Annotated in this window: 163 protein-coding genes, 1 tRNA gene, 1 other RNA gene, 2 pseudogenes and 2 riboswitches; of the genes and pseudogenes, 37 read left to right on the forward strand and 130 right to left on the reverse strand. The window is 45.2% G+C overall.

What is annotated here, in order from left to right; genetic code table 11:
• Positions 1-420: 420 nt before the first annotated feature.
• Positions 421-1,140 carry an acetolactate decarboxylase gene (gene budA / locus JOC27_RS02710; protein ID WP_205005473.1) on the reverse strand — a complete coding sequence of 240 codons (720 nt, stop codon included), beginning with the start codon at positions 1,138-1,140 and terminating at the stop codon, positions 421-423.
• Positions 1,141-1,172: 32 nt separating this feature from the next.
• Complete coding sequence (gene alsS, locus JOC27_RS02715; protein ID WP_205005474.1) at positions 1,173-2,867, reverse strand: acetolactate synthase AlsS; 1,695 nt, start codon at positions 2,865-2,867, stop codon at positions 1,173-1,175.
• 345 nt (positions 2,868-3,212) lie between these two features.
• Here alsS and alsR point away from each other — a divergent pair, with 345 nt between their 5' ends.
• The gene (alsR, locus tag JOC27_RS02720) at positions 3,213-4,109 is read left to right on the forward strand and encodes an acetoin biosynthesis transcriptional regulator AlsR (protein ID WP_205005475.1); all 897 of its coding nucleotides are present in this window, start codon (positions 3,213-3,215) and stop codon (positions 4,107-4,109) included.
• Positions 4,110-4,111: 2 nt separating this feature from the next.
• On the opposite strand, the gene JOC27_RS02725 is transcribed toward alsR, so the two are convergent.
• Positions 4,112-5,227, reverse strand: coding sequence for an AI-2E family transporter (locus JOC27_RS02725; RefSeq protein ID WP_205005476.1), 1,116 nt, complete (start codon positions 5,225-5,227; stop codon positions 4,112-4,114).
• 402 nt (positions 5,228-5,629) lie between these two features.
• Here JOC27_RS02725 and cls point away from each other — a divergent pair, with 402 nt between their 5' ends.
• Positions 5,630-7,078 (forward strand): cardiolipin synthase, encoded by a 1,449-nt coding sequence (cls, locus tag JOC27_RS02730; RefSeq protein ID WP_205005477.1) that lies wholly within the window; start codon positions 5,630-5,632, stop codon positions 7,076-7,078.
• A gap of 145 nt (positions 7,079-7,223) precedes the next feature.
• On the opposite strand, the gene JOC27_RS02735 is transcribed toward cls, so the two are convergent.
• Positions 7,224-7,679: a thioesterase family protein gene (locus JOC27_RS02735; RefSeq protein ID WP_205005478.1), complete on the reverse strand. Its 456-nt coding sequence runs from the start codon at positions 7,677-7,679 to the stop codon at positions 7,224-7,226.
• Between the two features lie 80 nt (positions 7,680-7,759).
• Entirely contained in the window at positions 7,760-8,476 is a 717-nt protein-coding gene (locus JOC27_RS02740; RefSeq protein ID WP_239529454.1) for a helix-turn-helix transcriptional regulator, read from the reverse strand.
• A 332-nt stretch (positions 8,477-8,808) separates the two neighbouring features.
• Here JOC27_RS02740 and larD point away from each other — a divergent pair, with 332 nt between their 5' ends.
• On the forward strand, positions 8,809-9,519 hold the full coding sequence (gene larD / locus JOC27_RS02745) for a D/L-lactic acid transporter LarD (protein ID WP_205005479.1): 711 nt from the start codon (positions 8,809-8,811) through the stop codon (positions 9,517-9,519).
• A 297-nt stretch (positions 9,520-9,816) separates the two neighbouring features.
• Here larD and JOC27_RS02750 read toward each other — a convergent pair whose 3' ends face one another.
• The 4 genes from JOC27_RS02750 to JOC27_RS02765 form a co-directional block, all read right to left on the reverse strand.
• The gene (locus JOC27_RS02750) at positions 9,817-11,376 is read right to left on the reverse strand and encodes a Vga family ABC-F type ribosomal protection protein (protein ID WP_205005480.1); all 1,560 of its coding nucleotides are present in this window, start codon (positions 11,374-11,376) and stop codon (positions 9,817-9,819) included.
• A gap of 304 nt (positions 11,377-11,680) precedes the next feature.
• On the reverse strand, positions 11,681-12,544 hold the full coding sequence (locus JOC27_RS02755; RefSeq protein ID WP_205005481.1) for a DNA/RNA non-specific endonuclease: 864 nt from the start codon (positions 12,542-12,544) through the stop codon (positions 11,681-11,683).
• Positions 12,545-12,958: 414 nt separating this feature from the next.
• On the reverse strand, positions 12,959-13,618 hold the full coding sequence (locus JOC27_RS02760; protein WP_205005482.1) for a VTT domain-containing protein: 660 nt from the start codon (positions 13,616-13,618) through the stop codon (positions 12,959-12,961).
• A gap of 468 nt (positions 13,619-14,086) precedes the next feature.
• Positions 14,087-14,359: a glutaredoxin family protein gene (locus tag JOC27_RS02765; RefSeq protein WP_205005483.1), complete on the reverse strand. Its 273-nt coding sequence runs from the start codon at positions 14,357-14,359 to the stop codon at positions 14,087-14,089.
• A gap of 176 nt (positions 14,360-14,535) precedes the next feature.
• Here JOC27_RS02765 and JOC27_RS02770 point away from each other — a divergent pair, with 176 nt between their 5' ends.
• Entirely contained in the window at positions 14,536-14,640 is a 105-nt protein-coding gene (locus JOC27_RS02770) for a YjcZ family sporulation protein (protein ID WP_205005484.1), read from the forward strand.
• Between the two features lie 673 nt (positions 14,641-15,313).
• On the opposite strand, the gene JOC27_RS02775 is transcribed toward JOC27_RS02770, so the two are convergent.
• Both JOC27_RS02775 and JOC27_RS13570 read right to left on the reverse strand, forming a co-directional pair.
• Positions 15,314-15,937, reverse strand: a complete 624-nt coding sequence (locus tag JOC27_RS02775) for a response regulator transcription factor (RefSeq protein WP_205005485.1) — start codon at positions 15,935-15,937, stop codon at positions 15,314-15,316.
• Positions 15,934-17,013 carry a histidine kinase gene (locus JOC27_RS13570; protein WP_205005486.1) on the reverse strand — a complete coding sequence of 360 codons (1,080 nt, stop codon included), beginning with the start codon at positions 17,011-17,013 and terminating at the stop codon, positions 15,934-15,936. The genes JOC27_RS02775 and JOC27_RS13570 overlap by 4 nt, the downstream gene beginning before the upstream one ends.
• A gap of 169 nt (positions 17,014-17,182) precedes the next feature.
• Here JOC27_RS13570 and JOC27_RS02785 point away from each other — a divergent pair, with 169 nt between their 5' ends.
• Genes JOC27_RS02785 through JOC27_RS02795 form a run of 3 tightly spaced genes read left to right on the forward strand, consistent with a single transcriptional unit; the run spans position 17,183 to position 20,423 of the window.
• On the forward strand, positions 17,183-18,118 hold the full coding sequence (locus JOC27_RS02785) for an ABC transporter ATP-binding protein (RefSeq protein WP_205005487.1): 936 nt from the start codon (positions 17,183-17,185) through the stop codon (positions 18,116-18,118).
• 12 nt (positions 18,119-18,130) lie between these two features.
• Entirely contained in the window at positions 18,131-19,270 is a 1,140-nt protein-coding gene (locus JOC27_RS02790) for an ABC transporter permease (RefSeq protein WP_205005488.1), read from the forward strand.
• A complete protein-coding gene (locus JOC27_RS02795) occupies positions 19,257-20,423 on the forward strand; it encodes an ABC transporter permease (protein WP_205005489.1) in 1,167 nt (388 codons plus the stop codon). The genes JOC27_RS02790 and JOC27_RS02795 overlap by 14 nt, the downstream gene beginning before the upstream one ends.
• 69 nt (positions 20,424-20,492) lie before the next feature.
• Here the strand turns inward: JOC27_RS02795 and JOC27_RS02800 are convergent, their stop codons facing one another.
• The 11 genes from JOC27_RS02800 to JOC27_RS02850 form a co-directional block, all read right to left on the reverse strand.
• Complete coding sequence (locus JOC27_RS02800; protein ID WP_205005490.1) at positions 20,493-22,142, reverse strand: FAD-dependent oxidoreductase; 1,650 nt, start codon at positions 22,140-22,142, stop codon at positions 20,493-20,495.
• Positions 22,143-22,154: 12 nt separating this feature from the next.
• Positions 22,155-22,457 carry a rhodanese-like domain-containing protein gene (locus JOC27_RS02805; protein ID WP_205005491.1) on the reverse strand — a complete coding sequence of 101 codons (303 nt, stop codon included), beginning with the start codon at positions 22,455-22,457 and terminating at the stop codon, positions 22,155-22,157.
• Between the two features lie 130 nt (positions 22,458-22,587).
• Positions 22,588-22,905 (reverse strand): rhodanese-like domain-containing protein, encoded by a 318-nt coding sequence (locus tag JOC27_RS02810; protein ID WP_205005492.1) that lies wholly within the window; start codon positions 22,903-22,905, stop codon positions 22,588-22,590.
• 52 nt (positions 22,906-22,957) lie between these two features.
• A complete protein-coding gene (locus tag JOC27_RS02815) occupies positions 22,958-23,218 on the reverse strand; it encodes a metal-sensitive transcriptional regulator (RefSeq protein ID WP_205005493.1) in 261 nt (86 codons plus the stop codon).
• A gap of 136 nt (positions 23,219-23,354) precedes the next feature.
• Entirely contained in the window at positions 23,355-24,128 is a 774-nt protein-coding gene (locus JOC27_RS02820) for a polysaccharide deacetylase family protein (protein ID WP_205005494.1), read from the reverse strand.
• 315 nt (positions 24,129-24,443) lie between these two features.
• Positions 24,444-24,929 (reverse strand): S-ribosylhomocysteine lyase, encoded by a 486-nt coding sequence (locus tag JOC27_RS02825; protein WP_205005495.1) that lies wholly within the window; start codon positions 24,927-24,929, stop codon positions 24,444-24,446.
• A gap of 211 nt (positions 24,930-25,140) precedes the next feature.
• Positions 25,141-25,249, reverse strand: a riboswitch (SAM riboswitch).
• A 128-nt stretch (positions 25,250-25,377) separates the two neighbouring features.
• Positions 25,378-25,962: a HutD family protein gene (locus JOC27_RS02830; RefSeq protein ID WP_205005496.1), complete on the reverse strand. Its 585-nt coding sequence runs from the start codon at positions 25,960-25,962 to the stop codon at positions 25,378-25,380.
• 343 nt (positions 25,963-26,305) lie between these two features.
• The gene (gene pgmB, locus JOC27_RS02835; RefSeq protein ID WP_205005497.1) at positions 26,306-26,986 is read right to left on the reverse strand and encodes a beta-phosphoglucomutase; all 681 of its coding nucleotides are present in this window, start codon (positions 26,984-26,986) and stop codon (positions 26,306-26,308) included.
• A 13-nt stretch (positions 26,987-26,999) separates the two neighbouring features.
• Positions 27,000-28,037, reverse strand: a complete 1,038-nt coding sequence (locus JOC27_RS02840) for an aldose epimerase family protein (RefSeq protein ID WP_205005498.1) — start codon at positions 28,035-28,037, stop codon at positions 27,000-27,002.
• A gap of 44 nt (positions 28,038-28,081) precedes the next feature.
• Positions 28,082-30,352, reverse strand: coding sequence for a glycoside hydrolase family 65 protein (locus JOC27_RS02845; RefSeq protein ID WP_205005499.1), 2,271 nt, complete (start codon positions 30,350-30,352; stop codon positions 28,082-28,084).
• Between the two features lie 135 nt (positions 30,353-30,487).
• Entirely contained in the window at positions 30,488-31,468 is a 981-nt protein-coding gene (locus JOC27_RS02850; RefSeq protein ID WP_205005500.1) for a LacI family DNA-binding transcriptional regulator, read from the reverse strand.
• Between the two features lie 426 nt (positions 31,469-31,894).
• On the opposite strand from JOC27_RS02850, the gene JOC27_RS02855 reads away from it, so the two are divergent.
• Positions 31,895-32,554, forward strand: a complete 660-nt coding sequence (locus JOC27_RS02855) for an ABC transporter ATP-binding protein (protein ID WP_205005501.1) — start codon at positions 31,895-31,897, stop codon at positions 32,552-32,554.
• Positions 32,535-33,296: an ABC transporter permease gene (locus tag JOC27_RS02860; protein ID WP_205005502.1), complete on the forward strand. Its 762-nt coding sequence runs from the start codon at positions 32,535-32,537 to the stop codon at positions 33,294-33,296. Before JOC27_RS02855 ends, JOC27_RS02860 begins: the two co-directional genes overlap by 20 nt.
• A 334-nt stretch (positions 33,297-33,630) precedes the next feature.
• On the opposite strand, the pseudogene JOC27_RS13635 reads toward JOC27_RS02860, so the two are convergent.
• The 6 genes and pseudogenes from JOC27_RS13635 to JOC27_RS02885 form a co-directional block, all read right to left on the reverse strand.
• Positions 33,631-34,785 (reverse strand): annotated as a pseudogene (locus JOC27_RS13635) (CDP-glycerol glycerophosphotransferase family protein); the annotation flags it as partial.
• Between the two features lie 78 nt (positions 34,786-34,863).
• Positions 34,864-38,337, reverse strand: a pseudogene (locus JOC27_RS02865) (CDP-glycerol glycerophosphotransferase family protein); the annotation flags it as partial.
• A gap of 439 nt (positions 38,338-38,776) precedes the next feature.
• Positions 38,777-41,008, reverse strand: a complete 2,232-nt coding sequence (locus tag JOC27_RS02870) for a glycosyltransferase family 39 protein (RefSeq protein WP_205005503.1) — start codon at positions 41,006-41,008, stop codon at positions 38,777-38,779.
• Positions 41,009-41,212: 204 nt separating this feature from the next.
• A complete protein-coding gene (locus JOC27_RS02875; protein ID WP_205005504.1) occupies positions 41,213-42,577 on the reverse strand; it encodes an amino acid permease in 1,365 nt (454 codons plus the stop codon).
• Between the two features lie 215 nt (positions 42,578-42,792).
• Positions 42,793-43,236, reverse strand: a complete 444-nt coding sequence (locus tag JOC27_RS02880; RefSeq protein ID WP_205005505.1) for a hypothetical protein — start codon at positions 43,234-43,236, stop codon at positions 42,793-42,795.
• A 3-nt stretch (positions 43,237-43,239) separates the two neighbouring features.
• Positions 43,240-43,539, reverse strand: a complete 300-nt coding sequence (locus JOC27_RS02885; protein ID WP_205005506.1) for a hypothetical protein — start codon at positions 43,537-43,539, stop codon at positions 43,240-43,242.
• A 466-nt stretch (positions 43,540-44,005) separates the two neighbouring features.
• On the opposite strand from JOC27_RS02885, the gene JOC27_RS02890 reads away from it, so the two are divergent.
• The gene (locus JOC27_RS02890; RefSeq protein ID WP_205005507.1) at positions 44,006-45,298 is read left to right on the forward strand and encodes a VTT domain-containing protein; all 1,293 of its coding nucleotides are present in this window, start codon (positions 44,006-44,008) and stop codon (positions 45,296-45,298) included.
• A gap of 101 nt (positions 45,299-45,399) precedes the next feature.
• On the opposite strand, the gene JOC27_RS02895 is transcribed toward JOC27_RS02890, so the two are convergent.
• Together JOC27_RS02895 and JOC27_RS02900 are read right to left on the reverse strand one after the other, a co-directional pair.
• Entirely contained in the window at positions 45,400-45,648 is a 249-nt protein-coding gene (locus JOC27_RS02895; RefSeq protein ID WP_205005508.1) for an SHOCT domain-containing protein, read from the reverse strand.
• Positions 45,649-46,035: 387 nt separating this feature from the next.
• Complete coding sequence (locus JOC27_RS02900) at positions 46,036-46,230, reverse strand: hypothetical protein (protein ID WP_205005509.1); 195 nt, start codon at positions 46,228-46,230, stop codon at positions 46,036-46,038.
• Positions 46,231-46,489: 259 nt separating this feature from the next.
• On the opposite strand from JOC27_RS02900, the gene JOC27_RS02905 reads away from it, so the two are divergent.
• Complete coding sequence (locus JOC27_RS02905) at positions 46,490-46,651, forward strand: hypothetical protein (protein ID WP_205005510.1); 162 nt, start codon at positions 46,490-46,492, stop codon at positions 46,649-46,651.
• A 15-nt stretch (positions 46,652-46,666) separates the two neighbouring features.
• On the forward strand, positions 46,667-46,903 hold the full coding sequence (locus tag JOC27_RS02910; protein ID WP_205005511.1) for a hypothetical protein: 237 nt from the start codon (positions 46,667-46,669) through the stop codon (positions 46,901-46,903).
• 224 nt (positions 46,904-47,127) lie between these two features.
• Here the strand turns inward: JOC27_RS02910 and JOC27_RS02915 are convergent, their stop codons facing one another.
• From JOC27_RS02915 to JOC27_RS02945, 7 genes are all read right to left on the reverse strand, one after another.
• On the reverse strand, positions 47,128-47,382 hold the full coding sequence (locus tag JOC27_RS02915) for a DUF2933 domain-containing protein (RefSeq protein WP_205005512.1): 255 nt from the start codon (positions 47,380-47,382) through the stop codon (positions 47,128-47,130).
• 22 nt (positions 47,383-47,404) lie between these two features.
• Positions 47,405-47,599: a hypothetical protein gene (locus JOC27_RS02920; protein ID WP_205005513.1), complete on the reverse strand. Its 195-nt coding sequence runs from the start codon at positions 47,597-47,599 to the stop codon at positions 47,405-47,407.
• 282 nt (positions 47,600-47,881) lie between these two features.
• Complete coding sequence (locus JOC27_RS02925) at positions 47,882-48,082, reverse strand: hypothetical protein (protein ID WP_205005514.1); 201 nt, start codon at positions 48,080-48,082, stop codon at positions 47,882-47,884.
• Complete coding sequence (locus tag JOC27_RS02930) at positions 48,082-49,491, reverse strand: sensor histidine kinase (RefSeq protein ID WP_205005515.1); 1,410 nt, start codon at positions 49,489-49,491, stop codon at positions 48,082-48,084. Before JOC27_RS02930 ends, JOC27_RS02925 begins: the two co-directional genes overlap by 1 nt.
• Entirely contained in the window at positions 49,488-50,201 is a 714-nt protein-coding gene (locus JOC27_RS02935) for a response regulator transcription factor (RefSeq protein ID WP_205005516.1), read from the reverse strand. Before JOC27_RS02935 ends, JOC27_RS02930 begins: the two co-directional genes overlap by 4 nt.
• 130 nt (positions 50,202-50,331) lie before the next feature.
• Entirely contained in the window at positions 50,332-50,547 is a 216-nt protein-coding gene (gene copZ / locus JOC27_RS02940; RefSeq protein WP_205005517.1) for a copper chaperone CopZ, read from the reverse strand.
• Positions 50,548-50,612: 65 nt separating this feature from the next.
• Entirely contained in the window at positions 50,613-53,012 is a 2,400-nt protein-coding gene (locus JOC27_RS02945) for a heavy metal translocating P-type ATPase (RefSeq protein ID WP_205005518.1), read from the reverse strand.
• Between the two features lie 714 nt (positions 53,013-53,726).
• Between JOC27_RS02945 and JOC27_RS02950 the strand changes: the two genes are divergently transcribed.
• Together JOC27_RS02950 and JOC27_RS02955 are read left to right on the forward strand one after the other, a co-directional pair.
• Positions 53,727-55,343: a multicopper oxidase family protein gene (locus tag JOC27_RS02950; RefSeq protein WP_205005519.1), complete on the forward strand. Its 1,617-nt coding sequence runs from the start codon at positions 53,727-53,729 to the stop codon at positions 55,341-55,343.
• Between the two features lie 193 nt (positions 55,344-55,536).
• The gene (locus JOC27_RS02955; protein WP_239529456.1) at positions 55,537-56,787 is read left to right on the forward strand and encodes a hypothetical protein; all 1,251 of its coding nucleotides are present in this window, start codon (positions 55,537-55,539) and stop codon (positions 56,785-56,787) included.
• A 143-nt stretch (positions 56,788-56,930) separates the two neighbouring features.
• On the opposite strand, the gene ssrA is transcribed toward JOC27_RS02955, so the two are convergent.
• The 23 genes from ssrA to JOC27_RS03070 all read right to left on the reverse strand — a co-directional run bounded on the left by ssrA (position 56,931) and on the right by JOC27_RS03070 (position 81,296).
• Positions 56,931-57,288: a transfer-messenger RNA gene (gene ssrA, locus JOC27_RS02960) on the reverse strand.
• A gap of 119 nt (positions 57,289-57,407) precedes the next feature.
• Positions 57,408-57,902: an SsrA-binding protein SmpB gene (gene smpB / locus JOC27_RS02965; RefSeq protein ID WP_205005624.1), complete on the reverse strand. Its 495-nt coding sequence runs from the start codon at positions 57,900-57,902 to the stop codon at positions 57,408-57,410.
• Between the two features lie 249 nt (positions 57,903-58,151).
• A complete protein-coding gene (locus tag JOC27_RS02970) occupies positions 58,152-58,334 on the reverse strand; it encodes a hypothetical protein (RefSeq protein ID WP_205005520.1) in 183 nt (60 codons plus the stop codon).
• A complete protein-coding gene (locus JOC27_RS02975; protein WP_205005521.1) occupies positions 58,331-59,197 on the reverse strand; it encodes a Cof-type HAD-IIB family hydrolase in 867 nt (288 codons plus the stop codon). Before JOC27_RS02975 ends, JOC27_RS02970 begins: the two co-directional genes overlap by 4 nt.
• A gap of 582 nt (positions 59,198-59,779) precedes the next feature.
• Entirely contained in the window at positions 59,780-62,140 is a 2,361-nt protein-coding gene (gene rnr, locus JOC27_RS02980; RefSeq protein ID WP_205005522.1) for a ribonuclease R, read from the reverse strand.
• Positions 62,141-62,157: 17 nt separating this feature from the next.
• Entirely contained in the window at positions 62,158-62,907 is a 750-nt protein-coding gene (locus JOC27_RS02985) for an alpha/beta fold hydrolase (RefSeq protein ID WP_205005523.1), read from the reverse strand.
• 263 nt (positions 62,908-63,170) lie between these two features.
• Entirely contained in the window at positions 63,171-63,404 is a 234-nt protein-coding gene (secG, locus tag JOC27_RS02990; protein WP_205005524.1) for a preprotein translocase subunit SecG, read from the reverse strand.
• Positions 63,405-63,573: 169 nt separating this feature from the next.
• Positions 63,574-64,836, reverse strand: a complete 1,263-nt coding sequence (locus tag JOC27_RS02995; protein ID WP_205005525.1) for an anaerobic glycerol-3-phosphate dehydrogenase subunit C — start codon at positions 64,834-64,836, stop codon at positions 63,574-63,576.
• On the reverse strand, positions 64,829-65,977 hold the full coding sequence (locus JOC27_RS03000; RefSeq protein WP_205005526.1) for an FAD-binding protein: 1,149 nt from the start codon (positions 65,975-65,977) through the stop codon (positions 64,829-64,831). Before JOC27_RS03000 ends, JOC27_RS02995 begins: the two co-directional genes overlap by 8 nt.
• Positions 65,970-67,589 carry an anaerobic glycerol-3-phosphate dehydrogenase subunit GlpA gene (glpA, locus tag JOC27_RS03005; RefSeq protein ID WP_205005527.1) on the reverse strand — a complete coding sequence of 540 codons (1,620 nt, stop codon included), beginning with the start codon at positions 67,587-67,589 and terminating at the stop codon, positions 65,970-65,972. The genes JOC27_RS03000 and glpA overlap by 8 nt, the downstream gene beginning before the upstream one ends.
• Before the next feature lie 277 nt (positions 67,590-67,866).
• The gene (gene tatC / locus JOC27_RS03010; RefSeq protein WP_205005528.1) at positions 67,867-68,625 is read right to left on the reverse strand and encodes a twin-arginine translocase subunit TatC; all 759 of its coding nucleotides are present in this window, start codon (positions 68,623-68,625) and stop codon (positions 67,867-67,869) included.
• Between the two features lie 20 nt (positions 68,626-68,645).
• The gene (locus tag JOC27_RS03015; protein ID WP_205005529.1) at positions 68,646-68,879 is read right to left on the reverse strand and encodes a twin-arginine translocase TatA/TatE family subunit; all 234 of its coding nucleotides are present in this window, start codon (positions 68,877-68,879) and stop codon (positions 68,646-68,648) included.
• A 99-nt stretch (positions 68,880-68,978) separates the two neighbouring features.
• The gene (gene hypE / locus JOC27_RS03020; RefSeq protein ID WP_205005530.1) at positions 68,979-69,983 is read right to left on the reverse strand and encodes a hydrogenase expression/formation protein HypE; all 1,005 of its coding nucleotides are present in this window, start codon (positions 69,981-69,983) and stop codon (positions 68,979-68,981) included.
• Between the two features lie 4 nt (positions 69,984-69,987).
• Positions 69,988-71,097, reverse strand: a complete 1,110-nt coding sequence (gene hypD / locus JOC27_RS03025) for a hydrogenase formation protein HypD (protein ID WP_338062760.1) — start codon at positions 71,095-71,097, stop codon at positions 69,988-69,990.
• Entirely contained in the window at positions 71,081-71,305 is a 225-nt protein-coding gene (locus JOC27_RS03030) for a HypC/HybG/HupF family hydrogenase formation chaperone (RefSeq protein WP_205005532.1), read from the reverse strand. Before JOC27_RS03030 ends, hypD begins: the two co-directional genes overlap by 17 nt.
• A gap of 51 nt (positions 71,306-71,356) precedes the next feature.
• Positions 71,357-73,651 carry a carbamoyltransferase HypF gene (hypF, locus tag JOC27_RS03035; RefSeq protein WP_205005625.1) on the reverse strand — a complete coding sequence of 765 codons (2,295 nt, stop codon included), beginning with the start codon at positions 73,649-73,651 and terminating at the stop codon, positions 71,357-71,359.
• Entirely contained in the window at positions 73,636-74,295 is a 660-nt protein-coding gene (hypB, locus tag JOC27_RS03040; RefSeq protein ID WP_205005533.1) for a hydrogenase nickel incorporation protein HypB, read from the reverse strand. Before hypB ends, hypF begins: the two co-directional genes overlap by 16 nt.
• Before the next feature lie 4 nt (positions 74,296-74,299).
• Complete coding sequence (locus tag JOC27_RS03045; protein ID WP_205005534.1) at positions 74,300-74,653, reverse strand: hydrogenase maturation nickel metallochaperone HypA/HybF; 354 nt, start codon at positions 74,651-74,653, stop codon at positions 74,300-74,302.
• Positions 74,654-74,664: 11 nt separating this feature from the next.
• A complete protein-coding gene (locus JOC27_RS03050; protein WP_205005535.1) occupies positions 74,665-75,072 on the reverse strand; it encodes a Rieske (2Fe-2S) protein in 408 nt (135 codons plus the stop codon).
• Positions 75,072-76,343: a Ni/Fe-hydrogenase, b-type cytochrome subunit gene (gene cybH, locus JOC27_RS13640; RefSeq protein ID WP_205005536.1), complete on the reverse strand. Its 1,272-nt coding sequence runs from the start codon at positions 76,341-76,343 to the stop codon at positions 75,072-75,074. Before cybH ends, JOC27_RS03050 begins: the two co-directional genes overlap by 1 nt.
• A gap of 12 nt (positions 76,344-76,355) precedes the next feature.
• Positions 76,356-78,080: a nickel-dependent hydrogenase large subunit gene (locus tag JOC27_RS03060; RefSeq protein WP_205005537.1), complete on the reverse strand. Its 1,725-nt coding sequence runs from the start codon at positions 78,078-78,080 to the stop codon at positions 76,356-76,358.
• Entirely contained in the window at positions 78,073-79,164 is a 1,092-nt protein-coding gene (locus tag JOC27_RS03065; RefSeq protein ID WP_205005538.1) for a hydrogenase small subunit, read from the reverse strand. The genes JOC27_RS03060 and JOC27_RS03065 overlap by 8 nt, the downstream gene beginning before the upstream one ends.
• Positions 79,165-79,880: 716 nt before the next feature.
• Entirely contained in the window at positions 79,881-81,296 is a 1,416-nt protein-coding gene (locus JOC27_RS03070; RefSeq protein ID WP_205005539.1) for an amino acid permease, read from the reverse strand.
• 667 nt (positions 81,297-81,963) lie between these two features.
• On the opposite strand from JOC27_RS03070, the gene JOC27_RS03075 reads away from it, so the two are divergent.
• Entirely contained in the window at positions 81,964-82,188 is a 225-nt protein-coding gene (locus JOC27_RS03075) for a hypothetical protein (protein ID WP_205005540.1), read from the forward strand.
• On the opposite strand, the gene eno is transcribed toward JOC27_RS03075, so the two are convergent.
• The 7 genes from eno to JOC27_RS03110 all read right to left on the reverse strand — a co-directional run bounded on the left by eno (position 82,170) and on the right by JOC27_RS03110 (position 91,068).
• Positions 82,170-83,456: a phosphopyruvate hydratase gene (eno, locus tag JOC27_RS03080; protein ID WP_205005541.1), complete on the reverse strand. Its 1,287-nt coding sequence runs from the start codon at positions 83,454-83,456 to the stop codon at positions 82,170-82,172. The two genes, JOC27_RS03075 and eno, sit on opposite strands and share 19 nt — an antisense overlap.
• Before the next feature lie 108 nt (positions 83,457-83,564).
• A complete protein-coding gene (gene tpiA, locus JOC27_RS03085) occupies positions 83,565-84,326 on the reverse strand; it encodes a triose-phosphate isomerase (protein WP_205005542.1) in 762 nt (253 codons plus the stop codon).
• Between the two features lie 91 nt (positions 84,327-84,417).
• On the reverse strand, positions 84,418-85,605 hold the full coding sequence (locus tag JOC27_RS03090) for a phosphoglycerate kinase (RefSeq protein WP_205005543.1): 1,188 nt from the start codon (positions 85,603-85,605) through the stop codon (positions 84,418-84,420).
• Positions 85,606-85,897: 292 nt separating this feature from the next.
• On the reverse strand, positions 85,898-86,905 hold the full coding sequence (gene gap / locus JOC27_RS03095) for a type I glyceraldehyde-3-phosphate dehydrogenase (protein WP_205005544.1): 1,008 nt from the start codon (positions 86,903-86,905) through the stop codon (positions 85,898-85,900).
• A 22-nt stretch (positions 86,906-86,927) separates the two neighbouring features.
• Positions 86,928-87,953 (reverse strand): sugar-binding domain-containing protein, encoded by a 1,026-nt coding sequence (locus JOC27_RS03100; RefSeq protein WP_205005545.1) that lies wholly within the window; start codon positions 87,951-87,953, stop codon positions 86,928-86,930.
• 374 nt (positions 87,954-88,327) lie between these two features.
• On the reverse strand, positions 88,328-89,620 hold the full coding sequence (gene rpoN, locus JOC27_RS03105) for an RNA polymerase factor sigma-54 (RefSeq protein ID WP_205005546.1): 1,293 nt from the start codon (positions 89,618-89,620) through the stop codon (positions 88,328-88,330).
• Between the two features lie 506 nt (positions 89,621-90,126).
• Positions 90,127-91,068, reverse strand: coding sequence for a magnesium transporter CorA family protein (locus tag JOC27_RS03110; RefSeq protein ID WP_205005547.1), 942 nt, complete (start codon positions 91,066-91,068; stop codon positions 90,127-90,129).
• 412 nt (positions 91,069-91,480) lie between these two features.
• Between JOC27_RS03110 and JOC27_RS03115 the strand changes: the two genes are divergently transcribed.
• Positions 91,481-91,553, forward strand: a tRNA-Arg gene (locus tag JOC27_RS03115).
• Between the two features lie 285 nt (positions 91,554-91,838).
• Complete coding sequence (gene clpP / locus JOC27_RS03120; RefSeq protein ID WP_205005548.1) at positions 91,839-92,423, forward strand: ATP-dependent Clp endopeptidase proteolytic subunit ClpP; 585 nt, start codon at positions 91,839-91,841, stop codon at positions 92,421-92,423.
• A gap of 264 nt (positions 92,424-92,687) precedes the next feature.
• Here the strand turns inward: clpP and JOC27_RS03125 are convergent, their stop codons facing one another.
• The 16 genes from JOC27_RS03125 to JOC27_RS03200 all read right to left on the reverse strand — a co-directional run bounded on the left by JOC27_RS03125 (position 92,688) and on the right by JOC27_RS03200 (position 110,862).
• Positions 92,688-92,945, reverse strand: a complete 258-nt coding sequence (locus JOC27_RS03125) for an HPr family phosphocarrier protein (RefSeq protein ID WP_205005549.1) — start codon at positions 92,943-92,945, stop codon at positions 92,688-92,690.
• Between the two features lie 66 nt (positions 92,946-93,011).
• A complete protein-coding gene (gene whiA, locus JOC27_RS03130) occupies positions 93,012-93,941 on the reverse strand; it encodes a DNA-binding protein WhiA (protein ID WP_205005550.1) in 930 nt (309 codons plus the stop codon).
• Positions 93,942-93,971: 30 nt separating this feature from the next.
• Positions 93,972-94,967 carry a gluconeogenesis factor YvcK family protein gene (locus JOC27_RS03135; RefSeq protein WP_205005551.1) on the reverse strand — a complete coding sequence of 332 codons (996 nt, stop codon included), beginning with the start codon at positions 94,965-94,967 and terminating at the stop codon, positions 93,972-93,974.
• Positions 94,968-94,973: 6 nt separating this feature from the next.
• On the reverse strand, positions 94,974-95,840 hold the full coding sequence (rapZ, locus tag JOC27_RS03140) for an RNase adapter RapZ (protein WP_205005552.1): 867 nt from the start codon (positions 95,838-95,840) through the stop codon (positions 94,974-94,976).
• 642 nt (positions 95,841-96,482) lie between these two features.
• The gene (trxB, locus tag JOC27_RS03145; protein WP_205005553.1) at positions 96,483-97,439 is read right to left on the reverse strand and encodes a thioredoxin-disulfide reductase; all 957 of its coding nucleotides are present in this window, start codon (positions 97,437-97,439) and stop codon (positions 96,483-96,485) included.
• Between the two features lie 143 nt (positions 97,440-97,582).
• A complete protein-coding gene (locus tag JOC27_RS03150; RefSeq protein ID WP_205005554.1) occupies positions 97,583-99,094 on the reverse strand; it encodes a tetratricopeptide repeat protein in 1,512 nt (503 codons plus the stop codon).
• Positions 99,095-99,590: 496 nt separating this feature from the next.
• Positions 99,591-100,235, reverse strand: a complete 645-nt coding sequence (gene ppaX / locus JOC27_RS03155) for a pyrophosphatase PpaX (protein ID WP_205005555.1) — start codon at positions 100,233-100,235, stop codon at positions 99,591-99,593.
• Between the two features lie 55 nt (positions 100,236-100,290).
• Complete coding sequence (gene lgt / locus JOC27_RS03160; protein WP_205005556.1) at positions 100,291-101,097, reverse strand: prolipoprotein diacylglyceryl transferase; 807 nt, start codon at positions 101,095-101,097, stop codon at positions 100,291-100,293.
• A gap of 14 nt (positions 101,098-101,111) precedes the next feature.
• Positions 101,112-102,032 (reverse strand): HPr(Ser) kinase/phosphatase, encoded by a 921-nt coding sequence (gene hprK / locus JOC27_RS03165; RefSeq protein ID WP_205005557.1) that lies wholly within the window; start codon positions 102,030-102,032, stop codon positions 101,112-101,114.
• A 162-nt stretch (positions 102,033-102,194) separates the two neighbouring features.
• Complete coding sequence (locus JOC27_RS03170; protein ID WP_338062761.1) at positions 102,195-102,578, reverse strand: phage holin family protein; 384 nt, start codon at positions 102,576-102,578, stop codon at positions 102,195-102,197.
• Entirely contained in the window at positions 102,575-102,766 is a 192-nt protein-coding gene (locus JOC27_RS03175) for a PspC domain-containing protein (RefSeq protein ID WP_205005558.1), read from the reverse strand. Before JOC27_RS03175 ends, JOC27_RS03170 begins: the two co-directional genes overlap by 4 nt.
• Positions 102,767-102,836: 70 nt before the next feature.
• Positions 102,837-104,507: a methyl-accepting chemotaxis protein gene (locus tag JOC27_RS03180; protein WP_205005559.1), complete on the reverse strand. Its 1,671-nt coding sequence runs from the start codon at positions 104,505-104,507 to the stop codon at positions 102,837-102,839.
• A 292-nt stretch (positions 104,508-104,799) separates the two neighbouring features.
• Entirely contained in the window at positions 104,800-107,679 is a 2,880-nt protein-coding gene (uvrA, locus tag JOC27_RS03185) for an excinuclease ABC subunit UvrA (RefSeq protein WP_205005560.1), read from the reverse strand.
• A gap of 7 nt (positions 107,680-107,686) precedes the next feature.
• Positions 107,687-109,657, reverse strand: a complete 1,971-nt coding sequence (gene uvrB / locus JOC27_RS03190; RefSeq protein ID WP_205005561.1) for an excinuclease ABC subunit UvrB — start codon at positions 109,655-109,657, stop codon at positions 107,687-107,689.
• A gap of 500 nt (positions 109,658-110,157) precedes the next feature.
• Positions 110,158-110,478: a hypothetical protein gene (locus JOC27_RS03195; RefSeq protein WP_205005562.1), complete on the reverse strand. Its 321-nt coding sequence runs from the start codon at positions 110,476-110,478 to the stop codon at positions 110,158-110,160.
• Between the two features lie 75 nt (positions 110,479-110,553).
• Positions 110,554-110,862: an IDEAL domain-containing protein gene (locus tag JOC27_RS03200; protein ID WP_205005563.1), complete on the reverse strand. Its 309-nt coding sequence runs from the start codon at positions 110,860-110,862 to the stop codon at positions 110,554-110,556.
• 72 nt (positions 110,863-110,934) lie between these two features.
• Between JOC27_RS03200 and JOC27_RS03205 the strand changes: the two genes are divergently transcribed.
• Both JOC27_RS03205 and JOC27_RS13645 read left to right on the forward strand, forming a co-directional pair.
• Complete coding sequence (locus tag JOC27_RS03205) at positions 110,935-111,204, forward strand: DUF3892 domain-containing protein (protein ID WP_205005564.1); 270 nt, start codon at positions 110,935-110,937, stop codon at positions 111,202-111,204.
• Between the two features lie 340 nt (positions 111,205-111,544).
• Positions 111,545-111,976, forward strand: coding sequence for a YaaC family protein (locus JOC27_RS13645; protein WP_420832715.1), 432 nt, complete (start codon positions 111,545-111,547; stop codon positions 111,974-111,976).
• A gap of 63 nt (positions 111,977-112,039) precedes the next feature.
• On the opposite strand, the gene JOC27_RS03215 is transcribed toward JOC27_RS13645, so the two are convergent.
• The 7 genes from JOC27_RS03215 to JOC27_RS03245 all read right to left on the reverse strand — a co-directional run bounded on the left by JOC27_RS03215 (position 112,040) and on the right by JOC27_RS03245 (position 119,770).
• The gene (locus tag JOC27_RS03215; protein ID WP_205005565.1) at positions 112,040-112,192 is read right to left on the reverse strand and encodes a hypothetical protein; all 153 of its coding nucleotides are present in this window, start codon (positions 112,190-112,192) and stop codon (positions 112,040-112,042) included.
• A 498-nt stretch (positions 112,193-112,690) separates the two neighbouring features.
• On the reverse strand, positions 112,691-112,981 hold the full coding sequence (locus JOC27_RS03220) for an AbrB/MazE/SpoVT family DNA-binding domain-containing protein (protein WP_205005566.1): 291 nt from the start codon (positions 112,979-112,981) through the stop codon (positions 112,691-112,693).
• A 148-nt stretch (positions 112,982-113,129) separates the two neighbouring features.
• Complete coding sequence (locus JOC27_RS03225) at positions 113,130-114,332, reverse strand: PDZ domain-containing protein (RefSeq protein ID WP_205005567.1); 1,203 nt, start codon at positions 114,330-114,332, stop codon at positions 113,130-113,132.
• A 408-nt stretch (positions 114,333-114,740) separates the two neighbouring features.
• Entirely contained in the window at positions 114,741-116,207 is a 1,467-nt protein-coding gene (locus tag JOC27_RS03230; protein WP_205005568.1) for a S41 family peptidase, read from the reverse strand.
• A 499-nt stretch (positions 116,208-116,706) separates the two neighbouring features.
• Complete coding sequence (gene ftsX / locus JOC27_RS03235) at positions 116,707-117,600, reverse strand: permease-like cell division protein FtsX (RefSeq protein WP_205005569.1); 894 nt, start codon at positions 117,598-117,600, stop codon at positions 116,707-116,709.
• A complete protein-coding gene (ftsE, locus tag JOC27_RS03240) occupies positions 117,590-118,276 on the reverse strand; it encodes a cell division ATP-binding protein FtsE (RefSeq protein ID WP_205005628.1) in 687 nt (228 codons plus the stop codon). Before ftsE ends, ftsX begins: the two co-directional genes overlap by 11 nt.
• Positions 118,277-118,879: 603 nt before the next feature.
• Positions 118,880-119,770 (reverse strand): YitT family protein, encoded by an 891-nt coding sequence (locus JOC27_RS03245; protein ID WP_205005570.1) that lies wholly within the window; start codon positions 119,768-119,770, stop codon positions 118,880-118,882.
• Positions 119,771-120,226: 456 nt separating this feature from the next.
• Here JOC27_RS03245 and JOC27_RS13575 point away from each other — a divergent pair, with 456 nt between their 5' ends.
• Entirely contained in the window at positions 120,227-120,571 is a 345-nt protein-coding gene (locus JOC27_RS13575) for a DUF4181 domain-containing protein (protein ID WP_205005571.1), read from the forward strand.
• Positions 120,572-120,793: 222 nt separating this feature from the next.
• Here JOC27_RS13575 and prfB read toward each other — a convergent pair.
• From prfB to hpf, 3 genes are all read right to left on the reverse strand, one after another.
• Positions 120,794-121,892, reverse strand: a protein-coding gene (gene prfB, locus JOC27_RS03255; protein ID WP_239529464.1) for a peptide chain release factor 2 whose coding sequence is annotated in 2 segments (ribosomal slippage) — positions 120,794-121,828 and positions 121,830-121,892 — 1,098 coding nt in all. Because the reading frame shifts where the segments join, the coding sequence is not laid out codon by codon here.
• A 475-nt stretch (positions 121,893-122,367) separates the two neighbouring features.
• Positions 122,368-124,890, reverse strand: a complete 2,523-nt coding sequence (gene secA, locus JOC27_RS03260; protein WP_205005573.1) for a preprotein translocase subunit SecA — start codon at positions 124,888-124,890, stop codon at positions 122,368-122,370.
• 629 nt (positions 124,891-125,519) lie between these two features.
• Complete coding sequence (hpf, locus tag JOC27_RS03265; protein WP_205005574.1) at positions 125,520-126,071, reverse strand: ribosome hibernation-promoting factor, HPF/YfiA family; 552 nt, start codon at positions 126,069-126,071, stop codon at positions 125,520-125,522.
• A 410-nt stretch (positions 126,072-126,481) separates the two neighbouring features.
• On the opposite strand from hpf, the gene JOC27_RS13505 reads away from it, so the two are divergent.
• On the forward strand, positions 126,482-126,610 hold the full coding sequence (locus tag JOC27_RS13505) for a hypothetical protein (RefSeq protein WP_275587765.1): 129 nt from the start codon (positions 126,482-126,484) through the stop codon (positions 126,608-126,610).
• Positions 126,611-126,973: 363 nt separating this feature from the next.
• On the opposite strand, the gene JOC27_RS03270 is transcribed toward JOC27_RS13505, so the two are convergent.
• From JOC27_RS03270 to JOC27_RS03315, 10 genes are all read right to left on the reverse strand, one after another.
• Complete coding sequence (locus JOC27_RS03270) at positions 126,974-127,318, reverse strand: hypothetical protein (RefSeq protein ID WP_205005575.1); 345 nt, start codon at positions 127,316-127,318, stop codon at positions 126,974-126,976.
• Position 127,319: 1 nt separating this feature from the next.
• On the reverse strand, positions 127,320-127,712 hold the full coding sequence (fliS, locus tag JOC27_RS03275) for a flagellar export chaperone FliS (RefSeq protein ID WP_205005576.1): 393 nt from the start codon (positions 127,710-127,712) through the stop codon (positions 127,320-127,322).
• A 27-nt stretch (positions 127,713-127,739) separates the two neighbouring features.
• Positions 127,740-129,404 carry a flagellar hook-associated protein 2 gene (locus JOC27_RS03280; protein ID WP_205005577.1) on the reverse strand — a complete coding sequence of 555 codons (1,665 nt, stop codon included), beginning with the start codon at positions 129,402-129,404 and terminating at the stop codon, positions 127,740-127,742.
• 22 nt (positions 129,405-129,426) lie between these two features.
• Positions 129,427-129,804: a flagellar protein FlaG gene (locus tag JOC27_RS03285; RefSeq protein ID WP_239529466.1), complete on the reverse strand. Its 378-nt coding sequence runs from the start codon at positions 129,802-129,804 to the stop codon at positions 129,427-129,429.
• Positions 129,805-129,963: 159 nt separating this feature from the next.
• Positions 129,964-131,334 carry a flagellin N-terminal helical domain-containing protein gene (locus tag JOC27_RS03290; RefSeq protein WP_205005578.1) on the reverse strand — a complete coding sequence of 457 codons (1,371 nt, stop codon included), beginning with the start codon at positions 131,332-131,334 and terminating at the stop codon, positions 129,964-129,966.
• A 539-nt stretch (positions 131,335-131,873) separates the two neighbouring features.
• Positions 131,874-134,201, reverse strand: coding sequence for an ATP-binding cassette domain-containing protein (locus JOC27_RS03295; protein ID WP_205005579.1), 2,328 nt, complete (start codon positions 134,199-134,201; stop codon positions 131,874-131,876).
• Complete coding sequence (locus tag JOC27_RS03300; RefSeq protein WP_205005580.1) at positions 134,188-135,273, reverse strand: HesA/MoeB/ThiF family protein; 1,086 nt, start codon at positions 135,271-135,273, stop codon at positions 134,188-134,190. Before JOC27_RS03300 ends, JOC27_RS03295 begins: the two co-directional genes overlap by 14 nt.
• Entirely contained in the window at positions 135,263-136,378 is a 1,116-nt protein-coding gene (locus tag JOC27_RS03305) for a ThiF family adenylyltransferase (protein WP_205005581.1), read from the reverse strand. Before JOC27_RS03305 ends, JOC27_RS03300 begins: the two co-directional genes overlap by 11 nt.
• A gap of 1 nt (position 136,379) precedes the next feature.
• Positions 136,380-136,826: a JAB domain-containing protein gene (locus JOC27_RS03310; protein WP_205005582.1), complete on the reverse strand. Its 447-nt coding sequence runs from the start codon at positions 136,824-136,826 to the stop codon at positions 136,380-136,382.
• Positions 136,827-137,306: 480 nt separating this feature from the next.
• A complete protein-coding gene (locus JOC27_RS03315; RefSeq protein WP_205005583.1) occupies positions 137,307-138,155 on the reverse strand; it encodes a hypothetical protein in 849 nt (282 codons plus the stop codon).
• Between the two features lie 283 nt (positions 138,156-138,438).
• Between JOC27_RS03315 and JOC27_RS03320 the strand changes: the two genes are divergently transcribed.
• Positions 138,439-139,803 (forward strand): IS4 family transposase, encoded by a 1,365-nt coding sequence (locus JOC27_RS03320; RefSeq protein ID WP_205005584.1) that lies wholly within the window; start codon positions 138,439-138,441, stop codon positions 139,801-139,803.
• Positions 139,804-139,868: 65 nt separating this feature from the next.
• Here JOC27_RS03320 and JOC27_RS03325 read toward each other — a convergent pair whose 3' ends face one another.
• The gene (locus JOC27_RS03325) at positions 139,869-140,678 is read right to left on the reverse strand and encodes a nuclease-related domain-containing protein (protein ID WP_205005585.1); all 810 of its coding nucleotides are present in this window, start codon (positions 140,676-140,678) and stop codon (positions 139,869-139,871) included.
• A 175-nt stretch (positions 140,679-140,853) separates the two neighbouring features.
• Between JOC27_RS03325 and JOC27_RS03330 the strand changes: the two genes are divergently transcribed.
• The 5 genes from JOC27_RS03330 to JOC27_RS03350 all read left to right on the forward strand — a co-directional run bounded on the left by JOC27_RS03330 (position 140,854) and on the right by JOC27_RS03350 (position 146,800).
• Positions 140,854-141,831 carry a hypothetical protein gene (locus tag JOC27_RS03330; protein WP_239529468.1) on the forward strand — a complete coding sequence of 326 codons (978 nt, stop codon included), beginning with the start codon at positions 140,854-140,856 and terminating at the stop codon, positions 141,829-141,831.
• Between the two features lie 122 nt (positions 141,832-141,953).
• Positions 141,954-142,289 (forward strand): L,D-transpeptidase, encoded by a 336-nt coding sequence (locus JOC27_RS03335; protein WP_205005586.1) that lies wholly within the window; start codon positions 141,954-141,956, stop codon positions 142,287-142,289.
• Between the two features lie 1,157 nt (positions 142,290-143,446).
• On the forward strand, positions 143,447-144,007 hold the full coding sequence (locus tag JOC27_RS03340) for a hypothetical protein (RefSeq protein WP_239529470.1): 561 nt from the start codon (positions 143,447-143,449) through the stop codon (positions 144,005-144,007).
• A gap of 152 nt (positions 144,008-144,159) precedes the next feature.
• On the forward strand, positions 144,160-145,614 hold the full coding sequence (locus JOC27_RS03345; RefSeq protein WP_205005587.1) for a DUF7309 domain-containing protein: 1,455 nt from the start codon (positions 144,160-144,162) through the stop codon (positions 145,612-145,614).
• A gap of 328 nt (positions 145,615-145,942) precedes the next feature.
• Entirely contained in the window at positions 145,943-146,800 is an 858-nt protein-coding gene (locus tag JOC27_RS03350; RefSeq protein ID WP_205005588.1) for an aldose epimerase family protein, read from the forward strand.
• 99 nt (positions 146,801-146,899) lie between these two features.
• Here the strand turns inward: JOC27_RS03350 and rarD are convergent, their stop codons facing one another.
• Positions 146,900-147,823, reverse strand: a complete 924-nt coding sequence (gene rarD, locus JOC27_RS03355; RefSeq protein ID WP_205005589.1) for an EamA family transporter RarD — start codon at positions 147,821-147,823, stop codon at positions 146,900-146,902.
• A complete protein-coding gene (locus tag JOC27_RS03360) occupies positions 147,816-148,325 on the reverse strand; it encodes a GNAT family N-acetyltransferase (RefSeq protein WP_205005590.1) in 510 nt (169 codons plus the stop codon). Before JOC27_RS03360 ends, rarD begins: the two co-directional genes overlap by 8 nt.
• A 144-nt stretch (positions 148,326-148,469) precedes the next feature.
• On the opposite strand from JOC27_RS03360, the gene JOC27_RS03365 reads away from it, so the two are divergent.
• On the forward strand, positions 148,470-149,390 hold the full coding sequence (locus JOC27_RS03365; protein ID WP_205005591.1) for a LysR family transcriptional regulator: 921 nt from the start codon (positions 148,470-148,472) through the stop codon (positions 149,388-149,390).
• Positions 149,391-149,765: 375 nt separating this feature from the next.
• A complete protein-coding gene (locus JOC27_RS03370) occupies positions 149,766-151,007 on the forward strand; it encodes an MFS transporter (protein ID WP_205005592.1) in 1,242 nt (413 codons plus the stop codon).
• Between the two features lie 962 nt (positions 151,008-151,969).
• Here the strand turns inward: JOC27_RS03370 and JOC27_RS03375 are convergent.
• The 11 genes from JOC27_RS03375 to JOC27_RS03425 all read right to left on the reverse strand — a co-directional run bounded on the left by JOC27_RS03375 (position 151,970) and on the right by JOC27_RS03425 (position 159,115).
• Positions 151,970-152,290, reverse strand: a complete 321-nt coding sequence (locus JOC27_RS03375; RefSeq protein ID WP_205005593.1) for a hypothetical protein — start codon at positions 152,288-152,290, stop codon at positions 151,970-151,972.
• 333 nt (positions 152,291-152,623) lie between these two features.
• Complete coding sequence (locus JOC27_RS03380; protein WP_205005594.1) at positions 152,624-152,878, reverse strand: LysR family transcriptional regulator; 255 nt, start codon at positions 152,876-152,878, stop codon at positions 152,624-152,626.
• 99 nt (positions 152,879-152,977) lie between these two features.
• A riboswitch (SAM riboswitch) is annotated at positions 152,978-153,080 on the reverse strand.
• A gap of 58 nt (positions 153,081-153,138) precedes the next feature.
• Positions 153,139-153,867 carry an EAL domain-containing protein gene (locus JOC27_RS03385; RefSeq protein ID WP_205005595.1) on the reverse strand — a complete coding sequence of 243 codons (729 nt, stop codon included), beginning with the start codon at positions 153,865-153,867 and terminating at the stop codon, positions 153,139-153,141.
• A gap of 158 nt (positions 153,868-154,025) precedes the next feature.
• Complete coding sequence (csrA, locus tag JOC27_RS03390; protein ID WP_205005596.1) at positions 154,026-154,304, reverse strand: carbon storage regulator CsrA; 279 nt, start codon at positions 154,302-154,304, stop codon at positions 154,026-154,028.
• Positions 154,305-154,308: 4 nt separating this feature from the next.
• Positions 154,309-154,746 (reverse strand): flagellar assembly protein FliW, encoded by a 438-nt coding sequence (gene fliW, locus JOC27_RS03395; RefSeq protein ID WP_205005597.1) that lies wholly within the window; start codon positions 154,744-154,746, stop codon positions 154,309-154,311.
• Between the two features lie 6 nt (positions 154,747-154,752).
• Positions 154,753-155,346 (reverse strand): DUF6470 family protein, encoded by a 594-nt coding sequence (locus JOC27_RS03400; RefSeq protein WP_205005598.1) that lies wholly within the window; start codon positions 155,344-155,346, stop codon positions 154,753-154,755.
• A gap of 16 nt (positions 155,347-155,362) precedes the next feature.
• Positions 155,363-156,262: a flagellar hook-associated protein FlgL gene (flgL, locus tag JOC27_RS03405; RefSeq protein WP_205005599.1), complete on the reverse strand. Its 900-nt coding sequence runs from the start codon at positions 156,260-156,262 to the stop codon at positions 155,363-155,365.
• Positions 156,263-156,266: 4 nt separating this feature from the next.
• Positions 156,267-157,790 carry a flagellar hook-associated protein FlgK gene (gene flgK / locus JOC27_RS03410; RefSeq protein WP_205005600.1) on the reverse strand — a complete coding sequence of 508 codons (1,524 nt, stop codon included), beginning with the start codon at positions 157,788-157,790 and terminating at the stop codon, positions 156,267-156,269.
• Positions 157,791-157,811: 21 nt separating this feature from the next.
• Entirely contained in the window at positions 157,812-158,300 is a 489-nt protein-coding gene (locus JOC27_RS03415; RefSeq protein WP_205005601.1) for a flagellar protein FlgN, read from the reverse strand.
• 38 nt (positions 158,301-158,338) lie between these two features.
• Complete coding sequence (gene flgM / locus JOC27_RS03420; RefSeq protein WP_205005602.1) at positions 158,339-158,605, reverse strand: flagellar biosynthesis anti-sigma factor FlgM; 267 nt, start codon at positions 158,603-158,605, stop codon at positions 158,339-158,341.
• A 102-nt stretch (positions 158,606-158,707) separates the two neighbouring features.
• Positions 158,708-159,115 carry a TIGR03826 family flagellar region protein gene (locus JOC27_RS03425; protein ID WP_205005603.1) on the reverse strand — a complete coding sequence of 136 codons (408 nt, stop codon included), beginning with the start codon at positions 159,113-159,115 and terminating at the stop codon, positions 158,708-158,710.
• A 342-nt stretch (positions 159,116-159,457) separates the two neighbouring features.
• Between JOC27_RS03425 and JOC27_RS03430 the strand changes: the two genes are divergently transcribed.
• The gene (locus tag JOC27_RS03430) at positions 159,458-160,240 is read left to right on the forward strand and encodes a C39 family peptidase (protein ID WP_239529472.1); all 783 of its coding nucleotides are present in this window, start codon (positions 159,458-159,460) and stop codon (positions 160,238-160,240) included.
• A gap of 13 nt (positions 160,241-160,253) precedes the next feature.
• Here JOC27_RS03430 and JOC27_RS03435 read toward each other — a convergent pair whose 3' ends face one another.
• The 4 genes from JOC27_RS03435 to JOC27_RS03450 form a co-directional block, all read right to left on the reverse strand.
• Positions 160,254-161,033: a ComF family protein gene (locus JOC27_RS03435; RefSeq protein WP_205005604.1), complete on the reverse strand. Its 780-nt coding sequence runs from the start codon at positions 161,031-161,033 to the stop codon at positions 160,254-160,256.
• The gene (locus tag JOC27_RS03440) at positions 161,020-162,474 is read right to left on the reverse strand and encodes an ATP-dependent helicase ComFA (protein WP_205005605.1); all 1,455 of its coding nucleotides are present in this window, start codon (positions 162,472-162,474) and stop codon (positions 161,020-161,022) included. Before JOC27_RS03440 ends, JOC27_RS03435 begins: the two co-directional genes overlap by 14 nt.
• Positions 162,475-163,080: 606 nt before the next feature.
• A complete protein-coding gene (locus JOC27_RS03445) occupies positions 163,081-163,785 on the reverse strand; it encodes a response regulator (protein ID WP_205005606.1) in 705 nt (234 codons plus the stop codon).
• A 167-nt stretch (positions 163,786-163,952) separates the two neighbouring features.
• Entirely contained in the window at positions 163,953-165,131 is a 1,179-nt protein-coding gene (locus tag JOC27_RS03450; RefSeq protein WP_205005607.1) for a sensor histidine kinase, read from the reverse strand.
• A gap of 581 nt (positions 165,132-165,712) precedes the next feature.
• On the opposite strand from JOC27_RS03450, the gene JOC27_RS03455 reads away from it, so the two are divergent.
• On the forward strand, positions 165,713-166,390 hold the full coding sequence (locus JOC27_RS03455) for a YigZ family protein (protein WP_239529484.1): 678 nt from the start codon (positions 165,713-165,715) through the stop codon (positions 166,388-166,390).
• Positions 166,391-166,611: 221 nt separating this feature from the next.
• Positions 166,612-167,754 carry an LCP family protein gene (locus JOC27_RS03460; RefSeq protein ID WP_205005608.1) on the forward strand — a complete coding sequence of 381 codons (1,143 nt, stop codon included), beginning with the start codon at positions 166,612-166,614 and terminating at the stop codon, positions 167,752-167,754.
• Between the two features lie 347 nt (positions 167,755-168,101).
• Here JOC27_RS03460 and JOC27_RS03465 read toward each other — a convergent pair whose 3' ends face one another.
• On the reverse strand, positions 168,102-169,157 hold the full coding sequence (locus JOC27_RS03465) for a glycosyltransferase family 4 protein (RefSeq protein ID WP_205005609.1): 1,056 nt from the start codon (positions 169,155-169,157) through the stop codon (positions 168,102-168,104).
• 202 nt (positions 169,158-169,359) lie between these two features.
• Positions 169,360-169,572 (reverse strand): hypothetical protein, encoded by a 213-nt coding sequence (locus tag JOC27_RS03470; protein WP_205005610.1) that lies wholly within the window; start codon positions 169,570-169,572, stop codon positions 169,360-169,362.
• Positions 169,573-170,062: 490 nt separating this feature from the next.
• Here JOC27_RS03470 and JOC27_RS03475 point away from each other — a divergent pair, with 490 nt between their 5' ends.
• The 3 genes from JOC27_RS03475 to JOC27_RS03485 all read left to right on the forward strand — a co-directional run bounded on the left by JOC27_RS03475 (position 170,063) and on the right by JOC27_RS03485 (position 173,650).
• A complete protein-coding gene (locus JOC27_RS03475) occupies positions 170,063-170,797 on the forward strand; it encodes a WecB/TagA/CpsF family glycosyltransferase (protein WP_338062762.1) in 735 nt (244 codons plus the stop codon).
• 95 nt (positions 170,798-170,892) lie between these two features.
• On the forward strand, positions 170,893-172,146 hold the full coding sequence (locus tag JOC27_RS03480) for an aminopeptidase P family protein (RefSeq protein WP_205005611.1): 1,254 nt from the start codon (positions 170,893-170,895) through the stop codon (positions 172,144-172,146).
• A gap of 355 nt (positions 172,147-172,501) precedes the next feature.
• The gene (locus JOC27_RS03485) at positions 172,502-173,650 is read left to right on the forward strand and encodes a glycerate kinase (RefSeq protein WP_205005635.1); all 1,149 of its coding nucleotides are present in this window, start codon (positions 172,502-172,504) and stop codon (positions 173,648-173,650) included.
• A gap of 325 nt (positions 173,651-173,975) precedes the next feature.
• On the opposite strand, the gene JOC27_RS03490 is transcribed toward JOC27_RS03485, so the two are convergent.
• From JOC27_RS03490 to JOC27_RS03500, 3 genes are all read right to left on the reverse strand, one after another.
• Positions 173,976-174,758, reverse strand: a complete 783-nt coding sequence (locus JOC27_RS03490) for a hypothetical protein (protein WP_205005612.1) — start codon at positions 174,756-174,758, stop codon at positions 173,976-173,978.
• A gap of 102 nt (positions 174,759-174,860) precedes the next feature.
• Positions 174,861-175,652, reverse strand: coding sequence for a flagellar motor protein MotB (locus JOC27_RS03495; protein ID WP_205005613.1), 792 nt, complete (start codon positions 175,650-175,652; stop codon positions 174,861-174,863).
• Positions 175,645-176,481: a flagellar motor protein gene (locus tag JOC27_RS03500; RefSeq protein ID WP_205005614.1), complete on the reverse strand. Its 837-nt coding sequence runs from the start codon at positions 176,479-176,481 to the stop codon at positions 175,645-175,647. Before JOC27_RS03500 ends, JOC27_RS03495 begins: the two co-directional genes overlap by 8 nt.
• A 504-nt stretch (positions 176,482-176,985) precedes the next feature.
• On the opposite strand from JOC27_RS03500, the gene JOC27_RS03505 reads away from it, so the two are divergent.
• Positions 176,986-178,686 carry an HD domain-containing phosphohydrolase gene (locus tag JOC27_RS03505; protein ID WP_205005615.1) on the forward strand — a complete coding sequence of 567 codons (1,701 nt, stop codon included), beginning with the start codon at positions 176,986-176,988 and terminating at the stop codon, positions 178,684-178,686.
• Between the two features lie 399 nt (positions 178,687-179,085).
• On the opposite strand, the gene JOC27_RS03510 is transcribed toward JOC27_RS03505, so the two are convergent.
• From JOC27_RS03510 to JOC27_RS03525, 4 genes are all read right to left on the reverse strand, one after another.
• A complete protein-coding gene (locus tag JOC27_RS03510) occupies positions 179,086-180,093 on the reverse strand; it encodes a tagatose 1,6-diphosphate aldolase (RefSeq protein ID WP_205005616.1) in 1,008 nt (335 codons plus the stop codon).
• 251 nt (positions 180,094-180,344) lie between these two features.
• Complete coding sequence (locus tag JOC27_RS03515; protein WP_205005617.1) at positions 180,345-180,767, reverse strand: hypothetical protein; 423 nt, start codon at positions 180,765-180,767, stop codon at positions 180,345-180,347.
• Between the two features lie 103 nt (positions 180,768-180,870).
• A complete protein-coding gene (gene lacB, locus JOC27_RS03520) occupies positions 180,871-181,398 on the reverse strand; it encodes a galactose-6-phosphate isomerase subunit LacB (protein ID WP_205005618.1) in 528 nt (175 codons plus the stop codon).
• A 151-nt stretch (positions 181,399-181,549) separates the two neighbouring features.
• Positions 181,550-182,002 carry an RpiB/LacA/LacB family sugar-phosphate isomerase gene (locus JOC27_RS03525; RefSeq protein ID WP_205005619.1) on the reverse strand — a complete coding sequence of 151 codons (453 nt, stop codon included), beginning with the start codon at positions 182,000-182,002 and terminating at the stop codon, positions 181,550-181,552.
• A 325-nt stretch (positions 182,003-182,327) separates the two neighbouring features.
• Between JOC27_RS03525 and JOC27_RS03530 the strand changes: the two genes are divergently transcribed.
• A complete protein-coding gene (locus tag JOC27_RS03530; RefSeq protein WP_205005620.1) occupies positions 182,328-182,816 on the forward strand; it encodes a PTS sugar transporter subunit IIA in 489 nt (162 codons plus the stop codon).
• The last annotated feature ends 108 nt before the right edge of the window (positions 182,817-182,924 follow it).

Below are 182,924 nucleotides of genomic sequence, written 5' to 3' on the forward strand. Positions count from 1 at the left end.
ATATATCTTGCCTTGATTTATCACTGTTTGATGGTACTCATTCAACAGGAAACAGATACAAAGCACTCACTGCTTAAACTTAACCGATGGTTAAAGGCATTGCTTTGGCAATCCGGGAAAAAACTGATTCAGCGTATTAAATTTCAAAGGAAGCCAAAGATTACTTAGAAAAAGGGTCCAGTCGCTGTTGCCCTTGAATTAATTGGATAATATTGTAAATATGGATAGGATCACCTCTTGAGTGGTTATTGAGTTTTTTGATTCAAGAAGGCCAAAACTAATTCTGATTATTCACATATTTAAGACTTTAAATTTTATGCAACGCTAGTAATGCCTGCACAAAAAATGCAGGTCCCTATTCCAGCTTTCCTCACAGGGCCTGCATTTCCTATAATATTAAGCTTATGACATTCGCTACAATTACCCTTCAGTCACCTTAATTTCTTTTTCCAGATCATCGCGTGAGAGATTTGCCTTTAAAAAGGCTTCAGTCGTCGGTGTGTAAAGGCTTTGATGTGTCTTTTGATCAATCTGCACCGTTCCGTGATCGAGCACATAATTCATAACATGACCGCCGCCTTGACGGTTTTTGTCAATAAAATGGAAATGGTAGCCGGAAACCGCAATCCCTTGGGCAAACGCCGGTGTCCAGAAACCGACAATAGTTCCTGCCACATTTTTAAAATGGAAAACCGGTTGCGATTTGACCGCCTCTGTCATCGGAACAGGTTTTTCCTGATAAGCTACCGTACGTGTGCTGACTTCTTTAAACACACCATCAATCCGGAATGCATAGAACAAATTGCTGCTCGGTACCAATTTCTGCAATTCTTTTTCAAAAGCAGCTTTATCAAGCGGTTCTTCGAATGTCTTCGATTGTTGCGGTTTAAAATAAGTTAGCGAGCAAAACGGTGTCATATCCGTACTCTGCAGCGGAGTAGCCGTTCCATCACCGCGCAGGCGATAAAATTGATTATCAAAACCAATCATTTCGCCGTCCAGGTGATCAAAAGTGCCGATGCCGAAATCGCCATGCATCTTGAACTCATCGTAAGACATCGCACCATCATAAACGCCGTCAAGCAGTGATGTCATTGTGGATAATTGAAATACTTCACCAAAATCCTTAGCCATCTTCATTGCCCCCTCCAAGCACAAACACTGAAATAAACTTACATTAACTGATTTGGCAGCAAGCTCTTGCCGAGTGCGACATTATCGCTGTAGTCAACCGGAACATCAATAACCACAGGTCCGCCTTCGTATTCCAGACCTTCACGCAATACCGCTTCCAGCTGGTCAGGCGAATTGACGCGCAATCCTTTTGCCCCGAATGCTTCTGCATATTTGACAACATCTATAGCACCGAAGTCGATGCCGGAAGTCCGCTCATATTTCATTTGTTGCTGAAAAGCAACCATGTCGTAAGTGCCGTCGCGCCAAACGATATGAACAATCGGAAGTTTGAGTCGAACGGCTGTTTCCAGTTCCATTGCGGAGAAAAGGAATCCACCGTCTCCAGACATCGAAACAGTTTTTGCATGATGATTAACCAATGATGCGGCCATTCCCCATGGAAGGGCAACGCCAAGGGTCTGCATGCCGTTGCTGAACAACAACGTCTTTGGTTCGTAGGAACGGAAATGACGCGCCATCCAAATATAGTGTGAACCAACATCGCAAGCGACCGTTGTGTCATCGCTGATTAACTGACGCAAGGTATGAATCAGCTGAAGCGGATGAACTTGATTGCCATGCGTTGTTTTCGGCGGTTCATCCCGGGCGTCAAGCCGCTTGCGCATTTTATCAAGGAACTGCAGACTGTCTTCAGTGATGGAGAGATTAGAGAGCTTTTCTTGAATTCGCGCAACCGTTGCTGGGATATCGCCAACCAGTTCAATTTCCGGCTGATAGTAGTGATCGATGTCTGCGCGAACTTCGTCAAGATGAATAATCGTCCGTTTGCCGTTTTTATTCCAAAATTTTGGATCATATTCAACAGAATCATAGCCAATCGTCAGAATGACATCTGCTTTATCGAGCAATAGGTCTCCTGGTTGATTGCGGAACAGACCTATGCGTCCGAAGAAACGTTCTTCCATATCGCGAGGAATCAAACCAGCTGCTTGAAACGTCTCAACAACTGGGAAAGATATTTTCCGCAGCAAGGAGCGAACAGCGGCAACGACCGAGAAACGATTCGCACGCATACCTGCAAGAATCACCGGCATTTTGGCGTGACTGAGCGCCTCAACTGCTCGGTCAATTGCTTCTTCAGATGCTGTACCTAATTTCGGACTTTCGAGTGGACCAAGCGCGTTGACTGTCGTCTGATCAACCAAGACGTCCTGAGGAAAGCTTACTACACTTGCACCTGACTGGGTCGATTCTGCCGCCCGGAACGCATTGGTCATCACTTCCGGAACATTCTTCGGATCAACAACTTCCGCACTGTATTTTGTAATTGGTTGGAATAAAGCGGCATTGTCCATCGATTGATGCGTGCGTTTCAGCCGATCCGCACGTGGAACCGCACCGGCTAAGGCAACAACCGGATCATTTTCAACATTTGCTGTGACTATACCGGTTGCCAGGTTCGATGCGCCTGGGCCCGATGTGACCAAACAAACACCGGCTTTACAGGTCAAGCGTCCAACTGCCGCCGCCATAAATGCCGCATTCTGTTCATGCCTGCAGACAATCAGTTCTGGTCCGCGATCTTTCAACACGTCAAAAACGGCATCAATCTTTGCGCCCGGAATACCAAACACATATTTAACGCCTTGCTTAATCAAACAGTCAACAACCAATTCGGCACCGGTCGCAAGCTTCTCCTTCGTTGCTTCGTCCTTGCGAATTTCTGCCATTTACTCCCACTCCTTTTTTATTTAGAAAAACTTAGCTTTGCCAATTCCTTTTGTAACAAACACGGTTCGGCTGCTCGCTTGCCGCAGGCGTCTCGCGCGCTACATTGGGTGTACAAAATCTGATACATTCTTACTTATCTTTTCAAAAAGACTCAAGAGTCATTTCTCATGGACAAGTTCTTACGATTTTTCGACTTCTCTGTGACTAAACTCATTGTAACGCATCAAATATATATTGTGAAATATATTATTCTTTATCGTGTAATACCTAGTATGTATCAATTGATTTTTGAAAACGTAATCATTTATAATAGACCTATCATTCTTTCGGAAGGGCGATTAATTATGGAATTACGCCATCTCACATATTTTATTACGGTTGCAGAAGAACTTCATTTCGGTAGAGCTGCTGCCCGACTGCAAATGACGCAGCCGCCACTCAGCAAACAAATTCAGCAATTGGAAGATGAAATGGGTGTTGTGCTATTCAAAAGAAACAAACGTCATGTCGAACTGACAACAGCTGGCGAATTATTTTTGTCAGAGGCGCGAAAGGTACTGAGTCAGTTGAATCAGGCGATTGATACAGCACAGCGCGCGCAAAGAGGCGAATTTGGTCAACTCGTTATCGGCTTTGTCGGATCGGCAAGCTATGACATCCTACCTGCTTTTATCCGAGAATACCGCCGGATGTATCCCGATGTCTCTGTTATCCTTCACGAATTGTCGACACCTGATCAGATTCTTGCACTGATCGGGCGGCGTATTGACATCGGCTTATTGCATCCGCCAGTCAGCAATTCGCTTATTGAAGCTGAACCTGTAAAAAAAGGTGTTGCTGCTTTATCACTTCCGAAAAATCATCCACTAGCCAGTAAAAAAGAAATCACAATGGAAGATTTACGCGACCAGTCATTTATCGTCGTTTCCCGGGAAATATGGCCAGGCCTGTACGATGAATTTCTCTCGTTATTCCAAAATGAGAGCTTTTCTCCGAAAATTGTCCAAGAAGCAACGGAATATCAAATGGTAGTCGGACTTGTTTCCGCCGGTATCGGCATCGGTGTCGTACCCGCGACAGCGGAAAAACTATTCAACCTAGAAGTTGTCTATCGTGAAATCAGCGAACATCCGATGCCCGCAGTACTTTCCATGGCTCATTTGAAAAAGAACAATAATCCCGCGATGAAGCAATTCATTCGTCTGTCGCGCCAGATCATCCGCAAACCGGATGAAGAATGAAACTATTCATCTTTAATCAGCGTATCATCCTTGCTTTGCCTCCTCAAGCGAATCAGTCGGATCGCATGCATGATCACTGTTTTTGCCATGGCATATGAAGGAACAGCGAGAATCATCCCGATTGGTCCAATCCATTTGCCGGCAACAAGCAGCAGAACAATAATCGTCAGTGGATGGATATTCAAGCGTTTGCCCATCACAAGCGGTGAAATCAAGTGACCGTCTAATTGCTGAACAGTGACGATAATCACCAGGACAAATAGTGCCTTGACCGGAGAATCCATTGAAGCCACAATGATCGCTGGCGCGGCACCAAGGATGGGGCCCATGTAGGGAATAATATTCGTCACACCGACAATCAGGCCAAGTAACAGGCTGTATGGCAGACCAATTGCAGCAAATCCAATACTTGACGTCGCACCGACAAAGGTCGCGACAATAATCAAGCCATGGATATAGGAAGAGAGTGTTGAACTGAGATCTTGTATAATCTCGTTCACTTCATGATGGTAGTGGCGTGGAAAAAAGCGCATGACAGCGCTTGGCAATCGATCACCGTCTTTCAACATATAAAAAAGGATAAATGGAACCGTAACAACGGTAAGTGTCAGATTTACGATCACACTGAAAAAGCTAGAAAAGCTAGATCCAGCGTGTTTGCTATAGTCATTAAGCATATTAGTCACGTTCTTTTGAATCTTATCAATCGAGTAATAATCCTGATGAATCAACCATTTAAAGCCCTGTGTATTAGCGAGTTGATCAATTGAATGCCTAATGCCGACAATATAATCGGGAAGCTTGCTAAACAAAGATTTCACCTGATGACCAAGCGTCGGTCCAAATGTGACAACGAGCAAGGTAATCAGTCCGATTAAAATCAAATAGATGATCGCAATGCTGAGTGCTCGAGGAAGTCTTAGTCGCTCCAACAGACCGACAAAAGGACTGAGTAGGAAAAAGAGAAAACCCGCAACAAGGATCGGAAAAAAGAAAGTCGTAATCAGTGTGACGACCGGTATAAAGATGAAAGAAATTTTTGTTAGGACAAAAATCAGCAGTGCGAGCCCAAGCAGCTCAATTGTCCAAAAAATAATCGACCCATGTTTCTTTAACATTCCTCGCAACAGATCCTTTCCGCGACCGCTGATATCATATGAAAACGAAACTGCCCATCTCCCTATCATTATAGCCTGCGGCTCGTTTTAAAATCCAATCAGAGTCTATTTTTCTGATAGCATTCTTTTCACAGCTTTCTCTCCCACCCATTCGGCTGAAATAAAGGCAATGGAATTCTTAATCTAGATGACTATTTGCTTTATGGGTTATAATTTATTAACCAGACTTTTCCTTCCCTTTTTTCTTAATGAAATCAGCTGTTGAACCATAAGATGTGACAACAACGCTTTTGACACGCACAACGCGTTGCATTGCTGATGCGCCTGCTGTCAGAAAAGGATGGTTAGTCTACGGCTCCCTCTTAGAAGCACTTATGCCGGAAAGGACGTGGACAGAATATAATGACGCTCACTACTATTTTATTGGCTTTTATCCTAGTTAGTAATATTTTGCTTGGCTTCACGATCGTTTTTCTTGAACGCAAAAGTGTCAGTTCAACGTGGGCGTGGCTCATGATCCTTAATTTCATCCCCATTATCGGCTTCTTGTTTTATCTGTTCTTCGGTCAGAACCTCAGTCGCCGAAAAATATTCAAGTGGGATCACGTTGTCCATGAGCGGACAAAAGAGCGGGTTGCCAGTCAAATGCGGGCAATCGCGGAGAAACGTGATCCGTTTACTCAGCCAGTTCTCCGCGATTACCATGGATTGATTTATATGAATCTCAATAACGATGAGGCACCGCTGGCATTAAACAACAGCTTGGATATCTATACAGATGGGGAACACAAATTTCGCCAATTGCTACGCGACATTCACAAGGCTCACCACCATATTCATATTGAATATTATATTTTCCGCAGCGATTTTCTCGGTCATGAAATTCTTGATGCACTAACCGCAAGAGCACGGGAGGGCATTATCGTCCGTCTCCTCGTTGACGATGAGGGTTCGCGCCAGCTGTCAAAAAAAGCGGTCCGCGAACTTGTCAACGCTGGAGGAAAATTTCAACGTTTCTTTCCAGGTCATCTGCCGCTGCTCAATATGCGCATTAACTATCGCAATCATCGAAAACTCGTGGTTATTGACGGACAAATCGGCTATATCGGCGGTTTCAATGTTGGCGATGAATATCTCGGGCTGAGTACAAAATTCGGTTACTGGCGGGATACGCATCTACGAATCTGCGGGGAATCGGTAAACAGCATTCAGGCACGTTTCCTACTGGACTGGAATCAGGCTTCAGGCGAAAAGGTGCCGTTTCAAGGCTACTATCATCTGAATCAAATGGATCACTACGGCGAAGTCGGTATTCAAATTGTTTCAAGTGGCCCCGATCGACGCTGGGAACAGATTAAAAACGCGATCATTAAAATGATTCTTTCCGCCAAAGAATGCGTCTATATTCAAACGCCGTACTTGATTCCCGATCAGAGTCTGCTTAACGCGATTTCCGTTGCAGCACTGTCCAATGTCGATGTGCGAATTATGATACCCAACAAGCCGGATCACCCATTTGTCTATTGGGCAACCTTCTCCAATATTGGCTTACTGCTCGAAGCGGGTGCGCATGTATTCCTCTATCAAAATGGCTTCCTGCATGCCAAAACGATTGTTGTCGACAGGCGGCTTGCAACTGTTGGCACATCCAATATCGATTACCGCAGTTTCAGTCTGAATTTCGAGGTCAATGCGTTTATTTACCATGAAGACACGGCGAGCAATTTGGCAACCATTTTTCTCAGTGACTGCCGGCTGTCGAAAGAATTGGCCATCGAGGATTATAACAGACGCTCGTTGATGATCCGTTTCAAGGAATCGGTCTCACGTCTGTTATCGCCGATTTTGTAAGCTTTTCCCACTGGGTCCAGCGCACTGCGTTATATTTTTCGCCCAAAATCTTATCCATTCTTATCTTTGTACAAACCCTATGCTTTTCTAACATGCAAAAAAGCAGTTCGCCCACTCTCCGGCAAACTGCTTTTTCAATCTCATCTTAACTATAGGAGACAGATAATCCTTCACTACGTAACTGACGCAGGGCTGGAACGCCATTTGGCCCTTGATGATGTTGATCGAGAATCGCTTTGATTGAATCCGATAGCGGGACAACCTCTTTCCGGCGATAATCATAACCAATCATCGTTACACGACCACGCGCATGCCAATTCCCATTTTCATCCGCGATCGCGTGGTCAATATCGAAACTTGAACGCGAGATGGTACTGACCCAAGTATAAACGGTAACCGTCTCCCCGTAGCTGATTTCATGAATATAATCGCAATGCGTCGAAGCCACAATCACATGAAAATCATCAAGGCTTAGGTCAGGTGTGAATAAGCGGAAGATTTCTCGTTTACCTTCTTCAAAATAAGTGTGATAAACCGCGTTATTCACATGACCCATTCCGTCACAGTCAACGAAACGGACCGGAATTTTTACTGTAAACACAACTTCTCCCCCCAAATCTGTAAGAATCATTCTGATTAACAGTTTAGCATAGGGAAAAGTCAAAAGGTTAGCGAATTGCTCTATTTCGTATGCTGTGCTGACCGGTATTTAGATGGGGAAATCCGTTCATATTTTTTAAACATTCTAGTAAAAGACGCATTGTATTCATAGCCAAGCTGGCAGGCAATCGACAAAACACTGAGCCGCGAGTCCTGAAGCAATTCTTTTGCCCGGTGTATACGGAGAAAGTGAATGTATTCCAGCGGCGTCATTTTCATTTTTCTTTTGAACCAATCACAATAATAGGAAGGCGTATAATGTTCCATTTCGGCCAATGCGCGGATATCAATTTTCTCTGTAAAGTGCTTTTGAATATAGAGCAGGGAGGTTGTGACCGTCTGTCTCGCCACTTTATGGAGCAAATAGTTCATCAAGAGAATGGCTTCTTCCTCGTTATGCGCATCCACTTCACGTATCATCATTTCTTTAATCGGCTGCAGATCGGCATCAAGCTTCCAGACAATACCTTCCTGGCTCGTTGTATCCGTTTTAATATACGCCTGTATATAGTCCTGCGGCAGTTGGATGATTAAATTCTCATTCATATCTGAGCACGCTCGAAACCGGCCATTACGTCCAGTCAAGAGACAAAGATGGGTATGGTTCACGGAGTAAACAGCATTTGCTGTTGTCCATTCACTTTCCCCGGCAATAGGAACCAGTAAACAAATAGCATCGGAGCCGCTACGGTATAGTTCATCATTAAACGAAGCAAAATAAAAATAAATTTGTTTCAAGTGGATTATCTGCTCCTTATATTCTGGTTCATTTCTTACATTATTCGGATTAAAGAAACTGTTAAATCGTTTCTGCCAAAGACAAAGCTGAAAGTAGGCATAAATGGAGTATATCAGATCCGTGAGCACTGCTCTATAAAAATCTTGTTACAAATTACAGTTAGATTGCTGAAATATGTCGAAAACGACGTAAAAAGTCAAAAAATGTGCATTTTGTAAACGTATTCTATTAATTTTCGTTAAATCTTATCTACATTTTGGTTAAGAAGATACAGAAGAGAATCGCTATACTCTTTCTGTAAAAGACATTCATCAGGGGGAAGTTTAAAAATATGCACCAATTAATCGCGGAGTTTTTGGGAACAGCATTGATGATCATTTTCGGTGTCGGCGTGCACTGTTGCGAGGTTCTGAAAACTTCTAAGTATCAAGGTTCAGGACACATTTTTGCCATTACAACATGGGGATTCGGCATCACGATTTCTCTATTTATATTTGGGAACGTCAATATCAATCCTGCAATGGTTGTCGCACAGGCAGTTTTGGGAAATATACCATGGTCTAATGTGATTCCTTTAAGCATCGCAGAGGTGCTTGGCGGTATTTTCGGATCCATCGTTGTTTTTATTGCCTATTACGACCAATTTAAAGCATCTGCAGATATGGACCGTGTCAAGATTCGCAACATTTTTTCAACAAATCCGAATGTGCGTAATCTGCCACGAAACTTTTTTGTCGAATTTATCGATACATTTATTTTCATTACGGCCATTCTCGCTATCGCCCAAGTTCACACACCAGGCATTGTTCCGATTACTGTCGGTCTTCTCGTTTGGGCAATCGGTATGGGTATGGGGGGTCCGACTGGGTTCGCGATGAACCTTGCCCGTGATATGGGCCCGCGTATCGCGCATGCAATCCTGCCGATTCCCGGAGGCAAAGCAAACAATGACTGGCAGTACGGTATTCTTGTACCGGGTATTGCTCCGTTCTTTGGTGCTGCTTGTGCCGCGCTGTTTGCCCGTTATTTTCTCGGTATCTAACCCAGCACACTTCATTCCTTTTAAAATTTTCGACGTATCAAATACATGTATAACGGAAAAGGATGCCTCAAAGTCGAAGTCAATCGGCTTTGAGGCATCCTTTGTTGTACGCGAATACGATTCGTCTTGTCATTCACAAAAATTTGGGCTATTGAGGGACTTGGCTGAAACTAAGTCCTTTTTTGCAATATCTACGCTTGGGCTACTCGCTTGCCGCGGGCGCCGCGCGTCTTGCGCAGATAAACTGAAATCTGATGCGCGCACTTATCTGACCACCGGCGCTCGTGCGCGCCTAGTTTAATCCTTCATCGCCCGTTTTTCTTCCAGAAGCCGCTGAAACGCCTGCTCCAACGCTTCGGACGGTTCAATGCTCAGGCGGCTGAGCACTTCCGTTATTTTTGTTTCAAGCAGAAGACGTTTCTCTTTTTTCTCATTATGATTCATCGGTTTCGCTTGTTGCCATTGCCGGTAGGTTCCTTCAAAAATCCGGATAGTCTGATGACGGATTTCTAGAATACGTGTCGCAATATTTTCGATAAACCTGCGATCATGGGAAACGAAGAGCACACTGCCTTCATACGCTTTGAGAAGCGCCTCTAAAGCGCCAACTGCCTCCATATCAAGATAATTCGTCGGCTCATCCAAAATTAACGTATTCAAATCACTTAAAAACACCTTGGTCAAAGCAACCTTGGTACGTTCGCCACCGCTCAGAACCCCAACACGCTTTGAGACATCCTCTTTGAAAAAATGCATTCGGGCAAGCACCGTGCGGATCAGCGTTTCCTGCTGCTTTGATGTCGCTTGGACATTCTCGAGAATCGATTTCTCTTCGTCCAATATATTTAGATTTTGACTGAAGTACCCGATTTTTATTGATGGGGAAGTCGTAATGCCAACCTCTTGGTTGATCAGCTTTTTGATCAGCGTTGTCTTTCCGCTTCCATTAGGCCCAATAATTGCCAATTTGTCACCGCCGCGGACAAAAAAGCTCGTGTTTTGCCAAAGTATCCGTTCGTCAATGCTGCCGGATAAATCCTCTGCCCGAATAATCATCCGATTTCTAATCGTTTCTGCATCGGGCAAATTCATTTTAAGCGGTTGTGGCGCATTTACTTTTTCTACCACTTCCAGTTTTTCCAATCGTGTTTCAATGGCATTAGCCGTTTTCTGCAGCTTCTTTTGTTTTTTTGCAAAATAAGGCTCTTGTCCCTTTGATTCCGATAGATTTACATTTTTCGGTTTTTTTGTTGCCCGTTGCGCTTTTCGCTCTTTGCGTATTAATGCTTCTTCCAATTGCCGCTTCTTCTTCTCATAATTTTCATATGCCGATTGTTGTTCTGAACGCTCTCTTTCTTTTTGCGCAGCATAATCATTGTAATTGCCTTTGTAAATCTTTATTTTTCCATCATCAATTTCCCATATCGTTGTGCAAAGCGCATCCAAAAAGGCACGGTCATGCGAGACAATAACAAAAGCGCCTTGCCAGTCGCTTAGCTTCTTTTCCAACCATTCAATATGATCGGTATCTAGATGAGTCGTTGGTTCATCCGCAAGCAGCAACTCCGGATTACTAAAAAACGCTTTTTGAATGTATTCCTGAGTCACTTCACCACCGCTTTTTGTTGTATCAGTCTTTTTTAGCTGCGGCAGCAATGTACATGAAGTGTGTTGAGTGACTGTTCCTTCTTCCGGAACGATCTTCTCTGCAAGCATATTGAGCAATGTTGTCTTCCCGCATCCATTTCGTCCAATTAAGCCAATACGATCCTTTTGTTGAATGGACAGCTGATCCACATTCAATAATAATCGATCTTTTACATAATGCTTGATGTGTTGCGCTTCTAATAAAATCAAAGAATCATCCCCATTTCTTCAGTTTTCCGGGGACGTAAAAATGCCCCCAATTCAATCAGAATAGGAGGCATGTGTTATCGGCGAACACAAAAAAGAAACCAGTCTTTTGCCTGGTACCAATACCAATCCTATCCTGAAACCATCATTCTGAAGACACGTGTACAGAAAAAATTGACGCCCACTAATATCTTCAGTTACCGGTTTTGAAAATAGGATTAGTTTTTCATTGGCCTTTGGTTCACCCTTCCGTTCATATAATTAATTTCAATATAATTGAAACACTAAATTGTGTCAACTTTTGTATCTACTTCAATTCATTTGCCGGTGCCGGAATGACCATACTTCTATCCACACGTGATGTACCATCCGCATAATTGAATTGAAATCCCGGCTGAACATTGAAGATAAAGACATTGAAATTCAGCGATCCATCCGTTGAAACTGCCTGCAGCTCTACCCCTTTGGCCATTAAATCATTTTTATTAAAAATAGCCTGTGCTTGATAGATGACTTTTTTCCCTGCTTTCAGTGCGCTGCGCACTTTGTTTTCATAGCGGGTTTGTAGCTCTTGATTTGAATAAGCGGTCTGGGTGAAAAGGTTTTTCGGATTGTTCTGATCGCCCGATTTCAGTGATGGATTATAGCTTCCCGTAGAACGAATTCCTTTTGACAGTGAATAGGCAATTAAGTGCCCGCGGTTAAGTATGGCTTCACCCTTGGCAAATTTCTGGTGCCAGCCAGTCGGGCGAATATATTGACGAACCCTAAGCGAGTCATTGGCTAAATTACGTTGTTCCAGATACGCTGTGTTCGGTCGTGACGTACGGTTCAATGAATCAAGATTGCTGTATATCACCTTATTTTCTTTCCAGTCTTTCGGATTGAGCGTTGACTTGTCATGGTTCACGATGATCACCGCGCTTGACCCGGATTTATAATCGAGAGACGAAAGACGGGATGATGACGTATTTTTTATTGATTTCTGTCCGGACAGAGGCGATTTGACCTCGGATATGCCGTTTTGAACAGTGCCCATCGTGGTTTGGGCAGAACTCGATGCGGAACTGTCAGATCGCACCTGATGATTATCAGGAGAGAGCACTTTACCTGCGAAAAAAAGCACGATGACTAATGCAAAGATAGATATTGATCGGTTTATTTTTTTCATGACTTGTTCCTCTACTCACTTCACAGTTGATTTAATGGCTCTCTTATTCTCTGAGATAAATTTGACTTAGCCAATTCTTTTTTTTGCAAACATCGCCTTCCCGCTGCTTGCTTTTCCCGCAAGGCGCCAGAGCACATTGCCTTTTGTCATAGAAACAGAGCCTATAAGAAAAACTTGGCTTAGCCAAGTCCTTTTTCAACTATTGCGCTTCGGTTGCTCGCTTGCCGCGGGCAGGACGGGAGCCTCCTCGGACAGACAGTAATCTGCGGGGTCTCCCTTGTCCTGCTCTTCCCGCAAGGCCCAGAGCACCTGCGCTACATTTTTTTGAAAATCCTTATACTTTCCTATCTCTTGAAAAAAATGGGAGCGTTCCCCCGTTGCGTCTGTCCATCGAAGCATTCTCTCTGAAGTCGTTTACTTGCTAAATTTTCCACCAAACCGCTGTTTGATCCACACAATGAAAACCGGGAGCAGTGAAATCACGACGATCAACACCATGATCAGCGAAAAATGTTGTTGGATTACAGGAATTCTTCCGAAGAAAAAACCTGCGAATAAACCAACCGATGTCCAAACAGCGCCGCCGATCACATCAAATAAGAGGAAGTACGGATACCGCATGCGGCTCCCACCGGAAACAAACGGCATAAACGTTCGTATAAAGGGAATAAAGCGTCCGAGAAAAATAGCGAAACCGCCGTAACGATTAAAAAAAGCTTCAGCCTTTGCCATCTTCTCCGCATTAATCATTCGATTAAATAAGTGATGCTTCTCCAGTGTTTTTCCGATCGTTCGTCCAATCCAATAATTGATATTATCGCCAAGAACAGCCGCTGAAAAGACGAGTAGCAAGAGCAAGCCGATATTAATCCCCGAATTGTTATGTGCCGCGATCGCGCCGGCAGCAAACAGGAGCGAATCCCCGGGAAGGAAAGGACAGATGACTACACCTGTTTCAACAAAAATAACACCAAAAAGGATGGCGTAAGTCCACGTTCCGTATTGATTAACCACGTGCAGCAGAACTTTATCAATATGCAGGAAAAACTCAATGACCCAAATCAGTGAATTCATTTCTCCGTCTCCTTGACACTTAATAAATGTTATATGTCCATCCTACCGAAAAAAAGCATATTTAGGAAGGCTGTTTCCTTAACCGTAACATGAGAATCTTATCATAAATCAGCATTCTTAAAGAACATTTAATACAGGAGTTGCGTGTTTCACCAGATCCATTTCGGGTTTAAGCCAAACTTAGCTTATCCATTTCCTTTTTTGCTTCAATGCGCTTTGGATACTGGCTGAGCTATTTTATTCTTATTCCGCTTAAATTAAATGTATTTCTAAAAGCGGACATTAGAAAAACTAGGCTTATCAAAATCTTTTTTGTAATAAACGCGCTCGGGTTGCTCGCTTGCCGCGGGCGCACCGCGAGCCTCAGAAAGGTGATATGCATTTTTTTGTGCAAAATCTTATACAGTTCAAGCGCATAAAAAAACAGGTGGTTGGATAATACCCACCTGCCTGATCAATTGCTTTTTGTTAACCCAAAGCTTCTTTCATGAATGGTGTAATCGTCTCTTCTTTTGAATCGCTTAGTGTTTTGCCAGTTGATAAATCAACAAATGTTGGCACAGTAAGAAACTGGTATTTATCCTTCAATACATTGAAACGCGCCTCATCTTTTTCGCGCACAACGGTTTCAATTTGATCATTATATTTTCCATCGAGCGCATGATCCAAAACTGCTTTTGCACGAACACAATAGGGACAGAATTGTTTGGTAATCATCAGCACTTTTTTCTGTTCTGTCATCAATAGAACACTCCTTCCACTTAATTCACCTTTAGTCTACCTGATGCGAAACCATTTGTCTTATCATTTGCTTACTGGTGGATCACAATACAGAGTACAGGCGTCAACGAACATATTCCCAAAAGGCAGTGCGCCTACATATAATAAATTGTTGATTAGACGGGGGGTGGAGGGACATGTGTCAAACAGGTACGGATATTGGCTGTGAACCAAATGGATTCGCTTTGATTGTTGTTCTTTTCATTCTGCTCATTATCGTTGGCGCGATCATCTGCTATTGATGCTTCAGGAGTAATCATTGATCCTAAGGGTGTCTGAACAATCATTTATTGATTGTCAGACGCCCTTTTCATATGGCAACAATACACATCTTCGGAGTCTTCTTAATTATGTATCGAAACAAAATTAGCGTGAAACAGAGGGAGCATAAAACAGAAGCGCCATGCAGTCGCATGACGCCATTAAGGGGAATCTTTATCTACTTTTCTCATCTCAAGCAGTGAAGCCGCCGTGATTTTGTTGGTATTTATCCCAGCAAACTGCTGCGACCATTGGTAAAATTGTACAAACCGTTCCGAAAATACCGATTGCTGCCATCATAAGAAACACTCCTTTTAAAATGTTTTGATAACGCTTTCAACAACTATATTATATACAATATTGCTTGTTTCATGCAAGGAAACTAGCTGATTTTTTGATTATTTTTTTACAATTTAATTTGGTCAAAAATCATTGCTTTAAAAGGGTTTTTCGGTAATATAATATCCCTCTTCATTGTCACATTATCTGACAATAAAGAGGGACGTCAACCAGAGTATTCTGTTTAATATTTATTTTTAGAATTATATGAATAATATATTTGACTGAACCTTATTTACATCAAATACGCTTCGGCATTCGCTTAAAACTGTCAGTCAGTAGAAACAAGTAGGCGCACGGCGCGAAATCAAACGTCTAGCAATGCTTATAGTAAAAAACAGCTAACTGCGTCCGATCGCGCAAGTTAAGCTTTTCCAGAATAGTACTGATATAGTTGCGTACAGTCCCTTCACTGAGAAACAGCCGACCGGCAATTTCACGGTTGGAGCAACCATCAGCAACTAGCGCGAGGACTGCTGCTTCGCGCGCCGTCAAATCAAAGGAATTGAGATTAGGCTTCTTTTTCTTCTCGATTAGAGACGGAATTTTATTCATCACCTCATCCCCAAAGACACGCTGACCGCTGCCAACAGCTTTAAGTGACGGAATAATGCTTTCAAAATTTTGTTTCAGTATATAGCCTTTTGCGCCGATTTGAAGTGCTTCGACAATATAGGCATCATCAGAGAATGTCGTCAGAAACAATATTCGAGCGCCAGGAAACTCAGAAAACAAGCATTTCGCTGCATCAATCCCCGTCTTCTCACCCAGGCGAATGTCCATTAACAGAATATCCGGCTGATACCGGCGATAAAGTGAGACGGCTTGATCCGCATCATTTCCAATTCCGCAAATACGAAGCGATGTGTCTGTTTCGATGATCGTCTTCAGCGATGTGCAAACAAGCGGATCGTCATCAACAACTAAAATATTCATCATTTCTGCGTCTCCTTCGGCACGGTAATAAATAATTCAAAACCATTTTTTAATTGAATATTGAATTGTCCATGAAAACGCGCCACACGGTTGCTAATATTTTTTAATCCAATGCCATTGTCTGGATCGAAATGAGTGACTATGCCATTGTCGGCAATGATTAACTGGTAAAATGCCGGTTGCTCACGCAACGATAACCGGGCATGTGTCGCATTAGAATGCCGCGCAATATTAACTAGGGCTTCTTTGCTGATGGCCAGGATCGCCTCCTTCAATTTTCGTTCAGGCACATGACGAACGGTATAATCAAAATCGAGCGCGCAATAATTAAAAGTCATTGTCAGTTCATTCATCTGATCCTGCAGATTAATCGATTGATCGTATAGATGATGCACACTGTTGCGGATGCTATCCATCGCCTGAGACAAGGTGTTTTTCAAAGCGGCAATCGGCTCACCGAAAGCAGTCTCGCGGTTGATCGCAAGCAAGGCGCCAACTTGAAGCAACGCGCTTGAAAGCAGATGACCGACACTATCGTGGATATCGCGTGCAATCCGGTTGCGCTCCGCAAGCGTTGCGACTGTGATCTCAGTATCCTGACGCGTCAACAAATCCCTGTTCTGCTGCATAAGCTGTCTAGTCAGTTCTTTGGTTGTATCACGCAACTCGTAATATTCTGTCCGAAGACGCGCGAGTGACGCTGCGCGCAAGCTGAGCAAAATAGCAGCAAGCGAAAGCGCGCTGGTCATCAATAGATGCATTGCGCCCTTCACTTGCCAAAGTGAGGCAAGCGGAAACAGCAGTGAAAGAAGAACGATAGGCGCAAAACGCCTCGATAAGCAATCAAAAAGAATCAGCGGCAGGAACGCACCCGCTCCTGGGAAGAACGTTGCAAAGATAAAGAAGCTGCAGATAACTGCCAGGCGCAGCTGATCACGCTGCAGATAGCAAAGCAGGCCGCTTGCAATAATCGCACTAAGCATCATCTCAACCCGAACGCTGTCTGCGACGGAAGCAAAACAGATAACGAAAAGAACACCTCTGTCAATTAAATCAGCATAACCGCGAATCGGTGCCACACGCTTCTCTCCCTCTCCATTTGTGACATTGATGCCTTCATTTAATCATTTTTTCCCGTTGTTAACAATGCGTATGACATTTGTCATGTCAACTGATGATCCCAGTCACTTACGGATGCAGCGGACTTTCGAGTAAAATCAAATTATGAAGAACAAGGAGGACGAAGCGATGACAATTGTCGAAACGCAGAATCTTGTTAAACGCTACGGCGATTTGGTAGCACTTGATCATCTGTCACTGGAAGTCAAAGAAGGTGAAATTTTTGGCCTACTCGGCCCGAACGGTTCTGGAAAAAGCACATCGCTCAACTGCATCCTCTCGCTTCTGAGCTTCGATAAAGGGGAAGTGAAAATTTTTGGAAAGACAATGAAGCCTGATGCGTACAGTATCAAACGCAATATTGGCATCGTGATGCAGAATGTGGCGGTATTTGATGAACTAACCGTCTATGAGAATATCGATTATTTCTGCAGCCTTTATGTCCCTGATAAGAAGCAACGGAAGCAGCTCGTTGATGAAGCAATCGATTTCGTGGAGCTCGGTGAATTCCGCAAATTCTACCCGAAAAAATTAAGCGGCGGACTCTTGCGCCGGCTGAATATCGCCTGCGGCATCGCTCATCAGCCGAAACTGATCATCCTTGATGAACCAACCGTAGCTGTCGACCCGCAAAGCCGTAATAAAATTCTGGAAGGTATTAAGCAATTGCACAAACAAGGCGCAACCATTATCTATACCTCTCACTATATGGAAGAAGTGGAACAAATCTGCACACAGATTGTGATCATCGATAAAGGGCGGGTCATTGCTTCTGGAACCAAAGAAGAACTCAAAGCCATGATCTCGATGGGCGAGAAGATCACTGTCGAGACATTCAGTATCAGCTCTGATCAAATGACCGCATTACGCCGATTGCCCGGCGTGATCACCGCCGAATATGCTGATGAGCGTCTTGTGATTAAATCCGAAAAAGAAACCAATAACCTTGCAGCGGTTCTCGACTTTTTTAAGAACGAATCGATTACTTTTGGACGAATTTATTCAGAACTGCCAACATTGAATGATGTCTTCCTGGAAATCACAGGAAAACAATTACGGGATTAAGGGGGGATCAAGATGTTTCTCCAACTCTTTCGCTACCGGCTGAAATGCTTGCTTCGCGATCGACTACTTATTTTCTGGACGCTTGTTTTTCCAATCCTATTAGGAACCTTTTTTAATATGGCGTTTATGAATTTGAACAATGATGAGAAGTTCGAACCGATCAGTGCTGCACTCGTCACGGGGGGAGGGGCAAATGACGCAATCTTTGAACAAACGGTTCACCAAATGTCTCTTGGTAAAGACCGGCTCTTTAATCTGAAGACAACAGCCTCGAAACATCAAGCGGATCAATGGCTGAAAAAAGGAAAAATAAAAGGTTATTTTACAGATGGCCCCTTAATCCGGCTTTATGTACAGGAAACGGGAATAAGCCAGAGCATTATGAAAACATTCGCCGATCACTATCGCCAAAACAGCTCAGCCTTTGCCGACATTGCTAAAGCAAATCCTGAGGCGATTCAAAAAGGTCTGCTCGATGATTTGTCACAACAGAGGAACAGCGTCAAAGAAGTGAATACGGGTGGCGCGAAACCAAATAACGTGCTGAATTATTTCTACACGCTGATTGCGATGGCCTGTCTCTACGGCAGTTTTTGGGGCAATAAAGAAGTTTGCGACACGCAGGCCGATTTGTCGTCTCGCGCGGCGCGGCTTAATCTTGCGCCTGTGCATAAACTGAAGCTCTTTTTGGCGGGTTGCTGCGCGGATTTGCTGATTATCTATGGTGAGATTTTAATCTTGCTCGCTTTTCTCCATTTTATCCTTGGTATCGATTTCGGAACGCGGACAGGACTTGTACTGTTGACCGCATGGATTGGCTCGATGCTCGGTTTAACATTCGGCACCTTTGTCAGTGCGATCACGCGAAAAGGCGAAAATTTGAAATTCGCCGTTTTGACGGCGGTGACAATGGCCGGATGCTTTCTCGCTGGAATGATGATTGGCGACATGAAATACTTAGTTGCTGAGTATGTGCCCGCACTTGCCTGGCTGAACCCGGCCAATCTACTCACCGATGCCTTTTACTCCCTCTATTATTATGATTCGCTGAACCGTTATCTGATCAATCTCGCTATGATCGCTGTCTTTACTATTGTCTTCGGTTTCGGAACTTATTTGATGATCAGGAGGCGCAAATATGCCAATCTTTAAACTATGTCTGAAAATCTTCCGGAAAAACTGGTCATCGATTGGTGTTTTCCTGGTTATCTTTGTTTCGCTCAGCTGTATTTTCGCATTTTCTTATTCACAATCCAGCTTATCCAAAGGATTTACACAAGAGCGGGCGAAAGTTGCTTTAATTAGTAAAGAAAAAACGCCACTCACCGAAGGCTTCCGCATGGCACTCGCGAAAAATGCTGATTTTGTCACGTTACCCGATCAAACTGAAAAAATGCAGGACGCACTTTTCTTTCGCAAAGTGACTTATATTCTCGTGATTCCTAAAGGTTTTACAAAAGATGCTCTAAACGACGGCACCATGAAGATGGAAAAACGGGTAGTACCTGGATCAGCCGAAAATGCCTATATTGATAGTATTGTACGCCAATACTGGCATCTGGCTACCGTTTACGCTGCGCACGAGCCGAATCTCAGCGAAACGCAGATTGCTGATCATGTGAAGCGTGATCTATCCACGAGTACACCCGTCGTGATGCACGACCAACACGCGGCAAGCGCGGACAGTAATTTTATCACCGGTTATTTCAATTTTGTCGCCTATGGTTTAACGATTGTCATGATCGTTGGAATCGCTGCTGTTTTCATTGTGCTGAATAGACAGGACATCAACCGGCGGATCATTTGCTCACCGATTCATTCAATTAGCGTCAATTTGCAAATTTTTTTGGCTATTATTATATTTGCGCTCTTCTGCTGGACTGGTTTTTCTGGACTGGGCATCTTTCTGAATTTAAAAAATCAAATAACAGCCCCAATCGGCTATTATCTATTGAACTCAGTTGTTTTTACGTTGTGTCTCTCAAGCATCAGTTATTTAATCGGAAATCTTGTCAGCAATCGTCAGGCGCTTTCGGCAATCGCAAACGTCATCGGGCTCGGCAGTGCCTTTCTCAGCGGTGCATTCGTACCTCAGGAATTAATGAATCAAACCGTCCTGAAAATTGCCAGCTTTACACCCACTTATTGGTATGTGACCGCTAATAATCGAATCGCAGGGTTGGGTGCTGGAAATTGGGCGGAAACAAAATCAATCCTCAATGATATGGCTATCGTCCTAGCGTTCGCTGTCGCCTTTCTAATTCTTTCACTTGTTATCGGCAAACGCCGCCGCATGTATGCATGACACGTACTTCTAAATATCGTTAAAAGCCAGCGGTATACGGATATTTTCCGTGCGCCGCTGGCTTTTTGTTTACAAAACAACTTTGTCTGGAAATACAGTTTTATAGAGTTTGTAGCCACCGTCCAGATTGCTTACCTGGAATCCTTTTTGCGTCAGAATTCGCGCCGCCAGGTAGCCACGCAAACCGACTTGGCAAGTAACAATCAGCAGACGATCATCCGGCAATTCACCAAGCCGTGCCCGCAGACTGTCGAGCGGCAGATTCACAGACTGCGGAATATGACCATGGGTGTATTCGTTTTCCGTCCGTACATCAACGAGCATGGCTCCCTCTTTTACAAGGTGATCGACTTCATTCCACTGAATAGATGCCACCGCATGATCGAGCAGATTTTCCGCTGCATAGCCAATCAAGTTGACAGGTGCTTTTGCCGAATTAAACGGTGGCGCATAGGCCAGTTCGAGCTCTGTCAAATCAGAGACTGTCATCCCTGCTTTAATCGCGGTCGACAAGACGTCAATCGTTTTATCCACGCCTTTCTCGCCAACGGCCTGGGCACCGAAGAGGCGCCCATTTTCTGGATCAAAGAGAAGCTTCAGTGTCATCTGCCTGCTGCCCGGATAATAGGACGCATGGTCCGGTGGGCTTGTGTGAATCGCCTGATAGGCGGTTCCGGCGTGACGCAATTGTTTTTCGTTCAACCCTGTCACTGCCGCAGCCAAATCAAAGGCTTTCACAATCGATGTACCGAGTGTTCCCTTGTACGTCCGCGTCAGTCCAGCAATCCTGTCGGCAACCATGCGTCCTTGACGATTGGCTGGCGAAGCGAGCGGAATCACAGTCAGTGCGCCGCTAACCAATTGTTTGACAGCAATTGCGTCGCCAATCGCGTATATAGCCGAATCACTCGTTTCCAGTTGATCATTAACGAGAATTGCCTTGCGTTCACCCAATTCCAGACCGGCATGTTCCGCAAGTCCCGATTCTGGCACCACGCCCACCGACAAGAGGACAAGGTCAGCCGCTTGCCGTGAGCCGTCATCGAGCACAAGCTTCGTTCCGTGTTCTTCAAAGGCTGTGACTGTTTTTCCTTTCCGTATCATGACACCATTTTCTTTGATCACAGCTTCAATCGGTGCAGCCATTTCCGGATCAAGTGGCGGCAAAATTTGACGGTCCCGTTCAATAACTGTCACTTGTATCCCGCGTGCCGCTAGATTTTCTGCCATTTCAATACCGATAAATCCCGCGCCGATAATCGATGCTTTCTGAACATCATTATTCTCGATGAACGAAACGATTGCTGCCGCATCCGGCACATCACGCAATGTGAACAGATTTTCAGCCTGCTCAATCCCTTTAATCGGTGGACGCATCGGCCGCGCGCCGGTTGATAGAATCAAACGGTCATACGTCTCTTCATAATCTTTCCCCTGATGATTGATCCTCACTTTCTTCTCTTTGCGATCAATCGCTAGCACTTCACTATTCGTCCGAACATCAAGATTAAAGCGCTGATGCAATTTTTCCGGTGTCTGTACGAGAAGCTTCGATTGGTCTTCAATTGTCCCGCCGATATAATATGGAAGTCCGCAATTAGCAAATGAAACATGGGGGCCGCGTTCTAAAACGATGATCGCCGCGTCTTCGATCAGACGGCGTAGACGTGTTGCTGCCGACATACCGCCGGCAACACCGCCAACAATAACAATTTTCATCCTAGCCCCTCCTTAGGCGATGACTTCTCCAGCCCAGTTCATCATACCGCCACTCATATTTCTCACGTGAAACCCGTTCGCTGCGAGAATCGAAGCTGCCAGCGCACTGCGTTGCCCGGACAGGCAAACAATAATATGTTCTTCCGCTGCATTGATTTCGCTCATCCGTGACTGAATCCAGTTTACTGGAATATTGACAGCGCCATTGATGTGACCATCGGCAAACTCGCTCGGCTCACGAACATCAATAATGCTGATTCCACTCTTTTCATTGACAAGACGTTCAACTTCTTCTGGACTGATTTCTTCAAACATGTTGTTTCCCCCTTATTTAATAGACGCATATGTCTGATGCAAGTAACACGCAATTGTACTGTTTGAGGATAAGCGCATCGGTCTTGATGCTAATGATCCCTTGCAGTCGGCAAAAATCATTCCTAAATGATTAATACCAGCGATTCATCCCGCCTTGAACATTTGTGACATTTGGATAACCGGCTTTAACAAGCATTTTGCAAGCCATTGAACTGCGCATGCCGCTCTGGCAAATCACAACGATCTCCTTATCCTTCGGTATTTTCGCCAGCTTACCGCCAAGCGATTGAAGTGGAATATTAGTAAAGACCGGTATCGACTGCCTACTGAACTCACCCGAAGTCCGAACGTCTAAAAAGAATTTTCCTTTTCGATTGTTCAAATAATTCGCCTTCAAATCAGCAGTACGAATCTTTTTGTAAGGTGATTTAAATATGAGCCAACCCATTTTCTCGCTCTCCCATACCCCGTTGGGTATTTATTTTAATAAAAAAAATAAGTCATCTGCTGCGGACGAGCATTTTCACTGCTTCGTTAATCAATTCTTCCGTCGAACCACCACTTTCAATCTGTTTGCGAAGACAAGCCTCGAGATTACTGCCAACGACCAGACCAAGCGCTCGATCCATAGCCGTTCGTGCCGCCGTCATCTGCATCACAATCTGCTGACAGTCCTCGCCTTCGTCCATCATCCGTAAAACTCCGCGTATCTGCCCGTCAATTCGTTTCAATCGATTCTTCATTTGCGGCGTATAATTCATTAAAGCGCCTCCTTAATACCCCTATGGGTATAATTATAGGGCTAATTCGATCGATTGTCAATTCAAGCCATTGCTTCTTTTTGATCAACGCGTTGTTTCAATGACCGTCCAAATAGCCATCAACCATCAAAAGTCCTCACTGCAATCGAAACTGAAGCGGGTGCATGGACGGGGTAATCGCCCGCATCTCATAATGGCGATCGTGAAGGTACTTCAAAAGCGGTTCAATCGCCCGCACTGTCGTCGGCATATCATGGAGCAGGATAACAGGCGTCTCTTTTTGTTTTTCCAGTTGCTGGACTTTCTGAATCGTCCGTGTATTAAAACGCCAGTTCTGCAAGCGCCAATCCTGACTGTCAATATTCCAATCCCACATGATGAACCCCTGCTCAACCATTGCCTTTCTATATTTTAGTTTCATAAATGGTGAACTTCCGTACGGCGTGCGAATGAATCGTGCCTGGACCTGTGCCACTTGCTGCAGCGCCTTCTGAGCCGTTGTCATCTCCTGAATTACCGACTTTTTCGAACGATAAAGTTTTCTAAAGTTATGCGAAACACCATGAAGTCCGAGCGCAAACCCCTCGTCGCGCATCCGCCGCACACTTTGCGGATATTTTAAAATACTCGGTTGTAACATAAAAAAAGTAGCTTTTGCATGAAACCTATCGAGTAGGTCGAGCAACTGCTCCGTCATCGGTGATGGGCCGTCGTCAAACGTAAGGTAAACTATTTTTTCATTTGAACGATGCGTCGTCATACGGTAGATTGGATCCGGAGACAGTGCATGAGGGAGCGAAAATGGATCGCTAGTTTCTGCCTGTACGGCGCGGGATTGGCCCCAAAAAGCGATCAGAAAAACAACAGTCACAAATAGAAAAAAAAATTGACGGCTTCTCTTTTTGTTCATAACAAAAGCGCATCCCCTTCCTCATTCCATCTATTAGGGATGCCCGATCTACAGGAGAAATATCAGTGCTTTTTCAGCGCATCCCCAAAAAGATCGGTCCATATTTGTAGTAAACACGCTTCAGGCGCATGCTTTGGGTTAGAGCCAACTAACGAAAGAAGCACTCAATTAACGAACGACGCGGCTGCGCCTCAGTATTTCTTAATTCTGCTTCGATCTTATACAATTCAAGCGCATAAAAAAACCTGTCTGGCGACAGGCTCTATTTGTGGCTATTATAGCTAAACGTTTTTCATTGTTGCTTAAATATGACAATTACAAAGATTCACTGACCACTTTGCGGACAAAAGGATCGGAGCTGATTCCTTCATCAAGAATTTTTTTCGCCCATTCTTTCGCCGAGAAAAGCGAGTGATCACGATAATTGCCGCAGCTGACAAGTGTTGTCCCCTGAACATCTTCCCACTTTGCCGGGCCGGCAATGAATTCAAGCGAGCCCTTCAAAGCCTTGGCAACCGTAACAGTGTCATGCGACCCCCACATGATCAGATGAAACCCGGTGCGGCAGCCGAATGGTGAGCAATCAATCACGCCATCCAACCGATCCCGCAACAGACTTGCCAGCATATGCTCAATCGTATGCAATCCTGCAGTCGGGATCGCATTCGCATTAGGCTGTACAAAGCGCAAATCAAAATTTTGAATCTGATCACCCTGAGGACCTTGCTCGCTCGCAATCAAGCGGACATACGGTGCAATTACTTTCGTGTGATCCAACGTGAAACTCTCAACTTCAGCCATAAAAAAAACCTCCTTAATCAGATAAGAAATTCAATCTATTCGAATCTTACGCTTTTAGTGTATAAAGAAGGAACACGCCAAAAAGATGAGATAAACCTGGCGTAGCCAAGTACTTTGCACACAATGGCAAGCCTTAGTTTTCCTTATACTTAAATCCCTTTGAAATCTTCATACTTTCTTAAGCATATCAAGAAGGCCTGTTCAAAATGCCTTCTCATCTTCTGAGCGACTCACGCACTCCTGTAATTGACACCATGCATTTCAATGAATGCTGGTTGTCGGGTTCATTGGGCCAGTCCCTCCACCACTCTCGATAAGAATCACTTTATTCACTTTCTTTTTCATTATATAACCCGATTAAATTCAGGTCAATTTCAATTTATTAAAACCATATCTGTTTAGTTGGTTTTTCAACTATCTCTAGCGTGTTTGATAGATACTAATTTTTTTAACCCTTTTCCAGACCGAGTTTTATAAGTTTAAACGATGATTGAGAACAGCTAATTGAAAAAGCGAGTGGATGGTCTGATTTCAGCAATAAAAAATCCCCCGTATTCAAAACGAAAGAGAAGTCATGCGACGTGCTCGTTATCGTGATCGCCTCGCTCAATACATAAAAGCCTGTGAATAGACAGCTACTTGTCATGGTTCCGCTATCCCTGATCAGATCGACTCTCGCTTGCCAGCCTTCCTTTTGATTCACCATGATATTAAAATCCCGGCACTTGCCGACAGATTCTGTCGCCCAGCCACCATCAAATGGCGCCAGTTCAAACGGATCCAGTTCTTTTACCCCGTGCCCTTCATGAATCAACGTGATGGGTTGGTCAAGCGGCATCAGATAGCGATAGAATCCAGAAAGGCTTGAGAATTGAGAACGTTGCTGCGCCACAGTTGCCGAAGAGATCCGGAAGTCAAACAGTCTATCCGCATAACTGCCTGTTTCAGGGTAGATAAAAAATTCTGTCGTCTCGCCGCCGGTCCAACGGCTTGTATGACACGATCCGTTTCGTTTCAGCCATAATTGTTCCACTGCTCCTCACTCGCTTCCTTGTCCACTCGGCTGAGTACGCCGATATGATGTGAATAAAATAATTAATTTTTTTATTTTTATTGATGATTATATTAATCACATCATTTTCTGTCAATCGCATCGTCCGAATGGTTGCAGGATAAGTCGCGGGTATTAGAAAAACTTAGAACAAAAAGCTTTTTTCAATAGTTGCGCTCCGGTCGTTCCCAAGAGGCGCCGAACGCCTTCGCTTGTAAAATCATATACATTCTTGCCGTATAATATGGAGGGTTCTGTTTAAAACCAAAAGTTTTTCTCTTTTTTCATTCACATGTCCTTTTTGAAAGTTTCGTTGCTTTCTTGATTATGCGATCGATTGCATCGCTCGTTTGATAGCTGCAAGTGTCAATTCTTTTGTCGCTGTAAAATGAATCGCCGCTTCTCGTAATGTCTCCGCATCGCCGATTCCAATTGATAGCTCGCCGGCTGCGTTAATCGCTTGAATACCAGCTGAAGCATCTTCTATCCCGATGCATGCGTCAGGCTTCAGACTGAGCTGCTCAGCCGCACGCAGGAAAATTTCCGGATCAGGCTTACCTTTTGATAATTTGGCTGGATCAACAATATTTGCGAAATACTTAGCCAGATTTAATTTTTCGAGCACCTTGGGTGAATTTTTCGATGCGGAGGCCAGACTGATTTTATAGTCATGTGCCATCAATTCCTCAAGGAAATCTGTAATGCCCGGCAAAATATCTGCGTCAGTCATCTGCTCCAGACACGCCAGATAATTGCTATTTTTCTTGGCAGCGAGTCGCTCCTTGTCTGCATCGCTGTAGCCATTTGTTTTCCCACCAGCGTCCAATATCATTTCCAGTGAATCCATACGACTGATTCCTTTCAAACGTTCGGCAAGTGTCGCTGTCCAAGGAACGCCTAATTCATCGGCGAGTTCGCGCCAGGCACGGCTGTGGTATTTAGAGGTCAACGTGATCACACCGTCTAAGTCAAAGATAAATCCTTTTATCTTCTGAAAATCGACCATTTCTTTTCCCCCCTTATATCGCCTGAAACCGATAACGCACCGTATAGGTCTTAGTCACCCCTGCTTGTAAAATAATTGAGCCGAATGCCGGATGATGTACCGCATCCGGTAGCGTCTGTGCCTCAATCGCCAGCGCGTTGAATGGATGATCGGCTTCCCACCCTTTTGATTGACCAAACGCATCTGGATTCGCGGTAAAGACAACAACCGAATTACGATCGGTGGTCACACTAATTTGCCGATGCGCGGCTCTATTTAGAAGCACGACAGCCGGCTGATCACCGCCAGTAAGTTCGAAGGCATCGTCAAATTGCCCGCGCCCTGAGTCCTTGTGCAGCATTTTCAAAGCGTCACCCAAAATCCGTGGTCGAGAAAAATCAAACGCTGTCCCGCTGTTTTCAATGAAATGACCCGTCGGCAATTTCTGTTGATCAACTTCAAGATGCCGACTGCTCCGAATCATCAGCTGATGGTCGAGAATACTCTCTTGGGCATCACCAAGATTAAAATAGACATGTGTCATCGGATCAAAGAGCGTTGGTGCGTCACTCGCTCCGCTGAACTGAATCACAACTTCGTCAGAATTTGTTAGTGTATAGGTAATCTGAGCGTTCAATGTTCCTGGAAATCCGTCATCCTGGGGCGAAAACATACGGTGAAAAACCACACGGACGAAGTCGCGCTGCTGCTCTGTGACCGCCTGCCAATTCCAAGCAGAAAAGCCGCCGGAACCCCCATGAATCAAGTTCTCTCTTTCATTGGCCGGCACACGATAGGTCGCTGCGCCAATCGTGAAACAGCCGTCCTTTATTCGTCCGCCGACCGGGCCAATAGAATGCCCAACATGAAAAGGATTGGTCACATACTGACACCAATCTTTGAATTGAAAAAGCAGCGCGTGCCGTTCTCCATTTGCGTCGCTCACAAGAAAATTTTTCCATGCTGCGGCTGCAGACAGGCAAACAATCGATGACCCGCGATCATTGGTCAATGTGAATTGCCTGACCGGAGCGCCGTTCATCGTGCCCAACACTTTTTGCGATAAATCCATCAGCAATACCTTCTTATGAAAAAGTTGCACCTCGTACAAATGATTCAAGCTTTGACCGGATCCGAACCGAGTGGCACACTTCTTCCATTGACGAAAACAGTCAATGCTTCACCCGAAATTAAAGTCAGGATAGCGCCCTCTTTAGCAACTGCTACGTCAATAATCCGATTGCGAAAATTGATTCTAAATTGATAGCGCTGCCATTTTCTAGGTAAGAATGGCCGAAAATGGAGTTGTTCGCTTCGTACACGCATCCCTGCGAAGCCTTGGACAATCGCTAGCCAGCTACCCGTCATCGACGTGATATGCAAACCGTCAGACGTATCGTTATTATAATTATCCAAGTCCAAACGCGACGTCCGTTCGTACATTTCAACTGCCTTGTCTTCATACTTCAAATCAGCTGCCAAAATCGCGTGAATTGAAGCCGACAGACTGGATTCATGAACCGTCAGCGGCTCATAGAAATCGAAATTAGCCTTCTTCTGTTCCGGCGTGAACTCATCGATAAAATCCCAAATGCCTTGCAGTACATCTCCCTGCTTGATATAGCAGGAGCGAAGAATTTTATCCCAAGACCAATGCTGATTGAGTGGCAGCTGATCGAGTGGTAAATCACGCACTGGCTTTAACTCTTTATCGAGAAAATCATCATCCTGAACGAAGATACCAAGCGTTTTATCTTCCGGCAAATACATTTTGTCTGCAATCTCGCGCCACTTCTGCTTCTCCCATTCAGAAACAGCTAATCTTTCGGCTTGGTCGGGCGACACTTGATCGAGAATCTTCAATGTGTAATTCAATGTCCACTTTGCCAGATAATTCGTGTACCAATTATTGTTCACATTGTTCTGATATTCGTCAGGTCCAGTGACCCCATGGATCATATAGCGGCCCTTTCGCGCTGAAAAGTGGACACGATCTGCCCAAAAACGAGCTATTTCCGTCAGAACCTTGCTGCCTTCATGGAGGACATACGATCGATCGCCGGTATAGCGCGTATAGTTATAAATCGCAAAAGCGATGTCGCCATTGCGGTGAATTTCTTCAAAAGTAATCTCCCATTCGTTGTGGCATTCAATGCCGTTGAACGTGACCATTGGGAATAAGGCGCCCTTCAGTCCTTGCTGCTTTGCGTTGATAAAGGCACCATCCAACTGTATATAGCGATACATCAGCAAATTCCGCGTTACTGATGAATCGGTGACACCTAGATACATTGGGAGTGCGAAAGCTTCAGTATCCCAATACGTGGCGCCGCCATATTTTTCACCAGTAAAACCCTTCGGTCCAATGTTGAGTCGATCATCTTCGCCGTAATAGGTGGAAAATAATTGAAACAAGTTGAAACGGATTCCTTGCTGCGCGGCATCGTCACCATGAATCGTCACGTCGGACTTTTCCCAACGATTGTGCCAAACTTGTGTATGCGCTGCTCTCAATTCATCCAAAGATTGGCTCTTTAAAGGATTGGAAAGCTGATGCATGGCTTCGGTTAATCGCGACCGATCGGCGTAATCACGCGACGTGACCACGATGACACGCTTTTCAAAAAAAGCACAGCCGCCCGGTTCCAATTCTTTGCTGAATTGATTCTGAACCGCTAGCGGCAGCCCGCCCATTTCTTCAGCAGCTAAATCGGTCACATGGATCATCTGATTCCCAACGATGAAACGCGGGGTGCCGAATGGATTTTCTTTTGTGCTAGCAGTCAACTCGCCACTCGTTCGATTCTGTGTTTTATCTAAGACCATCCAGAAAGATTCACCGTAATTGGCATCTTCATTATGCACCGCCGCATCGATCTGTGTGTTCACGCTTACCTTGAAAGCCGCGTTGCCAACATTTTCAAATCGATAACCAGCGACAAACAATTCTTTCTGCGCGGCGCTAACAAAACGCTCAATCGACACCTTTAGTTGCGCTTGACCTTTCGTCACGATAAAGGAACGCTTCAAAATCGCCTGTCGCATATCAAGGGAAAGGCTGAAATCTCGGATGACGTCTGTCGCCAGATCCACGGGTTCGTCATTAAGACGCAGATTGGTTTTGATGAAATTCACAGCATTGATCACTTTGCCGAAATAATTCGGGTAGCCATTTTTCCACCAGCCAACCCGCGTTTTATCGGGGAACCAGACGCCGCCGATATAGATGCCCCGCAGCGTATCGCTGCTGTAGTCCTCCTCAAAAAAACCTCTCATCCCCATATAACCGTTTCCGATACTCGTCATACTTTCCTGAAGCCGTTTATTTTTTTTATCAAACTGGCGCGTTCGCACTTCCCATGGATCGATTTCAAAAATTCGTTGCATCGCGACTCCCCCTCTCCCTTTATATCTATTCCTTCTCTGTTAAGAATAGATGCAACCGGTTGCATCGTCAAGCCATAAATAAAGCGTTTTCATTAATTTCTACGTCTTTTTCGTTAAGCTTCAAATGAAACCAAGCTATCTGATAACTAATTTATAAGGAACAATTATCTTTGCTGCTGGCTCACTTCGGTCATGAGCGCGCATCTGTAGCATCAATTGCGCAGCCGCGCGGCCAAGCCTTTTCGGATAAATCTGTACCGTACTGATTTTCGGTTCAGCAAGTTCCGCGAATAACGAGTCATTAAAACCCATCAATTTAATCTGTCTATCTGGTGCAACGCGTTGCACCGCTTTTTGAACGAGAAAAGCCAAAATATCATCGCTAGCAAGTATCGCGGATACCTCCGAATGATTCTGCAGAAAACCGCGGATCGCTTTGTCGTCCACTTCATCCTCAAACAACAAATCGTAACCATAAAGTGTGTGACGACGTAATGCTTCATGAAAACCAATCAGACGATCGGTCTGCACAAGCCGACTTGAACTCGTGTAAGCATAACCAATGGTTCGGTGACCTTGACGAATCAGCACCTCTGTTGCATCCAATCCGGCACTGACATTATCATTATCTACATAAGGAATACGATTCGCATCTCTGTAAGGTTTACCAATTAATGTATAGTCAACCTTTCGCTCTTGCAAATAGCTCAAAATCGGATCATCTTCACTTGAGTAGAGCAATATAAATTGATTAATTCGGCTGTTATCAATCATCATTTTTATATTTTGCAACAGTTCTTCAACGGTATTGCCAATGGCGACCGTCACAAAAATCTGCTGCGGATTGACCACTTGGTTAATGCCCTCAATTAATTCAATATAAAATGGATTTTTATGTAAATCGCCTTTATCCACGGGGAAGACAATGCCAATTGTGTTGTTCACGTTCGTTGCGAGATTATGTGCAGTGAAATTCGGCGTATAATTCAATTTTTCTGCAATGCGCTTCACCTTTTCACGGGTAGCCATGCTGATCAACGGACTATTACGCAAGGCTCGTGACGCAGTCGAAGCGGAGACGCCAGCCTGTTTCGCCACATCGCGAATCGTTACCAATGACAAATCCCCCCATCAATATGTCTTTATTATAACATTGACCTTATTCCAATTTAATGTTGTTTGCCTGATCTTTATTTTGCAACAAATGCGCTTCGGCTGCTCGCTTGCCGCGGGCGATCCATGAGCCTCCTCAGACAAGCGAGAATCTGCGGGGTCTCACTTGGCTCGCTTTTCCCGCAGGCGTCTCGCGCCTTCGCTCCTTTTTACGCAAAAAAACTCATCTTATCTTTTTAGAAAAACAAGTCTTTGCCTGATCTTTTTTTTTTCAACAAGTGCGCTTCGACTGCTCGCTTGCCGCGGGCACTTCACACAATATGGAATAATTTGTCGAAAAATAAAACAATCAGTATAAATCTCGTCTTGAATTGTTATAAAATAAACTTGCCATTGTTTTTCAATCTAATTCAAGTAGTGGAGGCTTCTATGCCCTTATTAACATTAAATGATGCCGGATTCTCGCGCAAAGACATCGATCTCTCACACATCAGTTTTTCTGTTGACAAAGGAGAGCATGTTACGATTACCGGACCTTCCGGAAGCGGGAAAAGCACGCTTCTAAAACTCGTTGCGGGATTAATTCCGCTTTCTTCCGGAGAAATTATCTTTCAAGAAAAAAATATCCATACGTACGACCCGATCAACTATAGAAAAGAAGTTTCCTATTGCTATCAAAATCCTGTTCTGTTCGGCGAAACGGTCAGAGATAATTTAGCCTTTCCCTATCAGATACGAAAGGAATCCTTTAATCCGAGTCATGCGGCACGCTTGCTTGAAGCAGTCGGTTTGAATTCTGGCTTTCTGGATACGCTTGTGAAAAATCTATCCGGCGGAGAGAAACAAAGAATTGGTCTTTTGCGTCACCTGCTTTTTACACCGAAAATTCTGCTTCTCGACGAAATAACCAGTGCTTTGGACAATCAAAGTCGTACGCTCGTCCGGAAATTGGTCACAGATATAAACCTCAATCAAGGTGTCGCTATCCTCGAAGTGACACACAATGATCAGGAAATCGCCAATGCCAGCCGTTTAATCACAATTTCTCACGGAAGGATGGCCGGATCAAATGAGCCAATTATCGGTTAACGCAGCCTCGCTAATCTTCTCATTTTCACTCGTCCTTGTTGCCTTGGCGATTGCGTACAAAGAACGACTCGGGTTGGAAAAAGATATTATCTACAGTGTAATCCGTGCAGTGATTCAATTAATTATCGTTGGCTTTCTATTAAAATATATTTTCAATGCGAATCAAATGATTTTAACTCTATCCTGCGTCCTGATTATCTATTTTAATGCCGCCTGGAACGCCGCCGGACGGATGAAAAACCTGCCAGGGGCTCTGCTGCTTTCTTTTCTTGCGATTTTCAGCAGTACAACGCTCACACTCTGTCTTTTGCTCACCACAGGATCGCTGCGCTTTATTCCCTCCCAGGTGATTCCAATTACTGGGATGATCGCCAGCAACTCAATGATTGCGATCGGACTTTCCTATCGGCATCTGTCGGCGAGTTTTCGCGATCAGCGTCAGCAAATATTGGAAAAGTTGGCGCTCGGAGCAACCATTCGCCAAGCCTCGCATTTAATCATCCGTGCCAGCATAAAAACGGGCATGTCGCCGACGATTGATTCGGCAAAAACGGTAGGCATTGTCAGTCTGCCCGGCATGATGTCAGGGCTGATCTTTGCCGGCGTTGATCCGGTTCGGGCGATCGGTTATCAAATAATGGTTACTTTTATGCTTCTCTCAGCAACAAGTATCGCATCAATGATCGCCTGCTATTTTGCTTACAATAAATTTTTCACCAAACAGAAACAGCTCAGAGAGTAAGAATTCCAATCACATTGACTCAGAAAGACTTGGCTTAGCCAAGTCTTTTTTTGCATTATATGCACTTCGGTTGCTCGCTTGCCGCGGGCGCCGCGCGTCTCCTCGGACAAGCGAGATCTGCGGGGGTCACTTGGCAAAAAAGCCTTATACTTTTTTATCTCTTCAGAACAGAGCAAACGGCGGTCGCTACATAGCGGCCGCCGTTTGCTTCTATTGTATCCACGCTGCATGAAACAGCAATGATAAAAATTTTGCTTGTTTAAACAGGTTGTCGATCGGTTTGTTTACTGTCTTCAATTGTGCGCTTTTTCATTGGCTCATGTCTTTTTGTGATTTTTCCAGACAGCAAAGCCTTTACGACTCGTTCTGATGAAGAACCATCCTCCCATTCACAGAACCGTTGATAAAAATCAGGGTAAGGATTCGTTCCCTTATAATCGAGCGCTTCTCGCACGGCAGGAAGCAAATGATCCATGTCTTTGACAATCGGACCCGGTGCCTCCTTCTCCAAATCAAAATAGAAGCCTCGAATTTCGTTGCCATAGTCATCCAGATCATACGTATAGAAAATAATTGGTCGTTTTAAATTGGCAAAGTCAAAAAACACAGATGAATAATCAGTAATCAGGCAATCCGAAACTAAATAAAGTTCTCTTATGTCGGGATAATCGGAAACATTCAGCACATAATCGTTAAAAGCGCTGAGATCAATCTGATCAGCTATCAAATAGTGAAGACGAACCAGCAGCACCGTTTCGGTTCCAAACTTCTCCTGCATTCGCTTTAAATCCAGCTTCAATTCAAACGTGTAGTGACCGATTTTTTTATATTCGTTATCCCGCCAAGTCGGTGCGTAAAGAATAACTTTCTTGTCATTCGGTATTCCTAATTTGGATTTGAGTTGGCTTATTTCTTCAGGATTATTTTTATTGTAAAGCAAATCATTTCTTGGGTATCCTGAAGGAATCATCTCGCCTTGAACTTCAAAAGCACGCTTGAATATCTCTGATGAATAAGCGTTCGGCGCCAGGCAATAATCCCATTTTCTTGCTTCACTTGTAAATTGGCTATGGTATTTCTGCAACGTCATACCCGGCATTGTAATATGCTCAATGTCTGCCCCAAGACGTTTCAATGGTGTGCCGTGCCATGTCTGCAGATAAACGGTATCCTTTGGCTTCGGTAGCCATAATGGCCATCTGCTATTGTTCACCCAATACTTCGCCTGTGCCCATTTTAACAACCCGCGATAGGAGTATTTGATCACATAAGGCACTTTTTCCTTCTTGAATACCGCTTCGTAGCCTTTCTGAACATTCCATATCAATTGATAATCCGGACAATGCGCTTTCATATATTCGTAAATCGCTCTCGGGTTATCCGAGTACTGCTTCCCGAAAAAGCTCTCAAAGAGAACAATTTTCTTACGGGGAAGACGTCCGAGACGACGAAAGAGCGCAGGGTAAACAAAGCTTGTCTTCTTTTTAATTAAATTTCTTAAAAAAGGCTCGCCCGGCTGTAATTCAATATCTGGACTCAAAAGCTGTTCTGCCGCTGTTTTCGCAGAATCACCACGACCGAATGTACAGAACTTATTGATAAATTGCTCATATTTCTCCTGATAATCATGCGATCCTGGCAGGTTTAACAAAGCGTCAATCAATTCCTCGTTGGTCTGAACGATAGGGCCAGGAACAGTCTGTTCATAATCCAAATACATGCCGCGCAGTTGATTCCGGTATTGATCCAAATCATAGGCAAAGAAAACCATCGGTCTTCGGAGATGCGCGTAATCAAACATAACCGATGAATAATCCGTGATCATCACGTCGGCTACAAGAAACAATTCTTGTATATCCGGGTAATAGGACACATCAGAGACAAATTCATTAGCAGCATCGCGTTCAAGCTTACTGGCAATAAAATAGTGCAGTCGAAGTAAGAGAACATACTCAGATGACAAACTTTTTTCTAATTGTTCCAGATCCAGTTTAAGATCGAACTGATCCCTTTGCCGAAAAGTCGGCGCATAAAGGATAATTTTCTTATCCGCGGGCAGATGAAGTTTCTTCTTAATCGCAGCAATTGATTGCGGATCGTTTTTCTGGTAAAGCAGATCATTTCTTGGAAAACCGCAAGGCACCATCTTGTTTTGAAACATGAAGGCCTTTGCCGCTATATCTGACATATACGGGCTCGGGGAAATCAGATAATCCCATCGCCCTGAGCGTTTAAGCAAAGCATTTTGCTTCTTCCGGGTATTAAAGGTCACTTTTTCATCAAGACCCATGGTTTTCATAAATGTACCATGGAGCGTCTGCATTTCAATCTGGCCTTTTCTTTTCACATAAAAATCCGGTAAATTGGTGTTTTCCACAAAATACTTGCCGCGAGCAAGATAGTAAAAGTAGCGCCAACTGTTTTTTCGTACGGCCTGTGCTGGAGCAGTGACCGGTGTGTATTCATTATTCAAAAACCAAATATATTTGTATTTTTTTCCATAGGTCTGGCTAATTGAGTCAAAAATTGCTTTAGGATTGTCATTGAATGCGCGTCCCCAGAGGCTTTCAAAAACAATGACATTCTTTTTAATTGGAAGAAAGCGCATTAACGGATAAAGGTACCATTTGATAAACTTTCGCCGCCGCGTCGACTGATCGAGAAAAGACCACTTAATCTCGGTTAGGAATTGCAGAGAAAAATGGCTGCCAATTTCCGAGCAAAATGACAGTTTCCCTTCCGTGTAACAAATTGCCGCCTGTTCACGAAGTACATTGGACAAAATCACAGGTCGTTTGATCACTTGCTTTCTGCCTGTTTGATCCACATGCAGTTCTTCGAGATAGAGGTTCCAAGCGCCAGTCGTAAACATTTTAAAAGAGCCATTTTTTTCGATCAGGTTGGCATGGACGGTGTAAGTATGCGCGTCCGGTAATCGATTGGGCAGATCAAAAGTCACGGGTGCAGCATTATTCTGCGATTCGAAAATAAGCCATCTCTTTTCAATCGCTAGTGTATCGGAAAAAGATGTTTCGGGCAGATGCAACTCAAGCGTCAGTGTCTGTTCCGCCAGAGACAAGTATTGGACCGTTGGGTGTTGCCATTTTGAAGCAAAAATCATTACCCGCTCTTCATCCGTTTCAATCAAGATATCTCTGTTCGCTAGCAGATGCACGGAGTCTGGATGAGTCAGCGCATTGCAAACCGGATAAGGGATCGGTTGTCCTGAAAGATGATAGCCGACCATCCAGCCTGTCTGATCAAACGTCATCTCACCAAGTTTTTCATTTGGAATAATTAACTCAAATTGCTTATCCGGAGCATCCGTGTGAATTTCAGGAACAAAAACAGTCGTTTTCTTCGTCTTTGTATTAAAAAGGCTGAAACAGATGTCTTCCACCTGCCTGTTTTTGCGGCCAATCAATACCAACTGATTATTGACTACTGATCCATCATGAATCAGAACATCAGGTTCATAAACGTCTAAAGACAGCTGATAGTTCCCATTATTATGAATCTTCCACGCTTTCCCACCAACGACACGAAAAACTGCATCCATTGTTTCATCGTTCGGATTTCCGAGTCGAATCGTTCGCTCAACCCCTTGAACGATTAGCATTAACTCAATCGCCCATCTGCCGACATTTAATTGATCAAGACTATCATTTGCTGCAATTTTTATCGTGAATTGAGACCAATCGTAGTCATAGACCCGAAGCAGCGGATTGAATCGACGTGTTTTGATGGTCCCCCATTTTCTTGTGACAGAAGGATCTTTTGTTAACGTCACGGGTAAGGCAAGCTGTTTTCCATTTTCCAGATTCACAAGTACCGCGCTCATGCGAACCTGCGATCTGCTCTTGGAATCAATCCCCTCAATATAAGCGTGACCTGTGATCGTGAAATGATCCTTATCCGCCCAGCCCATGGTCTGAACTCTGGATACTGCTTCAAGAGACTGATCCACACAAATTGGCTGATGCTTCATCGTTTCAGAAAAGCTATATTTCTTATACCAATGTCCGTCTTTCTGATAGGGCTTAAAGTTCAGATCCCGTCTACGCTTCATTTTCATCAATCGAATGACGTCTTCCATTTTATTCTGAAGGACGAGCTGGTAGGCGAGATTGAGACGTGCCGGCAATTTTGTATAGACGGATGGATCGAATTCTTTTAATTCTTTTGAAAGCAATTGTTGTAATTGATTAATATGAACAGAATCCGCGGACGGCAAGGCTTTCAAATAAAAATAATAGTCGACAATTAAATATTTAAATTGATTGGCAAGGCGGATTTCTTGGGGCACCGGATGCTTCGTCATAAACGCACGAACCATCTCTAACGCCTTCAGACGATCCATAAAGTTACCAATATCATTTTTTCTCTGCGTGATCGACTGATCATCGTTTTCCCGAATGCGCCAATAATAAATGGTCTTCTCGACAATATCTACAGACGATGCAAGAAAATGCGCAGGAATGGTTACTGGAATATCTTCGTACAGCATCCCTTCAGGAAAGGAAAACTGATGTTTTTCCCAGAAAGATCGTTTGTATAATTTGTTCCATGCCGTTGTATCGTAAAGTAATGAAGGTGTTTGGGTAATATGCGTTTTTTCCTTGGTATCGTAGATTGCCTTTTTATGGAGCCAAGATCGTATATTTTTCTTTGAATTGAAGCGATTCACGCCACCGACAACGATATCCGAATGGGTATGCTGCGCCATCCGATAAAGGACTTCATAGGCATCGAGGCTCAGATAATCATCGCCATCGACAAAGGCAAGGTACTCACCCTCGGCATAGGCTACACCTACATTTCTAGCCGCCCCTAAACCCTTATTTTCTTGATGGATCACCTGGAAATGGTCATAGTTTTCCGCATATTGGTCCATTATTGCGCCTGTTCCATCCTGGGATCCATCGTCGACCATAATGACCTGTATCTGATTAAAACTCTGTCCGGCAATAGAATCCAGACATTGTCTGATATAATTCTCTACTTGATAACCTGGAACAATCACACTGATTTTATAGTCCATCACTTTGTCTTCCTCGCTTATTCGATTGCAGTAGCCATCGAAAGGATTTAATCACAGCCAAAGTACCTTCAATGCAGATTTGAAGCATCTTAATGTGACTCCCTTAAGTGTATGGAGAATGTCCGTAATTAGTCATTAAAGGAAAATGAGATATTCTTAAAATTTGATTAAAATTTTCTCATTTATGGCTAGATTAACGAAGTTTTATTAAATAGTCAATCACCCAGGAATAGGCCAAATTTATAGCTTGTCCTTAGCTATGAATTAAAATGCGGCTTTTGATCAACAGGCTTATCTTGACTACACGTCAGCTGCTCGCTTGCCGCGGGCGCTGCATCTTTTGCGAAAAAATCTTCTATATTCTTAACATATTTAAAAAGCGATCTGCTGAAAAAACAGCAAATCGCTTTTTGGCCTGTCACAATCCATTTTCAGGATGTTAGGCATCTATTGCCTTCATGCCTTTGCCTGATGATCCCGATCGTTTTCCCCGCGAACCCTTGCGTACGGATTCCCTGAAACGGTACATTGCAATGAGTAAAATCAGTAATGGAATACTCAAAAGTGTCAAATAAACCGGCTCACTTAAGTAGGGATGATTCCCTTTCGTGTAGACTTGAAACATTAAATCTTTTTTGTGCTGTATTTGGTCGTTCAGATAAAGCGCCCCGCCTGAGTAGAGATCCATTTGCTCGTACCAACCTCTTTGATTCATTGCAAGCGATAATTTGGAATCTGGCACTCCCGTAAGCTTTTTGATTGTCAAAGTATAACGGTGATTCGAAGCGTGCGTCCAATGGTGAATCGGAATCGTTACGTGCCCACTCCGCTTTAATCGATTACTGTTCACGATTTTTTGCCCAATGACCGAACGGCTGCTTTTCCCATTCGCTGTGACGGATGCCAAATAGCGCGCCGCTCCCTGATGTTTCAAGACGCGAAATCGAACAGCCTTAAAAGGCTTTTTTGCTGTAAAAGTTTGCTTAACTTGCTGCGTCGCGCGCACAATGGCAATCGTTTTCTTGATGCTGACTGACTGATCGATCACATAATTAGGCTTAGCATCAACGATTTGTGTGACGGTCTGATTATTTTTCAAAGCGATGCTTGCTGTCAATGCCAACAAGCCTGTCATCCCCAACATACCCGCTTTATAATACAGACGCACGTTCTTCGCTTTTCTCGTAAAAATAACTGCTAAATCATAGAGTTCTTGCAACCCATAGATGCAGCCTGTCAATTGCAGTACCGTGAACAGCAAGGCATAACGCGGCTCTGCCTCCCAAACGATGACGTAGAACAGGAAACTTCCGAATAAACATAATTGAAGATACAAATTTTCATCGTATTTTCGCTTGCGAATCAACCGAATCGCAGCCAAGGCAAATAGAATCCATTCAACGATATGGATACCTTGTATCGCATAGACGATCAGCTCTTTTCGATTGCCAAAGAGATAATTATACGGTACAGAATAATTGCTTGTATTATGGGTGTACCAATAATAACCGATACTGCCATCTGCGAATGTTCGCGCATCTTTGATCGCCCATATTTTGCTAAAACCGAGAAGACCGTCTTTTTTTATTCTATTCTGGATCACGCGAATATCGGCAGACTCTTTTTTCTGTTGGGTCGACGGATTGCGTGACAATAGGTAATCATTCTTATTATATCTTCCTGCGTCCGATGTTCCGAGCACCATCCAACTCGTCACAGGCATTTGCAGGGCCATATTTTTATGAAAACCCATTTGTTCCTCATAGGTCTGAGCAAGCTTGCCGAAACCAGTCACGAGAATGAGCGTAACGAGTAACAAATAGAGCGCTTTTTTTACTTTTTTAACTAAAAGTAGATAAATGATGGTCGCAGGAAGCATAAGAATAATATTTTCCCTGATTTGAAAACCAATCGCAATTAATACGGCACAGTAAACCAGATACTTCAACTGTCCCGTTCGTGTCAATCGGAAGACGAAATACAACACCAACGAAGGAAACATCAGCGCAAATGAATCGGTATAAAAGTAGGTCAGATAGAAAAAAAGCGGAAAACAAGTTAAAACGAGAATCAGAAATAAATGACCCATTTTCCTGTTTTGTGACGACACAATGAATCGCCAAGCGAAATAGATGGCAATGTTAAGCGCCATCGCACTAGAAATTTGATCCGCATAGATGAAAAGATGTGCCTGCCCGAGACAAATATAGCGGTATAACCAGTAGCGAATGATGGTGATGCTGATATTATTCGGATAGATCTGAAAATAATCCATAATGCCAGGCGTACGCCGATGCTTCAGCATATCAATTGCTTGCGAGTACGTATGACCGCCATCAAAACTAGGTGGTAAGATGCCGTGGAATAAGGCAATGATCAATAGCTCAAACAGAATAACTACTCCCCATAAAGCAAGAGAAACAGATTTTTCTTGTCTAGGGGACATCCGTTTGAAAGCGCGCATTAACAGAAGGAGTAAGAGTAGATATATCAATGAGAAAAGGAATAATGCGATCGGAATATCGAGAAAATGAAAATACTTGCCAAGATACAATCCGGTCATTTTCCAATAATAATCAGGAAAGATGAAACAAGCGACAATTGTTAGCATGAGTACAACTAAATTGACAATTGAAAAAGCAATGACCCATGGTCGAAGATAGCCTTTCACAAAAACCACCTCAAAACATCTCACGATAAATTTTTTCCAGCCTTTATTTTAGAGAATAATGATTGAAAAGAAAAGAAATGTTGAAAGAATTAAACATTAGAGATCTTTCATGATCGCTCAGATTAGCCAAATAAAAAAGACACCCATCGAGCGCCGAAACGCTCAAGGGATGTCGCTTGAATTCATTGATAAATGTGTTAAAGCTTAACGATGATCCGAATCACGCCGATTGATGCCAAATACGTAATAACTAATGACAACAAGGCCTAAGAAAATAATCCCGGCAATTAATGATAAACGGGTATCCGTATTAAACCACATGCCAATCAATATGGCGATTAAGAACGCAATCGTCAGATAATTTGCGAGTGGCGTAAGTGGCATTTTAAATGGATGTTGGCCCATTTCGGCCTTCCGGACCTTTCTGAATCGGATTTGACTGATTAAGATGACAAACCAAGGGATCATACCTGGAAGTACACTCGCGCTATAGACATACACAAAGACCTTCGGCGGTGCAATATAGTTTAAAACGACACCAATGGCTAGACCAATGAGCACAGCGATTGTTCCGTACAGAGGCACCCCATGACGCGAAACTTTCATAAAGAACTTCGGTGCCTGTCCCATTTCGCCTAATGTATAGAGCATTCGGCCAGCACTGAAAATGCCGCTGTTGCATCCCGACATGGCGGCGGTTATGACAACAAAATTAATGATGCCGGCTGCAGCTGTGATACCTATTTTCGCGAATGTCGTCACAAAGGGGCTTCCGATCGCATTCAATTGATTCCAGGGATAAACGGTGACGATAACAAAAATCGCGCCAATATAGAAGATCAAAATACGCCAAATAATACTTTGGATCGCATGGGTCAGCGTATGTTTCGGATCTTTTGCTTCACCAGCCGTAATCCCAATTAATTCAACGCCTTGATAAGCGGCAACGACGAGCGATAAAGCAAAGAAGAAACCTTTCCAGCCTCCTGTAAAAAAACCGCCATGCGTCCAAAGATTTGATAAGCCGATCGCCTTCCCGCCATTACCGAATCCGAGAAAAATAAGTCCCAAACCAGCAATAATCATCACCACGATAGTCACGACTTTAATTAATGCAAACCAAAATTCGAATTCACCGAATGACTTCACAGAAATCAAATTTGCCGCGCCAAGAATAACCATGACAATGATACTCGGTATCCATGCAGGCAACGACGGGAACCAGAATTTTATGTAGACGCCAACAGCAATGACTTCAGACATGCCCACGATAAGCCACTGGAACCAGTTACTCCATGCGGTGAGATAGCCCGCAAGCGGATGGATATAGTTGTGCCCGAATGTCGCAAATGAACCGGTGCTGGGCTCAAGGTACAGCATTTCTCCCATCGCACGCATAATGAAAAAGATAAATAGGCCGCTGATTGCATAGGCGAGAAGAACGGATGGCCCTGTCCATTGTATGGTGCTAGCCGAGCCCATAAATAACCCCACGCCAATTGTACCGCCCAGAGCAATCATCTGAATATGCCGTGCGCTGAGTCCTCGCTTTAGTTGTTTATTTTCCAATCTGCATCCTCCAGTATGTAAATTCAAGTTACCCTTTATCATTCCCTCATGTAAAAGACCTATTTGTCCCAATCATCTCAATTTAAGATACTTTTGCCCATTGTTTGAATAATTTACCAATTAATTGCAAAAAAATAGCTACAACAATTGTGCTACGGCTGCTCGCTTGCAGCGGGCAGGACGGGCGTTTCCCCAGGCAGGCAAGTAACCTGCACTCATTTTAAGGGAACGCTCAATATTTTTGCGACGGTCTTGAGATTCTCGCGATTTACTTTTATGAGCTCTTTAATTTTTGTTCGATCCTTGCTCATTATCGCATCTTGGAGTTCATCATACTTTCCATGTACCTTTTCAGCATAATCCGCTCCCTTTTTTGCTTTCAACGATGGAAGAATTCGAACATGAAATTCATCATGAAGTTGATTGGCGAGAGAAGTAGCGGATTTATAATCTGCTTGCTTCATTTCTTGCTCAATGGACGTTAATCCCTTCAATTCATCTTGAAAAGCTTTTGATAGAGAACTTTGATGACCGTTTTTCATTGACATACCTTTCATCGCGTCCTTGTGCTGCTGAGAACTACCGCTTTGTGCTGTGCCGCACGCTGTAAGACTCACGATCATTATGAGCCCAATCATTGCTGTTATCGTTTTACTCACTTTTTACCGCCTCTTTTTTCTGTTCCTTATTTTTATGATGAAATGAATCCACATCCAAATACCAGATAAGCTCAGAATAATCATACAGATCGCCCCAAGGTCAGTAAGCCAAACGATCGATGTATTTCCTATTGTTCCAGAGTGAATCGCGAAAATAAATTCCTGCAACCGCATCGTGGTATTTGAAGAATAGCCAATTAAGGAACGATGGTTCAATAAAATGCCTGTTACAGCCATCAGTAAAACGAGCAAAGAACCAACTAACCCAGCAGTAAGATGAATCGTTTTCAGTACTTTATACATAAGCAACACTCGCATCATATTCATATTTGTGACAAACTATTGTCCATCAATAAAATATACCATATTAACTTTGGAAATTCTGTTTCGATGCATTTTTATCCTTTTTATCCCCCCGCTGTTTTTTTGCGACTAATGACTAGCATCGAAATGTGCTATTGATCGTCAAGCTTAGCTTCACCACATTTCAACTAATTCAGACCATATCATAGTTTTCAAATATAAAAATGAGCTGCTCTTCAGAAAAACTTGGCTTAGCTCATTCTTCTAAACCATGGGTTGCCTACTCGAATTCAATTGCGAAAATGACGTATCGAATAACGAAAAAAATAACAGAATAAAAACACTGAAAAAACTTTGAAAAAAGTATAAACTATCAAAGAACTCTTTATCATTTTTTTATTGCTCATTAGTCAAATCGACGAAACTATTCCCGATAATATTTTGATAGATACAGTGGAGGCATTCGATGAACGGAATCATTCATTTGCTTAACCAATACGGATATATTGCCATATTTATATCACTCATGCTCGAACTTATCTGCATCCCGATTCCAAATGAAGCACTCCTTAGTTATGTAGGTATTCTCGCTTTCAAAGGAAAAATGAATCTTTTTTTATCTATCTTCTTTGCCGGTATGGGTGGAATAATCGGGGTCACGATCTCGTATTGGATTGGCTATAAACTCGGTGCACCATTCTTTCGTAAGTTCGGCCACTATATCCATATGGGGCCTGAAAAAATGGAAAGAATAGCGAAGTGGTACGGTAAATATGGGAAGGTCTTGCTGATTTTCTCTTACTTCGTTCCTGGAATACGCCATATTGCGAGCATTATTTCTGGGATTATTCATCTACCCTTTCGTTCTTTTTGTTTCTTCTCTTACATAGGGGTCTATCTTTGGGTGAGCACCTTTGTTTTCCTCGGCTTCATACTGGGTCCGGAATGGGACAAGTATCAAGTCGAAATTAAAAAATGGCTCTTATTGATCAGCATACTTATTTGTATTGGTCTTATCGGTTATTTTGTGATTAAGGCGAATAAAGATTATCTTAAAGAATCCATTTTGCTTCTATTTAAATCTTTTTTTAAGCGCTACAGAAGCTTTTTAAGAATTAAACTCTATATTGTCTGCGTCTTTATAATTTTTGTCTCTCTTTTTACATTTATGATCGGATTGATTCAAGACTTCGTTGCTCAAGAGTTCAATCATTTCAACACGATATCAAGAACAATCATTTTCTCTCTATTCAATGATCATTGGCGTCCACTTATGAATCATTTGTATACTCTATCTTCATGGACGGCTTTGGGCATTGTTTTCATTTTCACAGTACTCATCATCTTTATCAATAATACAAACCGCTGGCTTGAACTTCTTTTCTTAACAATAATCGTGGTCGGTAGTTTTCTCTTCTCATCCGGTTTACGCTGGGTATTCCATTATATACTAAGTAGCAGCACGGTCAGTTCAGATTTTCCAGACATGAACGCAGTGACCTTTGTTACTTTCTATGGCGCACTCTTGCTGATGTTTCTGCGTCATCAAAGGAATTATATTTTCGGAGGGATTTTGTTTTTCGTATTAATTTTCATTTTATTAAGTTTTTCTATTTGCAATGTCTATCTCTATCATATAAACCCAAGTGATTTAGTTGCGGGCTACGTCTTTGGAGCAGCCTGGGTTACTGGAATGGCATTTACACTTGAATTATTTCGCTTTGTGTCACTTCTGAAAAATGACTATAAAACCGGTTGAGTCTGATTGCAAAACTACCAAATCATATCTATTCAAGCGCATAAAAATAGAGCGCCGGATGAGCGCTCAAGAAACATCGATTACATTTCGAAGGTTTATTATCACTTTTTTAGTACGTCTTTCATTTTCTTATATTCTTCCTCTGTAATCTCACCTTTTGCGAACCGTTCTTTAAGTATTTCTTCGCTACGTGAGTAATTTTCCGATCCAAAAAGATGGTTGCCTCGCTTAATCAATAGAAATACCAAAATGATGACAACCAGTAAGAACAGCATCTGAATAATCCCTCCTACTAAGGCCGATCCATAGCCCCAGCCCATCATTCCATTATTCCAACCCCAACCCATCATTAGGCTCACGCTCCTTTCTTTACACAGATATTCTTCTTATTAGGATTAAATGATTGCTCATTAATAATCATTCGCACGTCACATGAAAATTTTGTCATTAGAAAAACGAGACTTATCCAAGTCTTTTTTTGCAACAAGTGCACGCCGGCTGTCGCCTTCCGCGGGCGCCACGTCAACTTTAGAAGTTCAAAGTCTTATACGAGCCGCGCCGGTATTGTTCCTAAAAGGTGCTCGAGTGCGTTACTGACCCACCTTTCCCAAACGGGTCATAAATGTTTCTTCTTGAGACAAAATGAGGACTACGCTTATAGTCCTCATTTTTCTATTGATCATTTTTATTAGCGAGATCCGACGGAAGTTTTACTACCATTGATGCATAGAGTTGAGTTACCCTCTGATATCAATCAATTTGCCGAGTCCTTCCGCAGCTTCGCTACCCTGGTCATTGTCATGATCTTTGTCTACAGCCGCTGCTTGTACTTGTTGATTTTGCTGTGCTGCATGTAATTGCTGAGCTTGTGCTTGTTGTGTTGCATAATCGAATCGATTCTGAATGCTCGATGAGACACCACTTATCGACATAGTTCCCCCTCCTTTCATTGAATGTCACATAGATTATCGTCAATAGTTAGAGCAAGTGAAGGAAAATCAGCAAGATTTAATATTAGAAAATTATCATAAATCAAATGGGATTATAATGAGCGTTCTGAATCTGTCCGAATTTCTTTAACAAATGCTCGAGATAGACCTCATAAATGATTATTCAATAATCAGGAACACATCGTGATTAGGCGAATAACATGGTTGCGTAAAGGTTGATGAAAGGAATGAGGTGTTTGGTGTGAATCAGACGCGCGAAGTCGTTTTACAAAATGAATGGAATAAAGTCATTGCATCTTCTTTCAGCTTTATCGGTGTGTTATTTTTTTTAGTCTCTGCAATTATTTCTTTATCAGCGACCTACAAATCATACGTTCTCGCAACTGAAAATATTTCTGTCTAAGAAAGGAATCGTAAAATGAACACAATTATTAAAATTTTGGAGGATGTAAAAAAATTGGTGACTTATTGTGAGCAGAATCAGATGAGTCTCGAAGATTGCATACTCTGCTTACAGGTACTCCAACTGATGCAAAATCACGAGACAGCGAACGAAACAACCGTATTAATGAAACAGTCTGGACAGTTATTTGACCAATCCAGTCAGGTCATGTCCAATTTATTCAATTGGGTTGAATCGCAAAAGTCGGAATAAGTGGCGAGCACGGTGAAATGAATAACAATTTCCTTAAGATTACAACAGATTTTTTTAGAAAAACTTGGCTTAACCAAATCCTTTTTTTGCGTCACGTACTTCGGCTGTTCGCTTGCCGCGTGCACCGACGTTTCCAAGCTGGAGCCCCCATTAAAAAAAGACGAAAAACCTGGTTGGGTTTTCGTCCCCTATAAAGAAGAATCGATGTAAAATTATTTTACAGATCAATGATGATGTCCATTACCTTTCTTCATCATAGCCGGCATCATAAACAGATGCATCAATGGGCAAATGAGTACCGCCGCGAGGATGAGCAAATTTGATCCTGAAAATCCCCCTGTGAAAAACAGACCGATGATCACAGCTATTGGGATAATGAGGCAGACAGCCATCATCCGATGATGATTGTGTTGCTGCGTTCCATGTTCATCATGATTTTCATTTTCCTGTTTATGATCATGATTTCCACAACAATTCATTATAAATTCCTCCTTAATTTTATTATTCTTGCTTACTTTTAAGCTGCTGAAGTTGTTCCTTCAAGCGTTTATTCTGTTCTTTCAGGTCATCTACTTCAGTAGAACTTTTTTGATGTCCGGAATGTTTTGCGTCTGAATGATTTCCTCTCATCATCAATAACATCATTGGGAGCATCATCAGCGGACAAGCAAGTAACGCTAACCAGCTCAGATCCATTGATTCCTTCCTCCTCTCATTCTTTAATCATGATTTTAGACTAGAATTGTGTTGAACTTGTGTGGAAAGCATGTTGAAAGTGAATAAATTCTCAGAAAAAATTTTGGCATAGCCAAGTCCTTTTTCAACAATTGCGCTTCGGTTGCTCGTTTCCTCGGGCGCCGCGTCTCCTCTGACAAGCGAGAATCTGCGGGGGCTCACTTGACTCGCAGTTCCCGCAAGGCGCCAGAGCACCTGCGCTGCATTTTTGTGCACAAATCCTTATACTTTCTTAAAAAGGTATTATCCTTTGTTTCGGTAATGGAACCAGACATAAAGGATGCCGAAGAGGATCGCAGGGCAGGCGGCCCACATGCAGACTTTGAAAAGAGTTCTTCCAAATGCAAGAAAGCTTTCATGGCCAAATGCATTGGCAGAGAAGAGTAGGCAGGTAAGTCCCATGATGATTAAAAGGATGGAAAAAAACCAATCTATTTTCTTCATTAGCTAATCCCGCCCCTTCTCTGCTTTTTTTCATGAGTAAAGATTAATATAAAAGTCGTCCCGACACCCATTTGACTAGCCACGCGAACCGTTCCACCCTGCATTTCAACGTATTTTTTGACGAGGGATAAACCTAAACCTGTCCCGCCGTATTCACGCGCACGGGACTTCTCCACTCGATAAAATCGCTCAAAAATGTAAGGCAACTCTTTTTCAGGAATGCCAATGCCGGTGTCTGAAACAGACAGAATAGTTGCTTCTTTTGTCGCAGTCAGTCGTACAAGAACACTGCCCTTCTCCGTATAGCGGATGGCATTTTCAAGTAAATTTAAAAGCACCTGCTCCATCCGCTTTTGATCGCCTCGTAAAAGAGGGATAGGATCATGTATATCGATCTGTATACTTAACCGCTTATTTTCAGCTTTAAGTTTAACTTTCTGAACAGCTGTTTTAATGGTTACTTTCAAATCCATCCATTCCATATTCAATTTGATCTGTCCTTCCTCCATTTTTGAGAGGTCGAACAGGTCATTAATCAAATGTTCAAGTCGGACGGATTCCTGATAAATAATAGACAGATACTGCTCTTTTTCTTTATCAGAATCAACTAATCCATCTTTAAGAACTTTAGCATACCCCTGTAGATAAGTTACTGGCGTTCGGAGTTCATGTGAAATGTTTGAGAAAAACGCTCGCCGTGTATCGCGATATCTTTGCAGACTTGCAGCCAGATCATTAATGGAGTGCCCAAGCATACCAATTTCATCCTGACTTCCGACCTGAAGCCGCGCCTCCCAGTTTCCTTTTGCCATTGTATTGGTCATTTGTTGCATTTGAAGCAGTCGACGTGAAAGTAGTTTACTCATGATTAGAATCATCCCTAAAGCGAGAAGAAAAGCGCCTAATCCAGAAAGCATCAGCAAATTCCGAAGGCGTTGTAAGGAATTGTCTATTTTTTTCATGGATGAGACAATATAGAGCGCAGATCCCGTCGTTCTTCCCATTCGAACAGGTTTTCCAACGACATAAAACCGATTTCCCTGACTATCCTGTTTTTGAAAGGCTACAGAATGGCCGGAATGCAGTCGGTGGGTATCACGTGCCCGTATAAAAGATAGATTCTGCTTTTTTTCTCCTGAAAGCGTCAAAATTTTTCCTTCATGAGTCAACCAAAAGACCTTCACACTTGAAAATTTAGCAAAAGCGCGAATCATGGATTGCGAAGAGCTATCATTAGACGCTGCCATGGTTACAAAGTGTGCCGCAATTTCCTGTGTATTGTCCTTCATTTGCGCATCATAGAAATTGGTGAACAAGCGATCCACCGCAAGGCCGGAAGACACGAGAATCACAATCATCAGCGCGAGTACAGCCGCACCCAATTTTAAGCCAATTCGATTGATCGTCATGATTTTCCAACCTCTGCCTCAAATTTGTAGCCGACCCCCCAGCTTGTCTGAATCGGGTTATAGGCTAAACCGGATCTTTTTAATTTCTCTCTGATATTTTTGACGTGGATATCAACAACCCGCGCATCTCCTTCGAAATCATAACCCCATATTTGCTCGATCAACTGTTCACGGGACAGAACACGGCCTTTATTTTTCGCCAGCGTTGCAAAAAGATCGAATTCTTTTGGGGTTAAATCCAACGATTGATCATGAACAAAGACCTGGCGTCCATCTCTGTCAATCGTTAATTCAGAAAAATACAGCACATCGTTATTTGTTTGATTGGCAGGTGTCGAAGATGCGCGACGAATCAATGCATGAATACGCGCAATAAGTTCCTCCGGGTCAAAGGGCTTCGTCAGATAATCATCAGCCCCGAGTTCCAACCCCTGGACTTTTTCTTTTGTCTCACCGAGAGCCGTTAGCATCAGGATAGGAACAGATTGTGTCTTCCGGATCGATCGGCAGACCTGCCAACCATCCATATTGGGCATCATTACATCAAGGATGACCAGATCAAAGGACTGATTTTTTATTTTCAGCAGCGCTTCATGACCATCCGCTGCCTCAACAGGATTAAAGCCTTCTTTGGACAAATAGATCCGTAACAAATTGCGTAACTTCCAGTCATCATCCACCATTAAGACCTGTAATTTCTTCACATACATCACCTTCTTCCATCATACAGCAAATATTTTCGTGATAATATTTTTCAACAAATTAAAATCAGCGCACATTCTTACTTATCGCCTAAAAAAAATGCCTCTAACCCATTCCGGGCGAGGCACTTCGTAACAATTAATTCTGTCCGACAACATCGTATCCTTGTTCTTCAACTGCTTCTTTCATCTTACCGAATTGAACCCTTGCCTCATCATATTCAACTGAGGCTTTACCTTTTTCAAGATCCACTGAAACATCAGATACACCATCTAATCCCTTTAAAGCATTTGTAACTGAGGCTTTACAATGTCCGCAATGCATACCTTTTACATCAAGTGTAGTCTTTGCCATAAGTCATCAATCTCCTTTTCATCTTTTTGATGCACTTTAGATTCTCAATCAAAAAACTTTCAATATCAGACTTTGACCCGTTTCAGTCGTAAACTATTCGCTACAACGGATACAGAGCTGAAGGCCATGGCAGCACCGGCTACCCATGGCGCAAGCAGGCCAAGTGCGGCCACAGGAATGCCGACAATATTATAGAACAGTGCCCAAAACAAGTTCTGGCGAATGTTTCGCATCGTTTTCCGGCTTAATTCAATCGCTTTTGGAATATGAAGCAGATCGCCACCAACCAATGTGATATCAGCTGCCTCAATCGCCACGTCCGTTCCAGTGCCAATCGCCATACCGATATCTGCTGTAGCCAATGCAGGCGCGTCATTTATTCCATCACCGACCATGGCTACCTTCAGTCCTTTTTCTTGAAGCATTTTTACTTTAGCTGCTTTTTCCTCGGGAAGGACCTCGGAAAACACATGGTCAATGCCTGCCTGTCTGGCAATTGCCTGAGCCGTCCGCTCATTATCGCCAGTAATCATATAGACCGAAAGACCGCGTGCCTTCAATGCTTCAATCGCTTGTTTCGAAGATGTCTTGATCGTGTCTGCAACGGCAATGATCCCCTGAAGTTTTCTATCGTAGGCGATAAACATTGCCGTTTTTCCTTCCGACTCAAGCTTCTTCATTTGATCCTCAGCCTCAGAATAAGAGATACCTTCCTCTTTCATCAACCGCCGTGTGCCTATTGCTATTTCCTTTCCGGAAACATTTGCTTTAATACCATAACCGGCAAGAGCTTTGAACTGATCCGGTGATGGAAGCTCTAGGCTGCTCTGCTTCCCATAAGTAACAATCGCCTGTGCAAGCGGATGTTCACTGGCTGATTCAGCTGAAGCAGCAAGCGTTAAGAGTTCTTCCTTTGCTGTGCCATTCAATGCAACAATGTCAGTAACTTCCGGTTTCCCATTCGTAATTGTCCCCGTCTTATCGAATAGTATCGCCTGCAGATTTTGGGTTGTTTCCAGAAATTCACCTCCTTTAAAAAGAATGCCGTTCTCAGCTCCTTTGCCGGTTCCAACCATGATGGATGTCGGCGTTGCTAATCCTAAAGCGCAAGGGCAGGCAATCACAAGGACGCTAATAGCCGCAATCAACGCTGGGGCAAAATGACCCGGCGTGACAAACAGAATCCAGACAAGAAATGCCAGCACCGAAATACCGATAACAATCGGTACAAAGATACCCGAGATACTGTCAGCGAGCCGTTGGATCGGTGCTTTTGATCCTTGGGCTTCTTCAACAATTTTGACAATCCCGGCGAGTGCCGTATCTTTCCCCACTTTTTCAGCCTTCATTGTTAGCATGCCGTTTGCATTTACCGTTGCACCGATGACTTTGTCATCTATTTGTTTTTCAACAGGAATGGATTCACCGGTAATCATCGATTCGTCAACAGAAGAACGGCCGGCGACAACGATACCATCTACAGGTATTTTTTCTCCAGGTTTGACACGTAACAAATCACCGACAGCAACCTGATCGATCGGTACTTTTCGTTCCTTCCCATCCTCAATGATTGTGGCCTCTTTGGCTTGCAATCCCATCAGTTCAGTAATCGCCGCAGTCGTCCGCCTTTTTGCACGTGATTCAAAATATTTCCCCAACAGGACAAGTGTAATTAAGAGAGCACTCGTTTCAAAATAGAGTTCAGGATTGGTGAGTCCGCCGAATTGATAACGGAAAGCCTCAAATGCACTGTAAAAATAAGCAGCGCTCGTACCCAATGCTACGAGGACATCCATATTAGCACTCTTATTTAACAGAGCTTTTATACCGCTGACATAAAACTGGCCACCGATATAAAACTGCACAATACCGGCCACGATAAGTTGGAACCATGGATTCATCAGCAAGCCAGGGATCGGAAGACCTATATTAAAAGGTAAATGTGCAATCATCGTGTAAAGTAGCGGCAACGAAAGAATAGCGGATAAGATCAGTTTCACAAATTTTTTCCTGAGTTCCATTTCTTTCGCGTCCATCGCCTGTTCTTTTTTGGGAACAGCCCTGTAACCAAGCTTTTTCACTTGATCGAAAATTAAATGAGGCTCAGTAATCCCAGGCTGAAAGATCACAGTTCCTGATTCAGTCGCTAGATTAACCTGGGCTGATACGACACCAGCCATACGGCCCAATCCTTTTTCTATGCGCGTGGCACAGGAGGCACAAGTCATTCCGAGAATGGTAGCATCCAACCTTTGCGTTCGTACTCCGTAGCCCAGCTTTTCAATCTTTTGTACAATGTCCGTGGGTTTTGCCTTCTCCTCATTGATGGTCACCTTTGCTTCTTCCAAGGCGAGGTTGACATTCGCCTCGACGCCATCTATCTTATTAAGCGACTTTTCAATCCTTGTTGAGCAGGAGGCACAGGTCATTCCAGTAATCCCGATCTGCATCGCCTTTGAACGCATTCATCTCATCCCCTCATATCCGTTCATCCAGAAGTCAAGTCAACATCTAGAGTAATTGTTTGTATTTGTTCCAAGAAAGCATTATCGTGGCAGCTCTTGCCATCTCCTTTCACTTTCATTATACCCACCTGGGGTATTTTGATCAAATGATAAACAGGAACAATCTGTTGCCTACACGTCGTATAGTCTTTTGCATGAATAGGACCTACAGCGATCCTTTGGTCCGATACATCTTAATAAATAGCTATGTTTAAATTTAATGTTGTTTTCTGACGAAAAGGCAATGTGTGAGACGCCTGCGGGAACAGCGTGCCAGACGGGCCTCGCAGATATTAGCTTGTCTGAGGAGGCTCGCGGTGCGCCCGCGGCAAGCGAACACATGGTAATAAGCGATTAAAAAAACAACAGGATTTTAACAAAGCCTAATAAATAGATGTGTAGATTTTGTTAGGGTATGAAAAAAACATATCTATTTTCATAATCATTCCTTGAATAAACACGAGCAATACGGAAAATCCATGAGAAATATTTCTGTTTCTTCTGCCTTTTCTGTATACGTGACGCCTTTATTTTTACAATTTACTAGCTATCGATGACAACGCTCGGTGACCCCCGAGACACATTGAATTATTTTTTTTGAGTATTTATTAAACTTCACAATTTCTCCACATTTTTCCGATACACTTGTGGAAACAAATTAAGGAGCGTGTTGCCATGAAAAAGCTTCTTTTTGTCGCACTGGCCGTTTTTACATTACTTCTCGTTTCTGCATGTTCTGCGACTACAGTAAATAATAGCAAAGCTGCCAATAAGCAGGCTGTAGGCAGCAAATTAGCTGAATCAGGATCACCCAAAATATTAAGAGGTCCGAATATTACCCTTGTCGCCAAAAAAGGCACACAAAAGTTGAGCAATGGCGTTACAGTCCCGGTTTGGACATTTAATGGATCAGCACCCGGTCCGGAAATCCGTGTCGAAAAGGGTCAAAAAGTTCGTGTCACCATAAAAAATGAGCTTTCTGCGCCTGTGTCCATTCACTGGCACGGCTATCCAGTTCCCAATAAGATGGATGGTATCCCAGGGATCACACAAGACGCTGTAGCCCCTGGAAAGAGCTTCACTTATGCGTTCGTTGCTAGTCAAGCGGGCACTTATTGGTATCACTCGCATCAAGATTCAGTGAATCAGGTGGACCGAGGGTTATATGGTGCCTTTATTGTCGAAGACCCCAAAGAAAAATATGACAAGGATTATACCTTAATGCTGGATGAGTGGGTGACTGATAAAAATCAAATCAATCGTCAAATCAAAGCAATGACTTCAGAGGCACAGACAAAGAAGAATAATGGAGACTCTGGAATGGGCAATATGCCTGGCATGGACATGGGCGGTTCCGATCCGAGTAGTTCAGATAGCGGAAACAGTAATGGCATGAATAGGTCTGGAAATATGATGGCCGACAAGATGAGCATGTACAACTTGTACACGATTAATGGAAAAAGCGGCAGTCTGGTTAAACCTTTGACGGTCAAGAAAGGGGATAAGGTTCGACTGCGTTTTATTAATGCCGGTTACCTCCCACATAATATTCATATCCATGGCCACAACATTAAAGTGATCGCAACAGATGGTCAGTCGATAAATAAGCCACAGGCTGTTAAAAATAAGGTCATTTCGATCGCGCCAGGCGAACGGTATGATGTTTCCTTCACCGCGGACAATCCAGGCAAATGGGCGATCGAAGATCATGGAACAGCAAAGGGTACAAATGGAATGAAGGCCTTGATTAACTATGAAGGCAGCAAAGTGTCAACCGATCAGCCCAATGCAAACACACAATTACCGGCGATCAATTTTGCTGACTATGGAACAAAGACAAAGCCTCAGTTTACGCTCAATCAGAAATATGATGTCACCTACACAATGAATCTCAATGCGGGAATGAACGGAAATGGAATGATCTACACGATCAATGGAAAAACATTTCCGAATACCGATCCGATCAACGTTAAAAAAGGCGATCTTGTAAAAGTGAAGCTGGTCAATCAAGACATGATGAATAATCACCCGATGCATCTACACGGCCATGAATTCCAGATACTCAGTAAGAATGGCAAGCCGTTAGCCGGTTCGCCCCTATATAAAGATACATTGAATATAAAACCTGGTGAAACCTACGTGGTTGCTTTCTTGGCCAATAATCCTGGTCGTTGGATGTTCCATTGCCACGACCTGCACCATGCAAACGCAGGGATGGTAACTGAAGTAAACTATACAGATTTTCACTCAAGCTATGTACCAAGTTCTTCAAACAACAATAAACCAGAGTAATTTTAAAAAGGGCTTAGATGACAGCTCATGTGAAAGGCGGTAAATAAAAGTGGGGAGGAAATACAACTTTTCTCCCCACTTTTTTTGTATACATGGCCTCAATATCTTTTTTATTTGTGAATGGAGTTATCCATCTCTCGAGCTTGTATTTCCGTTATAATAAGAATAGAGAATTTATACGGAGGTATGCCAGTTGGCAGATAGAGAAATAGATAACATTATTGAGGAGTATATAAAAGATACGGAATCGGTTTATCATACTTGGTTTATCAATAATGATGAACGCCTGAAAGCCTTTCGCACGATAAAAAAAGGCGTTAATCAGGTGGTTACTGAAATTGAAAGACGCACCTTTGGCAATGATTTTAAGGGTTCCAGTCTGGAGATTGTTGTTACGGCTATCGCAGAGCAAAAACAAATCTTTGAAGGTGCGGCTCACCCTTTTTTTTGGAAACCAAAGCTCCGAATTCCTGATATTTATGAAAATATAAGAAATCAGCTGGCCTTTGGCAGATTTTTAAAAGCGTGTTTGCTCGCCAAAAATGAAAAGCAGATTTTTGATGAGATTATCAAACTCGATCAGTTAAAAATTAAAGGATTAGGTCCTGCAGTCGCCAATATCATCTATTTTCTTCACCCCACCATGTTTCCGCCTTTCAACACATCAATTGTCCGCGGGTTTAATGCTCTTTTCAGTAAAAAAATTAAACTGGGTTCCTGGCCCGCTTATCTTGAAATGAGAGAATATATTCTGTCAGCAAATCAACGTTCAAACCTGTCGAAAGATTTAGGTGCCTTCACCGGTTTACTGTTTGAAATCGGGTCAGGACGGCTAGTCATCCCCGAAAATGTTGATCATGTGCTAGCCATCGAAGATAAAAAGCGATTAAAAATGTTGAAAAAGCGGCATGATCAAGTGCTTCATGATTCTGCAGAAGAAAATGCACACAGTGAGATGCAATACCATTTGGCACGGCTTGGAAAATCACTTGGTTATAAAGTGTGGATCGCACAAAATGACCATAAAAGACAGTTTAATGAAAAAAAATTAGGCGAATATTCTCTTCACAAATTGCCATTATCCGAAATTGATAAGCGCGTCTCTGATACCATTTCACTTATCGATGTCCTATGGCTTAATCAGAACGATGAAATCGTCAGTGCTTTTGAGGTAGAGAAAAGCACATCAATCTATTCAGGGATTCTCAGATTGTACGACCTTTCCTTATCGGTGGATAACACTTGCAGACTGTTTCTTGTTGCTCCTGACCAACGTGAGAAAGAGATTAAAGCACAATTGCTTCGCCCCTCCTTACAAAATGAACAATCATTAAAAGCTGCAATGGCGTACATTTTATTTTCTGATTTAAAGTGCGACTGCGATGCCATGTGCAAATTTGGGACGGATATTGCGGTGCTCAATCCGATTTCAAAGACTGTGTAAATGCATGTGAAAAAATACGTTGTTATTTAACGATGCTGATTTCGATTAACGATAGCGAAAAATCAAAAAGAGCCAAAAGCCGCATGGTATCAACGGTTTAAGGCTCTCTTTTTTGGTTTACGCAACCAACTCTGATACTCCAATAATGGAGACGGTGGGAGTCGAACCCACGTCCAGAAGCATCGTAATTTAAGTGTCTACGAGCGTAGTCAGCATATTAGCGTTTCGCCCCGGCATCGGCCTACTGACAGGCTTCTGCGAGGCTATCCCGATTGTTCTCTTCCTTGGCCTTCAGGATGCAGGCTTCCGGCGTATCCCACTAGAGTGAGTCCCTGACCCTACCACATGGGCGATGGAGGGAGGGACCGCAAAAGCTGATTAGGCAGCTAAAGCGAGGTTGTTGTTTGCTTTGCCAGTTATGGCTTTGGCGTTTTTACGAGGCCGACCCCCTCGGCTCGCTGCTTAAACCCGACCTACCCCTGTCGAATCCGTAACGTCCCCCTATCAGTACGGACGCGTGAGCGTCAGATGAAAGAGGATTACATGAAGCGATCCATAACTGTATTAGAAAAGCGACACTACTTATATTACTACAGGCATAAAAATAATGCAAGGCTTTCTCATTGTCGCTGACGGAATGCCCGCGCCATTTCCCGTTCGGCGGTCTGCTTCTTCAGTGTTTCCCGCTTATCAAACATTTTCTTGCCGCGTCCCAGTCCAACAAGTACTTTGGCAAATCCGTTCTTCACATAGACTTTCAATGGAATCAGCGCATAGCCGGGTTTGCCGGCTTCAGCGCCTAGTTTATTGATTTCCTTCTGATGCAGCAACAATTTGCGCGTCCGGAGCGGCTCATGATTGTAGCGATTGCCTTGTTCATAGGTGCTGATGTGCATATTATAAAGATAGGCCTCACCACTTTCAATTCGCGCGAAAGCATCTTGAATATTGACCTTGCCGCGCCGAATTGACTTAATTTCTGTCCCCTGAAGCACAAGCCCTGCCTCAACGGTCTCCTCTATAAAATAATCGTGGCTCGCTTTTCGATTTTGCGCCAATACGCGTCCTGCTTCTTTATTTGTCAATTGTTTCACCTGCCCGTTTGTCCAATTCATAGATTGCTGTTTCTTTTGATAGGCTTTGTTAAAATCTGCTGTTACTTTTAGTCGTTTATTACTATGTGTTCGCTTACCGCGGGCGCTACCCACGAGCCTCCTCGTACAGGCAAAAGTCTGCGAGGACCGTCCGCACGCTGTTCCTGCAGACGTCTCACACATTGCATATTTGGTTAAAAGAACAACATTAAATTTAAACCATAGCTTTATTATTAAGTTTCAACTAAGCAGCTAACAAGCTTAACTCGCTTAGTTGTGCTTTTTCTTCGCCAATAAATCAAGCAAAAAGACAATCACCGCAAACACGACTGCTGTCAGAAGCATATCCACAAGTGTTTCGCCAGGACGTGGTTTGATATAGCTATACCAGATCCATTGCAGGACAAAGGCTACCGCAAACAGGATAAGATAGTGCGTGATCTTCTTTTTCAATGCCGATCACTCGTCTGGTCACGCACACCGAGCGCTTCATAGATGGCTTGGGCGACACCGTCATCCTGGCAATCACCCGTCACACGGTCACACTTTTCCTTGATGTCCGAATTTGCATTGCCCATAGCAACCGACAGACCAGCGACCGCGAACATCGATAGATCGTTATAATTATCGCCGATAGCCATCACATTCTCGAGTGGAATGCCTAAATAATTTGCCAGATGATCTAAGGCATTGCCCTTCGATACATTGCGGGCCATGATTTCAAAATTCCCTGCGCCGCTCGAGACGATGCTATAGCGATGCTGGCGTTCATAAATGGCACGGGCGTCCGCCAATTTCTGATCGTCAAAAGAAAAAACAATAATTTTGCGGATTTCTCCGCCCTTATCTTTAATCTCATCAACCGAATCAAAGAAACGGTAGAAATCTCTCTTTATTGCTTCCTGAAAACCGACTGCCCGATCCTCGTGTTTGCCGAGGCGAGCCAACTCCTCGTTCAACCAGCTTACCCCTTCGCTCGGCACGAAAATATTTTTTTCAGTTGTTACGCCAATATAATAGGCTTTGGCAGTCAGTTCAGAAATAATTTCCAATGCTTCCTCACGATTGAGATAATCTGCGCCGAGTAGTTGCCCTTCACGGGTATGAATCGTCGCACCGTTCGTCCCAATAATATGCGCTTCGATATCGACTTCATCGATAAGATGCTGAATATCAAAGAAAGCCCGCCCCGAGGCGATAGCGAGCGTAACACCTTTGGATCGTGCATAGCGCAGCGCTTTCAAATTTTCCCAGCCAATCTGGTGATTTTTATTCAGCAATGTCCCATCCAAATCCGTTGCAATCAGCTTAATCATAGCCCTTCCCCCGCTTCCATCTCTTCTTATCGATCATGCGTCAAGGAAGTAAACTGCGTAACTTCCAACATCAGCAGAGCAGAAACCGCTCCCTGTCGACGATTCAAACAAGCCATGTTTCACTACAAAAAAAGATTCGCTTCACGCTTTCATTATACCAAAAAAACAACCAATCATTTCTTAATTTCGAATGATATTAATGAATCAACAAGGATAGCCCTCCCAAGCAAACGAGCTCTGTATTATCTTTAACGCTCAAAGGCATCTTTTTCTTAGCTTGTCAGAAAAACTTGGCATAGCCAAGTCCTTTTTAAACAATTGCGCTTCGGTTGCTCGCTTGCCGCAGGCGCCGCACGTCTCCTCAGATAAACGAGAATCTGTGGGGTCTCACTTGATTCGCTGTTCCCGCAAGGCGCCAGAACACCTCGCTGGATTTTTGTGCAAAAAGGCAGACAATCTCGCCTGGCCATCGATGGAGTTGATGGAGACGAAAAAGGCTGCCGTTTAAAATGTTCTTATCAAGTCAAGATGGGTACATATGAATCGCCATCCGAGCAACGAAATAAACTGACGTTACTAAAATTAGTTGCTCCGTCCTTTGTTTTTCACAAAGGAGCGTGTGTCACTTTTATTATTTCGTCCCGAGCTATTCGATCCTCTGCGCTGCGAATTGCTGCCACGTCCGCCACGATTATTGGTGCTGTTCCGGCGATCGCCAGTTTTGTTGCCGAAATTCGGCTTTTTGTCGCCCGGCTTATCCTGAATAATCGTTGGCCGCGATTTCCGTTGCCGCGGTTTCTGCGGTTTCATACCAACAACTTCGAAGTCGACCGCATGTTCATCGAGATTGACATCGAGCACGCGCACTTGAATCTCATCGCCGATCCGGTACAGATGGCCGGTTCGCTCGCCGATCAAAGCCATGTTTTCCTCGCTATAGCGATAATAATCATCGGTCAGATAGCTGATGTGGACGAGTCCTTCGATTGTGTTCGGCAACTCGACGAACAAGCCGAAGTTGGTCACGCCGCTGACGACACCATCAAAGGTTTCGCCGATTTTATCTTGCATGTATTCAGCTTTCTTTAGATCATCCGTGTCGCGTTCCGCCTCAACCGCGCGCTGCTCGCAAAGCGAGGTATGCTTGGCTATTTCCGGCATTTCCTGGCGCCAGTACTCCTGAGTTTTCGCATCACGTTGATTTTCGAACAAATATTTGCGCAACAACCGGTGAACCGTCAAGTCAGGGTAGCGGCGAATCGGCGAAGTAAAATGTGTGTAGTATTCAGTAGACAATCCGAAGTGACCGAGACATTTGTCATCATACTTCGCTTTGGCCATCGAACGCAACATAACCGTGCTAATTACTGCTTCTTCTGGCTGCCCCTTGACTTTCTCAAGCAGCGACTGTAGCGTGCGCGGATGGACATGCTCCGGCGATCCCTTCAGCACATAACCGAAATTAACGGCAAAATCAAAGAATTTCTGTAGTTTCTCAGAATTCGGTTCTTCATGAACACGATAGATGAATGGCAGATTCATTTTCTCGATGTGTTCTGCGATCGTCTCATTGGCTGCGAGCATAAATGATTCGATCAGTCGTTCCGCTACCGTTCGTTCACGGACAACGACATCAATCGGCTTGCCGTTTTCATCGACAATAATTTTCGCTTCGGTAAAATCAAAATCAATCGCTCCGCGTGCATTGCGTTGATCTTCAAGTATTTTCGCAAGTTCAGCCATCAGGTCGAAAAATGGAATTAAATCATGATACTGTTCGAGCACCTGATCATCTTCGCGCTGTAGAATTTTCCGAACATTATTATAAGTCATTCGTTCCGTGCTGCGAATCACGCTCGGGAAGATCTCATGATTAACCACAAGACCTTGTGGCGTAATTTCCATTTGGCAACTGATTGCCAAGCGATCCACATGCGGATTCAAGCTGCAGATACCGTTTGATAAGCGGTGCGGAATCATCGGAATCACACGGTCAACGAGATAAACGCTCGTTCCACGCGTATAGGCTTCATTATCGAGCACCGACCCTTCACGTACATAGTAGCTGACATCGGCAATATGTACCCCAAGCAGATAATTGCCATTCGCAAGCTTTTTAACCGTGACCGCGTCATCGAGGTCCTTAGAATCTTCGCCATCGATCGTGACAATCGTCTCGCCGCGCAGATCACGACGTCCTTCCAAATCTTTCTCGCTGATTTGATCAGGAATGGCTTCTGCTTCAGCCATTACTTCCGGCGGGTACTCAAGCGGCAAATCATGTTTATAAATAATTGAGAGAATATCAATGCCCGGATCATTCTTGTGTCCAAGAATCTGCGTGATCATACCTTCCGCGTTTTTTCGTCCTTCGGGATATTTGGTAATCTCCGCAACGACTTTATGTCCCTCCATCGCGCCATGCTCGGCGTTTTCAGGAATAAAAATATCACTCTTGATCCGGTTGTCATCGGGAATGACAAAGCCGAAATGTTTACCAGCGTTAAAGGTGCCGACTACCTTTTTTACCGCCCGTTCCAGAATGCGGATCACTGTGCCTTCCGCGCGGTCGCCGCGTGCATCTTCTTTCTTTGGCGCGATACGGATGACAACTGTATCACCGTTCATCGCACCCGCGAGATCGTTCGGCCCAACAAAGACATCATCAAGCCCTTCCTCTTCCGGAATGATAAATGCAAAGCCTTTAGCATGCATTTGCACGCGGCCTTTCATCAAATTCATCTTCTCCGGCAAGCCATAACGGTCTGATCGCGTGCGAATAATCAGACCTTCCCCTTCCAATTCATTAAGTGTCTTGACGAATTCGGAAAAGTCTTCTGTCTGCTGCGCGCCGAATGCTTCTTCAAGCTCTTTCAGTGTCATCGGTCGGTATGTTTCTTCGCGCATAAAATTCAGGATTTCCTGAATACGTTCGTCTGCCATGTAAAAACCTCCTTGATTTAGGAATCAGACCAGTCCAGGCTGCCTAGAAATGCAAGGATATCCTGGAAGACTTGTTTTTTCTCTGTTCCTAACGTGATCACGTGTGTGGATTGTTCGTACCATTTCAATTGTTTCTTTGATGCATGAACTTTTTCATAAATCAGATTTGCACCGCTGCTATCAATCATTTCGTCCTGACGCGCCTGGACAACAAACACCGGCACTGTAATCCGATAAATATTCTCTTGGACCTGGTCAATCGCATCAGCCATACGTGCAACGAGTGCTGGAAGTTTTTCCCGGATCGCCGCCAATTCAATTGAAAGCTCCGGCTCCTGAACACCTTGATAATGCTTGATTCGTTCAACGTAGCGCATTGCTCCGGCAATAATCCGTTCCGCCTTGCCAGGCTTGTACGGCGCGCATAACGGAATAATCCCTTTCACTGAGAAAGTGTAACCACATTTCAATGAAAATACCCCGCCCATTGACAAGCCGCAAACAACGATTTCATGATAGCCCTGATGATTCAAAAATAAAAAGGCATCACGCACATCTTGCCACCACTGTTCCGGGGTACTGCGAACCAGTTCTTCCGGCGGCGCGCCGTGCCCCCGATAATGCGGCGCGTAACACGTATAGCCTGCCTGAGACAAGAACCGACCCAGTTGGCGAACATCTGCCGAATTTCCTGTAAAGCCATGCAGCAGCAAAACAGCGCGGGGTCCGCCTTCTAAGAAAAAGGGCTTTGGCTGCCTGACTTGCACCTGAATCACCCTCCCCGACAATGTTGCCATTACTTTCCTTAGTAAGTTCTTCCAATCTATTATACGTCATGCTGCCGCTCAGGTCTAAATGAATCTTCCGCATAAGATAAACTTGGCTACGCCAAGTCGATTATTGCAAAATTGCGATGGCTGCTCGCTTGTCGCGGGCGTCGCGCACCTTCGCTCCACTTTTCGCAAAAGTCTATATACTTAAATTCGAAAAAAACCGGAGGGACGGCTTCGCAGCTGTCCTCCCGGTTTGATTATTTGAAATAGTAGCCAAGCAAAAAAGCACAGAGAAAAAAGACGATGGAGAAAAAGATCGTCAGCCGGTTTAGCCCGACTTCAATACCCCTTGCTTTCTGTTTGCTGAATAATTGTTCCGCACCACCTGTGATCGCTTCAGACAGGCCATCCGTTTGGCTTCTCTGCAGCAGTACAAGCACCACCATAATGATTGCGGAAATAAGCATGACAATGGTCAAAAACGTATGCATCGATACACTGCACTCCAATCCCGATAACAAATCCCGTAATTTAAAATGTGTTCCCGCGTTTGCCGCCGCTATCGTGCGTTCCGGTTTTGGACACACTTCATTAGTCTATAATGTACCATATGGACAAGCGAAGAGCAATAGTTTCACCACTCATCCGCCTTGTGACCCATTAGATCCTAGCTGCCGTCGGAGCGTGCGCCGCCGCCTTTTGGTACGACGCTGCAAGAATTTGTAGTGGATGGCGTACGGGTTTATCTGTCAACTGATCGAGCTGATTCTTACACATGCCGCATTCGGTTACGGTTGTCTCCGCCCCTAACGCATGAACGGACTCAGCCATCCGCTTGCCAAGTTGAAGCGACACCGCATATTTTTCTTTTTTAAAACCAAAGGTCCCGCATTGTCCGCAGCATCCCTCGCCAAGGTCTTGAATCGAATAACCGGGAATCATTTCAAGAATATCAAGCGACGGACTGCCCATCGCCTGCGCACGCATATGACAAGGTGCATGGTAACCCGCTGTCTGTTCAACGGGCGCCAGGTTCTCATTGAATTCACCGTTTTCTTGAAGCATTCGCAAATACTCGCTGGCGTCATAAACATGCGCTGAAAGTTCTTTTGCCGCATCGCTTTGCAGCAGCGAACGATATTCTTTTTTCAATGCGAGACTGCAGCTTGTGCAAGTCGCCACGATATCATAGCCTTGGTGCACATAAGTCAGCAGCTGCTCGCAATTGTAAGCCGCGTTTTTGGCTGCTTGTTTCATCCGGCCATTGGCCAGCATCGGTATCCCGCAGCATTTTTGTTTCGGTTTCAGGACAGAAATGCCGTTAAAACGCATCACTTGCATGAAACTATCCGCGACCTCTGGCGCGTTATAGCTGGCATAGCAGCCGACAAAATAAGCCACCTTCCGTTTTGATAGTTTCGGTATATGAATTTCTGCGGCTTTGGCTTCGCTTGAGGCAAACGTACGATTGAAATTTTTAAAGCGGTACGCAGGAAAGTGCCGCTCTGCGGCCATATGCATCACTTTTTCCATTACGATGCGAACCGGTTTGGTACGCATGGCAAGATTCGTGATCGGCGCGAACCCGGATGCCATTTTACCGACGAGCTCGGCATTACTCAGCACAAAATCACGAAATGATGATCCCGTTTGTTCCTGATGACGCATTTTGGCGTAAGCCATCAGCGTCGATACTGGGACATTCTCCGGACAGGAGCGATCACATGTGCCGCACAGTGTGCAATACTCAATACGCTTATCGTCAATTGGATTCTGATTTTCAACCAACCGTGCGCGTTCGGGTCCCAGATGTTTCGGACCCCCGAAAGCAAGCGTATTTGCCGTAATTGGGCAGTTGGCAACACAAGCGTTGCATTTTAAACATTTTTCAAAAGTTTCATTCAGGACATGCCACTCAAGCATGGCACTCACGTCCTTCCCTTTCAGAATCCATCGCGCGAAGTGCCTGATTACTACTGAGTAGTGTGAACACGCCGCCGGTAATCCCGCAGGCGGTATGCGCTAGTCCTTGCGAAGCGCCGATCGGGTAAAGATTACCAGGCAGATCTGTGACATGTCCCGTGCGATCACAAGCCAAATGCAGCACCGACTCGCGAACGCCTTCTGCTGTTGCTTCCAAACCGCCACCGAGCAAACCACCCGTCGCTAAAGCAAAATATGCTGCAGAAAGCTTGCCGGTGCTGAAACTCGTCTGGTAGGTGACCGATAGGAGACGATTCGCCGCTATTTCCCCACCCATTACTGCCGCATCGAGGTAGAAACGCACGCCAAGTCGCATCGCCTCGCAGCGTAAAGCCGTGAATAATCTGTATCCCGATGCATTTGGGGGAAGACCCGGAGCCTCTGTCAGTCGCGCAGCGAATGCCTGGCGGAAATCGCCAACAACCTTTTGCCACTGATCCGCACCAAGAACAGAGGGAAAGATCAGCAAATCCGGTTTGTTGATCCGCCGCTCCGTAAGTTGATCGCGTATTTGACGAATGCACGTCCTGCGCACTTGCTCCTGCTCAAGCAGCCGTGCAAAATCCAACTGGTTTAAGGTACGCTGCGAATGAATGCCTAAATGAAGGCTAAGCCAATGGACATTCAGTTGAGGACGGTCCGCGCGTAAATTAGCTGCCGCAAAATGTCCTTGAAAATCGCTCAGTTCATCAAAATCGATAATGACAGCGCAACCTTGATCGGGAATCGGGGTAACAGTCGCAGGATAGAGCACCGTCTTTTTCAGATGTCCCGAACCCGTTATCACCGATACCGGGTGGTCAATATTCCCTGAATAAGGGAGATGCAGGCGGTTCATCAGGTCTTTGAAACGATCAATTGCCGCAGCAACATCTATTTTTTGGTTGCTCGTCAAATGATGGAATCGGAACCACGCATCGAGATCGGAGTCAGAACCGGGAATGAGATCAAATAGACCGCTCGACTGAATGATCCGTCCTGCACCTTTTGTGATCAGGGCGGTACGGTATCCCTGTTTTCTCGCGGCGATAGCGGTCAGCAAGCCGGACAAACCTTCCCCGATAACAACTAAATCATACATGAGCTTTCTCCTCCTTCTGGAAGCCGAGCGATACCTTGTAAATCGCATCCATCAATTGCAGTTGTTTTGCCGTCTCTCCAGTCGCGACAATGGCCATTCCTTTTTGTCGTTCGCGGATGGAACGGCAAATCGCTTGGTCTGCCTCGTGGCAGGATGTGACGCCTTTCTCACCGGCAAGTGCTGCAGCACGAAATTGGCAGAACGTGCCTTGACACGGACCCATGCCAAGCCGTGTCCGTCGCCGAATATCGCCGAGATTGAAGGGACCTTGTTTGGGAATTGCTGCTTCAATTTCCGCCCATGTCACTTGTTCACATTCACAGAGAACTTGACCGGCCTGGGTTGCTTTTAAACGCGTTTTGATTTCGGCGGTATGCGTACCTGCCCAGTGAAATAATTTATTTTTCGCTGCAGGCGCGAGCTGTTCTTGCCTTAGAAAGGCTTCTGATCGGCGATCCGGTAATGGGATCTGATCAGTCGTGCAAGCAACATTAATTCCCATTTTTTCACAAATAAGATCAACTGTCTTTTCAGCCATCAGACGGAAGGTCGTTAGCTTCCCGCCTGTAATTGAAATCAAACCGGCGATGCCATCCCGCGCTTCGTGATCAATCAATGCCATACCGCGCGTCACATCACGCCCACTAGAGCCGCTCGCGGCATGTGCCTGATAGAGCGGCCGGCTTCCCGCGTAGGCGCGAATCAAGCGCATCTCGCGAATGGTCGGAATCAGCGCGCGTCCTTGCGCGAGCATGTCGTCCAACTCCGCTCGGTTGAGCGAAAAGTCTTCTGGATCACGGACATTTTTTCCTGTCGTGCCAAAAATCGTCACATCGTGTGCCGGAACGAAAATATCACCGTCACTCGGCATCCGCAACCGATTGATCACATGTTTATTAAAACGATGACTGAAGACAACAAGCATCCCTTTGTTGTTAATTATTTCGAAATGAATACCCGCTAATTTAGCGATCTTTCCTTCCCACGGCCCAGCGGCATTGACAACGATCGGCGCGTGAATTTCTGTTTGCTTGCCCGATGTTGTATCGCTACAGATCAATCCGCTCACTCGCCCCTGATCAATCATCAGATCGGTGACTTCATGGTACGTCAGAACGTGAGCGCCGTGTCGCTTGGCATCCTCGGCTGTGTCGATAAGCAGCGTGAAATCATCAATCGCTCCGTCAGGAACTACAAAAACAGCCTGAGCCTTTCGATTAAGAAAGGGTTCTTCTTTAAAAGCCTGTTCTAGCGCCACTTCCGTAACCGGAATGCCAAGATTTTTGCAAGAAGCGAGCCATTTCTCCGCATAGCTGTCCGTGTCTTCAGGCAGTTTGACAAACAACCCATCGGTCCGCTCGATTGAGCCGGGTACAATCCGTTTCAGAATCAGATTCTCATGATAACTCTCAATCGCAGCTTCCGGATCACGGACCGCATAACGGCATCCGGAATGCAATAGCCCATGATTGCGCGTCGACGTCCCATGCCCAAGATCGCCTTTTTCGATTAAAACTGCCCGGATACCACGAAGCGCCAAATCGCGGAGAACGCCAACACCTGTCACACCTCCACCGATTACCGCTACATCCGTTTCCACACATTCTGTCATGAGATTTCCTCCTCATCAGCTGATTTCTGAAATCCGCGAATACAGATCTGTATCACATCTTCATGCGTACTGCAAAACGCCACGAAAAAAAACCGTAAAAACAGAAGGAGCAGAGCGTTCCTCGTTTCTACGGTTTTCTCAAGTCTACAAAACCTTATCAGCTATTATGTTTTCTACAATAATTATAGATTAAAAGCGGTTACAAAGATTATTTTTTTACAAAAAGCTTTGAACATTAGGTGAACATTTCCTAAACACGCACAGATACGCGTTTCTCTCAGACCGTTGCATTCAGTTCTTGCTCTGCTCGCGCAAGCCGTTTCTGCCGGCGGCGATAGGCCACGCCGCAGACGGACACACAAATTTCATAGAGCAAGAGCAGCGGCACAGCAACCATGGAATGTGAGACAAAATCCGGCGGCGAAATCATCGTTGCCAGGATGACTAGGCATAAATACGCCATTTTACGCATCTTGCGCATTTTCTGAGGCGACAGAATGCCGAGCGTGGTCAGAAAGACAACAACTACCGGCAATTCAAAGATAATGCCAAAGGGAAGAACAAGATTGATCAGAAAGCCGAAATATTTATCTGTCGTGAACATCATTTGGAACATTCCGCCATTCAAACGAATAAGAAAATGAAGAATGTTCGGGAAGATGACGAAATAGCCGAATGCAAGTCCACCGAGAAACAGCAGAAAGATTGGCGGTATATACGAAAGTGAGAGCCGTCGTTCTTTCGGCGTCAGCGCTGGAGAAACAAACGCCCATAACTGCCAAAGAATTAGCGGAAGTGTCAGGACGATCGCCATAAAACCAGCAATCAGGAAATATATTTTGAGAATATCAGACGGTCCGAGCACGGTCAGCTTAGCGCCCACATTCAAATCATAAATCAGCCAATGGTAGATCCGCTGAACAAAAAACAACGAAACTGCGAAACTGGCAATAAAGCCAACCAAGACAAAGATAATTCTTTTTCTTAGCTCGTTAAGATGATCCATCAGCGCCATGCTGTTCTCATTATCGCTCATGGTGCCTCCCGCTTCTTTCCTCATTTTTTCTCGTCAGCAGGTGCTTCCTTAGCTTCGGCTTCTACGACATTCTTTTTCTTCTCTTCTTTGACGGGTTCATCATCGGAAACAAGACCTTGAGTCGCTTTCTTGAATTCACGCAAGGAACGCCCGAATGACTTGCCGATTTCCGGCAGCTTTGACGGTCCAAAGATAACGAGAGCAATAATCAGAATCATAATCAGGCCTGGGAAGCCGATATTTAATGGACTCATTGAAAACACCCCTTCATTTGTTCTATTCATCCAAAACTTCTTACGTGGCTAGGTCTGCAGTTCCATTGTACAACGGTCTGAAAAAGAAAAACAGCGTGCTCAGCAAATCCGTGGCAACATCATCCCAGAAAGCCGATGCAACCGGCGCCGGCTTCCGAGTGGTGTCTCAAGCAATAATTTTCCGTTTTCTGTATCCGTGACTTCGCCAATCGTTGCAGCATTTGCGCCTTCGGGAAAACGACGTAATATCGCCAAGGTACGTTCTTCTTCTGCTTTGGGCACAATCATTAATACTTTTCCCTCGTTAGCAAGATAAAGTGGATCGAAGCCAAGAATGTCGCAAGCACCGACGACTTCGCGACGGATTGGGAGCGCCTGTTCCTGCAATTGAATGGTCACTTTAAAGTCTTCCGCGATTTCAACCAGTGTCGTCGCAACGCCGCCACGCGTCGGGTCGCGCATCATTTTAACCGCGATAGCCGCATCCATGACTGCGTCAATCATCCGATTGAGCGGCGCGCAATCGCTCTTTAGATCGGTAACGAGACCAAGTTCCCCGCGCGCGGCAAGGATAGCTATCCCATGATCACCGATTGTGCCGCTCGTAATCACAACATCGCCGCTTTCAATGGTTTTCGGATCAACGGTTTTCCCGCTACGTGCAATGCCGATTCCAGCCGTGTTGATATAAACGCCATCAACACTGCCCTTTTCCACAACTTTTGTGTCGCCGGCAACGACGCGGACACCCGCCGCACGCGCTTCATCAGCGAGAGACTGCACAATTTGACGCAAATCAGCGAGTAAAAAGCCCTCTTCAATAATAAATCCGGCTGTTAAATAAAGCGGCACAGCCCCTGCGACTGCAAGATCATTGACCGTTCCAGACACCGCGATTTTGCCGATATCACCGCCTGGGAAAAAGAGTGGCTTGACAACAAAACTGTCCGTCGTCACAGCAATTTGGCCGCTATCGAGCGACAGAAAAGAAGCGTCGAAATGCGATTCACGTGTATTGCCAAATGCTGAAACAAAAATCTGCTGAATCAGCTTATGGGCTAGTTCACCACCATCACCATGCGCAAGTGTTATTTTGCGATCCATTGGCTTACCCATCCTTTCTCATATAAGCGTAATGAGCCGAGCAGGCACCTTCGGTTGATACCATACATGGACCGACCGGATGCAGCGGTGTGCAGGCTTTGCCAAACAGGATGCACTCCTCAGGCGTTGCCAGTCCGCAGATCATATCACCACAACGGCAACGTGTTTTTTTCGGTTCGCCAACTTCAATTTTGAACTTTTTCTTGGCGTTATAAGCCGCATACTTCTCACGGATATCGAGTCCACTTTGCGGGATCATGCCGATGCCGCGCCAAGCTTCGTCACACGGCTCAAAATAGTCAAACATCAGCTTCTGAGCAGCCGGATTGCCATTCTCCCGCACAACACTTTTATAGTTATTCATAATCGCCGGATGATCCGCATCGAGCATTTTGACAAGCTGATAGATTGCACTGAGCATCTCGACCGTCTCAAAGCCGCTAATCACCCCAGGCATTTGAAATTCATCAACAAGAAACTGATAGGCATGCTGACCGAGAACGATTGATACATGGCCTGGCAACAAAAAACCGTTGATTTTAACATGTTTTTCTGTCAGCAATGTTCGCAAAACCGGCTGAACCAGTTTTGTTGTGGCCCACATCGAGAAATTTTTCAATTGTTTCTTATAAGCGAGCTGAAGCGCTGCAGCCAGAACAGGAACAGTCGTCTCAAAACCGACACCGAGAAAAACAACGTCGCGATCAGGATTCTCTTCGGCAATACGCACCGCGTCAAGTGGCGAGTAGACAATCCGAATATCTCGACCCTCTGTTTTCGCGCTTTGCAGGCTTCGCTTTGAACCGGGCACACGAATCATATCGCCGAAGGTGCAGACAATTCGATCGTCTGACTCCGCGAGTTCGATCATCGCATCGATTTGTTTTTGATCGGTCACGCAGACGGGACAGCCCGGGCCGGATAGCAAACGGACATGTCCCTGCAGAATCAATTTGACACCAGTCCGCGCCAGCGCCATCGTATGCGAGCCGCAAACTTCCATAAATGTCGGCATGATGCCTGTTCGTTCGCGATAACTATCTGCCAGATGGATCAGTTTCTGAGCCAATTTCTTTGCGACTGCTGGATCTTGCGGTTCAAATAACGTTTGCACTGGCCATCTTCTCCCATTCGTGAATACTTGCCTGTGCAAAGTTCTGATCGATAATTGACATGCCTTGCCCGGCATGAACAATAATATACTCGCCGATTTCAACATCCGGCACAAAGATAATGCCGACTTCCATTCTCGTTCCCATCACATCAACTAACGCAGTATAATCCTTTTTTTCAATTACTTTTGCTGGTACGCCAACACACATTGTGCTTCTCCTCCTGGTTGTTCTCTTTTTTTCACCGACACAAGCATCCGCTCAATCCCTCTTTTGGCAAGCCGCAATCATCAGCTGGCCGAGCGATAGCCCGCCGTCCCCGTTTGGGAAATGATGGTGGATGTATACTGAAAAACCCTGTTTTTCAAGCGATTGCACGAGGCGTCGTGATAAATAGCCATTGCTCATACTGCCGCCAGAAAGAACGACGGTCTGGCTAAGTGCCGGCTGCCGCTGCCGGAGTCGGCAAATCGTCTGCACACAGGCGGCAACGACTGTTTCATGGAATCGCCGTGCAATCTGCGCACGATCCGTTCCGTTCAGTTGGTCATACGCAATTTGCCGTATCATTGATGAAAAGTCAATCTGCAGGAGACCTGCCTCTTCGGTTAATTGAAAGGGATAACAGGAAACAGACTGCTGCTCGTCTGGATCAAAGGCATCTGACAGTTCAATCGCTGCTTCGCCATCATAGTCTGAAACACGACAAATCGCGAGAATAGCGCTGACTGCGTCAAAAAGTCGTCCACACGTGCCCGCCATTGGGCAATTCAATTTGTTTTCTATCATTCTATCAATAATTCGAATTTCTTTTTGGTACTCAGGAAAAAGGACATCGGCTAAGTGGCTGCCTTCTTCGCCCAACAGATTGATTAACATCGCAGCAGCGTTGCGCCAAGGTTCGCGTACTGCTCGATCGCCACCTGGAAGCGGCGTAGCGCGCAAGTGGGCAAGCCGCTGATAGCCCGATGCATCGCCGTGAAGGACCTCGAAACCCCAAATTGTGCCGTCCGGGCCGTAACCCGTGCCATCAAGAACAATGCCAAAACAAGGTTTATGAAGCTGATTGTCAGCCATGCAGGCGACATGATGCGCATGGTGGTGCTGCACCTCAATCACAGGAACGTCGAATGTCTCAGCAAAATCGTGCGTGCGATAAAGTGGGTGCATATCCCGTGCAACAGCTTTTACCTTGATTCCTGTCCAGTGAAGTAGGTGGTCAAGCGTCTTTTGATAGTGTTCGAGGCTCTCTTCCGCTTCGAGATCACCAAGATGAGGACCGATAATGGCTTGGCGTTCCCTTCCGATCGCAAATGTATTTTTCATCTGACTGCCCAGTGCAACAATTCCGTCAACCAAATGCCCTGCATCAACTGGATCCGGAACATAGCCGCGCGAACGCCTGAGGAAAAAGGGCACCTGTTCCGACACCTGGACCACCGAATCATCAACAGGATGCAAGATCCGGCGATTATGCAGCAGCACCGCATCAGCTAAACCATGAAGCGCATCAAGTATGCCCTCATTTTCAAAGATCATCGGCAGACCCGATGGATTGGCGCTTGTCATGACCAAATAGTCGTAACTGCCTTCGTCAAAAAGCAAGTGATGGAGCGGTGTGTACGGAAGCATTAAACCAATCGTGCGAACACCAGGAGCAACAACGGCTGAAAGCAGCTCATCGCATGACGCATTTTTCCGAAGCAACACGATTGGCGCTTCCGGGCCTTGTAGCACGGCTTGTTCCTTTTCAGATACATTGGCAATCCGTTCTGCCGCCGCTACGTTCCGGCACATCACCGCCAAAGGTTTTCGCGGTCGTCCCTTACGGCTCCGAAGCCGTTCAACAGATTCGCTGCTTCTTGCATCACAGGCCAGATGGAAGCCACCAATACCTTTAACCGCGATAATTTTTCCGATAGCGAGCATCTCTGCAGCCTGCTCAACCGCTTGATCGCGACTAGCTAGTCGGTCGCCTGTACTATCGAATAGGGTCACGTGAGGGCCGCATTGTGCACACGCGATCGGCTGTGCATGATGGCGGCGATTGCTCGGATCGCGATATTCCGCTTCACAGCGGTCGCACATTTGGAACGTCGCCATCGAAGTTAGCGCTCGGTCGTAAGGCAGACCGTCAATGATCGTATAGCGCGGACCGCATTGCGTGCAATTAATGAACGGGTAATGGTAACGAAAATTAGACGGGTCGCGCATTTCTTTCAAACAGTCCGCGCAAGTCGCAGAATCAACAGGAATCACAAGCGATGACTGTCCAGATGCTTCACTTGGAATGATCGAAAAATCAGTGAACCCACGCGCTGGAATCCATGTCGTCTCTACTTTATCGATTCGTGAAAGGCGCGGCTTCATGCGGCTAATCCCTGAGACTGCCTGAAGAATAACTGACCTTTGCCCTTCCCAAATAATCCGTACGCCGTCCATATTGTTCTGGACGGTTCCATTTAAACCATTTTTCGTAGCCAGCTGATAGATAAACGGGCGAAACCCGACGCCCTGGACGCGGCCGCGAACAATAATTCTTAGTGCTTCTGACATGCCTCTAGGTTGGCCCGAATCCAGTCGATCCACGTCTCGAATCCCTCGCCGCTTTTCGCGGAAATTGGCATCAGACGCGAATTCGGTTGAATCGCCCTTAAATCTTCGCGGGCTTTGTCCAGATCAAAGGACACGTGCGGCAGCAAGTCTACTTTATTGATTAACGCAAGTTCCGTGACGTGAAACATTAACGGGTATTTCGGAATCTTATCATTGCCCTCCGGTGTGCTTAGCACAACAACCCGATGATTCTGTCCCAAATCAAATTCTGAAGGGCAGACAAGATTGCCGACATTTTCAATAAACAGAATATCGATAGCATCCAGATCGAGTTCTGGCAGCACTTTCGCAACCATCCGCGGATCCAGATGGCATTCACCCTCCGTGGCAATCTGAACCGCTTCGACACCTTTTTTCCTGATCCGATCCGCATCACGTTCTGTAGCAATATCGCCTTCAATCACGCCGATATGATAGTCTTTCGACAGTTCAGCAACTGTTCGCTCCAAAATAGTTGTCTTGCCGGCACCGGGCGAACTCATGATGTTGATGACGAGTGTTTTTGTTTTATTAAATAATTGTCGATTGAATGCCGCAGCACGGTCATTATTTTCCATTACATTCTTTTCCAGCGTAATTTTCATTCGTTCAACTCCCTTCGTATGACTCAATTTTAAACGTTTCTCCGGCAAGAAGCACCCCGAATGGCATGCCACATTCGGGACAAGTGGCGATGAACGCGTTTGGCTCATACGTTATCCCGCATACCGCGCACTTTGCCAACCCTTTTTCAGGAATAATTTCCAAGGACGCCTGCTGCGACAAAATCGGAATCTGACCACTTTCACGGAATGCATCAAAAGCAAAACGTAGGGCATCCGGCAGAACATTACTCAGATCGCCAACAATCAATGATATTTTATCCACGGATTGAAACGCATGCTTTTCTGCATCCTCAGCGACTAGCTCCAAAGCATCTTCCATCAGGCCCATTTCATGCATGAGAAAACCCCTTATTTCGGAAATGCGACCCAAAAGCCCTGTTCATCTTTTTTTATAGCATAGAAAGAAGGCGCAAGAGCTCCTTCTTTCTTGACAAATGAATAGGATAAATCGCATTCCGGACAATGTAATTTCTGATCATACGCGATCCATTGCAACAATTCCCGGCATTGCGGACATTTCTTATCAAAGGCGCGAACCTGATCACCCTCGCGAAAAAGACCAATCAGCTGACCATTCACCAGTTGTTCTTCATAGCCTTCGCTTGGCGAGGCGACCGGAACCCAGCGCTGTCCCTGAAGGATATCGGATGCCCGGTCAATCTTCTCCAAGTCATTCTCGATAATCGGCGAAAGCACTTCTTTACCAGTCTCTGTCAAGCTACGAGCCAGCTCTTTAAAAAATGACCGCCGATCCATTATTCAGACCGCCAATTTTCGATTTGATGCCGGACGCGCTGAACGAGTTCAGGCAAAGATTGGTGAATTTTATCGGTCAACTCAGTATTCAACTCAAGCGACGCTGGTTGCAGGCCAATCATCACCATTTTTTCCGGCAATCGATCACGCAGCTGAGCAGCGGAGATGACTTCCTGAAAACCGATCTGATGAACAGACATCTTAATGCCGTTAAATGACGGAATTTCTTCTTTTGTAAGCTCAATCACCGTTCCCGGTTCCGTATCGGCGTTAATCGCATCGACAACGATTAACCGATTCGTCGCTTCCACCGGACCAAGCAACTGCATCCCTTCCGTCGACCCGTCAACGATTTCAATATTTTCAAAATCAGCGAGCGCCTTTTGCAATTCCGGTAAGGCTTCCAAACCAAGTCCATCATCCGAATAAAGCGTGTTGCCAATGCCGAGCACAGTCACTTTTTCTGGTTGGCTCACCGTCGCTCGATTTTCAGCGGTTGCGTAGGCGCGAGCAGCAGGTTCGAATTTATAACCGGTAAAGATCGATGACATGGTGCCATTTCGGCTCAACCAATCTTCACGAATCGACATATAGACGTGGACAACAACAAATAGCATAAATCCCCAGGCAACCAGGTGATGCCAAGAACGAACTTGATAATCATTCCCACCAAATAAGGGGAGAACCCAAGCAAACGATTTACCATAGATGCTATCCGGCTGCGGTTGAAAGAGAAGAAAGTAGCCGGTCAGTACCATAATCACGGATCCAATACCGATAAAGATCCAATAGCTTAATTGTGCCAGCGGATTGTGACCGATATAATGCGGTTTGTGATTGGGAAGAAAAAGATAGCCCTTTATGACTTCAATCAAACCAAGCCAAAAATTCTTCTGCAGAATCTGACTTTTCGCGTAGTGATTGCCCTTAAACGTCCAATAGAAGCGATAGATCAAATTGGCTGTGAAAATAAACGCGGTAAAGAAATGTACATCGCGTACCCAGCCCATGAAAAAATGAGAATAAGCATCTCCGGAATTCTCCGGGGTGAAAAATGGATGACCAATATAGATGCCGGTAAGCATCAATAGCATGATCGAAGCTGCGTTCACCCAGTGAAAAATCCGTATCGGTGCTTCCCAAACATAGATCGAACGGATCAAACGGGCGTGAAGCGCTTCGTGCTCACTTGGTTCTCCCGCTTTGACCAATTTGTTCGCTTTTTCCGGTGTCGCTTCGAAAGCAGTACTGCTTTCTTCAACTGTATTCATATACGTTCCCCCTTACTCCACATGGACGGAGGTCAATGTGCTGTTTTTCGTATCCGTCAAATGGACAGCGCAGGCAAGGCACGGATCAAAGGAATGAACAACACGTAAAATTTCCAAGGGTTTATCCATATCCGCAACAGGAACATTATGCAGTGAAGACTCGTAGGCTCCAATGACTCCTTTAGCGTCTCTTGGTGAAGCGTTCCACGTCGTCGGGACAACGGCCTGATAATTTTTTGTTTTGCCATTTTCAATTTCGATCCAATGGCCAAGTGCGCCGCGTGGCGCTTCGACTGTGCCAACACCGAAGGCATGGCTTTTCCAGGTGGATGGTTCCCATTTGGAATTGTCAAAAGTTGTTTGATCGCCGCTTTTAATATTATTGATCAGGCTATTATAATCCTCGCGCATCCAACCCGTAAGCATTTTCGCATCCAGACCACGGGCGACTGTTCGGCCCAGTGCCGACTGAAGCGCCTTCACCGGTAAGCCGAGCTTTTTCAGCGTATCATCGACGATCGGGCGATAATCGCCTTTATTTTTCGCATAGCCGACCATCACGCGAGCAAGCGGTCCTGTTTCCATCGGCTGATTTTTCCAACGTGGCGCTTTAATCCATGAATATTTGGCATTCGTATCCAGATGTTTATAGGGCGTTTGTGGGCCGCTGTAATCCAGGTTGGTTTCACCCTTCCATGGGTGCCGGCTGCCGCCTGCTTTGCCATCGTAGTTATACCAAGCATGATCGATACCTTCCTGAACCTGGTTCGGGTCTGCTGGGTCGACATCCAATACTTCATTCATATTGCCGTTCAGGATGATGCCTCGTGGCGCGCGATAAAGATTGATATCCCGTATATCTTTCGTCGAATAATCGCCGTAGCAGAGATAGTTGTTTAATCCGCCGCCGATTTGTTTTGTTCCCCAATCTTTATAATAGGAACCGATCGCCATCAAATCCGGTATATAGACTTGATTAATAAAGTCATGAGCTTGGCTGATCAATTGGTCGACGAGTTCCAGCTTTTCTGAGTGAATCCCATTATCCATATTAATATCAAGTGGTGTGGCCATCCCGCCAACCAGATAATGCGGATGCGGGTTCTTCCCGCCGAAGATCGTGTGTACTTTTACAATTTCTTTCTGCCAATCCAAAGCTTCCAGATAATGGGCCACAGCTAAAAGATTAACTTCTGGTGGCAGTTTATAAGCGGGATGACCCCAATAGCCATTCGCAAAGATGCCCAGCTGACCACTGTCAACGACTTTCTTAATCTTCGTCTGCACATCCTTGAAATAGCCAGGCGAAGAATTCGGCCAACTGGAAATCGATTGAGCAATCTTGCTTGTTTCTTTCGGATCTGCTTTTAAAACATTGACTGCATCAACCCAGTCAAATGCATGGAGATGATAGAAATGAACCACATGATCATGCAGGTTAACAGCCTCATTCATTAAATTGCGAATCAGATTTGCATTCTGCGGAACACGGATGCCGAGCGCATCTTCTACCGCACGAATACTTGCAAGTGCATGGGTTGACGTGCAAACACCGCAAATACGCTGTACATAGCCCCAGACATCTCGCGGATCTCTATTTTTAACGACTAACTCGATGCCGCGAATGGCCGTACCTGAACTGAATGCATCCGTGATTTTACCGTTTTGAACATCTGCTTCAATTCGCAGATGGCCTTCAATTCGTGTCACCGGATCGACAACAACACGTTTACTCATTGCGATCACCTCTGTCTTGTTCTTTCTCTTTATGATGCTTGATTGTGAATGTTATGCCGGCATGCGCCGCCACGCCAACCGCCGTCGCGCCGACAATGCCTGCGCCCCACTTCTCAGGGTTAATCGTTGTCTGAGTGAAAGGAAGTTTTGCCTGATGCGTGTAGAAAGGTCCGTTATCCCAGAAGTCTTGTTCCGAGCAACCGATGCATGGATTGCCCGATTGAATCGGGTAACTGACGCCGCCATTCCAGCGCATTTCAGCGCATGAATTGTAAGTCGTTGGTCCCTTGCATCCCAGTTTGTACAGACAATACCCTGCCTTTAAATTCGGATCATCAAAAGATTCTGCAAACAAGCCGGCGTCAAAATAGGCGCGGCGATTACATTTGTCATGAATTCGGTGCCGATAGAACGCCTTCGGGCGACCGAGCATATCAGTCTCCGGCAGCTGGCCGAATGTCACAATATGCGCAATCACGCCAGTCATCACTTCAGCAATTGGTGGGCATCCGGGGACGCGAATGATTGGTATACCGCCGAGCACTGCTGAAATGGGCTGTGCACCAGTCGGATTCGGTTTCGCCTTGGCGATGCCTCCCCATGACGAACACGTGCCGAAAGCGAGCACCGCTTTTGCATGTGCCGCGGCTTCTTTCAGCAAATCAAGTCCAGACCGGCCGCCGATGCTCAAGTAGCCAACTTGACTCGGAACACTTCCTTCAACAATAAGAACGTATTCGCCGCTGTATTTCTTTAAAACATTCTGCTCCGCGTCTTCTGTCTGAAAACCAGCTGCGGCAGAAAGCACTTCCATATACTCAAGCGAAATCATATTGAAGATAACGCTTTCGACTTTGGGGTAGGAAGAACGAATAAATGATTCCGAGCAGCCCGTGCAGTCTTGCATCTGTAACCAAATGACAGGCACGCGCTTCTTTGTCTCCATTGCGTGCGTGACCTGCGCAGTCTGTGTGTAGTCCAATCCCATCGTTGCGGCAAGAGCCGCACACATTTTCAAAAATGTCCGTCTGGAATAGCCTTTTTGTAAAGCGCTTTCATATATTGTCGGTTCTTTTGGACCCATTGCATTTCCCCCCGCCTGCAATTTTTCACTCAAAACCTAAAGGTATGGTTGATTGGTGTTTTGCACCGCACTTTTTTTGCCAATTATTTTCTTTCAGCAAAAGTCAAATAGCGGTAACAAAATAGTTAATGATAGTTCACATTTACGTTTATCATAATGAACGATCTTCCAATTTCATATGATCTACATCACAGATTTATTTAAAATATATCTATATAATAATTTACTTTTCTTTTGCATTAAGCTTCCTAAGTATCACACATGCAAGAATTGCTTAAGGATGGGGTTTCTGCAGGAATTAAAGCAGAGGAAATTGCGCCTGCCTTTTCATGCTAACGACGGCATCTATCAAGAAGCTTGGGAAAAGTAAATGCCTGAATTCGTTTAGAAAAATCGAAGGAATGGAACGCCGGTCACTCGCTTGCCGCGAGCGCACCACGAGCCTCAAACAAACTATAGTCTGCGGGGGCTCGCTGGCACGCTGGTCCCGCAGGCGTCTCGCGCCTCCGCTCCATTTTTTGTGCAAAATCTTATACATTTTTATCTTAAAAAAGGATGTCTCAGCGTTTTTGAGACATCCTTAAAATCCATCGCTTATATTCACATGAACATTAATTTTGCAAACGGCACGTCGGGCTGTCCTATTTTTTATGTGGCGGCAATCAGCTTCTCGCAAAAGAAGCATCACCTATCCGTATCATTTGGGAGGCGTGCACTTAAGACTCAGTGGCTTCTTTCTTCTTATCCGATAGACCGACAAGGCTGTGCCAATAGCTGTAGCTGAAGTAAATCACCAAACCAACAATAAGCCAAATCAAGAAGAAGCCCCACGTAATTCCAGAAAGATGGATCATTAGATAACCACAGCTGAGAATCGCAAGAAAAGGAACGACGTGAATAAATGGTACCTTGAACTTTCTATCCAAATCCGGACGTTTGATACGTAGAATATAGACACCGAGCGCGACCATGATAAACGCGAACAACGTACCGATATTCGTCAACTCAGCGAGTTTATCAAGCGGGATGAGTCCGGAAAAAATTGTCGCCATCAACCAAGTCAGTCCAATTGCGACAATAGGCGTTTTTGCACGGCCCACAAGTTGCGCGATGGGTTGGGGTAATAATCCGTCACGGCTGATTGCAAAGAAGAGTCGCGTTTGTCCGTACATCATCACAAACAGAACTGTGGTGATGCCCAGAATAGCCCCGAGTGAGACAAAGCCTGCTACCCAATTCTGATGAATAACTTGTAGCGCAAATGCCACTGGATCACCAACATTTAACTGACGATAAGGAACCATGCCAGTCAGTACAATCGACACAGAAATATAGAGCACCATGCAGATACCGAGTGATGAGAGAATTCCGATCGGCATATCGCGCTGCGGATTGCGCACTTCTTCTGAAGCCGATGACACAGCATCGAAGCCAATGTAAGCAAGAAAAGCTGTCGCCGCACCTTTTATGACGCCACTGAAACCAAAAGGCATAAATGGCGTCCAATTTGATGGACGAACATAGAAAACACCGACGGCAAGGAAAAGAAGGATAACGCCAATTTTCACCAAAACAACAATATTATTGATCCGAGCGGATTCCTTCGTGCCGCTGATTAAAATTAATGCGAGAACGAGTAGAATAACAGCCGCCATGCCATCAAAATACGTGCCTTGGGCCGGGTTGAAGGAAGAACTGATCGCGTGTGGCAGCTGCCACCCGAATCCGTGAATCAGCGCCTGGAAATAAGCGGACCAGCCACTTGCAACGACTGAACAGGCAAGACCGTATTCAAGAATCAAATCCCAGCCAAGTATCCAAGCGATTAATTCGCCGAATACCGTGTAACTATATGTATAGGCACTACCTGACGATGGAATCATTGAGGAAAATTCAGAATAGCACAATGCGGCAAACGCACAGGCGAGTCCTGAAAAAATAAATGAGAGAATAATTGCTGGCCCTGAATACAAGGCAGCGACAACACCTGTCATAACAAAAATTCCTGTTCCAATCACAGCACCGACACCAAGCATAGTCAAATCAAAGGCACCCAATGCCTTTTTTAGACCCCTATCGCCACTCGTCTGCCTGGCCATAAACTCCATAGACTTCTTACGAAAAAGCTTCACCTTAACATATCCCTTCTGTCTGTATCCCGCACATTTATCCAGTCTCTCTTTTGTGGAATTCTAATATTCCGACTTTTTTCGACATAATGTGGGCGGTAATCTTGATCTTATCGAAAGTGACATTCAATGTAAAGTATCCCCTGATATTGGTAAAGAAATGTTCATTTTTTTTAGAAGGGGAAAATATTTTTTTGATACATTTTCATTTGCACCCATTTATCACTTGGATTCATTGATATGAATGCGGTCATGAAATAAACTTGGCGCAGCCAAGTCTTATTTTTGCAAAAACTGCGCTCCGGCTGCTCGCTTGCCGCGGGCGATCCGTGAGCCTCCTCGAACAGGCTAAAGTCTGCGGGGTCTCACTTGGCTCGCTTTTCCCGCAAGGCGCCAGCGCGCCTTCGCTCCTTTCTTACGCAAAAAACATGTTGCAATTTTATGCCTCAGCCGATGCCTAGCGCTCTACTCTGTCGATGTTGCGCTCTACTCTGTCGATGTTGCGCTCTACTCTGTCGATGCCGCGCTCTACTCTGTCGATGCCGCGCTCTACTCTGTCGATGCCGCGCTCTACTCTGTCGATGCCGCGCTCTACTCTGTCGATGCCGCGCTCTACTCTGTCGATGCCGCGCTCTACTCTGTCGATGTTGCGCTCTACTCTGTCGATGTCTTGACCTACTCTGTCGATGTTGCGCTCTACTCTGTCGATGCCGCGCTCTACTCTGTCGATGCCGCGCTCTACTCTGTCGATGTTGCGCTCTACTCTGTCGATGCCGCGCTCTACTCTGTCGATGCTGCGACCTACTCTGTCGATGCCGGGCGCACAAAAAAAACGCCCCGCCTTTTACAGGCGGAGCGTTTTTCTTTGGTGCTTGATTATTTCTTGATGTTATAGAAAGAATCGTCACCGAGATACTGAGCAGTTGCTTTCAGTTCGTCTTCGATGCGGATCAATTGGTTGTACTTAGCAATACGGTCCGTACGTGCCAAGGAACCTGTCTTGATTTCGCCCGCATTCGTTGCGACAACGATGTCAGCAATCGTTGTATCTTCTGTTTCACCCGAACGGTGAGAAACAACAGCTGTGTAGCCAGCTTTCTGTGCCATTTCGATCGCGTTCAGTGTTTCAGTCAGCGTACCGATCTGGTTAACCTTGATCAAGATTGCGTTGGCAACGCCGAGGTCGATACCTTTCTTCAGGTAGTCGGTGTTCGTTACAAACAAGTCGTCGCCGACGAGCTGTACACGATTGCCGAGTGCCTTCGTGAGTTTCTGCCAGCCTTCCCAATCGTTTTCGTCAAGGCCGTCTTCGATCGAAATGATCGGATATTTGTCAACGAGTTTCGTGTAGTAGTCAACCATTTCATCGGTTGTACGAACAACACCTTCACCCTTGAAGTTGTACTTGCCGTCTTCGAACAATTCGGAAGAAGCAGGGTCGATCGCCAGTTTAACGTCTTCGCCCGGTTTGTAGCCTGCTTTTTCAATAGCTTCCATAATCGTGTCAAGCACTTCTTCGTTGTTCTTCAAGTTTGGTGCGAAGCCGCCTTCGTCGCCGACAGCCGTCAGATGGCCTTTAGCCGAAAGTACGCCTTTCAGTGCGTGGTAAACTTCAGCACCGATACGAACGGCTTCTTTGATCGATTTTGCGCCAACAGGCATAATCATGAATTCCTGGAAGTCAACGCTGTTGTCCGCATGCTTGCCACCGTTCAGGATGTTCATCATCGGAGTCGGCAGCACTTTGCTGTTGACACCGCCGAGGTAACGATAGAGCGGCAGACCGAGTTCATTGGCTGCAGCCTGAGCAACAGCAAGGGAAACACCAAGAATCGCGTTTGCACCAAGTTTGCCTTTGTTTTCCGTTCCATCAAGTGCGATCATCGCAGCGTCAATGGCAACCTGATTAGATGCTTCCATGCCGATAACTTCAGGAGCGATCAGTTTATTCACATTTTCTACTGCTTTCAAAACACCTTTGCCGCCAAAACGGCTTTTGTCGCCGTCGCGAAGCTCAACAGCTTCGTGTTCGCCCGTTGATGCGCCACTTGGTACAAGCGCACGGCCGAAGCCTTCATATTCTGTATGAACTTCAACTTCAACAGTCGGATTGCCGCGAGAGTCAAGCACTTCGCGTGCATATACATCGGTAATAAGAGACATAGTTATTTCTCCTTATAAATGAATTTTATTAAAAATAATGAACCCAACCATCCCGCTGCCCTGTCCGGACGAGGACAGCGCTCCGGCAGGCTTTTATCTATTGCTTACTCAGTCTTTTGCTGCGTCAACCAGTGCAAGGAACGATTCCGGCTGCAGGCTCGCGCCACCGACGAGTGCACCGTCGATGTCGGATTGAGCGAGCAATTCGCCAATATTTGCTGGTTTCACGCTGCCGCCGTACTGGATACGGACTTGTTCAGCGGTTGCCAGGTCATAAAGGGCCGTGATCGTTTCACGAATAAAGTGGCAAACTTCATTCGCTTGTTCGGATGATGCAGTTTTGCCTGTGCCAATCGCCCAGATTGGTTCATAAGCAACAACTACAGCAGTAGCTTGGTCGGCAGGAACGCCGGCAAAAGCTTTCGTTACCTGATTTTTAACAACAGCCTGCCATCTTCCGCCTTCACGTTCGTCAAGTGTTTCACCGACGCAAACGATCGGAACAAGATGATGTGCAAATGAGGCGTGGACTTTTTTGTTCACAGTCTCATCTGTTTCAGCGAACATTGCGCGGCGCTCAGAGTGACCGATAACGACGTATTGAACGCCAAGGTCTTCGAGCATTACCGGGCTAACTTCGCCTGTATAGGCACCGGAATTTTCAAAATGAACATTTTCAGCAGCGATCTTCAGATCAGATCCTTTGGCATCTGCAACTAGACGGTCCAGCGCCAAGAACGGAGCTGCAATCACAGAGTCGACAATTTCCGGTGCAGGAACTTTATCCTTAACCGCTTCGACAAATTCATGAGCTTCCTTCACCGTTTTGTTCATTTTCCAGTTACCGGCGATAATTGGTTTACGTGACATTTAGGACACCTGCCCTTTCTTAAAACTAAGGCGCAACCTTTGTCCAAGGACTCAGTATTGCCGAGTATTTCTTGCCTATAACTTACTAAAATTATTCAGCGTCGTTCAGTGCGGCTACGCCAGGAAGTACTTTGCCTTCCATCAATTCGAGCGATGCACCGCCGCCTGTTGAGATATGGCTCATCTTATCTGCAAGATGGAATTTTTCAACAGCAGCTGCAGAATCGCCACCACCGATGATCGTTGTTGCGTCAGGAGCTTCCGCCAATGCTTTTGCCACGGCTTCCGTACCTTTTGCATAAGCGTCCATTTCAAAAACGCCCATTGGTCCGTTCCAAACAACCAGCTTGGATTTCTTGATTGCATCGGCATAGAGAGCAACTGTCTTCGGTCCGATATCAAGACCCATCCAACCATCAGGAATGCTGTCGGTATCAACTGTTTTCTTATTTGCGGATTCAGAGAATTCATCGGCAATCGTCGCGTCAACCGGAATCAGGAAGTTTACGCCTTTTGCTTTTGCCGTTTCCATGAATTTCTTCGCCATGTCGATCTTCTCTGCGTCAAGCAGCGAATTGCCGATATTATGACCCTGCGCCTTGATGAAGGTGTAGGAAAGGCCGCCACCAACGATCAGCGTATCGACTTTATCCAACAGGTTTTCGATTACGCCGATTTTATCAGTAACTTTAGCGCCGCCGATAATCGCCGTGAATGGGTGTTGCGGGTTATCCAATGAAGCGGCGAGTACACGCAGCTCTTTTTCCATTAGGAAACCGGCAACTGCTGGAAGATAATGTGTGATACCTTCTGTTGAAGCGTGCGCACGGTGTGCAGAACCGAAAGCGTCATTGACGTAAACGTCAGCAAGTGACGCGAAAGCTTTCGCCAGTTCCGGATCGTTTTTCTTTTCGCCTTTTTCAAAGCGGACGTTTTCAAGCAGAAGCACGTCGCCTTCGTTCAGCTTCGCTACAGCTGCTTCAACTTCAGGACCGACAACGTCGTCTGTTTTCGCAACTGTTTTGCCGAGCAGTTCGCCCAAGCGTTTTGCAACTGGGTTCATGCGCAGTGATTCTTTGTTTTCTGCAGTCGGACGGCCAAGGTGCGAGGCGAGAATCACTTTCGCACCATTTTCAATCAAATAATTGATCGTCGGCAGTGCCGCACGGATACGTGTATCATCCGTTACTGTTGTGCCGTCGAGCGGAACATTGAAGTCAACACGGCAAAATACTTTTTTGCCTTTGACATCGATGTCGCGAATGGTTTTCTTTGCCATGAGTGAACCCTCTTTCTACGGAATATCAGCGATTTCTACTTTTTCCGTCAGATCAGAAATACCAAGTCTTTTTGTAACAATGTGCTCCGGCTGCTCGCTTGCCGCGAGTGTCTCATGCCTTCGCTGCATTTTTGATCTTTTTTAGAAAAACCTGGGCCACATTCTTAGAATACCGGCCGGGCTTTAGTTTCCACACTAAATTCCGTTGAAAATTTATACTTCTTAACGTATAAAATAGCGGAAACAAGAGTGTTTCCGCTATTCAAGTTCTTATTCAAAATTCAAGGCTGAATTATTTTGCAAGTTTTGCAAAGTATTCAAGCGTTCTAACAAGCTGAGAAGTATAAGACATTTCGTTGTCATACCAAGCAACAGTTTCAACCAATTGTTTGCCGCCAACTTCGATGATTTTCGTCTGAGTTGCATCGAACAGAGAGCCGTAAGTAATGCCGATGATGTCAGAAGAAACAATCGGGTCTTCGTTGTAGCCGAACGATTCGTTAGCTGCAGCTTTCATTGCTTCGTTAACTTCTTCAACCGTAACATTTTTCTTCAGCGTTGTGTAAAGCAACGTTGTTGAACCTGATTTAACTGGAACACGTTGTGCAGAACCATCAAGTTTGCCTTTCAGGTCAGGGATAACGAGTGCAATTGCTTTAGCAGCACCTGTGGAAGCAGGCGTAATGTTTTCTGCAGCTGCACGCGCACGACGAAGGTCGCCGCCTCTGTGCGGGCCGTCAAGAGTCATCTGGTCGCCTGTATAAGCGTGAACCGTTGTCATCAAGCCTTTTTCAATGCCGAATTTATCGTTAAGCACTTTAGCCATCGGAGCCAAAGAGTTTGTTGTGCAAGATGCACCAGAAATAACCGTTTCGGAGCCATCAAGTGTATCATGGTTGGTATTGAAAACGATCGTCTTCATTTCGCCTTTTGCAGGTGCGGAAATAACAACTTTCTTCGCGCCGCCTTTGAGGTGTGCTTCAGCTTTGTCTTTCGAAGTAAAGAAGCCTGTGCATTCAAGAACGATGTCAACGCCCAGTTCGCCCCATGGCAATTCTGCCGGGTCGCGCTGTGAGAGAACTTTAACCTTTTTACCGTTAACAACGAAGAAGCCTTCTTCAACTTTAACTTCGCCATTGAAACGGCCCTGAGTTGTATCATATTTCAGCAGGTTTGCGAGCATTGCCGGATCCGTCAAATCGTTAACTGCAACAACTTCCAATTCCGGAACATCCTGAATTCTTCTGAAAGCGAGACGACCGATACGTCCGAAACCGTTAATACCAACTTTAACTGTCATTAAAAATGACCTCCTAAATAGGTTAGAAATTTTTTAAAATCTCTTGCGCGGCGCCCTCATCCGTGATCAGCACGGAATCCGGACCCCGTTTGAAGTAAGCCTTGATTGCCTCAGCCTTAGACTTGCCGCCGGCTATGGCAATTACCGACCGTGCGCCAAACAGGTCTTCCCACTGCAGTCCGATCGTCTGGACTTTATGGATTACCCTTCCGGTCTGGTCAAAAAAATAGCCAAAAGCCTCAGCCACAGCGTGTTCTGTATCAATCTTTTCAAGAATGCCTTCGCCGGAATGCCGGCGGATCGCCATTTGCCTCGCATCGCCAATGCCGTGAACGATAATCGATACACGGTGCAGGTACTGCAAGACCTGGTGAATGCTGGGCTCTTCCATCAAGCTGTGATAGGATTCATCACTGAGCTGATCAGGAACGTGGAGCAGATGATAACGTCCCTCGGCTTTTTCAGCCATTTTGGCGCAGATTGTATTCGCCTGATTTTCAACCTTTTCGCCAAGTCCACCGCGCGCAGACACAAACAGGAGATCCTGGTGTGCTTTCTTAAGCGGATACATCATTTCGGCGACTGCGGCCAAAGTTGATCCGCCGGTTACCGCAATAATATTCTCCGACTCAAGATTACGCTCGATTTCTTTGACGCAGGCGAGTCCAATCTCATTCTTGACCAGTGCGAACTGATCACTGTCACCGGATACAATTACAGCTTTGGAGACACCTAATGCGGCCTCCAGTTTCTTTTCCATCTCTTTCAATCCAGATATATTCTTCATGACCTGACTCAACGCTTTAACAATAGCCTCGCCATGGCTCGTCAGATGCATGCCGCTTGACGCCATGTGAATCAGGCCTTGCTGGCTAAGAAAAGTCACCTCTCCGCGTAGCACGCGCTCAGTCATTCCCAAATGGGTGGACAAGCTGCGCCTGCCGATCGGCTGAAGAAAATAAAGCGATTGAAGAATATGGTAGCGGCTGGACATGATGTCTAAGACGTCGGGGATGAGCTTTTTCTGAAGATCAAGCAAATGTTCCACAGCGTTCCCCTCGATCGACCGAAAGTGGTCTCGAAATGTCCCACACAGCCATTTTATGTCCCATCTGCTCCATGTACATGATAGCAATATTCACCAGTCATTACAAGCATAAACAAGTAAAACTTGTAAAGCTTTCTTAAACCGACGCAAAGTTTTCACAACTGAAGAAATGAGACGTCGCCGCGGTTTTCACTGCGGTAAACTATCTGCCAATTTAGAAAAGTACCTCTTTTTCTCCCCTCACCTTTTTCCGTTTTAGAAGGTAACGGTCATTTCGGAGTATACCCTGTTTGTCCAGAAAAAAACATGAGTCGACACTTTTCGAAAAAAAAGCAGTAACTGATTGGGACAAGATTAGTCCACAGCATTGTCCCTCACTTTAATCGCCGCTCGGCCGTCGAGCCAATTCCGATCAGCTTCCGATATTTAGCGACCACGCGCCTCGAGCAAGACATGCCTTCATTTGCCAATCGATCAGCCAGCTGTTGATCAGATAAAGGGTGTCTTTTATCTTCAGATTCTATCCAGATTTTCATTTTTTCCTGCACAGCAAACGCGCTGATCGAACCGTTTTCTTTTTGAACAGGCCGGACAAAGAATTTTTTTATTGGAAAAAGGCCATAGGGTGTTTGAATATATTTATTGGCAACGGCACGACTGACCGTTGACTCATGGATTTCCAGCCTTTCTGCGGCTTGCTTCATCGTAAAGGGGCGCAGCAGGCTGCTCTTGCCCTCTGTGAAATACCTTTGCTGTTCCTGCATCAAGAGTTCTGCGACTTTCGCAAGTGTCTGCTTTCTCCTCGAGATGCCAGAGAGCAACCAGTCCGCTTCTTCCTTTTTTTCACGCAAATAGCGTTTCGTCTCTTTGTCTGCCTCATTCATATAATCTGTATAACTGGCCAAATCCAGAGAAATAATTGGGAGATAGGCATCTTCTGTTTCACAACTGAGGCCTTGATCGGTCTTTCGGATTGTAATATCTGGCACAATATATTGCGGTTTTTCGGATTGTCTTGCGGTAATTGGGACCGGACTCAGCGATCGGATCACCGCGACCTCGCCGAGGATCATCGTTTCATCGGTGTCTAGCATTGCGGCCAGTTCGGACCAGTCCTGCGTCACAAAACAATCAATAAACTCAGAAATAATCCGCTCGGCAATCGGATGGGCTGGCTCAAGCCGCTTAAGCTGAAGCAAGAGACATTCAGGCAGTGAGCGCGCGCCAATTCCGGCTGGCTCCAGCGCCTGAACAAGATCAAGCGCTTGCCGCGCCGCGTCTGAGCTCATGTTCAGGCGATCGAGAAATTGTTCCGGCTCGCCATCTAAATAACCCTGATCGTTGAGGTTATCGATCAGCCAATCCGCTGCGTCCCGTATCGGTGATTGCGCGTTTTCCTGGTGCAGGTCGACATGCAACGACTCGCGAAAATCAGCGCTATCCGCGATCGTTTCTTCGATCACTTCCGTTGTGCTGCGCGCTTCTCCGTCACTATAACGCGGTAGATAATCGCTTTCTCTAGCCTTTATCAGCGGGTTTTCGAGCGCCTTTTGGCGAATATAATCGGCGAGCTGTTCATTATTAAATTGCAGCAATGCCACCGACTGCAAAAGCTGCGGTGTCATTTTCAACTTAAGCAGCTGCTTTTGAACGAGTTCCAGGCCCATCCGAATCACCTCTTTTCTTAATTATAGCAATATCCTCGCGCTTATTCTCGATTTGGTCTGATGGCTTTGTAATATGCTGCACGAGGTCTGACTGCCTTTGTTTGTTAGAAAAGCTTGGCGTAGCTATGTCCTTTTTTTTGCAAAAATTGCGTTTCGGTTGCTCGCTTGCCGCGGGCGATCCGTGAGCCTCCTCGGACAGGCTAAAGTCTGCGGGGTCTCACTTGGCTCGCTTTTCCCGCAGGCGTCTCGCACCTGCGCTGCATTCTTCGCGAAAGTCAAAACTTGGCGTAGCTATGTCCTTTTTTTTTGCAAAAATTGCGTTTCGGTTGCTCGCTTGCCGCGGGCGATCCGTGAGCCTCCTCGGACAGGCTAAAGTCTGCGGGGTCTCACTTGGCTCGCTTTTCCCGCAGGCGTCTCGCACCTGCGCTCAATTTTTCGCCCAAAAACATAGTGTCTTTTCTTGAAAAAACACCAGACTGAAATGCTGCATCAGCCTGGTGTTGGTTTTAGAAATATTTCTTTTTCCAGAAAAATAAAGTTGTGATCCCAGCAAGTCCGAGCGCAATACTGATTGGAATTAAGAAGGCGTGTGGCGCGTGCTGCCAAGGAATGGAATCGGTATTCATCCCCCAAAAACTCGCGACCATCGTTGGAATCGATAGTACAATTGTCACCGTGGTCAGGAATTTCATCACAACGTTCACGTTATTCGAGATCACTGAGGCATAGGCATCCATCATGCCGCTCAAAATATTACTGTGCACTTCCGACATCTCAATCGCCTGCTTGATTTCAATGATTACATCTTCGAGCAGCTCCTGATCATCTTCGTACATCCGCAAAAAACGTTGTTTCGTCATTTTCTCCATGACAATATTATTCGATTTAAGCGAAGTGGTGAAATAAACAAGCGTTTTTTCCAGACTTAATAGATTGAACAGTTCTTTATTCCGCATCGATTCATGCAGCTCGCGTTCAATCATTGACGTACGCCGATCGATCGTTTTCAAGTATTTGAGATAATAGCGGGAAATCGCATAAAGAATTTGCAAAGTAAAACGGGTTTTCTTATATGTAAAGAAGTTCTTCACCCGATTGTTGACGAAATCATCGATAATTGGATTGCTTTGTAGGCAAACCGTTAAAAAATAATAAGGCGTGACAATAATACCAAGCGGAATCGTATCATACGGCGCGGAATCCGATTCATCCTGTACAAGGACCGGGAAGTCGACGATGATCAGAACACTATCGTCTTCCTTTTCGATACGCGATCGCTCGTCATCGTCCAGTGAATCGCGGATATAATCCGGCGGAATATCCGTGCCTGCAACAATCTTTTGAATCTCTGCTTCTGAAGGCCGCGTTAAATTAATCCAGCAGCCTTTAGCCAGCTCGTTCTTTTTAATCAGTTTATCATGTTCATCGGTCAGATAAATATCAATCATCTGGCCCACCTCCTCATTTTTGAGGAAGCTTAAGTCACAATGCCATGCAGATGCCCGATCGTCCATGAGCACGATATTCAGGCATTATGAATGCTTCCTGTTTCGTCGGCCCAGGATCGGGTTGCTGATGGGGCGAACTATCGGAACTCATTGAGCGATCATCTCCTTCTGCGCGGCGGCATGTCATTCATCACATACGGCTGATCAGATCCGCTAATCAGTCGCCAAGATCTATGATACATGGACAACGCAGATAAAACAATTGTTAATGAAGAATCGTATTGCCGCGTTTCTTGCCTATTTTTGTTAAAAAGTATTATGAGATAGTGCATTGTCTAACTGTCAAAAAAAAAGATTCTTGCATTTTGTTCGACTATCACTTAGAATATAACAATGTCAGTGATTAATTCATGCGCTCGTAGCTCAGTGGATAGAGCAATGGTTTCCGGTACCATGTGTCGGGGGTTCGACTCCCTTCGAGCGCATAAACAGAAGCAGAAAGAGCCAGCATAAAAGCTGGCTCTTTTTTTATACATTGTAAGACTCAGCCTACGTCCAAGGGACTTGGCAAAACCAAATTTCTCCAATAGAGCACGCAGCGCGAGCGCGCGGCACTGGCGAAACGAGCAACAGACGAAAGAGCGCAACCTGCTATAAAAAGTCTTTTTAATACGAAGCAATATAATTTGACCTATACTGACCTTTAATGTATGATTATCTTTGGTTAGAAGGAAAATACCTAAACACGAGTGATAAAGGAGGTATGTTCAATGCCTTTAATTCCTACAGTCATTGAGCAAACAAACCGCGGCGAGCGGGCTTATGACATCTATTCCCGTTTATTGAAAGATCGGATCATCATGCTGGGCACACAAATTGATGACAATGTGGCGAATGCCGTTGTCGCTCAATTACTTTTCCTAGCAGCAGAAGACTCCGAGAAGGACATTTCGATTTACATTAACAGCCCGGGCGGCTCGATCACCGCTGGCATGGCGATCTACGATACGATGCAGTATATCAAACCGAAAGTGTCGACGATCTGCATCGGCATGGCTGCTTCCATGGGCAGCTTCCTGCTGACCGCCGGTGAAATTGGCAAACGCTATGCACTGCCGAACAGTGAAATCATGATTCACCAGCCACTCGGCGGCATGCAGGGCCAGGCATCCGATATGGAAATTCACGCGAAACGCATTCTTAAAATCCGTGAAAAATTGAACCATATTTACGCGGACCGCACCGGCCAGCCTTATGATGTCATTTCACGTGATACCGATCGTGATAACTTCATGTCTGCAGAAGACGCAAAGAAATACGGCTTGATCGATGAAATTTTGACAAACGCAAAATAAAGATAAGACAAAGCATCTAGCTGCTATTAGGCAGTCGGATGCTTTTCTTTTTCTCTATAGGGGCAACGATTCTTGTAAAAGTATGGTGCGATTCGTAAACCGCGTCCCTTAGGGAAATTGAGCGAAAAGCGCACTGAACTAACGAAAGACGCGCGCAACGAACACACATTGCACCGAGGGCCCCAGCCCCATTTCCCTTTTACTACTCTATTTTTTCCCATTCTAAAAAAAAGCTCCGTTTTCTTTTTCAGAAAACGGAACTTTTTATTGGTCGTCCTCAACAAATGTGCCAAGCGTCTCAATGGCCTCGCGTTCATCCGGGCCATCAGCGCGAAGCAGGAACTGATCGCCGCATGCAGGCGCGATGCTCATCACACCCATAATACTTTTGACGTTGGCTATTTTGCCATCTTTCTCAAGGGTCAAATGCGCGTGAAAGCGATTGGCTTGCTGAACGAACAACGCCGCAGGTCGCGCCTGCAGGCCGTTCTTCAGCCGAATCGTAATTTTTTTCTGTAGCATTCAATCTGCCTCCTTTCCGAATCAGCCATGTATTCGGTTACATAATTGAGTGAGCAATAAATCGGGTTACTGCTCTTGGCGTATACGGTTTGCAATCTGATCAATTTTTCGAAAGCGGTGATTAATTCCAGACTTACTGATCGGTTCGCTCGCCATTTCACCTAGTTCCTTCAGCGTGATATCCGGATTCTTAAGACGCAACTCCGCGATTTCGCGCAATTTCGTAGGCAATTCTTCAAGACCTATCGACTTCTGAATCAGACGGATATTTTCCATCTGGTGCATCGCTGCGCTGACCGTTTTATTGAGATTCGCCGTTTCACAATTCACAAGCCGGTTTACTGAATTGCGCATGTCTTTAACAATACGGATATCCTCAAAATAGAAGAGCGCTTTGTTGGCACCGATAATGCTCAAAAAATCGGTGATCTTTTCGCCTTCCTTCATGTAAATGATATATCCATTCTTGCGCGGCAGCACCTTTACATTCAAATCAAAGGTATTCATCAGTTTAGCCAAAGAATACGTATGATCTTCATAATTCGAAAAAATTTCTAAATGATACGATGACTCGGGATGATTCAGCGACCCGCCGGCCAGAAATGCCCCGCGTAAATAAGAGCGGCGGCAGCAATCTTTCGCAACAAGTTCCGCGGCAATCTCCCGGGTAAATTGCCCTTCATCGCTGATAATCATCAAATCGCGCAGAAACGCGCGCGCGCTTTCTTTGAGCCGGACGATATAAACATTATTTTTTTTCAAGCGCATTTTTCGGCGCACGAGTATCTCGATCGGGTATTGATAGACCTGCTTAATCAGCCGATAGATACGCCGCGAAATCGCCGCGTTTTCAGTCGCGATATCCAGTTCGATCCGCTTATTGCGAATTGAAATAAAGCCGTTCATTCGCGTCAAGGCAGCAAGCTCCGCGCGCGCGCAGCACGTATCTACTTGAAGCAAGGTTAATTCTCTTTTCGTATCAGCAGCAAAACTCATCTGCGGCTTCCTCCTCACAAACTCAGGGGTTTAGACAGGGAAAGGGGGATCAGGTTCAACAATTGCCGGTTCGGAAATCGGTAAAAGGGTCATCAGCAACCGGGCGATCGCTGCTTCATTGTGACGGATAACCCCACCAGCCATCCGTACGAGCGGCGCGCTAATCACCTGAATACCGGCGCTTTCCATGATTTCACGATCGACCGAAACAGGCTCCGCTGCCTCATCAGCGTATCGTTTCAAAACGGTCGGCGCGATCGGCTGATTATTGGCAATGATCGCATCAATGAACAGATTTGGGACATGATGCCGGATCGCTGCAATGTGATCAGAAGCCGTATACCCATCTGTTTCCCCTTTTTGCGTCATGACGTTACAGACATAAACCTTTTTCGCCTTCGACTGAATGATTTCTTCGGCCAGCTCAGGGACAAGCAGATTCGGAATCACGCTTGTATATAAACTTCCCGGTCCGAGCGTAATCAAATCCGCCTCGCGAATCGCGCGAATGCTTTCCGGAAGCGGCTTAATCTGTTGCGGTTTCAAGAAAACATGTTCAATTTTCTTATTCGCTTTCGGAATCCGCGACTCGCCTTCAACAATTGATCCGTCGCTCATCACCGCGCCCAGCACAATACTTTGATCGGCCGCCGGAAGCACTTGCCCATGAACATTGAGGATACGGCTCAATTCGCGAACACCTTTAACAAAGTCGCCAGTAATTGAAGTCAGTGCGGCAATCAGCAAATTCCCGAGTGAATGACCGTTCAACCCTGCATCGGTTTTAAAACGATGCTGCAGCAATTGTTCAAACATCGGTTCAACATCTGACAAAGAGACCAGCACATTGCGAATATCGCCTGGCGGCGGGATCTGCAATTCGCTACGCAGCTTACCGCTGCTTCCCCCGTCATCGGCGACTGTGACGATCGCCGTAATCGCGACGTCATATTTTTTTAAGCCGCGAAGAACGGCGGGCAGGCCAGTTCCCCCACCGATGGCAACTACCTTTCTTCGTGTATTCATCGCTGTTTAATTTCCTCTCTTCATGTCCCTATGTGAAATACTTGTCGGATAATCCGCAGACAGCTTTTTGCCAATCCATTCGGCCAAAGCGACAGAACGGTGCATCCCGCCTGTGCAGCCAATCGCGATCACAAGCTGTCCTTTGCCTTCACGCTTATATTGCGGCAGCATGAAGCGCAGCAAATCCATCAATTTTTTCAAAAATTGTTGGGTTTCGCTCCATTTCAGCACATATTCGGAAATGTCCGCATCCAGCCCCGTCCGATCGCGCATATGCTTAATATAATAGGGATTTGGCAGAAAGCGCACATCAAAAACAAGGTCGGCGTCAATCGGCAGACCATGCTTGAATCCGAAAGAAAGCAGATTAACTCGGAAGGTCTCCGCCTCTTTGCCGAAATGGCGGATAATTTGGTCACGTAGTTCACGGGCGCTCATATCGGATGTATCGATATAGTACTGCGCCAGTCCTCTGACCTCTTCCAATTTTTTCCGTTCAAGCTGTATGCCCTCAATCGGTCGCCCTTGCTGCGCCAACGGATGGGAGCGCCGTGTCTCCTTATAGCGCTGAACAAGCACGTTATCCTTCGCATCAAGGAACAGTATTTTCGGCCGGAATCGTTCGGATTTGCTGAACGCGTCAAGCGAAATGAACAGCGAGTCGAAGAATTCGCCGCCACGCAAATCCATGACGAGGGCCAGTTTGTGGAATTTATTCGAATCGGCATCTTCAATTAAATCGATAAATTTCGGCAGCAGTGTCGGCGGAAGATTATCAATGCAGAAATAACCTAAGTCTTCAAAGATGCGTGTTGCCACGGTTTTTCCGGCACCCGACATCCCTGTAATAATCACCAGATCAATATCTTTCATGATTCATCCGCCCCGTCACCAGTTAGATTTAATAGTATATGCCGCCCCTCCGGCGAACGTTGACACCGAGCGGCGGTACAAACCTCTTTTGCTCTAGTATACTCGAAATCGTGCCAAGCTGAAAGGTACGGCGGGTTCATACACCCTGGTTTGAAAAAGCCTTGCCATGCGTGCCCGCGTTCAGTCTGAGTCAATTAAAATCGCGCTGCTTCAAGCTTAATAAAAGGCTAGCTAAGTCGATTGGTGGCAATAATTACGCTTTTGTCGTGTGCTTTCTTTAGGCGGTGAAACACGCGCTTCTGGCGATTAGCAGTAAGATGGTAAGATAAACTTGGCTACGCCAAGTCTTTTTATGCAACTCGCTTGCCGCGAGCGCACCGCGAGCCTCCGCGAACAGGCAAAAATCTGCGAGGCCCGTCTGGCACGCTGTTCCCGCAAGGCGCCAGAGCGCCTTCGCTCCATTTTTTGTGCAAAATCTAAAAAAAAAACAGCGCGCTCAGACGCACCGTTCAATAGCTTTTCTATAAAAAAGGGGGGTCAATTCATAATCTGATCATACCCTTTTTTTATTGCATTATAATTACAACGAGATTAAAGCGATATAAAGTTCATGCGAACTGCAGCAAAGGGCGCTGAATTCACTCAGCCTTCGCCAACTGTCGTCGCATCTTTTAGTTTCTCAACATATTTCTGCGCATTTTCCGCAGCGATGCTGCCGTCTCCAGTTGCTGTGACGATCTGGCGCAATTCTTTCTGGCGCACGTCACCAGCCGCAAAGATGCCCGGAATTTTTGTCTCCATCTTCTCATTAGTCACAATATAGCCGTGTTCGTCCGTAATCGCCAGGTTCTTCACCGCAGCAGTCAGCGGATTCATACCGACATAGATAAACACGCCATCAACAGGCAATTCAGACGTTTCACCCGTCTTTTTATTTTTCAGCGTCAGGCTGCTGACTTTTCCATCTGTCCCATTTATTTTTTCACAAACGGTATCCCAAATAAAATCGACTTTTTCATTATTGAACGCACGATTCTGGAGAATTTTCTGTGCCCGCAACTGATCGCGACGATGGATGATGGTGACGCTAGCCGCAAAGCGCGTCAGATACGTCCCTTCTTCAACCGCGGAATCCCCGCCGCCAATCACTGCCAACTTCTTGCCCTTAAAAAACGCGCCATCGCAAACGGCGCAATACGACACACCGCGTCCTGCCAATTCCTTTTCGCCAGGAACACCTAACTTCCGATATTCAGCACCCGTCGTCAGAATCACTGTGCGGCTCTTATACTGCTTGCTGCCGCAATCAACAATTTTGAAATCCTTGCCGTCGCGGATTTCTTTAATGTCTCCGTATGCATAGACAGCGCCAAACTTCTTGGCGTGTTCAAACATCTTATTCGACAAATCCGGACCGAGAATCGATTCAAAACCCGGGTAATTCTCGACCGCTTCCGTATTGGCCATTTGTCCCCCAGGTATCCCGCGTTCAATCATCAATGTATCCATATTCGCGCGTGCAGCATAAACAGCGGCAGTCATGCCAGCCGGTCCTGCTCCGGCGATAATCACATCATAGATTTTTTCATCCTGTGCCACTTAAACATCCCTGTCCTTCCGGAAAAAGTTAGCGATCTCGATAATTTCTATCCGCTAGGTTATCCATTCTTCTGATAGTTCTATGCTAATGAATTAAAAAAACAAAGTCCAGAATCTTGCCTGCACGCTGTTCTTTGCGATATTTACTCAAATTCTGCTTCTGTCTGTTGCTGTTCGAGCGCATCCATTAGTTCATGCACGTGTTTGCGAATGCGATAAACCGAGGTTCCCGTTGCTTCAGCAACACTTTTCTGTGCGCAATGCTGCCCGTATTCTTTCTCCCAAAGATATACCAGAGTCGCCGCCCAACCCGCACAGTCGGTCTGACGATCGCGAATCAGCAGTGAGTCAATAATATACCAAAAATTGTAGACTTCCGGTCGTTTCAATACTTCTTTCTGACTGCCAAAATATTTTTCAACGTAGCGAACAATCTCAAGACCATTATCCGGACTGCCGGATTGCTTTTCAGCAAGTAATCGTCCAGCAACCGTTCGCACCATTGGGCAGCTTCCTTTTATCTGCAGCTGATCGAGTTGCTCCCAACTGCCCTGACCGGAAAGATAAAAAAGTGAGAAAAGCTGATACGCGCGATTATTCTCGCTCAATTCATTCGCAATCAGGTCGCTGATCATGAAATTTTCTGCGGCATCTTTTTCATAGAGCATATCCTGAATCTTGCCGTATTTGAACGGATGATACGGCTTATTGCTAAAATAGTCGACCTGTGCCCATTTTCTCCGCGCGCCCTGTTCATCGCCGAGATGAAAAGCGGCAAGGGCCTGCCAGAAGCGAAAGACCTGATCGGGATGTGCGCCACGCTGCTCCGCTTGATTCAACCAATATGCAGCTTTCTCGTCATTGCCGATGTATAGATAAGTTGAGCCGAGTTTCCCGCAATGATCCGGATTCATTGGATAGAGCCGATCCAGTCGGTCGGTCACCTGGCGCAGCGCATCGTTTTGCTGCATTTGTTCAAAATAAGTGGCCAGATTGCAAAGTGTATGAATATTCCCTGGATCCCGCGCCAATACTTTTTCCGCCGTCTCGAGCGCGTCATTGGTGCGTCCAAGTGAAAAATAAGCAAGTGTCAAATTGTTCTGCGCCGCGAGGAAATCCGGCTCATCTTCTGTCACACGCGTGAACAGGCGGACGGCTTCATCAAAACGGCCATGTTCCAAAGCGAGCCGCCCTTTCTCATGAAGGCGCACATATTTAGATTCATCAAGATCGATGAACTCATCCGTTTCTTCTGTCAGCATCTCAAAGAGCTCACTGGCTTCATCTGCGAACGCGCCATTTGGCTCCAGCGTCAGATAACGCTGCACGGCTTCCAGAGCAGCCTCGAATTCGCCCAAATAGGCATAATTATTTGCCATGAAAAAATAGCATTCCGTCATTCCCGAATCAATCTTGTAAACCACCTTTTTAAGCAACTGTATCGATGATTCATAATACTCAAGTTCGGAGAAAATCGCGGCTTGCTGGCAAAGATACTCGACGTCATTCGGTTTGAGCTTCAGCGCGCGATCAAGATATTTGCTCGCACGTTCCAAATCGCCTCTCTGATACCAGTTCATTCCTTTTTGGTAAAAAAATTCCGCCGTGGGACGAAACGGAATGACTCGCCTCTCTTTATGCTTGATGTCATTCATTAAATCAAAAAACCCCCATCGTTCCTAATTAAATCTTTCTATTATTATACCATAAAATAAGCGACACAAATTGCGCCCAATTGTCTGTACCTGAGTTAAAGTGTCATCATGTTGCCTAAGATTAGAAAAAACTAGCTGCGCCGCAACAAACACGCTTTTCCTAAAGGCGCCAGCGCACCTGTGCTATATTTTTCGCCAAAAGTCATATACATTCCTTTCTCTTGGCTTTGTTAAAATCTGCTGTTGTTTTTTTAGTCGTTTATTACCATCTGTTCGCTTGCCGCGGGCGTACCGCGAGCCTCCTCAAACAGGCAGAAGTCTGCGAGGCCCGTCTGGTACGCTGTTCCCGCAGGCGTCTCACACATTGCCTTTTCGTCAGAAAATCAACATTAAATTTAAACATAGCTTTTCTCTTAAAAAAAACAGAAGCAAAACCGTTCGGCACGAACGTCTTGTTTCTGCTTTTAACTCTATTGAATTAATAAGAACGAGTAATTTATAAGGACAAGGCGGTGCTTGCTAGTGGCAAAAGCTCGGTCATCTGTTCAATCCAGTAATCGGGGCGACAGGATTTGAGGGCGCTTCCCTTCAGCGACCAGTCTACAGCCGCTGTCCGAACATGGGCGCGTGCCCCAGCTAGTATATCGGATGGGCTATCGCCAACCATGAGTGTTGTCTCCGGATCAGCATCGAGACGCTGCATCGCTGTTTCGACCGGTTCCGGATCTGGCTTCAATCGCGTCACATCGTCACCGGCAACAATTGTGTCGAAATAACGCGTCATCCCAGTAAACTGCAAACCGCGCAGCACCATATCACGCTTTTTTGTCGACACGACACCAAGCAAACAGCCGCCTTCACGTAATTTGCCAAGCGTCTCGCTGACGAGTGGAAAACGGCGAACCATCTGATCGTGGTGCTGGCTGTTATGCGCGCGATAGACATCGATCATCTGCGCGGCCTGTGTGGCATCCATTTTATTGAAACTGACTTCGAGCGGTTCGCCGATGAACGAAATGAAATCTTCTCGTTTATAGCGACCAGGAAAATAGCGATCAGCTGTATATTGAAACGATGCCAGAATCAATTCATTCGTATTAACCAATGTGCCATCCAAATCAAATAAAAAAGTGCGGATCAACGTCTTTCCCCCATTCTCAATCGTTCAATCGTTCAGAAACACGTCCTTGCATTCATCAGTCTAAATAACGCGGACGATCCGGTTTGCGTAACCGCCAATAGCCAATCAGCACGATGCCGACAATAATCAACAAGCCGGCGAGCCACTGCGAGACGCGTAGCGGGCCGAGCATCAGACTGTCCGTCCGTAGCCCCTCGATATAGCTGCGACCGATTGCATACCAAACCACATAGCTCATAAACAGCTCGCCGCGTTTCAGATTAACCCGTCTCAGGAACAGAAGCAGAATAAAGCCGGCGAAATCCCAAAGCGATTCATAGAGGAAGGTTGGAATATAATAGGTGCCGTTGATGTACATCTGATTAATTATAAATTTTGGCAAATGCATCGCTTGTAGCGCCGCGCGTGTCGTTGGCCCGCCATGGGCCTCTTGGTTCATGAAATTGCCCCAACGGCCGATTGCCTGACCGAGAATGACGCTCGGCGCCGCCACATCGGCGACTTTCCAAAAGGGCAGATGACGAACAAGACAGAAGACAACGGTTGTCGCGACAGCGCCAATCAGGGCGCCATAAATCGCGATACCGCCGTTCCAGATGGCGATAATCTGTCCCGGATGCTGCGAATAATAAGGCCATTCAAAAGCCACATAATAAATGCGCGCGCAAATCACAGCGATTGGCGCCGCAAACAAAATTAAATCAACATACGTATCCTGACCGAGACCCCGCCGCTTCCCTTCACGCATCGCGAGCAGCAGCCCAAGCAGCGCCCCGCAGGCAATAATAATCCCATACCAATAGATATGGAGCGCGCCAAGTTGAAAAGCGACCCGGTTCAGCGGTTCGATGGATGTATTCATTTTTTCGTATCACCTCAGCGTTCATGCAGCGTATCATTTAATCGGTCGGAAAATTGCTGTGCCGCATGATAGCCCATGTTTTTCAAACGGTAATTCATCGCCGCCACCTCGATAATCACGGCGAGGTTGCGCCCCGGACGGACTGGCAAAACGAGTCTTGGAATTTCCGTATCAATCAGCTTAATTTTTTCTTCATCAAGGCCGAGCCTATCGTAAACCTTATTCTGATCCCAGAGCTCCAAGTGGATTACGAGCGATACCCGTTTGTAGTTGCGTACCGCACCGGCGCCAAACAGCGTCATCACATTAATGATGCCAAGTCCGCGGATTTCGAGCAAATGTTGAATCAGCTCCGGTGCATTACCAACCAGTTCGGATTCACCCTCCTGACGGATTTCGACCGAGTCGTCGGCGACAAGCCGGTGCCCGCGTTTAACCAACTCTAGTGCCGTTTCACTTTTACCGACACCACTTTCGCCAGTAATCAGCACGCCGACCCCGTAAACGTCAACCAAAACACCGTGCACCGCTGTCATCGGCGCAAGCCGCGATTCCAGATAATTGGTAATCATGCTGCTAAGCCGTGTCGTTTTCATTTTTGATGAAAGAATCGGCACATGGCGTTTATTCGAGGAGATAATAAATTCATCCGGCACCTCAATGCCGCGCGAGATTACAATGCACGGTGTCTGTGCGGTACACAGCTGCGAGGTCCGGCGATAGCGTTCGTCAATACTTAATTCGTTAAAAAAAGAAAGTTCCGTCCGTCCCAGCAATTGCAGTCTGCGGCGGGGGTAATACGTAAAATAGCCGGCAATTTCAAGTCCGGGTCGGGAAATATCACTGACAATAATCTCCCGATCGACACCCTCTTTGCCGCTTACCAGCTTCAAGTCAAAATGTTCAATGAGTTCACTGACGCGTACTTTATTCATAAGCTGCTGCTGCCCGCCGTTGGGTTGATGCTGTTTCTCACTTTGCCGGCACGGCAGCTTTACCTCCTTATTCGTCGGACTCTGTATCCTTTTCGACGGTTATAGCCTTATTTTACCATACCTCATCTATGCATGTATCAAGCAAAACAAATGCGCCACTTTTTAGCGGCGCCGCAACGGTTTAATAATGAACGTGTGAATAATCATCTGCGCAATCGCCATGATGATGGCGACAATCAACGCGCTTCCGAAGCCGTCCAGCTCGAACTCCGGTCCCATAATTCCCGCTGTCAGCAGCAAGAGCAACGCATTGATGACAAAGATAAAGAACCCGAGCGTCAGAATTGTCATCGGTAGCGAAAAAATGAACAGGATTGGCCGAACGAATAGATTGAGCAGCGAAAGAATGAAGCTTGCGCCAAAAGCGGCGCCAATACTTGCGATGTGAACCATTGAATGCAAATAACCAGCCAGCGTCATCAAAATAATCATATTAATGACGCAGTTAATCAGCCAGTCCGTCAGCCATTTTCTCAAACGATTCACCGCTCTTCCGGCATGATCAAATAGGCAAGGAAATAGCCGATGATACAAGGAACTAACGCTGTCACCAAGGTAATAACGATAAAAATCAGCCGAACAAGCGTCGGATCAATCTCAAAATACTCGCCAATGCCGCCGAGCACACCTTGCAAAACCCGGTTCGAACGCGACCGATACAAACGTTTGTGCATATAAATTCCCCCTGAAAACTTCACTAAGTTAACTATACCCTTAATTTACAGCAAGAAACAAGGTTCTTATTTACGAGAAAATCAAAAAGGAACAAAATCGTTTCGTAAAAATTCTATGCCTGCCCAGCAAAAAATAAGCGAACCTTTTATAAGTACAGGCGTCATACCTTACTCTGTCGATGCCGGGACCTACTCTGTCGATGCCGGGACCTACTCTGTCGATGTGACGCCCTACTCTGTCGATGCTGCCTCCTACTCTGTCGATGTGACGCTCTACTCTGTCGATGCCGGAACCTACTCTGTCGATGTTCGTGCCTACTCTGTCGATGCCAAGCCCTACTCTGTCGATGTTCGTGCCTACTCTGTCGATGCCGGATCCTACTCTGTCGATGCCAAGCTCTTCTCTGTCGATGCCCACCCCTACTCTGTCGATGCCCACCCCTACTCTGTCGATGCCCACCCCTACTCTGTCGATGCCAACCTCTACTCTGTCGATGCCAAGCTCTACTCTGTCGATGCCGGGACCTACTCTGTCGATGCCAAGCTCTACTCTGTCGATGCCGGACCCTTCTCTGTCGATGCCCACCCCTACTCTGTCGATGCCGGAACCTACTCTGTCGATGCCCACCCCTACTCTGTCGATGCCGGAACCTACTCTGTCGATGCCAAGCCCTACTCTGTCGATGCCAAGCTCTACTCTGTCGATGCCAAGCTCTACTCTGTCGATGCCAAGCTCTACTCTGTCGATGCCCACCCCTACTCTGTCGATGCCGGCTCCTACTCTGTCGATGCCGGAACCTACTCTGTCGATGCCCACCCCTACTCTGTCGATGCCAAGCTCTACTCTGTCGATGTTCGTGCCTACTCTGTCGATGCCGGGACCTACTCTGTCGATGTTCGTGCCTACTCTGTCGATGCCAAGCTCTACTCTGTCGATGCCAAGCCCTACTCTGTCGATGTTCGTGCCTACTCTGTCGATGCCAAGCTCTACTCTGTCGATGCCAAGCCCTACTCTGTCGATGCCGGCTCCTACTCTGTCGATGCCGACCCCTACTCTGTCGATGTTCGTGCCTACTCTGTCGATGCCGGAACCTACTCTGTCGATGTTCGTGCCTACTCTGTCGATGCCGGGACCTACTCTGTCGATGCCGAGGCCTACTCTGTCGATGCCGGAAGCTACTCTGTCGATGTTCGTGCCTACTCTGTCGATGCCCGACCCTACTCTGTCGATGCCAAGCTCTACTCTGTCGATGCCCACCCCTACTCTGTCGATGTTCGTGCCTACTCTGTCGATGCCCACCCCTACTCTGTCGATGCCCACCCCTACTCTGTCGATGCCGGAACCTACTCTGTCGATGTTCGTGCCTACTCTGTCGATGCCAAGCTCTACTCTGTCGATGCCAAGCTCTACTCTGTCGATGCCCACCCCTACTCTGTCGATGCCCACCCCTACTCTGTCGATGCCGGAACCTACTCTGTCGATGCCCACCTCTACTCTGTCGATGCCAAGCTCTACTCTGTCGATGCCGGAACCTACTCTGTCGATGCCGGGACCTACTCTGTCGATGCCGGGACCTACTCTGTCGATGCCGGGACCTACTCTGTCGATGCCGGGACCTACTCTGTTGATGCCAAGCTCTACTCTGTCGATGCCAAGCTCTACTCTGTCGATGCCAAGCTCTACTCTGTCGATGCCAAGCTCTACTCTGTCGATGCCAAGCTCTACTCTGTCGATGCCCACCCCTACTCTGTCGATGCCAAGCTCTACTCTGTCGATGTTCGTGCCTACTCTGTCGATATTCCGCTCTGCACTGCTAATTTTCAGTCCTTATTTGCATCGAACGTGCTTCGGTTGCTCGCTTGCCGCGGGCAGGACGGGAGCCTCCTCGGACAAGCTGGAATCTGCGGGGTCTTCCTTGTCCTGCTCTTCCCGCAGGCGTCTCGCACCTGCGCTGCATTTTTGTGCAAAAATCCTTATACTTTGTTATCTCTAAATAAAGACCGGCTTCAGCGAAACGAAGCCGGTCTTTCGATTAAACATGTTCGGTTTGCTTTTCTTCCTGCAAAGTTTGTGCCGCCTGCCGTTTGGCATCACGTGCTAATATCGGTTTCAGATATTTGCCGGTGTAGGAACCGGGCGTTTCGGCGATTTGTTCCGGCGTTCCGACAGCGACAATCGTGCCGCCGCCATCGCCGCCTTCAGGCCCGAGGTCAATTAAATGGTCGGCGCATTTGATGACATCTAGATTATGCTCGATAATCAGCACACTGTCGCCGCTATCGACCAACGCCTGGAGAACGCGCAGCAGACGAGCAATGTCATCGGTATGCAGCCCGGTCGTCGGCTCATCGAGAATATAAAGCGCGCGGCCCTTTGTCCGCCGATAAAGCTGTGAGGCTAGTTTGACACGCTGCGCCTCACCGCCAGAGAGTGTCGTGGCCGGTTGTCCGAGCCGGATATAGCCGAGCCCGACAGCGTTGAGCGGTTCCAAACGGCGCTTGATCCGCGGCACATTTTTGAAAAATTCAAGACCTTCTTCAACGGTCATATCGAGCACGTCGGCAATTGTTTTTCCTTTATACATCACTTCAAGCGTTTCGCGATTATAGCGTTTACCGTGACAGACTTCGCACGGCACATAAACGTCCGGCAGGAAATGCATCTCAATTTTTATGATGCCATCGCCCGTGCACGCTTCGCAGCGGCCGCCTTTTACGTTGAAACTGAAACGCCCCTTTTTATAGCCGCGCACCTTGGCTTCATTCGTCGCCGCAAAGACGTCGCGGATCATATCAAACACGCCGGTATACGTCGCTGGGTTGGAGCGCGGCGTCCGGCCAATCGGCGACTGATCAATCTGGATCACGCGATCCAATTCTTTGATCCCTTTAATCGATTTATAGTCGCCAGGCGCGTCCCGCCGCCCGTTTAATTTCTGAGCCAGCGCCTTGAACAAAATTTCATTGACCAGTGTACTCTTTCCTGATCCGGAAACACCGGTCACGACCGTCATCACACCAAGTGGGAAGCTAACGCTGACATTCTTTAAATTATTCGCCTTGGCGCCGGTTATTTTAATCACCCGTTTGCCAAGCGACCGACGCGCCGCGGGAAGCGGGATAAATTTTCTTCCCGACAAATAGGCACCTGTCAGCGATTGCGGATCAGCCATAATTTCCTGCGGTGTTCCTTGCGCCGTGATTTGGCCGCCATGTTCGCCGGCTCCGGGACCGACATCGATGATGAAGTCCGAGGCCAGCATCGTGTCCTCGTCGTGCTCAACGACAATCAACGTGTTACCGAGATCCCGCATATGGAGCAATGTTTGAATTAGCCGATCGTTATCACGCTGGTGCAAGCCAATCGACGGCTCGTCCAAGATGTACAGGACGCCCATCAACTGCGAGCCGATTTGCGTCGCAAGCCGAATGCGCTGTGCTTCGCCGCCGGAGAGTGTGCCTGCCGCCCGGCTGAGCGTCAGATAATCGAGCCCGACATCAATCAGGAATCGCGTTCGCTGCATGATTTCGCGCAAGATGAGTTTCGCGATCGTCTGTTCTTTTTCCGAGAGTTCCAGATTGCTGAAAAAGTCGAGCATCTTGCGAATCGGTAGCGCCGTGACTTCACTGATATGCCGACCGCCGATTTTCACCGCCAGCGCTTCGGGGCGCAGCCGATGCCCGTGGCAGGTTGGGCACGGCTTTTGCATCATATACTGTTCCATCTGCTCACGAATATAATCAGACGTTGTTTCGCGATAGCGGCGCGCAATATTCGGGACCACACCTTCAAACAGCATTTCCTTGTCGCGGACTTCACCAAATTCATTTTCGTAGTGAAAATGAATCCGTGTCGTACCACCACCATAAAGAATAATTTTCAGCTTATCCTTAGGCAGCGCCTCAACCGGACAATTCATATCCACACCGAAAGTCGCGCAAGCCGAGCGCAGAAGCTGCGGATAATACTGAGAACTGGTTGGCTCCCATGGTGCAATCGCGCCGTCCGCAAGCGATTTCGATGGATCAGGAATCACAAGATCGAGGTCGACTTCCATCCGCGAACCGAGCCCGTCGCAGGCCGGGCAAGCGCCAAACGGACTGTTGAACGAGAAAAGACGTGGTTCCAGCTCGCCGATTGAAAAGCCGCAATGCGGACAAGAATGCTTTTCAGAAAACAGTAATTCCTCACTGCCGATGATGTCCACAACCACACGGCCGTCGGCCAGACGCAGCGCCGTTTCCAGCGAATCGGCCAAACGGCTGGCAACGCCATCCTTGACAACAACCCGGTCGATCACGACATCAATGGAATGTTTCTTATTCTTCTCTAGTGCCAGCTCTTCACTGACCTCGTGCATCTCGCCGTCAATGCGAACACGTACATAGCCTTGTTTCTTAATATCCTCAAGCACTTTGGCCTGCGTGCCTTTGCGTCCGGATACGATCGGCGCCAGAATCTGCAGCTTGGTGCGTTCCGGATAGGTCAGCACGCGATCGACCATCTGCTCAATGGTCTGCGACGTAATCTCCGTTCCGTCGTTCGGACAGAACGGATGGCCAATCCGTGCGAAAAGGAGTCGCAGATAATCATAGATTTCCGTGACCGTTCCGACCGTCGACCGCGGATTGTGGCTCGTTGTTTTCTGATCGATCGAAATTGCCGGAGATAAACCCTCGATCGCGTCAACATCTGGCTTATTGGTTTGACCGAGAAACTGGCGGGCATAGGCGGACAGCGATTCGACATAGCGCCGTTGCCCTTCCGCATAGATAGTGTCAAAGGCCAGCGATGATTTGCCGGAACCGGAAAGACCCGTGACAACGACAAGTTTATCGCGCGGTATCGTCACATTGATATTTTTCAGATTATGTTCCCTTGCGCCTTTGACGACGATATTTTCAAGTACCATGAACGGTTTATCCCTCCGCCTTCAATTCGAAAATAATATCCCGCAATTCAGCCGCACGTTCAAAATCAAGCGCTTTGGCCGCATTTTTCATTTCATTCTCCATCGATGCCACCGCTTTTCGACGTTCCGATGCGGTCATCTTGACTTTCTTTTTCTTCTTCTTGCCGTCTTCGGCCTCAACCGCATAAGTCGCCTTAATCAAATCCGGAATAGCCTTCTGGATCGTCTGCGGCGTGATATGATGCACCTCGTTGAATTTATTCTGAATCCCGCGCCGACGCTGCGTTTCATCCATAGCGAGACGCATCGAATCGGTGATCCGGTCGGCGTACATGATGACTTTGCCTTCCGCGTTACGCGCCGCACGCCCCATCGTCTGAATCAGCGACCGTTCGGAGCGCAGGAATCCTTCCTTATCCGCGTCGAGTATCGCCACGAGCGAGACTTCGGGAATATCCAGTCCTTCACGCAACAGGTTGATGCCGACGAGCACGTCGAATTCACCGCGCCGCAAATCGCGAATAATCTCAATCCGGTCGAGCGTCTTGACTTCCGAATGTAGATAATTGACCTTAACGCCCATACCTTTTAGGTAGTCCGTCAGGTTTTCGGCCATTTTCTTCGTCAATGTCGTCACAAGCACGCGTTCGTGCTTCTTCGTGCGGCTTGTGATTTCATCAAAGAGGTCATCAATCTGTCCCTTGATCGGCCGCACCTCGATTTCCGGATCGAGCAAACCGGTTGGGCGAATAATCTGTTCAATCGGTTTTCCAGAATGTTCCAATTCATAATCAGCCGGCGTCGCCGAAACATAAACCGCCTGATTGACTTTTTCCTCAAACTCCTCGAATTTAAGCGGACGGTTGTCTTTCGCCGATGGCAACCGGAAGCCATTGTCGACCAGCACATTTTTACGCGCCCGATCGCCGTTAAACATGGCGCGAACTTGTGGCAGCGTCGCATGTGACTCATCAATCATCACAAGATAATCTTCAGGAAAATAGTCCATTAGTGTATACGGGGCTTCGCCTGGCTTGCGGAACGTCAGATGGCGCGAGTAATTTTCAATGCCTGAGCAGAAACCAACCTCTTCCATCATTTCCAAATCATAATTGGTTCGCTGCTCGAGACGCTGCGCTTCAAGCAATTTCCCGTTCTCTTTCATCAAGGCGAGCTGCTGCTTCAATTCTTCTTTTATATTCACAATCGCCCGCTTCATTTTCTCCTGTCCGGTAACGAAGTGCGAAGCCGGGTAAATCGCCACATGATCGCGCTCACCAACAATTTCGCCAGTCAGCGGGTCCATTTCAGTAATCCGTTCAATTTCATCGCCGAAAAATTCAATGCGCAGGCAATGATCATCGCGAGAGGCTGGGAAAATTTCCACGACGTCACCGCGGACGCGAAACGTGCCACGCGTGAAATTGATATCATTGCGCGTGTACTGTGTGTCGACCAGTCGCCGCAGCATCTCATTGCGCTCAATCTCCATCCCCCGGCGCAAGGAAACAACGAGTGATTTGTACTCTTCCGGCGAACCTAAACCATAGATGCAGGACACACTGGCGACAATAATCACGTCACGCCGCTCGAACAGCGCACTTGTCGCTGAGTGACGCAATTTATCAATCTCGTCATTAATACTGGAATCTTTTTCAATATAGGTATCCGTCTGCGGAATATACGCTTCCGGCTGGTAATAATCGTAGTAGCTAACAAAATATTCAACCGCGTTATTCGGAAAAAATTCCTTAAATTCGCTGTACAGCTGGCCGGCGAGCGTCTTATTATGAGCAATCACCAGCGTCGGCTTCTTCACTGTGGCAATCACGTTTGACATCGTAAATGTCTTGCCTGTCCCCGTCGCGCCGAGCAATGTCTGGTGCTTTTTGCCTTGACGAATGCCCTCGACCAGCTGGCGAATGGCTTCAGGCTGATCGCCCTGTGGCTGAAAAGGGGATACAAGTTGGAAATCCATCCGTCTGCCTCCCAAAAGTTAATTGCTTACTTCGAATCAGAAATCCAAGAATTTACTAAAATTATAGCATATCTTTCGCGAAAAACGCCAAAAAAGCGAACAAATATTCTCAAATACTCTTTTTCTGCTACATTGTATCCTGATTTTCGCGTTTTAGCATGACTCACACACCCAGTGTCCGATAATTCTGTTGTAGTGTCCGAAAAAAGCGATCAAGTATCCGATTTCAGTCTATTTTAATCAACTGCACCGATGCAGATGGTCTTGACACTGTCATCCTCTTCTTTAAATACTAGCTTTAACTGTCAACGCTCCGCGTTATAACTTTGTATCCTGATTAGCGGAACAAGTAAATCCCATTCGCCCATAATTGGTTTACTTTGACATTTTTCAGATTTTGAACTGGCTTCGGATCTCTGATTGGATCTCATACCTGCATAACCTCCTAATCTTGTGTAAATAAAAACAAGACACCGTGGTTGGTGTCCTACTATAAATCATTAATGATATCTCTTGATAAATTTTTCTAGAATATCTTTTATTTTACCTTCCGTTATTCCATCACCAGTATAAATTGTTAATTGATAGATTTGATTATCTTTTCGTCCTCCACCACCATTGACAGGATCCGTAAAGGGCTCACGAATAGATTTCTTGGTCTCAAAATAAAATGTGATGTCTTCTGAATATGGTTCGTGAAGTCCAGAAGCAATATCAAATCCGGACATTTCTAGTACCGTTTCCATTCGTCTAAACAAATCTTTTACAATCCTGCGAATGTCTGTCGTTTCAAAATAAGTTTTTTCTTCATCATCCGCCAAAATTAGTCATCTCCATTCTGCAGACTACATTAGCATTCATCAAAATGGAACAAAAATCCTGCATGAATACCTATTCTAAGGAAAAAAATCTTGAACGTGATGCCATAGACTGTATTCATGAATCAATTCTCTAAACCATTCTTCATCTCTCGTTTGAAGCGCTAAGTCAATCAGATTCCCGATATCATCAGGAGATAAACCTGCATAGGTATACGCACAGATCTCATTGTACTTAATGACTAAACATTGCAATCTCCTGTGATTTTCGCTCTTAATCACTTTCACTGTACATTTTTTCCTAATCACGTCATTGTGAATAATATAGCCGATTATCTTATCTCTTACATATACAGCACCTATCCAATCACCAATGTCTATTTTCATCATAGATCACCTACTTATTTATGATTTTTCTTAAGATAAGAAGTATAATCAATTCAGAAGGAGGTGATACCAATGGCCTATGAAATTAAAGCAATTCACCTTGATAATAGTTTTTCTCAATCAACAGAAAGTATTTCAAAAGTAAGGTTATCTGACGGGACCGTTGAAACTAAACAACAGGTTGTTAATTACATTGATCAGAATTTAGAATATTACTATACAACCTCTTACAACACCCGTGCAGATGTCGAATCTGTTCATCCATACAACAGGACACCATACATCAGGACAAAAGGAAATCAGACGACAAAAGATAACTTGTTAAGTTTGCCACAGTTTTAAAATATATTTCTTTTTGACCTGTTGCCGCAGGCCTTTTTTATTTATGATTTATTGCAATAAAAAAGCACCTTCTCAGATACCTTCTTTTCATAATCATTTAAACATCGCAGGTGCGCCGTATTGGTTTAATTGCTTCCTCATTTACTGAATTTTTATCATTTTATTACTAAAATTGAACACCAAATGTGTGCGAGCATAAAATATCACTTATCAGTCAGAACCTGAAATTTTTATCCCTATTTATAATCCAGTATTCGTTCAAAGAAAAGATTACAGATCTAATTCACGTGAGGCGTGGTTCACGTGTAAGATTGATGAAGCTTTTGCAAATGGACATTTAATCAATAAATTACCAAGTTTATTCGAAAGGGATTTTTATAATGTAAATGGATTTTCAATCAGAACGAAAAGAAGAATCAAATGGGTAGGAAGTAACCATTCAACAAAAGCAAAAAGTATGAAAAGGCTTTCTAATCTTCATAAACGTGTTCGGCACCATATTGTTTACATTTCAGGAACTACAACTTCTTGGTATCTTAAAAGAGCTAATTTACCTAATAAATTAATAAATCGTTCATCATTGCCTCTAATATTTGCTGCTATGCATAGATTAAGTGAATTATCACGATACGAAAATATTTTGCTCTATAAACATTTAAACAGCCAGGAGAACTGGTTATTAACCCAGTTTATCGAACTTTCACGTTTCCAGTTCATTGATGAAATATCATCCGAAATTACGGGACAAAAATTAATGAAAATTAAAATTTAATTTAGAAATAGGCCATAGCTATTTTATTTTTATTTATTTCTCATTTGCCCAGATCATGCATGATTATACGCTAGGCTTGACCATTCCAATGAATTTTTCTATTTCTCCATGAGAAAACAATGCAATTTCGCCATTATGTACACTTCTTTTTAACACTTCATCAGCTTGCACAGTGCGTGCATCCCCAATCTGTTTCCTGTCCACTTCTTTCCCCATGTTCTTTTTTATCCAGTGCATCATATTGAACAGCATCAATAAGCGTGGGATCCATTAGATAAACTCGTGCCCGTTCCGGAACCCGCCCTGACTTCATCCACTTTCTTTGCGCGTTCCAAATCTCTCTCTACCACTAGGTCCTGCTTAAACCATCTGTTCCTCATTTTCAGCAACTACACTTCGGTCGCACGCTTTCCTTTGTTAGACCGTGATCATCCTCAGTCAGTCGACAATCTGCGAGGCCCGTCCGGCACGCCATTCCTCCAAATCACGTAACTTATTCGCTTATTAAGATAAACTTGGCTTTGCCAAGTCCTTTTTGCAACAATGCGCTCCGGTTGCTCGCTTGCCGCGGGCGCCGCGCGTCTCCTCAGACAAACTAGAATCTGCGGGGTCTCACCTGGCTCGCTTTTCCCGCAAAATCACGTAACTTATTCGCAAGTAAAAAAAGAACTTCCGTACTCGGAATGAGTCGGAAGTTCTTGGAATTATTTTTGCTTAACCTTTGGCGTCTTCGCCGATATACTTTTCAATTTCGTCAACAACTTCTTTTGCTGCCTTGCGGCTCAAAATCAGTTTGCCGTTCGCTAAAACGAGGTTGTCCGGCGAGACTTCATTCGTAATCTGGCAAGCCATGGTCGGCACATACTTTTTGAAAATAATCCGTTCGTCTTCCGTGAAAATTTCCAACGGATCGCCTTCTTTAATATCCATCGTCCTTCTCAATTCAATCGGAATCACAACACGTCCCAGTTCATCGACTTTGCGTACAATCCCTGTTGATTTCATCTCTGGTCAAAAGCTCCTCTCCTGCATTTTTTCCCTTTATAATTTTAAAAAAGATTCATTCCCGTCTCCGATGCGACCGCCGTCAGAGAACGCTGAAGCCCTTACATATCCAAATTTTTCTTTCTGTACATATTATTCGCAAATGCCCTCACGCTTTTGTACTTTCCACATGATTCCATTTGTCGGATTCTAGAAAAAGGAAGCCAATGCGGTGCCCGTCCCCTTCATGGATCGGTCCCTTCGCGATTCGCGGTTCGCCGAAGCGATCGACAACCATCAATTTACAATAAGCCGGCTGTTTCTGAAGGGCTTCATAAAATTCGTATTCATTTTTAATTTTCTGATCATTGACAGAGATAATTTCTTCGCCTGGCTGAATATGCATCGCCTCACCTGGCGAATGCGGGATCACACCGATAATCCGCACACCTTGATTCGGCTGTGTAAAATAAAAAGGACTTGTTTTTCTCAAATGATGGGCTCGGTAAACAAGCGCCAGGCGGGCAGCGAACGCCAGCAGACCGCCAAACGGAACAAGGAATGGAAGGCGGAGCCAGAGGGCTAGTGCTGTGCATACGATCAGTACGCCCGCAATCGCAACCAACCAGCGGGCAGCCGTCTGCACCGCCCGTTTAGGAAGCGTATGCGTGATCAGTTGCGCCAGTCCAATGCCGACTGGAAAAATCAAAAAACCAAATGCGGATCCGACATGCGGAAGAAATGGCCACGGACCAACTGCAGCGATCGAACCCGCCGATGGGTAAAGGACGAGCATCGGCGCGATCCAGAGTTGACTCGCTTCATGTGCCCCAACAATCCCGCCACGACGACTGTTAATCAGACGCGGCGATGTTTGGCGCGCGCCGCACCAAAGCACAAGCAGTGCCTCGCTCAAAGCGGCAACGGAAAGAAAACAGCCGAGTGAGATAAAATCAACACCGCGAATCTGAGCGATCCATTGATTGATCAATGGATAAGGTGTGCTGAGCGGCGGGCAAAGGAAAGCAAGAACCGCCGTCAAACCGCCGGCTATCGCCGGTGACAGAAAACGCAGTTGACCGGGTAGCATTGAGACCAGATAGCAGAGTCCCAAAAGGACAAACACACCCGGCTTAAGCGAAACACCCAGGGCGACAAGAACTACTGAGGCAAAGAATCCGGCTAGCAGACTCGGTGCAAGGCTACGAAAAATTGTGTTGAACATGCCGTACGCTTTTACATGAAACGAACGGCGTTCCCGCTTGACCCGTTGCGCGCTGAACAGAAACAAACCCGCAAGGAACAAATAAAGCATTGGATTGATGAAAAAAGAGACAATGCCCTGGAGCAAAGCTTTGAGTATATCTGCCATCCCGAATTCCCCCAACAAGAACATTGCAAAAAATAACCTACCTTAAGAATACCGCAAAAAGCGTCAAACTGTGAAATTTTTTATTCCTTTTGATGAACGATTTTTGACGAATTAGCATAAATTTTCGAATTGCACTGCGATGAAACCCACTTACATAACTTATCTTGAATTGAGAGGAAAATTTAGCTTGGTCAAATCGTTTTTGCAGCAAATACGCTTCGGTCACTCGCTTGCCGCGGGCGCCGCGCGTCTCCTCAAACAAGCTGGAATCTGTGGGGGCTCACTTGGCTCGCTGCTCCCAGGCGTCTCGCACCTGCGCTCTATTTTTTCGCAAAAATCATATAAAAAAATGAACCGCCCAGCATCGGACGGTTCGCCAAATTTTCTATTGATTTTTAACGAGAAGCCTTATTTTAATTCCTTCATGATTTCCTGCTCGGCCACATGGAGCTGGCGGTCGTTTTTCTTATCGGAAATCGCCTTGATGGTCGCCGCTTGAAGCGCCGAAGCCGTTTGACGATTGATCGTACCTGTTACCGCAAGCTTGGTCTTCGCCTGGAAAGCTTTCACAGCCTGCTGCGTCTGTTTGCTGAAATAGCCGTCGGTCCGTTTCGGATTAAACCCTGCCGCAAGCAACATTTTCTGCGCGTTGGCAATAGCCGTACTGTTCTCATCGAATTTCAGTACCTGACCCTTCTTAAGCGTTACGGGCATCGCATTGAAATAAGACGGTTGCTCCACCTTGATCGTCGGCTGAAGGCCTTTATGATGGATCCAGTCGCCGTTCGGCGTCAGCCACTTGTCAGTGGTCAACTTCAATTCACTCTTATCGGACAGCTCAATGCCCTGCTGAACCGTACCTTTGCCGAATGACTTCACGCCGATCAGCGGATATCCAGCCGCTTGATTGAGCGCACCGGAAAGAATTTCTGCCGCCGAAGCGCTACCGCCGTCGATCAGATCGACGATCGGATAACTTTTCTTCGTCTTTAGCGTCGAGTAGAACGGATGCTTTTTGCCCGAACGATCCTGAATCTGAACAATTGGCTTCTGATCCGGAATCAGCGAATTGCCGATCTTCTCAACGGCCTGCAGATAACCGCCTGGATCGCCGCGAACATCGATAATCAGCCCTTTCATTTGCTGATCTTCCAGAGCTTTCAGTGCCTTGGCAAATTCCTGATCGGTATTTTCGTTAAACTGCGTAATCGCAATATAGCCAATCGCTTTGCCGCTTTGATGCAGCATTTCATAATTGACCGTGCGAATCGGAATCGTGTCCCGTTTAATATTAAAAGTCATCTCATTGCTGACGCCGGGCCGTTTGATCATCAGCTTGACGGTTGTTCCTTTTTTGCCGCGGATTTTGTCAACAGCCTGGTTTACGTCCATTCCCGCCGTCGACATGCCATTGATCTGGACAATCTGGTCATTCGGCTTCAGGCCAGCCTTCGCAGCAGGTGATCCCTTGATCGGTGAAACGATACTGATCGCGCTGCCGACTTTCTGCACTTCAGCGCCGATTCCTTGGAAAGAGGAGGAAAGCGACTGCGTGAAGCTGCTCGCCGTTTTTGCATCCATATAACTCGAGAATGGGTCATTGAGTGCATCAATCATACCTTTTATCGCGCCGTCATACAGCTTCGTGCTGCTGACTTTGCGGAAATAATCTTTTTCAATCAAATCATGAATCGCTTGAATTTTGGCGGCGCTGTCGCCAGTCACTTCTGTACTTGTGGTAACAGATTGACGCTGCGGCGCTGCCGCTTGATTCTGGCTGCCTGCGAAACTGAAGGCCGCGTAACCGCCCGCGACGCCAACGATCAGCGCAAGCGCCATAAGAAGCGCGACAACTTTGCCGCTGAATTTTTTCATAAAACTTCCTCCTTGACAACAAATGGCCTTTGGTCTACTTATCATACCGCATGCCGACCTGTTTGTCTTGTCCGCGTCGTTTACAAGACGGCTTGATTTTCATAACATCGGCAGAAATGAGTAAAAAAATTCCTCAGCACTTAGAAAAACTTGGCGCAGCCGAGTCTTTTTTGCAAAAATTACGCTTCGGCTGCTCGCTTGCCACGGGCGATCCGTGAGCCTCCTCAGACAGGCGTCTCGCGCCTGCACTGCATTTTTGACTGAAATCAGATACATTTTTTTGAACAAATAACGTAAAAAGATCCTCCACGGCGGAAGGATCTTTTAATAATTTGGCTCTCTTAAAGTCTTTTGTTGTTTTTAATCAACTATTTTTTCATGTGTTCGCTTGCCGCCTCGTACCGGCAAAAGTCTGCGGGGTCTCGCCAGCACGCTGTTTCCGCAGGCGTCTCACACATTTATTTTTTGTCAGAAGAACAAAATTAAGATGAAACGATGCTTATATTTTTAGAAATTTACGAATTGAGCTGAGGCTACCCCAGACACCAATCGCGGCGCCAAGCAAGAGAAGCATCATGCTGAGATTGACCGCCATCGTCTGATAAGGAATCAGCTGAATCAACATTGCAGACAAGCTGACGCTCATCGTGTAATAAGCGTAATGGTAAACAATCATAACCACGAGAATCGGAATGATTGCCCCGATCACACCCATGGCGAGTCCTTCAATAAAATAAGGCCAGCGAACGTAAGCATTGGTCGCCCCGACCAGTTTCATAATTTCAATTTCCTTGCGGCGGGCAACAATCGTCAGCTTGATTGTATTGGCAATTAGAAAAATCGATGTAAAAAGCAGACCGATAATCAGCACAATGCCGACGTTACGCGCGATGCTGATCACTTTAAACATCTTTTCCACAGTGCCTTTGCCGTAACGGACGTCAGAGACATTCGGCAATTGCTTGGCTGCCGCGGCCACTTTGATAGTATCGAGTGGCTGGCGTGTTTTCAGAATAAATGAGTTCGGCAGCGGATTTTCCTTTTGCAAATCGCTGAATGTTGTCTTGTCATTGCCAAGACTCTTGAGCAGCTCATTGAGTCCTTGCTTCTTCGACTTAAATTCAACGGATTGCACGTTTTTGATTTGTTTCAGCTGCTGCCCCAAATGCGCTTGATCCGCTTGAGTCGCCGACTGCGCGACATACACATTAACTTGGACGTTGCTTTCCAGATCGCCGGCGATTTTATTCAAATTGAACATAACCATCATGAACAAGCCGACCAAGACGAGCGACACCGTGACGGCACTCACGGAAGCAAACGTCATCCAGCCATTACGTCCAAGGCTTTTGAAGCTCTCACTGACGTGATGTTTCAAAGTCCTAAGCTTCATAACCATAGTCTCCTTCCTCTTCATCGCGAACAATCATGCCGCCTTCAAGCGCAATCACGCGGTGCTTCAGTTTATTGACGATTTCGCGGTTATGCGTCGCCATCACGATCGTTGTCCCTTGATCATTGATTCGCGTGAAGACATCCATAATCTGCCAGGACGTTTCCGGATCCAAGTTTCCGGTTGGTTCATCGGCAATCAGGACCGGTGGCCGATTGCAGATCGAACGGGCAATCGATACACGCTGCTGCTCGCCGCCAGAGAGCTGATCGGGGAACGAGCGCATTTTATGCTTCAGTCCGACAAGGTCGAGCACTTCCATGACGCGTTTTTTAATCAGGCGCGGATGTTCCTCTATCACCTCAAGGGCGAACGCCACATTTTCATAGACCGTCATTTTCGGCAGCAACCGGAAATCCTGAAAAACGACACCAATCTTGCGGCGGAAATACGGAACCTGACGATCTTTCAACGTGGCGATATTTTTGTGATTGATAAAAATTTTGCCTTTCGTCGGCTTCAATTCTCTGAAAATCATTTTAATGAAAGTCGATTTCCCGGCACCACTCTGCCCGACCACATAGACGAATTCGCCCTGTTTGACCGACAAATCGACGCCATTTAGCGCCATCACGCCATTGGGATAGGCCTTCCAGACGTTTTGCATCAATATCATGTCTTCCATAAGTCTTAGTCCCCCATGCCCCTCTTTTTATTCAATGTCATTCGACAGATTTCTCACGTTATCAATTATTCAATGATTGCTTTGCGCCAACCCGCCTGATCGCACGCAGCGCACAGGTCCGCGGTTGCACAAGTTTCATTATACCATTCCCGCCTCGCGCTTTCCGAGAGAAAATTATTACATTTAAATTTCAAAATGTGCGATTTTTTGTAAAAAATCGTCGATTGATGGCGGATGATGAAAAATTATTTCGGCTTTGTTAACACGCAAACTTAAGGTTGGCCTGTAAAAACAGGGCTTAGGATACAGGGTCCTGGCACAACGAGACAAAGCTCGGGACGATCTTCCAATTTTTGGGCTGTGATTGAATGCAATCTATAGGCTGTTTAATGCGCTAAATGACCATTTTTAATAAAAGCGGCATTCAACGAACGAAAAGCGTGCCACAACTAACGAAAGCGCCGCTTAACTAACGAAAGCGCCGCTTAATCCTTCTAAATTCACTCAAAAAATCCGCCTTGTTCCAATCGAACAGGCGGATTTTCTCTAAATAGGAAGCTTTCCAGCGCGCCGGAAAGCCTCAGCCTTTCATTTTTAACGATAGAAGCCTTTGCCGAATACTTCCATCGCGTTGGTGACAATGAAAAAGGATTGCGGATCAATCGTGCGAACGAGTTGCTTGAGCTGCGTCAGCTCGTTTTGCGACACGACAGTCATCAGCATTGGCCGATCGTCGCCGGTATAACCGCCCTGGCCCTCGATCCGGGTCACGCCGCGGTCAATTTCGCTTAAAATCGCTTGGCGCATCTCGTCCTCTTTATTCGAAATAATCAGCGCCATTTTATCCATCGTGAACCCGAGCTGAACGACATCAATCAGCTTCATCTGAATGTAGATACTGATCATCGCGTAAAGCGCAGATTCCAGTGAAAGAAAAAACGCCGAGGCGAGCACAATCATACCGTCGATCATCGATACGCAGGGGCCAAGCGACAGGCCAGTAAATTTATGAATCATTTGCCCCGCAAGCGCGGTTCCACCAGTCGAACCCCGACCGAGAAAGACAATACCGAGACCAATGCCGACACCAGCGCCGCCGAAAAGCGCCCCAAGCAGCGGATTATGCGTCACCGCTGGCAAGCCAGCTGTCAGGTAGACTGATAGTGGCAGACAGAGCGTGCCAACCAATGTTTTCAGCGCATAATCTAAATAGCCGAAACTGCGGCCAAGAACGAGCACCCCGCAAATAAATAGCGGAATATTGAAGCCCCAGATCACATAAGCCGGTATCCAGCCAAGCGTCCAGTGCAAGATGATACTGATCCCGCTGACGCCGCCGGCCGCAATTCGGTTCGGCAGCTGAAACACATTAAAAGAAATACCGAGGATGCACGCACCAACGATAATATACAAATAATCGCGCAGCACCCGCCGCCAACCGCCGGCAATGACCGCATGCTTATCCCTTTTTTTAAAAAATTCCATTTGTAACGCTCCTCTTTTTACCTTGAATCAGGCGTGTCCGTAAAAAGTGCAACGAGTCTATTTTACGTGATCGTTGTCCGCGCGGTCAATGGCAGCAGCTCGAACAAGAGTCGTTTCTCTTTCTCATGAAGTATAATAAAAGGCATGAGTCATGCGTTATTGTTCGACCGTTTTTTTGCAAATAATTATTGGCGTTATCAAGTCTTGTTTGGCAACAATTTGCTTCGGCTACTCGCTTGCCGCGGGCGCACCGCGAGCCTCCTCGTACATGCTAGAATCTGCGGGGTCTCGCTGGCACGCTGTTCCCGCAGGCGTCTCGCGCCTTCGTTGCATTTTTATACAAAAATTTTATGCTTTATTATCTTTGTACACATCACTTGTTGTCTTTGCATATTTTTCTTTATTTTCCTGGTACTGACATGTAAGGAGGGGGCTACTCTGAACTTTTCTATCTTTGTGTTTGCCATCATCGTTTTATTTGTCGTTTATTCGCTTACCGATCAATACCTAAAAAAACGTTTTTCGATTCAGAAAACAAAGGGATGGATCTATCACCCGGTCAATCGGTTGCAAAAATACGGCGAAATTTTCCTGTTCATCATTGCACTGATTTTGTTCTTTAGTTTCAGCGACCAAATCATCCTAATCATGCTTATTTTCCTGATCATTTCCAATGGATTTCGAGCACTCATGGAATGGCTTTATCGACGCAAAACAGGTCGGTACTTGTTAGAAATTTCAGCGACTGTATTTACTATGCTTTTGCTCACACTGGGGATTGCGTGTCACATAACGGGTTAAGACATCAGATAAGCCAGGCCATGTCTGGACTTTATTTTGCAGCATATACGCAGTGGCTACTTGCTTGCCGCAGGCATATTTCTCTTTTGCTGCCTCAATATTTGTCTTACTTCCGAAATACAGTGAATCAATCATGACTTCGGAACACAAAAACGAGCCTTAGTAACTTCTAGAGGCTCGTTTTGTTATCGTATGTTTTATTCAGTGCACGCTATCCGTGATTTACAGATTCAATCGCAAATATGCATCGATAAACGGATCTAAATCGCCGTCCATCACGCGGTTAACGTCGCCGACTTCGACGTTTGTCCGATGATCTTTAACCATCGAATAAGGATGGAAAACGTAGGAGCGAATCTGGCTGCCCCAACCGATTTCCTTCTGTTCGCCGTGCAACGCCGCTTTTTCCGCCTCGCGCTTTTCTTCTTCCATTTGATAGAGACGCGCTTTCAGCATCTTCATCGCTTGGTCGCGGTTCTGGAATTGCGACCGTTCTGATTGGCAGCTGACAACAATTCCAGTCGGAATATGCGTCAGACGCACCGCCGACGACGTCTTGTTGATGTGCTGACCACCGGCGCCGCTCGAACGGAAAACATCCATCTTGACTTCATCCGGTTTAATATCGATATCAATATCGTCATCGAGTTCCGGCGTCACTTCACAGGAGACGAATGATGTATGGCGACGTCCGGCCGCGTCGAACGGCGAGATGCGCACCAGTCGATGAATGCCTTTTTCCGCTTTCAGATAGCCGTAGGCGTCCGGTCCCTTAATCATCAGCGTCACGCTCTTGACACCAGCTTCGTCGCCTGGCAGATAATCGACTGTTTCGACCGTATAGCCATGTGACTCAGCCCAGCGCGTATACATCCGCAGCAGCATCGACGCCCAGTCTTGCGCTTCCGTGCCGCCAGCGCCTGGATGCAATTCGAGAATCGCATTGCTGCGGTCGTGTGGGCCACTGAGCAGCAGACGCGTTTCGTATTTATTGAATGCGGTCCGTCCTTCATCGAGCGACTCTTCCAATTCTGCCTGCAGCTCTGCGTCATCTTCCTCTTTGACGAGTTCATAAGCTACTGAAAGATCGTCGAATTTTGTTTCAAGCTCAGTGAGACTGTCCACTTTGCTTTTTAGCTCGTTGGATTCGTCAATCACTTTCTGCGCCTTTTCGTTGTTATCCCAGAAACCGGGCATCGACATGCGCTCATCTAGTTCAGCAATCCGGGCCTTTTTGTTATCTAAGTCAAAGAGACCCCCTAAATTTTTGGAGACGCGTCTCCATTTCGTCAATCTCACGCTTCATTTCTGGTAAATCCATCAGTTATCCTACTTTCTGTCTGCTCGGCGCGTTTGCCACGGCAGTGTTTTATTTTTTATTTTGCTTCGTTTCCGTTGCCTTCTTGGATAAAAACGGTCCAAGCTTTATTTGCAGTAAATGCGCTTCGGTTGCTCGCTTGCCGCGGGCAGGACGGAAGCCTCCTCGGACAAGCGATAATCTGCGGGGTCTCCCTTGTCCTACTCTTCCCGCAGGCGTCTCGCACCTCCGCCGCATTTTTCATCAAAAGACTTTGACAAGTCAATTTATGCAGTAATGCGCTTCGGTTGCTCGCTTGCCGCGGGTAGGACGGGAACCGACCAAGACAAGCGTTGAACGTTCAAGCGCTCGCTTAACCGCGACCCTATTTTCACGAAAAATCAACAGTACGTAAACCTAGCTTTTTCTCATAACCTTATTGTATTCAGCCGCTTGCGGTGAGCCACTCTTTATCGAGCGTCTTCTGAACGGTTCCGGCTTATTTCCCGTGGCAGTTCTTGTATTTCTTGCCGCTACCGCATGGGCATGGATCGTTGCGACCGATATGCGTTTTGCGCACAAATGGTTTCTGCTTCTTTGGTTCGTCATCATCGTCTTGTCCGCCGGAGATCACGCGCAGACCGTGTGTCACGCGTTCGCGTTCAATCGGACGTTCTTCGATTTCCGCTTTCATGATGAAAGTGACGACTTCCTGTTCGATGCTCGCTACCATCTCTTCAAACATCTTGAAGCCTTCAATTTGATATTCACGGTATGGATCGACCTGGCCGTACGCACGCAGATAAATACCTTCGCGTAATTGTTCCATCGCGTCGATGTGATCCATCCACTTCGTATCAACCGTGCGCAACATAATCACACGCTCGAATTCACGCATCCGTTCCGAAGTAAAGCGTTCCTCTTTATCATCGTAGCGCGCAATCGCTTTTTCATAGAGGTCGTCAATCATTTCTTCCGGATCCTTGCCTTCCAGATCCTTCAGACTCAGCGCACCATCATCAAAAATCTGGCCGTTGAGGAAGTCAATGACAGCCTTCAGATCCCAGTCTTCCGGCACTTCATTCTCCGGCGTGTGGGTGCGAACGACATTCTCAATCACCGTTTTGATCATATTTTCGATATCAGCGCGAAGGTCCTTCGATTCCATGACTTCCATACGCTGTTTATAGATAATTTCACGTTGTTGACGCATGACATCGTCGAATTTCAGCAACTGCTTACGGGCATCGAAGTTATTACCTTCGACGCGTTTCTGCGCCGCTTCCACCGACTTACTGACGAGCTTGCTTTCAATCGGCTGGTCATCGTCCATGCCGAGCCGCTCCATCATCGCTTTCATCTTGTCCGAACCGAAGCGTTTCATTAAGTCGTCTTCAAGCGACAGATAGAAACGCGATTCGCCCGGGTCGCCCTGACGACCAGAACGGCCACGCAGCTGGTTATCGATACGGCGTGATTCATGACGTTCGGTGCCGAGAATATACAGACCGCCAAGTTCCGGCACACCTTCGCCGAGCTTAATGTCAGTACCACGGCCGGCCATGTTCGTCGCGATCGTAACCGAACCGACTTGTCCGGCATTCTCAATGATTTCCGCTTCACGCGCATGGTTCTTCGCGTTCAGGACGTTGTGCGGAATGCCCTTGCGTTTCAGCAGCTTCGAAATTAACTCAGAGGTTTCAACGGCTACCGTGCCGACAAGCACTGGTTGACCGCGATGGTACAATTCGGAAATTTCTTCGACAGCCGCATTAAATTTACCTTTTTGCGTCTTATAAATTAAATCTGGCTTGTCATTGCGAATCATCGGTTTATTCGTTGGAATGACAATGACATCCATATTATAGATGCTCTGGAATTCTTCTTCTTCCGTCTTCGCCGTACCAGTCATACCGGAAAGTTTATGATACATCCGGAAAAAGTTCTGCAAGGTAATCGTCGCCAGCGTCTTGCTTTCGCTCTGGATCTCAAGGCCTTCCTTGGCTTCAATCGCCTGGTGCAGACCCTCGCTGTAGCGGCGTCCTTGCATCAGACGGCCGGTGAACGGATCGACAATCACGATCTGGCCATCTTGCACGACATAATCGGTGTCCAGATGCATAATCGCGTGCGCCTTCAGCGCCTCATTGACGTGGTGGTTGACTTCCACATTGGAGTAGTCATATAGATTCTTTATATGGAAGAAGTTCTCCGCCTTCGTCATGCCTTCTTCAGTCAGCTGCACCGTCTTCGTCTTCAGATCAACAGTAAAGTCCTGCTTTTCAGCGAGCAGACGTGCGAACTGATTGGCACGGACATATAGATCTGTTGATTTTTCCGCATTCCCGGAAATAATCAGCGGCGTCCGCGCTTCGTCAACTAAGATCGAATCGACTTCATCGACAATCGCATAATGAAGCGGGCGCTGAGACATTTCTTCTTTATATAGAGCCATGTTATCACGCAGGTAATCAAAGCCGAATTCACTATTCGTACCATAGGTGATATCAGCCGCATAGGCTTCTTTTTTCTCTTCCGGCGACTGGCCAACGGTATTCAAGCCAACCGACATGCCGAGAAAATTATAAAGCAGGCCGAGCTGTTCCGCATCACGCGAGGCCAGATAATCATTGACCGTAATCAGGTGGGCACCCTTGCCTTCGAGCGCGTTCAAATAAAGCGGCATCGTCGCCACGAGCGTTTTACCTTCACCAGTTTTCATCTCGGCGATATTGCCTTGATGCAGCGCGATTGCGCCAATCAACTGCACATAATAAGGCGTCATCCCGAGAATACGCGTCGACGCTTCGCGGACTGTGGCGAAGGCTTCTGGAAGCAAATCATCCAGCGTTTCGCCGTTCGCCAATCTTTCTTTAAATTCCGGGGTTTTTGCTTGCAACGCGTCATCACTGAGTGCCTTGTATTCGTCAGCCTTCTCATCAATCACGTGCGCCAGCTTTTCCATTTTGCCCAGTTTGCGGAGACTGGTATCTCCAAGCACCTTTTTGAGCATTCCAATCATGCGTGTATCCACCTCATCTCAGGCCCTGGCATCCGCCGCAGGCCTGCTTAATATCCCTCTAAAAAAACATCGATTACCCTTGTCCGATTACGCAGGAGAATATGCTTATAATTGTAGCAATCTTCTGCCTGCCTGACAATGCCGTCATTCATCCGTTTTTTCTATTAAAATTAGTACCGCAAAACGGATCGGTTGTTACAAGTACGCTCCGGTCGCTCGCTTGCCGCGGGCAGGACGGGAGCCTCCTCAGACAGGCAATTAACCTGCGGGGTCTCCCTTGTCCTGCTCTTCCCGCAGGCGTCTCGTGCCTTCGCTACATTTTCAATGCTAAAATCATTTACTTTGTTTACTGAAAAATAAAGGCAAACAATTCTTATTATAAGCGCAAATGGTTGTTTTGAAAACAGATGGCTATTGACAAGTGAGAGAATTCAGTGGCTGTTCAAAGACCATTTCCGGGGAAATGGTCTTCAGAAATCTTGGCATAGCCATTCTTTTTCATCAATTGCGCTACGGCTGCTCGTCTCCCTCGGCATATCTCTCCATTTTCCGCACAAAACCTTATACAGTCATTACCTATTAAAAAAGGGAGAAACATCAAATGATGTTCCCCCCGTTGTTATTTCCTTTTATTCTTGGTCAATCAAACCGTATCGGCCATCCTTGCGTTGGTAAACCACGCTGATTTCGGATGAATCCGCATTCTGGAAAACGAAAAAGCTGTGTCCCAACATCTCCATCTGAAGAATTGCCTCTTCAATCGTCATCGGCTTCAGAACGAAGCTTTTGCGGCGAACCACTTCAAAAGAATGCGTGTCTTCCGCTGGTTCTGCCGTCCGAACAACCGTGCTGGCCACACCTTCGACAATACCGCGTACTTCCTGGCGGCTCTTGCGATGCACCTTCGTCTTATATTTTTTAATCTGGCGCTCCAATTTGGAGACTACCGCATCAATACTTGTGTACATATCGTCCTTGCTCTCTTCTGCTCTCAAGAGAAGCCCTTGCATCGGGATTGTGACTTCCACCACCTGATCTTTGTTGTGAACGCGCATATTCACACGCGCGCTGCTTTCTAAAGGTTCGCTGAAATATTTCTCCAGCTTACCGACTCGCTTCTCCGCATAATCCTGCAGAGCGGGTGTTATTGCAATGTTTTCTCCTCGAATGTTCAGATTCATGAGAAAGCCTCCCTTCGATATTATATATTTTCGCCATCCCTGTCCTATTTCCTTCTTGATCTATGAAAAAACTTTACAAAAAGCGCTTTCATTGACAAAGTTTCGACACAAATCGACGGAAATGCCCTTATTCATCTCCTCTTGCCCATTCATGCAAAAAAGTTACTAATTATATGCAAAACTTCAATCAAAAGTCAAGCCTGAAATAGGTCGAATGCTATTGACCCCGCTATTCAATCCTCATATAATAAAGTACGCAAGCAAGAGTCCTTCCAAGTTAGTGATTGAATTCACAGCTATTTCGAGTGCTCAATGTTATGATTTATGCTTTTATTTTGTAGCTAATTTGTGATTAAATTCTCAATGTCCGTTTGAGACGGTGACATCATCTCATAAAGGGAGTCTTGACCATGAAAATCCAGGCAGAAGAAATTATCGAATTGTTCGAAAAGCTGAATGAAGACGAAAAAGAATCGACCTACAACTACCTGCAATTCCTCGCCAGCCTGAACACACCTGAAGCAGTTGCAGTCGACTAATTATAAACAAGTCCAAAACCAAACAGAGCCTTATCCGGACAACTCCGGACAAGGCTCTTTATTTATGCAAATAACTTTGTTCATGTCAGTTGTTGTATTTCTCTTTCCACAATAAGTCTTAGAGCCTCCGTACGCATCAATAGATCCAGTACAGCCAAAGTTTAAGGTAAATTCGACTTTACCAAGTCCTTTTTTGTAATAATGCGCTTCGGCTGCTCGCTTGCCGCGGGCGCACCGCGAGCCTCCTCGTACAGACAATAGTCTGCGGGGTCTCGTTGGCACGCTGTTCCCGCAGGCGTCCCCCGTCTTCGCTGCATTTTCCGCCAATAATTTTTTATACTTCTATTACTAGTCAAAAAGCCTTTATTCCCGCTTATCCAGAAACATCCCGTCCCTTGTCGGCCCGGAGAATGGACGGCGATAGCGATTGACCGTGCGTTTGCGTTGCTTGAAGGCAGTCATGTCGTTGACGATATCCTGCTTGATAGCGAGTAAACTTTGATTAATTTTCTCGTTCTTTTCATTAAGCGACACTGCGAGTACCCGCTCTTCATCAGTCAACTTTTTAGACTGCTGCTGGATAAACGTCTCCCGTTTCGCCAATAAATCTTGTAAATGTTTAATCCAATCTTCGCGTTCCGTTTGTCGATACTTGCCAATCCATTGTTCAAGCTGCAACGTCAAGTCATAGATTTGCTGGATTGGCATCTTACGCTCGATCCCGTTTCGGTTGATTTTTCTTCGTTATGTCGATGACTTGTTTCCAAGCATCTCGGAAATCGGTGACAAGTCCCTCAACTTCATCTAAAATAGCTGGATCATTTTTAACATTAGCATCGATCATCCGGCGATAGATGTAATCATATAGCCGCATCATCTCATCTGAAATCGGCTGCTTCTGATCAAGCGTCACCATCAATTCGCGGATAATCCGCTGCGCTTTCTTCAGATACGTATTTTTGTCCGCCAAATTTTTCTCATTGATCGCCAGCCGCGCCTGACGGATGAACTTGATGCAACCATTATAGAGCATCAGCGTCAGCTCACCCGGCGTCGCAGTCATCACAGAATTCTGCTGATAAGATTGATAGCCTAAAGGCATTATTAATTCTCCCTTTCAAATAATGAATTACCCACCTGTCAGCTGACTCAAATAGCTCGCCTGACTGTTTGACTGTTGAATTGCTGATTCCATCGCGTCAAATTCATTGTAATAACGTGTTTCAACATCTTGGAGCTTTGTTTTAAAAGCTGAAATCTGATCATTAATGCTAGTAATATCTTTTCCTAATGAATATGTGTCATCCGTGCTATAGGTATTGCCGGCCATCGACTCAATTTGATTCATCGTGTTTGTAATTGTGGTATTGAGGCGCTGCATGATTCCTTCAGAGCCATAAGCCACATTACTAGTAGTTCCGTCTGGATTCGTAGTTGTACCAGAATTCGTAAACAGATTCATAAATGCTTGTGGATCCGTACTGATCGCACTTTTCAATTTATCTGGATCGCTGATAATTAATTTGCCATGGTCCAAATAATTTGAACTTGTCGTAATACCAATCGCCGCAAGTTGATTGACTGTTGAGCTTCCCGTGCTACCCACTGAAGAATATAAGTCCGTCCGCATCTGGCTCAATGCTCCAGTGAGAATGTTATCATTAGCAAGCATGCCGGACTGTGCTTTGGCTGTCCAAGATGTGATGTCTGAAGCACTCATGCTTGCTTTCTGCGTATCGGTTAATGGCGCATAATCCCTATTTCGCGTCTCGTCGACTTTATCGTTTATTTGACTGATTGTTGTATTGTACAGATCAACAAAATCGGAAATTGATTTATAAACCGCGTCCGTATCTGTCGCAACTGTAATCGATGCGGATGGCGCAGATGCTGTTGAATTCCCTTGCAGGTTAAAAGTCACACCGCCCATCGTAAAAGTGTTAGAATGCCTTGATGTACTTAAACCATTGAGGGTGAACGTTGCATCCTGACCGCCTTGTTCCTGAGTAGCGTCCATTTTTAATGTCGTTGTTAAGAAGTCGCCACTGAATTGCATTTCCGGATTTTTTGTCGTGACATTTCCACTGCCATCCTTTACGTCCGTATTCATATCTCCGGTCGCAGTCCGTGTCATCGACACTTGACCACTCGATGAATCATAAAAGGCAGTGACCCCAGCAGCTGAATTTGAAATGGTTGACATCATGCTATTCAATGTTATCTTCGTGGGATCAAATGAAAAAGGAGTATCCACTTTATTATTATTTTGGTCATAGGTTGTGATCGTAAAGGAAATCGTACTATTTGGACTGCCCAACGCCGCCTGAGTTGATAGGTAGGCATCAGGATCCAGCTTGCCTGTTTGGACAATTGAAGCAGTACTCGTATTATACGCAGACGTCGCCATCTCAATATTTGAGAGCGAATAAGTCGCATTGCCAGCAGTGACTCCTGCAGTTGCCGTGACAAGCGATGAATTGCTGCTCGCTGCTGTCTTTGCCAAATAAGATCCTTGAAGCTTCATTGTTTGTACATTTGTCTGCAGTGTTGTCAGCAAAGTATTCATTGAGCGATAATCATCGCGTTGCCATTCTTTTAATTGTAGCTGCTGTTGCATTTGGACAAGCGGCTGGCTTTCCGCCGTCATCAATTGGGCGACAATACTGTCAACATCAATGCCACTTGCCAAACCGCTAACCCGGCTCGTATTTGCTGTACCAATTAGACTATTGATCGAGTTAATTGACACTCCGCTTGAGCTTGTCGAACTTGTGGATGTCGTTGAAACAGTCATATGCTCACCTCATTTCGTCTATTTAAACTCGTTTATTAACAATTAGCCCTAGCTTTTCTGCAATCGCTGCATACATATCCATAAACTTCTTTGGAGGAATCTCACGAATAATTTTATGCGTTACGGCATCCTCTACCTGTACAAAATATTGATTTAATTTATCATGAAGCACATAATGCATTTCTGTCAATTGAGGATTAAGTAGTTTATTTGCCTCCGATACTAAATCATCTAGCTGTTTTTTTGTAAAAGAAGCATAAACTCTTGAATTTTTTGTGTTTGAATCTGAATTTTGATGATCTGTAATGGTGTTTGCACGTAAATCATCTTGCACTGACGAAAGCGGTGTGGTTACCTGATAGTTTTGTTCCGTTACCCCCATCGAACCATCAGCAATCATGTCAAATCCTCCCTAACTCATCCTCTAATTCTTCTATTATTTTTATCGGTTCAACGTAAGAAATGTTTAGATTGTATCAATAGAAAAAACAAAAGCGGCTCCCCATATGGAGACCCACTTTTGTTCGATTTATTACACAAGTTGATAACACATTGACAATTATCTCAGTAACTGAAGAACACCTTGAGGAAGCTGGTTGGCCTGAGCAAGCATCGCTTGAGCAGCCTGGTTCAGAATATTATTCTTCGTGAAGTTGCTCATTTCGGCAGCCATGTCAACATCCGCAATTCGAGATTGAGCAGATGTCAAATTTTGAGATGATGCACTCAGGTTATTAATTGTATGATCCAAACGATTTTGGTACGCACCGAGTTTTGAGCGCTCAGTTGAAACAGTTTGAATGGCACTATCAATTGTTGTAATTGCTGATTTGGCACTAGTGTATGAAGAAACATCAATATGATCGACGCCCAAATTTTGAGCTCTCATATCTCTAATTCCAATTCTCATATTTTGATCTTCATTTGCACCAATCTGTAACTGTAATCCTTCTCCACTTACCGCAATTCCGGAATTATCTGTAGCTGCAGTTAAGTTTTTATCGACAGTTAATTCAAACGCACCGACATCAACTTTACCATCGGTCGTAGTTTTGGTGACCGTTGTGGCTTGATTCGTAGTGGCATTAGTAATTGTATAATTTGCTGTGACACCAACATCAAATGACAATGTACCATTACCTGTTATTTTATTAGCAGCAATTGTCAACTTATTTGCACCAGCATTATTTAATACTACACCACCCGCCGCCGTCGTATCAACATTGTCTTGTGTATCTAAGACTGTACCATCTGATTTAGTGAAGGTTATTTTTTTGCCGCTAGTAGATCCATCTTCGACTTTAATTGAGTAAGATTGATTGACATCAAAGCCAGTACCAGCGCTTAGATCAATATCTGCGCTTGCAACACCCGTACCATTTGCAGCTAAATTCGCTGCATCTATACTCTTACTTGCAACAGTAAGATTATAGTTCCCTGTATCAGTATCAGTAACAACTTCAGCCTTAATTACTTTAGTATTACTAGCAGTCAAATTAACGCTCTGCGCCTGTGAACCATCCAGTAAATTTTTGTTGTTAAACTGAGTGGTATTGCCAATACGATTAATTTCACTAGTCAATTGGTCAATTTCTTTCTGAATTGCATTACGGTCTGAGTCAGTATTCGTGTCGTTCGATGCTTGAGTTGCTAATTCACGCATACGTTGAAGAATATCTTGAGTTTCATTTAGTGAGCCTTCAGCAGTTTGAATCAATGAAGTGCCATCCTGAGCATTACGTGTTGCTTGGTCAAGTCCACGAATTTGGCCTTTCATCTTTTCAGAAATTGCAAGACCTGCAGCATCGTCTGCAGCACTGTTAATTCTAAGGCCTGATGATAATTTTTGAAGAGATTTTTGCGTTGCATTGGTGTTTTTGCTTAAGTTATTGAGTGTGTTCAACGCAGCAAGGTTGTGATTGATAATCATAAATTATTTCCTCCTTGAATTATGAATTCCACGTCCATGTGGAAAATTATTAGGAATTGGGAAGGCGCCTTCCCAATTGCCTTACACTTTATTTATCGGCAGTTAGGATTTGATGTTTAGTCATCCTTCCAAAAAATTTCACCATAAATTCAGCATTTCATATATTTTTCCTTTATCTGCTTCCCCATTTTTTAGAAATACTTTAGGAATGCCTGCACCGTAAACACGAACATATTCTGATCCAAAGATATTGGCAACTCGTTGAAATGTTTCAGAGAAAGGTGAGTTTTTATGAGTTAAGCTAAGGCTTTTCAAATCATCACAATATAGCCATTTATCCGGATCCCTGTTCGCCAAAACCAATAACGGAACATTTTACTCGCTCTCTCCCATATTTCGTCGTGCGGCAAAAACATTACGATAAATAAAATCATCGTCTGGCATAGAATAGACTGCGAGTATAATGTGTTTTGTTTTTTCAATGGTGACTTTCATATCATTCTTGATTTTTTCAATTTGATAGTAATAGAGAACAATTTTTATATCCAAGATACTTTCCCGCGATTCAGTATCTCTTGTAGACTTCCTTCATCAATTATTTTACCACCAGAGTTTCCACCTTTCAGACCAAAGTCAATAATATAGTCTGCATTTTTGTGAATAAACTTAATATTGTGTTCAATAATTATCAGTGTATTACCCTCGTCAACTAATTTATTTAACACATTTTCCAGCCGCAGAATATCGCTTGCACTGAGACCAGATGTCGGCTCATCTAACAAAAAGATATTATTACTGCCATTTGGCTGACCTAGAGCTTTTGCTAATTTAATTCTTTGCGCCTCTCCACCCGACAAATTTTTCGACAACTGCCCAAGTTTTATATAATCCAATCCAATATCAATGAGACACTTTAGCATATATTCAATATATTTTTGCTTGGCAAAGAAACCATATGCTTCTGAAATATCCATATTCAACACGTCATTGATCGATTTCCCATTATATTTGACAGAGAGAATAAAGTCTTTAAATCTAGTTCCATTACACTCATCGCATGGTAATAGAATATTGGAAAAAAATGTACTGTCCATCTGCACATAACCACTACCTAAGCATCTTTCACACCGTCCTTCCTTACAGTTTAGACTAAAGAATGATGCTGAAAGATTATTTTCCTTTGCAGTCTTTGTATTTGCAAATAACTCACGAATATGCTGCCCAATTCCAAGAAATGAAATGACGCTTGATCTTATGTTTTTCCCTATTGGTTGCTGATTTACTGCATATACCTTTTCGTAGTTACCTTCGCATGAGAATATTTCACAATTATGGGGCATCTGGGCGTAAAGTGATTTATAGATCACTTCATTTAAGAGAGTCGTTTTCCCCGACCCAGAAACTCCGCTTATGATAGTAATTGCTTTCATTGGAATACTACAGTTTTGTTCTCGAATATTATTATAATTAGCTCGTTTGATATTAATCCATTTATCGAAATGGCGATGATTTATTTTCGTCATGGACATGTCTTCATAAAAATTTTTAATACCTTTAAATAAGACTTTACCACCTTTTGGACCTCCGCCAGGACCCAATTCAATACAGTAATCTACATTATTTAAAAACTGAGTATTATGCTCAATCGCAATAATTGTATTTCCTTTATCTACCAGCTTTTTCATGGTATGAATAATGTTTTGAATATTCTTGAAGTGTAGACCCTTACATGGTTCATCGAAAATATAAAGAATTTCCGTTAAAGAACAGGAAATTTGTTTAGAAAGCCTTAGGCGTTGAAGCTCACCACCTGAAAGAGATGGGATGGATCTATCTAGAGACAAATACTCTAGTTTTAAATCTAACATTGATCTAATTCTTGCCTTTAAGCTCTCTATCATTTTTTGCACTGAGTACAAACCGGATTCATTTTTATTGCTGTGTTCTGCTTTGCCTATCCATCGCAATATTTCTGGAAGTTCCAAATGCTCCACTTCACTATAATCACATTTAAAGATGTTGTATTGAAGCACATTAGCTTTTAAGCGTTTCCCACCACACAAGCTACATGTACAAGGTGATAAATATTTCTCAATCTGTTTGAATATCATTGGGGTTAAAATATGCTTTTCTTTTTCTCCAATTACAGTAATTGCACCCTGAAAAAATAAAGTTCGCTGACAATTTTTCTTTTTTGCTCGTGAATAATGCACAACATATTTTTCTGTTGTATCTCCATATAAGAGAAAATGAACGTCACTTTCAGGCAAGTTCCTTATTGGTATATCCATAACAATATGATGGCGCCTGCAGACTTGCTCAAGAAGTTTCATCTCAAAGCTTTCTTTTACACCTGAAAAAAAGAGAATACCACCTTCATTTAACGTTTTTGAAGGATCAGGAATTAATTTTTCCAAAGAAAACTTCTGAACCCATCCATTTCCTTTGCATAAAGGACAGTATCCATCAACATCATTTTTAGAAAAATTCCGTCCAGTAAGATTTGTATGATATTTTTGATTTACAAAGATGGAAAACAACACCCGCAGTGTATCTGCAATTTCCATAAATGTACTGACTGTTGACCGTGGATTTTGATTATAACAATTTTGATCCAAACTGATTGCAGGAACAAGATGCTGTATAGATTCAACCTTAGGTTTTGGAAGAATTTTTTGACTAAATGTCGAGGTTAACATATTCTCTGTGATTAGACGCATGCTTTCAGCATAAATAGTATCATAAACGAGTGAAGACTTCCCGCATCCAGAATCGCCTGTTACGGCGGTTACTGCATAATACGGGATAGATACACTAATATTTTTCAAGTTATTCTGGGTAGCATTAATGATTTCAATTTTTTTCATAACCACACCACTCACACGTTGATAGTCGATTAAATTCCTGGTATTTCAAATTCATTGTATTTATATCGAACTCTCCACGTCGATTAACGTTATCTGGTGGAATATGTGATGAAAGAACTTTTATAGCCTCCATGCCGATCATACTAGCAATTATTGAACACATCGGGCCAAAACTTCCAATCTTTCGATTTTTAGTGTCAAGTCTTTTAACAGTAAGGCCATCCAATGAATTTTTTTCCTTTAATTGTTCTTCAAAACAGTTGACACACGCACTCTCAAAAGGAATGACAGTTTGACCAATAAGGGATAAATGTAAGTTATAGCCTCCTCCCACTATATGTGGAATTCGTCTTTTCATACAATATTTTCCTACCCATCTAGAAGTTATATCAACATTTGGTTTATCAGCACAATTGATAATTAAGTCAACATTTTTTTCTCCAACGACAGCACAAAGATTGTTTTCTGTAAGATCCTGTTTAATCTCCAATACATGAATAGATGGATCAAAATGATTTATATATCTCGCTATCACTGTACTCTTGCTCTTTCCAATATCTGCTGCAGTAAAAGCAATCTGGCGATGAAGATTTGTAATGTCAACAATATCTTTATCCATTAAAATAAAATTAGAAACACCACTTTGAGCCAAGTTTAACGCAACCCAATTTCCTACCGCCCCTAATCCAATAATCATGACTGTTGATTTTCTTATATTTTTCCACATTTCCAATAATAATTCATCGGAGTGAGCATAATCTTCGAGAAAATGAATAATTCTACGATATTTAAAATAATCTTCACGATCTTTGACAAGTGCATCATTACTAATAATAGACTTTTCTTTTAAATACGACAGAAGTATTGCTAACTGCTGTTCTTCTCCTTGGAGATTATAGCACTGCACAATCTCGTTGAAACTCAAATTGCCGTCCAAATGTGTTACAATATTTTTAATCATAGGGCTCTTCACATGAATTTTAATAGATTTTCTCGTATTGGTTTTAAAAAATTCTAGAACATTACCACCTGAATCTACGATCGATACTGAAGATCGAAGTTTATAATTCATGATCAGCACCCCCACAAATTTTACAATTTGGATCCTTTGAAGGCGTTAAATTAAACAATTTCATCCCGTTGAAAAGAAATTCCGCACGTGGCTTATATGCTACTTTCATGTCCTTCAATCCACAGATATATTTAATTATTTCAATACAAGCAAAAGAGGACGAAAATAAAGACATTGCTGCTAGCCCCCCCATCTCTTTTTCTCTGTTTTTTATTGGATGGTGTTCTGGTTTCCAATCCGATAGTACTCTTTCAAAATATGTGGAATAGCAGCCAGCACATGGTGTAATATACGGGATTATCAATTCACCAGTACTTGCAAGATGAGCGTCAAAGCCTCCAGCTATATAATGTGGAAGCTTTATTGGCACACAGTTTTGAGAAATCAGGTTAGCTGTATAGCCTAAATACGGCTCATCAGCAGCATCAATTAAAAAAGTCGCTTTTTTCAAAATTTCACTCAAATCGGCATTGGGATGTAACCATTGATAGGATATGTATGTCTTAATAGCTGGATTTATCGACTTTATGTAATCAGCTAAGCTTTCAACCTTTTTATCCCCGACACTTTCTTGTTTGAAATAAACATGGCGCGAGCAGTCACTTTCTTCCACTACATCTGGATCAATAAGAATAAAAGTACCTACACCTGCCATTGCTAGTTGAACCGCTAAATTTCCACCAACAGCGCCGCATCCCCAAATAGCCACTACAGAATTAAGTAACTTTTTCTGAGCTTTTTCAGCAGCAAGTTCACTACTAAGAAATTCCGAAAAGTAATTGATTTGACGATTAAAGCGTTTTAATTCCGAAGAACTGAGTATATGTTTTTGTGATTTTTCAATAATTAATCCCGATTTTAATAAACAATTAAAAAATGTGGAAAAACCTTTTCTTGAAATTGTTCCGTTTTTTAAGCAGTATGTATTGTAAATATTCTCAATATTATTAATACCATCAATTATTTCAATAATATGAACAGAGCCATTACTTACCCGAAATTTTTTCTTTTGCCTAGTATTCATAAAATAGGCAACAATATACGTTTCATCCACTAAATATATATCAACTGAATCCTTTATTTTATAAATTTTTCCCCAATCCACCCTACTCATTCCCCTTTTCTAAAATATACTTTCTAATCGAAAGATACTCATTTTTTGAATTCAGTATCAAAGAATCTATCAGATCTACACTTAAAAGTTTTCCGAGAAAACCTATTTCTTGCGTTGATTTAATGTCGCTTTGTGTTGGGGTAAGTGAAGATCCTAAATGATTGTGTGCTATGTAGAAATGTCTAGCGTTCAAAAGGAGAGCAATTTTAAATAGTTCTGAAGGATCTATCAAAACTTTATTTGCAGTTCCAATCCCAATTATACTACACCCAATAGGATAATAGTCGTAGTCCAAAAACAAAGCACAGAAACGTTCTGTTGTAGACTTGCCAATTTGATTCTCAAAAAAGGGGAAAGCCGAATCACAATCAGGAATATGATCATTACAAATTCGTTTTCCATTGTCTTTCAAACAAAGATGTACTTCAGAAATCTCCATATAATTATCCCCCTAAAAATCAGAAAAAAGGCATCCTTTGGATGCCTTCTGTAAAAATTTGTCATCAATATTGAATAATACCGCCATTTGCCTCCAAAAAAGCTTCCCAAGAATTTTCCGTCTGAATTTTGCATGTAGGTCCATGATCAGTACAATACGTAGTACAACAGCCCGATGGACCATTAGTATGACAATTTGACGAATTTTCGAAAGCAACATCCTCAGATATTTCTTCAAACACCAAATCCTCAGTCGTATTTTTGCAATCCATATCGTAACCTCTCTCCTCACAATTATCTATGAACATTTTACCAGATTAGTCAAAAACATCAATAATATTCGCAAAATATGCACAAACATACTTAATAAATTAAATGCTGAATTATTCTAAATCAATGTCTATTTTTAGCCCTCCTAGTATCATGATTAGATCCTCAAAGTTTCTCAAATGAATGACCTCTTTCTTCTATTTTGCCCATTCTATTCAGTAGTTATTTCCCGATTGATTCTATCCATTTCACTTTCAAGCAATCTAATATAATCTTCAAATCCTTGCAACAATCTTTGTATATCATCTGTGGAAAGTTCCATTTTGCTAGTCCATTGAATTAATGTCCTTCTTTCGATTTGTTTACCAATTTTATCGATTTCATTGAACAAAGTATTCCCATTATTTGTATCAAGACCTCTGGCTTCCAAGAAGTCATAAATTTCCCTGAGATATCGATCAACAGCTTCTTGAGCTTCCTGCTTTTTTCGATCGATCACATTGTTCTTTGTAAGTGCAGCTGTTGCGACAGTTGCCACTGCTGCAAAAACAGCAATCGGAGGAAATACATTCAACATTGCGTAACCAAGCGTATGCCAACCAGCTGCCAAACCAACTGTTCCAATTATTGCTGAACCAAGAGATGCGCCAAGAACTTGTTCTGAAGCCTCCATCTGGTGCTGTAATTTGAAAACATCCTTAGTTATAGCCTCGAACTGATGGTTCCTATTTGAATAAAAAACAGTTGTACTTGCATCAATCGTTTTTTTCCATTTCTTTTTATACTGTTCGAAAGCCTTATCAATAATAGTATTTAATTGGATAATTATTTCATTTTGAGGTAACCTTTCTTGTAAAATTTTTTCGAGAATCCGTCGTTCATCTATCGGAGAATCATTTTTTATTATTTTTTCATTTGTTGGCAGTTTGTTAATCGCTGCAACAGCTTTGTTGCGAAAAATAGATAATGGTTTTTTAACGCCATCAGTAATACTGCTATACCATGAAATCTCGTCTTCTATATCCTTTTTAATGACAATTAGTTTTTGATTGAAAAACAAGCGAATTTCATTTGTGATATCTTTTTTAAAATCATCATCAAATTCTGCAGATTCTCGAAGAAGATTATTGTATGCTTGATTGAAGCTATTGACCTGATCTAGATAATTTCCTTTGAGTAGTGAAGACTTTTCTTTTAAATCATTTAACTAAAACTTGAAACATCAAAAATAGTCCTTAACCCTTATCAAATAAGGGGTTAATGCAAAAATAAAAGCATGAACACCGACAACTCGGTATAATTGAAGTGTCGAGTCCCAATTAATCGAGGAGAGTGTTCATGCCATGAAAATTATATCACGAAACAACCATCCATCTCTTGGAATTTTAGCTTCAGTACAATCATTTTTTGTTCGATTTCACTTGGCTCAAATTGCGCGGGCTTCAAATGTCACAAAGGCAAAGGGTGTTCCCTTTCACGTACTGTTCTGCTATTTGCTCAGCACAATTTTTTCAAACAAGTCTACCTATCGTGATTATCTGAACCATCAGGATCAGCTAAGTTTCTCGGATAAGACCTTCCGGAACCTGCTCAACACGGGCAAGATTAACTGGCAAAAATTCCTGATTATGCTCTGTCGTCAGATCATTCAGTTCATCAAACCCTTGACGGATCAGACGCGTCGGAATGTGTTCATTGTCGATGATTCCATGTACGAGCGTGCCCATGCGAAGCGAGTGGAACTATCAGCGTTTCAGTTCGACCATGCCAAACATCGGCATGTGCGCGGCTTTCGTTTTCTCCAACTGGGTTGGAGTGACGGCAACACCTTTCTTCCGGTCACCTTTTCCCTGCTTTCTGGACGGAACCAGGTCTGTGGCGTGAACTCGGCCGATGGCCGAACCCATTCCGGAAAGCGTAAGCTGCAGGCCCAGCGTAAAGCGACCGATGTGGTTCGTGAACTGCTTTCATCCGCCCTAAATCAGGGTGTCCACGCTTCGTACGTCTTGTTTGATTCATGGTTTTCAAGTCCCAAGATGTTTCACCAACTGCGTGAGATGAAGCTTCATACCGTTGCCATGGTGAAACGATCGAAAAAAATTTACTATCGATCCAACGGTCAACTGATGGATGTCAAAGACATCTTCAAGACTCAGAAAAAACGTCGTGGTCGTTCACGCTATCTGCTCTCTGTTACTGTTGAAGCAGTTGTTGCAGGGGAAAAAGCCCTCCCACTTAAATTGGTTTTCGTCCGCAACCGCCGGAAACGCAAGGAATACCTGGTCTTAGCCGCAACAGATCTTCAGCTTTCTGAAAATGAAATCATTCAGCTTTACGGAAAGCGCTGGTCAATTGAGATGTACTTCAAAATGTGTAAACAGTATCTCCGTCTGGCGCGCTATCAAGGGTTATCTTATGACGGCATCTTTGCACATACGGCTTTAGTTGCCATGGGCTACTCACTTCTTGCCGTACAGCACCGCGAACAAGCCGACGATCGAACTATCGGTGAACTTTTCTACCTGATGGTCGATGAGCTCGCTGATGTCAATTTTACCGAAGCCATCCAACAATTGCTTGATCTGTTTCTAGAAGCTTTTGAAGATGAGTACGTTCTATCTGAGAAAATCGTCAATCAGATCATCGAAAAGTTTCTTGAAAAGCTGCCTACCAGATGCCGGCAACAGCTGGTAAAGGCGGCATCCTGAACTATTTTCTTCATGGAAACCGCAGATCTGTCATGGGATTGGAATGGTTTTTCAACTTTCAAGTTTTAGTCATTTAATCTGAAGTATAATTCAACCGAGGTCACAGCATTGTATAATAAATTAATTTTCGGCTGTAATGCCTCATTAATTTTTTTGGAGATTTGTTTTTTTGATTCTACAGCTAGGTTTTCAATGACATTTATAATTTGCATTTTATTTTTGACTCGCTCATCAACTTGTAAAACTGTATCTGGATCATATGGCGTAACAAGTTCTATTATATTCTCAAGTTTTTGTAAATTGACATTCATTGTTTTTTGCGGATATTGCTTACCTTGATAAATCTTTGAAATAATTTCCTGTGAATTTAATTGATCAATAAAGAAGACATGTTTGAAGAAATTTCTTCTTTCAGTATCATCCCATTTACTAAGCGTTGAATTAAATCTATTGTTAAACTCATTTAATGTCGCACTCATAAAAACAAGGCAGTAACCAATGTTTTGATAAATATTTTGCGACAATGTTGATTCAATAAACCGAGATAATTCATCATGATGTACTTTAGCCTGGCCTAAATATTTTTTCAGGTCGCCTTGCTTTGTTGTAAAAACTCCTGCTGTATTAACGTATTTAAATATAGATAACGAAACATTCTTGATCTCAATAATGTAAAACCCTTGTGATGGAGAAATATAGAGAAAATCTGGGTTATGCTCCCCAAAATTGGGATTGTGGATAAGATAATCATCATGTCCCAAATATCTACTGAAACTATTTAAAAAGTTTAATTCCCCTCTATCTCCCTTCAGTTTTGTTCCTGTGGACCTTCTCACATTTTTCTTTAATATATCTTCACCGATCACATGTCCCATAACAGCACACCCTCATAAGCAAATTTAGATATCTATTCGCTAGAATTCGACAAAATGGTTGGGAATCCTTCATTAATACTCTAATTGATCTTATTTTTTAGACTTGACGTTTTGGCAGAATCCTCGCAAAATTTCCTATGAGAATATTGTACAGAGTAGAATTTCAGGTGATTGTATGACGAAACGAAGAAAAATCATCGGCGGCTTCTTGCCGCTTGAACTGCCGGAAGGTGTGGAATATCACGAGCGCGCGGTTCATTTGAATAGCGCCCGTTATGCGTTGGAGTATTTGCTGCGAATTAAAAACTATAAAAAGATTTATCTACCTGCCTTTATTTGCGAGAGCGTTCTACAGCCAATCAAGCGGTTGAATTTGACGTACGTTTTTTATCGAATGGATCCGCATTTTATGCCGATGCTTGAGCGCGAGCTGGAGAATGATTCTTGCTTGCTTTATGTCAATTATTTCGGTGTGAACCGTGCAGTTGCTGAGGCAGTCAGCCGCTGCTTTAAACACGTAATCATCGACAACACGCAAGCTTTCTTTGAGCAGCCGATTGCAGGCACGAACACGATTTATTCCGCGCGCAAATTTTTCGGGGTGCCGGATGGTGGATATTTGTATACGGATAGCGCTAAGCGGCTGAAACTTGCGCCAGACACGTCTTATTACCGTTGTGACGGCTTATTGAAACAAATTGATCAGGGCCATGATTCTGCCTTGCCATTATTTGTGGAAAATGAAGACTATCTCAATCAATGCGGGATGAAGGCGATGGCGCCACTGACCCGCCGACTTTTACAGAGCATCGACTACCCGCGAATGCTTGCGAGCCGAAACGAGAATTTCCGTTTTCTACATGAGGTGCTTGGAAAATACAACACGCTTACGATTTTTGGTAAAACGCTGAACGGACCGCTTTGCTACCCGTTTCTGGTGGATCATGGCGACGTGTTGAAAGATGTGCTGCTCAAAAATGGAGTCTACGTGAATGATTACTGGGACGAAGTTCTGCCTCGCGTACCTAAAGAGAGTTTTGAATACCAGTTGTCCAGAAATCTAGTCCCGTTGCCGATCGATCAGAATTGTAGCCAATCAGAGATGCAGGTTATCGTGCAGATCATCGATCGTTTTCTCAAGGACTCTGTTTAAACCACGGAAAAGGGTGCTTGGTTTAGGTGCCAGCTGGCGCTGTTCTATTACGCCTGCACTTCCTCAAGCACGGATGTCCGACGATTTTCATAAACTGCTAAAAAAAACGGAGTGGGTTACTTATGACTGTCTGGATCGACATCTCGACAGCGCGCCATCAATTGAAGCTGATGAATGACCGGGCGCTGATCAAAATGTATCTGATTGCGGTCGGCAAAATGCTGACACCGACGCCTTCTGGAACCTACACGATTATTAATAAGCAGGCGAATCCCGGCGGTCCGTTCGGCGTGCTCTGGATGGGGCTGTCGCGGCCGCATTACGGCATCCACGGCACCAATAATCCGGCGTCAATCGGTCGTGATGTCTCGCATGGCTGCATTCGCATGCACAATGCCGATGTGCTCGAATTGTCGGCATATACGCCGGTCGGCACTTCCGTGTCTATACACAGATGAATTTTTTGACGACTGATCGATAAACTATGTTTAAATTTCATGTGGTTTTTCTGACGAAAAGGCAATGTGTACTGGCGCCTTGCGGAAACATCTTGCCCGTCGCGTCGTTGACCGTCCGGAAGGGGATCTGTTTTTCCATCCGACCTTCGTCGTCACCAATATAGTCTTCCAGTCAACAGGGGCATCAAATTCTATCAGAACTGGGGAACGATGGAAATCCTGATACAGGAAAGCAAAGGAGGCTTCGCCTTTGACCAGCTGAGAGCACCCGATTTGAAGCCAACGCGACTAAGCCGCAGAGTTCCTATGCCTTTATATTCAATCATTTTTCTCACCCCCCAATTTTTTTATAATTCGCTGCATCTTTTTGCACCGTTGTGTGGTCCTTCGTCATTTCCTCTGCATCGTGTACAATAACTTTGGATGCCATCTTTGTTCTTTCGAGTAACCCTTTTTTCCGTGGTACCGAATGCCTCGGAGTAAGGATAATAGATATGCTCGTTACCATCATTTGTCGAACAACGCGGACAAGATTTAAATTCTGGTCTAGATTGAGCTTCATTTAGTGGTTTTCCGCAATACGCGCACAATTGTGACATTTATAGTTTCCTCCACATCTATCTTTTTTTATCATTTTATTACCTTATTCAAACTCTTCTCTTCTACATCTAAATCAACGGGCAGTTCACTGATACAGCCGGTCACTCCAGATTTCGTCTGTCCAATTCCACATCAGCAAGTTCGCCATATGTTTCAGCAATAGCAATAACCATCAAATAACGATCTTTGACATAATCTATTAGCAGCTACATGGTAAATTCGACAAAATTTTAGAATATCCTTCACTATCTGATCTTTTTAAGAAATAAATTGGTTTAAAGCGGGAATTAATTGGATTGATGCGGGTTAAATAAAGTATTCTTGTCGAGGAATGACGCATGATACAAGCGCATCAACAGATAACGCTTTTCTGACTACACCCTTTTTGTTTATTGTTCACGTCCGTCAATTCTTTGTAATAATCGATTAAGTTGCATTAAGGCAGCATACCACTATCTTAAGAACGAATCGACTAAAATATAGACGCGTCTCCGCGTTTTGCTATATAATTATATGTGTTCGACAACCCCCACTAATGGAAGAAAGGAGCGCGCAGGATGACCGAAGAACTCGAGCTAATTCTAGCCGAAATGAGGCAAGGTTTTAAAGAAGTAAATCAAAGGTTCGACGCAATTGATCAAAAATTTATTGCTATTGATCAAAAATTTATCGCGATTGATCAGAAATTTGCTGCCATTGATCAAAGGCTTGATGGAATTGATCAAAGACTTGATGGTGTGGATCAAAGACTTGATGGCATTGATCAAAGGCTTGATGGCGTGGATCAAAGGCTTGATGGTATTGATCAAAGGCTTGATGGCGTGGATCAAAGGCTTGATTGTATTGATCAAAGACTTGATGGCGTGGATCAAAGGCTTGATGGTATTGATCAAAGACTTGATGGCGTGGATCAAAGGCTTGATGGCATGGATAATCGCTTAGATCGCATCGAGAAAAAAGTGGATGGCATTCAAAAGCAAGTGGCTAAAAATTCAGAAGCCCTAACCGAATTGAAAGTAAAAATTGAAGAGCAAACAACGGTCCTGACCACCCTATCGATGCGCTCAATCACCCAGGAAGGCGAAATAAGAAGTCTGAAGCAAGTGCGAACTCTATAATCGTATTCATCCTTAGTAAAGCGCAATTCAATCGGATCAAACAGATTCGAAACCCACGGCCTCTACATCACCCATGCAACACCACCTCATTTTTTAATTTTTCGATACACAAAACACGCGCAAAAAAATCTCGCTCAAAAATGGTCTACTCATTGAGCAACCATCCCTCGGAAGAGATGGCTGCTCAACTTTCTTGCATATTACAATTCACCGAGTTTGAAGCTGAAACACGGAACCCCGAACTCTATTTCGTTTCTGATTTCTTAATTGAACCCGGTGACAAAGGAACCTGCCGCTTCTATGAATCTGACAAAAAAATCGACATTTTGCTTGAAATAATAAAGGACGATTATGAGCAGGCCGGACCGTATTGCATCGGTTGTGGTCGCGGCATGATCAGCTTCTTAAATACGATAAACAGCGATGAGAACGGAACGCTTTTTGATGAGGAAGAAATAAGTAGTCCATCTGAGGCGGCTGATGTGCTGAACGAATTCCTGGATTACTATCGAGAGGGTGAGGAGCGTGAACCCCTTCAATTTTCCGTTAAGCCCGAGGATGAAGCGGATTGGCAATATCTTGTTCATCAGGCGCTCAATTTCGCCGATCTTGAGCCCTGGCAATGGATTAATTCGGATCAGATACTCGTTCTCGATCTTCCCAATTATTCGGAACGCCTCTATTGCTGCATTCTTGGACAGATGAGCAATGAATACGGGGTCGCCATTTACGTCGGTGATCAGGGGCTGCAACTGATCCATCGTCTTTTTTCAGATACGGAGGCACTCGACCGGCCACCGCTCGCATCTGTCTTTAATCTTTCATTATGCAGACCGGGAACATTTCCTGATGAAGATCGGGCGCTTTTTTCCATCCTACAAATGGACACTGAGCTTGAGAGCCATTGGCCGATGCTTCGCGTGCAGAAGCCTGGGTACATGCCATGGCTTCCTCAGGGCGAAGAAATTTCTCTGTTTGCGACGATTCTTGAAAAATTGAGTCAAATCGCACACGACTATCAGAATCGGGCAGAAGAATTCCCGTATTATTCACATGATACATGCTTTTATCGGAAATATACTGTCGATGGTCAAGATGTGGAAACGCCGGTTGATGACAAAATCGTACCCGTAGTAAGCGATCGTTACGAATGGAAAGACAGCGAGCCCTGGGCAAGTAAGCTTGAACTGCAAAAAATTAAGAAAACAACGCGACAGAATAAAAGCTGGATCGAAGTTGGCGGCATCTTTGCGCCATTTTCCGTTGCGCAACAGGAATCCGAACAGCCCGTTTTCCCATGGATGCAGCTTGCCGTTGAACACAGCAGCGGTCAGCCTCTGCATTCTGATCTCATCGATGACGTGCAAATAGTCGGTAAACAAGAGCCTTTTAGTCAATTTGCTCAGGATTTTCTGCTTCAGACAATTGAAAAAGCCGGCCAACGCCCAAGCGGCATTCTTGTGAACCAACAGGAGCTCTATCATTCCCTGCGCCCTTTATGCCGAAAGCTCGGTATCATCTGCAATTTATCAAAGCATCTGCCTAAAATCGATGACGCTTTGGATGAAATTCAATACGAACTGGAGAATGAATCGGCGTACGAGTAAGGCGATTTGCGTTTCATATCAAAATTTCAGTGCACAGGTCACGCTTTTTGAAGCCCATGAAAAATAATAGGCAGCTGAATGGCAGAACATATAGCGTTTTGATTTAATTCTACTTGACCATCACCCCAACCGCCTGTTTCACAGGGCGGTTTGTTTTTAGGCGAATCTTAATGAGAAAAATCATCTAAGACTTACCATCGGCGGCTTCTAATCGACTAAAAATCACAGAATCTTAAAAATGCAGCTCAATGAAAGCCTTTACTTTTTCCAATCGTTCAGACACAATAAAAAAGGAGAATAATAGAAACTTGACGAGGTGCATGGCATAATGACTCAGATCGAAGAATTTGATAGAAACGATTTGCATTTTTTCCGTTTAAAAGATGAATCCGATTATGTGGATATTTGCCCGGAACGCGGCGGCATCGTCACGGCTTTTCATGCCGATAACGAGGATCTGCTGTTCATGAATGAAGACACGCTGTTCGACACGAGCAAAAATGTCCGCGGCGGAATTCCTGTGCTCTTCCCGATTGCTGGACAATTGACGGACAAGCAGTACCAATGGAATGAAAAAAGCTATTCGATGGCCAATCACGGGCTTGTCCGCACGCGGCCGCTTCAAGTCGTGGGCAACGAAACAAATGAGCGATTCGCTGAATTGACGCTGTCTTTTAGCAGCAGCGCAGAAACACGTGCCGCTTACCCTTTTGATTTCGAGATGCTGCTGATGTATCGACTCGCTGATGGAAAACTGAGCATTCAGCAGAAGATCTTCAATCATTCTGCCGAAGCGATGCCTGTGTATCCGGGCTACCATCCTTATTTCGCGATTCAGAATAAAACGCTCACGGTAGCGACAAAGGCAACCGAATACTTGGATTATAACGACCAGCAAATCAAGCCATTGAACGGCGCGATTCAGATGGACGGGCTCAAGGAATCGGTTGTTCTTGCCGACGGCGCCGTAACCACTTCCTTTAATGCCGATAAAAATCTGGTCGTTGAAGCTGACGATGCCTTCCGCTACACGGTTCTCTGGGTCGAAGGTGATCAACCGTTTGTCTGCGTTGAACCGTGGACAGCGAAAACCAACACATTCAATGAAGCACCGGACAATGTCTTGCTCGTTCAACCGGAACAGCCAAAAACACTGACCGTTTCCTTTCACCTTGAAAATCGATAAAAGTGAGAAAAAGCTCTGGGATGGCAAATACGCTGTCCCAGAGCTTTTTTATATAGAAACAAGCGGTGCACGATAAGTGACCTTCTTTAGCTACACTGCCTATTGGAACAATCTCTTTTCTTTAGCATCTGCGTGACTTGAAGAAAATAGATAGATCGTAATTGACACCCAAAGAAGAATAAGTGAAAACCATTGAACAAGTGAAATCGATTCTTTAAAAATCAACCATCCGATCAGGAAAGCGATTGAAGGTGTGATATATTGAATAACCCCAACTGTAGATAAGGACAATCTTTTTACGCCTTCAGCAAACCAAATTAGTGGCAGGGCTGTTACGATTCCCGCTCCGATTAATAGAATGGCAATCGGATAAGCATCTGTGCCAAATGATGCGGTACCCTTTATTTGTAGCATCAATAGATAAACAAGCGCTGCCGGTGTACCGATTAATGTTTCGTAACCCATCGCGACAAGTGCATCTAATCGAATACATTTTTTTGCATAACTGTAGACTCCGGACGATAAAGCAAGCGATAACGCAACCCAAGGGATTTGACCATATCTAACTACCAGCAAAGCCACACCGAGTAAAGCAATTAAAAATGAGATCGATTGTCCTAGTCCACATTTATCTCTCAATAAAATAACACCCAATAAAATGCTAATCAGCGGGATCATATACATACCAAGACTAGCTTCAATAACTTTTCCGTGGTTCACAGCCCAAATAAAGATTACCCAATTCGCACTGATTGCAAGGGAAGCTATCAATATAAATAAAAATTCCTTTTTATAGTGATAAAAAAATTTAAGCCTATAAACAAATAGATGAAGTTTCTGTTTCTGAAAAAAGATGATCGCCATTGTGAATACGAAAGACCACCAGATCCGGTGTGCTAAGATCTCAAAAGCCGGTACACTACCCAATGCCTTCCAATATAAAGGTAAAAATCCCCACAAAACATAGGCAGAAGACGTATAAAGTACCCCGCCAAGAGGGGTACCTCCATTGGGTTTATTCATTAACGCGCTTGCCTAATATGACTAAATCTCTCTCAATGCCATCCAATTCTGCAATCTTCGGATAAGCGCCCCATTTTTCAAAGCCCAAACGTTCAAAAAGGTGGAGACTCGGGCTATTGTGGCCAAAGATAAAAGCCAGAATCGTTTTGATACCGAATTCATGACAATGATCGATGGCATAGTTCACAAAATCAGTGCCCAGCCCCCTTCCGCGAACGCTCGTATCAAGATAAACGCTTATTTCCACGGTTGCCTGATAGGCAGGACGTCCATAAAAAGTGCTTAAGCTGAGCCAGCCACAGACTTTTCCATCCTGTTCGGCAACCCAAAGTGGACGATTCTCGTCTTCATAATGCGCATCAAACCAAGGTTTACGTTCTGCGACAGTGACCGCTTCCATATCCGCCGTTACCATTCGACCGGGTATCGTTGAATTATAAATAGCCACTATAGTTGGTAAATCGCTTAATTTTGCCTCACGATACGTAATCTGATCGGCCATTTAATCCATCTCCTCATGCTGCTTTGTTTTTCAATATTTATTTTAAAAGTCGCCATAGGAACTGTAAAATTGAACTTATTAACTCTTTGCCATAGAATAAAGTTATGGCAACAGGCGACATAATCCGACAGGGGACAGCAGGACATGACGATTCAACAATTTCGCTATTTAGTAGAAATTTCCAAGCACGGTTCAATCAGTAAAGCCGCATCTGCTCTTTACGTCACACAGCCCAGTATCAGTAAAGCCGTGCACGATCTGGAAGCTGAGTTAGGGATTACTATCCTTGATCGAACGAATAAAGGCGTTGTCTTCACAAAAGATGGGACAGAATTATTATTCTACGCGAAAATGCTTCTGGAACAAATGGAATCCGTCGTCTATCATTTTAACAGAGAGAAGGCAACGGACTTAACAAAGCTTTCGATTTCCTCGCAACACTATGGCTTTGCTATCGAAGCTGTAGCAAATCTGATGGATTACTTTGCCGATCGGAAATATGAGCTGACGATTCGCGAGGGGAAGACGAGCGATGTAATCAATGACGTGTACGCAAGTAGAAGTATCCTTGGTATTTTATCCCTGACCGATTTAAATAAGAATTTTTTTAAACGCTATTTTATCGCAAAATCACTCATGTTCACACCCCTCGTTTCGCTGCAACAACACGTCTTTCTGCGAAAAGAGCATCCCCTGGCTGATCGCCAATGCATTACTTTGGATCAGTTAAAGGACTATCCTTATCTGACCTACCAGCGGGACGACGTACTGCTTCATTTTGCCGAAGAAGCTGTCAATCTGGACACGATCAGCAAACTGGTCTATCTGAAGGATAGAGGCGCCATGAATAATCTCCTGTCACACACAGATGGCTACAATCTGGGAACAGGCTGTATCGTCAACAATTACATGAACCCCAATATTATTTCCATACCTTTGGAAGGAAGCAGTTTGATTCAAGTCGGCCTGGTCCAACGAAACGACGTATTTTTGCCCGAAGAGCTTCTGGTCTATATTGACTTTTTGAAAGTGGCCTTGGAAAAATCTACGCCGAAAGACGAATAAAGCAAGCGTAAGAGCCCTTTTAAAATATCCCCTATCAAGGACAAAAAAGAATAGGCAAACTTCAGAAATGATCCAGAATAACTCCAAAAATGGAGCGAAGGCGTGTAATGTTGCATGAACAGCGTGCCAGCATGCCACCCAGACTTTTGCCTGTTCGAGAAGGCTCTCGGCAAGCGAGCAGCCGAAGCGCATTTAAAGCAAAATAAGGATAGGTCATTTTTTTCATGTAATAGACGAAGTTTGAAAAAACTGACTCAATCAAATTCAACTCATAATATGCAAAAAAAGCCATTAAAAATGTTATAACGCCAATAGAGGCTACTTAGTATTTACCGAACTGGATTAATTTCTACTACATAGAAATGGGTGCGTTTGATGAACAAAGCGTCTACAAAACAATTATGGTCCAAAAATCTTGTTGTCCTATGGTTTGGTGTTTTTATGACGGGAATGGGTATGAGTGAAATCATGCCGTTTCTATCACTCTTTATAGATCAGCTCGGTTCCTATAATAAACAGCAAACGACTTTTTATACAGGAATTGTGTTTGCTGTATCCTTTTTAGTGATGGCTCTAGTATCGCCAATTTGGGGGCGATTGGCTGATAAAAAAGGCAGAAAATTGATGTTGCTTCGCGCATCATTAGGGATGGCGGTGGCATTTTTTTTGATGGGCTTTGTGACGAACGTATGGGAACTTATGCTTCTTCGAGCCGTTCAAGGCGCATTGGGCGGCTATGTATCGAATTCAAACGCATTAATTGCTTCGCAAACACCAAAAGAACATGCCGGGCGTGCGCTCAGTATCTTAGTTACGGGTATCACTGCCGGCACATTATTAGGTCCCCTATTGGGAGGAATTTTAGCGGGGGTATTTTCCTATCGACTGACATTTCATATTACCGGAATCATCATGCTTTTCGTTTTTATCTTTACATATTTTTTCGTTAAGGAAGGTTCAGTCGACCATAAATCAGCCACGATATCCCGCGCATCAGCAACACCAATTGTTCTGCGGGATATTATTAAGAATCGCTTTCTGTTCTTTTTAATTTCAACAACGATGCTTGTTCAAGTCGTGAATATGTCAATCAATCCTATTCTCAGTTTATTTGTGAAAGAACTCGTTAACCCGAGCAGTGCGAGCTCAATCACTTTTATAGCAGGCGTTGTTGCAGCGATGCCTGGAATTTCAACAGTCATTGCCGCACCGATGTTTGGAAAATTAGGCGATAAAATAGGGACTCAAAAATTGCTAGTTTTCGGATTTATCTTGGCCTCAATTATTTTTTTCCTAACCTCATTTGTTTCAAATATAGTGCCGCTCATTATATTAAGATTTTTTACAGGGATATCCGATGCAGCCATGTTACCATCGGTTCAGACTCTCTTGTCCAAAAATACAACGGAAGAACATACAAGCATCGTGTTTTCTTACAATCAAAGTTTTCAATCGATAGGCAGCGTCCTAGGACCACTAACTGGATCAATAATCGCTTCCTTGTTTGACTATCAAGGTATTTTTATCTTTAGTGGCTTTTTGATGTTATTAAATCTTCTCATTTTCTGGGCAGTAGCGATCAAAAATAAGCCTTATATTAAAGAACGGTATCACTGAGTATTGCTTGTCGATGCCGGACGCTACCCTGCTGACATTAGCTCTCTCCCTTTTTCGGTTCGGCCTAACTTTTGCCCGGTTCGGTCTAACTTTTGCCCGGTTCGGTCTAACTTTTTCGGTTCGGCCTAACTTTCTCCTGTTTCGGCCTAAACTTTGCCCGGTTCGGTCTAACTTTTCTTGCCTTCGGTCTAACTTTTTCGGTTCGGCCTAACTTTTCACGGCTTCGGTCTAACTTTTGCCCGGTTCGGTCTAACTTTTTCACGGTTCGGTCTAACTTTTCACGCCTTCGGTCTAACTTTTTCGGTTCGGCCTAACTTTTTCCTGAGTCGGCCTAACTTTTGCCCGGTTCCGCCTAACTTTTTCGGTTCGGCCTAACTTTCTCCTGTTTCGGCCTAACATTTGCCTGGTTCGGCCTAACTTTTCTTGCCTTCGGTCTAACTTTTTCGGTTCGGCCTAACTTTTCACGGCTTCGGTCTAACTTTTCACGGCTCCGGCCTAACTTTTCACGGCTTCGGTCTAACTTTTCACGGCTCCGGCCTAACTTTTTCCCGATTCGGTCTAACTTTTCATGAATTCGGTCTAACTTTTTCCCGGTTCGGTCTAACTTTTCACGGCTTCGGTCTAACTTTTCGGTTCGGTCTAACTTTTTCCCGGTTCGGTCTAACTTTTCTTGCCTTCGGTCTAACTTTTTCGGTTCGGCCTAACTTTTGCCTGAGTCGTCCTAACTTTTTCGGTTCGGCCTAACTTTTGCCTGGTTCGGCCTAACTTTTTCGGTTCGGTCTAACTTTTTCGGTTCGGCCTAACTTTTCACGCCCTCGGTCTAACTTTTTCGGTTCGGCCTAACTTTTTCCCGATTCGGTCTAATTACGACCTCCTCTCTGCTCAATCATCGCCCTGTTCCCGCTTCCATGCGACAAAAAAGCCGCACATCCGATTTTGCTCGGGACGCGCGGCTTTACCTATTATTGAAAGGTTTTAATCTGATCAATCTCGCGGCTGAGTTCGAAACGGCGCTGCTTCAAAGCGAAGAGTTTCAGAGACAAGCCCTTGTCCTGATCTTCGCCGCGATGCATTCTCTGAAAGATCAGCAGAATCTGCCGATTAATCTCGATAAATTGCTGCTGTAATTCTCTTTTCTGTTCGCCGAACAAGTCTTTGCCTTCAAGAATGGCAACGAGTTTTCTTTTTATATCAATCTGCCAATCGCTATCGTTCATCGAACTCGCGATGCGATAGAGATCGAGATAATCATCAAGTAAACGTTTCTTTTCTCTCGTGTTCATGCCACGACCTCCTTAATTTTCTCCCAAGGCTCTGTTAAAGTCGACTGTTGTTTCTCATCACTGATTGGCTATGTGTTTGCTTGCCAAAAGTCTCGTGGCTAATCAACCCAGCCGTCACGAGGCTCCTGAGCATTGCCTTTTTTTCAGAAAAACAACATGAAACAAAAATATAGCCTTTTTCAAAAGTTACGATGCTTTTCCTAGCACCTGCATCCGAACCGCGTGAATGAAAGTCTGCGAAAAAGAACGATTAACGTTATTTATTTTGTTACAGTTTACCTTCGTTCTGTAAAACTGTCAACGGCTATTGCCTATGCACCAATAATTTCCGCTTCAGCCCTCCAGGACAAGCCGCGCTTTTTTATACGTCCGCAGCATCCGTTTGGCATACGGCATAAAACGGATGCCGGAATCAGACAGACTGATGCCGCGTCCTGAGCGAATAAAGAGTTCCGCGTTCAGTTCCCGTTCCAGTGCCTTGATTCGTGACGTGACAGAAGGCTGCGACAAATACAGCTCCTCTGCAGCAAGATGAAAACTATTATTATCGATCACCGCCAAAAAAGCTTCCAGCTGATCAATGGTCATTATTCTCGCACCCCTTTGCGTGATTCTATAGAATCCGAGAAATAAAAGAATATAACAAAAAATCCCTTCTGTTCGAGAAGAGATTGGTTACGTCGTCATCTCTTATCTCTCAGACATTGTCTGACGGAATTAACACCATACATGGACGCATGCTGGTTGTCGGGTTTCATAGGGCCGGTCCCTCCACCACTCTGGATAAGATCTATTCATTTGTTAATCAGTTTACAACTTGCCAATCCAATCGTCAACTATTTGGCCATTCATGGATCGCATTCGCAAATGTCATCGACTTGCTGCGGTTTGCCAAGTAGATTGCCTTGCGCGTAATGAATACCCAATCCTTTCGCGCGTTTGATATCCTCTTCCTTTTCCAAACCTTCTAGAATCGCTTTGATGTTGAATTGTGCGCAATATTGAACGATGAACGAGACATAGGCCTGTTTTTTTTCTGAAAGGAGCAAATCGATCGAGAAATAGCGATCCAATTTAATATAATCGGCGTCGACTTCAATCGTTCGGTTGATATTGTCTCCGCCTTTTCCGAAATCGTCAACGGCAATCAGCAGCCCTTTCTGTTTCAGTGTCCGTACAACCTCGCCCAACCGTTTGAAATTCTTAATTTCTTCACTCTCAATAATCTCCAGTACAAGCGACTGTCTGCCTGCTGGAAAACGATTGAGAATTTCGATCATGCGTTCTGTAAATTCGGGATGAAGGATGGTCGACGGATAAGCATTAACAAATAATTTCTTGTTCCGAACGTCGGCTTGCGCGTTTAAAAAACTATGCACGGCCGCATCAATCGAACTGATATCCAGCTCATAGAGCAAATTGCTTTCGATCGCGTGATGATAGGCAGATTCCGGATTCGCATATGCCCCCGAACGAAACAATGCTTCATAGCCGACCGTCTGCTCATCTGTCAGATCAAAAATCGGCTGGAAATCATGATAAAATGCTTTTTGTTCGATTAAATGGGAAAACGCCATTTTGCCACATCCTTGTGTCCTGATTTACAGCAATTCCTGCTGGGAACCATTATATTATAGCAAGCTTTCCGTTAATCCGTGTTTTTATCAACTCGTTATTTTTAATTATGTAATCGTTTGCACGAAAAATAAAATAAAACGATTCGAACAAAAAACGCTTATTTTAATTTTTTCGCCTCATTTTCTGCAGTGCGATTCGCGCTGCCACCTTTTTTCACCGCTTGCATCGCGCGCAGCAAATCGGTGCTTAACGCATTTGTCGCTGCCTGGCTGTTTTCCTTTTGGATCGCTTCGTAGACTTCCTTGCGGTGAATATCAATCGCGCGCGGCGCCTCGATTCCGAGCTTTATTTGCTCGCCTTCAATAGCGACAATCTTCACTTCGATCTGATCGCCAATTTTGATCGACTCACCCAACTTGCGTGTCAGAATTAGCATCCAATCACGCCCTTTTTTCTAAAGATTGCATCATGAGACGCTCTCTCAGCGAGTACGTGGACTGTTCCGCTATGTATTGTTTACCCAAATTTTGCCGCATATTGAGCACGATTGGCGCTTTTAAATTCGCTGTGGATTCAGACAGCGGGGCTTGGACGCTGACAATCACCCACACCGTCACGTCCTCCGGCTTTTCAATCGACAACTGCTGCACGAAGACATCCGGCAGATCCAGCGTATAATTTTCAAAAAAGAGATAAGGTGAAGTCACAACAAAAGCGAGCTGCGGCTGATCGAGCGACTGGAGAATGGAGAATACTTCGCTGAACGGCTGCAAAATAAAACGCCGCTCCTGAGCAAAACCCGGCAATCCAGAAGGAAAAGAAAGAATATCGGATTCTGAAATTTCTTGTTCACCGAAATACTTGGTCTGAATCTTCAAAGCAAATCATCCTCTCTGATCAACATATAAACCGACAGCCTGAATATCAAGCGATGGATAGCGCGCCATGGACACATCGACCTGTCCCGGCGATACGTTGATTTCCGGCGCGTGAGTCACAGCCGATACCTGCGGCTGAAACGTCTGCCAATTCACCGATAACTCTGCCGGTGTAACTTGGTAGCGAACAGCTTCAGACGCTGGCGTCGTTCCGGTCGAATAGCGTGTGCCAATCACGGCGTCAGCTACATGATCGGCTGCGAAGCGAGCAAACATATTCTGCCCCTTATTCTTGCCCAGCTGAAGCAATTGCTGTCCCTCTTCCGCGCGGCGCGCAATCCCATCGAGCACTGCTTGACTGCCTGCCTCAGCCGCCTCGCGGATTCGCACGCTGGCAGACTTTAGATCCATATTGTTCCAGCCTGCCGACTGATCGATCGCGATTATTGCTGGTTGCCGCGTGATCGTCATTTTCGCCTTCGGTTGCTCGATCGATTGCTCGGCTTTCGGCTGGCGGATCGACTGCGTGGCATTTTGGGTGGCTATTTTTATTTGTCCGAAAACTTGATGCATCTCAAGATGCGGCGTCATACTTCCCATAGTTCCTCACCTGAAATTATTTTAAATAATCCACAAGCGATTGCTGGATGACGCGGGCGCCAACGGAGAGTGAGGCGTTATACACATTCTGCTGCTGGTTCAGGTTGACGATGGTTTCCGCATAATCGGCGTCTTCATTATCAGACATGACTTTAGTCGCCGTCGTTTTCATATCACTAAGCCGATTGCTGATCATCGTCATCCGATTTTCTTTAGCGCCTAAGTCCGCCTGAGCCGACGACACGGCATCCAAATGCGTGTCAATTTTCGAAAGATATGCACTGATATCCGAACTGCTGCCGGTAGTTAGTGTCGTCTGAAGCGAAGCCAGATCGTCAAACAAACCGTTCGATCCGTTCGCTGTAAAAACTGCGTCTGGTGGCACATTGATCGACATCTTAATCCCATCATTGACATCCAAAGAGACATCTGGATTGCTGAGTGCCGTTGTATTTGCCGTCACGGTGCCCGATGTACTGGTCAGCAGCGGATTTGCTGAATCACTGCCGCTGAAAATATATTGACCGCCGACTTGTGTATTGCCAATGGTCACCAGCTGCTGCGTCAATTGATTGACTTCCGCCTGAGCGGCCGCTCGTTGATCGGATGTATACGTCCCGTTACTCGCTTCGACCGTCAATTCGCGCACGCGCTGCAACACATCATTGACATCGGACAATGCAGAGTCCGCGCTGTCCATCCACTTCTGCGCAGTCGTGACGTTTTTCTGATATTGTTCCACATGGCTGACGTCTGTCCGATAAGCAATGCCCATCGTAGCGACAACCGGATCATCCGAAGGCTTCGTGATTTTTTTACCCGTTGACAATTGGTTCTGATAATCTGCCAGTTTCGAATAACCGTCCGATATATGCTGAAGCAAACTGTTGGCCATCATGCTTTGCGTCACACGCATCACGTTACACTCCCATCTTATTAATGATTGTATCGAGCATCGTATCCAGCGTATTGACAACCTTTGCCGAGGCAGCATAGGATTGCTGATACTGGATCAGATTGGTCAGTTCTTCGTCCGTAGAAACGCCGCTGATCGATGACCGGCGGTTCTGTGCGGCGGTCAGGAGTGAATTAGTATTCGTTGAAAATTGGTCCGCTGACTGCGCGTTCACGCCAATCTGGCCAATCAAAGATTCCAAATAATTTTGCAACGTGGCCGACGAACCGTTTCCATCGATGTCGTATGCGTTCGTTGCCAGCACATCGGCCATCGCAATCGCTGACGTGTTATCGCCGCTCGCGCCACTGGCTACATTTGCCGTCACATCGCTGCCTTTCAAATCGGCATTAACATGAATATTGGCAGCAGTCACTGTCCCAGCGCTATTGCCACTTCCATCCCCAAGGAAAAAAGCTTCACCCTTGCTCGACCCGCCAGCACTTGTCGCGTATGCCGCGTTAAATTTACTCGCCAACGTTTGCGCCATATTATCCAGACTATTCATGACTGCCGGGAAATCCACCGTATAGGAATCGATTTCCCCCTGAAGCTTGCCGGACATATTGTTTAAATTTGCGGAGCCAGAGGCCGGAAGCGTATTTCCAGAATTATCAACAAGTGTAACAGCCACCTGAGGATTGCCGTTCATGTCAGTCGACTGTGTGGTTTGCAGATGATTGTTTGTCAGATTTTGTCCATCCACAAGCGTGGCGGACGGCACGTACGACTTTCCGTCCTTGTCAACCAACTCAATTGAATACCGGCCGACCGCGCCAGCTACCGGATTGCCGCCGCTCGGAGTGGTTGTCACCTTGACGTTCACCAGTGCCGAGAGTTTGTCGACGATCGCATCGCGCTGATCATACAGATCGTTGGGCAGAAAACCATTCGCTTCTTGATTATTAATCTGCTTGTTCAATGCAGTAAGCTGATCCGCATAATTATTTACAAGCGATGTGTTTTCATTGATTTGATCGCTGATGTTGTTCTGAACCTTACCGAGTGAGCCCGCGATATAGTTAAACGTATCAGCAACCTCTGCGCCATTCTGCAGTACAACCGAACCGGTCCCGCTCGTTCCCGCATTAGACGCCAAGTCTTGCAGCGATTGCCAAAAATTATTCAATACCGTTGAAATCCCACTATCCGAAGGCTCGTTAACAATATTCTCCATCTGGCTGTAGGCATCGTTGACTGCCGACCAATAACCGTTCTGATTCGTATTATCCCTCACTTGCAAGTCAACAAACGTGTCGCGGATCCGGCTGATCGATCCCGCGGTCACACCGGTGCCGATTTGACCGGCCCCTCGCGCCGCATTGATCCCGGAAGCTGGGAACGGTGTCCAAGTCGTCAGATCGACGCGCTGTCTGGAATAGCCGTCTGTATTGGCGTTTGAGATGTTGTCTCCGGTCGTTTGAATGACTTCCTGGTTGACTTCCAGAGCACGCTGCATCATGTTGAGACTTGAAAAAATCGGAATCATTGAGCTTGTCCTTCCCCTCTGTTACGCGCGCGAATCGATGCGTCTGCTGAACGCCGATGGCTGTTTGCCACCGCGATGACCGTAGCCTGCTGGCTGCAGCGGCTGTGGTTGTAATAAGTTCAAATTAAGACGAACAAATTGAAGCGACTGAGCCAGCATCTCTTGATTCAGCTGGTTGGCTTTTTTTAAAGTGTAAACCGCGTCTTTAAGCTGCTTGTAAAGGTTGTCCCATTCCATCCGGGCGTCTTCTGGAACAAACCGAGCGATCCATGTTCTGAATGTCCCGTCTGCTCGCAAATCCCCTGATGACAGACGCGCCGTTTCTTCGCTGCGTAACCGTTCCGTTTCTTGAAGCTTTTCGACCAAGGGTATCTCCTGCTTCGTCAATTTATCAACCGCCGAAACATCCCCCGCTTTAATCGCTTCTGTTTTCTCGGCGGCTAATTGGCTTAACCGAACATGCAGATCAATGAGTTGCTGCACGATCGTTTTCATGGACTGGGTCGACATTTTGCCACTTCCCCACTTGATTTCATCGCTTGCTTCCATCATTTGTTCCAGTACGCATACATTTTCGCTGCGATCGATTTTGCATCCACATGATAGTCTCCCGATTGAACTTGCGCTTTGAGCTGTTCAACCTTGTTGCTACGCGTTTCATCCATTTTGCCGACTTCCTGCATATGCCTGGCTTCCGCTGAGATTTCTACTTTATCGTTTGTATGGGAAGCCGCCTTACTCTGGGATTCCGTTGATTTGTGAGAATTATACATGCCGTACGTCTGCTGAATCGGCTGATAACGGTCAATTTTCATCTGTATCACCTCTTCTGTCCTTCAATCGTTCAAGTTGCTGCCGTGCATCACGCGTCTCTTCTTATTATATCGGATCAACGGTTCTCCATGTTTAATTCAGGTTCAGAAGCGCGAATTTCTCGTGTGGTAAGTGATACTCTCCTGATTTTTTTGCGACACTTTTTTCTCCTCGTCAGCACGACGCAGCTCGCCCTCGATTTTCGTCCGACATGATTCGCAGACAACCCCCGTCTGAATCAAGGTGCCGCATGATTTGCATGGATAACCAAGATTCGGGAACATTGATGTGGTTAACCGTCCTTCGCGAACCCATTGATAAATTAAATCGGCGGAAACCCCCGTCTCTTCATGAACTTCCGGAACAGTCGCCATCCGGTGTTCTTTTGACGTAATGTATTTATAAACCAAATCAAAAAGCCGGTCCTGTTCCTTCAAGCATTCCGGACAATACGGCGATGCAACGCGAACAAAGACTCTGCCACAATTTTTACAATTTGAAAGTTCTGCCATCCTGATCAATCCCTTTCCATTTTCCCAAAAATACTCGCTGTTAAACTATCGGCTCTTTGTCCCGCAACTTTAAGCATAGTTTCAAAGAATGGACAACAAATGCGGCGATTGACGTCACAAGACTGGCACGTTTTGCCCCCGGCTTGATGCTTATCTATGTTAAAATGCCAAATAGGAGGCGTTCGTTTGCATCAATTTGTCGGACACTCACCTTCATTATAGGCAAAACAGACACCGACCGCGCGAATCTTGTTTTTAAAAATTTTTATTTGGAAAAAATGAATTCATTGTTCCCGCTGATATAAAATTTACAAACGATTTACTGAGCAGGAGTTGACACGATTGCAAGCCAGTCGAACACATTGGCTCAAGTGGTTCCTTGGGCTTGACATTTTTCTCGCCGCAATTCTTGCCGGTCTCTATATGCATGAAAATAAAATTCAACCTGTTGAAGCGTTGACCGCGATCCGCCAACTCTGGAGTGAAACCAACCAGACGATTGGTGCTACCTCCGATCGGCTGCCGGCAGAAGTCCGTCCCATTGATGTCCCACTTTTGCTGCAAAAACCGGAATTGCCGCGCGGCTGTGAAGTCACGTCGCTAGCGATGTTGCTCCAAAATGCAGGCGTGAAAGTCAGCAAAATGAAGTTAGCAAGTGAAATTAAAAAGGTACCTTATGCCGCCCGCGGGAAATATGGCGATCCAGAGAAGGGCTTTGTTGGTGATATGTATGATAGTGACCAACCGGGATACGGCGTCTATCATAAGCCGATCGCCCATCTCGCTGGTCGCTATCTGCCCGATCGCGTTGCCGATCTGAGCGGTCAGTCCTTCGCCTCAATCGAGCGCAAACTCAGTGAAGGCAAGCCTGTGCTTGTGATCACCAATATCACTTTTCGCCCGCTCAGCGACTCGGCCTTTCAAACGTGGCAAACCAAATCAGGACCCATCCGCGTCACTTATTATGAACATGCAGTTTTACTGACCGGTTACAATCGCCATTCTGTTTTCTTCAATAATCCGCTCGGTAAGAAAAATGCTTCGGCCGACAAAACAAATTTTATAAAAGCTTGGAAGCAAATGGGCAGTCAGGCAATTAGCTATAACGATTTTCCTGGACTGTAAGACGGCACGTCCTTCAGCCATGAATCAGCGTCAGGGAATCCACACATTCCGGCTCAGCCGCGGCAAGGACAGCCGCGGCTTTTCTTAGTGTCGCGCCCGTTGTGTAAATATCATCAATGATCAGCAGTCGCTTTCCTGAAAGCCTGGCCGCGTAATTCGGATTTAATCGAAAGGGATTGTCTGTCATATTCATTCGCTCCAACTTACGCTTCTTGCTTTGCTTGCGATTTTGCCCATCGTGAAGCAAGGCTGGAATCACTTCGCCATCGAGCATTGCGGCAAGCAATTCCGACTGATTAAAGCCCCGTTCTTCCAGACGCTGCGTGCTTACCGGAATCGGAAGCAGCAGCGGCGGTTCCGCTCTTTGTTTATTGTTCAGAAAATTTTCCCATCGCCCGCGCCAACTGCTGCCTATGCTGCGCGCGTACACCGCTCGCCATTCTGCCCGGAATCCTTCCGCCAACCGTTCATCGCCGTGGAATTTAAAAGCAGTAAAGACCTCTTTCATCCAGTCATTATAGCTGAACAGCGCTTCATTGTGGCCAAAATACTTATCCGCCGGCGACTGTCTCCAGAGGAGACAATCGCTGCAATAGCCGTCGCGACAAAATTCAGGATCAAGCCCGCGCCGATCGCGTCCGCAACCCAGGCAGCGCATCTCCGGGTCGATTGGCGCGAATTTGCTTTGGCATTCAGAACAGAACCCCGGCGGATCAGACGGCGCAAGCAGACGGGCAAAGGTCAGCGCTAGATGACGGTCTTTCCGGCAATATAAACAATTATTCTCGGACATGGCCCGCCTCTTGGTTCATCATTTCAATGTGCTGGCGCGCCTTCAGCATCTGCAATGTGCGTCCGTTATGAAAAAACAGCACATCACCACTCGGCTGATTCGCTGATCGCCCGACCCGCCCGGCAATTTGGACAAGCGCCCGCTCATCGAAAATCGAGTCGTCGGCGCCAAACACCCCAACTTCGACGCCAGGCACTGTGACGCCGCGTTCGAGAATCGTCGTCGTCACAAGGATATCGAGCTTCCCCTGGCGGAAGTAGGCTACTTTAGCATGCCTGTCGGGATCCTCCGAGTGAACACCGGCGACCCGCCCGAAGCCCTCTCTTTGCAGAAGTTCCGTGAGCGCGTGGACAATTGCCAGCGACGGAACAAACAGGAACAGCTGAACCTTGGCTCGCATTTTCTCAGCGACCCATTTTTTAAAGGCATGCGGCAGAAACTGCTTGTGCAGCGCAGTCCGCCAATTGCCAATCCAACGGAATTCAGGAGTCGGTAGTGGAAAGCCATGGTACCTGCCAGGAATACGTACGCCGTCTATTTTTCCGCGCGCGAACGCGGTGCACAGATTGTTAGGTGGCGTCGCTGTCAAATAAGCAATCGGCGCGTTTGATCGAGTCGACTTTTCTACCGCGAACGGAAGCATCGGATCGGTATGAAATGGAAAGGCATCCACTTCATCGATAAAAATCAAGTCAAAATAGGCAACGAAATGGATGAGCTGATGGGTCGTCGCAAGTACCAGCGGCGCACCGGGCACTTTCTCCTCGCTGCCACCGTACAATGCGCTGATCGGCACCGGCGGAAAAGCTGCCCGAAACCGCGGCAGTAGTTCTTTAACGACATCGGTCCGCGGCGTGGCCAAAGCGACACGCTTGCCTGCGAGCAGTGCATGTTCAATCGCCGGAAATAGCAACTCCGTCTTTCCTGCTCCAGCCACCGCCCAAATCAAGAACGAACGGCCGGCGGTCAGCGCCTGATCCAGCTTTTCCGAAGCCGATCGCTGCTGCGCGGAAAGTGAACCTTGCCAGGCGCATAATTTTGCGTCATGCCCCCACGGCTGGATCCGCGCCGCTGGTTCCGGACCCGCCCAAGAAGCAAGTTGCCCGTAGCTGCGAATCACACCGCCCATATTCAGACAATGGCGGCAATAGACACAGTCGCAACCCTTCATCCGGCAACGAGCAAATGCGCGCGGATCTTCATTGCCGCAACGATTGCAATGCCATTTTTTCTGTGTGATGAAGCGCGTGAAAACGCCGCAACGAACCGGTTCAATCCCTGGCTTCACTTTAATAAAACCATGTGCGATATGTTCGCGAACGATGGCTTTTGAAAAGGGTAAATCCTCAAGTCGATACTCTTTTCCAAACAAAAATTGTTGAATATCCGGATTCGGTGAGAAAAAATCGGTTTGCTCCTGTACTTTTTCATGCACGATCATCGTGGGCCAACCTTCTTTCGAAGTAAGATCTGCAGGAAAAGTAAAAAGTTAAGCAGGCGCCAAGCGGATTCAGACAGTTATAGCCTCACGGGTTCGGGAAGGTCATGTAAAAACAAAGCGGAAAAAATCAGAAATTTTTTAAAGGGGACTGATTCGACACTCAGCCAAAAAGGGGGAAAATAAAACAGGTGTCTGATTCGATAAACCTGTTGCTTATTATTTCTACGTTGCGTTGCAAAACTCCTTCTTAATTTTTGAAAAAGGGGCAGCCCTGAAAAAGCAGCAATCTCCAGTTCCTACCGCTCGTCCGTCGAAGTTCGGGAAGGCTCAGATGATGCTCTTGACCCAGCGGAATCATACCGAAACTCGCGAACCAGTACTCAAACTAACGAATCCGCGCTTTAACTAACGTATCAGGCCTTAAACTAACGAATCCGCGCTTTAACTAACGAATCGCGTCCTTAACTAACGAAACACCCCTCTGATGTGCAAAAGACTGCAGGTATGAAACCCTGCAGTCTTTTTTCAAGCCGATTTAATTTGTGAGCAGATTCGCCTGTCCTCGAACCTCGGCTGTTTCTATCCCGTCCGAGGGCAGCGTTCTTTTTAATAAATTTTAACCCAGCCGTTTTTGATCGCTTCGACAACTGCCTGTGTGCGGTCATCAACGTTCATTTTCTGCAAAATATTGCTGACGTGATTTTTGACTGTTTTTTCACTGATGTACAGGTGGTCGCCAATCGCGCGATTGCTCTTACCGTCCGCCATCAGCTGCAGCACTTCGCATTCGCGATGGGTCAGAATATGTAGTGGCGGTCGGTATTCGAGGTCGCGGTATCCGGACGGCTCGCTCGCGTAGCCTTTCGACGCGAGCCTTCGGAATTCATTGACCAGATTATGTGTCACCTTCGGATGAATAAACGCACCGCCTTGCGCCACAATTCGCACGGCTTCAATCATCGAGTCGGCATCCATTTCTTTCAGCAGATAGCCGAGTGCACCAGATTTCAAGACATGCGTCACGTAACTCTCGTCATCATGAATCGATAGAATGATCACTTTCAGTCCTGGATGATTTTTGATTAATTGCCGTGTCGCTTCGACACCGTTCATCTTCGGCATATTGATGTCCATCAGCACGACGTCTGGCTTGGTTTGCTCGATTAAGCGTTCGGCAGCGCTGCCGTCATCACCCTCGGCAACAACTTGGAAATCGTCTTCCATATCCAAGATGCGCTTCACGCCTTCACGGAACAACCGATGATCATCGATTAGTGCAATTGTTGTTATCTGTGGCCGACTGTTTGTCATTATTCGCCTGCTGCATTGTCACAAGCAAGAATTGCGCCATCCTTAACGGCGGCTGCGCTCGTGATGTCCCAGATTGCAACAGTGTGCTCACCTCTCTTAATGTTGACCGGCGGTGCCAAAAATTCGGGACGCGCACACATCCGTCAGTCATCAAATCATTTCAAGTTTCAGTAAATCCATTCGTCTTCTTTTTGAAAGGGGATATTTATCAATATAGATGTTCCCTGATTGGGTTCCGAGCGAATCACAAGATCGCCATTCAGCAATTCCGCACGTTCTTTCATGCCAATCAGGCCATATCTATTTTCCTTGGGTTCGTCCTGATTAAATCCAACGCCGTCATCCCTGACAAGAATTAAGACACGTTCTTTGCGGTATTCGAGCCGAATGGTCACATACTTTGCTTTTGCGTGCAGGCAGACGTTCTGGACGGCTTCCTGGAGCATTCGAAAAAGGGCGCTCTCAATTTTCGATTGAAGTCTTTTTTCTTCGCCTACGGATTGAAAATTAATCGATAAATCCGGAAAATCTTGTGACAGCCGGTGAAAATATTTCTGAAGTGTTGGAATCAGCCCCAAATCATCCAAACTCATCGGTCGAAGGTCATAGATAATGCGTCGAACCTCAGCAAGCGCATTCTGAACCATCCCGCGATATTTGCGTAATTCTTCACGAGCGGCCTTTTCTCCTTCTTTTTTAGCCACGCGATCAACAATTTCCATGCCCACCAAAACTTGTGCCAAAGTCTGCGCAGGGCCATCGTGGATTTCACGGGATAGCCGTTTTCGCTCTTCTTCAAGCGCTTCGATAATTTTCAAACCGAGCGCCCGTTGTTCCCGAGCAGAGGCAACCGCTTCGCCCACCTGTTTTAAATCGCTCGTCAGATAATTTAAAACAACGGTGACCTGGCCGATCAGTCGCTCTGCTTTATCCATCGTGGCGCGAAGCTGAACGATCCGGCGTTCCAATTCCGTGCGCCGCGCTTTCATCTGTGTTTCCCTTTGCCTGATCAGTGACAAATCGTTCTGAATCGTATTGGCTCGCAAATAAGCATCGCGAATATCCTGCTCGCCGTACCGGTCAAACGCCCGGCTGATCTCAGCTAAACGGCCTCTTGACTTCCGCGCTTCAATTTCAAGTTGATCGCTGCGATCAATGACTTCAGATAATTCTTGTTTGACCTGCTTTAATTCACCGATCAGCGTGTCATACTCTTTCCGAGACTGCTCACCGATCTCGAAAATCTGCGTTTTCGTGTCATTGACGTTGGCAATCATTTTCTTGATTATTTTATCTAAATGTTTTACGTCTAAAGACGAAGGATTAATCTTGCTGCCGGCTGACATTTTTTCCCTCCATCACTCACTCTAGCGAAACAAGCCTTCAAGCGCTAGAAACCTTATGCCTAAACGTCTCTAGTGCGATAGCCTCAATTCATCAATAATTGTCTACTCCCATTGTCCAACGGCATCAGATGCTTTACAAGGGTAAATATTACCATTAAAAACCAATATTCAGCCCTCATCTACCCAACCCACATCAAAAAAGCGCGAAAGAAACGACTAGAAGCTGTTCAAGCGCCATATTCGTCTACTCACTCTTATTTTAATAAAATCGCAAGCCTTTTCAAAATTTGGGAACTTTTTAAGTGTTAGGTTTAAGCCCAAGACTTTCAGTGCAGGATCTTCGAGGATAACGATGAACTGACGTTAAAGCCGTCAGGTATTCTATTCTGATTTATTTTGCTCATCTGCACGGAATATTAAGTTTATTATACTAAATGCTCAGGCAATTGAGTGAGGATTTATGATAAGATAATCGCTTTGTCATCGAAAATTAATCTTGAGGTGGAGAAAGATTTTTGCGGAAACTTGTCGAATCGCCCAATGACCCGTACAATTATCATTAGAAGAAAGGCCTCATTTTTATGAAAGGAATGGATAAAATGTCTCTGACTGGTTATCTAACCATCAGTGAAAAAGGAACAGCCGAAATGGAAATCCGTCGTTCACGGTTTATCGCTTGCGCTTTTCCAATTTCAGATGAAACAGAAGCCGAGCGGTTCCTTGAGGAAAGGCGCAAGCAAGACTGGAAAGCGACCCATCATTGCTTCGCCTATACCCTCGGTCTGAAGCAAGAAATCCAGAAAGCAGGGGATGACGGCGAACCGAGCGGTACGGCTGGAGTGCCGATTCTTGAAGTGTTGAAACGCCACCAGATCTGCAACACGCTAATCGTTGTGACGCGCTATTTCGGCGGCATCAAATTGGGAGCGGGCGGCTTGATTCGGGCCTATGCCCATAGCGCCCGTGCCGGTCTTCTCGCCGCTGGAATTATTGAACAGGTGCCTGCCTCCTTCTGGCAATTGACCGTCGCTTATCATCTTCAAGGATCACTTGATAATAAATTGCGAGAATCGCCATATATTATTAAGAATATGACATTTTCCGACAAGGTCGACTATGCGATTAGTACACGCCAGAACGAAGACGAGGCTTTTCAAAAGCAGATTGCCGATTGGACAAATGGTCAGGCGCTCTTGACCAAGCAAAGCGAGGCCTATCGATCCAGAGAAATTGCTCCTTCTGAACTCAATCTGAATTGATTCCGCTAAATTGCCCTACCTCGAGGCGACTTTATTCCCATTTCACATTGCTCAGATGGTTTGTCTCTTGTAAAATAAATAGATATATATATGTATAAGGCTTTTGCTCAGATTTTGCCAGGCGCTATACTCTCTGTCTTGAAAAAGCCAAAGAGACACCGCATTATTATCCGTATTACATAACAGATGAATGTCTAGCTAGTGAAGGAGAATCGGTTCATATGGATCAAACAAGGAAAACAGAGCAGCAGATAAAAAAGCGCAAACGGCTAAAAAAGATACTCTATATTGTCCTCGCCATTGTGCTCATCCTCGCTTGTTCAGGCGCTGCTTACAGCTATTATCTGACAAAGAAGCTGGAAAACCTGGCGAATCATGCGCAAAAAAGCTTGGTTCGCGGCGATAAGTCCAATCTTCGTGCGGCAAAAGTCGACCCCGTTAAAGATAATTTTACAATTCTATTTATGGGTATCGATGCGCGTCAAAAAGGCCCCAGCCGATCCGACGCGTTGATTCTGGCTACCTTTAATCACAAAACGAAAAAAGTGAAACTCGTCAGCATCCCACGTGATTCAAAGGTTCAAATTATCGATCCGACGCATCAGCGCAATTTTGGGATCTCAAAAATCACCCATGCCCATGCTTATGGCGATGCTGAAAACGGACATGGCGAAGATTTTACGATAGCGACCGTTGAGCATCTGTTCAATGTTCCCGTTGACTATTACGTTCAAGTCGATTTCGATTCATTTGTCAAAATCATCAATTCACTTGGCGGTGTCGATGTCAAAGTGCCTGTGAAACTTGTGACACAGAACAGCAAGGATCAAACGGGTAAGCATGCCATCGTTCTTGAACCAGGCTGGCACAAGCTGAATGGCGAACAGGCCCTCGCCTACGTTCGTAACCGTAAATCGCCTGGAGCCGGCGGTGACTTTGGCCGTGGGCGCCGGCAAATGGCTGTGATTGAAGCGATGATCAGCAAAGCAACGAAACTTTCTTCAATTACCAAATACAGTCAAGTTATTGATTCGTTGAATGGACACTTTGAAACGAACCTGACATTCGGTCAATTGCTCAGCCTACGCAATTACGCTGGCGCGTTGCACGGCATCAAAACGCTGCAATTGAAAGGCAGCGATGATATGAGCACTGGCGTCTATTACTTCAAACTCGACGACAACTACTTGGCCAAAATCAGTCATATGCTGCATCAACAATTAGGTCTGACCGATAGTAATAGCACGATTAGCGGCGACTCGTCATCAAGTTCTATTAATTCATCAAGTGCTGCCGCACCAAGCAGTGCTACTTCATCAGAACCAAGTGCTTCATCAAGTGCCGCAACCTCACAAAATCCGTAATCAAAAACTGCAATAAATCCCGCTTCCGAAAACTCTGGAGCGGGATTTGTTTTTATGTTCATGCGTTTTTCTAATGATTAAGCGAAGCGCTTCTGGCGACTGAGACTGCACTTCCGACGATTGGCGTCGCTCTTCTGGTGATTTGCGCCTTCTGGCGGTTGGCCACCCACTTCCAGCGATTGGGCGCTCTCTTCTGGCAATTAAGCAGCCTCTTCTGGCGATCGAGACTGCACTTCCGACAATTGGCGTCGCTCTTCTAGTAATTGGCGCCCACTTTCAAATGGATCGAAAAACGCCGGATTCACTTTCTGAATCCGGCGTACGAACCAATCCTATCCCGTGTCTTATTATTTTACCTTGCTCATGCTAAACAGGCGCTTATAGGCATTAAGCAGTGGTCTGTAATTGATACTGATCAACCCAACGCCTTCCACAAGCAGCTCGATAATCACCATGACTGCAATAATTATTAACAGCGAGCCGAGCAAAGTCGATGTCGACAGCAGAATGGCTGCGAGTGCGAACAGAGCGCTCATGCCATAAATCAACACAACAGTCTGACTCTGCGAGAAACCATAGCGCAACAAGCAGTGATGCAGGTGCGAGCGATCCGGTGCCATCAGCGGCTGCTTATTCACCCAACGGCGGATAATCGCAAACAACGTATCAGAAATCGGCACCGCCAATATCACAATCGGAATGACAATCGAAAATAAAGTCACATTTTTGAATCCAAGCAAGGAAAGCACAGAGATGATATAGCCGAGAAAATAACTCCCTGTATCCCCCATGAAAATCTTCGCCGGATGAAAATTATACGGCAGAAAACCAAGGGTACTGCCGAGCATCACAGCGCAGACGGAGAAGACAAACATATTGCCTTCCGTCACAGCCAGACCGGCAATTGTCAAGAGCACGATGCATGAAACACCAGCCGCAAGCCCGTCCAGTCCGTCAATCAGGTTAATTGCGTTCGTAATCCCCATAATCCATAGCAGTGTCAGTGGAACACTCAGCCAATGCAGATACAGAACACCATTAAAAGGAAGATTGATAAACGAGATGCTGATGCCGCCTTCGACAATCACCAATGCGGCAAAGAAATGCGCAACCAATTTAACCTTAGCTGGTAGGGAAAAGATATCGTCAAGCACACCAGTCAAGATGACAATACCGCTGCCAACCAAAAGCGGCAGGGTATAGCTGCTGTCTGGGTGAAGAATCAGCATGCCGATAACAAATGCGAGATAAATAGCCAAGCCGCCGAGACGCGGCATAATTTTCTTGTGTACTTTGCGTGCGTTCGGCGCATCCGTTGCACCAATCCGGAGTGCCAGTTTCTTAACGAGAGGCGTCAGCCCGACCGCCGCCACAAAACAAATGACAAAAGTCAAATAAATCATCAATTAGCCCGCCTTCTTCTCCAGATTTTGCGCTCATTTGCGAAAAATGAGTCGAATCACAGACATTCTTACATTAGTAATCTCTAATGTTCGTTTACTTAAAGGAAATTATAGCACATTGTCCCGAGAACGCCACAGTTTTCTTTACGAAAATCAGCAACTCTCTTATTAATCGTTACAAATAGTTTACAATACTTTTTTTCTAGCGGACAAATATCGGTATTTTTTTGATGATCCAAACCAGACTCAGATAAACCAGGCGATGCCTGGTCTTATTTTGTAAAAAATTGCGCTCCGGCTGCTCGCTTGCCGCGGGCAGGACGGAAGCCTCCTCAGACAGGCTGGAATCTGCGGGGTCTTCCATGTCCTGCTCTTCCCGCAGGCGTCTCGCGCCTTCGCTCCATTTTTTGTGCAAAATCTTATACATTCTTATCTTTTGAGAAAAACTTGGCTTAGCCAAGTCCTTTTTTGCAAAATTACGCTCTAGCTGCTCGCTTGCCGCGGGCGATCCGTGAGCCTCCTCAGACAGGCTAGAATCTGCGGGGTCTCACTTGGCTCGCTGTTCCCGCAGGCGTCTCGCGCCTTCGCTCATTTTTTGTGCAAAATCTTATACATTCTTATCTTTTGAGAAAAACTTGGCTTAGCCAAGTCCTTTTTTGCAAAATTGCGCTCTAGCTGCTCGCTTGCCGCGGGCGATCCGTGAGCCTCCTCAGACAAGCTAGAATCTGCGGGGTCTCACTTGACTCGCTTTTCCCGCAGGCGTCTCGCGCCTTCGCTCATTTTTTGTGCAAAATCTTATACATTCTTTACTTATGAAAAAGTGTGGTGTTCCCTGCTGAGTTACCGTATAGAACGCATTCGGACATGCTATAATAGGGAAATAAAGTAGCGAAGAGAGGATTTTTGTGAACGAGAAACAATGGCTTGGAAATATCCAAGTGAATACCTACACAGCGAGTCGCCAAGTATTGGATGACTTGCAGCATAGACTCGAACTAAAGCAAAAAACAAATCTTTTTTTTCTAAATGACCATGCTTTCAATATTGCGCAGAAAGATGCTGATTACTTGTCTATTCTTAATGAAGCGGACCTGCTGCTAAATGACGGTTTGGGCGTTAAGCTTGGCGCAAAGCTTTGGGGCATCCGCCTGGAAGAGAATTTGAATGGAACGGATCTGATCCCACGCCTGCTCCAAACCTGTGCGATGAACGGGACGTCCGTTTTTCTGCTTGGAGCGACAGAGGACGCCGTTCGTACCGCTTCTGATCATTTGAAAGCTCAGTTTTCTGAATCGTTGATTGTCGGTTGTCGCAGCGGCTACTTCGAAGACGAGAGGGAAATCATTGCTGCGATTAACCAGTCTGGGGCGGATATTCTGCTCGTCGGCATGGGCATGCCGCTTCAGGAAAAATTTATCGCCAGACATGCGCAGGAATTAAAGCCAACGCTGCGGGTTGCAGTCGGCGGCTATATCGATTTCGCCTCCGGCATGAAACCGCGTGCGCCGAAGTTGATGCGACGGCTGAACCTTGAATGGCTGTTCCGCATGGCACTTGAACCGCGGCGCATGTGGCGGCGAAACGTCGTTGGCCATCTTCAATTTTTCATTAAAGTACTTTCGCTGAAAAAACAACATTAAGACAGGCGCTACAGCAGCCTGTCTTTTTTAATGTCCTTTCTCATCAGCCAACTGTGCTAGAATGATAAGGAATGTTCATAGAAAGAAGGATGGTTATGGATCAACGTTTTTTTGCTCGCAATCGCAGGAAACTCTATCAAAAAATGGAAGATCAATCGCTGATCCTGCTTTATGCCGGAGAAGCGGCACATCAATCGGCCGACGAGAGCTACCCGTTCTATCCGAATCGGAATTTCTATTATATGACCGGCATCGCTGAAGCCAAAGTAATTTTCGCCGCAGAGAAATTCAACGGTGAAATTAAGGAAACCTTGTTTATTCAGCGCGCCGATCCATGGATGGCTCGTTGGGTCGGTGAAACGATCACGCCCGATCAGGCGCAGGAAGTTTCAGGGGTACAATCGATTGAGCTGCTTGACACATTCGACAGCTATATCCGCGGCCAGTTTGATAGCCGCGTCTATAAACATCTTTATCTCGATCTTGAAGCAAAGTCATGGGAATTCACCGCGAAACCGGCGAATAAATTTGCGGCCGAAGCCGCTGTTGTCTATCCCTACTTAACCATTCATAATCTCTATCCAGTGATTAGCAATATTCGCGTAATCAAGGAACCGGAAGAAATCGAAATCATACGCGAGGCAGGAAAAATCACGGCGGACGGCATTAAAAATGTGCTGCGCCATGCCAAACCGGGAATGCGGGAATACGAACTCGAAGCTTATTTTAATTTTACATTGAAAAGCCAAGGTGTCACAGAGTTTGCTTTTCCAACGATACTTGCCAGCGGCTTCAACGGCACCGTGCTTCACTATTCCGCGAATACCGGAACGGCGCATGACGGCGATCTGGTCCTTCTTGACCTCGGGGCACAGCACCAATTCTATAACGGTGATATCAGCTACACGTTCCCGGTGAATGGCCAGTTCACTGCGCGTCAGAAAACGATTTACGATATTGTCCTGCGCTGCAACCAGGCAGTGACGAATAAGATCAAGCCTGGGGTCGCTTTTAAAGAATTGAATGCGTTCACCATTCAATTTTACACGGAGGAATTGCTAAAAATCGGTCTGATTGAAAAGCCGGAGGAAATCCGCAAGTACTATTTCCACGGCGTCAGCCATTCGCTCGGTCTCGATACACACGATGTTGGCAATTATCGGGACATCGCCCTCACTCCGGGTGAAGTGATCACGAATGAACCCGGACTCTACATTCCCGAGGAGGGTATCGGCATTCGCATCGAGGACGATATTCTCGTGACCGATAGCGGCCACGACGTGCTGACAACCGGCCTGCCGCGGACGACGGACGAAATCGAAGCCTATATGGCGGAACATCACGCCTGATTCGCCACCAAATAGCGGACTCATCGCAATGACGATGAGCCGCTTTTTTAATAAATAGCTATGTTTCAATTTAATGTTGTTTTCTGATCAAAAGGCAATGTGCGAGATGCCTGCGGGAAAAACGAGCCAAGTGAGGCCCTGCAGATTCCAGTTTGTTTGAGGAGACACGCGGCGCCCGCGGCAAGCGAGTAGCCGAAGCGCAATTTTTGCAAAAAGGACTTGGCGTACCCAAGTTTATCTTATATCTCAAGCACTGTCGACCAATGCTGTGCGTATTCATTATCGGTCAATTTCTGATAGTATTACAAATAGAGGAAAAACATGGAGGTGTTTTCACGTGACTGAAGAGAGAAAGATGAAAATCGTCATTGCACCGGATTCGTTTAAGGAATCATTGACAGCAAGAGAAGCTGCGGAAGCAATACACCGCGGTTGGTCCCGCGTTTTTCCGGAAGCGGAGTACGCGCTGATTCCGATGGCGGACGGTGGTGAAGGCACCGTGCAATCGCTAATTGATGCAACAGGTGGCAGGAAAATCGAAAAAAGAGTCACTGGCCCGCTCGGCAATCTGGTGCCGGGTTTTTTCGGCATGCTCGGTGATGGAAAAACAGCCGTCATCGAAATGGCAGCCGCTGCCGGCCTCGAATATTTGGCGGAAGATGAACGCAATCCGCTGATCACGACAACCTTTGGTGTTGGCGAATTGATTCGCGCCGCTCTCAATCAAGGTGCCCGTCACATTATTCTCGGTTTGGGCGGCAGCGCGACCAATGACGCCGGTGCCGGCATGGCTGAAGCACTCGGGTTCCGCTTCCTTGACGACCAGGGCAGGACGCTTCCGCGCGGCGGTGCCGCCTTGGCTGATCTTGCCGCGATTGATTGTACCGATGCGGATCCACGCCTCGCTGAAACACGCTTCGACCTCGCTTCTGATGTGACCAATCCGCTGACCGGGCCGAACGGTGCTTCTGCGGTTTTTGGTCCGCAAAAGGGTGCAGCGCCTGAACAAGTCGCCAGCCTCGATCAAGCGCTGGCGCAGTTTGCATCTGTCGTTTATCGCGACCTAGGGATAAATGTGGTAAAAATACCTGGGGCGGGAGCCGCTGGCGGTCTCGGTGCTGGGGCGATCTGTTTTTTAAATGGAAAAATTCGCCCCGGCGTCGATTTGGTGATCGGCGAAACAGCCCTTGAGGAAAAAATGCGTGACGCAGCGCTCGTAATCACCGGTGAGGGAAAAATTGATGGGCAGACGATCTATGGAAAAACACCGATCGGCGTTGCCCGCTGCGCGAAAAAATTCGACATTCCGGTTATCGCTCTTGCCGGTTACACAGCAGAAGATGCTGATCGCGTACTCACACACGGTATTGACGCCGTTTTTTCAGTCGTTCCCGGCGCAATCCCACGCCAAAAAGCTCTAAATGACGCTGCCACAAATATCGAGCGTACAGCTGAGAATCTTGCGCGTCTGTGGCGAATCGCCGGAACCCCGCAACTGCCATAAGCGCCCACTTTAGTTTGATTGTTTCGTTTCCTACAATTTTAATACATGCTGATTTTCAGAAAAATGAGCTATAGCTGGTCCTTGACTGGCAAACAGCATGCGGCTTTAAGCATTAAAGGCGTGGGTGCTCGCTTCTAGCGATTTGCAACGCACTTCTGTCGAACGACGCCACGCACCTTAATAGACAAACGTCTCCCCTGTCCATGCGGCGCAAAAGCATACTTAAAAAAAGCGACTGTGATCCGGTACTGATGCGTACCGAATCACAGTCGCTTTGATTGATAAATTACGTGGTCTTTCTTACCTTGCTAAAAAGCATCACTATTTATTGCGTTTTTTTCAAGCCCCATTGTTTTGCAAAGGCCTGAATCCAGACATTCTGACCCTTGCTGCTCAACGTCCGTCCATCTGATCCGAGCAGTTTTTTCAAAGAAGTTCCCTTTGGCAGTTTGCTAAATGGATTGATTGTAGCAATTTTCTGCTTTTGAAGCGTACCCTCAATCGAACGAATCCGATCGCTCATATAAGTGAATTGTGAGGATGGATTCGGCATAACCGCATAAAAGGCAGCATTGGGATAACTCGTCTTTACCTTTTTTTGAAAATAGCCGGTTACAGTCGCCGTATCATTTGTACCCACCTGATGGTCATCATTGTAGATAAGCGGCGTGTAGAGAACGGCATCCGGTTTACCACTGATCGCTTTAAAGAGCTTGTCTGTTTTTACCTGATTGAACTGCAAAGAATTAACCGTGCCAAGGTCAATCGGTGTCACAACAAAGAAAGAGGAACCGAATGTATTGTCTAGGCTCGTTTGCAAAAGCGCAGCATCCGTCTGCGCCGAATGATCGCCGACCCAAGCGATTCGCACTTGTCCGCTCGTTTTGTACGCCTTGAGCGCCGCCTTTTGCAACGTTTTCGGCAATTTTTTGATTTGTTTCACGATCGGGAGATTCGATGAGTCATTTAGCTGCAAGCCAGCTGTTAAATGAGAAGCCGTCTGACTTGTCTGGGTCATTTGCTGAATCCGGTGATTCCAATAAATTTTCCCGCCAATAATCGATACCACGCACAAAATGATCGCGAGAACCAGTACAAATTTTTTCAAGCAGCATCATCCTTATGTCAAAGAAAAAATAGATTTTCTTATTTTCTTATAGAAAATAATAGCACAATAGAATGACAAAAAGTTGGAAAAATATGCAAAAATTTAATCGGCTACATTATCTTCGTTCTGACGAATCACGACGATATCGACGCGGCGATTGATTGCCTTGTGCGCCGGTGTGTCATTTTTTACGACTGGATGATACTGCCCATAGCCAACAAAGTGAAAACGGCTGGGCTTCAGATTGTCGTTTTGAATCAGATAATTCATCACGGTTTGTGCGCGCGCGCCAGATAGTTCCCAATTGGAGTGAAAAGGCGAGTTGCTTCCGCGGAATGGGGTATTGTCGGTATACCCTTCAATGCTGACCTCATTCGGTACATCATTAAGAATGCCGCCGATATTCTGCAGCACCGGTTCCGCATTCGTTTTTAAATTGGCTTGACCTAAATCAAAAAGGATTTTTTCCCGAAAAGTTAGTTGTACACCTTTAGGCGTTTCCTTCAGAGAAACTTGCGGGCTTAAATGATTACTTTTTATGTATTGATTAAGGCGGACATAGAGGCTATCGAGCTTCTTCTTATCCCGCTGTGCTTTATTCTTATCTTTCTGAGTTTGTGTATCCTGCTTAACAAGCGGTACCGATGGAAGCGCCTGCCCCTTATCGGCCGTCGGATAACCGAGCCCTTGCAATATCGAATTCCCTTGGAAGGTCGTTTTGAGCGACGTAACAAGCGCGTTGAATTTTTGATTTTCAATCGAACTCATTGAGAACATGACAATGAAGAAAACGAGCAGCAGCGTAATCAGATCCGAATACGTAATCATCCAGCGATCCGAATTGTCGTGATTCTCAACGCGTTTTATTGAGCGGCGTTTGCGACGGTTAGCCATTCATCCCCGCTCCTTCGAATTCTCTTCCTGAGTTGCTTGAACCCCTCTCATGATCGAGGCGATACTCTGCCTGTTCTCGCTCTTCTTCGCTTAGGAACGCGAAAAGTTTCTTACGCAGAATCATCGTATTCTCGCCATATTGAATCGAGAGAATACCTTCCGCTTTAATTTGACGAATCAGAATATCCTGGTTCAGATTAGCTTTCACTTTATTAAAAATCGGTAGGTAAACCAAGTTTGCCAGACTGACGCCATAGAGTGTAGCAATGAAGGCAACTGCAATTGCTGGTCCAAGGTCATTCGGCGTGCTCAAATTGCCAAGCACATGCACCAGTCCCATGACCGTACCGATAATCCCCATCGTCGGTGAAAAACCGCCGGCGGCTTCAAGCATCCGGCCAATGCCAAGGATTTTCTGTTCATATAATTCAATATCACGATTGAGAATATCGTCAATAACATCGGAGTCGACGCCATCGACAACGAGTTGCATGCCATTTGCCATAAACGAATCATCTTGAAACTTTTCTTGCTCTGTCTCTAACGCGAGCAACCCTTCACGCCGGGAAACATTGGCTAGATCAACCAAACGCCCAATCGTCTCAGCGACATCGATTTTCGGTTTAAGAAAAGCATATCTTAAAATAAACGGAATTTTTTTCAGTGTTGATCCAGGAAAACTGATAATTACGGCGCCAAACGTCCCGCCAACTACAATCAAAAGAGCTGTAACTTTAAATAAAGCGCCTAAAGTACCGCCTTCCATAATAAAACCAATAATTAAAGACAGAAAGCCTAAAAGCAAGCCGATCACAGTGGACAGATCCATAGCAGTCAATCCCTTCACTCAGAAACTCTACAAGTCTTTTATCGGAAGGACTTAACCATTTTTCAAGACTATCTGTCAATTACCACAGACATCTCGATCCGATCCATTCTATTTGTCCATTATAACATGACCTTTTCCCTAGCAAAATTTTTTTCGCTGATGAATATTTGTGGTGAAATGCATGAAGAAAAACTTGATAAAACTGAAGCCTATTTCAAAAATAACGCTCCGGCCGCTCGCTTGCCGCGGGCGCCTTTTTTATACTAAAAGCCTCGTCAAAATTCCTATATGTTCTTTATATCAAAAAAAATAAATTTTACCAGTTTAATTGGTTCTATCTTTTGTTTTCTTTCAGCAGTTGCTACAATGGTGAAAGAGTCTTATTCGATTGGATGCATTTTTTCTTGCTCCATCATACGATTATCATCTGTCGCCACTCATTTTTGTGAAGCATCGGCGGCATTACATATTTCTTCAATGTCCATCTAGGAGTGAGCCAACATCATGACGATGTCCGTGAAAGTCAAACAGCTTGCCGAGGGATACCTGCTTGGTCAGGATGTCTACATCAATTCCAAAATTCGCTATCACTCCGGTACGTATATCACCCGCCAAATGGCTGAAGATATTGCCAGTCAGGGCATCTGTAACATTAAAGTACTCTCCGATAAAATTCCTTCTTTTAATTTTTCAGATAAGCACAAAATTTCCAAACACGACGTACATCTCTTGACGGAACGTTTTCAGAACGATATTGCGCCGCTTGCAGATGAACTACGCTACGGTCACATTCTTCACTCCGAAACGTCCTATAAATGGCTTCATCAGCTTTACCTGCAGTTATTCTCGAATCCGACCATCCGGCTTTTGATGGACAGTCTGAAGCAGTGGGATCCGATTTGTTACACACATTCGATCGATGTTTTTATTTTGTGCAGCCTGTTCGTTTACCAACTCGATGAAGAGCTGCCCAAGGATTTTGTTATCGGTGCCTTGCTGCACGATATCGGAAAATTATTTACCCCACGCGCTATTTTATTGAAAACCGGAAAATTAACGGAACGCGAATACCAGCAAATTACGCAGCATGCTGCCGATGGTGCCGCTCTTTTAAAACAATTCAAATTCAGCGAAGAAACATGTCGGATCGCCCTTTCACACCATGAACGGATGAATGGCCAAGGTTATCCGAATCAACAAATTATAGAAAAAAACGATTGCGCACTGAAATTGATCATGATCGCAGATGTCTATTCCGCGCTGACCTTGAACCGTTCGTACCGCAAGCCGATGCATGCAACAAAAGCCCTCGAAATTATCCTGCGAGACGCGGTTTCTCGTCAACTCTTTGATCTAGCAACCTGCTACCAATTTATCCAGTTTATTCGAATCTATCCGCCAGCAAGCAAGGTCATTCTTTCGAATGGTCAAAAAGGGTCGATAATCGAAAACCCTAAAGGATCGGACATTTTGCCGCGAATTAAACTAGAGGATAGTCAAACGATCGTTCAGTTGCCGAAGGATTTATCAATTACGATTGAAAAAGTCACTGGCTGGGCCATCAATCAGTTACATCTACAAGCCAAGCAGCTTTGGACAGAATATATTCAATGCCTGATTGACGGCAACTCGTTGAACGCGCTCCAATGTTTGGAGAAACTGTCCGATAGTAAACGCGTTGAAAATGTTTTTATTGATATTTTTGCCCGTGCCTTATCAGAGATCGAGGCGGGAAAAGCGCAAAAACGCTGGACTACCGCCGATGAATTAATCGCTCGGGAAACAACCGTGACATTGCTCGATTGGCGAATGCTGCGTTTTGCCACTGAATTGAAGGTGCATATGGGGCGCATCATAATCGCCAATCTTTCCCGTCCGAAAGATCTTGTTATCTATAAGATGATCAATAGTCTGCTGACGATTAACGGTTGGAAATCTTACTTTCTTGCCGAACAAGTGGCTGAGAAAGAACTCTTAGACATGATCGCTCAGAAAGATTGCGCTTATCTTTGTCTGTCATTAACAGAGCGCGAGCAGCTTCCGATCATCGAGCATCTGCTTCATTCGCTGACCGTTCGCTATCCCAATTTGACTGTGTTTATTCACGGGGCCTATGCCGATCTCCTTCATCCGGACCCTGATCTCGATGTACACATGAGCGCGACAATCGATCAATTTGTTGCGCATATGTCCAGTTGCTTCTGATCTTTAAAATTAAAGAAGGGTGCACCGTACTTCATAACCGCACGGCGCATCTTTTTATATCTATATTTTGGGTTTTGGTCACGGGTCAGGCCTCAGAAAAATTGAGCAGCATTGCGCTTAGTACTATCCACAGCAAATGTGCCGCGGTCGCTCTCTTTTCCCGCAGGCCCCCCCTTTGCTTGGCACATAACTTAAAAAGAGCAGGTTAACTAACGAAAGCGCTCCTTAACTAACGAAAGCGGCGCGGCGCTTAACTAACGAATCGAGCTTCTAATTAGCGAACCGCGCTTGTAAATAAGAGGTATCCCACTTATTCACACTGGGATACCTCTTATTTTTTTACCATACAAAAAAAAACTTCCAAGCCATTACAGCCCGGAAGTTTTTTATTGGATAGAATTAGTCGACAACTTCGATTTTGTCTTTGCCGCCGAATTTTTCATACCAAGGCGTTGCATTTTCAGCAAGAATTGCGTTAAGTTCTTCAACGTTTTTCTTACCTTCTGTGCGCAGCCATTCAACAGCGCCAGCTTCTCCGCCCTTGCCGTAAGCTTCAACGCCGTCACGCCATGTTGCGCGGCCGCAAAGAACGCCATTGTATTTCGCGCCTGCGTCGTGAGCGAACACGAGCGTTTTCTGGAACAATTCTGTCGATACACCAGCACTCAGCCAGATGTAAGGAATCGTTGTGATTTTGTCGATTTCAAGGAAGTAATTCTTTGCTTCTTCAGCTGTGTAAACCGGAGCATTTTCGCCAACGCCTTCAACACGGCTCATGTCAACTGGAACTTCCAATTTCAGCACGTCGATGCCGTAACGTTCCTGAGTGAAGATTTTAACAGAATCAAGAACCTTCTGCGGTTTAACTTTTGCATATTCTTCTTTATCCGTAATCTTTTCATCATAAGTAACGATTTCGAAGAAGAGCGGAATATCTTCAGCTTTACATTCAGAACCAATGCGTTCAACAAATGCTTTCTTTACATCGTTGATTTCATCAGGTTCATCTGGATCGAAGTAAACGAGCAGTTTAACAGCCGTACCGCCGTTTTCTTTGATGCGTTTTACAGACCAGTTTGGGAGAAGGTCAGGAATACGACCAGGTTCCGTTGCGTCATAACCGGTTTTTTCATAAGAGGTTAACAGACCGCAGCTTGCAGCGCGTGCCTTACCAGCAGGGATACCATATTCAGGGTCAAGCAAAATAGCACTTGCATATGGTGTCAGTTCTTTCGAAACGAGCGTTTTGAAATCCGACAATTCTTCAACAGAAGCATCGGAACCCTTAGCTGCGCCGATCATTCTCTTCAAAGAACCACGTTGGTCAATTGCCAAAGCAGCAATGACGCCATTTTCGTCAGACAGTTGTTCAAGAAATTCGAACTTGCCTTTAGAGATTTTAACCATTATCTATTCCTCCACAGCGTTATTTGGACAAAAATTATTGTCCCACATTATGCCACCGATTAACCATTCTCCCGCAAACGCGCAGAATGTTGATCGTTTTTCTCTCACAGTCACCATTTTACGTCAAATTCAGTCATAGTGTCAATTTGTCACTTTGAGCAAAGTGTGACACTTTGCTTCGCTACGGCTTGATACGTCTGAAAACGCCGCTTGCGGAAAAGCGGCGTCGGTTTAATAGCTCGGATAGTGATTTAATTTGTCATTTTCCGTTCATTCTTCACTTTTCTTTTCTCGCCAGACGCGCTTGGCGCTGAAAGATATAGATGAATGAAGGAAGCAGGCACTGCCATAAAGAAACCAACAAGGGACACGATCAGCTGAATAGTGAACACCAGCGGAATGAGTAAACCAGCGTCTAAAAGAAGGAGGCCACTCAGAACAATTGCTTCAGTCAAAACCTGCGTTCTCGATGAGAGATAGTTTCCTTCTTTGCGCCTTTCGCTGTGCCCAAGAAGTACAACGGAAGGAGCGACGACACCGAGCATCAGGTAGCACCAGCCAAATAGAGAATAGATTGTGGCAGCTTTCAGAAATTCCTGCACACCCCAAACGATAAAGACCAGACTGACACCTAGAAAAATTATTTTCAAACCGTTGGATAAGACTTTCGGCATGATCCTGCCTCCTTTTTTCCACTCAATCCTACCTTTGCTTCTCGTACTCGTCTCGAAAAAGCAAAAGCGATCAACCCTTAAATTTCAAGACTTTTACCGACGATCAGTCGTGGTAATAGCCCTCTTCCCATTTCTTTTCAAATTCATCAAAGAAATGTTCGTTTCCCGTCTGCTCTGGTTTCGGTCCTTCAAGCGCATTAATTTTCTTAATTAACGCTTCGTGTTCCGGTGTTTCTTCGTAATCCGTTGTGATAAATTTATCGACAATTGCTTTAATCAAATCAACGCCAGTGATATGTCCGCCGACTGCGACGACATTCGCATTAAGCGTTTTTCGCGCATATTCAGCTTCCGAAACATCGCGCACGAGAGCCACTCGCGCATTAGGTACCTTAGCGGCTGATGAACTAATGCCGACACCCGTACCACAAAGGACAACACCAAATGCTGCTTCGCCGCTGACTACCTTTTCAGCCGTTTTTTTGCCATAAATCGGATAGTGGGTACGAAGTTTATCATACGTTCCATTATCAATAACTTCGTAGCCTTCCTCTTTCAAATGTTCGCTGACTCGCTCTTTGATGTCGGTTACGATGTGATCGCATCCGATTGAAATGACTGTTTTTGTCATCATTCTTCCTCCTTATATATATATCATAATGACGCATCGTCTCGAAAACAGCTGGATTGTAGCAATCTGCTTCAGCTGCTCGCTTGCAGCTAACGTCAGAGTGTTCCACCACAATTTCACACACAAAGTGATTTGTGCCTTTTTGTCAAAATCAGGCCATTTTATTGACCATATCAATTCGCACCATGTGACGTCCGCCGTCAAACGGGGCTTCAAGGTATGCTTTCGCACAGCTCTTCAACAACTCAGAACCAACAACCGCCGTGCCCAGTGTGATCATCAATGCCCCATTGTGTCTGCGTGTCATACGAGCTGAATGCTCATCCGAAACATTGGCACAGATGACATGCTTCAGTTTGTTCGCAGCCATGAATGCGTCCGTTCCCCACTTATCAATGACAATGCCACGTGGTGCCGTTTCGCTTTTGTCTTCCCCATTGTTCGTTTCCTTCAATGTTTGTTTTGCAACGGCAACCGCTACGTCTACAAAATCCTGCCCCTCTTTGGAAAGATCGAGAATTTCATAACCTTCTTCCTTTAATTCCAAAACCAATTCATCTTTTGCCTTTGCCCCATCTTTATCAGCACCAATAATGACTTTCACAGTTCTCCCTCCTCAAATTAAACAAAGAAACAATGTTATCAAATGTTTGTTTTTGTTTACAAGAACAATTTATCACCGTTTATTTTAAATGTCAACGCTTTCAGCTAAAACAATTATTCATGTTTTTTCTTTAAAATTTTAATTTCGTTCCCCGAGATATAAGTAGACGATATTTTCTATCTTATTAAATAAACGTTAATATAATCACGTTTTTCAAAGAGATAGTGTACAAAATTATCTATTGACAACGTTTTCAAAAAGGCTTACATTAAACGTGTGAACAGAGAACAACTTTGAACATATTAGAACGATAGGAGGGAAAACCATGGGACTTCCACTAGATATTCAGGAGAACGATATCCTTTCCATTTCGGCCGCAAACCAAAAGCAACTCTTTGAGCGGCTCGGTGAGATTTTAGAGCAGCGCGGTGAAGTCACCGATGCCTTTTCAGAAGCCATTTTTGGCCGCGAACAGCAATTTCCAACTGCGCTTGATATGCAGCCACTCTTTGCTGGCGGCCCGAATATTGCGATTCCACATACGGAACCTGCATTTTGTAAAACAAAGAAAGTTGTCGTTGTCCGACTCGAACAGCCCGTCGATTTTCGCAACATGATCAATCCTAAAGAAATCATTTCTGTACAATTTCTGTTTGCTATCCTTAACGATAATCCTTCGGCACAAACAAACATTCTTGCCAATTTAATGGATTTGTTCAAAAGTGAACATTTTCTTGAAAGACTTGGCCAGACAACAAGTGCTCACGATGTATGCCAGGTTCTTCAGCAATATGCCAATTTTGAATGCGCTTAACTTATAAAATTTAAGTCTTGTGGTATTAAGTCAAGGCCTAAATAAGATTTAATTCTTTGTTTCTCAGATACCTTTGAAAAATAAGACAACACTAACCTAAGCCTTCAA

This window comes from Sporolactobacillus spathodeae (assembly GCF_016908935.1).
GTDB lineage: Bacteria > Bacillota > Bacilli > Bacillales > Sporolactobacillaceae > Sporolactobacillus > Sporolactobacillus spathodeae.

Bases quoted from the DNA above. Each gene is read 5' to 3' on its own strand.
- hypE (WP_205005530.1), bottom strand. From the start codon at position 69,983: ATGGATCGCAAAATAACACTTGCGCATGGTGATGGTGGTGAACTAGCC.
- JOC27_RS02765 (WP_205005483.1), bottom strand. From the start codon at position 14,359: ATGACAGAACAGAAAAAAGTGCTGATGATTACCAAACAATTCTGTCCC.
- JOC27_RS03215 (WP_205005565.1), bottom strand. From the start codon at position 112,192: ATGGGGAAAGAAGTGGACAGGAAACAGATTGGGGATGCACGCACTGTG.
- JOC27_RS02810 (WP_205005492.1), bottom strand. From the start codon at position 22,905: ATGGGTTGGCTCATATTTAAATCACCTTACAAAAAGATTCGTACTGCT.
- JOC27_RS03495 (WP_205005613.1), bottom strand. From the start codon at position 175,652: ATGGCTAACCGTCGCAAACGCCGCTCAATAAAACGCGTTGAGAATCAC.
- JOC27_RS03030 (WP_205005532.1), bottom strand. From the start codon at position 71,305: ATGTGTGTTGGCGTACCAGCAAAAGTAATTGAAAAAAAGGATTATACT.
- rarD (WP_205005589.1), bottom strand. From the start codon at position 147,823: ATGAATAAACCCAATGGAGGTACCCCTCTTGGCGGGGTACTTTATACG.
- JOC27_RS03110 (WP_205005547.1), bottom strand. From the start codon at position 91,068: ATGATTGATATTTATCTGACCGATGAACATGATAAACTGATTAAAAAG.
- JOC27_RS03335 (WP_205005586.1), top strand. From the start codon at position 141,954: ATGACTGTCTGGATCGACATCTCGACAGCGCGCCATCAATTGAAGCTG.
- JOC27_RS02890 (WP_205005507.1), top strand. From the start codon at position 44,006: ATGAACGGAATCATTCATTTGCTTAACCAATACGGATATATTGCCATA.
- JOC27_RS02975 (WP_205005521.1), bottom strand. From the start codon at position 59,197: ATGATTAAGCTGATTGCAACGGATTTGGATGGGACATTGCTGAATAAA.
- JOC27_RS02825 (WP_205005495.1), bottom strand. From the start codon at position 24,929: ATGGCTGAAGTTGAGAGTTTCACGTTGGATCACACGAAAGTAATTGCA.
- tatC (WP_205005528.1), bottom strand. From the start codon at position 68,625: ATGAGCGATAATGAGAACAGCATGGCGCTGATGGATCATCTTAACGAG.
- JOC27_RS03050 (WP_205005535.1), bottom strand. From the start codon at position 75,072: ATGGATCGGCGGTCATTTTTTAAAGAGCTGGCTCGTAGCTTGACAGAG.
- hpf (WP_205005574.1), bottom strand. From the start codon at position 126,071: ATGAATCTGAACATTCGAGGAGAAAACATTGCAATAACACCCGCTCTG.
- fliS (WP_205005576.1), bottom strand. From the start codon at position 127,712: ATGCCTTTAGGCTATCAATCTTATCAGCAGAATTCTGTGATGACTGCG.
- JOC27_RS02995 (WP_205005525.1), bottom strand. From the start codon at position 64,836: ATGCTTGAGTGGCATGTCCTGAATGAAACTTTTGAAAAATGTTTAAAA.
- clpP (WP_205005548.1), top strand. From the start codon at position 91,839: ATGCCTTTAATTCCTACAGTCATTGAGCAAACAAACCGCGGCGAGCGG.
- JOC27_RS03015 (WP_205005529.1), bottom strand. From the start codon at position 68,879: ATGAGTCCATTAAATATCGGCTTCCCAGGCCTGATTATGATTCTGATT.
- JOC27_RS03485 (WP_205005635.1), top strand. From the start codon at position 172,502: ATGAAAATCGTCATTGCACCGGATTCGTTTAAGGAATCATTGACAGCA.
- JOC27_RS03280 (WP_205005577.1), bottom strand. From the start codon at position 129,404: ATGACTGTTTCAACGACATCCACAAGTTCGACAAGCTCAAGCGGAGTG.
- JOC27_RS02920 (WP_205005513.1), bottom strand. From the start codon at position 47,599: ATGGATCTGAGCTGGTTAGCGTTACTTGCTTGTCCGCTGATGATGCTC.
- JOC27_RS03370 (WP_205005592.1), top strand. From the start codon at position 149,766: ATGAACAAAGCGTCTACAAAACAATTATGGTCCAAAAATCTTGTTGTC.
- JOC27_RS02855 (WP_205005501.1), top strand. From the start codon at position 31,895: ATGCCCTTATTAACATTAAATGATGCCGGATTCTCGCGCAAAGACATC.
- JOC27_RS02910 (WP_205005511.1), top strand. From the start codon at position 46,667: ATGAACACAATTATTAAAATTTTGGAGGATGTAAAAAAATTGGTGACT.
- flgK (WP_205005600.1), bottom strand. From the start codon at position 157,790: ATGATTCCGATTTTTTCAAGTCTCAACATGATGCAGCGTGCTCTGGAA.
- JOC27_RS03375 (WP_205005593.1), bottom strand. From the start codon at position 152,290: ATGAACACGAGAGAAAAGAAACGTTTACTTGATGATTATCTCGATCTC.
- tpiA (WP_205005542.1), bottom strand. From the start codon at position 84,326: ATGTCACGTAAACCAATTATCGCCGGTAACTGGAAAATGAACAAAACG.
- JOC27_RS03090 (WP_205005543.1), bottom strand. From the start codon at position 85,605: ATGGCAAAGAAAACCATTCGCGACATCGATGTCAAAGGCAAAAAAGTA.
- JOC27_RS02785 (WP_205005487.1), top strand. From the start codon at position 17,183: ATGACAATTGTCGAAACGCAGAATCTTGTTAAACGCTACGGCGATTTG.
- JOC27_RS03225 (WP_205005567.1), bottom strand. From the start codon at position 114,332: ATGGCAGATATACTCAAAGCTTTGCTCCAGGGCATTGTCTCTTTTTTC.
- lgt (WP_205005556.1), bottom strand. From the start codon at position 101,097: ATGAATACATCCATCGAACCGCTGAACCGGGTCGCTTTTCAACTTGGC.
- JOC27_RS03065 (WP_205005538.1), bottom strand. From the start codon at position 79,164: ATGGGTCCAAAAGAACCGACAATATATGAAAGCGCTTTACAAAAAGGC.
- JOC27_RS03450 (WP_205005607.1), bottom strand. From the start codon at position 165,131: ATGTCAGCCGGCAGCAAGATTAATCCTTCGTCTTTAGACGTAAAACAT.
- JOC27_RS02885 (WP_205005506.1), bottom strand. From the start codon at position 43,539: ATGTATAAAGTACTGAAAACGATTCATCTTACTGCTGGGTTAGTTGGT.
- JOC27_RS03425 (WP_205005603.1), bottom strand. From the start codon at position 159,115: ATGGCAGAACTTTCAAATTGTAAAAATTGTGGCAGAGTCTTTGTTCGC.
- ftsE (WP_205005628.1), bottom strand. From the start codon at position 118,276: ATGATATTGATGCAAAACGTCTGGAAGGCCTATCCCAATGGCGTGATG.
- JOC27_RS03325 (WP_205005585.1), bottom strand. From the start codon at position 140,678: ATGGGACATGTGATCGGTGAAGATATATTAAAGAAAAATGTGAGAAGG.
- whiA (WP_205005550.1), bottom strand. From the start codon at position 93,941: ATGAGTTTTGCTGCTGATACGAAAAGAGAATTAACCTTGCTTCAAGTA.
- JOC27_RS03480 (WP_205005611.1), top strand. From the start codon at position 170,893: ATGGATCAACGTTTTTTTGCTCGCAATCGCAGGAAACTCTATCAAAAA.
- JOC27_RS03150 (WP_205005554.1), bottom strand. From the start codon at position 99,094: ATGAATGACATCAAGCATAAAGAGAGGCGAGTCATTCCGTTTCGTCCC.
- JOC27_RS03300 (WP_205005580.1), bottom strand. From the start codon at position 135,273: ATGAATTATAAACTTCGATCTTCAGTATCGATCGTAGATTCAGGTGGT.
- JOC27_RS03340 (WP_239529470.1), top strand. From the start codon at position 143,447: ATGACCGAAGAACTCGAGCTAATTCTAGCCGAAATGAGGCAAGGTTTT.
- JOC27_RS02770 (WP_205005484.1), top strand. From the start codon at position 14,536: ATGTGTCAAACAGGTACGGATATTGGCTGTGAACCAAATGGATTCGCT.
- JOC27_RS03500 (WP_205005614.1), bottom strand. From the start codon at position 176,481: ATGGATCTGTCCACTGTGATCGGCTTGCTTTTAGGCTTTCTGTCTTTA.
- JOC27_RS03385 (WP_205005595.1), bottom strand. From the start codon at position 153,867: ATGGCGTTTTCCCATTTAATCGAACAAAAAGCATTTTATCATGATTTC.
- JOC27_RS03135 (WP_205005551.1), bottom strand. From the start codon at position 94,967: ATGAATACACGAAGAAAGGTAGTTGCCATCGGTGGGGGAACTGGCCTG.
- csrA (WP_205005596.1), bottom strand. From the start codon at position 154,304: ATGCTAATTCTGACACGCAAGTTGGGTGAGTCGATCAAAATTGGCGAT.
- JOC27_RS02805 (WP_205005491.1), bottom strand. From the start codon at position 22,457: ATGTTTGAAGAAATCAGTCCAGAAGAAGTTGAACGTCTTGTCAATGAA.
- JOC27_RS03000 (WP_205005526.1), bottom strand. From the start codon at position 65,977: ATGTATGATTTAGTTGTTATCGGGGAAGGTTTGTCCGGCTTGCTGACC.
- JOC27_RS03295 (WP_205005579.1), bottom strand. From the start codon at position 134,201: ATGAAAAAAATTGAAATCATTAATGCTACCCAGAATAACTTGAAAAAT.
- copZ (WP_205005517.1), bottom strand. From the start codon at position 50,547: ATGGCAAAGACTACACTTGATGTAAAAGGTATGCATTGCGGACATTGT.
- JOC27_RS03465 (WP_205005609.1), bottom strand. From the start codon at position 169,157: ATGATTTATTTGACTTTTGTCATTTGTTTTGTGGCGGCGGTCGGGCTG.
- secG (WP_205005524.1), bottom strand. From the start codon at position 63,404: ATGCATACGTTTTTGACCATTGTCATGCTTATTTCCGCAATCATTATG.
- JOC27_RS03245 (WP_205005570.1), bottom strand. From the start codon at position 119,770: ATGGAATTTTTTAAAAAAAGGGATAAGCATGCGGTCATTGCCGGCGGT.
- JOC27_RS03350 (WP_205005588.1), top strand. From the start codon at position 145,943: ATGACTCAGATCGAAGAATTTGATAGAAACGATTTGCATTTTTTCCGT.
- JOC27_RS03310 (WP_205005582.1), bottom strand. From the start codon at position 136,826: ATGGAGATTTCTGAAGTACATCTTTGTTTGAAAGACAATGGAAAACGA.
- JOC27_RS02930 (WP_205005515.1), bottom strand. From the start codon at position 49,491: ATGACGATCAATCGAATTGGCTTAAAATTGGGTGCGGCTGTACTCGCG.
- JOC27_RS13505 (WP_275587765.1), top strand. From the start codon at position 126,482: ATGAAAATCCAGGCAGAAGAAATTATCGAATTGTTCGAAAAGCTGAAT.
- JOC27_RS03505 (WP_205005615.1), top strand. From the start codon at position 176,986: ATGACGATGTCCGTGAAAGTCAAACAGCTTGCCGAGGGATACCTGCTT.
- JOC27_RS03220 (WP_205005566.1), bottom strand. From the start codon at position 112,981: ATGAAATCAACAGGGATTGTACGCAAAGTCGATGAACTGGGACGTGTT.
- alsS (WP_205005474.1), bottom strand. From the start codon at position 2,867: ATGGCAGAAATTCGCAAGGACGAAGCAACGAAGGAGAAGCTTGCGACC.
- JOC27_RS02725 (WP_205005476.1), bottom strand. From the start codon at position 5,227: ATGTTAAAGAAACATGGGTCGATTATTTTTTGGACAATTGAGCTGCTT.
- JOC27_RS03360 (WP_205005590.1), bottom strand. From the start codon at position 148,325: ATGGCCGATCAGATTACGTATCGTGAGGCAAAATTAAGCGATTTACCA.
- glpA (WP_205005527.1), bottom strand. From the start codon at position 67,589: ATGACAGAATGTGTGGAAACGGATGTAGCGGTAATCGGTGGAGGTGTG.
- JOC27_RS03365 (WP_205005591.1), top strand. From the start codon at position 148,470: ATGACGATTCAACAATTTCGCTATTTAGTAGAAATTTCCAAGCACGGT.
- hypF (WP_205005625.1), bottom strand. From the start codon at position 73,651: ATGTCAGAAGCACTAAGAATTATTGTTCGCGGCCGCGTCCAGGGCGTC.
- eno (WP_205005541.1), bottom strand. From the start codon at position 83,456: ATGTCTCTTATTACCGATGTATATGCACGCGAAGTGCTTGACTCTCGC.
- JOC27_RS02925 (WP_205005514.1), bottom strand. From the start codon at position 48,082: ATGAAGAAAATAGATTGGTTTTTTTCCATCCTTTTAATCATCATGGGA.
- JOC27_RS03460 (WP_205005608.1), top strand. From the start codon at position 166,612: ATGGATCAAACAAGGAAAACAGAGCAGCAGATAAAAAAGCGCAAACGG.
- JOC27_RS02815 (WP_205005493.1), bottom strand. From the start codon at position 23,218: ATGAATTATACGCCGCAAATGAAGAATCGATTGAAACGAATTGACGGG.
- JOC27_RS03230 (WP_205005568.1), bottom strand. From the start codon at position 116,207: ATGAAAAAATTCAGCGGCAAAGTTGTCGCGCTTCTTATGGCGCTTGCG.
- JOC27_RS03125 (WP_205005549.1), bottom strand. From the start codon at position 92,945: ATGCTACAGAAAAAAATTACGATTCGGCTGAAGAACGGCCTGCAGGCG.
- JOC27_RS02845 (WP_205005499.1), bottom strand. From the start codon at position 30,352: ATGCAACGAATTTTTGAAATCGATCCATGGGAAGTGCGAACGCGCCAG.
- gap (WP_205005544.1), bottom strand. From the start codon at position 86,905: ATGACAGTTAAAGTTGGTATTAACGGTTTCGGACGTATCGGTCGTCTC.
- alsR (WP_205005475.1), top strand. From the start codon at position 3,213: ATGGAATTACGCCATCTCACATATTTTATTACGGTTGCAGAAGAACTT.
- JOC27_RS02945 (WP_205005518.1), bottom strand. From the start codon at position 53,012: ATGCGTTCAAAGGCGATGCAGATCGGGATTACTGGAATGACCTGTGCC.
- larD (WP_205005479.1), top strand. From the start codon at position 8,809: ATGCACCAATTAATCGCGGAGTTTTTGGGAACAGCATTGATGATCATT.
- smpB (WP_205005624.1), bottom strand. From the start codon at position 57,902: ATGAATTGGACAAACGGGCAGGTGAAACAATTGACAAATAAAGAAGCA.
- JOC27_RS03285 (WP_239529466.1), bottom strand. From the start codon at position 129,804: ATGATTGCTGATGGTTCGATGGGGGTAACGGAACAAAACTATCAGGTA.
- JOC27_RS03455 (WP_239529484.1), top strand. From the start codon at position 165,713: ATGAAAGGAATGGATAAAATGTCTCTGACTGGTTATCTAACCATCAGT.
- JOC27_RS03380 (WP_205005594.1), bottom strand. From the start codon at position 152,878: ATGACCATTGATCAGCTGGAAGCTTTTTTGGCGGTGATCGATAATAAT.
- JOC27_RS02760 (WP_205005482.1), bottom strand. From the start codon at position 13,618: ATGAATTCACTGATTTGGGTCATTGAGTTTTTCCTGCATATTGATAAA.
- flgL (WP_205005599.1), bottom strand. From the start codon at position 156,262: ATGCGTGTGACGCAAAGCATGATGGCCAACAGTTTGCTTCAGCATATA.
- lacB (WP_205005618.1), bottom strand. From the start codon at position 181,398: ATGACAAAAACAGTCATTTCAATCGGATGCGATCACATCGTAACCGAC.
- JOC27_RS03530 (WP_205005620.1), top strand. From the start codon at position 182,328: ATGGGACTTCCACTAGATATTCAGGAGAACGATATCCTTTCCATTTCG.
- JOC27_RS02840 (WP_205005498.1), bottom strand. From the start codon at position 28,037: ATGGATTTATCGCAAAAAGTGTTGGGCACGATGAACGGCGCTCCGGTC.
- JOC27_RS02795 (WP_205005489.1), top strand. From the start codon at position 19,257: ATGCCAATCTTTAAACTATGTCTGAAAATCTTCCGGAAAAACTGGTCA.
- hypB (WP_205005533.1), bottom strand. From the start codon at position 74,295: ATGAAAATTACGCTGGAAAAGAATGTAATGGAAAATAATGACCGTGCT.
- JOC27_RS03290 (WP_205005578.1), bottom strand. From the start codon at position 131,334: ATGATTATCAATCACAACCTTGCTGCGTTGAACACACTCAATAACTTA.
- JOC27_RS03415 (WP_205005601.1), bottom strand. From the start codon at position 158,300: ATGTCGACCCAGTCCATGAAAACGATCGTGCAGCAACTCATTGATCTG.
- JOC27_RS02755 (WP_205005481.1), bottom strand. From the start codon at position 12,544: ATGAAAAAAATAAACCGATCAATATCTATCTTTGCATTAGTCATCGTG.
- uvrA (WP_205005560.1), bottom strand. From the start codon at position 107,679: ATGGTACTTGAAAATATCGTCGTCAAAGGCGCAAGGGAACATAATCTG.
- JOC27_RS02915 (WP_205005512.1), bottom strand. From the start codon at position 47,382: ATGAATTGTTGTGGAAATCATGATCATAAACAGGAAAATGAAAATCAT.
- JOC27_RS02790 (WP_205005488.1), top strand. From the start codon at position 18,131: ATGTTTCTCCAACTCTTTCGCTACCGGCTGAAATGCTTGCTTCGCGAT.
- JOC27_RS03445 (WP_205005606.1), bottom strand. From the start codon at position 163,785: ATGACAAACAGTCGGCCACAGATAACAACAATTGCACTAATCGATGAT.
- JOC27_RS02775 (WP_205005485.1), bottom strand. From the start codon at position 15,937: ATGATGAATATTTTAGTTGTTGATGACGATCCGCTTGTTTGCACATCG.
- JOC27_RS03330 (WP_239529468.1), top strand. From the start codon at position 140,854: ATGACGAAACGAAGAAAAATCATCGGCGGCTTCTTGCCGCTTGAACTG.
- JOC27_RS03515 (WP_205005617.1), bottom strand. From the start codon at position 180,767: ATGCCGAAAGTCTTATCCAACGGTTTGAAAATAATTTTTCTAGGTGTC.
- JOC27_RS03200 (WP_205005563.1), bottom strand. From the start codon at position 110,862: ATGAAAATAGACATTGGTGATTGGATAGGTGCTGTATATGTAAGAGAT.
- JOC27_RS03270 (WP_205005575.1), bottom strand. From the start codon at position 127,318: ATGCCAATCCAGCAAATCTATGACTTGACGTTGCAGCTTGAACAATGG.
- JOC27_RS02950 (WP_205005519.1), top strand. From the start codon at position 53,727: ATGAAAAAGCTTCTTTTTGTCGCACTGGCCGTTTTTACATTACTTCTC.
- JOC27_RS03205 (WP_205005564.1), top strand. From the start codon at position 110,935: ATGGCCTATGAAATTAAAGCAATTCACCTTGATAATAGTTTTTCTCAA.
- secA (WP_205005573.1), bottom strand. From the start codon at position 124,890: ATGATTGGAATGCTCAAAAAGGTGCTTGGAGATACCAGTCTCCGCAAA.
- JOC27_RS02820 (WP_205005494.1), bottom strand. From the start codon at position 24,128: ATGAACAAAAAGAGAAGCCGTCAATTTTTTTTTCTATTTGTGACTGTT.
- flgM (WP_205005602.1), bottom strand. From the start codon at position 158,605: ATGAAAATTGACCGTTATCAGCCGATTCAGCAGACGTACGGCATGTAT.
- JOC27_RS03400 (WP_205005598.1), bottom strand. From the start codon at position 155,346: ATGGGAAGTATGACGCCGCATCTTGAGATGCATCAAGTTTTCGGACAA.
- JOC27_RS03435 (WP_205005604.1), bottom strand. From the start codon at position 161,033: ATGTCCGAGAATAATTGTTTATATTGCCGGAAAGACCGTCATCTAGCG.
- JOC27_RS03175 (WP_205005558.1), bottom strand. From the start codon at position 102,766: ATGCACAAACGTTTGTATCGGTCGCGTTCGAACCGGGTTTTGCAAGGT.
- uvrB (WP_205005561.1), bottom strand. From the start codon at position 109,657: ATGGATTTCCAACTTGTATCCCCTTTTCAGCCACAGGGCGATCAGCCT.
- cybH (WP_205005536.1), bottom strand. From the start codon at position 76,343: ATGAATACAGTTGAAGAAAGCAGTACTGCTTTCGAAGCGACACCGGAA.
- JOC27_RS02860 (WP_205005502.1), top strand. From the start codon at position 32,535: ATGAGCCAATTATCGGTTAACGCAGCCTCGCTAATCTTCTCATTTTCA.
- pgmB (WP_205005497.1), bottom strand. From the start codon at position 26,986: ATGGTCGATTTTCAGAAGATAAAAGGATTTATCTTTGACTTAGACGGT.
- JOC27_RS03045 (WP_205005534.1), bottom strand. From the start codon at position 74,653: ATGCATGAAATGGGCCTGATGGAAGATGCTTTGGAGCTAGTCGCTGAG.
- budA (WP_205005473.1), bottom strand. From the start codon at position 1,140: ATGAAGATGGCTAAGGATTTTGGTGAAGTATTTCAATTATCCACAATG.
- cls (WP_205005477.1), top strand. From the start codon at position 5,630: ATGACGCTCACTACTATTTTATTGGCTTTTATCCTAGTTAGTAATATT.
- JOC27_RS02935 (WP_205005516.1), bottom strand. From the start codon at position 50,201: ATGTATGTGAAGAAATTACAGGTCTTAATGGTGGATGATGACTGGAAG.
- JOC27_RS03060 (WP_205005537.1), bottom strand. From the start codon at position 78,080: ATGAGTAAACGTGTTGTTGTCGATCCGGTGACACGAATTGAAGGCCAT.
- JOC27_RS03320 (WP_205005584.1), top strand. From the start codon at position 138,439: ATGAAAATTATATCACGAAACAACCATCCATCTCTTGGAATTTTAGCT.
- rapZ (WP_205005552.1), bottom strand. From the start codon at position 95,840: ATGAAAGATATTGATCTGGTGATTATTACAGGGATGTCGGGTGCCGGA.
- hprK (WP_205005557.1), bottom strand. From the start codon at position 102,032: ATGAATAAAGTACGCGTCAGTGAACTCATTGAACATTTTGACTTGAAG.
- ftsX (WP_205005569.1), bottom strand. From the start codon at position 117,600: ATGAAGCTTAGGACTTTGAAACATCACGTCAGTGAGAGCTTCAAAAGC.
- JOC27_RS02800 (WP_205005490.1), bottom strand. From the start codon at position 22,142: ATGAAAATTGTTATTGTTGGCGGTGTTGCCGGCGGTATGTCGGCAGCA.
- JOC27_RS03510 (WP_205005616.1), bottom strand. From the start codon at position 180,093: ATGGTTAAAATCTCTAAAGGCAAGTTCGAATTTCTTGAACAACTGTCT.
- JOC27_RS03440 (WP_205005605.1), bottom strand. From the start codon at position 162,474: ATGATCGTGCATGAAAAAGTACAGGAGCAAACCGATTTTTTCTCACCG.
- JOC27_RS02895 (WP_205005508.1), bottom strand. From the start codon at position 45,648: ATGATGGGTTGGGGTTGGAATAATGGAATGATGGGCTGGGGCTATGGA.
- JOC27_RS02900 (WP_205005509.1), bottom strand. From the start codon at position 46,230: ATGTCGATAAGTGGTGTCTCATCGAGCATTCAGAATCGATTCGATTAT.
- rpoN (WP_205005546.1), bottom strand. From the start codon at position 89,620: ATGGGCCTGGAACTCGTTCAAAAGCAGCTGCTTAAGTTGAAAATGACA.
- rnr (WP_205005522.1), bottom strand. From the start codon at position 62,140: ATGGCAGACGAACGTATTCAGGAAATCCTGAATTTTATGCGCGAAGAA.